207 protein-coding genes, 1 tRNA gene, 6 pseudogenes and 1 riboswitch (1 of these 215 cut by a window edge) are annotated in these 229,249 nt (G+C 63.3%); of the genes and pseudogenes, 92 read left to right on the top strand and 122 right to left on the bottom strand.

Annotated features, from left to right (window positions below):
• From YU9_RS0101415 to YU9_RS0101385, 7 genes are all read right to left on the bottom strand, one after another.
• Positions 1-306: the 5' portion of a nitrate reductase gene (locus YU9_RS0101415; protein ID WP_027571158.1), read on the bottom strand. It extends 2,397 nt beyond the left edge of the window; 306 of the gene's 2,703 nt are visible here — the first part of the coding sequence; its start codon is at positions 304-306; the stop codon falls past the left edge of the window.
• A 1-nt stretch (position 307) separates the two neighbouring features.
• On the bottom strand, positions 308-1,525 hold the full coding sequence (locus tag YU9_RS40575) for an NAD(P)/FAD-dependent oxidoreductase (protein WP_084298870.1): 1,218 nt from the start codon (positions 1,523-1,525) through the stop codon (positions 308-310).
• Between the two features lie 10 nt (positions 1,526-1,535).
• Positions 1,536-1,964, bottom strand: coding sequence for a globin family protein (locus YU9_RS0101405; protein WP_027571157.1), 429 nt, complete (start codon positions 1,962-1,964; stop codon positions 1,536-1,538).
• Positions 1,965-2,093: 129 nt separating this feature from the next.
• Complete coding sequence (locus YU9_RS0101400; protein ID WP_027571156.1) at positions 2,094-3,473, bottom strand: MFS transporter; 1,380 nt, start codon at positions 3,471-3,473, stop codon at positions 2,094-2,096.
• Between the two features lie 339 nt (positions 3,474-3,812).
• Positions 3,813-4,607: an ABC transporter ATP-binding protein gene (locus YU9_RS0101395; RefSeq protein WP_027571155.1), complete on the bottom strand. Its 795-nt coding sequence runs from the start codon at positions 4,605-4,607 to the stop codon at positions 3,813-3,815.
• An 11-nt stretch (positions 4,608-4,618) separates the two neighbouring features.
• Positions 4,619-5,515: a nitrate ABC transporter permease gene (gene ntrB, locus YU9_RS0101390; protein ID WP_027571154.1), complete on the bottom strand. Its 897-nt coding sequence runs from the start codon at positions 5,513-5,515 to the stop codon at positions 4,619-4,621.
• Between the two features lie 60 nt (positions 5,516-5,575).
• Positions 5,576-6,895, bottom strand: a complete 1,320-nt coding sequence (locus YU9_RS0101385) for a CmpA/NrtA family ABC transporter substrate-binding protein (RefSeq protein WP_027571153.1) — start codon at positions 6,893-6,895, stop codon at positions 5,576-5,578.
• Positions 6,896-7,571: 676 nt separating this feature from the next.
• On the opposite strand from YU9_RS0101385, the gene YU9_RS0101380 reads away from it, so the two are divergent.
• Both YU9_RS0101380 and YU9_RS0101375 read left to right on the top strand, forming a co-directional pair.
• The gene (locus tag YU9_RS0101380) at positions 7,572-8,411 is read left to right on the top strand and encodes a formate/nitrite transporter family protein (RefSeq protein ID WP_027571152.1); all 840 of its coding nucleotides are present in this window, start codon (positions 7,572-7,574) and stop codon (positions 8,409-8,411) included.
• A gap of 67 nt (positions 8,412-8,478) precedes the next feature.
• Positions 8,479-10,206: a bifunctional protein-serine/threonine kinase/phosphatase gene (locus YU9_RS0101375; RefSeq protein ID WP_027571151.1), complete on the top strand. Its 1,728-nt coding sequence runs from the start codon at positions 8,479-8,481 to the stop codon at positions 10,204-10,206.
• Between the two features lie 15 nt (positions 10,207-10,221).
• Here YU9_RS0101375 and YU9_RS0101370 read toward each other — a convergent pair whose 3' ends face one another.
• Positions 10,222-11,139, bottom strand: a complete 918-nt coding sequence (locus YU9_RS0101370; RefSeq protein ID WP_027571150.1) for an intradiol ring-cleavage dioxygenase — start codon at positions 11,137-11,139, stop codon at positions 10,222-10,224.
• Positions 11,140-11,305: 166 nt separating this feature from the next.
• Between YU9_RS0101370 and YU9_RS0101365 the strand changes: the two genes are divergently transcribed.
• The gene (locus YU9_RS0101365; RefSeq protein ID WP_027571149.1) at positions 11,306-12,580 is read left to right on the top strand and encodes a serine hydrolase; all 1,275 of its coding nucleotides are present in this window, start codon (positions 11,306-11,308) and stop codon (positions 12,578-12,580) included.
• A gap of 265 nt (positions 12,581-12,845) precedes the next feature.
• Here the strand turns inward: YU9_RS0101365 and YU9_RS0101360 are convergent, their stop codons facing one another.
• The 4 genes from YU9_RS0101360 to YU9_RS0101340 all read right to left on the bottom strand — a co-directional run bounded on the left by YU9_RS0101360 (position 12,846) and on the right by YU9_RS0101340 (position 16,352).
• Positions 12,846-14,165: a TRAP transporter large permease gene (locus YU9_RS0101360; RefSeq protein WP_027571148.1), complete on the bottom strand. Its 1,320-nt coding sequence runs from the start codon at positions 14,163-14,165 to the stop codon at positions 12,846-12,848.
• Entirely contained in the window at positions 14,162-14,677 is a 516-nt protein-coding gene (locus tag YU9_RS0101355; protein WP_027571147.1) for a TRAP transporter small permease, read from the bottom strand. Before YU9_RS0101355 ends, YU9_RS0101360 begins: the two co-directional genes overlap by 4 nt.
• An 80-nt stretch (positions 14,678-14,757) precedes the next feature.
• Entirely contained in the window at positions 14,758-15,756 is a 999-nt protein-coding gene (locus tag YU9_RS0101350; RefSeq protein ID WP_027571146.1) for a TRAP transporter substrate-binding protein, read from the bottom strand.
• 362 nt (positions 15,757-16,118) lie between these two features.
• On the bottom strand, positions 16,119-16,352 hold the full coding sequence (locus tag YU9_RS0101340) for a hypothetical protein (RefSeq protein WP_027571145.1): 234 nt from the start codon (positions 16,350-16,352) through the stop codon (positions 16,119-16,121).
• Positions 16,353-16,488: 136 nt separating this feature from the next.
• On the opposite strand from YU9_RS0101340, the gene YU9_RS0101335 reads away from it, so the two are divergent.
• The 8 genes and pseudogenes from YU9_RS0101335 to YU9_RS0101295 all read left to right on the top strand — a co-directional run bounded on the left by YU9_RS0101335 (position 16,489) and on the right by YU9_RS0101295 (position 23,535).
• Complete coding sequence (locus YU9_RS0101335; RefSeq protein WP_027571144.1) at positions 16,489-16,833, top strand: DUF1236 domain-containing protein; 345 nt, start codon at positions 16,489-16,491, stop codon at positions 16,831-16,833.
• Positions 16,834-17,163: 330 nt separating this feature from the next.
• Positions 17,164-18,620, top strand: a pseudogene (locus tag YU9_RS40570) (sensor histidine kinase).
• Between the two features lie 173 nt (positions 18,621-18,793).
• Positions 18,794-19,615: a FadR/GntR family transcriptional regulator gene (locus YU9_RS0101320; protein WP_027571143.1), complete on the top strand. Its 822-nt coding sequence runs from the start codon at positions 18,794-18,796 to the stop codon at positions 19,613-19,615.
• A gap of 151 nt (positions 19,616-19,766) precedes the next feature.
• Positions 19,767-20,588, top strand: a complete 822-nt coding sequence (locus YU9_RS0101315) for an ABC transporter permease (protein WP_245266271.1) — start codon at positions 19,767-19,769, stop codon at positions 20,586-20,588.
• On the top strand, positions 20,585-21,391 hold the full coding sequence (locus YU9_RS0101310; protein WP_084298869.1) for an ABC transporter permease: 807 nt from the start codon (positions 20,585-20,587) through the stop codon (positions 21,389-21,391). Before YU9_RS0101315 ends, YU9_RS0101310 begins: the two co-directional genes overlap by 4 nt.
• Positions 21,388-22,146 (top strand): ABC transporter ATP-binding protein, encoded by a 759-nt coding sequence (locus YU9_RS0101305; protein ID WP_027571140.1) that lies wholly within the window; start codon positions 21,388-21,390, stop codon positions 22,144-22,146. Before YU9_RS0101310 ends, YU9_RS0101305 begins: the two co-directional genes overlap by 4 nt.
• Positions 22,143-22,475: a hypothetical protein gene (locus YU9_RS0101300; RefSeq protein WP_027571139.1), complete on the top strand. Its 333-nt coding sequence runs from the start codon at positions 22,143-22,145 to the stop codon at positions 22,473-22,475. Before YU9_RS0101305 ends, YU9_RS0101300 begins: the two co-directional genes overlap by 4 nt.
• Positions 22,476-22,479: 4 nt before the next feature.
• Entirely contained in the window at positions 22,480-23,535 is a 1,056-nt protein-coding gene (locus YU9_RS0101295; protein ID WP_027571138.1) for an ABC transporter substrate-binding protein, read from the top strand.
• A 121-nt stretch (positions 23,536-23,656) separates the two neighbouring features.
• On the opposite strand, the gene YU9_RS0101290 is transcribed toward YU9_RS0101295, so the two are convergent.
• The 4 genes from YU9_RS0101290 to YU9_RS0101275 form a co-directional block, all read right to left on the bottom strand.
• Positions 23,657-25,201: a heme peroxidase family protein gene (locus YU9_RS0101290; protein WP_027571137.1), complete on the bottom strand. Its 1,545-nt coding sequence runs from the start codon at positions 25,199-25,201 to the stop codon at positions 23,657-23,659.
• A gap of 261 nt (positions 25,202-25,462) precedes the next feature.
• Positions 25,463-25,735: a hypothetical protein gene (locus tag YU9_RS0101285; RefSeq protein ID WP_027571136.1), complete on the bottom strand. Its 273-nt coding sequence runs from the start codon at positions 25,733-25,735 to the stop codon at positions 25,463-25,465.
• A 144-nt stretch (positions 25,736-25,879) separates the two neighbouring features.
• Positions 25,880-26,611, bottom strand: coding sequence for a cytochrome c biogenesis CcdA family protein (locus YU9_RS0101280; protein WP_036016766.1), 732 nt, complete (start codon positions 26,609-26,611; stop codon positions 25,880-25,882).
• A 206-nt stretch (positions 26,612-26,817) separates the two neighbouring features.
• Positions 26,818-27,084: a hypothetical protein gene (locus YU9_RS0101275; protein WP_027571134.1), complete on the bottom strand. Its 267-nt coding sequence runs from the start codon at positions 27,082-27,084 to the stop codon at positions 26,818-26,820.
• A 484-nt stretch (positions 27,085-27,568) separates the two neighbouring features.
• Between YU9_RS0101275 and YU9_RS0101270 the strand changes: the two genes are divergently transcribed.
• The 4 genes from YU9_RS0101270 to YU9_RS0101255 all read left to right on the top strand — a co-directional run bounded on the left by YU9_RS0101270 (position 27,569) and on the right by YU9_RS0101255 (position 30,510).
• A complete protein-coding gene (locus YU9_RS0101270; protein WP_027571133.1) occupies positions 27,569-28,618 on the top strand; it encodes a LysR family transcriptional regulator in 1,050 nt (349 codons plus the stop codon).
• Positions 28,619-28,647: 29 nt separating this feature from the next.
• The gene (locus YU9_RS0101265) at positions 28,648-29,019 is read left to right on the top strand and encodes a helix-turn-helix domain-containing protein (RefSeq protein ID WP_020608151.1); all 372 of its coding nucleotides are present in this window, start codon (positions 28,648-28,650) and stop codon (positions 29,017-29,019) included.
• Between the two features lie 286 nt (positions 29,020-29,305).
• Positions 29,306-30,127: an enoyl-CoA hydratase gene (locus tag YU9_RS0101260; protein WP_027571132.1), complete on the top strand. Its 822-nt coding sequence runs from the start codon at positions 29,306-29,308 to the stop codon at positions 30,125-30,127.
• Positions 30,128-30,231: 104 nt separating this feature from the next.
• Positions 30,232-30,510, top strand: a complete 279-nt coding sequence (locus YU9_RS0101255) for a hypothetical protein (protein WP_027571131.1) — start codon at positions 30,232-30,234, stop codon at positions 30,508-30,510.
• Positions 30,511-30,546: 36 nt separating this feature from the next.
• Here YU9_RS0101255 and YU9_RS0101250 read toward each other — a convergent pair whose 3' ends face one another.
• The 3 genes from YU9_RS0101250 to YU9_RS0101240 all read right to left on the bottom strand — a co-directional run bounded on the left by YU9_RS0101250 (position 30,547) and on the right by YU9_RS0101240 (position 34,147).
• Complete coding sequence (locus YU9_RS0101250; protein ID WP_027571130.1) at positions 30,547-31,626, bottom strand: isocitrate/isopropylmalate dehydrogenase family protein; 1,080 nt, start codon at positions 31,624-31,626, stop codon at positions 30,547-30,549.
• Between the two features lie 110 nt (positions 31,627-31,736).
• The gene (locus YU9_RS0101245; protein WP_027571129.1) at positions 31,737-32,804 is read right to left on the bottom strand and encodes an alcohol dehydrogenase; all 1,068 of its coding nucleotides are present in this window, start codon (positions 32,802-32,804) and stop codon (positions 31,737-31,739) included.
• Between the two features lie 146 nt (positions 32,805-32,950).
• Positions 32,951-34,147, bottom strand: coding sequence for a CaiB/BaiF CoA-transferase family protein (locus YU9_RS0101240; RefSeq protein WP_027571128.1), 1,197 nt, complete (start codon positions 34,145-34,147; stop codon positions 32,951-32,953).
• A 194-nt stretch (positions 34,148-34,341) separates the two neighbouring features.
• On the opposite strand from YU9_RS0101240, the gene glgA reads away from it, so the two are divergent.
• Positions 34,342-35,757: a glycogen synthase GlgA gene (glgA, locus tag YU9_RS0101235; protein WP_036016763.1), complete on the top strand. Its 1,416-nt coding sequence runs from the start codon at positions 34,342-34,344 to the stop codon at positions 35,755-35,757.
• Between the two features lie 321 nt (positions 35,758-36,078).
• Here glgA and YU9_RS0101230 read toward each other — a convergent pair whose 3' ends face one another.
• From YU9_RS0101230 to YU9_RS0101220, 3 genes are all read right to left on the bottom strand, one after another.
• Positions 36,079-37,029 (bottom strand): oxygenase MpaB family protein, encoded by a 951-nt coding sequence (locus tag YU9_RS0101230; RefSeq protein ID WP_027571126.1) that lies wholly within the window; start codon positions 37,027-37,029, stop codon positions 36,079-36,081.
• A gap of 91 nt (positions 37,030-37,120) precedes the next feature.
• Positions 37,121-38,269 (bottom strand): patatin-like phospholipase family protein, encoded by a 1,149-nt coding sequence (locus tag YU9_RS0101225; protein ID WP_027571125.1) that lies wholly within the window; start codon positions 38,267-38,269, stop codon positions 37,121-37,123.
• Between the two features lie 84 nt (positions 38,270-38,353).
• Entirely contained in the window at positions 38,354-39,178 is an 825-nt protein-coding gene (locus YU9_RS0101220; protein ID WP_027571124.1) for a 3-hydroxybutyrate dehydrogenase, read from the bottom strand.
• 188 nt (positions 39,179-39,366) lie between these two features.
• Here YU9_RS0101220 and YU9_RS0101215 point away from each other — a divergent pair, with 188 nt between their 5' ends.
• Positions 39,367-40,254, top strand: a complete 888-nt coding sequence (locus YU9_RS0101215) for a LysR family transcriptional regulator (protein ID WP_027571123.1) — start codon at positions 39,367-39,369, stop codon at positions 40,252-40,254.
• Positions 40,255-40,418: 164 nt separating this feature from the next.
• Here YU9_RS0101215 and YU9_RS0101210 read toward each other — a convergent pair whose 3' ends face one another.
• Positions 40,419-41,135, bottom strand: coding sequence for a peroxiredoxin-like family protein (locus tag YU9_RS0101210; RefSeq protein ID WP_027571122.1), 717 nt, complete (start codon positions 41,133-41,135; stop codon positions 40,419-40,421).
• Positions 41,136-41,218: 83 nt separating this feature from the next.
• Positions 41,219-41,503: a hypothetical protein gene (locus YU9_RS0101205; RefSeq protein WP_027571121.1), complete on the bottom strand. Its 285-nt coding sequence runs from the start codon at positions 41,501-41,503 to the stop codon at positions 41,219-41,221.
• A gap of 235 nt (positions 41,504-41,738) precedes the next feature.
• Here YU9_RS0101205 and YU9_RS0101200 point away from each other — a divergent pair, with 235 nt between their 5' ends.
• The gene (locus YU9_RS0101200) at positions 41,739-42,218 is read left to right on the top strand and encodes a cupin domain-containing protein (protein ID WP_027571120.1); all 480 of its coding nucleotides are present in this window, start codon (positions 41,739-41,741) and stop codon (positions 42,216-42,218) included.
• A 299-nt stretch (positions 42,219-42,517) separates the two neighbouring features.
• Complete coding sequence (locus tag YU9_RS0101195) at positions 42,518-43,720, top strand: MFS transporter (RefSeq protein ID WP_027571119.1); 1,203 nt, start codon at positions 42,518-42,520, stop codon at positions 43,718-43,720.
• A gap of 145 nt (positions 43,721-43,865) precedes the next feature.
• Here YU9_RS0101195 and YU9_RS0101190 read toward each other — a convergent pair whose 3' ends face one another.
• Genes YU9_RS0101190 through YU9_RS0101175 form a run of 4 tightly spaced genes read right to left on the bottom strand, consistent with a single transcriptional unit; the run spans position 43,866 to position 49,754 of the window.
• Complete coding sequence (locus YU9_RS0101190) at positions 43,866-45,152, bottom strand: MFS transporter (protein WP_027571118.1); 1,287 nt, start codon at positions 45,150-45,152, stop codon at positions 43,866-43,868.
• A gap of 23 nt (positions 45,153-45,175) precedes the next feature.
• On the bottom strand, positions 45,176-45,709 hold the full coding sequence (locus tag YU9_RS0101185; RefSeq protein WP_027571117.1) for a PRC-barrel domain-containing protein: 534 nt from the start codon (positions 45,707-45,709) through the stop codon (positions 45,176-45,178).
• 18 nt (positions 45,710-45,727) lie between these two features.
• Complete coding sequence (locus YU9_RS0101180; RefSeq protein WP_027571116.1) at positions 45,728-47,932, bottom strand: amylo-alpha-1,6-glucosidase; 2,205 nt, start codon at positions 47,930-47,932, stop codon at positions 45,728-45,730.
• A gap of 58 nt (positions 47,933-47,990) precedes the next feature.
• Positions 47,991-49,754, bottom strand: coding sequence for an ABC transporter ATP-binding protein (locus YU9_RS0101175; protein WP_027571115.1), 1,764 nt, complete (start codon positions 49,752-49,754; stop codon positions 47,991-47,993).
• A 275-nt stretch (positions 49,755-50,029) separates the two neighbouring features.
• Between YU9_RS0101175 and YU9_RS0101170 the strand changes: the two genes are divergently transcribed.
• Complete coding sequence (locus YU9_RS0101170) at positions 50,030-51,100, top strand: glycosyltransferase family 4 protein (protein ID WP_027571114.1); 1,071 nt, start codon at positions 50,030-50,032, stop codon at positions 51,098-51,100.
• Positions 51,101-51,435: 335 nt separating this feature from the next.
• On the opposite strand, the gene YU9_RS49670 is transcribed toward YU9_RS0101170, so the two are convergent.
• The 4 genes and pseudogenes from YU9_RS49670 to YU9_RS0101155 form a co-directional block, all read right to left on the bottom strand.
• Positions 51,436-52,716, bottom strand: coding sequence for a TRAP transporter large permease (locus tag YU9_RS49670; protein WP_027571113.1), 1,281 nt, complete (start codon positions 52,714-52,716; stop codon positions 51,436-51,438).
• Between the two features lie 222 nt (positions 52,717-52,938).
• Positions 52,939-53,412: pseudogene (locus YU9_RS50725) on the bottom strand (TRAP transporter small permease); the annotation flags it as partial.
• A 146-nt stretch (positions 53,413-53,558) separates the two neighbouring features.
• Positions 53,559-54,560, bottom strand: a complete 1,002-nt coding sequence (locus YU9_RS0101160; RefSeq protein WP_027571112.1) for a DctP family TRAP transporter solute-binding subunit — start codon at positions 54,558-54,560, stop codon at positions 53,559-53,561.
• Positions 54,561-54,759: 199 nt separating this feature from the next.
• Positions 54,760-55,530, bottom strand: a complete 771-nt coding sequence (locus tag YU9_RS0101155) for a methyltransferase domain-containing protein (RefSeq protein WP_027571111.1) — start codon at positions 55,528-55,530, stop codon at positions 54,760-54,762.
• A gap of 147 nt (positions 55,531-55,677) precedes the next feature.
• Between YU9_RS0101155 and YU9_RS0101150 the strand changes: the two genes are divergently transcribed.
• The gene (locus YU9_RS0101150; protein WP_027571110.1) at positions 55,678-56,421 is read left to right on the top strand and encodes an SDR family NAD(P)-dependent oxidoreductase; all 744 of its coding nucleotides are present in this window, start codon (positions 55,678-55,680) and stop codon (positions 56,419-56,421) included.
• A gap of 270 nt (positions 56,422-56,691) precedes the next feature.
• On the opposite strand, the gene YU9_RS0101145 is transcribed toward YU9_RS0101150, so the two are convergent.
• The 5 genes and pseudogenes from YU9_RS0101145 to YU9_RS47265 form a co-directional block, all read right to left on the bottom strand.
• Complete coding sequence (locus YU9_RS0101145) at positions 56,692-57,309, bottom strand: hypothetical protein (RefSeq protein WP_245266270.1); 618 nt, start codon at positions 57,307-57,309, stop codon at positions 56,692-56,694.
• A 192-nt stretch (positions 57,310-57,501) separates the two neighbouring features.
• Entirely contained in the window at positions 57,502-57,963 is a 462-nt protein-coding gene (locus YU9_RS45290) for a hypothetical protein (RefSeq protein WP_245266269.1), read from the bottom strand.
• Positions 57,960-59,005 (bottom strand): annotated as a pseudogene (locus tag YU9_RS40565) (TAXI family TRAP transporter solute-binding subunit). The gene YU9_RS45290 and the pseudogene YU9_RS40565 overlap by 4 nt, the downstream one beginning before the upstream one ends.
• Positions 59,006-59,066: 61 nt before the next feature.
• Positions 59,067-60,701 (bottom strand): hypothetical protein, encoded by a 1,635-nt coding sequence (locus tag YU9_RS0101130; RefSeq protein ID WP_027571107.1) that lies wholly within the window; start codon positions 60,699-60,701, stop codon positions 59,067-59,069.
• A 1,390-nt stretch (positions 60,702-62,091) separates the two neighbouring features.
• Positions 62,092-62,448 (bottom strand): hypothetical protein, encoded by a 357-nt coding sequence (locus YU9_RS47265; RefSeq protein ID WP_156951601.1) that lies wholly within the window; start codon positions 62,446-62,448, stop codon positions 62,092-62,094.
• 211 nt (positions 62,449-62,659) lie between these two features.
• Here YU9_RS47265 and YU9_RS0101125 point away from each other — a divergent pair, with 211 nt between their 5' ends.
• On the top strand, positions 62,660-64,048 hold the full coding sequence (locus tag YU9_RS0101125) for an MFS transporter (protein WP_027571106.1): 1,389 nt from the start codon (positions 62,660-62,662) through the stop codon (positions 64,046-64,048).
• Between the two features lie 4 nt (positions 64,049-64,052).
• Here YU9_RS0101125 and YU9_RS0101120 read toward each other — a convergent pair whose 3' ends face one another.
• Positions 64,053-65,657, bottom strand: coding sequence for a B12-binding domain-containing radical SAM protein (locus YU9_RS0101120; RefSeq protein ID WP_027571105.1), 1,605 nt, complete (start codon positions 65,655-65,657; stop codon positions 64,053-64,055).
• Between the two features lie 317 nt (positions 65,658-65,974).
• On the opposite strand from YU9_RS0101120, the gene YU9_RS0101115 reads away from it, so the two are divergent.
• The 7 genes from YU9_RS0101115 (at position 65,975) to soxA (ending at position 72,148) form a co-directional block, all read left to right on the top strand.
• On the top strand, positions 65,975-66,424 hold the full coding sequence (locus YU9_RS0101115; RefSeq protein ID WP_027571104.1) for a (2Fe-2S)-binding protein: 450 nt from the start codon (positions 65,975-65,977) through the stop codon (positions 66,422-66,424).
• Between the two features lie 12 nt (positions 66,425-66,436).
• The gene (locus tag YU9_RS0101110; RefSeq protein WP_027571103.1) at positions 66,437-68,623 is read left to right on the top strand and encodes a xanthine dehydrogenase family protein molybdopterin-binding subunit; all 2,187 of its coding nucleotides are present in this window, start codon (positions 66,437-66,439) and stop codon (positions 68,621-68,623) included.
• A 52-nt stretch (positions 68,624-68,675) separates the two neighbouring features.
• Entirely contained in the window at positions 68,676-69,947 is a 1,272-nt protein-coding gene (locus YU9_RS0101105; protein WP_027571102.1) for an NAD(P)/FAD-dependent oxidoreductase, read from the top strand.
• Positions 69,948-70,142: 195 nt separating this feature from the next.
• Positions 70,143-70,583: a sulfur oxidation c-type cytochrome SoxX gene (gene soxX, locus YU9_RS0101100; RefSeq protein ID WP_027571101.1), complete on the top strand. Its 441-nt coding sequence runs from the start codon at positions 70,143-70,145 to the stop codon at positions 70,581-70,583.
• A gap of 4 nt (positions 70,584-70,587) precedes the next feature.
• The gene (locus YU9_RS0101095) at positions 70,588-71,055 is read left to right on the top strand and encodes a SoxY-related AACIE arm protein (protein WP_027571100.1); all 468 of its coding nucleotides are present in this window, start codon (positions 70,588-70,590) and stop codon (positions 71,053-71,055) included.
• Positions 71,055-71,372: a thiosulfate oxidation carrier complex protein SoxZ gene (soxZ, locus tag YU9_RS0101090; RefSeq protein ID WP_027571099.1), complete on the top strand. Its 318-nt coding sequence runs from the start codon at positions 71,055-71,057 to the stop codon at positions 71,370-71,372. The genes YU9_RS0101095 and soxZ overlap by 1 nt, the downstream gene beginning before the upstream one ends.
• Positions 71,369-72,148, top strand: coding sequence for a sulfur oxidation c-type cytochrome SoxA (soxA, locus tag YU9_RS0101085; protein WP_027571098.1), 780 nt, complete (start codon positions 71,369-71,371; stop codon positions 72,146-72,148). The genes soxZ and soxA overlap by 4 nt, the downstream gene beginning before the upstream one ends.
• Positions 72,149-72,202: 54 nt before the next feature.
• Here the strand turns inward: soxA and YU9_RS0101080 are convergent, their stop codons facing one another.
• Positions 72,203-73,870, bottom strand: a complete 1,668-nt coding sequence (locus tag YU9_RS0101080; protein ID WP_027571097.1) for a hypothetical protein — start codon at positions 73,868-73,870, stop codon at positions 72,203-72,205.
• On the bottom strand, positions 73,867-74,580 hold the full coding sequence (locus YU9_RS0101075; protein WP_027571096.1) for a cysteine hydrolase family protein: 714 nt from the start codon (positions 74,578-74,580) through the stop codon (positions 73,867-73,869). Before YU9_RS0101075 ends, YU9_RS0101080 begins: the two co-directional genes overlap by 4 nt.
• Before the next feature lie 448 nt (positions 74,581-75,028).
• On the opposite strand from YU9_RS0101075, the gene YU9_RS0101070 reads away from it, so the two are divergent.
• The 3 genes from YU9_RS0101070 to YU9_RS47260 all read left to right on the top strand — a co-directional run bounded on the left by YU9_RS0101070 (position 75,029) and on the right by YU9_RS47260 (position 79,183).
• Complete coding sequence (locus YU9_RS0101070; RefSeq protein ID WP_036016759.1) at positions 75,029-77,002, top strand: ATP-binding protein; 1,974 nt, start codon at positions 75,029-75,031, stop codon at positions 77,000-77,002.
• Positions 77,003-77,058: 56 nt separating this feature from the next.
• Positions 77,059-78,666 carry an RNA-directed DNA polymerase gene (locus YU9_RS0101065; protein WP_027571094.1) on the top strand — a complete coding sequence of 536 codons (1,608 nt, stop codon included), beginning with the start codon at positions 77,059-77,061 and terminating at the stop codon, positions 78,664-78,666.
• 238 nt (positions 78,667-78,904) lie between these two features.
• A complete protein-coding gene (locus tag YU9_RS47260; RefSeq protein WP_156951598.1) occupies positions 78,905-79,183 on the top strand; it encodes a hypothetical protein in 279 nt (92 codons plus the stop codon).
• Positions 79,184-79,289: 106 nt separating this feature from the next.
• On the opposite strand, the gene YU9_RS0101055 is transcribed toward YU9_RS47260, so the two are convergent.
• The gene (locus YU9_RS0101055; protein WP_027571093.1) at positions 79,290-79,556 is read right to left on the bottom strand and encodes a hypothetical protein; all 267 of its coding nucleotides are present in this window, start codon (positions 79,554-79,556) and stop codon (positions 79,290-79,292) included.
• A gap of 311 nt (positions 79,557-79,867) precedes the next feature.
• Between YU9_RS0101055 and YU9_RS0101050 the strand changes: the two genes are divergently transcribed.
• Positions 79,868-80,053, top strand: a complete 186-nt coding sequence (locus tag YU9_RS0101050; protein ID WP_027571092.1) for a hypothetical protein — start codon at positions 79,868-79,870, stop codon at positions 80,051-80,053.
• A 302-nt stretch (positions 80,054-80,355) separates the two neighbouring features.
• Here YU9_RS0101050 and YU9_RS40560 read toward each other — a convergent pair whose 3' ends face one another.
• Positions 80,356-80,547, bottom strand: a complete 192-nt coding sequence (locus YU9_RS40560) for a hypothetical protein (RefSeq protein WP_051380297.1) — start codon at positions 80,545-80,547, stop codon at positions 80,356-80,358.
• 586 nt (positions 80,548-81,133) lie between these two features.
• Between YU9_RS40560 and YU9_RS45285 the strand changes: the two genes are divergently transcribed.
• Together YU9_RS45285 and YU9_RS0101035 are read left to right on the top strand one after the other, a co-directional pair.
• Positions 81,134-81,418, top strand: coding sequence for a hypothetical protein (locus tag YU9_RS45285; RefSeq protein WP_084298868.1), 285 nt, complete (start codon positions 81,134-81,136; stop codon positions 81,416-81,418).
• A gap of 34 nt (positions 81,419-81,452) precedes the next feature.
• The gene (locus YU9_RS0101035) at positions 81,453-81,683 is read left to right on the top strand and encodes a hypothetical protein (protein ID WP_027571090.1); all 231 of its coding nucleotides are present in this window, start codon (positions 81,453-81,455) and stop codon (positions 81,681-81,683) included.
• Positions 81,684-82,148: 465 nt separating this feature from the next.
• Here YU9_RS0101035 and YU9_RS0101020 read toward each other — a convergent pair whose 3' ends face one another.
• Entirely contained in the window at positions 82,149-82,391 is a 243-nt protein-coding gene (locus YU9_RS0101020) for a hypothetical protein (RefSeq protein WP_027571089.1), read from the bottom strand.
• 143 nt (positions 82,392-82,534) lie between these two features.
• Here YU9_RS0101020 and YU9_RS49660 point away from each other — a divergent pair, with 143 nt between their 5' ends.
• Positions 82,535-82,744 (top strand): hypothetical protein, encoded by a 210-nt coding sequence (locus YU9_RS49660; RefSeq protein ID WP_084298872.1) that lies wholly within the window; start codon positions 82,535-82,537, stop codon positions 82,742-82,744.
• 1,050 nt (positions 82,745-83,794) lie between these two features.
• On the opposite strand, the gene YU9_RS0101010 is transcribed toward YU9_RS49660, so the two are convergent.
• The 9 genes from YU9_RS0101010 to YU9_RS0100965 form a co-directional block, all read right to left on the bottom strand.
• Positions 83,795-85,174: a sodium:proton antiporter gene (locus YU9_RS0101010; protein WP_245266274.1), complete on the bottom strand. Its 1,380-nt coding sequence runs from the start codon at positions 85,172-85,174 to the stop codon at positions 83,795-83,797.
• A 152-nt stretch (positions 85,175-85,326) separates the two neighbouring features.
• A complete protein-coding gene (locus YU9_RS0101005; protein ID WP_063623693.1) occupies positions 85,327-85,608 on the bottom strand; it encodes a hypothetical protein in 282 nt (93 codons plus the stop codon).
• A gap of 324 nt (positions 85,609-85,932) precedes the next feature.
• Positions 85,933-86,163 carry a hypothetical protein gene (locus YU9_RS0101000; protein WP_027571086.1) on the bottom strand — a complete coding sequence of 77 codons (231 nt, stop codon included), beginning with the start codon at positions 86,161-86,163 and terminating at the stop codon, positions 85,933-85,935.
• The gene (locus YU9_RS0100995) at positions 86,160-86,495 is read right to left on the bottom strand and encodes a hypothetical protein (RefSeq protein ID WP_027571085.1); all 336 of its coding nucleotides are present in this window, start codon (positions 86,493-86,495) and stop codon (positions 86,160-86,162) included. The genes YU9_RS0101000 and YU9_RS0100995 overlap by 4 nt, the downstream gene beginning before the upstream one ends.
• A complete protein-coding gene (locus YU9_RS0100990; RefSeq protein ID WP_027571084.1) occupies positions 86,492-86,758 on the bottom strand; it encodes a hypothetical protein in 267 nt (88 codons plus the stop codon). The genes YU9_RS0100995 and YU9_RS0100990 overlap by 4 nt, the downstream gene beginning before the upstream one ends.
• Positions 86,759-87,432: 674 nt before the next feature.
• Entirely contained in the window at positions 87,433-88,944 is a 1,512-nt protein-coding gene (locus YU9_RS45270) for an AAA family ATPase (protein ID WP_051380296.1), read from the bottom strand.
• Between the two features lie 268 nt (positions 88,945-89,212).
• Positions 89,213-89,527: a hypothetical protein gene (locus YU9_RS0100975; RefSeq protein ID WP_027571082.1), complete on the bottom strand. Its 315-nt coding sequence runs from the start codon at positions 89,525-89,527 to the stop codon at positions 89,213-89,215.
• 493 nt (positions 89,528-90,020) lie between these two features.
• Positions 90,021-90,251 (bottom strand): hypothetical protein, encoded by a 231-nt coding sequence (locus YU9_RS0100970; protein WP_036016756.1) that lies wholly within the window; start codon positions 90,249-90,251, stop codon positions 90,021-90,023.
• A gap of 123 nt (positions 90,252-90,374) precedes the next feature.
• Positions 90,375-91,592, bottom strand: a complete 1,218-nt coding sequence (locus YU9_RS0100965; RefSeq protein ID WP_027571080.1) for a hypothetical protein — start codon at positions 91,590-91,592, stop codon at positions 90,375-90,377.
• 678 nt (positions 91,593-92,270) lie between these two features.
• Here YU9_RS0100965 and YU9_RS40555 point away from each other — a divergent pair.
• Positions 92,271-95,748 (top strand): annotated as a pseudogene (locus YU9_RS40555) (indolepyruvate ferredoxin oxidoreductase family protein).
• 335 nt (positions 95,749-96,083) lie between these two features.
• Here YU9_RS40555 and YU9_RS0100950 read toward each other — a convergent pair.
• The 3 genes from YU9_RS0100950 to YU9_RS0100940 form a co-directional block, all read right to left on the bottom strand.
• Positions 96,084-97,103 carry a S1C family serine protease gene (locus YU9_RS0100950; protein WP_027571079.1) on the bottom strand — a complete coding sequence of 340 codons (1,020 nt, stop codon included), beginning with the start codon at positions 97,101-97,103 and terminating at the stop codon, positions 96,084-96,086.
• A gap of 91 nt (positions 97,104-97,194) precedes the next feature.
• A complete protein-coding gene (locus YU9_RS0100945; protein WP_027571078.1) occupies positions 97,195-97,644 on the bottom strand; it encodes a hypothetical protein in 450 nt (149 codons plus the stop codon).
• 195 nt (positions 97,645-97,839) lie between these two features.
• A complete protein-coding gene (locus YU9_RS0100940; RefSeq protein ID WP_027571077.1) occupies positions 97,840-99,438 on the bottom strand; it encodes a GMC family oxidoreductase in 1,599 nt (532 codons plus the stop codon).
• Between the two features lie 201 nt (positions 99,439-99,639).
• Between YU9_RS0100940 and YU9_RS0100935 the strand changes: the two genes are divergently transcribed.
• Positions 99,640-100,428: a thermonuclease family protein gene (locus tag YU9_RS0100935; protein ID WP_027571076.1), complete on the top strand. Its 789-nt coding sequence runs from the start codon at positions 99,640-99,642 to the stop codon at positions 100,426-100,428.
• A gap of 222 nt (positions 100,429-100,650) precedes the next feature.
• On the opposite strand, the gene cyoD is transcribed toward YU9_RS0100935, so the two are convergent.
• The 4 genes from cyoD to YU9_RS0100915 are packed head-to-tail and all read right to left on the bottom strand — an operon-like array spanning position 100,651 to position 104,498.
• A complete protein-coding gene (gene cyoD / locus YU9_RS0100930; protein ID WP_027571075.1) occupies positions 100,651-101,037 on the bottom strand; it encodes a cytochrome o ubiquinol oxidase subunit IV in 387 nt (128 codons plus the stop codon).
• On the bottom strand, positions 101,034-101,675 hold the full coding sequence (locus YU9_RS0100925; RefSeq protein ID WP_027571074.1) for a cytochrome (ubi)quinol oxidase subunit III: 642 nt from the start codon (positions 101,673-101,675) through the stop codon (positions 101,034-101,036). Before YU9_RS0100925 ends, cyoD begins: the two co-directional genes overlap by 4 nt.
• Complete coding sequence (gene cyoB, locus YU9_RS0100920) at positions 101,675-103,675, bottom strand: cytochrome o ubiquinol oxidase subunit I (protein WP_027571073.1); 2,001 nt, start codon at positions 103,673-103,675, stop codon at positions 101,675-101,677. The genes YU9_RS0100925 and cyoB overlap by 1 nt, the downstream gene beginning before the upstream one ends.
• Positions 103,665-104,498, bottom strand: coding sequence for a ubiquinol oxidase subunit II (locus YU9_RS0100915; protein ID WP_027571072.1), 834 nt, complete (start codon positions 104,496-104,498; stop codon positions 103,665-103,667). Before YU9_RS0100915 ends, cyoB begins: the two co-directional genes overlap by 11 nt.
• A 243-nt stretch (positions 104,499-104,741) precedes the next feature.
• On the opposite strand from YU9_RS0100915, the gene YU9_RS0100910 reads away from it, so the two are divergent.
• Positions 104,742-105,542 carry an SDR family NAD(P)-dependent oxidoreductase gene (locus YU9_RS0100910; protein WP_027571071.1) on the top strand — a complete coding sequence of 267 codons (801 nt, stop codon included), beginning with the start codon at positions 104,742-104,744 and terminating at the stop codon, positions 105,540-105,542.
• Positions 105,543-105,716: 174 nt separating this feature from the next.
• On the opposite strand, the gene YU9_RS0100905 is transcribed toward YU9_RS0100910, so the two are convergent.
• Entirely contained in the window at positions 105,717-107,048 is a 1,332-nt protein-coding gene (locus YU9_RS0100905) for a sorbosone dehydrogenase family protein (RefSeq protein WP_027571070.1), read from the bottom strand.
• A 237-nt stretch (positions 107,049-107,285) separates the two neighbouring features.
• Here YU9_RS0100905 and YU9_RS0100900 point away from each other — a divergent pair, with 237 nt between their 5' ends.
• From YU9_RS0100900 to YU9_RS0100890, 3 genes are all read left to right on the top strand, one after another.
• Positions 107,286-108,476, top strand: a complete 1,191-nt coding sequence (locus tag YU9_RS0100900) for a urate hydroxylase PuuD (RefSeq protein ID WP_027571069.1) — start codon at positions 107,286-107,288, stop codon at positions 108,474-108,476.
• 143 nt (positions 108,477-108,619) lie between these two features.
• Entirely contained in the window at positions 108,620-109,477 is an 858-nt protein-coding gene (locus YU9_RS0100895; RefSeq protein ID WP_027571068.1) for a VOC family protein, read from the top strand.
• A 203-nt stretch (positions 109,478-109,680) separates the two neighbouring features.
• Complete coding sequence (locus tag YU9_RS0100890) at positions 109,681-110,643, top strand: lytic transglycosylase domain-containing protein (protein WP_027571067.1); 963 nt, start codon at positions 109,681-109,683, stop codon at positions 110,641-110,643.
• 47 nt (positions 110,644-110,690) lie between these two features.
• Here the strand turns inward: YU9_RS0100890 and YU9_RS0100885 are convergent, their stop codons facing one another.
• A complete protein-coding gene (locus YU9_RS0100885; RefSeq protein WP_027571066.1) occupies positions 110,691-111,737 on the bottom strand; it encodes a DUF1236 domain-containing protein in 1,047 nt (348 codons plus the stop codon).
• A 105-nt stretch (positions 111,738-111,842) separates the two neighbouring features.
• On the opposite strand from YU9_RS0100885, the gene YU9_RS0100880 reads away from it, so the two are divergent.
• Positions 111,843-112,304: an NUDIX domain-containing protein gene (locus tag YU9_RS0100880; protein WP_027571065.1), complete on the top strand. Its 462-nt coding sequence runs from the start codon at positions 111,843-111,845 to the stop codon at positions 112,302-112,304.
• 35 nt (positions 112,305-112,339) lie between these two features.
• Here YU9_RS0100880 and YU9_RS0100875 read toward each other — a convergent pair whose 3' ends face one another.
• A complete protein-coding gene (locus tag YU9_RS0100875; RefSeq protein WP_027571064.1) occupies positions 112,340-113,323 on the bottom strand; it encodes a tripartite tricarboxylate transporter substrate binding protein in 984 nt (327 codons plus the stop codon).
• 436 nt (positions 113,324-113,759) lie between these two features.
• Between YU9_RS0100875 and YU9_RS0100870 the strand changes: the two genes are divergently transcribed.
• From YU9_RS0100870 to YU9_RS0100855, 4 genes are all read left to right on the top strand, one after another.
• Complete coding sequence (locus YU9_RS0100870) at positions 113,760-114,416, top strand: hypothetical protein (RefSeq protein ID WP_027571063.1); 657 nt, start codon at positions 113,760-113,762, stop codon at positions 114,414-114,416.
• Complete coding sequence (locus tag YU9_RS50930; protein ID WP_371259093.1) at positions 114,413-114,850, top strand: HGGxSTG domain-containing protein; 438 nt, start codon at positions 114,413-114,415, stop codon at positions 114,848-114,850. The genes YU9_RS0100870 and YU9_RS50930 overlap by 4 nt, the downstream gene beginning before the upstream one ends.
• Before the next feature lie 95 nt (positions 114,851-114,945).
• Positions 114,946-116,457 carry a CHAD domain-containing protein gene (locus YU9_RS0100860; RefSeq protein ID WP_027571062.1) on the top strand — a complete coding sequence of 504 codons (1,512 nt, stop codon included), beginning with the start codon at positions 114,946-114,948 and terminating at the stop codon, positions 116,455-116,457.
• 10 nt (positions 116,458-116,467) lie between these two features.
• Positions 116,468-116,848, top strand: a complete 381-nt coding sequence (locus YU9_RS0100855; RefSeq protein WP_245266267.1) for an avidin/streptavidin family protein — start codon at positions 116,468-116,470, stop codon at positions 116,846-116,848.
• Between the two features lie 132 nt (positions 116,849-116,980).
• Here the strand turns inward: YU9_RS0100855 and YU9_RS0100850 are convergent, their stop codons facing one another.
• Positions 116,981-118,411, bottom strand: a complete 1,431-nt coding sequence (locus tag YU9_RS0100850) for a TAXI family TRAP transporter solute-binding subunit (protein WP_027571060.1) — start codon at positions 118,409-118,411, stop codon at positions 116,981-116,983.
• Positions 118,412-118,711: 300 nt separating this feature from the next.
• Here YU9_RS0100850 and YU9_RS0100845 point away from each other — a divergent pair, with 300 nt between their 5' ends.
• The 4 genes from YU9_RS0100845 to YU9_RS0100830 all read left to right on the top strand — a co-directional run bounded on the left by YU9_RS0100845 (position 118,712) and on the right by YU9_RS0100830 (position 123,886).
• A complete protein-coding gene (locus YU9_RS0100845) occupies positions 118,712-119,956 on the top strand; it encodes an MFS transporter (protein WP_027571059.1) in 1,245 nt (414 codons plus the stop codon).
• A 90-nt stretch (positions 119,957-120,046) separates the two neighbouring features.
• Positions 120,047-121,240, top strand: coding sequence for a M20/M25/M40 family metallo-hydrolase (locus tag YU9_RS0100840; protein WP_027571058.1), 1,194 nt, complete (start codon positions 120,047-120,049; stop codon positions 121,238-121,240).
• A 167-nt stretch (positions 121,241-121,407) separates the two neighbouring features.
• Entirely contained in the window at positions 121,408-122,496 is a 1,089-nt protein-coding gene (locus tag YU9_RS0100835; protein ID WP_027571057.1) for a mandelate racemase/muconate lactonizing enzyme family protein, read from the top strand.
• Between the two features lie 241 nt (positions 122,497-122,737).
• Positions 122,738-123,886, top strand: a complete 1,149-nt coding sequence (locus YU9_RS0100830; protein ID WP_027571056.1) for an amidohydrolase — start codon at positions 122,738-122,740, stop codon at positions 123,884-123,886.
• 155 nt (positions 123,887-124,041) lie between these two features.
• On the opposite strand, the gene YU9_RS0100825 is transcribed toward YU9_RS0100830, so the two are convergent.
• Positions 124,042-124,257: a hypothetical protein gene (locus YU9_RS0100825; protein ID WP_027571055.1), complete on the bottom strand. Its 216-nt coding sequence runs from the start codon at positions 124,255-124,257 to the stop codon at positions 124,042-124,044.
• A gap of 88 nt (positions 124,258-124,345) precedes the next feature.
• Here YU9_RS0100825 and YU9_RS0100820 point away from each other — a divergent pair, with 88 nt between their 5' ends.
• From YU9_RS0100820 to YU9_RS0100805, 4 genes are all read left to right on the top strand, one after another.
• The gene (locus YU9_RS0100820; protein ID WP_027571054.1) at positions 124,346-125,068 is read left to right on the top strand and encodes a DUF72 domain-containing protein; all 723 of its coding nucleotides are present in this window, start codon (positions 124,346-124,348) and stop codon (positions 125,066-125,068) included.
• Between the two features lie 226 nt (positions 125,069-125,294).
• Positions 125,295-126,719, top strand: a complete 1,425-nt coding sequence (locus tag YU9_RS0100815) for a sodium:solute symporter family protein (protein ID WP_027571053.1) — start codon at positions 125,295-125,297, stop codon at positions 126,717-126,719.
• Positions 126,716-127,909, top strand: a complete 1,194-nt coding sequence (locus YU9_RS0100810) for an exo-alpha-sialidase (protein ID WP_036016754.1) — start codon at positions 126,716-126,718, stop codon at positions 127,907-127,909. The genes YU9_RS0100815 and YU9_RS0100810 overlap by 4 nt, the downstream gene beginning before the upstream one ends.
• Position 127,910: 1 nt before the next feature.
• The gene (locus tag YU9_RS0100805) at positions 127,911-128,594 is read left to right on the top strand and encodes an SDR family NAD(P)-dependent oxidoreductase (RefSeq protein ID WP_371259092.1); all 684 of its coding nucleotides are present in this window, start codon (positions 127,911-127,913) and stop codon (positions 128,592-128,594) included.
• A gap of 300 nt (positions 128,595-128,894) precedes the next feature.
• Here the strand turns inward: YU9_RS0100805 and YU9_RS0100795 are convergent, their stop codons facing one another.
• Entirely contained in the window at positions 128,895-130,082 is a 1,188-nt protein-coding gene (locus YU9_RS0100795) for a CaiB/BaiF CoA-transferase family protein (RefSeq protein WP_027571049.1), read from the bottom strand.
• A 324-nt stretch (positions 130,083-130,406) separates the two neighbouring features.
• On the opposite strand from YU9_RS0100795, the gene ftsH reads away from it, so the two are divergent.
• A complete protein-coding gene (gene ftsH / locus YU9_RS0100790; protein ID WP_027571048.1) occupies positions 130,407-132,248 on the top strand; it encodes an ATP-dependent zinc metalloprotease FtsH in 1,842 nt (613 codons plus the stop codon).
• A gap of 283 nt (positions 132,249-132,531) precedes the next feature.
• Here ftsH and YU9_RS0100785 read toward each other — a convergent pair whose 3' ends face one another.
• Entirely contained in the window at positions 132,532-133,215 is a 684-nt protein-coding gene (locus YU9_RS0100785) for a GntR family transcriptional regulator (protein WP_036016791.1), read from the bottom strand.
• Positions 133,216-133,338: 123 nt separating this feature from the next.
• Between YU9_RS0100785 and dctP the strand changes: the two genes are divergently transcribed.
• Genes dctP through YU9_RS0100760 form a run of 5 tightly spaced genes read left to right on the top strand, consistent with a single transcriptional unit; the run spans position 133,339 to position 139,208 of the window.
• Positions 133,339-134,358: a TRAP transporter substrate-binding protein DctP gene (dctP, locus tag YU9_RS0100780; RefSeq protein ID WP_027571046.1), complete on the top strand. Its 1,020-nt coding sequence runs from the start codon at positions 133,339-133,341 to the stop codon at positions 134,356-134,358.
• Positions 134,355-134,912 (top strand): TRAP transporter small permease, encoded by a 558-nt coding sequence (locus YU9_RS0100775; protein ID WP_027571045.1) that lies wholly within the window; start codon positions 134,355-134,357, stop codon positions 134,910-134,912. The genes dctP and YU9_RS0100775 overlap by 4 nt, the downstream gene beginning before the upstream one ends.
• Entirely contained in the window at positions 134,909-136,264 is a 1,356-nt protein-coding gene (locus tag YU9_RS0100770) for a TRAP transporter large permease (RefSeq protein WP_027571044.1), read from the top strand. Before YU9_RS0100775 ends, YU9_RS0100770 begins: the two co-directional genes overlap by 4 nt.
• Before the next feature lie 17 nt (positions 136,265-136,281).
• Positions 136,282-137,691 (top strand): malonyl-CoA decarboxylase, encoded by a 1,410-nt coding sequence (locus YU9_RS0100765; RefSeq protein WP_027571043.1) that lies wholly within the window; start codon positions 136,282-136,284, stop codon positions 137,689-137,691.
• Positions 137,688-139,208, top strand: coding sequence for a malonyl-CoA synthase (locus YU9_RS0100760; RefSeq protein WP_027571042.1), 1,521 nt, complete (start codon positions 137,688-137,690; stop codon positions 139,206-139,208). Before YU9_RS0100765 ends, YU9_RS0100760 begins: the two co-directional genes overlap by 4 nt.
• 14 nt (positions 139,209-139,222) lie before the next feature.
• Here YU9_RS0100760 and YU9_RS0100755 read toward each other — a convergent pair whose 3' ends face one another.
• From YU9_RS0100755 to YU9_RS0100730, 4 genes are all read right to left on the bottom strand, one after another.
• Positions 139,223-139,981: a CBS domain-containing protein gene (locus YU9_RS0100755; RefSeq protein ID WP_036016752.1), complete on the bottom strand. Its 759-nt coding sequence runs from the start codon at positions 139,979-139,981 to the stop codon at positions 139,223-139,225.
• Positions 139,982-140,176: 195 nt separating this feature from the next.
• Positions 140,177-141,763 (bottom strand): beta-(1-6) glucans synthase, encoded by a 1,587-nt coding sequence (locus YU9_RS0100745; RefSeq protein WP_027571040.1) that lies wholly within the window; start codon positions 141,761-141,763, stop codon positions 140,177-140,179.
• A gap of 303 nt (positions 141,764-142,066) precedes the next feature.
• Entirely contained in the window at positions 142,067-143,125 is a 1,059-nt protein-coding gene (locus tag YU9_RS0100735; RefSeq protein ID WP_027571038.1) for a hypothetical protein, read from the bottom strand.
• 64 nt (positions 143,126-143,189) lie between these two features.
• Positions 143,190-144,083, bottom strand: coding sequence for a crotonase/enoyl-CoA hydratase family protein (locus tag YU9_RS0100730; protein ID WP_027571037.1), 894 nt, complete (start codon positions 144,081-144,083; stop codon positions 143,190-143,192).
• A gap of 83 nt (positions 144,084-144,166) precedes the next feature.
• Between YU9_RS0100730 and YU9_RS0100725 the strand changes: the two genes are divergently transcribed.
• Positions 144,167-144,790, top strand: a complete 624-nt coding sequence (locus YU9_RS0100725) for a TetR/AcrR family transcriptional regulator (RefSeq protein ID WP_027571036.1) — start codon at positions 144,167-144,169, stop codon at positions 144,788-144,790.
• A gap of 85 nt (positions 144,791-144,875) precedes the next feature.
• Here the strand turns inward: YU9_RS0100725 and YU9_RS40550 are convergent.
• Positions 144,876-147,987: pseudogene (locus YU9_RS40550) on the bottom strand (efflux RND transporter permease subunit).
• The gene (locus YU9_RS0100715; RefSeq protein ID WP_027571035.1) at positions 147,984-149,069 is read right to left on the bottom strand and encodes an efflux RND transporter periplasmic adaptor subunit; all 1,086 of its coding nucleotides are present in this window, start codon (positions 149,067-149,069) and stop codon (positions 147,984-147,986) included. Before YU9_RS0100715 ends, YU9_RS40550 begins: the two are co-directional and overlap by 4 nt.
• A 204-nt stretch (positions 149,070-149,273) precedes the next feature.
• On the opposite strand from YU9_RS0100715, the gene YU9_RS0100710 reads away from it, so the two are divergent.
• Both YU9_RS0100710 and YU9_RS0100705 read left to right on the top strand, forming a co-directional pair.
• Positions 149,274-149,852 (top strand): TetR/AcrR family transcriptional regulator, encoded by a 579-nt coding sequence (locus YU9_RS0100710; protein ID WP_027571034.1) that lies wholly within the window; start codon positions 149,274-149,276, stop codon positions 149,850-149,852.
• Between the two features lie 61 nt (positions 149,853-149,913).
• Complete coding sequence (locus tag YU9_RS0100705; RefSeq protein WP_245266266.1) at positions 149,914-150,735, top strand: alpha/beta fold hydrolase; 822 nt, start codon at positions 149,914-149,916, stop codon at positions 150,733-150,735.
• A 206-nt stretch (positions 150,736-150,941) separates the two neighbouring features.
• Here YU9_RS0100705 and aroQ read toward each other — a convergent pair whose 3' ends face one another.
• The 11 genes from aroQ to YU9_RS0100650 are packed head-to-tail and all read right to left on the bottom strand — an operon-like array spanning position 150,942 to position 159,224.
• The gene (aroQ, locus tag YU9_RS0100700; protein ID WP_027571032.1) at positions 150,942-151,391 is read right to left on the bottom strand and encodes a type II 3-dehydroquinate dehydratase; all 450 of its coding nucleotides are present in this window, start codon (positions 151,389-151,391) and stop codon (positions 150,942-150,944) included.
• Positions 151,392-151,404: 13 nt separating this feature from the next.
• Positions 151,405-152,151 (bottom strand): amino acid ABC transporter ATP-binding protein, encoded by a 747-nt coding sequence (locus tag YU9_RS0100695; protein WP_027571031.1) that lies wholly within the window; start codon positions 152,149-152,151, stop codon positions 151,405-151,407.
• Positions 152,152-152,208: 57 nt separating this feature from the next.
• Positions 152,209-153,036, bottom strand: coding sequence for a transporter substrate-binding domain-containing protein (locus YU9_RS0100690; protein WP_027571030.1), 828 nt, complete (start codon positions 153,034-153,036; stop codon positions 152,209-152,211).
• 56 nt (positions 153,037-153,092) lie between these two features.
• Positions 153,093-153,749, bottom strand: a complete 657-nt coding sequence (locus YU9_RS0100685) for an amino acid ABC transporter permease (protein WP_027571029.1) — start codon at positions 153,747-153,749, stop codon at positions 153,093-153,095.
• Between the two features lie 11 nt (positions 153,750-153,760).
• Positions 153,761-154,429 (bottom strand): amino acid ABC transporter permease, encoded by a 669-nt coding sequence (locus YU9_RS0100680; protein ID WP_027571028.1) that lies wholly within the window; start codon positions 154,427-154,429, stop codon positions 153,761-153,763.
• A 51-nt stretch (positions 154,430-154,480) separates the two neighbouring features.
• Positions 154,481-155,335: a shikimate dehydrogenase gene (locus YU9_RS0100675; protein ID WP_027571027.1), complete on the bottom strand. Its 855-nt coding sequence runs from the start codon at positions 155,333-155,335 to the stop codon at positions 154,481-154,483.
• Positions 155,336-155,350: 15 nt separating this feature from the next.
• Complete coding sequence (aroE, locus tag YU9_RS0100670; RefSeq protein WP_027571026.1) at positions 155,351-156,178, bottom strand: shikimate dehydrogenase; 828 nt, start codon at positions 156,176-156,178, stop codon at positions 155,351-155,353.
• Between the two features lie 3 nt (positions 156,179-156,181).
• A complete protein-coding gene (locus YU9_RS0100665) occupies positions 156,182-157,408 on the bottom strand; it encodes a CaiB/BaiF CoA-transferase family protein (protein ID WP_027571025.1) in 1,227 nt (408 codons plus the stop codon).
• Positions 157,405-157,875: a MaoC/PaaZ C-terminal domain-containing protein gene (locus YU9_RS0100660; protein ID WP_027571024.1), complete on the bottom strand. Its 471-nt coding sequence runs from the start codon at positions 157,873-157,875 to the stop codon at positions 157,405-157,407. The genes YU9_RS0100665 and YU9_RS0100660 overlap by 4 nt, the downstream gene beginning before the upstream one ends.
• Before the next feature lie 13 nt (positions 157,876-157,888).
• Positions 157,889-158,275: a VOC family protein gene (locus tag YU9_RS0100655; RefSeq protein ID WP_027571023.1), complete on the bottom strand. Its 387-nt coding sequence runs from the start codon at positions 158,273-158,275 to the stop codon at positions 157,889-157,891.
• A 4-nt stretch (positions 158,276-158,279) separates the two neighbouring features.
• Positions 158,280-159,224 carry a ketopantoate reductase family protein gene (locus YU9_RS0100650; protein WP_027571022.1) on the bottom strand — a complete coding sequence of 315 codons (945 nt, stop codon included), beginning with the start codon at positions 159,222-159,224 and terminating at the stop codon, positions 158,280-158,282.
• Between the two features lie 102 nt (positions 159,225-159,326).
• On the opposite strand from YU9_RS0100650, the gene YU9_RS0100645 reads away from it, so the two are divergent.
• Entirely contained in the window at positions 159,327-160,307 is a 981-nt protein-coding gene (locus YU9_RS0100645) for a LysR family transcriptional regulator (RefSeq protein WP_027571021.1), read from the top strand.
• Between the two features lie 821 nt (positions 160,308-161,128).
• Here the strand turns inward: YU9_RS0100645 and YU9_RS0100640 are convergent.
• The 11 genes and pseudogenes from YU9_RS0100640 to YU9_RS0100590 form a co-directional block, all read right to left on the bottom strand.
• Positions 161,129-161,920, bottom strand: coding sequence for a crotonase/enoyl-CoA hydratase family protein (locus YU9_RS0100640; RefSeq protein WP_027571020.1), 792 nt, complete (start codon positions 161,918-161,920; stop codon positions 161,129-161,131).
• A gap of 155 nt (positions 161,921-162,075) precedes the next feature.
• Positions 162,076-163,176 (bottom strand): NADH:flavin oxidoreductase, encoded by a 1,101-nt coding sequence (locus tag YU9_RS0100635; protein ID WP_027571019.1) that lies wholly within the window; start codon positions 163,174-163,176, stop codon positions 162,076-162,078.
• 70 nt (positions 163,177-163,246) lie between these two features.
• The gene (locus tag YU9_RS0100630; protein ID WP_156951592.1) at positions 163,247-164,425 is read right to left on the bottom strand and encodes an ABC transporter substrate-binding protein; all 1,179 of its coding nucleotides are present in this window, start codon (positions 164,423-164,425) and stop codon (positions 163,247-163,249) included.
• 99 nt (positions 164,426-164,524) lie between these two features.
• A complete protein-coding gene (locus YU9_RS0100625) occupies positions 164,525-166,120 on the bottom strand; it encodes a class I adenylate-forming enzyme family protein (protein ID WP_027571017.1) in 1,596 nt (531 codons plus the stop codon).
• A 231-nt stretch (positions 166,121-166,351) separates the two neighbouring features.
• Positions 166,352-167,131, bottom strand: coding sequence for an SDR family oxidoreductase (locus YU9_RS0100620; protein ID WP_051380295.1), 780 nt, complete (start codon positions 167,129-167,131; stop codon positions 166,352-166,354).
• 70 nt (positions 167,132-167,201) lie between these two features.
• Complete coding sequence (locus YU9_RS0100615; protein WP_027571015.1) at positions 167,202-168,206, bottom strand: NADP-dependent oxidoreductase; 1,005 nt, start codon at positions 168,204-168,206, stop codon at positions 167,202-167,204.
• 35 nt (positions 168,207-168,241) lie between these two features.
• Positions 168,242-169,105 (bottom strand): annotated as a pseudogene (locus tag YU9_RS40545) (alpha/beta fold hydrolase).
• A gap of 159 nt (positions 169,106-169,264) precedes the next feature.
• Positions 169,265-170,140 (bottom strand): enoyl-CoA hydratase-related protein, encoded by an 876-nt coding sequence (locus tag YU9_RS40540; protein ID WP_051380294.1) that lies wholly within the window; start codon positions 170,138-170,140, stop codon positions 169,265-169,267.
• 70 nt (positions 170,141-170,210) lie between these two features.
• The gene (locus YU9_RS0100600) at positions 170,211-170,915 is read right to left on the bottom strand and encodes an SDR family NAD(P)-dependent oxidoreductase (RefSeq protein ID WP_027571014.1); all 705 of its coding nucleotides are present in this window, start codon (positions 170,913-170,915) and stop codon (positions 170,211-170,213) included.
• A gap of 17 nt (positions 170,916-170,932) precedes the next feature.
• Positions 170,933-173,254, bottom strand: coding sequence for a molybdopterin-dependent oxidoreductase (locus YU9_RS0100595; RefSeq protein WP_027571013.1), 2,322 nt, complete (start codon positions 173,252-173,254; stop codon positions 170,933-170,935).
• A 14-nt stretch (positions 173,255-173,268) separates the two neighbouring features.
• Positions 173,269-173,892 carry a TetR/AcrR family transcriptional regulator gene (locus YU9_RS0100590; protein WP_027571012.1) on the bottom strand — a complete coding sequence of 208 codons (624 nt, stop codon included), beginning with the start codon at positions 173,890-173,892 and terminating at the stop codon, positions 173,269-173,271.
• Positions 173,893-174,053: 161 nt separating this feature from the next.
• On the opposite strand from YU9_RS0100590, the gene YU9_RS0100585 reads away from it, so the two are divergent.
• Positions 174,054-175,250 (top strand): acetyl-CoA C-acyltransferase, encoded by a 1,197-nt coding sequence (locus tag YU9_RS0100585; protein WP_027571011.1) that lies wholly within the window; start codon positions 174,054-174,056, stop codon positions 175,248-175,250.
• A gap of 92 nt (positions 175,251-175,342) precedes the next feature.
• Complete coding sequence (locus YU9_RS0100580) at positions 175,343-176,545, top strand: multidrug effflux MFS transporter (protein ID WP_371259091.1); 1,203 nt, start codon at positions 175,343-175,345, stop codon at positions 176,543-176,545.
• Positions 176,546-176,672: 127 nt separating this feature from the next.
• On the opposite strand, the gene YU9_RS0100575 is transcribed toward YU9_RS0100580, so the two are convergent.
• The 7 genes from YU9_RS0100575 to YU9_RS0100545 form a co-directional block, all read right to left on the bottom strand.
• The gene (locus YU9_RS0100575; protein ID WP_027571009.1) at positions 176,673-177,326 is read right to left on the bottom strand and encodes a flavin reductase family protein; all 654 of its coding nucleotides are present in this window, start codon (positions 177,324-177,326) and stop codon (positions 176,673-176,675) included.
• Between the two features lie 126 nt (positions 177,327-177,452).
• On the bottom strand, positions 177,453-178,466 hold the full coding sequence (locus YU9_RS0100570; RefSeq protein WP_027571008.1) for a nitronate monooxygenase family protein: 1,014 nt from the start codon (positions 178,464-178,466) through the stop codon (positions 177,453-177,455).
• A 22-nt stretch (positions 178,467-178,488) separates the two neighbouring features.
• Complete coding sequence (locus YU9_RS0100565; protein ID WP_027571007.1) at positions 178,489-179,676, bottom strand: acetyl-CoA C-acyltransferase; 1,188 nt, start codon at positions 179,674-179,676, stop codon at positions 178,489-178,491.
• 14 nt (positions 179,677-179,690) lie between these two features.
• Positions 179,691-180,821, bottom strand: coding sequence for an acyl-CoA dehydrogenase family protein (locus YU9_RS0100560; RefSeq protein ID WP_027571006.1), 1,131 nt, complete (start codon positions 180,819-180,821; stop codon positions 179,691-179,693).
• 23 nt (positions 180,822-180,844) lie between these two features.
• Entirely contained in the window at positions 180,845-182,026 is a 1,182-nt protein-coding gene (locus YU9_RS0100555) for an acyl-CoA dehydrogenase family protein (protein ID WP_027571005.1), read from the bottom strand.
• Positions 182,027-182,040: 14 nt separating this feature from the next.
• The gene (locus YU9_RS0100550; protein ID WP_018322608.1) at positions 182,041-182,778 is read right to left on the bottom strand and encodes an SDR family oxidoreductase; all 738 of its coding nucleotides are present in this window, start codon (positions 182,776-182,778) and stop codon (positions 182,041-182,043) included.
• Positions 182,779-182,795: 17 nt separating this feature from the next.
• Entirely contained in the window at positions 182,796-184,400 is a 1,605-nt protein-coding gene (locus YU9_RS0100545) for a class I adenylate-forming enzyme family protein (RefSeq protein WP_027571004.1), read from the bottom strand.
• A gap of 227 nt (positions 184,401-184,627) precedes the next feature.
• On the opposite strand from YU9_RS0100545, the gene YU9_RS0100540 reads away from it, so the two are divergent.
• Together YU9_RS0100540 and YU9_RS0100535 are read left to right on the top strand one after the other, a co-directional pair.
• The gene (locus YU9_RS0100540) at positions 184,628-185,371 is read left to right on the top strand and encodes an SDR family NAD(P)-dependent oxidoreductase (RefSeq protein ID WP_027571003.1); all 744 of its coding nucleotides are present in this window, start codon (positions 184,628-184,630) and stop codon (positions 185,369-185,371) included.
• A 1-nt stretch (position 185,372) separates the two neighbouring features.
• Positions 185,373-186,050, top strand: a complete 678-nt coding sequence (locus tag YU9_RS0100535; RefSeq protein WP_027571002.1) for a glutathione S-transferase family protein — start codon at positions 185,373-185,375, stop codon at positions 186,048-186,050.
• 25 nt (positions 186,051-186,075) lie between these two features.
• On the opposite strand, the gene YU9_RS0100530 is transcribed toward YU9_RS0100535, so the two are convergent.
• Together YU9_RS0100530 and YU9_RS0100525 are read right to left on the bottom strand one after the other, a co-directional pair.
• The gene (locus tag YU9_RS0100530; RefSeq protein ID WP_027571001.1) at positions 186,076-187,275 is read right to left on the bottom strand and encodes a CaiB/BaiF CoA-transferase family protein; all 1,200 of its coding nucleotides are present in this window, start codon (positions 187,273-187,275) and stop codon (positions 186,076-186,078) included.
• Between the two features lie 100 nt (positions 187,276-187,375).
• The gene (locus tag YU9_RS0100525; RefSeq protein WP_018322603.1) at positions 187,376-188,008 is read right to left on the bottom strand and encodes a 2-hydroxychromene-2-carboxylate isomerase; all 633 of its coding nucleotides are present in this window, start codon (positions 188,006-188,008) and stop codon (positions 187,376-187,378) included.
• A gap of 242 nt (positions 188,009-188,250) precedes the next feature.
• On the opposite strand from YU9_RS0100525, the gene YU9_RS0100520 reads away from it, so the two are divergent.
• The gene (locus YU9_RS0100520) at positions 188,251-188,766 is read left to right on the top strand and encodes a helix-turn-helix domain-containing protein (RefSeq protein WP_027571000.1); all 516 of its coding nucleotides are present in this window, start codon (positions 188,251-188,253) and stop codon (positions 188,764-188,766) included.
• A 358-nt stretch (positions 188,767-189,124) separates the two neighbouring features.
• Here the strand turns inward: YU9_RS0100520 and YU9_RS0100515 are convergent.
• Positions 189,125-189,199, bottom strand: a tRNA-Gln gene (locus YU9_RS0100515).
• A 261-nt stretch (positions 189,200-189,460) separates the two neighbouring features.
• On the opposite strand from YU9_RS0100515, the gene YU9_RS0100510 reads away from it, so the two are divergent.
• Positions 189,461-191,239, top strand: coding sequence for an acyl-CoA dehydrogenase (locus YU9_RS0100510; RefSeq protein WP_027570999.1), 1,779 nt, complete (start codon positions 189,461-189,463; stop codon positions 191,237-191,239).
• 140 nt (positions 191,240-191,379) lie between these two features.
• On the opposite strand, the gene YU9_RS0100505 is transcribed toward YU9_RS0100510, so the two are convergent.
• Entirely contained in the window at positions 191,380-192,636 is a 1,257-nt protein-coding gene (locus YU9_RS0100505) for an MFS transporter (RefSeq protein ID WP_036016749.1), read from the bottom strand.
• Positions 192,637-192,876: 240 nt separating this feature from the next.
• On the opposite strand from YU9_RS0100505, the gene YU9_RS0100500 reads away from it, so the two are divergent.
• From YU9_RS0100500 to YU9_RS0100465, 8 genes are all read left to right on the top strand, one after another.
• The gene (locus tag YU9_RS0100500; protein ID WP_027570997.1) at positions 192,877-193,635 is read left to right on the top strand and encodes an enoyl-CoA hydratase-related protein; all 759 of its coding nucleotides are present in this window, start codon (positions 192,877-192,879) and stop codon (positions 193,633-193,635) included.
• Between the two features lie 181 nt (positions 193,636-193,816).
• Complete coding sequence (locus tag YU9_RS0100495; RefSeq protein ID WP_027570996.1) at positions 193,817-195,469, top strand: bifunctional UDP-sugar hydrolase/5'-nucleotidase; 1,653 nt, start codon at positions 193,817-193,819, stop codon at positions 195,467-195,469.
• A 133-nt stretch (positions 195,470-195,602) separates the two neighbouring features.
• Positions 195,603-196,532, top strand: coding sequence for a histone deacetylase family protein (locus YU9_RS0100490; protein WP_027570995.1), 930 nt, complete (start codon positions 195,603-195,605; stop codon positions 196,530-196,532).
• A gap of 74 nt (positions 196,533-196,606) precedes the next feature.
• Entirely contained in the window at positions 196,607-196,858 is a 252-nt protein-coding gene (locus YU9_RS0100485; protein ID WP_008132970.1) for an exodeoxyribonuclease VII small subunit, read from the top strand.
• A gap of 638 nt (positions 196,859-197,496) precedes the next feature.
• A complete protein-coding gene (dxs, locus tag YU9_RS0100480) occupies positions 197,497-199,425 on the top strand; it encodes a 1-deoxy-D-xylulose-5-phosphate synthase (RefSeq protein WP_027570994.1) in 1,929 nt (642 codons plus the stop codon).
• Positions 199,426-199,606: 181 nt separating this feature from the next.
• On the top strand, positions 199,607-200,161 hold the full coding sequence (locus YU9_RS0100475) for a nucleoside 2-deoxyribosyltransferase (protein WP_027570993.1): 555 nt from the start codon (positions 199,607-199,609) through the stop codon (positions 200,159-200,161).
• A 27-nt stretch (positions 200,162-200,188) separates the two neighbouring features.
• Positions 200,189-200,923 (top strand): TlyA family RNA methyltransferase, encoded by a 735-nt coding sequence (locus YU9_RS0100470; RefSeq protein WP_027570992.1) that lies wholly within the window; start codon positions 200,189-200,191, stop codon positions 200,921-200,923.
• Positions 200,916-202,163, top strand: coding sequence for a class I SAM-dependent RNA methyltransferase (locus YU9_RS0100465; protein WP_027570991.1), 1,248 nt, complete (start codon positions 200,916-200,918; stop codon positions 202,161-202,163). Before YU9_RS0100470 ends, YU9_RS0100465 begins: the two co-directional genes overlap by 8 nt.
• A 66-nt stretch (positions 202,164-202,229) precedes the next feature.
• On the opposite strand, the gene YU9_RS0100460 is transcribed toward YU9_RS0100465, so the two are convergent.
• Genes YU9_RS0100460 through YU9_RS0100440 form a run of 5 tightly spaced genes read right to left on the bottom strand, consistent with a single transcriptional unit; the run spans position 202,230 to position 207,163 of the window.
• Positions 202,230-203,081, bottom strand: coding sequence for an ABC transporter permease (locus YU9_RS0100460; RefSeq protein WP_027570990.1), 852 nt, complete (start codon positions 203,079-203,081; stop codon positions 202,230-202,232).
• Between the two features lie 2 nt (positions 203,082-203,083).
• Positions 203,084-203,932: an ABC transporter ATP-binding protein gene (locus tag YU9_RS0100455; RefSeq protein ID WP_027570989.1), complete on the bottom strand. Its 849-nt coding sequence runs from the start codon at positions 203,930-203,932 to the stop codon at positions 203,084-203,086.
• Positions 203,929-204,975 (bottom strand): ABC transporter substrate-binding protein, encoded by a 1,047-nt coding sequence (locus YU9_RS0100450; RefSeq protein WP_027570988.1) that lies wholly within the window; start codon positions 204,973-204,975, stop codon positions 203,929-203,931. Before YU9_RS0100450 ends, YU9_RS0100455 begins: the two co-directional genes overlap by 4 nt.
• 41 nt (positions 204,976-205,016) lie before the next feature.
• A complete protein-coding gene (locus YU9_RS0100445) occupies positions 205,017-206,231 on the bottom strand; it encodes a CaiB/BaiF CoA-transferase family protein (RefSeq protein ID WP_027570987.1) in 1,215 nt (404 codons plus the stop codon).
• A complete protein-coding gene (locus YU9_RS0100440) occupies positions 206,228-207,163 on the bottom strand; it encodes a hydroxymethylglutaryl-CoA lyase (RefSeq protein ID WP_027570986.1) in 936 nt (311 codons plus the stop codon). Before YU9_RS0100440 ends, YU9_RS0100445 begins: the two co-directional genes overlap by 4 nt.
• A gap of 167 nt (positions 207,164-207,330) precedes the next feature.
• Between YU9_RS0100440 and YU9_RS0100435 the strand changes: the two genes are divergently transcribed.
• Positions 207,331-208,161 (top strand): GntR family transcriptional regulator, encoded by an 831-nt coding sequence (locus tag YU9_RS0100435; RefSeq protein WP_036016786.1) that lies wholly within the window; start codon positions 207,331-207,333, stop codon positions 208,159-208,161.
• A gap of 16 nt (positions 208,162-208,177) precedes the next feature.
• Here YU9_RS0100435 and YU9_RS0100430 read toward each other — a convergent pair whose 3' ends face one another.
• Complete coding sequence (locus tag YU9_RS0100430) at positions 208,178-208,777, bottom strand: hypothetical protein (RefSeq protein WP_027570984.1); 600 nt, start codon at positions 208,775-208,777, stop codon at positions 208,178-208,180.
• 109 nt (positions 208,778-208,886) lie between these two features.
• On the opposite strand from YU9_RS0100430, the gene YU9_RS0100425 reads away from it, so the two are divergent.
• On the top strand, positions 208,887-209,732 hold the full coding sequence (locus YU9_RS0100425; protein ID WP_027570983.1) for a nucleotidyltransferase domain-containing protein: 846 nt from the start codon (positions 208,887-208,889) through the stop codon (positions 209,730-209,732).
• A 3-nt stretch (positions 209,733-209,735) separates the two neighbouring features.
• On the opposite strand, the gene YU9_RS0100420 is transcribed toward YU9_RS0100425, so the two are convergent.
• Both YU9_RS0100420 and YU9_RS0100415 read right to left on the bottom strand, forming a co-directional pair.
• Entirely contained in the window at positions 209,736-210,371 is a 636-nt protein-coding gene (locus YU9_RS0100420) for a hypothetical protein (protein WP_027570982.1), read from the bottom strand.
• Between the two features lie 170 nt (positions 210,372-210,541).
• Positions 210,542-211,405, bottom strand: coding sequence for a DUF1194 domain-containing protein (locus YU9_RS0100415; protein ID WP_027570981.1), 864 nt, complete (start codon positions 211,403-211,405; stop codon positions 210,542-210,544).
• 306 nt (positions 211,406-211,711) lie between these two features.
• A riboswitch (Fluoride riboswitch) is annotated at positions 211,712-211,788 on the top strand.
• A 114-nt stretch (positions 211,789-211,902) separates the two neighbouring features.
• Here YU9_RS0100415 and YU9_RS0100410 point away from each other — a divergent pair.
• The 5 genes from YU9_RS0100410 to clpS are packed head-to-tail and all read left to right on the top strand — an operon-like array spanning position 211,903 to position 214,640.
• Positions 211,903-213,105, top strand: a complete 1,203-nt coding sequence (locus YU9_RS0100410) for an MFS transporter (protein WP_036016747.1) — start codon at positions 211,903-211,905, stop codon at positions 213,103-213,105.
• 19 nt (positions 213,106-213,124) lie between these two features.
• A complete protein-coding gene (gene crcB, locus YU9_RS0100405) occupies positions 213,125-213,514 on the top strand; it encodes a fluoride efflux transporter CrcB (protein WP_027570979.1) in 390 nt (129 codons plus the stop codon).
• Positions 213,515-213,520: 6 nt separating this feature from the next.
• Positions 213,521-213,946: a CrcB family protein gene (locus YU9_RS0100400; protein ID WP_371259090.1), complete on the top strand. Its 426-nt coding sequence runs from the start codon at positions 213,521-213,523 to the stop codon at positions 213,944-213,946.
• Positions 213,947-213,948: 2 nt separating this feature from the next.
• A complete protein-coding gene (locus YU9_RS0100395) occupies positions 213,949-214,290 on the top strand; it encodes a DUF190 domain-containing protein (protein ID WP_027570977.1) in 342 nt (113 codons plus the stop codon).
• 44 nt (positions 214,291-214,334) lie between these two features.
• Positions 214,335-214,640 carry an ATP-dependent Clp protease adapter ClpS gene (clpS, locus tag YU9_RS0100390; protein WP_027570976.1) on the top strand — a complete coding sequence of 102 codons (306 nt, stop codon included), beginning with the start codon at positions 214,335-214,337 and terminating at the stop codon, positions 214,638-214,640.
• A gap of 44 nt (positions 214,641-214,684) precedes the next feature.
• Here clpS and YU9_RS0100385 read toward each other — a convergent pair whose 3' ends face one another.
• The 4 genes from YU9_RS0100385 to fabI form a co-directional block, all read right to left on the bottom strand.
• Positions 214,685-215,875, bottom strand: coding sequence for an adenylate/guanylate cyclase domain-containing protein (locus YU9_RS0100385; RefSeq protein ID WP_027570975.1), 1,191 nt, complete (start codon positions 215,873-215,875; stop codon positions 214,685-214,687).
• Between the two features lie 117 nt (positions 215,876-215,992).
• The gene (aroC, locus tag YU9_RS0100380; RefSeq protein ID WP_027570974.1) at positions 215,993-217,081 is read right to left on the bottom strand and encodes a chorismate synthase; all 1,089 of its coding nucleotides are present in this window, start codon (positions 217,079-217,081) and stop codon (positions 215,993-215,995) included.
• Positions 217,082-217,240: 159 nt separating this feature from the next.
• Positions 217,241-217,840 carry a histidine phosphatase family protein gene (locus YU9_RS0100375; protein ID WP_027570973.1) on the bottom strand — a complete coding sequence of 200 codons (600 nt, stop codon included), beginning with the start codon at positions 217,838-217,840 and terminating at the stop codon, positions 217,241-217,243.
• A gap of 12 nt (positions 217,841-217,852) precedes the next feature.
• Entirely contained in the window at positions 217,853-218,668 is an 816-nt protein-coding gene (gene fabI, locus YU9_RS0100370; protein WP_027570972.1) for an enoyl-ACP reductase FabI, read from the bottom strand.
• Between the two features lie 173 nt (positions 218,669-218,841).
• Here fabI and YU9_RS0100365 point away from each other — a divergent pair, with 173 nt between their 5' ends.
• Both YU9_RS0100365 and YU9_RS0100360 read left to right on the top strand, forming a co-directional pair.
• Positions 218,842-219,330 (top strand): sigma-70 family RNA polymerase sigma factor, encoded by a 489-nt coding sequence (locus YU9_RS0100365; protein ID WP_027570971.1) that lies wholly within the window; start codon positions 218,842-218,844, stop codon positions 219,328-219,330.
• Between the two features lie 88 nt (positions 219,331-219,418).
• Complete coding sequence (locus tag YU9_RS0100360; protein ID WP_027570970.1) at positions 219,419-220,189, top strand: anti-sigma factor; 771 nt, start codon at positions 219,419-219,421, stop codon at positions 220,187-220,189.
• Between the two features lie 399 nt (positions 220,190-220,588).
• Here the strand turns inward: YU9_RS0100360 and YU9_RS0100355 are convergent, their stop codons facing one another.
• The gene (locus YU9_RS0100355; RefSeq protein ID WP_027570969.1) at positions 220,589-221,551 is read right to left on the bottom strand and encodes a DnaJ C-terminal domain-containing protein; all 963 of its coding nucleotides are present in this window, start codon (positions 221,549-221,551) and stop codon (positions 220,589-220,591) included.
• 186 nt (positions 221,552-221,737) lie between these two features.
• Positions 221,738-222,145: an RT0821/Lpp0805 family surface protein gene (locus tag YU9_RS0100345; protein WP_027570968.1), complete on the bottom strand. Its 408-nt coding sequence runs from the start codon at positions 222,143-222,145 to the stop codon at positions 221,738-221,740.
• Positions 222,146-222,258: 113 nt separating this feature from the next.
• On the opposite strand from YU9_RS0100345, the gene pdxH reads away from it, so the two are divergent.
• Both pdxH and YU9_RS0100335 read left to right on the top strand, forming a co-directional pair.
• On the top strand, positions 222,259-222,900 hold the full coding sequence (gene pdxH, locus YU9_RS0100340) for a pyridoxamine 5'-phosphate oxidase (RefSeq protein WP_027570967.1): 642 nt from the start codon (positions 222,259-222,261) through the stop codon (positions 222,898-222,900).
• Positions 222,901-222,950: 50 nt separating this feature from the next.
• Entirely contained in the window at positions 222,951-223,703 is a 753-nt protein-coding gene (locus YU9_RS0100335; protein ID WP_027570966.1) for an SDR family NAD(P)-dependent oxidoreductase, read from the top strand.
• A gap of 189 nt (positions 223,704-223,892) precedes the next feature.
• Here YU9_RS0100335 and YU9_RS45255 read toward each other — a convergent pair whose 3' ends face one another.
• Together YU9_RS45255 and YU9_RS0100325 are read right to left on the bottom strand one after the other, a co-directional pair.
• Positions 223,893-224,111: a hypothetical protein gene (locus tag YU9_RS45255; RefSeq protein WP_027570965.1), complete on the bottom strand. Its 219-nt coding sequence runs from the start codon at positions 224,109-224,111 to the stop codon at positions 223,893-223,895.
• A gap of 205 nt (positions 224,112-224,316) precedes the next feature.
• The gene (locus YU9_RS0100325; RefSeq protein ID WP_027570964.1) at positions 224,317-225,294 is read right to left on the bottom strand and encodes a magnesium transporter CorA family protein; all 978 of its coding nucleotides are present in this window, start codon (positions 225,292-225,294) and stop codon (positions 224,317-224,319) included.
• A 338-nt stretch (positions 225,295-225,632) separates the two neighbouring features.
• On the opposite strand from YU9_RS0100325, the gene YU9_RS0100320 reads away from it, so the two are divergent.
• Complete coding sequence (locus YU9_RS0100320; RefSeq protein WP_027570963.1) at positions 225,633-226,319, top strand: L,D-transpeptidase; 687 nt, start codon at positions 225,633-225,635, stop codon at positions 226,317-226,319.
• Positions 226,320-226,355: 36 nt separating this feature from the next.
• On the opposite strand, the gene YU9_RS0100315 is transcribed toward YU9_RS0100320, so the two are convergent.
• A complete protein-coding gene (locus tag YU9_RS0100315) occupies positions 226,356-227,465 on the bottom strand; it encodes an extensin family protein (RefSeq protein WP_027570962.1) in 1,110 nt (369 codons plus the stop codon).
• Between the two features lie 65 nt (positions 227,466-227,530).
• On the opposite strand from YU9_RS0100315, the gene YU9_RS0100310 reads away from it, so the two are divergent.
• On the top strand, positions 227,531-229,159 hold the full coding sequence (locus YU9_RS0100310; RefSeq protein WP_027570961.1) for a fatty-acid--CoA ligase: 1,629 nt from the start codon (positions 227,531-227,533) through the stop codon (positions 229,157-229,159).
• Positions 229,160-229,249: the final 90 nt, after the last annotated feature.

Genomic DNA, 229,249 nt, shown 5'->3' with positions numbered 1-229,249 from the left:
GGCGCCGTCGCGCGCCACGATGTGCTGCATGCGATGGGCGACGTGATCGAGCGCATCGCTCCAGGCGACCCGCTCCAGCACGCCCTTGCATCGGATCATCGGATAGAGCAGCCGGCTCTCCAGCCCGACGGTCTCGCCGAGCGCCGAGCCCTTCGAGCACAGCCGGCCGAAATTGGCGGGATGGTCGGGATCGCCTGCGATCGCCGCACCACCCTTGCCGTCGGGCGTCGCCAGCACGCCGCAACCGACTCCGCAATAGGGGCAGGTCGTTTTGGTGGTGCGGAGGTTTGGATCGATGGCCGTCATATCAAGCCGCTTTCGAAGACTGCGCAAGCGCGCGGCCGAACATCATGTCGGTGCGGATCGCCGCGACCTTGTCGCGGTTGCGGATCAGCTCGAGATACCATAGCGCATCGACGGTATCGCCGATCAGCACGGCCCCGGTGAGCCGGCCGTCGGCGATGACGAGCTTCTTGTAGGTGCCGCGCCTGCGGTCAGACAGCACGAGGCTTTCGCTGCCGTCCCCGCCCATGAAGTCGCCGGCGGAGAACACGCTGACGCCGGAGACCTTGAGGTTGGTCGAGACCACGCTGCCCTGATAGGCGGCGGGGCGGCCGGCGAGATGCCGCGCCAGCACGCGCGCCTGCTCATAGGCGGGCTCGACCAGGCCATAGCAGGTGCCACGATGCTCGGCGCATTCGCCGAGCGCGAAAATGTCGGACGAGGAGGTCTGCATCACGTCGTTGACCACGACGCCGCGATTGACCGCAATCCCCGCCTCTTTCGCCAGCGCGACGTTCGGCTTGATGCCGGCGGCGAAGATCACCGCATCGGCCTCGATGCGGCTGCCGTCGGCGAGCTCGACGGCCTCGACGTGACCGTCGCCATGGATGCACTTCGTGCTGGCGTTGAGCAGGATGCGGATGCCCTTGCGCTCGACCAGCGTCTTGAGCAGATCGGCGGCCGGCCCATCAAGCTGACGTTCCATCAGCCGGTCCATCAGATGCAGCAGCGTCACCGGCGCGCCGGCCTTGGCGAGGCCGTAGGCAGCCTCAAGTCCGAGCAGGCCGCCACCAACCACGACGACGCGCTTCTTCGCTGCAGCCAGCGTCAGCAGCAGGTCGACATCGCGGGTATCGCGAAAGGTGTGCACGCCGGCAAGATCGGCGCCCGGCACGTTGAGCCGCAGCGGCGTCGATCCCGTGGCGAGCACGAGCTTGGAATATTCCATGCTCTCCTCGCCGGCGATCTTGAGCTCGCGGCGGCCGACATCGATCTCAGTGACGCGATAGCCATAGCGCACCGTGACGCCGCGATGGCGCCACCAGTCGGCCGGCCTCAGCTCGATCTCATGCGAGCCGGTCTCGCCGGCCAGCACGGAGGAGAGCAGCACGCGATTGTAAGCGAGCCGCGGCTCTTCGCCGATCACGGCGACCGCGTAGCGGCCGAGCGCGGTCTTGGCGAGCTCGTCGACCAGACGCGCGGCCGCCATACCGTTACCGACGATGACCAGCGGTTCACTCACAAGGCATCTCCTATTCGGCAGCCTGCGCCTGCGCGCCGTAGGCCTCGGAAATCATGTAGCCGGACAGCACGCCGTAGGCGTCGGTCCAGGCGGTGGCGAGCTCGGGCGTCCAGGCCTCGCCAAGTCCCGTCTCCAGGGTCCACAGCAAGGTCGCGCCGACCACGGGATAGTGCTCGGCCGTGGCGCCGTAGGCGACGTGGCGCTTGGCGAGCGCCGAGGCCGCAGGAAGAATCGTCTCGAGATTCGACAGGCCGCCGACCACGGCGGCGAGCATGCCCATCAGCTTCTTGCGCTGCTCGGTCATGTCCTCGGGAAACATCGCGCGCACGGACGGAGCCACCTCGAACAGACGATCGTAGAACAGCACCGCAGCCTGCTCCGATATCGGCGCGACCTTGGAAAAGCTCTGCTGAATGAGCGTGATCTGTTCGGGCGTCATAATGTTCTCCTGTCTGTTTCGGTCTGCCTTCGTCCGCGCCATTGCGGAAAAAGTTCATGGGTCAAACGTCATCAGAGAGACTCCTCCCCGCGTACGGGGAGAAGCGACATTCGTGCCAAGTGGTCGTGCTCACACACGCGCCTCGGCGAGGCTTGGCGCGCCTTCACCCTGCGGGCTGCGACGCAGGTAGAACCACCAGGTCAGAGCGAGGCAGGAGGCGTAGAAGGCGAGATAGATCACGAGCGCGAGCTGCGGCCCGCCGGTCATGGCGATCGACTTGCCGAAACCGCTCGGGATCAGATAGCCGCCGACGGCACCGATCGCGCCGATGAAGCCAACCGCCGCGCCGCTCTCGATGCTCGCGGTCTTGAGCGCCAGCGCGCGTGCCGCATCGCCCTTGCCCCGCACCTTGAACAGATTCTCCTCGCGGAAGATCGAGGGGATCATGCGGTAGGTCGAGCCATTGCCGATACCCGTTGTCACGAACAGGATCAGGAACATCGACATGAAGCCGATGAAATCCTTCTGCCCGACGAAGTAGAGCACGCCGACCGTGGCGCCCGCCATCAGGATGAAATTCCAGAACGTGATGATGGAGCCGCCGACCCGGTCTGCGAGCCAGCCGCCGAGCGGACGCGACAGCGACCCGACCAGCGGGCCGAGGAAGGCGATCGAGATCGTCACGGTGGGGAACTGCGTCTTGAGCAGCAGCGGGAACGCGGCGGAGTAGCCGATGAAGGACCCGAACGTACCGATATAGAGATACGCCATGATCCAGGTGTGCTTGCGCTTGACGATCGCGAGCTGGTTCTTCACCGACGATTTCGCAGTGGTGAGGTTGTTCATGAAGAACACCGCGCCGAACACCGCGATCGCGATCGGCAGCATCCACATCAGGCCGGCATTCTGGAGATAGATGCCGTCGACGGGCGTCGCCTGGAACAGGTTGAAGACGGCGAGCGTCATCAGGATCGGGGTCAGCAGCTGCACGCTGGAGACGCCGATATTGCCGCCGGCCGCGTTCAGTCCCAGCGCCCACCCCTTCATCCGGTCGGGAAAGAAGAACGAGATGTTGGTCATGCTGGAGGCGAAATTGCCGCCGCCGAGACCCGCGGTCGAGGCGATCAGCAGCATCAGCCAGAACGGCGTGTCGGGCTGGCTGACGAAATAGGCAAGCGACAAGGTCGGAATGAACAGGATCGCCGCGCTGAAGATGGTCCAGTTGCGGCCACCGAAGGTCGTCACCGCGAAGGTATAGGGAAAGCGCATCAGGGCGCCGATCAGGCCCGGCACCGCGACGAGCTGGAACAACTGGTCGGTGGAGTAGTGGAAGCCAGCCTGCGGCAGCTTGGTGGTGACGATGCTCCAGATCAGCCAGACCGAAAAGCCGATATGTTCGGCCACGATCGACCAGATCAGGTTGCGCCGCGCGATGGTCTTGCCAGTCGCATTCCAGAACGCCTCATCTTCGGGGCGCCAGTCTGAAATCCAAGTAGGATTCTTCGTCATTGAGTATCCCTTCTAAGCTCACCGCTGCGTCGTTGCAGGCTCAACCTCCGGCCACGGAGGCGCGCTCCGAGGCTTCACCCCGGTGGCGAGTTCACGATGCTGATTGATGATGTTGAGGGACGTCGTCGTTGGCGTCGCGCAAACACGCTTCAATTTCCGTGCCAGTTGCGCGCTCACTGGAAATACAGGGATTTCAGGGCGTTATTCGTACCGCCCGAATTATTTGCAGGGCTTTTCCGCACGCTAAATTTGCGATCCGCTCAATCCTTGTGCGACGCACAAGGATTGAGCGAGATGTCGATTAATTAGGCGAAAGCATATCGCGCGTTAAACCTTCGTTTACGCGGCCTCGACGAAGCGGTGACGCTCGTAGAGGAATTCGAGCACGCGCTGCCGGCACTTCAAATACGTGGTGTTGGTCGCGAGCTCGAGCCGCTTGCGCGGCCGCGTCAGCGGCACCTCCAGCACCTCGCCGATGCGCGCGCTCGGCCCGTTCGTCATCATCACGATGCGGTCGGACAAGAGCACGGCCTCGTCGACGTCATGAGTGATCATCAGAATGGTGTTGCCGAGCTTCTGATGCAGCGCCATCACCGAGTCCTGCAAGTGGGCGCGGGTCAGCGCGTCCAGCGCGCCGAACGGCTCGTCCAGCAGCAGCACCTTCGGCTCCATCGCCAGCGCCCGCGCGATGCCGACGCGCTGCTTCATGCCGCCGGAGATTTCGGAAGGACGCTTGTCCCTGGCATGGGTCATCTGCACGAGGTTGAGATTGTGCATCACCCAGGCGTCGCGCTCGGCGCGGGACTTGGTCTTGGCGAAGACCTTGTCGACGCCGAGCCTGACGTTCTCGTAGACGGTCAGCCACGGCAGCAGGCTGTGGTTCTGGAACACCACGGCGCGATCGGGCCCCGGCGAGTTCACCTCGCGGTTCTCCAGCAGCACGCCGCCCGTGGTGGCGCCGGTCAGTCCGGCGATGATGTTGAGCAGGGTCGACTTGCCGCAGCCGGAATGGCCGATGATCGAGACGTATTCGCCCTTCTCGATCGTGAGATTGATGTCCTTCAGCACCTCCGTGGTGGCGGCGCCGCGGGTGAAGACCTTGTCGATGTGGTCGAGCTTCAGATAGGCGGTCATGTCCCCTCTCCTCAGTTCTGCGCGGTGCCGCGGGTGACGAACTTGCCGAGGCCCGCGATCAGGCGGTCCAGCACGAAGCCGACGATGCCGACATAGAACAGCGCCAGGATGATCTCGCTGATATGCGAGGAGTTCCAGGCGTCCCAGATGAAGAAGCCGATGCCGACGCCGCCGATCAGCATTTCGGCTGCGACGATCGCAAGCCACGACAGGCCGATGCCGATGCGAAGGCCGGTGAAGATATAGGGCGCCGCCGCCGGGATCATGATCTTTGCGAAGAACTCGAGCGGGTTGAGCTGCACCACCGCGGCGACGTTGCGATAGTCCTGCGGAATGTTACGGATGCCGACCGCGGTGTTGATGATGATCGGCCAGATCGAGGTAATGAAGATGACGAAGATCGCCGAGGGCTGGCCATCGCGGAACGCCGCGAGCGACAGCGGCAGCCAGGCGAGCGGCGGAATGGTGCGGAGCACCTGGAACAGCGGATCGAGCCCGCGCATCGCCCAGACGGACTGCCCAACCAGCACGCCGAGCGCGATGCCTGCGATGGCCGAGAGCGAGTAGCCGAAGGCGACGCGCTGGAGACTGGCGGAAAGATGCCAGAACAGGCCCTTGTCGATGCCGCCATGATCGAAGAACGGATCGAAGATCAGCTCCCTGGTGTCGGCAAACACTTTTGACGGCGGCGGCAGTGCCGAGCCGGCTCTCCGGCAGACCAGCTCCCACACCAGCGTGAGCAGCGCGATCACGACCAGTGGTGGGATCACGCGCACGGCCGTCTCGCGTGCCATGCGTGCGTAAGCTTCGGCGCGCGGGGGACGCTTCGGCGTCAGCGCGACGACTGGCGCGACGGTCGCGGCAGGCGTCGCGGTCTCAACCTCGATCTTCGTGGCAGTCATGTTCATCGCTATCTCTCTCCGGCTTGGCAAGGACGCGGCCGCCCAATGGGCGGTCGCAGGGCTCCATCAGACTTCGACGCGCTTGATCGCGAGCGACTTCAGATAGGCAGCCGGATTTTCGGGATCGAACACCTTGCCGTCGAAGAAGGTCTCCTTGCCGCGCGAGGTGGAGGTCGGAATTTCCGCAGCCGCAACGCCGAGCGTCTTGGCCGCATCGCGCCACATGTCCTCGCGGTTGACCTTGGCGATCAGCGCCTTGGTATCGAAATTCGCCTCATACTTGCCCCAGCGGATGTCCTCGGTGAGGAACCAGAGATCGTGGCTCTGGAACGGATAGGAGGCGAAGTCGCGCCAGTACTTCATGATGTGCGGCGAGTTCTCGACCACCTTGCCGTTGCCGTAGTCGAACTTGCCGGCGGTGCGGTCGTAGACGTCCTCGACCGGGCAGTTGATCCACTGCCGCTTGGCCATGATGGTGGCGAGCTCCTGCTTGTTCTCGGCCTTGTCGGCCCATTGCTGGGCCTCCAGAACCGCCATCAGGATCGCCTTGGTCGCCTTCGGATATTTGTCGACGAAGGCCGCACGCATGCCGAACGACTTCTCCGGATGCTTGCTCCAGAGCTCGCCGGTGTTGACCGCGGTGTAGCCGATGTCCTGGTGGACGAGCTGGAGATTCCAGGGCTCGCCGACGCAGAAGCAGTCCATGGTGCCGACCTTCATGTTCGCCACCATCTGCGGCGGCGGCACCACGATGGTCTCGATATCCTTGTCGGGGTCGATGCCGCCTGCGGCGAGCCAATAGCGAATCCAGAGGTCATGGGTGCCACCGGGGAAGGTCATCGCGGCCTTCACCGCCTTGCCGGAGGCCTTCTTCTTCTCCAGCGCCGTCTTGAACGGCGCTGCATCGGTGCCGAGCTTGAGATCGGCATATTCCTTGGCGACTGAAATGCACTGCGCATCGAGATTGAGCCGCGCCAGGATGTACATCGGCGTCGGCTGGTTGTTCTGCGTCACCTTGCCGGCCGAGATCAGATACGGCATCGGGGTGAGGATATGGGCGCCGTCGATGCCGTTGCCCTCGGAGCCGAGCACGAGGTTGTCGCGCGTGGTGCCCCACGAGGCCTGCTTCTGCACGTCAGTGTCAGGCACGCCGTATTTGGCGAACAGGCCCTTGTCCTTGGCGACGAAGAGCGGGCCGGCGTCGCTGAGCGCAATGAAGCCGAGCTTGGCGCCCTTGACCTCAGGGCCCGCGTCCTGAGCGAAGGCGCCGGCAGGGAAATTCAGTTTTGCTGCGGCAAGAAGTGCGGCGGTTGAGCCGGTGGCCTTCAACAATTGACGGCGGCTGAGGCCAGTCGTTTCGGAGGGCCGGCGGGTGCGCTTGGTCATAGGCAGTGTCGTCCTTTGCGTCGTTGCGGAATGATTTGCGGCTGTGCACGCGAGCAGCCCGTCCGTCCGTGGCGCCGTCTTTGGCGCATGCGAACGCACGACGGGGAGGACCCCCGTCTGGTGGCGTCAGCAAATCGGATGAGAAGTCTCGCGGGACGGCTTCAATGGCGTCGGCTTGGAACCATTCAAGCTTCGTGCCAAGCCAGACGCCGGAAGAAACATCGAATAATCAGTACCTTAAGGAGACCGCGCCAAGCTGTCGCAGGAGAGTTCCGCATCCGAAATTTGCGATCTGCTCATTCCTTGTGCGGCGCACAAATCTTGTGCAGCCGCCCATGCAAGAGGCCCCGATCGTATTATGGGCGGATCAGGCAACGAAATATCATATTGATATATCTACATTTTCCCAATTCGCTCGGACGGCATGCAACTTGCATTACCTGCAGCGTCAACGAAGACTGCGGCTTGCCGCATTGTTGCAGCCTCTGGCGGCTGCATCCCGGAAGCTCAACTGCTTCGCGGCCCTCCCGGCTTTAAAGTCCTCGTGACGCGATTCCCAAGGCTTCCAGACTTTCCATAGCCCTCGTGCGCGGCCCCAGCCCGCACGGCCGATGACGTTCAGCCGCGCTCTCTGAGGGGGCGTGCGATCTCACTTACGAAGCAAAAGGAACCATTGATGTCGTATCTTGCGCCTTCGGAATTCGTCACCAAGATGGTGGATGCGGGCGAGTCCAAGATTTTCATGTCCACCCGGGATACCGTCATCCGGGCCTATATGGCCGGCGCCATCCTTGCTCTCGCCGCCTGGTTCGCCGTCACGATCAACGTCAACACGGGCCAGCCGCTGGTCGGCGCGCTGTTGTTTCCGGTCGGCTTCGTTATGCTCTATCTTTTGGGCTTCGATCTCCTCACCGGCGTCTTCGTGCTCTCCCCGCTCGCCTTGATCGACAAGCGTCCGGGCGTCACGCTCAGTGGCGTGCTGCGCAACTGGGGCCTCGTCTTTGTCGGCAACTTCGCCGGCGCCTTCACCGTGGCCTTCATGATGGCCTTCGTCACGACCTTCGGCTTCACCCAGGCGCCCGACAAGGTCGGCGCGGCCATCGGCAATATCGGTGAGGGCCGAACCCTCGGCTATGCCGCGCACGGCGCGGCAGGCATGGCGACACTGTTCATGCGCGGCATGCTCTGCAACTGGATGGTCTCGACCGGCGTCGTCGGCGCCATGATCTCGACCTCGGTCTCCGGCAAGGTCATCGCGATGTGGATGCCGATCCTGGTGTTCTTCTACATGGTGTTCGAGCACTCCGTGGTGAACATGTTCCTGTTCCCGTCGGGACTGATGCTGCACGCCAAGTTCTCGATCATGGACTATCTGATCTGGAACGAGATCCCGACCGTGCTCGGCAACCTCGTTGGCGGACTCGCCTTCACGGGCATGACCCTCTATGCCACGCACGTCATGACCCTGCCGAAGCGCCAGGCCGACAAGGCTGCGAAGCCCCGCGTCGCGGCCTGATCACACGCACCTCAACAAGAGAGCCTCGCCCGGGTATGGTGAGGCTCTCTTTGCCTTGGTGGCGACGATGACCCGCGGACTCCTGATCTCGGTCGGCCAGCATTCCGACAAGGGTCGCAAGCCCGTCAACCAGGATTTTCACGGCGTCCTCATTCCAGAGGAGCCGCTGCTCAGCCTGAAAGGCATCGCGGCCGTCCTCGCCGACGGCATCTCCTCCAGCACGGTGAGCCAGATCGCCAGCGAGTCGGCGGTCAAGAGCTTCCTGATGGACTATCACTGCACGTCGGAATCCTGGACGGTGAAGACCTCCGCCCGCCGCGTGCTGGAGGCGACCAATTCCTGGCTGCATGCGCAGACGCGCAAGAGCCAATATGCCTATGACCGCGACAAGGGCTATGTCTGCACCCTCAGCGCCATGGTCATCAAGGCGGCCACCGCGCACATCTTCCACGTCGGCGACTGCCGCATCTACCGCGTCGCCGGCAAGGCGCTGGAGCAGCTGACCGACGATCACCGCATCATCGTGTCGTCGGAGCAGACCTATCTCGGCCGTGCGCTCGGCATCAATCCGCAGCTCGAGATTGACTATCAGACGATCGAGATCCAGGCCGGCGACACCTTCCTGCTGGCGACCGACGGCGCCTACGAATTCGTCGATGCGCGCTTCATCACGAGCGCCATCAACGAGCACGCGGCCGAGCTCGACGGTGCCGCGAAGGCGATCGTCGAGGAAGCCTACCGGCGCGGCAGCGACGACAACATCACCGTCCAGATCCTGCGGATCGATGCGGTGCCGGAAGAAACGGGCGTTTTCGATCAGAGTTCGGCGCTGCCCCTGCCGCCTCTATTGGAGCCCCGGGCCGTGTTCGACGGCTACCGGATCATCCGGGAAATCCACGGCAGCAGCCGCAGCCACATCTATCTCGCGGTCGACATGGAGACCGAGGAAACGGTCGCGCTCAAGATTCCGTCGATCGACCTGCGCGACAACCAGGCCTATCTGAAGCGTTTCCTGATGGAGGAATGGATCGCGCGGCGGATCGACAGTCCGTACGTGCTCAAGCCGCGGTCGCGATCGACCCGGCGCAACTATCTCTACGTCGCGACCGAGTTCGTCGAGGGGCAGACGCTGCGGCAGTGGATGCTCGACAACCCGCGCCCCGATCTGGAGACGGTGCGCAGGATCATCGAGCAGATCGCCACCGGGCTTCGCGCCTTCCACCGCATGGAGATGCTGCATCAGGATCTCAGGCCCGACAACGTCCTGATCGACAAGACAGGCACCGCGAAGATCATCGACTTCGGATCGGTCAGGGTCGCGGGCGTCGCCGAAGCCGCGCCGAGATCGGCAGATGCGGAAATTCTCGGCACGGTCCAATACACGGCGCCGGAATATTTCCTCGGCGAAGGCGGGTCGCCCCGGTCCGACATGTTCTCGCTGGCGGCCATCTGCTACCAGATGCTCACCGGACATCTGCCATACGGCGCCCAGCTTGCCAAAATCCGGGGACGATCCGACGCGTGGAAATTGCAATACCGCTCTGCGATCGATGCCGAGCGGGGCATCCCGGGCTGGATCGATGGCGCGCTCAGGAAAGCGCTGCATCCCGATCCCTACAAGCGCCACGAAGATCTCTCCGAGTTCGTGTTCGAGCTCAGAAATCCCAATCCGGCCTATCTCGCCACGCGGACCACGCCACTTCTAGAGCGCAATCCGCTGCTGTTCTGGAAGCTGACCACGGCAATCCTGGCCTGCGCGGTCATCGTGCTGCTCGCAGCGCTCCGGCTGCGATAGAAGGACAAGACTGGATCACGCCGGCTCCGCCGCCTTCACGCCCAGCGGTTTCGGCGCCATGCCGCCGCCGGGCTTCAGGTGGAATTCGTAGGTCATCAGATGCCACCGCCCGCTCGCCTTGGTGCCGTCGGGCATCTCAGGATCGTTGCGCGGCTCGACCTTGGCGATCAGGTCGTCCTTGACGCCAAACACCACGTCGGAATCCAGATATTGATCGCTGTCCATGAAGACGTGGGTGATCAGCGGCTCATAACCTTTGGCATTGACCAGAAAGTGCACATGCGCCGGGCGCATCGGATGGCGATTGGTCTGCACGATCATCTCGCCGACCGGACCGTCGGTCGGGATCGGGTAACTGCACGGCAGGATGGTGCGGAAGAAGAAGCGGCCATCATCGTCGGTGATGAAGCGCGCGCGCGCCGAGGCGCCGACCTCCTCATAGTTCGGCTTCTGGGAATCGTAGAAGCCGTCGTCATCGGCATGCCAGACATCGACGGGAACGCCGGCGAGCGGCTTGCCCTTGAGATCGGTGACGCGGCTCTGCACGAACATGCGTTCGCCGGTCTGATTGTTCGGCGAGATGTCGGTGCCGTGCGCGGTCACCTTGTGCTCGCCGACATAGAACGGGCCGAGCACCGTCGTTTGGGTAGCGCCGTCGCGGTCGCGATGGTTGACAGCGTCCACCAGCATGGAGACGCCGAGCACATCGGACAGCAGGATGAATTCCTGGCGGGTGTCGGTGCATTTCTGCCCCGTCCGGGTCAGGAAATCGATGGCGTATTCCCATTCCTCGAAGGTCAGGCCGGTCTTGCTCACGTAATCGTGCAGCGACTTCACTAGTTCCTGGAGCAGGAATTTTGCACGCGGGTTCGGCGTCTGGTTGAAGCTCTTGATGACGGCTTCGGTGAGTTCGGTCTCGTTGAACTGGGTCATGGTGCTTTGTTGCCCTCGCGTTTTTCTCATTGGCCCAGGCGGGCTCCTTGGAGGCGTTCCGAGGCGGAGTCTACACCAGCCGGCCCGGCCTCGTTAAGTGCAAGCGACTTGGAATGGGGCCGCCATTTCGGTATCAATTTTCCGACAAAACGCCCCGGAGGAACTGATGCTCGCCCCTAGCCCCGCCTCGCCCGAATCCGTCGGCATGTCCAAGGCTGCGCTCGACCGCGTCGATGCGCATCTCAAGCGCCGGTACATCGATGCCGGCCGTTTCCCGGGCACACAGCTCCTGATCTATCGCCGCGGCAAGATCGCCCACAGCTCGGTGCAGGGCTTTGCCGATGTCGAGCGCAAGGTGCCGGTGAAGGACGACACCATCTACCGCATCTACTCCATGACCAAGCCGCTCACCAGCGTCGCCTTCATGATGCTGGTCGAGGAAGGCCTCGTCGCAATCGACGAGCCCGTCGCCAAATACATTCCGGAATGGAAGGATCTCGGCGTTTTCGTTGCCGGCACCTATCCGGCCTTCCTGACCCGGCCGCCGTCCCGGCCAATGCTGATCGTCGACCTGCTGCGCCACACGTCCGGGTTAACGTATGGCTTCCAGCAGCGCTCCAACGTCGATGCCGCCTATCGCAGTGAGAAGATCGGCGAGGTCGAAAAGTCGGGCACGCTCCAGACCATGATCGAGGGCCTCGCAAAGATTCCGCTGGAGTTCTCGCCGGGCGAGGCCTGGAACTATTCGGTTGCGACCGACGTGATCGGCTATCTCATCGGCAAGATCTCGGGCGTGCCATTCGAACAGTTCCTGAAGCAACGCATTCTCGATCCGCTCGGTATGACGGACACCGACTTCCACGTGCCGGCCTCGAAGGCGCATCGCTTCGCGGCCTGCTACTCGGCGGACCCTGGCGGTGGCATGACCTTCCATGCCGGCCAGCGCCGCGAGGGCTTGACGCTGCAGGACGATCCGACGACGAGCTCGTTCCTGTCACCGCCCTCCTTCATCTCCGGCGGCGGCGGCCTGTGCTCGACGGTCGCCGACTATCTCACCTTCTGCCGCGCGCTGCTCAACGGCGGCGAAGTCGGCGGCGTCAGGCTGATCGGGCCGAAGACGCTGGCGTTGATGACCACCAACCACATTCCCGGCGGACGCGCGCTGCCCGAGGTGTCGCGCTCGCTGTTCTCCGAAGCCGCCTATAACGGCATCGGCTTCGGCCTCGGCTTCGCAGTGACCATGCGTCCGGCCGAAACGCTGATCGCCGGCAGCCCGGGCGAATACAATTGGGGCGGCGCGGCCACGACTTCCTTCTGGATCGACCCGGCCGAGGAGCTGATCACCATCTTCATGACGCAAGTGCTGCCGTCGAGCGCCTACCCGATCCGGCGCGAGCTGCGCAGCATGGTCTACGCCGCAATCACCGAGAGCAACCTGTAACCGATTGCAGCGATCCCGCGGCCCGCGGCCGCGGCAGGGCTATCGCTTAACACTCGTTGCGGCGGTCTGCGCGCACGCCTCGTCCTTCGAGACGGCGCTTACGCGCCTCCTCAGGATGAGGCTAATCGGCGTCAGTGCTCGTTGAAACTGTCGCCACGTACTCGATCCTCATCCTGAGGAGCCCGCCTAAAGCGGGCGACTCGAAGGATGGCCGCAGGGAAAAGCTCTCAAATGCGATAGCCCGCCTGCCGCGGGATCGCATCGCTCATTTCAGCATCTCCGGCACGATCAGACGCGGCAGGAACAGCGACACGCTGGGCCAAACGATGACCGCCGCCAGCACGAGCAGCATCGGTATCAGCATGATCACCGTGTCCTTCAGGGCATAGCGCAGCCGAACGCCGGCGATCGAACATGCGATCATCAGACAGAGGCCATAGGGTGGCGTCACCAGCCCGAAGGCCAGCGACACGATGGAGATAATCGCGAACTGGACTGGATGGAGATCGACGGACTTGGCCAGCGGCTCCAGCACGGTGCCGACGATAATGATCGCCGGGATGGCGTCCAGGAAGCAGCCCACCACGAGAAAGCAGAAGGAAATGAAGAAGCCCGCCGCGACGGCACCCATGCCCCATGTCGAGACGTTGGCCAGCAGCTCTTGCGGGATCCTGTAATAGGCAAGCAGCCAGCCGAACGCACTTGCGGTGCCGACGCAAAACAGCGCCACGCCGGCCAGACGCCCGGTGTCGAGCAAGGCCTTGTACAATTCGCGCAGACCTGTCTCGCGATAGAAGAACGCCGACAGCGCGACGGAATAGAGCACCGCAACGCAGGCGGACTCGGTTGCGGTGAACCACCCGAGCAGAATGCCGCCGACGATGATGAACGGCGTCATCAGCGCCGGGATCGACCGCCAGATGGCGCATCGCATCTCGACCCATGTCGCCTTCGGATAGGTCGGGTAGCCGCGGCGCACGGCATAGACGTGCACCGTCGCCATCTGCGCGCCCGCGATCAGCAGGCCCGGCACGATGCCGGCCAGATACATCGCCGCAATCGAAGTCGAGATCAGCCCACCCCACACGATCATCAGGATCGAGGGCGGGATGATGACAGCCAGAACCGCAGACACCGCCGTGATGGCGATGGAGAACGACAGGTCGTAGCCCTCCTTGCTCTGCGCATCGATGAAGATCTTGGACTGGCTCGCCGCATCGGCGGTGGAGGAGCCCGAGATGCCGGCAAAGAACACCGACAGCACGACGTTGATCTGCGCCAGAGACCCCGGCCAGTGCCCGACCATCGAGCGCGACAGCGCCACCAGTCGGTCGGTGATGCCGCCGATGCTCATCAGGTTTGCCGTCAGCAGGAAGAATGGGACCGCCAGCAGGATGAATGAATTGTAGGCATTGAAGGTCTCCTGCGCGAGCATCATCAGCGACAGGCGCGGCTCGATCAGCAGGATCGGCACGCAGGCAAGGCCGAGCGCGAAAGCGACCGGCACCCGCACGATGAGCAGACCGATGAAGACCCCGAACAGCACCATCGCGGCCTGTCCGGCAGAAAGTACAGTGCCGCTCATCTCTGTGCCCCGACCAGAATGCGCGTTTCATCCAGAATCTGTTCGCCCGCAAACACGATCCACGTCACGCCGGCCACCGGCCAGGCGACGTGGATCAGCCAGAGCGGCAGATCGGCCAGCTCAGACGTCCTGTTCCAGGCGAAGCGTGTGAATTCGATCCCGGCCCAAACAAACACGAGAGCCAGCGCCAGCACGCCCAGCCGCGCGATGATCCGCACCGCGGCTTCCGACCGCCGCGACAGGTCGGGCCACACGTCGACCTCGAAATGCTGCGCCTCCCGGATGCCCACCATGGCGCCGATCATGATCGTCCAGACGAACAGGAACCGCGCCATCTCCTCCGTCCAGATGTAGGAGGGAATGAACGGCGTATAGCGCGAGACGATTTGCAGCGTGACCGGAACAACCAGGATGCCGACGCAGGCGGCCAGCAGGAATTCCAGCAGTTTCGCATAGGCCGCGGTGACGCGACGCCACAGCGACGGTGTGGACGGGACGTGCATTTCGGACATTGGAGCTCCGTACGGCGCTCATCCACCACGTCCGGGCAGGAAGCGGGGCCTGCCCAGACCATCGTGGCGGACGCACGACCTCAGACGACGTTGATCTTCTCGAAAATGCCTTCCGCGCCGATCTCCTTGGCGTAGGTGACCATCACGGGGTCAGCGAGCTTCTTCATGGCGTCCCGCTCCTCGAACGGAACACGCTTGAGCTTGCCGGCCTTCTCGAGCGTGTCGAGCTTGACGACCTCTTCGCTCGACTCCAGCTGACGGCCGTAGTCGCCGGCTTCCTTCCCGGCCTTCATGATCGCATCCTGCAAATCCTTCGGCAACGTCTTCAGCGTCTTCACCGAGAAGCAGATCGGCCGGATCGAGACGGCGTGCTGAGTCAGGCTGAGATACGGGGCCACTTCGTAGAACTTCATCGCCTCGACGCCGGCCGCCTCGTTCTCGCCGGCCGATATCACCCCGTTCTGGATCGCGTTGTAGATTTCGTTATAGGCGATCACGGTCGGGCTCATGCCGACGGCCGCAAAGGTCTTCGACCAGATCGGCGCGCCCTGCACACGAACCTTGAGCCCCTTGAGATCGGCGAGAGTCTTGAGCGGCTTGTTGGCGAAGATGTTGCGGATGCCGCCGCCGGCATAACCGATCAGAACGACCTCGGCCTTGGTCGCGACCTCGTCGGCGATCGGCGCCAGGATGTTGGCTTCGACGACCTTGTTCATGTGCTCGATGCCCTTGAACACGAAGGGCGCGTCGATGAACGGGGCCGCCTTGGCGAAGGTCGACATGTGGGCCGGCGAGACGATGCCGTAATCGACCGCCTTGCCCTGCGACATGTACTCGAAATACTGTTTCTCGAGGCCGAGCGAGGAGTTCTTGTGCAGCGTGAAGTTGACGGGCTTGCCGTAGTACTTCTTCACCAGCTCCTCGAACCGGATCAGCGCCCGATTGAAGGCATGGTCGTCATTGAACTGGACCGCGCCGTTCAACGTGATCGGCGCCTGCGCGCTGAGGATCGACGGCATGCCGATCGTGGCTGCCGCAGTGGTTGCACCGATACCAGCGAGAAATGACCTTCGCTTCATCGTCTCCCCTCCCTTTGATGCTCCAGCCCTGTCGCCGGGCCGTGAGCGCAGCCGCCATGCGGCGTGCGAGAGGCAAGCGTATGAAAAACCTCAGCGGGACGGAAGTCATTTCGCGTGCGCTCGCGGTAGTCTTCTTCGCGCGACTACTCCTGCCCGGCCTGTTGCACTGCAACTTGCGCTTCAGCTGGCGCGCGGCAAGCTCTCCTGGCAGGCGGAGGACTTGCGGGCCTGTGCACTGCACGCAGAGGCCCGCTCGGCTTCCAAAACGAAGCTAGTGCATATGACCAATCAGATAGATGCCGCCGCCGATCACGATGATCGCGGGCACTGCCCAGAGAATAAATACGGGCATCACATTCTCCCTAATTAGACGTGCAGACCTTGACGGTCTTCATGCCGCTTTCCGCTTCGGCGCGCGTCTTGTAAATAGTGCCCGAGGGACTGACGACGGTCATGGACGTGTCCGTCGGCTTCTTGTCGACGACGATGCACTTCTTGGTCTTGACGTCCTGCACGACGTAGAACTCGTCGGCTGCGAATGCCGGCAGGGACAGTGCAGCAACCATCAGCGCTGCGGACGCAATTCTCAACTTCATTTTCTCCTCCTCCAATTACCAGGCTTGCCACCTGGCCGATTCAGAAACGGGAAAAAGTAGCAATTTGTTCCTATCCGCCGGGAACACCACTCGCGATGAGATGTTGGTGCGGCGCTATTCCCGAGAGGAGGACAAGATGAAGAAGCTGTTCCTGCTGTCCGCTGCGGCGGCGTTGATCTCGACCGGCGTTTTCGCGCAATCCACCGTGGTGACCACCACCGGAACCGGGCACGCGGCCGCGGTTCAGATCGAGCCGGAATACCGGACCAGGATCAAGTCCTACGTTACCGAACACCGCATCCGCCCGGTCACGACGAAGGAGAAAATCATCGTCGGAGCGACGATCCCAAGCGACGTCGAGCTCGAGGCCGTTCCGGCGGATTGGGGCCCGTCATTGACGAAGTATCGCTACGTCTATTCCGGGGATCGCGTGATGCTGGTGGATCCCGGCTCACGCATCGTGGTGCAGGAGATCGATTGATCAGGACGGACGGACAGCCGTCTCGGCGGCCGCTCTCGCGGAGTTGACTGCATGACATCGCATCGCGAGGAGCGGATCGCCGGCCTGGCAGCCGTTCGCGCCGTGTGTCTGCTGTTGATCGCGGCCGGCATGAGCTGAGGCGCCACCCGACTGCGCTGCAACATCCCGTCTCCGGATCGTTTCGCGGGTGGCGAAAATCGTGGCGCAGCGCAACTCGCGACCGTATGGTCTCCCAAAATCATATCCGGCGCTGCCGCGCTGGAACCGGGACGCCTGCGTTTGTCAAAACTCACCCTGCCGGTCCGGCTCGCTCTCCTCGTCGCGGGAACGATGTTGCCGCTGATCGTCTTTGCCGTCGGCCTTGCCTATTCCAACTATCGCCAGGATCGCAGCGAGGCGACGCGCCGGGTGCTGGAGATGGTGCGAAGCATGCGCATCGTGCTCGATTCCGAAGTGCAGCGGATAACGGGTGGCTTGCAGGTGCTCGCGCTCAGCGAATCCCTGCAAAGCGGTGATTTCGACGGCTTCCGCCGGCTGGCAGTCGGGTTCATCAGCCAATATGGCGGAGACAGCGTTCTTCTGCTGGCCGACAGATCCGGCCAGCAGCTGTTTTCGACCGTCACGACGCAGACGGCGAATCTACCACCGCGCAACAATCGCGAGATCGTCGAGCGGGTGTTTGCAAGCAAGGCTCCGCAATATGCGACCTGTTCGTCGGTTCGACCAAGAAACGGCTGATCGTGACCGTGGAAGTTCCCGTGCTGCGCAATGGCGACGTCGTCTATGCGCTCTCCTTCAGTCCGCCGATCGCGATATTCCAGAAATTGGTCGAGCAGCAGCGGCCAAATGATCAATGGACGGTGTCGCTGCTGGACACCAAGGCCCGCGTGTTCGCGCGCACACCCAACCCTGGCGAGACGTTCGGCAAGCAGGCTTCCGGCGCACTCTACGATGCGATGTCGCGCACGCCGGAGGCCGCGCTTTCGACCGTTTCGCTCGACGGCGTCGCGCTGTCCTCCGCCTTTACCAGATCGCAGCTGACCGGCTGGACGGTCGTGGCCGGCGTCACCGAGAGCTCGCTGATCGCGCCGCTCTGGCGCAACATCGCGATCACGAGCCTGATCGGCGGCATCCTGCTGCTGGTTGGCCTCACTTTCGCAGTCAGGATGGCGACCACGATCGCGCGCGGCGAGATGCTGCACAATCTGCTGATCGAGGAGCTCAACCATCGCGTCAAGAACACGCTGGCGCTGATGCAGGCAATCGCGGTGCAGACTTTCCGCAGCGCCAGCCGTGACGAGCGGGCCAAGTTCGAGGGCCGGCTCGGCGCGCTGGCCGAAGCGCATAATCTCCTGAGCCAGGAGAAATGGGCGGGCTCCGAGCTCCGAGACGTCATCGCCCGCGCGGTCCGGCCGTTCCTGCTCAGCAATTCCGATCGCATCCGCATGGCCGGCCCGGCCGTGCCACTGTCGCCGCGACTCGCCGTGGTGCTGTCGATGATCGTGCACGAGATCGCCACCAATGCCGCGAAATACGGCGCGCTGTCCAACGAGACCGGTCGGGTGACGCTGGATTGGGAGGTCCTCGCTGATGGGCCGACGCCGCGGCTGCGGCTGATCTGGACCGAGATCGGCGGGCCGCCGGTCACGGCGCCGGTGCAACGCGGCTTCGGCTCGCGCCTGATCGAGCGCAGTGCGCGCGACCAGCTCGGCGGTGAGGCAACCGTCGACTTCCTGCCGCGTGGTGTGGTCTGCACGGTGATCTGCACGCTGGACGAGGCGTCCTGATCTACGGCCTCCCCAACCGCATATCGCAACGCAGCACAGCTGGTCCTGCGACAATTGCGCTTGCCCTCACCCAATCATCCGATGTTAAACATCGGATGATTGTGCAGCTGCCGGGCGTGGCAGCCAAAGACAAATGAACCGGCCGCGACAGGCCGGACGGGAGAGACGTACGAGTGGCAGGAGCGCGCCCGAGCCCCGTCGACAAGCCGATCAAGCCCGGCCGCATTCGCGCCGTGCTGACGACGCTCGGCCGCGAGATCGCCCAGGATCTCATTCCCGTCGGGACGACCCTGCCGCCGGAGCCTGAACTCGAAACCCGCTTCGGCGTCGGGCGCGGCGTGGTGCGCGAGGCCGTCAAGACGCTTGCCGCAAAGGGTCTCGTCAGCGTGCGGCCGCGCCACGGCACGCACGTGCTGCCGCGCCACGAATGGAGCCTGCTCGACCGCGACGTGCTGAGCTGGCTGGTCGGCCAGGACGCGCCGGATCGCGACCTTCTGCTGGCGATCCAGGAGGTGCGCTCGATCATCGAACCTGCCGCCGCAGCTCTTGCCGCCGAACGCGCGACCAGGAACGACCGCTGGCGGATCGACACGGCCTTGGCTGCGATGCAGACCGCAAAGGACCAGGCCAGCGCCCTCGCAGCCGACAAGGCTTTCCATCTTGCCATCCTGGACGCAACCCACAATCCGGTACTCCAGGGCTTTCGCGGCGCGATCGATACCATCCTGAGCACGGTCTTCACCGTCGCCGTCGGAGGCCCCGGCGGCTGGTTCAGGGATAATCTACCGAACCACGCGGCGGCGGCGCGGGCCATCGAGAGCGGCAACCCGGAGAAGGCGCGCGCAGCGATGGAACGGCTGCTGGGCTACACACGACTGAAGCTTTCGAGCCGCAAGTCGGCCAGCGCCGCAGCGACCCGTAAGGCGGGCGGATCGGACCTCCGCGTGACCAGGAAATCGAGCATCAAGCGCAAGAGGAAGCGCCATGGACGGTGACATGAAGGGCTCGGCCCGGATCCTCGCTCCGCCCGGGAACGCGAGGGTCGCAACCGACAGAGATATGCGATTGCGCGAAACGTAGCTACGATGTCGGGAATGATCAGCGTGAAATGCCGGCACAGGCATGGCTGAGCGTCAGGGAGGTCAAATGCAGGTGACGGGCAGTCTGAAGGGCCGATCGTCGCGGCTGATCCGCAGCGTCAACTCGCTGCTGGGAGCTGCGATGTTCGTCGCGCCGCTGCTTGCGCTGGTCGCGATCTGGGCCGTCGTCGTCCCGCTGTTCAACGTCAATCCGCGCGTGTTTCCCTCGGTCGGTGCGGTCGGGGCGGCCGCACTGGACTCGATCCGCGACGGCACGTTGTTCGCCCATGTCGGCGCAAGCCTCTTGCGCGTCGGCCTCGGCACACTGATCGGCATCGCAACTGCCGTGCCGCTCGGCATCGCCATGGGCGTCAGCCCGACCGTCGCGGCCTTCCTCACGCCGCTGTTCCGCTTCTTCTCGGTGCTCGCCGGCATTGCCTGGATCCCGATCGCGACGCTGTGGTTCGGCTACGGTTTTGGCGCGATCGTCTTCGTGATCTTCAACGCCGTGTTCTTCGTCGTCGCCTACAACACCCTGCTCGGCGTCAGGACCATTCCACACACGCTGCGCAACGCGGCCGCCTCGCTCGGCGCCGGCCGCTGGGCGCTGCTGACCGAAGTGCTGCTGCCGGGCGCGCTCCCCAATATCGTCACCGGCATTCGGACGGGCCTTGGCTTCGCCTGGCGCGGGCTGATCGCCGCCGAGATGATCGCGACCAATGTCGGGCTCGGCTACATGCTGTTCGTCGCACGCGACTTCTACCGCACCGAGGTGATCGTGTTTGGCATGATCGTGATCGGCGTGCTCTGGCTTCTGATCGACCGTCTGCTGCTGGTCCCGCTGGAACGCGCGACCATCGAGCGCTGGGGCATGGTGAGGCGCGCATGAACCTGATGCTGCAAATCTGGGCCGGCTATGCCCGCTTGACCCGGCGCTGGCCGGGGATCGCCGCAATCATTCCCTTCATCCCGGTGCTGGCGCTGTGGACGGCCGTCAGCGAAGCCGGACTGTTTCCACGCGCGTTCTTCCCCGGCCCGGGCGATGTGGTGCGCGCGTTCTTCACGCTCACCTACAAGGGCATCCTGCCCGACTATCTCCAGGACAGCCTGATCCGGCTCGCGACCGGCGCCGCGGTCGGCATGGCGCTCGGCATTCCCTTAGGCATCCTGATCGGCACCAGCCGCTGGGCGCACCGCATCTGCTGGCCGGTGCTCTTGTTCTTCCAGGCCATCGGCGACATCGCCTGGCTGCCGATCCTGTTGATCTGGTTCGGCTTCGGACTGACGACGATGACCTTCGTCATCGTCTACACCGTACTGTTCCCGGTCGTGCTCAACACCGTGCTCGGCGTCGAATCCGTGCCGCGCGATCTGGCGCGTGCTGCCTTGAGCCTCGGGGCTTCGCGCGCGCGCGTGCTGTGGGAGGTGACGCTGCCGGGCGCGCTGCCCAACATCATCACGGGCCTGCGCAACGGGCTCGGTTATGGCTGGCGCGCGCTGATCGCGGTCGAGATGATCGTCGGCACCTCCGGCATCGGCTTTATGATGTTCGACGCCCGCCGCGCCGGCTCGACCGTCGAGATCCTGCTCGGCATGATCATTCTCGGATTGCTCTGGTACATCGTGGACGCCTGGATCCTCGCGCCGCTCGAGCGCGCGACCGGCCAGCGTTGGGGATTGGTGACATCATGAAGATGCTTTCGCTGCGCAATCTCGGCAAGACCTATTTCGACCCCTATGCGGGCGCGCATGTCACCGCCGTCCACGACGTCTCGCTCGACGTCGAGCCCGGCGAATTCATCTCGGTGGTCGGTCCCTCCGGCTGCGGCAAGACGACGATCCTGAACATGATCGCCGGCTTCATCCCCTATTCGAAGGGGGACATCCTGCTCGACGGCAAGCCGGTGCACGGGCCTGGCCCCGAGCGTGGCGTCGTATTCCAGTCGTTCGCGCTGTTTCCCTGGAAGACGGTGCTCGACAATGTCGGCTTCGGCCCGAAGATGCGCGGCGTGCCGAAGGCCGAGCGCGACCGCATCGCGCGCGAATATCTCGCGCTTGCCGGGCTCTCGCACGCGGCGCACCGCTATCCCAACGAGCTCTCCGGCGGCATGCAGCAGCGCGTCGGCGTGGTGCGCGCACTCGCCAACAACCCCGACGTCCTCTTGATGGACGAGCCGTTCGCCAGCGTCGACGCGCAGACGCGCATGACGCTCCAGGAGGAACTGACCCGCATCTGGCAGGAGCGCAAGCCGACGGTGATCTTCATCACCCATGACGTGGCGGAAGCGGTGTTTCTCGCCAACCGCGTCGTCGTGTTATCGAAGGGACGCGTGCTCGACCAGATCGCGGTCGACCTGCCGCGGCCTCGGGTCTGGGACGACCTTGTCAAGGACGACCGCTTCAAGCAGCTCTCGGCGCGCGTGCTGCAGATGGTGCGCGCGGCATGAGCATCGCCTCCGAAGCCTTGCGCTCGTCCAAGGCCCGCGTCGTGCTCGGCGCGATTGCCGCATGGGCGCTGTTTCAACTCTGGCTGACGATCGCAGCGCCGGGAAAGATTTCGCCGGAGCTGACGGTCACATCGGAAAAGGTCAACGTGCAGATCGAGCTGCCGTTCACGCCGGAGCGCTTCCACGTGCTCGCGTTCCAGCAATACGGACGCGTCTCGGGCACGGACGAGCATTCGATCGAACTGCGTGGCGTTAAAAGAACGGACCTCAACGCCGTGGCCCGACCCTATTGGGTGACGGCGGTGGGGCCGATAAAAGAGGGAGGCTGAGAATATGAAACGACTCGTGTTGCTTGGACTAGTGCTTCTCGCCGGCCTGGTGCCGGCAAGCGCCCAGACCCTGACGAAGCTGAAGGCCGGCATGGTCACCGGTATCGACCAGATCGGCCTGCCGATCGCGCTCGAGCGCGGCTTCTTCGAGAAGTACGGGCTCGACGTCACGATCGCGCGCCCCTACGCGACCGGCGTCGACGCGCTGAACGCATTGCAGGCCGGCGAGAGCGAGATCGTGCAGGTCGGCGTGCCCATGATCGGCGCCGTGCTGCGCGGCATGGACCTCGTCGCGCTCGGCAATTACAGCGGCAACGCCACCAAGGCCGGCTCCGATGCGACCATGGCGATCATCGCGCGCGAAGGTTCAGGCATCGTCAAGGGCGACCTGTCGACGCTGAAGGGCAAGAAGATCGCAGCGTCCTTCGGCACGATCAACCATCTCTACATCCTGGCGACGCTGGAGAAGGCCGGGCTGAAGCCCGACGACGTGACGCTGGTCAACACGCCGCCGCCGGACATGACCGTCGCCCTGCTCGCCAAGGGCATCGACGCGTTCTCGGGCTGGGATCCCTGGCCGATCGTCGCGGGCAAGGATGTGCCCGGCGCGGTCGAGATCATCCGCGGCGGCGACGTGATCTCCTATCTCGGCTTCAACGTCGCGCTACGCCCCTGGGTGCAGGCCAATGGCGAGACCATCGAGAAATTCCTCGCGGCCGTCTCCGAGGCCGACCAATGGATGCGCAAGAACCCGAAGCAGGCGGCGCAAGTTGCCACACGCTGGATTCCCGGCCTCAAGCAGGACGTCGCCGAGGCTGCGATGCAGTTCAACATCCAGCAGGCGGACCGCCGGCTGTCGGCGAACAATTACCGCGCGCTCTGGAGCGCCGAGGACCGGCTCTCCCGGCTCGGCATCCTCAAGTCGACCTTCGACGTCAATGCGCATATCGAGCCGAAGCACATTCTCAAGGTCATGAAGGACCGTCCCGAGCTGTTTGCCGACCTGCCGCCGATCCCGGAGACGGCGGCGATCACGCCAGGCTATGTGTTCAAGCCTTGAGCCTGTTGCAAACATCCAGACCGGCGCGCGATGCGCGCCGGTCTAACTGATCGTCTGCAATGCCGGGAACGTCTCAAGGCCCGGCTTCATTGACGCGACCGGCGATCGCCGGGCGTCTGGTCTAGACGGTCGAGATGCCGTCGATCGGACTGATATCCCCGACGAAACGCAGCAGATCGGCCATCGTGAATTCGCCCGGCACTTGCGATGGAAGCGTCGGCTTCCAGTTCTTGCCCTTGACCCAAAGATACGACTGGTGGTCGCCATGGACGAGGCCGACGAAGACCTCGGCAAGCAGCGTCGCGCCAACCGGCCCGAGCCTTTCGCCGCCGCCCCGCTGCTCCGCCTCCTTGAGGATGTAGTACCATAGCGGAGTGTGCTGGTGCAGGCCATGCTTCTTCGCCACCGCACCGTCGCTCCCCTTCGAGATTTCTTCCGGCGTCAGTGGATTCTTGATCTTCATGGCCTTGGCGACGTCCTGCCCCGACGGCAATCCCAGCAACACGCCGCGCTTGAGGTTGCGGAACGGCAGGCTGCCGCCGTCACCAGGCAGTGTGTGGAGTTGCGGCACGACGAAGGGGTCGATCTTGCGCGATGGATTGAGGGTCACGCCCGGAGGATTGTTCGACAGCACCTGATAGAAGCGCCGCCAGTCGATGATCCAGTTGCTCGAAAGCACCGGAAGCGGGAGCGGCGGCTGAATCGGGTTAGGCTCCAGATCACCGATGATTCCTCCCGAAAGCCCGGTGAACCTGAACAGCAGATCGAGCGTCGCAGGAGTGAGGCCACCCGGCGTGAAGATCCTGTTGTGACTATAGACCTGGCGAACCATGCTGTGGCCGAGACGGTAGACCGCAGCGGAAAACTCGACGGGCATGTAGGGTGTCTTCCTGAAGCGGTAGAAACGCCGCCCCTGCTCGAGGATTTTCGCGACGATCCCCTTCTCGGTGATCCGCTCCACGAAATCGTGCAGGACCATCCATTGGTAGTGCCAGGTCACGATCCGGCGTGCTTCCTCGAATATCTCGCCCTGCGGCTTTCCCGATGCCGCGAGCTGATCGCAAACCTTGTTGTGAAACTTCAGCATCGCAAGATGGGTTTGCGCGACGAGCAGGTTCTCGTCGTTGCGGTGATCGCCGATGAGGGCAAACCCCTCGGGATTGCGCGGCAGGTCGTTGCGATGATCTCCCGTGATGGCATCGACGTTGACGGTCTTGCCGATCAGGAGCTTGGGGCCCGGAGTCTTGCCGTTGTCGCTCGCCGAATTGCGCGCGTAGAGGTGGCGGCTTCCGTCGGGACCGAGACCATAAACGCTGTCGAGATCGAGCGCGGGCGTGCGAAAATTAGTGACCGCCGTCGGATCGGCCTCCTTCTCGCCAAAGGAGGTCAGATCGAGCATGATATCGTGGTCGATGAATTGCCCGAGATAGGTAAAGCCGGCCGGGACGCTGAGATTGTTTCCCGCAGCGTCGCCGGGAGCGGGATCCTTCATCGCATCGGCGAGCTCATGCAGCGGGCCGTCGTCGACAGCGAGCGGCTCCAGTGTCGGAAACATCCGACCGAACATGCCCGGATCGTCGTGTCCGGAAAGCGTATCCAGAAATTGTCGCGTCGGTTGACGTCCGGCCTTGCCATGACCGGGATGAACGTTCACGTCGGTTCCCATCGCTTGCTCCTGCTCAAAATGCTGTAAGGGGAGAGGGGCGCCGAAGATGTCGATTGGTCTAAAATTCTCGTTTCAGTATACGTTCTTGAAGAATGCCCCTCAGGGTGCAGTAAAATGAAATATTACCACAGATTGCATTCTGTGGGTGAGTCCTACCGGCGAGGCTTTTTGCCCCACCAACGACACAGGCTTTTGATCGCCTGGAGCTCAAACAAAAAAGACTAAGGCGCGATGGACGAGCCGGTCCAATCTCATCGCGCTTTAGCGTTTCGCGGCGAACCGCGCCCAGATCTCAGCGTCCGTGTAAAAGTCTATGCCGCCATCGAGATCTCTCACCAGCCACTCGCCGAGATAGACGATTTGAGTGCCGCTGCGCCGCTCGTGCCGAAGTTCGAATTTTCCATCGGCATCCTTCTGCAGCGAGCAACTCGACTGAACCCAGCTCGGCCACTCCTGCAACGGCTGCCCCAAAAATTGCCAGGCAACCAAAGCCGCGTTGTTCGGCAAGGGCTCTAAGCGCAGTGTCTCGGTCACGTGATCTCCACCATGCGAGTTGTCCCTGATGCAACGTCTCGGCACCGGAAAGGTTTGGTATCTCGTCGTTCCGTGACAGCATGCCCCGCAGGTCTCAACGGTTCCTTTGCTATTTCGTCCGTGAAAACCCGGTTCCCGCGCGCCTCACCCGATCGTCTGCAGCGCCGGAAACGTCTCCAGCAGCCAGATGCTCACATTCGAGACCGCGCCGGTGAGAAAGCCGATGCCGGTGATCACCATCAAGACGCCCATGGCGCGCTCGACATTGACGAGCTGGCCCTTCATGCGCGCGAACAGCGCTGAGAACTGCTCGATCATAAGCGCGGCGATCAGGAAGGGAATACCGAGGCCCGCGGAATAGACCGCGAGCAGGCCGGCGCCCTTCGTCACCGTGGCTTCCGCCGCGGCGATCGAGAGGATCGCGGCGAGGATCGGGCCGATGCAGGGCGTCCAGCCGAAGGCGAAAGCGAGGCCCATGATATAGGCGCCCCAGAGGCCGACCGGCTTGGGGATCGGCAGCCGTCCCTCGCGCATCAAAAGGCCGATGCGCGTCAAGCCCAGGAAGTGCAGGCCCATGATGATGATGACGATGCCGGCGATGATCGACAGCTCCGCCGACCAGGCCCGGATCAGCCCGCCGATCAGCGAGGCGCTGGCGCCGAGCGCCACGAACACCGTGGAAAAGCCGAGCACGAACAGGAGCGCCGACATCATGATCGCGCGCTTGGAGGCCGCGGCCGGCTCGTCGCTCTCGACATGCTCGATCGTGGCGCCCGTGAGGTAGATCAGATAGGGCGGGACCAGAGGCAGGACGCAAGGCGAGAGGAAGCTGACGAGGCCGGCAATCAGCGCCGCCGGGATCGAAACATTTTGCATGATGCAGTCGGAGCCATCTCAGGTGCCGGTACGGCGCGCAAGCAATGCGCCCGGCCCGGCGCCGAACCGGCTCTGGTGTAGCCGATGCCGGAGAATGCGCAACAGAGGCGCACAGAACCAAGGCTCCTCCCGATGCCCTCCGTGATCACAGATGCGGCATCGGGACGCGCACAAACCTCGCCAAACAGGGAGATTCGGCGGCGCGGCTATTTCACCACGCGGAGCAGCGGACGCCGGGGCTGGTCCTGCGTCTGCTTGGAAGGGGGCGGCGGCTCACTCGCAGCGCTCCGCAGCATTTCGTCGCACAGTGCCCTGAGATCGGCACTGTCAATTCCTTTCAGTTTCATCCTGACGTCGAGGATGACGATGGACAGCATCTCGGCCGACTCACGGCTGCTGCACTCATTGAGAACCCTGCGGCACTCCTCGAGCGTTTCCAGCACCGACTGCAACTGTTCGTCTGAATGCGACACGGCGTTCTTTCCGTTAATTCGGCCTGCGAGACGTACTTGTCACGCCCCCTTCGGCCCCCATGAAAGACCAAAGATAGCACGAGGCGACTGCGCCTCCGAACCTGATTTCAGTGTGATTCTGCGGTGGAACTGCGGCTTCGGCCGCCATCGCCATGCAGCACCGTTGGAGATCGCCGAAGTGGTCCGGGAGCAAACGCGTGATGCGGTGTGATCGATCCATCGAGGGAGACGGCATCGGCTCTCGCGCAAAAATTTCCATTGCGGACAGCGCCGGCAATCCCGCAGCCACTCCACGGCTCGCAACGGAACTCACGCCAAAACCCCTCAGTCAGGCCGATCGTCTGCCCGAATTCCCAGCCCGCGGCAGCATCCCAATACCACCCACGCAGCAGTAAGGATGACGTTCAAAACTCGTCATTCCCCAACCCGTCGTGGTTGTGGTTTGCGCCAGATTCTGCCAGTTTAGCTTCCTGAAGGGACTTGTATGCACTCCTTGGCGGAAAGGGGCGTTCCTGTGGCGGAACGCCCAAAGACAAATCTCAGCGGCCTCTCGGATTGGGATGCCGCCCGCATATTTTTGGAAGTCGTTCGCTGCGGAAGTTTTCGCTCGGCGGCTGAGCGCTTGTCGCTGTCGATCAACGCCGTGCGCCGACGGATCGACGATTTCGAACGCCAGACCGGCACCACGCTGTTCACCCGCGACGTTCACGGCACCCATCTGACCGATGAGGGTGCTCTGGTGGTCTCCGCCGTCGAGCGCATGGAAGCGGCCACCTTCGACGTGCTGCGCGCCAGCGATTCGATGGCCAACGCCTTGTCCGGTGAGGTCCGCGTTGCCGTCACCGAGGGGCTCGGCACATTCTGGCTGGCCCCGCGACTGGTGGAATTCCAGCAAGCCTATCCGAAGATCCTGGTGGACCTGCATTGCGCGATGCGCTCGGCCGACGTCTCGCGCCACGAGGCCGACGTCGCCATCCATCTGTCGCGTCCCTCGGCGCTCGACATCAAGCTGGTGCGGCTCGGCCGCATGCATCTGATGTTCTGGGCCTCCGAGAAATACATCGCAAAGCATGGCGCGCCGCACTCAGCGGCGGAATTGATCAAGCATCGCCTGGTGCTGCAATTCGCCGACCAGCTTGCCGCCAAGGAATCCTTCGAGAGCTTCTTCCCGGGCGTTCCGGAACGTGACCTTCTGGTCATGAAGACCAACGTCTCAAGCGCCAACTACTGGGCGGTCGCGAATGGCGCCGGCATCGGCGTATTCCCGAGCTACGCCATTGCGCTTGGCGGGAAGTTGATTCCACTGGAGGTCGAGCTGAACCGACCGCTGGATATCTGGCTATCCTACCACCCCGGTAGCGGCCGTATCCCGCGCGTGCGGCACATGATTGACTGGCTGATCGAGGCTTTCAATCCGGCTCGCTTCCCGTGGTTTAAGGAAGAGTTCGTGCACCCGCATGAATTCAAGGACTCGTATATGGGCGAACCCCTGACCCAGCTCTTCGGGGGATTTTCAACCGAAGAACAAAGGTGAAAACAGAGATGAAAGCAGCGGCGAAAAGAATGAAGCAGCGCAGCGCCGGCAAGCCGGACATCGAGCTTGGCAAGCGGATCCGTCTGCGGCGCGTCGAGATGAAGATCTCGCAGGCTGAGCTCGGCGAGAAGCTCGGCGTGAGCTTCCAGCAGGTCCAGAAATACGAGAAGGGTGTAAATCGCGTCGGTGCGGCTCGGCTTCAGCAGATCGCCTCCGCCCTCGACGTGCCCGTGACCTTCTTCTACGACGGCGACAACAAGGCCCGCGAGGTCGAGAGCCTGCTCTTCCTCGACTCGGCCTTCAGCCTCCGCCTGCTGCGCGCCTACAGCAAGATCAAGGACCAGACGGTGCAGCGTCAGCTCGTCTCGCTGATGGAATCGATCGCGGCGAACGAGAGCTGAGGCCGATCGACGGCCTGGCCTTTACGGCCGATGTTCAATCCGCCGCGTCACGGGGGCGCGGCCGGATTGAACGAGATCGGATGAGATATGTGTGCGCCCGCGCGCTTGCGCGCGGTGTGTCTCGGGACGGCCTGGCTGCCCCTTCTTCTTGGTCGTTTGCCGCCGGACTTCGCGCGCGCCATGCAATCGCAGCACAGGCGGATGCAGGCTCTCCCACGCTGCCCCGGTTGACCGCGGCGGCGGCTGCGCCGCACATTGCGCTCGGCCTACGACCAGCGAGCGCGCGATGTCCGACATTTTCAGCACGACCGGAACACCTTACGCCGATGGCAAGATCCTCAAGCACAGGGCCGGTGGCGTCGGCGTGATCTCCTTCAACAATCCCGACAAGCGCAACGCGATGTCGCTGGAGATGTGGGAGGGATTTGGCGAGGCGCTGACGGCCTTGCGCGACGACGACACCGTGCGCGTCGTGATCCTGCGCGGCGCCGGCGGCAAGGCGTTCGTCTCGGGCGCCGACATCAGCCAATTCGAGAAGGTCAGGCACAATGCGGCGGCGTCCGAGGAGTACGCCAAGCGCAGCGCCGCCCAGCGTGCGCTGCTCGCCGACTACCCCAAGCCGACCATCGCCTGCATCGACGGCTTTTGCCTCGGCGGCGGCATGCAGGTCGCGATGCTCGCCGATATCCGCCTCGCCTCGCATGGCAGCCAGTTCGGCATCCCTGCAGCCAAACTCGGCATTGCCTACGGCTATGACGGCTTGCGACATCTGGTGTCGCTGGTCGGGCCGGCCTGGGCGCGGCTTCTGATGTACACGGGCATGCGTATCGATTCCGCCGAGGCGCTGCGCATTGGTCTCGTGGAGCGCCTGTTCCCAGAGGGCGAGCTCTGGGGCGAGACCATGACGATTGCGGAGACGATCGCGCAGAACGCCCCTCTCGCGATCAAGGCCGCTAAGATCACCATCGCGCAGGTGCTGAAGGACGAGAGCCGGCGTGACATGGAGGCGATCAAGGCGATCGGCAATGCCTGCATGGACTCGGAGGATTTCCGCGAGGGCCGGCAGGCCTTCATGGAGAAACGCAAGCCGCAATTCCGGGGCCGCTGAAGCTGAACCGACATTCAGGAAGATTAAATTCCACGCGCAGCTCAATGCGGCGGCAACCAGTTGATCTGGCGAAAGTTCTCCCGCCACCAAAGAGGGAGATTGCGATGACACTAAAATTCGCTGTTCTTGGTCTGGCCGCCATGGGTGGTGTGGCGCTCGCGTCGGGACCGGCCCTCGCGGCAATGCCGAACGGCATCCCGCAGGCGGACAAGATTGCAAGCGGTCCGGCCGCTGAGGTCGAACAGGTGCGCTGGGTGTGCAACCCTTGGGGCCGCTGCTGGTGGCGCCCGAACTATTACCGCGCCTACGGCTATTACGGCGGCCCGCGCTTCTACGGTCCGCGTCCGTGGGGCTGGCGTCACCGCCATTGGCACCGTTGGTGAACGACAAAGGGGCCCCGCGGGGCCCCTTTTCGTTGACTACAGCGCCGCCAGCACCGCTTTCGTGATGTCGGTGGTGCCGTTGCTGCCGCCGAATTCCATCGGCTTGATGCCGCCGGCATAGACCTGGTCCACCGCACGCTCGATGGTCTCACCGGCTTCTGCCGCGCTCTCGAGGCCGTGCTTGTCGGCAAGCCAGTCCAGCATCATCGCCGCCGACAGGATCATGCCGGTCGGATTGGCCTTGCCCTGCCCCATGATGTCGGGCGCAGTGCCGTGGCACGGCTGGAACACCGCATACTTGTCGCCGATGTCGGCCGAGGGCGCCATGCCGAGACCGCCGATCAGGCTCGCGGTGATGTCGGAGACGATGTCGCCGAACATATTCTCCATCACCATGACATCGAAATCCCAGGGACGCTTCACCAGCATCGCCGAGCAGGCATCGACATAGAGCCGGTCGGTCTTCACATCAGGATGCTTCTTCTCGATCTCATCGAAGATGCCGCGGAAGAACGCAAAAGCCTTGAACACGTTCGCCTTGTCGACGCAGGTGAGCATTCCCGGCTTGCCGCGCGCCTTGCGTCGCTCGGCAAGGCGAAACGAGAACTCGAACAGGCGCTCCGATGTCCGGCGCGTGATCACCATGGTCTCGCGCGCGTCCTCATGGGTGACGACGCCCTTGCCCATCGAGGCGAACAGGCCTTCGGTGGACTCCCTGATCACGACGAGATCGATACCGCGCTGATCGGCGCCGACGATCGGGCTCGGCACGCCCGGAATGAGCCGCGCCGGACGCACGCCGGCATAGAGATCGAAGATGAAGCGCAGCTCGATCTGTGGCGCAATCTCGGTATTGTCGGGATAGCGCACCGACGGCAAGCCGCAGGCGCCGAGCAGGATCGCGTCCGCCTCCTCGCAGAGCTTGATCGTGCTATCCGGCATCGACTTGCCGGTGGCGAGATAATTGTTGGCGCCGGCGGGCGCTTCGGTGAAGCGGAAGCCGAGACCGGATTTTTCGCCGACCTTGCGCAGCACCTCGAGCGCCGGCGCCATGACTTCGGGACCGATGCCGTCACCGGCGAGCACGGCAATGTGGAAGGCGTTGTTTGCGGACATGGGGGTTCCTGAGCCAAGGGTTGTCATTCCGGGGCGGTCCGCAGGACCGAACCCGGAATCTCGAGATTCCGGGTTCGATGCTTTGCATCGCCCCGGAATGACGGAAATCGTTACGGCGTCAGCACGGTGCGGCCGACCACGGCGCCCTGCTGCAATTGCAGCAGCGCGTCGTTGGCCTTGGCGAGCGGTTGCCGCGTCACCGGGATCGGCGGCACCTTCTTGGTGCGCACGAGGTCGAGCAGCTCCTGCGTCTCGCGCAAGTTTCCGACATAGCTGCCCTGGATCGTCACCGCCTTGATCGGAATTAGCGGCAGCGCCCAGGTCGCACCGCCGCCGAACAGGCCGACGATGATCAGCTTGCCGCCCTTGGTGAGGCAATCAAAGCCGAGCTGCGTCGTGGCAGAGTTGCCGACGAGGTCGATCACGGCCCGGATCGGCCCGCCCGCCTTCTTCGCAAGCTGCTCCAGCGCATCCGCCGCCTTGGGATCGACGGTCGCCAGCGCGCCGGCCTTCTCGGCAGCTTCACGCTTCTTCGCGTCGATATCGACCATGATCGCGCCCTTGCCGCCCATGGCCTTCAGCAGCGACAGCGCCATCAAGCCGAGGCCGCCGGCACCGAACATCACGATCGGCGTGTCGAAATGCTGCTCGACCTTCTTCAGCGCGCTGTAGGTTGTGACGCCCGAGCAGGCATAGGGCGCGGTCGTCGCGGGATCGAGCCCCCTGAGGTTGAGCAGATAACGCGGATGCGGCACCAGCATGTGGTCGGCATAGCCGCCGTCGCAATAGACGCCGAGCGAGCGCGGCGTCAGGCACATGTTCTCGTCACCGCCAAGACAAGTCGCGCATTTGCCGCAGCCGATCCAGGGGTAGACAAGGCCGACGTCGCCGAGCTTCAGGTCGCCCTGGTCGGTCGGCTTCACGTCGGGGCCGAAGGCGAGGACTTCGCCGACAGTCTCGTGCCCCATCGTTAGCGGCAGGTTGATGCCGCGGTCCTTCAGCGACAGCGGCTTGCGGCCATGACCGAGATCGTAGCCGCCTTCCCAGATGTGGAGGTCGCTGTGGCAGACACCGGCGGCCTTTACCTTGATCAGCACCTGCGTGCCAGACGGTTGCGGCGTCGCCTCGTCGACCTCCTGCAGCGGCGCCTTGAAATCGGCGACCTTGAAACTCTTCATTGGCGTCCTCCCGGCATATTCTTATTGTCACGCCCACCATGCCATGGCCGGCGGAGCGAGACAAACTCGCTCCTGTCTAGTTTACGGCGGTCGAAGATGGCAACCCGACGGCGCGCAAGGCCGCATTGCTTGCGGCACGAAGCCGTTCAGCCTGTCGCAGCCGTTTTGCCTGTCGGAATTGACACCTCGCTGGCGAGCCCAATCTCTTCGCGCAATGCTTCCGTGTGCGCGCCGAGCACAGACACCGTCTTGGCCGGCGTCGTGTCGGCCCTCGACATCCGGAACGGCAGGTTGAGCACCTGGAACGAGCCGCCCTCGTCCCGCACCTCCGAGAGCGCCTGCCGATGCGCGAGCTGCGGATCGGCCAGCGCCTCTGACACGGTGCGATAGGCCGAGGCCGGAACGCCGGCAGCGCCAAGTGCGAGCAGGCATGCATCGGTCGACAGCTGCCGCGACCAGACCTCCACACCGTCCATCAACTCCGCCCAGTTCGCGCGGCGCGGAGCATAGGTGGCAAAGCGTGGATCGGAGACCCATTCGGGGCGGCCGATTACTCCCATCAGAGCCTGGAACGTCTTCTCGCTGGCGACCGTGATCATGACATAGCCGGTTGCCGTTTCCGTCGGTCCGAACATCGGGCGGGGCGGCGGCGTCACCGCGAATTGCGAGCTCTGCAACTCGGTCAGAGTCAGGGTCAGCATTGATTCCAGCATGGAGACGTCGATGTGCTGGCCGAGCCCGGTCACGGTGCGCTGATAGAGCGCGGACGCGATCGCGCCAAAACCGTAGGTGCCGGTGACGACGTCGGCGTGGTATATGCCGCAATAGTCTGGACGGCTGCGGCCCGGCTGGTAGGCGAGATGCGCCATGTCGTAGCCGGAAGCCGCATGAATCACCGGCGCATAGGCCGGCAGCTCGGCCGAGGGGCCGGTCTGGCCATAGCCGGAGATCGAGCAGTAGATCAGCCTCGGGTTGACCTGATACAGCCTGTCGTAGTCGAGCCGCAGCCGGTGCATCACGCCCGGGCGAAAGTTCTCGACCAGAATGTCGGCGGTGGCGGCCAGCCGGCGCACCGCCTGCTTGCCGTCCTCGGACTTGAGGTCGAGGACCACGCTCTTCTTGCCGACATTGAGCTGGCCGAAGGCGGTGCTGCAGCCATTGCGCAGCGGCGGCCGTGTCCGCATCGTCTCGCCGCCGTCGGTCTCGATCTTGATGACCTCGGCGCCCATGTCGGCTAGCATGCGCGCGCAGTGGGGACCGGCGATCGTGGTCGAAAAATCCAGGACCCGCAGGCCTGCGAAAGCCTTTGTCGTCGTCCCCTCATGCTTGTCTGGTAGCTGCATGCCTGCTCACGTCCTTGGCTCTCTCAGGAACCATCGAAGTTCTTTGTTGTTGATGCGGCGACCCTAGAGGGCGGCGGCTGAGTAGGAAAGTGTTTACCGAACAGGCGCGGCGCGTGGGCAGGCTTTAAGAATTCCAGGGCAACTGGACCCGTTCTTGCATAGCAGCGAACGGGATCGGAAAAGGGCAGCTGTTCTTGAGGGTCTTGTTCGTCACCACAGAGATGGACGACTTCGTCCGCGTTGGCGGACTGGGCGCCGTTTCCGCCGCCCTTCCGCGTGCCCTTCGCTCCTTCGCCGATATCCGGATCATGCTCCCCGGCTATCGCGACATCATCGAGCAACTCACGCATATTCAGATCGTTGGCCGCTGTCCTGCATTCGCGGAGATGCCGGCCTGCTCGCTCGGCCGGGCCGCGACCAAGGATGGCCTGCCGGTCTATGTGCTGTTGTGCTCGCAGCTCTACGACCGGCCCGGCAACCCCTATGGCGACGAGTCCGGGCGCGACTGGCCCGACAACGACATCCGTTTCGCACGCTTTGCCTCGGCGGCGGCTGAGCTCGCCATGGGCAAGCTGGACAAGAATTGGGCAGCAGACCTGATCCATGCCAATGACTGGCAGGCCTCGCTCGTGCCGGCGTACCTTGCCTGGCAAGGCGCCAAGCTGCCGTCGATCCTGACGATTCATAACCTCGCCTATCAGGGCCTCTTCCCGAAGGAGGCGCTGCGGCGGATCGGCGCACCGGAGAGCTCCTTCCACATCGACGGCGTCGAGTTCTACGACCAGGTCTCCTTCCTCAAGGCCGGACTGATCTATGCCTCGCACCTCACCACGGTCAGCGCCACCTATGCGCGGGAGATCACCACGGCCGAATTCGGCTGCGGCCTGGAAGGCCTGCTTCGTATCCGCTCCGACGCGGCCGAGCTCACCGGCATCCTCAACGGCATCGACGAGAGCTGGGACCCGCGCTCCTGCGCCCAGCTCGCTCAGCAGTTCGGCGCCGGCGATTGGGTCGGCAAGAGGGCCAATGCGGATTACGTGCGCAAGCAGTTCGGGCTTGCGGTCTCGCGCGGCCCGATGTTCGGCATCGTCGCCCGCCTCGTGCACCAGAAGGGCATCGACCTCGTGCTGTCGGCCGCCGACGAGATCGTCGATGCCGGCGGGCAGATCGTGGTCACCGGCTCCGGCGAGCCGGTGCTCGAGCAGGCCTTGATCGACGCGCATCGCCGCCGCCCCGACGCCATCGGGGTCGTGATCGGCTTCAACGATGCCCAGGCGCGCCGCATCTTCGCCGGCAGCGACTTCACGCTGATGCCGTCGCGTTTCGAGCCGTGCGGCCTCAGCCAGATGTATGCCCAGCGCTTCGGCTCGCTGCCGATCGGGCACCAGACAGGCGGCCTGGCCGAGACCATCACCGATGGCGAGACCGGATTCCTGTTCCCAAAACCCTCGCGCGAATCTTTCCTCGGCGGCGTCCGCCGGGCCTTCTCGGCCTTCATGGCGCACGACCAGCTCGACTCCATGCGCCGCACCGCCATGGGGCGCTCGTTCTCCTGGAGCATCTCGGCGGGTTGTTACAGCGCGTTGTACCGGAAGCTGGCGTCGGTGTGAGCCTGAGGCGTTTCCGCATACTCCGTCATTGCGAGCGCAGCGAAGCAATCCAGAATCTTTCCGCCGCGGCAGTCTGGATTGCTTCGTCGCAAGGGCTCCTCGCAATGACGACGCGGAAAAAGTTGCGCGCCTCAATCCGCTCTCGTGCCCCGGACGCAGCGCAGCGTCTCTTCGACGGTGCTCTGCTGAGCCGGGGCCCACGTTGCATGGGAGCCCGTGGCATCTGGGTCCCGGCTCTGCGCTGCAACGCCACAAGCGCGTTCACGCGCGTCTTCAACGCGCTATGCGTTGCAGCTTGTCCGGGACACGAGATCTTAGCCTTCACCCCTTCCCGCGCACGTCCATCTGCGGTCGGCCGATCCAGGCGCGGTTGAGACACCGTGTCATCCAATCAGGCTGCGGCTCGCCCCGCAGCCGGGCCTGCGCTTCCTGGTAGGGACCGACATAGCGCAGCCGATCAGGCAGTTTCGGATAGACGCGCCTGATCCATCGCAGCGCATTGTCGGCGGATTGGGTCTCGCGCTCGTCGAGCTCAAAACCAAAGCCGGCGCGCAAGCGCTCGGGCAGCATCCTCGCGGTGAGCGCGCGATACCATTGCGGTGGTCGCAACCACGGACGGGCGCCGCTGAAGATCTGCGCGGCGATCTTGCGCGCCGCAGGGCTGACGGTCAGCGTCTCCGACTGCGCCATTGCCGTGGTGTAGGCGACGAAGCCGGACCAGTCCGCCGGCAAATCATCCCCCGTCAATCCGAACAGGGTGCCATACAGCCTGGCCTCGCTCCAATAGCGATCGCGCTCCTCCGCCGAGAGTGGCGGCAGCACCAGATCATGCGCCATCAGCGCGGTCTCGACCAGCGTCGCATGGACCCAGCGCAGCGAGGGGATGTCGTTGGCGCAGTAGCGCGAGCCGGCTGCGAACGGACCCACGGTCTCGGGCATCTCGCCGACGATCATGCTGTGACGCCGATGCAGCTGCCGGGACGACAGCAGCGCCCGGTCCAGCGAGCCGAACACCATGGTAAAGACGATGTCGAAGGTGCGATGGAAGCGGCCGATCGGATCGGCAAGGGTGCGCGAATGCTCGGCGATCGCCGTCGCCACCCATGGATGGGCCAGCTGCAGCAGCAGCGCACGGCCGGCGCCGAGAAAGATCACGGCCTCCCGGTCGATCCGCCAGGTCAGTGAGGCCGGACCGAACACGCCCGCGACGGGTCCCGCCGCGTGCGCACGCAGCGTATCGAGCGACTCCTCCAGATCCTTCTCACCGACCAATTGCAAGCCTCCCGACGAAGACACGGCGACCATACTCCGGACCGCGCGCCTGCGAAATCGTCGTCGTGCAAAGCAATGACGAACGAGGCCCTCATTCCGCCGCCATCGGCATCTCGTCCATATGCTCGTGCAGCACCACGCCGGCGAGCGGATCGAATTCGCCGATCCACGGTCTTCGCGCGAGCACGGACCTCGTGTGGCCATAGCCTGCATCCCAACGCTGCATGATGCCTGAGGGGCTGAAATCGATGTCCTTGGTATGGGTCTCGCGGTCAAGCTGCGGCGCCAGCAGGCGCACCACATGCATGCGGGTCGGGCAACCGTAGCTCGTCAGCTCGCGCACGGCGGGGTCACTACGCTCGCTCTCAGGCAACCGCGCCGCGAGCTGGTTGATGACATGGCGCAGGCGATGAGCCTGCTGCTGGCGGGCGATCTGGCTCGCGATCCGGCTGGAGTATTGCACGTCCTTGTGCCGGTTCAGCACCTCCGCCATCGTCGTCGGTTCGGCACCGACGGGATTCCACAGATGCACGGCGAAGATCAGCGAGTCCTTGCGCGGGTTGTCGTCAAACACCGCCTCGGTCGGCGTGTTGGACAGGATGCCGCCATCCCAATAGAGCTCGCCGTCGATGCGCACCGCCGGAAACGCCGGCGGCAACGCGCCCGAGGCCATCACATGCTTCACGGTCAGCTCGCCGTCGCGGCTGTCGAAGTAGCGCATCTGGCTACTGCGGACATGCGCCGCGCCGACCGTCAACCGCGGCGAGCAACGATTGACCAGGTTGAAATCGACGAGCTCGCGCAGTGTCTTTTCAAGGGGCGCGGTCGAATAGAATCCGGCGTGATCGGCGCCCAACGGAAATGAATCCCCGGCATGCGCCAGCGGATTGGGACGAAAGAAGCCCGGAATGCCATTGGTGACGGTCGACCAATAGGCCAGCTTTTCGTTGAAGCCGGGAAACGCGGTGCGCAGATTCCACACTGGATTTTGCTCCATCCGTTTCCAGAATTCCTTCAGGCGCGCGAGCCGCTGACGAGGCTCGTTGCCAGCGATCAAGCTTGCATTGATGGCGCCGATCGACGTGCCGATGATCCAGTCCGGCTCGATGCCGGCCTCGTGCAGCGCCTGGTAGACCCCGGCCTGGTAGGAGCCGAGCGCACCGCCGCCCTGGAGCACGAGCACGATCTGGCCGGGCAGATCCGTAACCTTGCCCTGCATGTTGTCCTGCATACCGTCCATGTCTCGCTCCTCGTGAGCTTGCACCGATCGAATATTCGCGTCGACGGCAGCTTGTTACGCCGGCCCGAACTAACCTGTCTCATGTCAATGCGCGGTCCAGCCGCCGTCGACCGGAAGCGCGATGCCGGTGATCGACGCAGCCGCGTCCGTCGACAGGAAGACCGCGAGCGCGCCAAGCTCCTCGACGGTGGCAAAGCGCTTGTTGGGTTGCTGCGCCAGAAGAACGTCGCGGATGACCTGATCGCGCGAGATGCCGTGCGCCTTGGCCTGTCCCTCGATCTGGGCCTCGACCAGCGGGGTATAAACGTAGCCCGGGCAGACCGCATTGCAGGTGATGTCCTCTTCCGCGGTCTCCAGCGCCGTCACCTTCGTGAGACCGACGATGCCGTGCTTGGCGGCGACATAGGCCGCCTTGAACGGCGAGCCGACCAGGCCGTGCGCCGAGGCAATGTTGATGATCCTGCCAAAGCCGTTCAGCCGCATCGCCGGCAGCGCGAGCCGCGTGGTGTGGAAAGCCGAGGATAGGTTGATCGCGAGGATCTGGTCCCACTTCTCGACTGGAAACTGATCGAGCGGCGCGACGTGCTGGACGCCGGCATTGTTGACGAGAATATCCAGCCGGCCCGACTGGGCGATGGTCGCCGCGATCATCTCGGCGATCGATTTGGGCTTCGTCATATCGGCCGGCGAGTAGCTGGCCTTGATGCCGAACTCGGCGGCGATCTGCTCGCGCGTCCGGCCGATCTCGCTGGCGACGCCAAGCCCGTTCAGCACGATGTCGGCGCCGGCCGCAGCCAGAGCGCGTGCAATACCGAGGCCGATGCCGCTGGTCGAGCCCGTGACAAGCGCCACCTTGCCGGCCAGCGCGCGTGCAGGCTGAGCTGTCTGCGATTTCAGCGGGATGTTCATGTAGGATCTCCGTCGCGATAGCCGGGCTTTGGGACCGAGCCGGGCCTTCGCTGGAGCCTGAAGGATCGCCGGTCCAAACGGAAATACCGGCTGGCTTCCGATTCCATAGGCGCGCGCTATTGCGGCCGGGATGTCATTTCCCCTCCCGATCGGCTAGATTTCCGGTCGATCCTGCTGGGAGCCGATCCATGGAAATGCATCAGGTCCGCTATTTCCTCGCGGTGGCGCAGCTTTTGAATTTCACGCGCGCCGCCGAGGAATGCAACGTGACGCAGCCGTCGCTGACGCGCGCGATCAAGCAGCTCGAGGCCGAGCTCGGCGGTGACCTGTTCCGCCGCGAACGGCCGGCCGCGCAATTGACCGAGCTCGGTCAGCGCATGCATCCGCTTCTGAAGCAGTGCTATGACGCCGCAGCAGGCGCGCGCTCGCTCGCCTCCTCGTTCAAGAGCGGAGAGATCGGTGCGCTCCGCATTGCGCTGACGCATTCGATCGACCTCGCCTTGCTGATTCCGCATCTCAACGAGATCAAACGGCAGTTCAACCGGCTCGAGTTCCGCTTCCTGCGCGGCTCGAGCCGGGAGGTCGGCGACTTCCTGAAGAAGGGCGAAGCCGAGCTTGGCATCGCTGCGGAGATCGACGAGGCCTGGGACCGCCTCGACGTCTGGCCGCTGTTCACCGAAAGCTTCGAGCTCGTCGTCGGCGACGGGCACCGCCTGGCCGGCCGCAGCTCGATCGAACTGGACGATTTGCGATCGGAGCAGCTGCTGAGCCGGACCTTCTGCGAGCACGCGCGCCGCATCTCCGCGAGCCTGCGCGAGCACGGCGTCGACATCGAACAGGGTCATGAGGTCTCGAGCGAGCGCGATTTGATCGAGCTGGTCGAAGCCGACATGGGCGTCGCCATGGTGCCGCACACCTCGCCAGTGCCGGAGAGCCTGAAACGCGCCGCCGTCACTGGGCTCGACGCACGCCGCACAGTCAGCCTTTACGGCGTCGCCGGCCGGCAGCGAACAGCCGTCGCCAATGCTGTGATGCGGATGCTGCGCGGCGCGGACTGGCGGGAGATCGCGGGGTAGCAGACACAGCTGTCCCTTCTCCCCTTGTGGGAGAAGGTGGCGCAGATGAGGGGTATCTATCCGCACGGCAAGCTTGGAGGCTGCCCCTCACCCAAGCGAGTTCGCGTCTGCCAGCGTCGCTGCCCTCTCCCACAAGGGGCGAGGGCACGTCAACGTGCACGTGCTCAGTTCTCCCGGCTCGCGCTCTCCAGCGCTTCGATCAGATCGTCGATCTCCATGCGTTTGCGAAAGTCTGGATCGACGAAGCGGGCTTTCACGATGCCGTCGCGGCCGACCACGAACACGGCCGGGATCGGCAGCATCCAGCCGTCATTGCCGTGGAACTTCGCCATGTCCTGATAGGACAGCAGCTGCTGGATCTCAGCGCCGAGCCAGATCGCGAGATTGAGCGACAGCGCATAGCCATTGTCGAGATCGGTCAGGATCGGAAATGGCGCGCCGGATTCGGCCTTGAGGTGCTCGGTATATTCCTGCGTCTCCGGCATGATCGCGACGACCTGCGCCCCCATGGCTTTGATGCGGTCCAGCGCCTGGACCACGGCGCGGACATTGAGCCGGCAATAGGGACACCAATGGCCGCGGAAGAACATCACCGCGACGGGCCCCCGCTCCAGCAGCGCGGGCAGCGTCACGAGGCGCCCGCCCTCGTCAGGCAACATGAACGGCGGCATCGCATCGCCCGGACGCGGCGCGGTCTCGCCGCCGCCGTTGCCGCTCAAGCGAGTCACCAGGCGATCGACCGCCTCGCCGTAGGCGGGAAAGACCTCGCGACTGGCATCGGCATAGGCGCGGAGCTGTTCGTTCAGCGTCCCGTCCATGTCGCGGCAGCGCTGGAAGGCGAGCCTGAGCTGTTCGGCGTCGGCTGGTGAGAGAGACGTCATCTTCCTGCTCCGGCATTCCTAGGGCGAATACTAGTTTCCCGGTTTGGCCGCCCGCAAGGGCCGGCCGCGATGCCCGGATCGGTTCAGTTCACGTAGAAGTTGCCGGTCGGATCCAACCGCCCCGAGGTTGAGTACAGCGTGCCCTTGTCCATGAAGAAGACGGTGTTCTCAGGCACCTTCTTTGCGTTCTTCATCATGGCCTCGTGGTTCTTCTCGGCCGGGGCCATTGCCATCGCCGACATCTTGCCGGGCCCGCCATAGACATAGGCCATGCCGGCCTTCAAATCCCAGGCCGCTTCCGAGAAGGCCGACGTGGCGATCACCGCGAAGGCGGCGGTAAAAATCAAGGTTTTGGACAGTTTCGTCATAGGGTGCTCCTCCGGATCGACGTGAACGCCCGCCAATCGGGCGCGCTGCCATCGGACGCCAGATGCTGCGAAGGCGGAAATGCCGATGCCCAATCGGTTCGATAGCCGCCGCCTATCGGCATAGCGCCGGGCTATCGCATCGAAAGCAAGCCGGCATTTTAGGATGGACGCGATTTCGATGAAGCTCCCGTCATAGCCGGACCAGCGGGGTTGCGGCCAACACAGGAGACTTTCCATGTCTAGGCATCACACCGTGTCGCGCGTGGTTTGGGCAGGCGTTGCCGTTCTCGGAGCGCTGACATTTGCGACGCCGGTGCTCGCCGGCGAATGCCCGGCCGGCAAGATCAAGCCGAACGCGCAGCAGATGGTCGACTACAAGCCGGTCGGTGTCACCGACGTCACGCTCGGCGCGATCGATCTCGGCAAGCAGCCCGCACATATCGAGGGGCGCGAGCTGCGCTTCCGGAAGCTGACCATCGAGCCCGGCGGCATCGTGCCCTGGCACAGCCATGACGACCGCCCTGCCCTGATCTTCGTGCAGCAGGGCGAGATCGTCGAATACGCTTCCAACTGCGTCGATCCGATCGTGCACAAGGCCGGCGACATCCGTCCCGAAGTCTACGGCACCTCGCATTGGTGGAAGAACCTCGGCAAGGAGACCGTCGTTCTCTATGTCGGCGACGTCCGCAAGGATCCGAACGACCACCACATGTAACGAGCCTTTGGTGTCCCGTCATTCCGCAGAGCGATAGCATTTGATGTCGAGTTCCCTGCGGTCATCCTTCGAGACGCCCGCTTTAGGCGGGCTCCTCAGGATGAGGACGGAGTGCGCGGCAGCAGCCGCAGCGAGCACCGATGTCGCTTAGCCTCATCCTGAGGAGACCGCGAAGCGGTCGTCTCGAAGGACGAGGCGCGCGGTCAGGCTGGACAAGGTGCCATATCCGATAGCCCTGCGTCATCCGGGGTCGCGAAGCGACCCCGGAGTGACAACAGACATTGAGGAGACGCGATTCCATGACCGATCTTTCCGCTCCCATCAAACCGGCCGCAATAGCGATGGATCCCCACTCGCCCGGCCTCGCGCTTCGCTCGCTCGTGATCGGCCTCACCGCCTTCCTGACCGTCGTCGATCTCTTCGCGACGCAAGCGATCCTGCCTTCGCTGACGCGGCACTACGGCGTCACCCCCGCAGCGATGGGCTTTGCCGTCAATGCCAGCACCTTCGGCATGGCGGTCGCCGGTCTCGTCGTCGGCTTCTTCAGCCCGCATATCGACCGGCGGACCGGTATCCTGCTCAGCCTGGCACTTCTTGCGGTCCCCACCAGCCTGCTGGCGTCCGCACCCAATCTTGCCGTCTTCACCACCTTGCGGATCACGCAGGGCCTGTGCATGGCGTCCGCCTTCGCGCTCACCCTCGCTTATCTCGGCGAGCAATGCAGCGCCACGGACGCCGGCAGTGCGTTTGCCGCCTACATCACCGGCAATGTCGCCAGCAACCTCATCGGCCGGCTGATCTCGGCGGCGGTCGCGGATGGCCTCGGCCTCAACTGGAACTTCTATTTCTTCGCAGCGCTCAATCTGGCCGGCGCGGTGCTGGTCTATTTCACAATCCAGCGCGTGCGGCCGATGCATGCGATGATGCCGGCGGCTTCGCCCCTTTCCGCCACCTTCGCGCATTGGCGCAATCCGCACCTGCGCGCCGCTTTCGGCATCGGTTTCTGCATCCTGTTCGCCTTCATCGGCACCTTCACCTTTGTCAACTTCGTGCTGGTGCGGCCGCCGCTGTCGCTGGGCATGATGGATCTGGGCCTCGTTTATTTCGTCTTCCTGCCGTCGGTCGTCACGACGCTTCTGGCCGGCAGAGTGACGACGCGGCTGGGAACGCGGCCCACGATCTGGAGCGCGCTCGCTGTCGCCGGACTGGGCCTGCCGCTGATGCTGATGCCACATCTCGGCGAGGTGCTCGCCGGCATGGTGCTGGTCGGCGTTGGCACATTCTTCGCGCAAGCCGCCGTGACGGGCTTCGTCGGACAGGCGGCAACCGACAACCGCGGCATCGCCAGCGGGACCTATCTTGCATGCTACTTCTGCGGCGGACTGGTCGGTACGGCCGTGCTCGGGCGGCTGTTCGATGAGTACGGTTGGCATGCGTGCGTGGCCGGTATCGGCGCGGCGCTCGCCGCTGCGGCTCTGCTCACGCTCGCCTTGAAGCGCTAACGCCTGGGCTGTACCGCCTCGGCCGGCGTGACGCCAATCGTGCTCCGCAACCGCGCGCTTGCACAATCTGGATGCCTGATCGGTTTCGTCCCCGTGACTTCTGGCCGGCCGAATCCGTTTCCGCCGGCCCTTTCTTTGGCATGGTTCAGACCGTGCGCCGTGTCTCCGGCATCACAAAGAAAATGAGCAAGAGCCCCGCCGCGGCAACGCCCGACAGCCCGATGAACGCCGTGGCATTGCCGAATTTGTCGCTGACATAGCCGCCAAGCACCGTGCTCAACGAAGCGCCGATGCCCGTTGCGGTGCCGACGATCCCCTGCGCCAAGTTGAAATGCCCCGAGCCAAAGGCGACGTCGGCGACGATCAGCGGGATCATCACCGCGAATACCGCCGCGGTAATGCCGTCAAACACTTGCACGAGCACCAGGAGATACGGATCGCGCACCGTCGCAAACAAGAGGCCGCGAATCGCCAGCGCGCCGAATCCGATCAGCAGCAGGGGCCGCCGGCCCCAGAGCTGCGCCTTGCGCCCGACCGTCGGCGACAGCAGCGCCACGATCGCTTGCGGAACGACGATGCAAAAGGCGACGAGCACCGTCGCCCACTGGGCGGACCGCGCCGTCACGGCGCTTGCCATCAGCGGCATCATCGCGGCGTTCGCGAGCTGCAACAGGAGCACGCTGAGCGCGAAGATGATGAGCGGACGCTGCCGGATCAGGTGCCAGACATTGGTGTCGCCGCGGTCGGCGGCCTCGGGCGGCATCTCACCGTGACAGCGCCTGATGTCGACCTCATTCTCGCGGATGCGCGACAGCGCGATCAGGGTCGGGATCGCGAGCAGGAAGGTGACCAGGAAGACCGAGCGACTCGACAGGAGATAGCCCGCGGTGCCCATCACCGCCGCCGCGACGCCGTTGCCGAGCGAAGCGAAGCGCGCGTTGCGGCCGAGCCGCTCGCCGATCGCGAGCGGGCCGACGAGGCCGAGGCTGATCGCGGCGATCGCGGGCCCGAGCACGCAGCTTGCCATCGCATGCAGCGTGGCGGCGGTCACCACGACGGGGAAGATCGGCATCGCGGCATAGGCCAGCGCGCAGGCGCCGATGGTCGTAATCGCGAGGGCGGCGACGAGACGCTCCGATTTCGCGGCATCGATGATCGCGCCGCCGGGCATCTGGCCAATCAGGGCGATGATGCCGCCGATCGACAGCACGAGGCCGATCTCGACCTGGGTCCATTTCTGCGTCGTCAGATAGACCGCGATGAAGGGACCGAATCCGGTCTGCACGTCGGCGAGGAAGAAGATGAACCAGTCGAGGCCGCGCAGGCTCTGGCGCGACGGCGCCGGAATGCCTGCAGGCGATGGCGCAGCGACTTTGTCCTGCTCGACGCGGCCGCCGCGATCTGCATGGTTCGGCTTCCTCGACAACAGCACGGGCGGTCAGCCCTCCCTGCACCTCACTGGATCGCTTGCAGCGGCTGAAGGCTGCCGGACGCGCCGAGCACGACGATCGGCGTATCTTCCTTGTATTCCGGCGCGGCCGCGACCTGCGCCTTGGTCAATTCCAACGTGATGCTGTCCTTTTTGTTGGCGATCTTGCCGAAGCGCAGCGCGTTCCAGTCCACCACGATCTTGCGGCTGCCGACGCCGAGGAAGCCACCGAAATCAATCGCCGCGGCGCGGACATGACCGGTACGATCGACGATGACGTCGACGATACGGCCCATGTCCTCGCCGGCGGCGCTGCGGACGTCGCGGCCGAGCACGCCATGGGCCTCGCTCGCGCCGATGATGGTCACCGAGGGCGGCGGCGCGGCGTCCTTGGGAGTGACGGGCACAGTGGAAGCCGGCGGTTGCACCGTTGCCGGTGCGTTTGCTTCACTCGGGGGTGTAGGTGGCGCCGCGGGCGGCTCCTCCGCCGCGCGCGATACGGCGACCGTCAACCCCGCGACGATCGCCACGCTCGGGACCAACCATCCGGTGGTACGCATGAACTCCTCCTCGCACCGCTAGCGCGCCAGCACGATCGAAACCTGGATCTGGCCGCGTGTACGCATCACCTCCAGTGCCACGTCGTCGCCGTGGCGGCTGACGCGAAGATCCACGCTGGACTCGCGCAGGCGCAGATCGCGCAGGATCACCTCGTTGAGGAACGCCGGCAGATGCGGATTGCGCAGGCGAATCTCGCCGCGCGCCACGTCGAACTCGAGGCCGAGCGCCGCCTCCAGTAGCGTGAACGGCGTCGCGCTGGCCCAGGCCTGCGGCGCGCAGGCGACCGGATAGAGCGTCGGGCCGCGCCGCTTCTCGCGCCGGAAGCCGCAGAACAATTCGGGCAGCCGGCGCAGATCCATATAGGTCGCAGCATCGAACAGCCCCTTGAAGACATGCGCCACCGAATGCTTGAGGCCGTAGCGCGCGAGCCCGAGCGCGATCAGCGCATTGTCGTGCGGCCAGACCGACCCGTCATGATAGGACATCGGATTGTAGCGCACCTCGCCTTGCGCGACGGTGCGGATGCCCCAGCCCGAGAAGAAATGCGGCCGCATCAGATCGGCAGCGACGAGGCGCGCGCGGTCCTCGTGGATCATGCCGCTGAACAGGACCTGCCCGGCGTTCGAGGTCCTGACCTTGCAGGGCTGCTTCTTGCCGTCGAGCGCCAGCGCATAGGTGCCGAGTTCCTCGCACCAGAACGCCTTCTCGAAACGCTCGGCGAGCGCCCTGGCTTCGCTCTCGAGCTCGCGCACGCGGTCCGGCTTGCCGAGCCGCAGCGCGCAACGCGCGGCGAGCTGCTTGGCGGCAAAGACGTAGCCCTGGACTTCCGCGAGCGCGATATTGCCCTCTGCAAGCTGGCCGTCGGCATGGAAGATCGCGTCGTAGGAATCCTTCCAGCCCTGGTTGGCGAGCCCCTTCTCGGTCGCACGCTGGTATTCGACGAAGCCGTCCTGGTCGGGATCGCCGGGACCGTCGATCCAGGCCAGACCCGCCTCGATCGCCGGCCACAGCTCGATCAACGTGGCCTCGTCGCCGGTGCGCTCAAAATAGCTCCCTGCGAGCAGCACGAACAGCGCGGTCGAATCGACGCTGCCGTAATAGTGCGCGAACGGCACCTCCCCGAGCGCGGCCATCTCGCCGCCGCGCATCTCATGTAGGATCTTGCCGGGCGCGGCGTCCGCGAACGGATCGATCGCTGTGGCCTGGAAATGCGCGAGCCGGCGCAAGACGCCCTTGGCGATGCGCGGATCGACCCAGAGCATCTGAAGCGCGGTGATGAGGCCGTCGCGCCCGAACGTCGTCGAGTACCAGGGAATGCCTGCATAGGGGTACCGCCCCTGCGGGGTCTCGGTCATCAGCATGTTGAGGTCGGCCATGGCCTGGCACAGCACCTCGTTGAAGATGTTGTTGGAGGTCTCGATGCTGGCCGCGCCCATGGTCGACTGCCGCATCTCGCGGCGGTGCGCCAGCAGACCCGGGAAGAACCGTACCGGCTTTTCCGTCGCCGGCCGGTTGCAGGATACGGCCACGAACAGCGATTTGGCTTGGTGCGGCTCCAGGTCGAGCTCCCAGGTCGCGGCGTTGACCGAGAGTCGCGTCGGACGCGGATCGAAATGCAGTCCGGTAGTCCGCTCGGCGTCGTCCAGGCCGCGATAGTCGAACAGGACGTCGGTCGGCCCGAGCAGCCGGCTGGTTCCGACGCCGCGGCGCGGTCGCCGCTCGCCGCGGACCTCGAACAGATCGGCGAAGTCATTGCCGAACAGCAGCGTCAGGTCGAAGCTGGTGCGCTGGTCGCCATGGTTCTGCACGCCGATGCGCTGATAGGCCGTGCCGCGCCACAGGAAGATCGTTCGCACGATATGCAGCAGGTCCTTCTGCAGAACCAGGCTGCCCTGCCGGTAGATGTCCGGATTGGTGAGGTCGACGGTCAACGCCGAATTGTCGTCGCGCAGGTTCGAGCCGAGCAGCAGTGGCTGGAGATCATCCAGCACGAGCTCGAGCCGCGCGAGGTAGCGCGTATCGTGATGGAACAGGCCATCCGGCCCACCGGCGGACGCGCCGATGTCGCCATGGCTGTCGAGCACGATGAAAGTGTCGTCGTGCTTCAGTGAACGCCGCGGACGCGCCGACGGCCCGGTCATCGGGATGTAGAAAGATTGTTCCGCGACCTGCTCCGAGGTCCGCGTCACGGAGGCGAATTGGGTTACGGCTTCGGCCGACATGAGCTGATCCCCTGCGCTTGTTTCGAAACGCAACCGACTCGAGAACGCGACTGTTGGTTTACGCGGCAGCTTGCGCGAGCCGACTCATTTCCTGCGTGACCAGCTCGCGATACGGCCCATGGCTCTGCATCAGACGTTCGGGCGAGCCGTCCTCGATGATCTTACCACTCCTGAGCACCACCACGCGGTCGAAATTGCGCAGCGTCGCAAGTCGATGCGCGATCGCGATCACGGTGCGGCCGCGCATCAGGCGCGACAGCGCCTCGCGGATCGCCTCCTCGGATTCGCTGTCGAGCGCGGCAGTCGCCTCGTCCAGCAGCAGGATCGGCGCATCCTTCAGGAAGGCGCGCGCGATGGCGATGCGCTGGCGCTGCCCGCCGGACATCTTGACGCCGCGGTCGCCGACCATGGTGTCGAGGCCATCAGGCAGGCTCTCGACGAAGTCGCAGCGCGCTGCGATCGCTGCGCGCAGCACCTCGTCGTCGGTCGCGTTCGGCCGGCCATAGCGGATGTTCTCGCGAATGGAGCGATGAAACAAGGAAATATCCTGCGGCACGACGGAAATCGCCTCGCGCAGGCTCAGCTGCGTCACCTTCGAGATATCCTGGCCGTCGATGGTGATATTGCCATCGTCGACGTCGTAGAAGCGCTGGAGCAGCGTGAACAGCGTCGATTTGCCGCCGCCGGACTGCCCGACCAGTCCGACACGCTGGCCGGGCTGCAGGCGCAGGCTGAACCGCTCGAAAATCTTCTCGCCGCCGGGATAGCCGAAGGTGACGTTGCTGTATGCGATCGCGGCGCCGCTCTTCACCAGCGGCTCGGCCTCGGGGTGATCGCGAAGCTCGTGCGGCACCAGCAGCGTGGCGATCGCCTCCGTCAGCCGCGCGACATGCTGGGTGACGTCGACCAGCGCCACCGCTAGATCGCGCGTGGCGCTCAGGATGGAGATGCCAAGCGTACAGACCAATACGACGTCGCCGGTCGTCGCTTCGCCCTTCTGCCAGAGCGAGATCGCCCAGGCCATCAACGCGATCGTCAAAAGCACGGTTATAGCGGCATGCAACAGCCGCAGCTTCTCCAAATAACGCAGGCTGCGGCTTCGCGCGGTCAGTTCCTGGTTCACCGTCGCATCGAACCGCTCATGCTCGTGGCTGATGCCGCAGAAGGCGCGCACCAGCGGCATGTTGCTGATGACGTCGATCATTTCGCCGTCGACCACCGCGGCCTTATCGGCGAAATCGTCATGCAGCGGCTTGCCGGCGGCTGCCAGACGAAACATCGCAATGACCATGCCGCCGGCGATCACGATCAGCCCGAGGGCCATGTAGGGGCTGACGGTTCCAATCAGGGCAATTGCCGCAATTGTGGCTATGCAGGGCGGCAACACGTTCCAAACAAACATGTTTTCGACGGTGAACACCGCGTTCGACGTCGCCGTGATGCGGCTCGTCAGCATGCCGGGCATCCGGTCCGAGAAGTAGCTCGGCGCATGTCCGGTGAGATGACGAAATATGTCACGGCGTAAATCACCTGTGACACGAACGAAGGTGAAGCTCGCCGTCCAGCTCGCGATCCGCCACAGGAAGTTGTCGGCCGTGATCAGCGACATGAGTAAAATGAATGCCAGCCATACGCTGCCACCATGTGATGGTCCGGCCGCCAGGCTGTCGACCAGGGACTTGACGCCATACTGGGTGCCCACGGAGCAGGCAACGGCCGCCACGACCGCGGTCAGGATCACCAAATGCGACGCGAGACGACGCCGGAGGTAGCGCAAGACAAAGGCAAATGGCCTGCGCGCGTATCCAGAAAGCTGATCCATATGGCTGTCGCCCCGTTATGCTGATTTTCGTTTCGTTACTGGTCGAGTGAACATCGACCACTTCGCCTCGGTTCCCGGGCAAGCTCATCACGACATGCGGATGCGGACGATCTGCGAAGATGTAGTGGCAGCATCGCGACGATCTCCCCACGTGTCGAATATGTAACGTTTGGGGGAAGGAACTTCGCAGGTGCGGGAACGTTCCCTCGTCTGGCATTTGCCGGTGCCGTACAGGCGGGGGTTTCAACATTCATGATCGCAGAGGAGATGGTGAGATGCGCATCGCGCAGGTAGCTCCGTTGACGGAGGCTGTTCCACCCAAGCTGTATGGCGGCACCGAGCGGGTGGTGCATTGGTTGACGGAAGAGCTGGTGGCCCTTGGACACGACGTGACGTTGTTCGCCAGCGGCGACTCGCAGACGTCAGGCAAGCTGGATGCGTTGTGGCCGAAGGCGCTCCGTCTCGACGGTTCCGTGCGCGATCCCAATGCGCTGCACATGGTGCTGCTGGAGCGGGTGCGGCAAAAATGTGACGACGAGGAGTTCGACTTCCTCCACTTCCATCTCGACTACTATCCGTGGTCGCTATTCCATCGGCAGCCGACGCCATTCGTGACCACGCTGCACGGCCGGCTCGATCTGCCGGAGCATCAGCCGGTCTTCAACACCTTCTCCAAGATGCCCGTCATTTCGATCTCCAACGCGCAGCGGCGGCCAGTGCCGCAGGCGAACTGGGTGACGACAATCCACCACGGCCTGCCGGAGAATCTGCTGACGCCGAAGCCGGCAAAACAGGAATATCTCGCCGTGCTCGGCCGCATCGCGCCGGAAAAGGGCGTCGACCGCGCCATCAAGATCGCAACCCATTGCGGCATTCCGCTGAAGATCGCGGCCAAGGTCGATCGCGCCGACCAGGATTATTACGACGAATTGATCCGGCCGATGATCGAGAACAATCCCCTGGTGGAGTTCATCGGCGAGATCAGCGATCACGAGAAGTCGGATTTCCTGAGCGGCGCGCTCGGCCTGTTGCTGCCGATCGACTGGCCGGAGCCGTTCGGCCTCGTCATGATCGAGGCCATGGCGTGCGGAACGCCGGTGGTCGCCTTCAACCGCGGCTCGGTGCCGGAGATCATCGACGAGGCCCTTACCGGCTTCATCGTCGAGGATGTCATCAGTGCCGCGGGGGTGGTGAACCGCCTTCCGCAACTCGACCGCGCCGCGATCCGCAAGCAGTTCGAGACGCGCTTCACGGCACGGCGCATGGCGCTGGACTATCTCGCGGCCTATCGCAGCCTGACCGAGGCACAGGCGCCGCGGATCAAGCTGGTGAGCAGCGCGGAGTAAGGGCTGCTCTCTCCTCATGGCACACTGTCATGCCCCGGCTCGACCGGGGCATCCAGTACTCCGCGGCTTCTCGGCTCAAGCACTGCGGTCTCTGGAATACTGGATCGCCCGGTCAAGCCGGGCGATGACAGCGAGTGTGCGGAGAGCGATGAAAGAACGAGACGCACCGCCCTACACCACCACCGCGCGCTATGCGCGGGAATTCGTCCATTAGGCCCATCAGCTCGGCGAGCCGCATCGGGCCAATGTGAGTCGACCTACGGGCGAGCTACGCGCGTCCCGGACCCTTCCAGGGGAGGGTATGAGTCGCGCCACTGCTCGTGCAACTCGCGCCGCTACATCCCCAGCAGCCGCGGCAGCCACAATGACAGGCCCGGCCAATACGTCACCACCACGAGGAATCCCAGCATGGTCAGGAGCCACGGCCACACCGCGACCGTGAGCTCGGTGATGCCCATCTTGGCGATGCCGGAGGCGACGTAGAGGTTGAGGCCGACGGGCGGATGGCACAGGCCGACCTCCATGTTGACCGTCATCAGGATGCCGAAATGAACCGGATCGATGCCGAGCTTGACCGCAACCGGAAACAGGATGGGGGCCATGATCAGGATGATCGAGGACGGCTCCATCACGTTGCCCGCCAGCAGCAGCAGGAGGTTGACGAGGAGCAGGAAGCCGATCCACCCCAGGCCCTGGTCGATCATCCATTGCGCCAGCGCCTGCGGCACGTTCTCGTAGGTCATCAGGAACGAGAACAGCACCGCGTTGGTGATGATGTAGAGCAGCATCGCGGAGAGATTTGCCGACGACAGCAGCACGCGCGGCACGTCGCGCAGCTTCAGATCCTTGTAGATGAACACGGCCACGATGAAGGCGTAGACCGCGCTGACGGCCGCAGCTTCGGTCGGCGTGAACAGGCCGCTGTAGATGCCGCCGATCACGATCACGATCAGCAGGATGCCCCAGATCGACTTGCGGAACGCGTCGAGACGCTCGATGAAGGTGGCCTTTGGCATCCGCGGATAGTCGTTGCGCCAGGCGCGGTAGAACGTCGTGGCGCCGAGCAGCGAGGCCAGCACGAATCCCGGCACGATGCCGGCGATGAACAGCTTGCCGACCGAGCTGTTGGTCGAGACGGCATAGAGAACCATCGGGATCGACGGCGGGATGAGAATCCCGAGCGAGCCCGATGTCGTGATCACGCCCGCGCCGAACCGCTTCGGAAAGCCTTGCGCGACCATCGCGGGCAGGATCACCGAGCCGATCGCCACCACGGTCGCCGGCGAGGAGCCGGAGATCGCGGCGAACAGCGCGCAGGCAACCACGCCCGATAGTGCGAGACCGCCGTACCAATGGCCGACCAGCGAGGTCGCGAAGGTGATCATCCGCCGTGCGACGCCGCCATGGGTCAGGAAATTGCCGGCGAGGATGAAGAACGGGATCGCCATGATCTCGAAATTCTCGATGCCGGTGAACAGCTTCAGCGCCACCGATTCCGTTCGCACGTCGGTCAGCGTGAACATGAAGCTGAGCACGGTGAGACCCAGCGCGATCGAGATCGGCATGCCCGTCAGCATCAAGGAGAGCAGAAGCGCGAACACGATGAGGACGCGCATGCCCTGTGGCAGCGTGATGATGTGGCCTGCATGCGCGAAGCATATGGCGACGATCAGCACCGGCAGCAGCATCAGGATCCAGCCGAGCGGGCTGCGCTCGTCGCGAACGACCTGGCTGGGCGTGACCGGGGCCGGATGCACCGGATCCACCTCGACGCCTTCGACGCCGGCCATGTCGTGATGCGGCAGCTCGCCGGTGTGGTAGAACGACCAGGCGACCTGCAGGAAGCGGAAGCACATCAAGCCGGAGCCGAGCGGAATCGTGAGATACACCATCCACATCGGCGCTTCGAGATCGTTGGACTGCTGGCCGGTCTGCCACATCTGGCTGACGAACGCGGCGCCGAAATAGGCGACGATGGCGGTGAACAACGCGCCGCAGAGAAGGCCGAAGGTGATCACGCGCCGGCGCGACCCGCCGGGGAGGATGTTGACCAGGACGTCGACGCCGACATGGATGCCGGTCCGCACGCCGTAGGCAGCGCCGAACTTCGCCATCCAGATGAACATGTAGATGCAGAGTTCCTGCGCCCAGGACAGGTCGAGCGCCGCAAGCCAGGCGAACGTCGCGCGCGCGGGGACGGCGAGGAAGGCCAGGTTGCGGGCCTCCGCCCATTTGGCGATGTCGATCGACAGTCCGGCGCCATAGCGGTGCAGCACCGCGACGAAGATGAGCGACGTCGCAGCCGCGATCATCGTCGCGATCAGCCACTCCTCGAGATGATCGAGAAAACGATTCAGCACGCGCAGCAACTTGGTCCCCCCGGATTGGATCATTCAAGCGCAACGGCCGGGAGCGATCACCCCCGACCGTTGGTAGTGTTCTTGTTGGGCCGCAGCCGTCAGTTCATCTTGACGTCGAGTTCCTTGGCGATGAGATCGAGCACCTCCTGCCCGACCCGCCCCTTGGCCCATTTATAAGTCGGCTGCATCGCCTCCTGCCAGGCCTTGCGGTCGGCGTCGGTGAGATAATGCAGATTGGTCTTGCCGGTCTTCTTGATCTCGGCCAGCGCCTCCTCGTTCTCCTGGCGCGCGATCGAGTTGGTGTAGTCGGTCGCCTCCGCCATTGCCTTGTCGAGCTGAGTACGGATATCAGGCGGCAGGCCGGACCAGAATTTCGAGTTGACGATCACGGCGTATTGCAGATGCGCGTGATAGGACACGGTGATGTCCTTCTGCACCTCGTAGAACTTCTGCGTGAGGTAGTTGGACGCGGTGTTCTCGCAGCCGTCGACCACGCCGGTCTGCAAGGCCTGGTAAACTTCCGAGAACGCCATGATCTGCGGGATCGAGCCGACCAGGCGGAAATACTGATCAGCGACCTTCGATCCCGAGATGCGGAACTTGAGGCCCTGGAAATCGGTCGGCTTCGTCAGCGGGCGATTGGCGGAGACCATGTGGAAGCCGTTGTCCCAATAAGCGAGGCCGGTGATGCCCTTGGCCTCGAGCTTCCGGAACAGCCACTTGCCGACCGTGCCTTTCATCGCGTTGGCATAGGTCTGGTCATCCTTGAACAGCCAGGGCAAGTCGAGCGCCTCGAACTCCTTGATGCCGAGCGGCGCGAATTTCGCGGTCGAGGGCGCTAGCATCTGCACCGAACCGAGCTGCAGCGCCTCGATCTCCTCCTTGTCCTTGTAGAGCGTGGAGTTCGGATAGACTTCGACCTTGACCTTGCCGTCGGTGTATTTCTCGGCGAGCTCCTTGAACTTCAGCGCGCCCTTGCCCTTCGGGGTGTCGTTGGCGACGACGTGGCTGAACTTGATGACAACAGGACTTTGGGCTTGGGCGATGGCGGGAGCCAGGAGAACAGCCGCGGCAGCGACCGCAGCAAGCAGCTTGCGCATGAAGGTACCTCCCAATAACCTCTGAAGCGGGTTCTTTTTTGTTTTTCAGGTCAGTAGTGGCAGCAATCCGCCACCCGAACAACTAGACCTAAGCCCAATTTTGCCGAAGCCAAGCTAACTTGACGACCGCCGGATGCGCAACCCGGCGCCCGCGCAAGTTCAAGGGAACGAGCGCTTATGCCGCATTGCGGCAGTGCCATCAGCCTTTGCGCTGGGCAACCATGAAGAGGCGCCGGAACGGGAACAGCGTCTGCCCCGCCGCATTCTTCGGATAGGCCTTTGCGACGCGCATACCATAGGCGGCTTCGAACGCGGCCTTCTCATCGCCTTGCAGGACATCGAGATAGCGCGTCAGCCAGGTCCCCTTGGTCCATTCCTTCACCGGGTTCTCGCCTTCGAGCACTTGCAGATATTCGGTCTCCCAGATGTCGATGTTGGCCGACATCGGCGCGAGCAGATCGTGATAGAAGGCAGGCCCCTCGACAGGCGGCGGGGTGACGAGATGCTCCACCTTGGACCGCCACGGACCGTCAAGCGCGGTCTCGCCGATCAGCACATGCGAAGGCGCGAGAAAATTGCGCGGCATCTGCACCGCGAGCATGCCGCCACGCGCCACCTTCTCCATCAGCGACGGAAACAGTGCCGCATGATTGGGCAGCCAGTGCAGTGCGGCATTGGAATAGATCAGGTCGTACTGCCCAGTGGGATTCCAATGGCCGAGATCCTCATGTGACCATTCCACGTCGGGCGCGGCCTTCCGTCCCGCGGCAACCATCTCCGCCGAGCCCTCGACGCCGGTCACACGTGCATCCGGCCAGCGCTCCCTTATCAATCTGGTGACATTGCCGGCGCCGGCGCCGAGATCGGCGATTGCGCGCGGAGCAAAATCCGGAATCCGCATCAACAGATCGACGGCGGGCCGGAGCCGATGGCCGGAAAACTTCAGATATTGCTGCGGATCCCAGACCATCCTTCGACGCCTTTTCTTTTTCGTGTTTCCTTCGCCAGAGCTCTTGGTTACCACTGCACGTCCCGGTCGGGCAATTCGCAAGCCCCCGGGACAGGGCAGGACACGAACGGCAAAAAGCAAAAGCAACAACCAAGAGAGCGTGTGACAATGGACCTCGGGCTCAAATCGAAAACCGCTGTCGTCACGGGCGCGAGCATCGGCATCGGCCGCGCCATTGCCAGGGGCCTCGCCGCCGAAGGCGTGCGCGTGGTCGGCGTGGCGCGGCGCACCGACCTGCTCGCCGAGCTGGTGAACGAAGTTGGAGGCGGATTGATCACGCCGTTCGCGCAGGACGTGATGGCCAAGGACGCCGCCGAGAACATCGCGGCCTTTGCGCTGAAGGAGCTCGGCCATGTCGACATCCTCGTCAACAACGCCGGTGGCAGCCGTCCCCTGCCCGTCGATGCGCCCGACAGCAAATGGGACGAGGCGATCGCGCTGAACTTCACCAGCTACCGGCGCATCGCGCACGCGCTGCTGCCGCAGATGATCGAACGCAAATGGGGCCGCATCGTCAACATCACCGGCAAGTCCGAGCCGGAAGGCCTCAACGCCGCCTTCGCCGCCAAGGCCGCCGTGCACGCCTGGGCCAAGGGCCTGTCGCGCGAGATCGGCGCGCACGGCATCACCATCAACTGCATCCCGCCCGGCCGCATCATGAGCGAACAGATCCGGCGCAACTATCCGCCAGATTATCGCGAGCGTTTTGCGGAAGAAGAAATCCCGGTCGGCTATTGGGGCGAGCCGGAAGACCTCGCCGCGCTCGCGGTGTTTCTGGCCTCACCGGTGGCGCGCTACATCACGGGCACGGTGATCCCGGTGGATGGGGGCTTGCGGAGGTACCAGTTCTAGAGGCGGGTGCCTGAATCGCCTCGGCCCGCTAACGCGTGCGGTTCCGATGCCGGCAGGGCTATCACGTATGATCTCTTGAAGCGGCCCGAGCAAGCGCCTCGTCCTTCGAGACGCCCCGCTCCGCGGTCTCCTCAGGATGAGGCTAATTGGCATCGGGGCCGTTGAAACTGCTACCGCACACTCCGCCCTCCCGCCAAAGCGGGCGTCTCGAAGGATGGGCCGCAGGGCAACCACTTTCATATGCAACTGTCTTGGGTTTGCCGCCGGACCTCACGGTTTGACGTAGCTCCAGCCCTGTTCCTGCAGCTCCATGACGCGGACGACACCCGATTTGACCACCGTCGCCTGTGGGATCAGATTGATGTCCTTGCTCTCCGCCTTACGCATGTTTTCCTGGGTGTTGCCGCAGGCTTTGAAGGAGATTTCGGGATTGCTCATCGCGAGCACCTCGATGCGTGGCTTTACGGGCGAGGTATCGTCGCGCAGCATGTGAAGACCGGGGCCAAAGGTGACAACCTCGATCGACACTGGTTCACCGAGATCGCGGTAATATTGCGCGACGTTGGTCGCATTGTTGAGCGTGAGGTTCATCATCGCAGGTTCGTTGGAATTGACCTGCAGGATCAGCCGGTGCGGCTGCTTCGCACTCTCGGTTTTTGTCGCCTCGGCCACCCTCGTGTCCTGCGCAGCGTTCTGCTTGGTCGCGTGATCCTGCCTCGGCTTGCTCGCCTGCTTCTGTCTGACCGAATGCTTGGAATAGCTCACTTGGCTCTTCGCGCTCGACTGCGGATTCAGCTGGTTGTCCTGTTGCGCCTGCGCGCTTGGTCCGACCAGAAGCAGCATCGCCAAGCCGCTGATGACTGCCATCGCCAACTTCAGATTGCTCATCTCGTGTCTCCCCGTTCCCTGACCATCACCTTCCCGGTCTGGCGACGGTATGTGGCCATTTGCATGCAGCCGCCATTTTCTTGCGCACGTTTTCGAATCCGCTGAGCAGGAATTGTCCGTCTTGCACCGGACCTGTGCGCGTGAAAAGGCGCACAACGATGTGACCGTCCTCGGGTAGCGCGTTCAGCAACTTTACGACGTCGCCTCCCAAAGCGACGCCGGAGCCGAATGACGGCGAAGCTGCCGTGAGTTGCATTGGCGTATCCGCTTCAGCCGAAAGGAGATGATGTACTCGCTGGCGCGCGGTGACAGCGCCGGTCCGGCGACTGTGACTTCGGTGCGGCCTCTGCGGCAGTGGATCGCGAGCTGCATCGCGGCTCCATCCGGGCCGCTGACAGAAGATGTGGTGGCGGTGACGATCGGCGAATAGTCGACTGGCGAGGTGGTCTCGCTGACCAGCCAGTTATCGTCCGACACCCGCCGGGCAGGCGGTGGAGATTTGCGTGATGAATCCTGAAGACATTCCAGCCGGGCTGATCCGTCCATCGCCGAGCAAGCCCGAAGTGTTTCCACGGAATCGCTCGTGCTTTGCGCGTAGGCAATTCCGCAGGCAACGTTGAAGGCGACGGCGAGCGGAGGAGCGGCAATTTTCATGGCTTCGCCTGGGCACTGTGCGCCTTGCGATGCAGCCATTCCTGCGCGGCTTGGAAGCGGGTGAGCCCCGGGATGGTTGCGGCGAGATTGATCGAACGCCATTTCGGATCAAAGCCTGGCGCCTGCAGGCGGTCAATTCGCGAGAATAGGTGGTCGACGAGGCGCGCCACGCGTTGATAGCGATTCGAGCCTGGCCGCCAGTTGAACGCAACGAGCGCTGTCGGCACCGCGATGGTAGAGACCCGCTCGCCCTGCTTGATCAGATTGGGATACTCGATCGCGTCCAACGTCGCGGGCAGATAATAGTCCTCGAATCTCCTGTCGTAGTGGACGGGGAGAAACTTGAATCCAGCCTCCCAACGACCGCGTACGAAGGCGTCGACCGGTTTCGACGTGATGAACACGACGGCCGACATCTCACCCTTGCGCATCTGTTCCAAGGCAAGCTGATGCGGAATGAACGTCTTGTCGACGTCGATGCCGAGGCGGCTGAAGATCAGCGGTCCGGAATAGGCGCGGCTGCGGTGCCCTGGGTATTGAAGTTCACTTTTTTGCCGGCGAGATCCTGCAGGCTCGTGATCTCCGGCCGCACGAAAATGTGCAACTCGGACGGGAACAAATTGAGCAAGTAAGCGATGCGGCTTTGGATCTGCGGAACCTGAAGCTTGTACTCGTCGAGCGCGTCGGAATTGATGATGGCGGTATCGACACCACGCAGATAGAGCAGCGCATTCAGATTATCGGTGGCGCCCCGGGTGACGATCGGCAAGAGATGCAGCTCTGCTCCGTCGTCGACGACACGGGCCATTTCTGCGGCGAGGCGGATCGGCGCGCCCTCGAGCAGGCCGCCGGCGAGCCCGACGGTCCAGGCGTTCATCCGGTCCTTTTCGCTCTCCTGAGGGAGCGGCCGTTGGGCTATTTGTGCGTCCGCCTTGGCGGTTCTTGCGGTTTGTGCTTCCAGGCAAGCCGGTTGAAGCAGCATGGCAATCGCCACCAGTGCGGCGAGTGAGAGCGACGAGAGCGACCTTGGCACCTTGTTCATGTCGTTCCTTTCCGGATGACCCACCGCAACCACGCGTCCCAGTAAATGCAAAAGCCCACTCTCAGTGATGCAATGCATCCAGTCGCTGCTTGGCTTCGCGAATACCGCTCCTCTGTGCCTTCGCGTAGAGCTCTCGCGCCTTAGCCGCCTCGCCGCGCGTTCCATAGGCACCCCAAGCGGACAGAACCGCCGGATCGTATGTCTCCGCGAGCATGAAGGTCGCCTGCGCAATGTTCTTCTCAGCAGCGAGCTCGAGCACAATCCGCGCTGCACCAATATTGCCCTGATCGAGCAACGCTCTGGCACGCGGGATCAATCGGTCCTCCACCTCGTTTTGACCTGGACTCATCGGCGGCTCCGCTGCGACCCCGTTCTGCGCCGTCGACAGGATCGGGCCTTGGTTTCTTTGCTCCACCGGGGCGCGCTCATCGGTGAGGCGCGATACCGAGGCGAGGTCTCTCTCCCTGGCTTCAGTCCTGCTCCGCTCCTGGTGCAGTGACTGCCGCAGTTCGGCGATCTCTCGGTTTGCTGCCTGTCTCTGCTGCGAGGCCGCATCGTTCGCCTCGCGCAATTGCCCGTTCAGGATTTCGATGTCCCGGCGCGTTTCCGCGAGGTCGCTGGCCAGCGCGGCAGCGTGAGCCTGGGCCTCTTCGAGGGCACGGCGTTGTTGCTCAGCATTCGCCGTTGCCGACCGCGCGGTGTCCGCCTGTTGCGCGAGGGCTGCGTTCCTTTCGCGCTCCTGCTGCAGCGACTGCCGCAATTCCGCGATCTCCTGTCCCGCCGCCTCGCTTTGCTCCGCCGCCGCACCGTCGGCCGTGAGCGATCCGCGAGGTATGCCGGCAAGTTCGCTTGCGAGCGCCGCTGCGCGTGACTGCGCCTCGTAGCGTTCCTGCTCGGCGCTTGCCGCTACCGCCTGCGCGGCGCTCATCCGCTTCGTCAGGACGGCGCTCTTTTCCCGCTCCTGCTGCAACGACTGCTGCAGTTCAGCGATCTCCCGCGCCGCCGCATCTCTGTGCTGCGCGGCCACCTCCTCCGCGTTGTGCGCCTGCGCGATACGGGCCTCGATTTCGCGGCGGGTTCCGGCAAGCTCGTCCGCGAAAGCGGCGCTGCGGGCTTGCTCCTGTTGAAGGGACTGCCGCAGCTCCTCCGCAACCATTTCCGCCGTGCGCGTGCGCTGGACCGCCTCGTCAAGCTCCTTGCGCGCGCCGGCCAGCTCACCGGCGAGTGCGTCACTGCGCGGAGCGTCTGCGTCAGGCCCTTGCCCAGCACGCACCGCGCTTGCCGGCACCGCCAGCATCAGCGCCTCGGTCGTGTCGCGCTGAAGGACTGCTAGCGATCCGGTCGCGATTTCCGACCGCTGGCTGAGGGCGACGGCGCTCTCGCCGTTGATGCGCGTCATTTCCGGAACCGGTTGTGCCTTGAACGGGTCGAACGCACCGAGCAGGGCCACCCCAACGAAGATGACGGGGACCAGAACGACCGCTGCAGCGAGCGAACTGCCCGATTTTTCGTCCTCCGGATCGACATCATCGGTTTCGGGATACCAATGGGTCGGTGAAAAGCAGATTGGAGAGCCGTCCTTCCCAACCCATCCACCCGCCTTGGGCGACCAGTGACCGGCTTCAACAGCCCCCGCCGCATCTTCTATCCAGATGTTTTCTCCATCCCTGGGCGCAGTGTCGATTGATCGGCGCATGCATCACGCCTCTCTCGAGAGCAACTCCAATGGAGCGATCGCTCGGCCTGTTCGCATGGTTTCGGCACCCGATGACACGCGTGGATCGTAACGATGTCCCGGCGCGGCGAGGCGCTCGAATTAAATGAATAAATCAATTAAAATCCATATAATTTTGGCCAAATGCAAAGTCAAATTAAATCATTTGGGTGCGCCCGCCGGTGTGGGACCCCCACCTGCCCGGAACGCACTCGCTGCGCCGAACAAGGCTCCTTCTCCATGCCAGGGCTAATCGCATATGACTCGTTGCGGCGGCCAGCGCACACGCCTCGTCCTTCGAGACGGCGCTTACGCGCCTCCTCAGGATGAGGCTAATCAGCGTCAGTGCCCGTTGAAACTGCTGCCGCGCACTCCATCCTCGTCCTGATGAGCCCGCCTGAAGCTTGTGTCTCGAAGGATGCAACAGGGAAAGCTCTCAGATGCGATCGCCCTCCTCCACGGGAGACCTGCATCTGCAGCTCGAACTCGGCTCTCGAACCACTGAGAAGCGGACCGTGAAATGCGCTCCGCCTCGTGGCGGCGTGAACGCTGCCTTCGCCATGACCGATAGCTAAGCACCGAGCCACATGCCCCTCCCTGGATTTTGCGGGTTCGCGCAGGATGTGGCGCTAACGTTTACAACGTCTCGTTTTCTAAATTAAATCGCAATTTTTAATGAAATTGAATTATTCGTTTGAACCAGAACGGGCGCTCGAAATAAGAGTGGGGAACTGCGGCGGTCCAGCCGACGGCCCAGCTTTACCCGCCTCACCAGCGCGGTAACCCGGCAATAACGCCCAATCGGACTTCGTCCGCACTCCGGTAGGCAGTCTTGCTTCATTGCACTGGATTTCAATCATGCGCGCTGCCTTCCAGCGGTTACACGCCAAAGCTCGTACATCGCATGGAATATAGGCACAGCGCTGCGAATATGCGTATCTGACCGTGTTCTCGTCGCGTCTCGGAGCCGAGGAGTGACCGATGCGCATTGCATTGCCGTATTTGGGAATTGGCGTCTGCTTGTCTGTTGCAACCTGGTTGGCGCTCGGGCTTGTACTCTAGCGCGGTTTTCCGCAGACGAACTCGGAATCGACTTGGGGCTCTCGCTCGAAATCACGATCCAACAGTGCTCCGCGCGGTCGGGCCACGCGTCTCCTGCCGTGCGTGTCAGCTATTTCACATCTTGTGAATGAACCCGTGCTACGGTCATTTGGACCAATAGGCTTAAGCTCCTTTTGTTTTCTCGCCCACGTCGGTCTTTTTTAACAGTCACAGTTTAGGGGCGCGTCATGAGTACTCGTGGTCAGGTGTGCGACCGTATTGTGATTCTGCGTCAACGTGTCTCATCGCTCAGCTCTCAATTGGCAGAGCTTCAGAACCTTCGTACCCGACTGGAAAAGGCCGAGGAAAAACGAATCCGCAGACGTTCAAAAGTCACTGGTATCGGGCCGATGCCGCGCCGAATTTGGCAGTAGCGGCGAGTCGACAGCCGCAAGCCCGTTATCGTTGGTCGATCAGACCATGACGCAAGTGCGTCGGGATCGGCGGCTGGCGTGACCGCCACGGCTGTCGCGGCGTCGGCCGGCCGGGCGTTATCACCTGGCGACAACTGGCTGGAATGTTCGAGGCCGAAGCCGGGACGTCCCGCCAGTGTTTTGCCCGACGGGTCAACTTGAACGCGGCCGCGAATGTCGTCGCAAGGCAGTTCGAAAATCCCCTTATCGATCAAGGGGGCTTCTACTGTGCATGGGGTTGTTTTTCGACTTTTTGTTTTGAACGTCGTGACCAGGACCGAAAACAGGCGAAGCGCCCCGCTCGCCTTGCCCTTTCCGCGGTGCGTCCGGCATCGGCGCATACACAGCATGCACGCATGAGCCTGTGGCCGGCCGCCGAGCCGTAGTACACGCATAGCCGCACCGCCGGAGCAACGCGCTAACGCAATGACAATCACGTTACCTGCCGCCGCGCGAGAGCCCGACCACCCCATCGCCGACGGACTTCCGGCCACGCAACGGCGCTGGGCCATCGCCGCGATCTTCACCGCGCTGGCGATGGCCTCGCTCGACACCGCGATCGCCAACATCGCCCTGACCGCCATCGCCGCCGATCTGCATGTCAGCCCGGAGCAGTCGGTCTGGGTGGTCAACGTCTACCAGATCGCGCTGGTGGCGACGCTGCTGCCGCTAGGCGCGCTCGGCGAGATCGTCGGGCACCAGCGCATCTATCTCGGCGGCCTCATCCTGTTCACCATCGCCTCGCTGTTCTGCGCGGTCGCATGGTCGCTGGAGAGCCTCCTGGTCGCGCGCACGCTGCAAGGGTTGGGGGCGAGCGGCATCATGAGCGTCAACACGGCGCTGGTGCGCTTCGTCTATCCGGGCCGGATGCTCGGCCGCGGCTTCGGCCACAACGCGCTGGTCGTCGCGACCGCTTTCACCTTCGGTCCCTCGATCGCTTCCGCCATCCTGGCGATCGGTCCATGGCCCTGGCTGTTCGCCGTCAACATTCCGTTCGGTCTCGTCGCCATCGGCATCGGCATTGCGATGCTGCCGAAGACGCCGCGCGCCGACCACGGTTTCGATTTTCTCGGCGCGCTCCTCGCCGCCGCCTGCCTCAGCCTGTTCATTACGGGCATCGGCAGCGCCGCGCATAACCTGTCGCCGGTGGTCGTGGGCGTCGAGCTGATCACCGCCCTCGTGCTCGGCTTCATCCTCACCCGCCGTCATGCCGATCATCCCGCGCCGATGCTGCCGATCGACCTGTTCGCGAGGCCGATGTTCGCGCTGTCGGCGGCAACGGCGGTGTGCTCCTTCGCAGTCCAGGGCCTCGCCTTCGTCTCGCTGCCGTTCTATTTCGAGGACGTGCTCGGCCGCTCGCAGGTCGAGACCGGCTTCTTCATGACGCCATGGCCGCTGGTGGTCGGCATCATGGCGCCGATCGCAGGGCGTCTCTCCGACCGCCACGCGGTCGGCCTGCTCGGCGGTATCGGGCTCGTGCTGCTCGGCCTCGGCATGGCGCTGCTCGCGATGCTTCCGGCCAATCCCGCCATCGCCGACATCATCTGGCGGATGGTGATCTGCGGCATGGGGTTCGGCTTCTTCCAGGCGCCGAACATGAAGGCGGTGATGTCGAGCGCGCCGCCACATCGCAGCGGCAGCGCCTCCGGCATCGTCGCCACCGCGCGCCTGACGGGACAGACGACCGGCGCGGCGCTCGCCGCTTTGTGCTTCGCGCTCGCCGGACACGACGGCGCGACACTGGCGTTGGCGCTCGGCGCAGGTTTTGCTGCGCTCGGCAGCGTGATGAGCTTTTTGCGGCTTGCGGTGAAGTAAGCCGTCAGGCCGCCGTCACGCCAACAGCCGCCGGAGTGACGGTCTCGTTGTCCAGCGCAGCCAGGCGCTCATCGATGGCCGCGATGACCTTGCGCGAGAACGGTCCGAGATGCGCATAGGCCGCGATCATCTGTACGGCGATGCGCGCCGATGACGTGTCGCGCTTGGCGCAGTTCAGGAAGGTCTGCCAGAGCGGCCCTCGTGCCTCGGGAAGGGCGGAGACCACCTTGTGCACCGTCTCCATCGCCCCGAGCCTGGCGCGGATATCTCCTTCGGCGAGCTCGGGACGCTGCCTGGATCGGTCGAGCAGGGTCATCAGGCGGTCGACGCGTCCCGCATAGGCCGCCGGGCTATAGATGTGCTCCAGCACCCGCTTGTAGTCCATCAGGATGTCGCGCAACGGGCGGACCGGATCGAAGTTGATGCCAGCCGTGCACTGATCGGCGCCGATGGTCGGCGCCACATCGTGGCCCTGATGCAGCCGGCCTTCGCGCTCAAGGCGGCGCGTGAGCTGCGTGTTCGGCAGGGCATAGAGCAGGCCGACCATGGCGACCGGAATCGCCGCCTCCTCGATGAACTCGATCATGGCCTCTGCCATCGAGATCTTCTCGTTGTCGAAGCCGACGATGAAGCCCGCGGTGACGAGCATGCCGGCGGCGTAGATCTTATGGATGCTCTCGGCGATGTTGCGCCGCGTGTTCTGCTTCTTCCGCATCGCCACCAGCGTCGCCGGGTCCGGACTTTCGATGCCGACGAAGATGCCGAAGAAATTCGCCGCCCCCATCAGCTCCAAGAGTTCCGGATCGTCGGCGAGGTTGACCGAGGCTTCCGTGGAGAACTCGAAGGGATAGCCGTGCGTGCGCTGCCATTCGGCGAGTTTTGGCAGGAATTGCCGCAGCGACTTCTTGTTGCCGATGAAATTGTCGTCGACGAAATCGAGATGGCCGCGATAGCCCATCTGGTAAAGCGTCTCGAGCTCGATGAACATCTGCTCGATCGTCTTGGTTCGCGGCACGCGCCCGTAGAGCTCGATGATGTCGCAGAACTCACAGGTGAAGGGACAGCCGCGCGAATACTGCACACCGAGATAAAGATAGTCCTCGAAGTTGAGCAGGTCGAAACGCGGCACCGGCGTCTTGGTGACGTCGGCCTGGAACTTCGGTGCGGTGAAGACCCCGGACCGCGCGCCACTATCCCAGGCCGCGATGAATTGGTCGATGACGCTCTCGGCCTCGCCGAGCACCCGGAAGTCGGCCCGCTCATAGATGTGGGGGCTCGAGGTGGGATCGGGACCGCCGACCACCACCGGCTTGCCCGCCGCGCGGCAGAGCTCGATCAGGCGCAGCGTGTCGGCCTGCTGCGGCAACATTCCGCCGGTGAAGACGACGTCGGCCCAGGCGAGATCCTTGTCGCTGAGGGACGCCGTGTTGCAGTCGATGAGCCGGATCGTCCAGCTCTTGGGCAACATCGCGGCAACGGTGATCAGGCCCAAAGGGGCAGCGGGACGCTTGACACCCATCACTTTGCAGGATTCGCCAAAGCTCCAGAAGGACTCTGCCGAGAACAGCGGGTAGAGCATCAGTACGTTGCAGGGACTCGGCACGTTCATGGAACTCCTTTTGCGTCGGCGCAGTGTACCAAAGCGCCCGCATCTTGCACCCCGGCAAAAAGGACAAACTGTGGCCTCTTCGCAGCGGCAATCCGCCCCGGACGTCGCTTCAAGCCGCGGATTGGCGCCCACGGAAAAGGCGTCAACCCGAATCATTCGAGAAGGGATGAGGCAAAACAACGCGCCGGTCCATCCCCTCAGGAGCGACGCAATACATTCCAGCCACCCCTCGGACTGTTGATTTGAACAGTTCCAGTTCGCCGGACACATTGCGCCCCTGAGTTCAATCGGTGGATTGGGCCAATCAGGGGACTGCGATGGCAAACCTAACAATCAACGGAAAAACCCTAACCCTCGACGTCGAGCCGGATACGCCGCTGCTCTGGGCGATCCGCGAGAATGCCGGCCTGACCGGCACCAAATACGGTTGCGGCATTGCACAATGCGGCGCCTGCACGGTTCACATCGACGGCGTCGCGATGCGCTCCTGCGGGATCTCGGTCAGCGAGGCCGAGGGCAAGAAGATCACGACAATCGAGGGGCTCGCCTCGGGCGATATGCTGCACAAGGTGCAGGAGGCCTGGATCGCCCAGGACGTGCCGCAATGCGGCTATTGCCAGAGCGGCATGATCATGGCGGTGGCGGCGCTCTTGAACGAGAAGCCGAAGCCGACCGACGCCGACATCGACGAGGCCATCACCAATATCTGCCGCTGCGGCACCTTCCAGCAGGTGCGCGAGGCGATCCACACGATCGCAAGCGCGTAAGGAAATCCCCACATGAACAAGCATATCTCGCCGCGGCTCAACCGCCGCGCCTTCGTCATCGGCACGGCCGCGGTCGGTGCCGGCCTCGCCATCGGCCTCGACCTTCCCTTCGGCGGCCCCGCCGTGGTTCGCGCCGCCGACGGCTCGCCCGAGATCGGCGCCTGGATCGTGGTCAGGCCCGACGAAACCGTGGTGATCCGCATCGCCCGCTCGGAGATGGGCCAGGGTTCGCTCACGGGCCTTGCCCAGCTGGTCGCCGAGGAGCTCGAATGCGACTGGACCAAGGTCACGACCGAATATCCGACCCCCGGCCAGAGCGTCGCCCGCAAGCGCGTCTGGGGCGATTTCTCCACCGGCGGCAGCCGCGGCATCCGTTCCTCGCAAGACTATGTCCGCAAGGGCGGCGCCACCGCGCGCGTGATGCTGATCCAGGCCGCCGCCGACGCATGGAAAGTGCCGGCGTCCGAGTGCACGGCCGCAAACAGCGTCATCACCCATACGCCATCGGGCCGGACCACGACCTACGGCAAGATCGCCGAGGCCGCGGCGAGACTGACGCCGCCGGCGGACGTTAAGCTGAAGGATCCGAAGGACTGGAAGCTGATCGGCAAGGGCGTGAAGCGGCTCGACACCGTCGACAAGACCACCGGAACGATGGTCTACGGCATCGACGTCAAGCTGCCGGGCATGCTGAACGCCGCGATCAAGGATTGCCCCGTGTTCGGCGGCAAGCTGAAGAGCTTTGACGAAGCCAAGATCGCCGACATGAAGGGCGTCAAGAAGGTGGTCAAGGTCGGCGACACCGCGGTCGCTGTGGTCGCCGACACCTGGTGGCACGCCAAGACCGCGCTGGAAGCGCTGCCGATCGTCTGGGACGAGGGCGACAACGCCAAGGTCTCCAGCGAGTCGATTGCGAAGTGGCTGGCCGAGGGGCTCAATGATTCGCAGCCGGCCTATGTCGGCAACAAGAACGGCGACGCGAAGGCTGCGATTGCCGGAGCCGCAAAGAAGGTCGAAGCCGTCTACAGCTATCCCTACCAGAACCACGCCACCATGGAGCCGATGAACGCCACCGCGCTCTACACGGCGGACAAATGCGAGGTCTGGTGCGGCACGCAGAATGGAGAGGCAGCCTTCGCGGCAGTGCTGGAGGCTTCCGGCCTGCCGGCCGAAAAGTGCGACGTCCACAAGGTGATGCTTGGCGGCGGCTTCGGCCGGCGCGGCCAGACCGACTATGTCCGCCAAGCGGTCATGATCGCCAAGCAGATGCCGGGTACGCCGATCAAGCTGCTCTGGTCACGCGAAGAGGACATGGCGCACGGCAAATATCACCCGATCACCCAGTGCAAGATGACCGGCGCGTTCGATGCCAATAACAATCTGATCGCGCTGCACTACCGCCTGTCCGGGCAATCGATCCTGTTCTCGCTGCGCCCCGAAGCGCTGCAGAACGGCATGGATCCGGCAGCATTCCAGGGCGTCGCCCAATCCGGCGAGGCCGCGTTCGGCTATTCGGTGCCGAACCTCCTGATCGAGCATGCAATGCGCAACCCGCACGTTCCGCCCGGCTTCTGGCGCGGCGTCAACGTCAATCATAACGCGATCTACATGGAATGCTTCATGGATGAGCTGGCCCAGGCCGCAGGCCAGGACCCGCTCGAATTCCGCCGCAAGCTGATGGGCAATCATCCCAAGCACCTCGCGGTGCTCAATGCGGTTGCCGAGAAGATCGGCTGGAACACGCCGGCGCCGCAAGGCGTCTATCGCGGCATCGCCCAGGTGATGGGTTACGGCAGCTATGTCGCGGGCGCCGCCGAGATCTCGGTGACCGACGGCAGCAAGATCAAGGTGCACCGCATCGTCGCCTCCACCGACCCCGGCTACGTCGTCAATCCGGCGCAGGTGGAGCGGCAGGTCGCCGGCTCCTTCGTCTATGGCCTCTCCGCGCTGTTCTACGGCGGCTGCACCGTCAAGGATGGCCGCATCGAGCAGACCAACTTCGACACCTACAATTCGATGCGCATTAACGAGATGCCGAAGGTGGAGACGGTGATGGTGCCGAGCGGCGGCTTCTGGGGCGGTGTCGGCGAGCCGACCATCGGCGTCGCGGCGCCGGCGGTGCTCAACGCCTACTTCGCCGCGACCGGCAAGCGCATCCGCTCGGTGCCGCTGCGCGACCAGAACATCACCTTCGCGTGAGAACAGCTGCGGCGGCGATGCCCGCCGCCGCAGCAATTTCCGGATAAGTCTCATGAATGCGCCGGTGACACGGCGGAGTGCCGCCCTCGGCATCGCCGTCGCGGCCACATCGCTCGCCGCACCTTCGATCCTGCGCGCGCAATCGGCAGGCCACCTCGTCGTCGTTGGCGGCGGCTTCGGCGGCGCGGCTTGCGCCCGCGCGCTCAAGCGCGCCGATGCAAAATTGCAGGTCACCCTGATCGAGCCGAACAAGACCTACATCTCTTGCCCCCTCAGCAACGAGGTGGTCGCGGGCCTGCGCGAGATCGAGGAGCAGCAGTTCGGCTATGACAAGCTCGCCGCCGAGGGTATCCGCATCGTCGCTCAGGCTGTGACGACCATTGACACGCAAATGCGTAGGGTGACGACGGGTGATGGCACCACGTTTGACTATGACCGGCTCGTGCTCTCGCCCGGCATCGACTTCCATCTCGAAGCCCTGCCCGGCTACGACGATGTCGCATCGGAGACGATGCCGCACGCCTGGAAGGCCGGCGCGCAAACGCTTTTGCTGCGCCGGCAATTGGAAGGGATGGCCGACGGCGGCACGGTCGCCATTGCAATCCCGGCTAATCCTTCACGCTGTCCGCCTGCGCCCTATGAGCGCGCAGGACTGATCGCGCACTATCTGAAGACAAAGAAGCCGCGCTCGAAAGTTCTGATCCTCGATGCCAAGGACACGTTCTCGCAGCAGCGGCTGTTCGAGAAGGCGTGGAAGGAGCTTTACGGCGACATGATCGAGCGCATTGCGCTATCGCAAGGCGGCCGCGTCACCTCGGTCGATCCTGCGACCAAAACCATCGTCACCGAGTTCGGCAACTACACCCCCGATGTCGCCAACGTCATTCCGCCGCAGCGTGCTGGACGCATCGCCGAGGTCGCGGGCGTCGCCGACGCTACCGGCTGGTGTCCGATCGATCCCGTGACCTTCGAATCCAAGCTCGTCAGAAACATCCATGTGATCGGCGACGCCTGTCTCGGCGGCGGCATCCCCAAATCGGCGGCGGCCGCGAGCGCCCAGGGCAAGGTCTGCGCCGGCGCGATCATAGCCCTGCTCGCGGGCCACACGCCGGAAACGCCGCGTCTGACCGGCGTCTGCTACAACACCGTCGCACCCGGGTACGGCTTTTCGCTGATCGGCAACTACCAGCCGAGGGGCGACATCTTTGCCGAGGTCGAAGGCGGCGCCACGAGCCCGGTCGACGCTCCGCGCGAATTGCGCGCGCGCGAGGCAGCTGAAGCCGAGCGCTGGTTTCAGATCATCACGGCGGACACCTTTGGCTAGCGCAAGATGAGATCAAGCTGTCGCCACCAGCAAGCTGCGCCCCCTCCCCCGCCGGCGGGGGAGGGTTGGGGAGAGGGCGTTTCCACAACGAAGACTCCCCCAGAGGAAAGAGCCCTCACCCGGCGCTACGCGCCGACCTCTCCCGCAAGCGGGAGAGGTAAGAGGAGTGCGCGGCGACCTCGATCATTCCATCCAATATCTGCGACTGCTGCATTCATCGCAGCGAGCCTCGCCCTCTCCTCGCATACCAAGGCGAACGAGCTTGCGCCTTATAAGATCGTCGGCGACGGGATTCCAGCTTCGCTCACAGGCTTCCCTGGCGATGCCGCGCGTGGGCGCGCGCTGGTGCTCGCGCGCACCACGACCTGCATCCTCTGCCATTCCGGCCCATTCCCGGAAACCCGGTTCCAGGGCGACCTTGCGCCTGATCTCTCCGGGGCCGGGAACAGGTGGTCGGTGAGCCAGTTGCGACTTCGATTGGTCGATGCCTCGCGCTTCAATCCGGACACCATCATGCCGTCCTACTATCGCAATGACGGCCTCGTCCGCGTCGGACGTAACTTCGCCGGCAAGCCGATCTTGTCGGCTGCAGAGATCGAGGACATCGTGGCTTTTCTTGCAACACTTCGGGACTAGGCTCATGCCAACCACGCGACGACAATTCCTGAGGCTCGCCGGAGGCGTGACGGTCGCCGGCACGATCCCGATCGGCACGCTGCGGCCGCTCGAGGCAACGCCGGCGATGCTCAACACCGCGATCCGCAACGTGGTCGGTGAAGCACAGATTCACACCGGTAGGGTCAAGCTCGACATTCCGCCACTGGTCGAGAACGGCAACACGGTGCCGATGACGGTGAGCGTTGCCAGTCCCATGACGGCGGACGACCACGTCAAGAGCATCCACGTCTTCAACGAGAAGAACCCGCAGCCGAACATCGGCAATTTCTATTTCGGCCCCTCTTCCGGCCGGGCCCAGGTCTCGACCCGGATTCGGCTCGCCGACACCCAGAAGGTGGTCGCGATAGCGCGCCTCTCCGACGACACGTTCTGGCAAATTGCCGCCGACGTCGTCGTGACACTGGCCGCCTGCACCGAGGAGGTGAACTGATGGCCGCCCTCATCAACGTTCCCTCGAAGGCCAAACGCGGCGAGATCATCGAGATCCGCACGCTGACCTCACACATCATGGAGACCGGCTTCCGCCACACCGCCGACGGCAAGCTGGTGCCGCGCAACATCATCACGAGCTTCACCTGTCGTTACAACGGCACTGAAATTTTTCGCGCCGATCTGTTTCCGGCGATCGCGGCGAACCCGTATTTGTCGTTCTTCGCGGTCGCCAAGGAAAGCGGCAAGTTCGAGTTCGAGTGGATCGGCGACAACGGCTATTCGTCCACCGCATCGGCATCGATCACGGTCGAATGATCTCTTGGCGCGCGATAGCGGCGGCAACATTGTTCGCCGCGGCCCCTGCCCTGCTTGCCGGTGAAATCACGCCCGATGCGCGCCGGTCCGGCTATGCCTTCATGGGGCCCGACACGCGGGCCATGCAGGACGACGACACCAGCAATCCCGGCATGCTGTTCGTGCTCGACGGCGACGCGCTCTGGGCGAAAAAGACCGGCAGCGCCGACAAAGCCTGCGCCGATTGTCATGGCGATGCGCGCGCCAGCATGAGGGGCCTCGCGGCGCGCTATCCCGCGTTCGACAAGGCCCTCGGCCGTCCCGTCACGCTCGATCAGCGGATCAATCTCTGCCGCGCCAATCATCAGCAGGCGGCGCCGCTGCCCTACGAGAGCCGCGATCTGCTCGCATTGTCCGCCTTCATCGCCCACCAGTCGCGCGGCACCGCGATCACGGCCGGTGACGATCCGCAAGCCAAGCCCTTTGTCGAGCAGGGCCGCGCCCTGTACATGCAGCGCGAGGGGCAGCTCAACCTCGCCTGCACCAACTGCCATGACGACAATTTCGACAAGCGCCTCGCCGGCGCGCCGATCACGCAAGCGCAGCCGACCGGCTATCCGCTCTATCGGCTGGAATGGCAGACGCTGGGGTCGCTGGAGCGGCGGCTGCGCAGTTGCATGAGCGGCGTTCGTGCCCAGGCCTATGACTACGGTTCGCCCGAGTTGGTCGCGCTCGAGCTTTACCTGATGTCGCGGGCGCATGGCCTGCCGATGGAAACGCCCGCCATACGTCCTTGAGACAGGAACGGCCGGGCCATCGCCCGGCCGCTTCGTCGAAATTGAAAGCCGCGCCTACTCCGCCGGCGCGGCCGACATCTCCGGATGCGCGGCATAGGGTTCGCTGGCGCCGAGCTTGCCGGCGGCGAACAGGCCAGCGGCCATCACGGCGTAGGCCAGGGCGACCGCGGGCGTCACGCCAAAGCCGCCGCCGATGCCGACGGCCTCGCCGTGCATGAAGCCGAAGTAGGTCAGCACCGCACCGACCAGCGCGAAGGCCGAGGCTTTCTCGAAGTCGCGCTCGATAATGAAGACAGCGATCGCGCCCAGGATGAGGCCGCCGAGGATGGAGCCGCCGCCCATCACCTCAAGACCCCGATAGAACACGCCCTGCTGCGGCAGCGCGGCGATCGCGGCGGCCTTGACCGCATCGGCCTTGTCGGCCGCCAAACCACCGACGGTTGTCGCCGCGTTCATGGTGGAGCCGAGCATCGTGTCGATCTGGAGCTTGGCCCAGGCGGCAAGATGCGGGGTCAGCGCCAGCACGATCGCGGGCGCGTGCTTGACCGGCGTGGTCTGGAACGCCTGCGCGCCGATCAGCATGCCGATGTAGAGCAGGATCGGCGAGATTGCTACGACAGGCACGAGTGCCAGCAGCACCGCGATGATGCCGAACCAGGACAGCACGACCACCATGATGCCGGTCGCTGCCGAGTAACCGATCCGACCGCCCATCGCCTTCCAGCCGGGATGGCCGATATAGACGGCGTTGATGAAGGGATTACCCATCAGGCAGCCGATCAGGCTGACGACGCCGTCAGCGGTGAGCACGCGCGTCGTCGGATATTCGTCGCCGGCAGCCTCCGCGCTCTCGACATTGTCCATGGCCTCGACGAGGTCGTAGATGCCGAACGGGATGGCGGTGACCAGGATGATGCCTAGGAATTCGAAGCCGGAGAAGACATAGTTTACTGCCGGGATCGGCACAGAAAAGCCGAAATTGGCAAAGGCAGCGCCAACACCCGCGATGCTTAAGCCGCCGAGACCGAGCCCGAACAGGTTCGAGCCCCAGGCGATGATCATGCCGGCCGCGATCGCGACGAGGCCCGCGGGAACGCCGCGCCAATATTTCACACCGCCGAACCAGCTCACCAAAATGATGGCGAAGCAGACGAGGCCGATCTGCGGCGTCATGTACATCTCGAGCGCCGGCCGCATCGAGATGAAGGTGACGGAGACGCCGGCAAGCGTGCCGAGCAGCGCCGCGCGCGGCGTGATCCTGCGAATGAACGGCGCGATGAAGCCGCCGATCATGAGAATGAAGCTCTGGAAGAACACCCAGACGAGACCCGCCGACCAGCCCTTGAGCGGATCGCCGGTCTTGAGCGTGATCGGCAGCATGATCACGAAGGTGACGATGAACATGTGCGGCACGCTGACGCCGGACGGCAGCGCGCAGACATCGTTGCGGCCGGTCTTCTGGGCGAGGCGATAGGCGAGATACGCATAGTAGAAGGTGGAGAGGCACATCATCAGCCCAAGCGCGGGCAGGATGCGGCCGAACACGAGGCTATCAGGCATCTTCAGGACGAAGCGAAGCAGGCCCGTGAGCACCAGCATGTTGACGAGAATGTTGGTGCCGAAGCCGAAAAACGCATTCCAGTCGCCCGATGTCCATAACGCCGGCTTGAATTCGGACGTATTGATCTCGGACTTGCCAGCCGTCCCCGTCAATGTGCTCATGATGTTACCCCCAATGTGGTCGAACTCTTCATCGCCTCCAAGACTGCGGCTGAGCTTGCGACCCAGCCGAAGATGCCGCCCTGGGCCTTGATCATGTTCAGGCCCATCTCGTGAAATTCGGGGAAGTAGGATGCGCAGCCGTCGGAGATGACGACGCAGCGATAGCCGCGGTCATTGGCCTCGCGCACGGTGGTGTTGACGCAAACTTCTGTCGTGACGCCGCACACCAAGAGATTCTCGATACCGTAATTCTCCAGGACATCGCCGAGCTCGGTGGCGTAGAAGGCGCCCTTCCCCGGCTTGTCGATCACGATTTCGCTGTCGAGCGGATAGAGCTCGGGAATGATGTCGTGGCCGGCCTCACCGCGAATGAGGATGCGTCCCATCGGACCGAGATCGCCGATACGAAGGCTCGGCGCGCCGCGTTCGATCTTTGCCGGCGGCGCGTCGGAGAGATCGGGCAGATGCCCCTCGCGCGTGTGGATCACCAGCATGCCGGTGTCGCGCGCCGCCGTCAGCACCATGCCGATCGGTTTCACCGCGCGCGCAAGCTGGCTGACGTCGTTGCCGAGCGTTTCGCCGAAGCCGCCGGGCTCCATGAAGTCGCGCTGCATGTCGATGATCAGAAGCGCGGTGGCGGGCCAGTCGAGCGCGATCGGCTCGGGCTCGGCGCTGACGACGCCCTTTGTCGGCTTGGCTGAGTTCAACATGACGCAGACCCCCGCGAGAACTCTCTTGGCCAGGAGTTCTGCAAGCGCCGTGCCATTGTGTACAATTGCGGTGGGGCGCGGGTGGCGAGGGAATTTGCTGCGTGCTCAGAACGTTACGCCGGCGATCGGCGTCTGCTTATTCCCTGTGCGACGGCTTTGCGACCTGCATTTGCCCAAGGGATGAGCGGCGAAGCACGGTCCTCTTTCCTTCTCCCCTTGTGGGAGAAACGACAGAACAAAAGATGTCGTAAGTTCAACGTGATAGGCGATTAGTGTCCGTATAGTGTCCCAAATCACCTATCACGGCCTTGCCGCTCTTCGGTACATCTGCCCCTTGCCTAGTGCCTGATTATGCACGCCTTTTGCTTAGGTCCGACTACATTTATTCTTTACCCCTGGTTGTAGAAATGATTGGCTCCCCTTCGCTCCGTTTGAGCTGGGGGCCAATGTGGCTGGCACAGATGCACTCTTAAAACCCGACATGCGGGCGGTGCTGTCGCGCACCCATGTCCAAGTGGACCTGCATGGACTTCTTCTACCCGTGCTGGAAGCCATCTCGAATGCGATGCACGGCGTCGAGGAACGCTTTGGCGAGGATGGAAGAACAAACGGCACTGTGGACATCCATTTCCACGACTGGAACAATCCTTCCAAGTTCAAGGTCTCTGTCACCGATAACGGTGCCGGCCTGAACGACGAAAACTACAAGTCGTTCAAGACCCCCTTCACTGGACATAAGCTTAGGCAGAAAGGGCGCGGCTTCGGGCGCTTCATAGCTTTCAAAGTTTTTGCTCGGATCGTCTATGAAAGCCGGTACGCGTTCTTAACGGCAGAAGACACTAGGTCATTTCGATTCAATATCGAAGAAGAGCGTGAATTCGCCCTCCTTGAGGCAGCGCCAGAATTCTCTGGGACAGGGCTTCGCGTTACGTACGATCAACCGCTCACAACTTGGCAGGAACTTATTCGACAGCTCGATAAGGATGGCATCGCCAACGAGATTGGCGGGCATTTCCTTCCCTATTTTCTGTATCGCTGGCTTCCCGAGATCACCATTCGCTTTGATCAAGAAGCACCAATCGACATTCGTAGCCGCTTCGGCTCCATGTTTGTCCAATTCGACACCGGCTTAATCACAGTCGAAATAGATGGCTCGCAAGAGCCGGCAAATTATTCCTTAGCCAGGGTGCGACGATCACAGCAATTTAAGAGCCACTGCCTGCTGCTGTCGGCCGCGGATCGGATCGTTGGATCGCCGCGTGATCTAAGTGCTAAGATCGGAAGTCAGTTTTTTTCTGACGAGGTCGGTGAAAGATATGTCGTCATCGCCGTGGTTCGGAGCGAGGCATTCGAGAATAGGCTCAACGACGCCCGAACAGGCATAAACGTAAGCCCCCGAGTTCTGGAAGATATCGTCTCGAAGATCAGCGATGTGATCCAATCGAAAGAGCTGAGTCAAATCGAAAAGATCAAGACTGAGCAATCATCAGACCTCGAAGACGCCCTCAAGGAAAATCCCATCCTCAGACTTGGTTTGCGCGGCCGCTCAGTGAAAGAGTATGTCGCAGCCAAACCCAATAATTGGTCCAGCGAGGAATTCGTCTCCGACCTCGCAATCGAGCGCTATCGCGCAACCAATGATTTGACTAAGCAGATTGTGGCAGCGGCTGCCAATGCGGACAATTACGAGCGAGAGATCAAAAAACTTGTCGAGCAGATTGACGAAAGCAAGAAAGAAGCGTTGGCGGAATATGTAATCCACCGCAGAAACATAATCGATCTAATGGAGGCCGCGCGCAAGTTCCAAGGTGACGGACGACACGCTCCCGAAGATGCAATTCACGATCTTGTCTTCAAGCGCTTCAACGACAATGTCTCGTTAAATTACTTCGAACACAATCTATGGCTCGTCGATGACGCTCTGGCATTTATGCCTTACATCTCCAGCGATAGAACCCTGCATGGCGGAAGGCGACGCACGGGTGACAAGGTCACCGATCTTCTATTCTTCGATGATAGTATGGTACTTGGCGACGAGAATGCGACGACCTTGACAGTGGTCGAGTTCAAAAGGCCAAGCAGAAACGACTATGTGTTCGGCTCCGAGAAGAGCGATCCTGTACTGCAAGTCATCAACACCGTCTCGAAGGCTGCTGCCGCAGGTGGATTGGCCAAGACGGACGGCACGCATTTTTCATTCGCGGGCGTCGTCCGAAAAATCGCCTACATTGTTGCTGACCTCACTCCAAGCCTGATCGAGGTTCTTCGGCAGCACGATTTTATAAATGACTGGAATCCTCGGGTTTTCGTTCGATACCACGCCAACCAACGCGTGTTCATTCAGGCGCTTGGATACGAGACCCTGCTGGAAAACGCGAAGAAACGAAATCAGGCGTTCTTTTCGGTCCTCTTTGGCCAATGATCTTTCTTCAAACAGCAGCCGTCTCAATGGCGGCGATAGTCCGCAGAGACTGATAGATGTCGCTCAAGCAGGATTTGCTTCGCATAGGCTATTTCCCCGAGAACCTTCCTCCCAGTTTTCATACCGAAGAGATCGCTCAATATTTTGCAACCAACCCGTCAAGCTATTTGTCCGACCCCAAGCAGCCGCTTAGGTCGGCGATCTACAACGCTTCCAAACGCGGAGCATCTCGCCGAACGTTCTCAGCCATCCATCCCATTACGGCTCACGATTTGGCGGAATTCCTGCATGCACATGTCGCCGAGCTTGACAAACTGTTCGCAAGCAATCCGTCAAGCCTGTCAGTGCCCAACCATACTCCGCAGGGTGAAAGAGCGCTTGAGATATCGTCACACAATCAGTTGGAAATCGAACGTCTAAACAGGCTGGCAGGATACCGTTTCATAGCAAAAACGGACATTTCTCGCTTCTATCATTCGATTTACACGCATTCGGTTTCATGGGCCTTTCACGGCAAGGATGTCGCCAAGAAGACAAGAAAATTCGACGCCCAGGACGTGTATTTCAATCGTCTCGACTTCACTTTGCGACAAGGGCAGGATGGCCAAACTATTGGAATCCCGGTAGGCCCGGACGCTTCTCGATATGTCGCGGAACTGATCTGCACGAGTATAGATACGGATTTTCACTCCCGGTTTGGTAGCGCTGAGGTCGGATTCATTCGGCACGTTGACGATGTTTGGATCGGTGCACAATCGCATTCGGAAGTCGAGCGAGCATTGTGGTTATATCGAAACTGCCTACGAGAGTTTGAGCTGGATATTAATGAAAGTAAGACTCGCATTTATGGAGCGAATTTTCGCTTTACTGATGCATGGCCATCGGACGTTGCAAATCGGTTAGAGGTTGCTTTAGCAGCTCCCGATCATCGTCGAGAGGAGCGGCTGAGGGCTGCGCTTGAGTATGCATTCGAATTGTCGCTCACTGACAGCGATGACGGCATATTGAAGTACGCCATTCGTCAGCTTGATCGGTCTGAGCACCAATGGGACGAATGGGACGCGCTCCAACCGTTCTTAATGCGCTCAGCAATTCACTTTGGGCATACGCTCGACTATGTCATTCGCGTTTTAGTCTGGCGCAAACTGACCAAGGACGATTTAGACCATGAGCGATGGTCCGAACTGATCAAGTCTATGCTGGACTATCACGGCCGGCTAGGCAACGACAGTGAGGTCTGTTGGCTCCTATTCGGAGCTAACATCCTGAAAATAGATGTCCCGGAAGCGAGCGCCTTGACGATCATTCGAAATTGTGGGGCTCTCTCTATCGTCTCGATCATGAATTTCTTCGGCGGAGGGAGCAAGTCAATCTTCGATGCAATCTTTGAGCTGATTAGTACGGAAAACTCTGAAGGCCCAATGTGGCCAGTGTTTCTGGAATGGTCATCCAGTGGGTGGCCTCGGAATACTGAAGTGCGGAAACTCATCACGAATGATACATTAAAAGCTATGTATGAGAAGCGGGTATTCCTGTTCGACGAGGAGCGCCTCCCGCGTGTCTTCAGTGGCATCGAAGAATCAAAGTTCAGCGACATTGCGCACGCGATCGAGCTTCGCGTGAGTTCTTATGACGCGGAGGACGACGATGACGCTGAATCGTAGTCGCAAGAATGTTTCTCGGCGCGAATTCAGGTGTGCGCGACCGATTCCCTTGCGAGCAGCGTCCTGGGAGCGCAAGCTGTCGACGATCGCATCGTAGTCGGTCTGCCGGACGGTCTTGATCCACTCGTCCGCGCGCTGCTCTCGTTTTTCAATGCAGCCGGATGGGCCGCCTACCGCTACACGGAGCGGGACGCTTCAACGACCATATTTGTCAGGCCCAGCCAACTTGGAATTTGCGATGGCATCGGGAGGCAACGGGAGCAACGCCAAGGCGTTCATCCCCAGCGGGTCTCCAGCGTCAGTTATCACCACGCGGCAGCTTCGCGACAGCTCGACGGAGCTTGATCTCGATGCACCGAGCGCAGATCAACTCGCCGTCCCCGGCCGGTGGCGCAAGAACGGTCAGCTCTTGTTGCGCGAACTCTTCTTCGCAGTGATCGCAGCGGCCTGGGATTTCGAGCATCCGCGCATTTGCTCACGTAGTTATGGCGGAATTCGGCAAAGGCCGCCGGAATGAACCTAAGCCGCTGGTCAGTTGGTGTCTGGAGAACAAAAAGTCGCGCCGACAGGAATGGGCGCGACTTTTCTCGAATAGCAAAGACGTTCAGGAATGATGCCCTCGACTATTTCTCTTTGATGACGGTCGTGCTGCTGCTACTGCCAACTGTCCCTTCCTCGCAGACTTTGGTCTGCTTGATGCGATCTTCGGCTTCCACGCGGCTCTTGAAGGCCAGCGGACCGATCTGTGTTACGACCTCCTTGTCCGCCGGACGTGTCGTGGTAACGGTGCATTGGCGGTTCGGACCCTGCACGACATAGTACTCATCGGCCAGTGCCGGGGCGGCGCATCCGATGATGAATGCGCCAGCAAGAAGTAGTGGTGCCTTCATTGTCGCCTCTCTCTGTTCAAGTGCTGCCGACCGGCGCGATCGAGAAACCGTGACGTGATACCGGGCACGCGACCGCTCCTCTCCCTTCTGTCGGCGGCTCTGTAACTCGGTGCAGACTGCAAGAGTTCCGAACGGCCACGTCTGTGGTGAAGAGAACGAGTGAGCCAAGGGACCGTCTCAGAATTCAATTCACGCGCCCTGGAACTCCCCGATTGCGTGCTCGCGTCAAAATACCAGAGTGGTAGAATACAAGAATTCGCACCAAGCAGGGTGCATTTGTGAGTGCTGCAAGTACCGGCGACGCGCGAGCGATGAACATCTTGCGCGAACTGCACGAGGCCGAGACGGAGCTGGTCGGCAAGACCGTCGTCTTGACTGACGGCAAGGCTGGCACAATTGATCGCGTCTTCCTCGATGATCAGCACGGACTTCGCATCTCGGTCGCAGGACATGAAGGTCGCTGGCCGATTTCGACGGTGAAACACATTGAGGGCTGATCGGCCGTGCGCCCGGTGGCAGCATACCCTCCCAGCAGCGCGCGCTCGACGACCTGCGAATTCAATCAGTGAATGGTTGACTTCACCGAGTCTGCCGATTGATCGAGAGCTGTATTCTCCTCGGCCTCTCGCACTCGGCCTCGAAGGGTCTCAAGTTCGGCAAGCTGAGAAATAAGCGCCCGAGCGCGCAGGCACAGGACAACGCGGTTGTACGCCCGATTACGGTTATTCATTGCACGCCCCCGATGTTTGAAGAGTTGGCTCCTTGGGTCGGTTCTCATCCCCGTATTGCAAGGGTTTTCTCACCCGGCCAGATCAAGCGAGCTGGTCGAGCTACCGACGTTGCATTCCCGGAAGTGGGACGACAGCTCAATCTCAGCCAAGTGCTCCCAGCATTCCGCGTCCGCGAGGAGTTTCCATTTGTTCATGCTGTTGTACGCGGTCTGTTGACGGCACAGCGAACCCATCGCGCGCAAGCGTTGCACCTTCTCCACTGCGAACCCTCCTTCGGGCTTGTTCTTCGCAAGCCATTGTTTGTGTCGATTGAAAGTCTCGCAGATTAAAGTGACGAGTGATAGTCCGGTGTTTGATTGGTTTAAATGACAGCGCAATCGTCAGACTTTTCAGCGGCGCAGTGTTTTCAGAAGGCGCTTGATTGCATCCAATGCTTCGATCAAGGCCGGCCGCGTTGGCCGAGGCGGCAAGCGTGGCCTGCGAGGGGGCATCGTGATCACAACAAACAAGATGTTGATCAGTAGCCATAGCCCAAGAAGTAGGAGGACAGTCCGCACACGAACCTCCCGAAAAAATTAACTAAATATAGGGGCGCTCCATGTTTCGCGCGATGCGAGCGCTGGAACCGCGCGGGACAATGATGACCGCTCCAGGGTTGCCCTGCGCGAGTTTGGAATTCTAATCCCGATCGGAAACGTTTTCTGCGAGCTGCACATTGAGGCCTCTGTCGAACGCCGAAGGCGCTGCAAAAAACATCCTGCAGCGCAGCTACGGAACAATATTACAGCCGGAGCTTTCGCGGAACGAAACGGATCGTCAGTCTTTCTCTGGCCTTGGGAGGTGCACATGACTTCTCAGACCATAGAAGGCGCCTGTGCGTTCGCTTGGCGAAACTACCTGCTGCTTCACAGCGGCATCAGCGAGAACGATACTCGGCGCTCCGCCCTCTATCGCTACCTCGTCAATCTTCGTGATACCGGCGAAGACGATTTCGATCTCTTGCAAGTAGCGGCGGTCGCTTACTTGAAAAAACTGGACGAACTGCACGACGACCGATCGGCGAGACTCGCGGTAGATCAAATTTTGGCCGAACGTTTAGAGTCACGCAATGCACAACCCGCCACTTACTAGCTTCAGGCAAGCAACATTGGAAGGAGAGAGCAGCATGGCAGACAAATCCGCTAACTCAGACCGGTTCGCGCGCGAACCACAAAGACGCATCGCCGCTGCGACAGCAATCGGCATGAATGCCTTGAACCCAATCATGCGCTTTCAGGTCTCAATGCTGAGGATGTGGGCCGATAGTATTGAGAGGTTCGCAGGCAATTACAAAAAGGAGTTGGAAGAAACCGCGACCGCCGTAGAGGAACAGACAGACAAGGAACGCGCCGCGTAGATCGACGCGAATGGTCACGTGGAATTCCCTTCGGGGATGCGGCACAGCTTGGGGCGCGTCTTACTGGCCCGTCAAAGCTTGCAGCGACGCTTCTAATTCCGCGAGGATGTCGTGCAGGAGCCAAGCGCGAGCGGGTCGGTAACGCCGCGCTCCATCATGCGGTAGCGCATGATCTCGCGTTGAAGCTCTTGCTGTTCCTCGCCTTCGTCCATAGCGAGTTCTCCGCAATTGCGCATGACGCCGAACGGCGACGACAAGGCATCCGGCACGCGCTATCCTGAGCGGGACGAGCCCTCCATTCAGAACATTCCGATCAGGCTGAAAAGGCCGATCTCGGCCACGAACGTCACGGCCATGACTGCGACCGTGAGGAACACATCGCCCACTGGGACAGGGGTCATGGCGCGCCTCGCACGTTGCGAAGCCCCGAAGCCCAATAGCCAACCTCCCGATCTCCGGATTGTTTCAGTTCCCCAGTCGGCGCTCGCCTAGCATTTCGAGTTCGGTGATCGCCTGCGCCGAAATCTGTGCAGGGTCTTTGAGCCCTTTTTGGGCGATCTTGATGATTGTTTTCGCCACTAATTCCGTGAGCGGATCGTCGCGATCTTTAACACACAGAGAACGTAAAGTTTGCTCGTAAGCCTTTGTAATACATGCAATTTCTTTCGGTGGCATCCCGTGGGTTTGCAAATGTAGGTAAATCCCCATGTCTCGCCCTCCAGGCCTATGACGCCGGACGATACCATGGAACCGAGTCTTTACCGGAAAATATTGGAACCTATTAACGTATTTAAATTTATTTAATCGTGGTAATTTAATCTCTGCTGTCTCACAATCATAGGATGGACGCGATGCCCTCAGAAGACGAAGACCGGCGTGAGTTTCTCAAAACTTGCGGAAAATTCGCGGCGGTCACCCCGCCAACCATGACTATGCTGCTTTCGACCTCCCTCACGTCAAACGCTATTGCGCATTCCGGAGGTGGAGGCGCCCGTGGTCGCGAGCATCACGAGCATCATCACCACGACCACCACCACCGCCACCATCACGACCGCGACTAGGCTGAAGGATTTCAAAGACACATAGGCCGCCTCCAGGGCGGCCTTAGTTCTTTGTCAGAGGCCTTGCCGGTTCTTCTGCCATTGCCTCAGTATCAACAGGGGGCGACTCGCCCGTGCGGTCCTTCAGGTCGGCCGCTCGCTGGATCAATCCCGACGCAACCTGCGGGTCCTTTGTTGTTTTGGCCATTCGCAGCAGCGTTGCTGCCGCCTCTCGGGCGAAGGAGGTGTAGCGTGGCACGTTTTTCTTTTCCCATTCCAACCCTCTTGGAAGAGTCGTTAACCCCGGGTTGAGTTCCGGTGCTTTGTATAAAAATGTACACAAGCCGCAAAAAGGACCTCAGCTTGGCTGGCGCCAAGCTGAGGTCCTGTGTCGGCATCACGTTGTCGAGGCGTGATCCAAAAGGATCAACCTAGTTTCCAGCCATTTGGTTCCCGCTGCTAGCGAACGCACCGGGTCAAACGCGGCGCTAGGCAATCGGCGCGCAGCCGATGATTTTCCTTCAGAAAAGCCCCGGTCACAACCGCAGCTTCTGCCACCCGTATTATTCCCAAGTGTTCGCCGGTCCAGCTTCGGGTATGCGCTTAGTCGCTATGAAGCGAGCCGACAGCAACTCCCCGCCACCTCCTACCTGCGACAATTGCACCCGTGAAATGGTGCCGGTGGGAGCGTTGCGCGCAATCGTGGATCGTCGGGCCGTACGAGTCTACAAATGCCTTCCATGCCAGCGGGTAGTCACCACGCCTTTGCAAGGATAAGGCGAGGCCCGACGCCAAGGGCGCCCTAAAGCGTCGGTAAGGGTCGCCCGAGTGCACTAACAGCGGACCTCAACGGCCGATCTGCACCGGAGGCGATGAATGTGGCGGCTCTACTCCCGGCTCCAGACCTGCCGCTGCACTGCGCCGACCGACGCGATGGCACACTTCCGGACATTCGGCGACGCTGTGTAGGAGCTTTTCTTGTCGGCCTGATGATCTGGATCGCAGCCACAATTCACCGCTCGACGGTCCAAGCGATTTTCAAAGGTTCGACACTCGGTACGGCAGGCCGGGCTACCTGAAAAAAATGAAGGTGATCACTGCAAACAGCGGAAGCAATATTCCGCCGGACCAGAGCATGTAGCCGAAGAAGCTCGGCATACGAATGCCCCTCTCTTCGCAGATGGCTTTAACCATGAAGTTGGGTGCATTCCCAATATACGTATTGGCGCCCATGAACACAGCGCCAGCCGAAATGGCGAGCAGCGTTTTGAACAAAGGCCCCATGAGCTGTTGCGCATCGCCGCCTGCGAGATTGAAAAAGACAAGATAAGTAGGCGCGTTGTCGAGAAAACTGGATAATGCCCCCACCAGCCAGAAATAGGCGGCCTCGTTTGGGCGTCCGTCAGCCGTCGTGACGAGCGTTAAGAGGTGGGCCAATGCACCGTCTTTCCCTGCGCGAAGGATCGCCAGCACGGGGATGATGGTGATGAAAATCCCGGCGAAGAGGAAGGCCACCTCTTGAATTGGGGTCCATGCGAAAGCGTTTTCGACGCGAATTGACCGACGCGTTGTGCGCCATGAGAGGTAGCCCAGAGCAAGAAGAACGACGTCCCGAACCAGCCCTTCCAAGGGCAACGCCACGCCAAGGCCGAGTGGAATATCCACGTCCGGCTTCCACACGCCGCTCAGCAGCACTACAACCATAATGCCCGCCAGATACGCGACATTGTGCAAACCTTCGATCCGCAATTGACGGGGTACGTGACTGGTCGGCCACTTTGCCCCTTCTTTTCGCCAATGATAGCGGTCAATGCAGTAAAAAAGCAGCAAAAGCACAATACTTGCGACGGCCATTGGCGGAAACAAAGCGGTCACCGTCCAGAGAAAGTCCACGCCCTTTAAGAATCCGAGAAACAGGGGCGGATCGCCAAGGGGGGTCAGAGAGCCGCCGATGTTCGCGACAAGAAAAATGAAAAATATGAACACGTGACTATTGTGGTGACGATCTTGGTTTGCACGGATGAGGGGACGGATCAACAACATGGCTGCGCCAGTGGTCCCGACGAGACTTGCCGCCACCGCCCCAATGCCGAGCAGGGCCGTGTTCGTTGTTGGGTTGCCTATGAGATTTCCCGCGAGTTGGATGCCGCCTGCCACGACAAACAGCGAGAACAGAAGGATGATGAACGGGAAGTATTCTAAAGCCGCGGCGTGAAGCACTTCAGTTGCGGTGACCAAAATGCCGAACGACGTGGCGCACGCCACCAAAAGCGTTGCGGCCCAAAACGCGGTGATCTTGCCGAAGTGGTGCTCCCAGAAATGCGGCGCTACCAAAGGGAAGAGCGCGATCGATAGGAGAGTTCCGGTGAACGGCAATCCCCACAGCAAGCTTAACTGAGAGCCGACGAGATGGGCTCCTTCACTTGCAGTAGCGGTTGCGGGAAAAACCATTGTCAGCACGGCGCCAACGGCAGCCACGCGGCGCATTTTGTCCACCAACGAAAGCCCCTTCTCTAGCTGTTCTGAAAGCCCAAGCAAAAAGGCAAAGAATGGTCGAGAGAACTAGCCAAGACCAAAGTCCGAAGCCAGTTTGTAAACATCGGTTAAGCCACCACGCTCTTGCCGAAGCTGGTCTCCAATCGCGTCAGCCATTTTTCGCAGGCCCATAAGCTCTCAGGCTGAAGCTCGAAGAGGACAAAGGCATCGCCAGTTTCGGAGGCTGCCAGCAATTCCTCTCGAAGTTGGGAGACGGACAGGTCGCTGTTAAAGACCCATACCGACTCAAGCACCCTAGTGGCTCCCCAGCTTTGAAGTTTGTACACCATGGCATGACGGTTCCGGAGGCGCACACGGTTTAGATCGTAACTTGCAAGGTAGTGAGCCATTGTCGCCTCCTTCTGACTGCGAGGCCGATCCTATTTGCACCCCGCCGACCAAATGGTGTGGCGGGCTGTCGCAGGGCGCGGCTTCAGTCTATCAGCTAGAGCCCGTTTTGCGTCCTCTTGGCTCATGGCCCGGCATAGCAACAAGACACGCTGTTCGTCCACAGGGACAGTTGGTGACCTCCGAGTCGGAAAGGGTGGCGGAAGAACGTCAGCAACGGGTCAGACTCGGAAGTCGAACTACGCAATCGCGACTTCCGCTTTCCTACAACAGCAGACTAACGGCGCTACGAACTCCTTGATATACGGTTGGCGCGAATCGGCCAGTTAATGCAATGTCGCCGACGGCCGCTCCATCATCGCCTCGACAAATTGCCGCAAGCCCTCCATAGCCTTGCTCCGCCACGCCTCCAGCTCGCCGGCGTATTTCGACAAGGCTGCACGAAACTCTTCTCCGTTAATGTCGGCACCGCGCCCAAGGAGCCGCTGCGCATAGGCGGTGAGCGCAAGATCGCGATGGCGGCACAACTCGGCGTTTGCTTCATCCAATACTTTCATTTTGAACCTCGCTTCACAGCCAATTTCCAAATATTTCCGCCTTCACCCGGCCGAACGCCGGTGTTTTCCACGTCGGTATTCCAAACTGAACCCGCATGCGTGACAAAGGACCCCGGCTGATATGTCCGCGATTCATCCCAAATGCCCAAGTAGCGCAGCGTCGGTCGCGATTCGAGTGCCTTGATCCGGTCTTTCAGCGGCGTGATTGCTGCCAGCACGAAATCGCCGATCACCGGTGCCAGCGATTTGACGAGGCCTTCGATCTCGGCTCGCCGCTGGGGCGAAACCTTCGCTTCGATCGCACGGCGCTCTTCGGGAGTTGGGACGTTCATGGCATGCCCTTCGTGTCTGCCGGCTTGCCATGCCGCCTTTCGTAGGCAAGCTGCAACCGCGCCTGTTCTCGAACCAGTATGCGCGCAGCCAAAACGTTCTCGGGCTTGTCGCGATGCCACAGCAGTTCGCGGACGCGCCTTTCCAGCCGAGCAATAGGAATCAGATCGTCGATTTCGGGCGAAAGCCGAACCACCCGGCACCCTGCCTTTGCGGCGATCCGCCGCCCATATTCCAGATCACTCGCTGTCAACCTGACGACCATGTGTGTCTGCCCTCAACTTTGAAGTTGATCTCTACAATAGCAAATCGGCCAACCCCCTTCTAGGAATTTAATCCCAGTGCATACGGGCCACCCCGTGCGGTCGCGGGGGCCGCCGCGTTCTGGATTTTTGCTCCCCCCGCCCCCCGGTCATCGGTCAATGAACAGCGGGCGGCTTTTCGGCTTCGACGCGATCGCCGCAGCATGTCGGCTGCTCCAAGGGCGGCCGACGGCGACGACCAGAGGACTCGTTGCCGTCGCGACGAGGATCAACGGCTTTCAGTCTTGTCCAATCCGCCCCGTCGACGACATCCAGCCCGAGTAGGCGACGAGGTATTCGCCGCGTCGCTCGCGCTCGCGCTGATCCTGTTCCGCTGGGTTGCTGTGCGACCCCTGGCACTCACGATCCATTGTTTCTTTTCGAAGCTTCCGGCGCGCCATCGACGCGCCCAATTGATTTCGACGGGGGCCGTCCCGAGGAAGTGGAAAGGCGAGCGGGAGCCGCCTCAGCATTTCAAAGTTCTCCCTTACCCCGACCTCCCTGCTGGGAGGGGGCGCGGTGCTACCAGCACCGCGCCCCCTCCCAGCAGCAGGGGGGTATGGGGGGAGGGGTGGAAGAGTCGATGGAAGCTGCTGGAGCATGGTGGAAGGGCTTGGTGGAAATGGCTGTTACTCCCTCACGTCTTCACGATCCGCGACCGCTGCTTCGACCTCGGTCCCTCCGTCACCACGCGAATTTTGCCGGCGTCGAACAGCCGCAGCATGGCGTCGGCGAGCGCCACCTTGTTCAACTTCTCGGACGTGGCCTCTCGTTCCTTGGCAAAGCAAGCCGGCGCGTAGGTGGTGCCCTTCTTGTCGGTGACGTTACGGCCCTGGCGCGTGAAGCGGTCGAGCAAGTCCAGAAACACCTGCTCGGCGCGCTGCTCGGCGATCTGCGGGTCGGTCGATCCGCCCGGCACCTCTGGAACAAAGATACCGTTCTGAAAGCGCAGCATGAGCTTCGGCGGCAACGGCCCGTATTGCACCTTCTTGTACTCCAGCACGCGCAAGCCCGATTCTCCTTCGTCCTTGTTGGCCGCGCGCAGATGCAGGCGGCCACGGACCTTGCCATGCCACGCGGTCGAACCGGACGTGCCTGTATTGCTGCCGGCTTGGCTCGGATGCGCGTTGACGATCACCGCGCAGTTGGCCGCGATGGCAAGACTACGCAACTGGGCGACGAACGCGGCGACCTGACCACGGTTGTTCTCGTCGCCGTCGAAGATGTCGGACAACGTGTCGAGGATGATCATCACCGGCCGGATGATTTGCGCGCGACCCCACAAGGCGCGAAAGAGGGGCGTCTGCTCGATATAGCCATCACTGTCGAAGCGGGCGAGCGTCATATCCTGCCCTGCATAGCTCGACGCGTAGAGGCCGTTAATGATCAGCTCCGAGAACGGTTCGTTATAGTGCGCGGCAATGTCATGGAGACGGTGCCGCAACTCGTCTTCGTCATCCTCGGCACCGAGGTAGATCACCGGACCCGGCTCCGGGTCGCTGCCGAACCAACCGCGCGACAAAACGGTTGAGCAGGCCAGTTGCAGAGTGAGGAGGGACTTGCCAATTGCGCCATCCCCGTAGAGCAGCGTCACCTGCCGTTTCAGAATGCGCTCGCGCACCGCCCACTCGCGCGGCGGCGACGGTGCAATCCCTTCCATGAACTTGATGTCGGTCGCAAAGTAGCCTTCCTTGGCATAGTGCTGGCGGACATCATCCTGCGTCTTGCCGGGGTCGATTGGCAAGTTCGTGCCCAGACAAGCGTCGAAAAAGTTCACGCCGATCAGAGCGTCCCGCTCGCCGTTGGGCGCGCAGGGAATACCCAACTCAAATGCGGCGATGATGATGGCCCCTACACTGACGCCGTCGGTGCAAAGGTTGTCCTCGACCGCCCAATCAGTGACAAGACGGCACAGGATAGTTGCCGACGGTGAGCCCGGCTCGCGCGCCCAGCGGGTGCGGCGACACGTGCTCAGGAACTTCGCGGCAATTGCGATCTCGTCGCGCGGCACCGGCCGACGCTGACCGCTGGACGGTCCGGTTCGGCCGTTGCGGCAGATCACGTAGGGGCCGATCCGGGCCAGCCCTTCTTGATCCACTGAATTGTTTCGAGTGGACACATCGGTCGTCGAATTGTAGAAGTCGTTCATATCAGCTCTGTCCTATTTGCTGTTTGCTATCAGCCCGCTCCGGTTTGCCGATCGGCGCGGGTTTTTCATTTGGGGCCGTCAACTTGACGGCTTCACGCCGTGAGGCTGATGCGGGCGCGCTGCTAGGCCGCGTGCTCAATCTCGGCCGCTCGCGTGCGAGCGCCGTGCAATGGCCGCATCGACCCGATCATCAATTTCGTCTGCAACCCAACCTACGCGGTTGCCGGCGACCGGAACGCGTTTCGGAAATTTGTGCTTCCGCACGATCTCAGTCGATCTCATGCCGGACCTCCGCAAATGCCTTAACCGCGCCGTCGATGAAACCGGCGATATATTCGTTCGAGGTGTCGTTCTCTTCGCCGAAGCAAATCTCGTGGACTTCACCCGGATCAATCTGTTCGTAGGGGTCGATCGCCGCCCGGAGAGTTTCAAAGGGCTGCGAACGAACACAGCTTTCATCCGCCAATCGTTTTAGCCATTCGTATTCAGCATCGCGTTCGGCCCATAACCGCCCGGCCTGTGCTCCGCGCGTCGCGTCCGCTGCTTCAGTTTCGTGTTTCGACGCGCGAAGCCGATCAATCATGGCTCGACCAAGGCGATCGCTTGCTGGGCCTTCAGTGTCATCTCTTTGCGGTGCCATTCTGTCTTTGCATCCTGCTTGTGGGCGCAGTTCTCCGCCACCGAAGCAGCGAGTTTGCTGTCGGCGTGCTGTAGAGGACGATCGTTTGACTGCTATTCGGCGTTCGCTCTTTCGAAAGCCGCTTAGGAAAATAGCTTGCACACCGAAGTGGTCAAGACGCCTACACCGCGCGAGCTTCGTGCATTAGTGCCCATGGTGGGCACTTTTGGCCATGGTGGCCAATAGTGCCCATGGTGGGCAGAAAAACTTCAGGCTAATCAATCGTCAACAACTCCCGGGTGTATTCTCTTGTAAGATAAACATTTCCGAAAAAATTTTTTGCCCTGGGTTAGAGAGGTCGATTTGGCGCTTTGTTTCGTTCGGGCCGGTCTCTTCCCTTGCCGCTCAAAGGCAACGCGTATGCTGACTGTCACGGAACGAGTTTTACGCCAAAGAACTACATCGCCGCCTCGCGCTCCCGCTCCCGCTCCCATTCGGCGATCGCCGTCGCAGAGATGATCACCCGACGACCCAGGCGCATCTCGCGCGGGCCTTTCCCCTCCTTGCGCAGTTTGCGATAGAAGCCCTCCGAGAAGCCATACGAAGCGCGGAACTCTGCGATGGAAAAACCCATGCGCGCAATGTCGGCGGTGGCTTCGGCGTCTTCAGCCTTGGTCTTGTTTGCCATTGAACAAAAATCCCTCAACGAATGACGCTGAGGGGCTTAGAGTAACATGGGGTGATTTGGGGAGATGGTTATCAACCGCTATTTGACTTTTGAACACTGAGAACTACGGGGAAACGGGGGGCATCATCGCGCCAGCGGGATCACGTTGTCCGTGTGCGGCCTATCCTGTCGCACATCAGGCTCCGCATCGATAAGCAGACCTTTCTTGGTCAGGTCGCGCGACGCATTGCCGAGATAGCGGGCATAAGTGCGCTCGATCTCGACGACGCTGGTGTCATGGCTGTAGGCGATCAACCGCAGCGGGGTGTTGCTGCGGATTTGCCGGATGATGCTGCTATGCCTCATGGTATACGGCGTCAGTGACAGATCGAGATCAAGTCGTTCGAGCACAGCACGGAAGCGCGCCGACATATTCCAGATACGATCGAACAGCGGGCGCTTGCCGCCTCGCGTCGTCGCACGCTTGCGCAACATCGCCGCCAGCTTCGGCGTGATCGACACCGGGCGCTGTTCGGGATCGCGGTCCTTGCCCTTGTTCGAGCACCACAGCATGGCGTGCAGGTCTTCCGAATCATGGTCGCGCAGGTCGTGCGCCCACAGCTTCAGAGCTTGGCTCTCCCGCGTCCCAGTCACAGCCAGGACATCGATCAGCGCACCGAAGTCGGAATCCTCGACGTAGCATTCCTTTACGATGGCGAGGATGTCAGCGTCCGGCAGATAGTAGTTGTCGCGCGGCGGCGCGCTGCCGCCCTTCGTCTTCAGCGGCTTCAGGGCGTTCCGCCATGCGGCGACGTTCGTGATCCTCTTGTCGCGCTTCGCGGCGAGGTTCAGTGCGGCCTTGAACGACTTGCCGATGCGATTGGCGCTCGACAGCTTGAGCCCTTCTGCCACCAGTCCGTTGCGCCAGTTTGCCAATTCAATGTCAGTCAACAGCATCACCACCTTCGACAGCAGGGCCGGAGTCAGATGGTTGCGCACCGAAGTCGCGTTATATTTCGCGCCACCGCGCACCGCGAGGTCCGTCTCGTAGGCGGTGAGCGCTTCATCAACCGTGACCGGCTTATTACTGTCAGCTTCGCTGCCGCGAGCCAGCGCCAGCGCGCGCTTCTGTGCCTCCCAGAAGGACATTACGGTGTTGTTGTTGGCAGCCTCGAAGTCGTCAGCAACAGCGAAGCGCTTCAACCAACCCGCTTCGACGCTCCAGGTGCCGGGACCGGCATTCCTGCGATAGCAAAGGAAGATGCCGGGCGCGATCAGCAGCTTGTACGGCTTCTTTTTGATCGGCAGCTTGAGGCGGTTGGTTCGGTTTTTCAGGTGATTGGAATAGACGCTGCGCGCCATTGATCCTGCCCCTCGGTGTCCGCCAAAGTGTCCCTAAACTGGTGCTGCCGCCTAATGAGGTCTGGCGATGGCTCAGTGAGGGATACTTCAAACGTTACAATGATTTGCGTTCGGTCCGAAAGGTAGCATGCCGTTCAATGTGGTCAACTTTCTCCCCTTGTGGGAGAAGGTGGCGCGTAGCGCCGGATGAGGGGTCTCTATCCACGCGCACCAATCGTAAGCGTCGCTCGCGGAGAGAGACCCCTCACCCGTCTCGCCGCTATCGCGGCGAGCCACCCTCTCCCACAAGGGGAGAGGGTGAAGCCTCGTCGCTCGTTACGCCCCATACAGCCGCCGATATTCGTCCTCGTACGGCGTACAAGAGTCCTTCAGCGTCGCCATGTTCAGGAGCATCGTCGTTACCACCGCGTTCGTCTTGTCGAGCAAGATGCTGTGGTAATGCGCCGACAGGCAGCCGCTCTCGAACCATCTGCGCCTCGGCGGTCTCCGTGATCTCGGTCTCGAACGCGTTTGCAGTCATGGCTCCACAGGCAGCCATGACTAACAGGACCGCCACGGATGCGGCCAGCGATATTGACTTCGCTGAGCCATGCTTTTGACTGTCACAATCGCGTCGCGCAGCCGCAATCCTTCCCGCAGCGCAAACCCCACGCCGAACGAGACATGAGGACTTCCGAAATGGCGCTGTTGCAGGTCGAGCTGGACGACAAATACCGGCTCGAATCGAAGCGAATCTTCCTGTCCGGCACGCAGGCGCTGGTCCGCTTGCCCATGCTGCAGCGCGAACGCGACCGGCTCCAGGGGCTCAGCACCGGCGGTTTCATCTCAGGCTATCGCGGTTCCCCGCTCGGCATGTACGATCACGCGCTGTGGCGCGCGAAGTCGCACCTGCAGCAGCACGACATCGCCTTCGTTCCGGGACTCAACGAAGACTTGGCCGCGACCGCGGTCTGGGGCAGCCAGCAGGTCGGCCTGTTTCCCGGCGCCAAGGTCGATGGCGTGTTCGGCATCTGGTACGGCAAGGGTCCCGGCGTCGACCGCTCGGTCGATGCGCTCAAGCACGCGAATGCGGCCGGCACCTCGCTCAACGGCGGCGTGCTGGCGCTCGCCGGCGACGACCATGGCTGCCAGGTCCTCGACCCTGGCACATCAGAGCGAGCAGGTATTCGCAGCGGCGCTGATTCCCGTGATCAATCCCGCGACCCTGCAGGATTATCTCGACCTCGGCCTCTACGGCTTCGCGCTGTCGCGCTTCTCCGGTTGCTGGGTCGGCTTCAAGGCGATCAGCGAGACCGTCGAGAGCTCGGCCTCCATCTACAGCGATCCCGAACGCGTCAAGATCGTGCTCCCCGAGGATTTCGAGATGCCGGCCGGCGGCCTCAACATCCGCTGGCCCGATCCGCCGCTGGAGGCCGAGAAGCGCCTGTTCGGCCCGAAGATGGCCGCCGTGCAGGCCTTCGCCCGCGCCAACCAGCTCGACCGCATCGTGCTCGATTCCAAGCCGGCGCGGCTCGGCATCGTCGCGACCGGCAAGGCCTATCTCGATCTGCGCCAGGCGCTCGCCGACCTGGGCATTACTGATAAGGATGCGCAGGATCTCGGCCTTCGCATCTACAAGGTTGCGATGACCTGGCCGCTGGAGGAGAGCGGCGCGAAGCGTTTCGCCGAAGGTCTTCAGGACGTGCTGGTGGTCGAGGAGAAGCGCGGCTTCATCGAAGACCAGCTGATGCGCATCCTCTACAATATCGACGCATCGAAGCGGCCGACCGTCACCGGCAAGCGCGACGAGCGCGGTGCACCGCTCTTGCCGAGCGAGGGCGAGCTGACGCCGACCATCGTCGCGTCCGCACTGGTGGCGCGCTTGCGCAAGCTCGGACATCACAGTCCGATGCTGGAGCAGCGCCTCGCCCGGCTCGAGGCGTTCGACAATCCCGTCACCGCGAGCGCCCCGGTCAAGCTGGCGCGCACGCCGTTCTTCTGCTCGGGTTGCCCGCACAACACCTCAACGCGCGTACCCGAGGGCAGCCGCGCCATGGCGGGCATCGGCTGCCACGGCATGGCGCTGAGCATGCCGACCCGCCGCACCGACCTGATCTCGCATATGGGTGCCGAAGGCGTGAACTGGATCGGCCAATCGCCCTTCACCAGCGAAAAGCACATTTTTCAGAATCTCGGCGACGGCACCTACACCCATTCCGGGCTGCTCGCCCTTCGCGCCGCCTCCGCCGCCGGCATCAACATCACCTACAAGATACTCTACAACGACGCCGTGGCGATGACCGGCGGCCAGCCGGCCGAAGGCGCCTTCAACGTCGCGCAGATCGCGCACCAGGTCTGGGCCGAGGGCGTCAAGCGGCTTGCGATCGTCTCGGACGATCCGGGCAAGTATCCGCAAGGCAATTACTTCCCGCAAGGCGCGACCATCCATAACCGCCGCGAGCTCGATGCCGTGCAGCGCGAGCTGCGTGACATCAAGGGTCTCACCGTCATCATCTACGACCAGACCTGCGCCGCCGAGAAGCGCCGCCGCCGCAAGCGCGGGCTCTATCCCGATCCCGCCAAGCGCGCCTTTATCAACGAGCTCGTCTGCGAAGGCTGCGGCGATTGCTCGCAGGCCTCCAACTGCGTCTCGGTGCAGCCGCTGGAGACCGAGTTCGGCCGCAAGCGCCAGATCGACCAGTCGAACTGCAACAAGGACTTTTCCTGCGTCGAGGGTTTTTGCCCGAGCTTCGTCACCGTCCATGGCGGTTCGCTGAAGCGGATGAAGACCTCGGCGGTGGACTCCGGCCAGCTGTTCGCCGATTTGCCGCTACCGCCCGCGCGTGAGCTGGACGGCCCCTACAACATCCTCGTCACCGGCATCGGCGGCACCGGCGTCATCACCATCGGCGCACTGCTCGGCATGGCCGCCCATGTCGATGGCCGCGGCTGCTCGGCGCTCGACTTCACCGGCCTGTCGCAGAAGAACGGTGCAGTGATGAGCCATGTGCGCATCGCACCGAAGCCGGAAGACATTTCCGCGGTCCGCATCACCACCGGCGGCGCCGATGTCATCCTCGGCTGCGACATGATCGTCTCGGCAGGTCCCACTGCGCTCAGCCGCGCCGAGCGCGGCGTGACGAAGGCCTATATCAACGCCGATTTGCAGCCGACCGCGAGCTTCGTGCAAAACCCCGATCTCGATTTCGAGATGGGCACGATGCAGACCGTGCTGCGCGACGCCGTCGGCGACAAGAACCTCGACATCATCGACGCAACGGGCATTGCTGCCGCATTGATGGGCGACAGCATCGCGACCAATCCGTTCATGCTCGGCTTCGCCTTCCAGAAGGGCGCAATCCCGCTGTCGCTGGAGGCACTCCTGCGCGCGATCGAGATCAACGGCGCCGCGATCGAGATGAACAAGCTCGCCTTCACCTGGGGACGCCTCGCCGCCCACGACATGTCGCGGGTGCGCAGCGTGCTCCAGTTCAAGAACCGCGCATCCGCGCCGGCGAAATCGCTCGACGACATCATTGCGACCCGCGCGGAGTTTTTGACCGGCTACCAGGACAAGGCCTATGCCGACCGCTATCGCGCGGCGATCGCCAAGGTGCGGAAAGCGGAGAGCGCCGTTTCACCTGCATCGACGGAGCTGGCCGAGGCTGTCGCCAAGAACCTGTTCAAGCTGATGGCCTACAAGGACGAGTACGAGGTTGCACGGCTCTACACCGATGGCAGCTTTGCCAAGAAGGTGTCCGAAAAGTTCGACGGCGACCTCACGCTGAAGTACCATTTGGCACCGCCGATCTTCGCCAGGCGTGACAAGGCGACGGGCCGGCTCCAGAAGCAGGAGTTCGGCGGCTGGATGATCCACGCCTTCCGCGTGCTGGCGAAGCTCAAGTTCCTGCGCGGCGGCGCGTTCGACCCGTTCGGCCGCACCGAGGAGCGTCGCACCGAGCGGAAGCTGATCGAGGATTATGTGGCGATGATCGATCAGCGGATCCTCGGGCTGCAAGCGGCGCAGATCCCGCTCCTGGCAAGGCTCGCCCGCGTCCCCGAGACGATCCGCGGCTTCGGCCATGTCAAGGAAGCCAATATCAAGCTGGCGGCGGCCGAGACGGCGCGGCTGGAGGCGGAGCTGGAGAACAGCCGCTTTGCGGCTGCGGCGGAGTAGCGGAGCGAGCACGCGCTCTCTCCACGCGTCATTGCGAGCGTAGCGACGCAATCCAGAATCCCTCCGCGGAGACAGCCTGGATTGCTTCGCTTCGCTCGCAATGACGAGATTGTCGGACGTGCTCGCCACACAGTCGCTGTCATCGCCCGGCTTGCCGCCTTCGCTAAAGCTTCGGCGGCCGAGCACCCTTGTGGTCCGGCGTAGCCTTGGCGGAGCCGGGACCGGCCGCCGAGTACGCCGAGACGGTTGTGGCTCAACGATAGGCCGCGGCGTACTGGATGCCCGCCTGCGCGGGCATGACAGCGGTGGGATGACGAGACGGCGCCTACTCCGCCCTAGCGCGCCGGCTTGCGCTCGATCGGATCGATATCGATCGCGCGCAGGCGGCCGAGACGCAGCACGTCCATGGCGAGCCGCCGGCCGATCCGGTCGCGGTCGAGCACGCGGATCAGGTCGTCGACGCCGTTGATCTCGACGCCGTCGAGCTTGATCACGACGTCGCCGGGCAGCAGGCCCGCCTTCGCCGCCGGGCCGTCCGGCTCGATCTGCATCAACAGCGCGCCCATCTTGTTCTCGACGCCGGCCAGCACCGCGTGCCGTCGTGGGATCGGTGCGGTCTGTCCGGCAACGCCGATATAAGCGCGGCGGACATAGCCGTGGCGGATGATCTCCGACAGCACGAATTGCGCGGTGTTGCTGGCGACCGCAAAGCAGATGCCTTGCGCGCCGTTGATGATGGCCGTGTTGATGCCGATCACCTCGGCATTCGAGGACACCAGCGGCCCGCCGGAATTGCCGGGGTTGAGCGCGGCATCGGTCTGGATCACGTCCTCGATGGTGCGCCCGCTCACCGAGCGGATCGAGCGCCCGAGCGCCGAGACCACGCCGGCGGTCACGGTCGATTCGAAGCCGAGCGGATTGCCGATCGCAATCACGAGCTGACCGCGCCGCAGGCTCTTGGAGTTGCCGAGCGCGGCATAGGGCAAGTGGCGCACGCCATTGGCGCGCAGCAGCGCAAGGTCCGTATCGGGATCGACCCCGAGCACCTGAGCATCGCCGACATGACCCTCGACGTCGCGCAGCCGGATCTCCTTGGAGGAGCCGACCACATGGCTGTTGGTGAGCACGAGCCCGTCCGGCGAGATCACGATGCCCGAGCCGAGCCCGCCGCGCTCGCGGCCGTTCGGCACCTTGGGCCCGGTCTCGACCCGCACGACCGCGGGGCCGACGCGGTCGGTCACGTCGATCACGGCATTGGAATAGGCGTCCAGCAGGGCCCGCTCGTCGACCGGGGCAGACGCCGTCGCTCGCGATGACGGTGCGTCATCGGCGATATCTGAGGTGAGATCCAACATGGCAAGAGTCCTTGAGGCTCACACAGATGGTGGTCTGTTCCTGCCGGCGCAAGGGATCCGCCTGGGTCGCAAGGCTGGACTGCCCAGGTGGCTAGGGTGTGCGTCGCAGCGAGCCGCCTCTTGCCTTGACCGGATCGAGCAGCGACCAGTCGCCATCCGGGAGCACGTGCCCCTTGGGAAACGGCGCGCGCAGCTCCAGCCCCAGCGAGCGCAGCACGCGGTCGTCGCGGTAGTAGCATTGCAGGACCACGCGGACGAGTGTTGCAGCGGCGACTCCGCCGGAGATGCGGAACTGCTGGACGACACCGTCGCGCGCGGCCGGCTCGAGGTCGGCCAACGGCATGCCGGCCAGCCGCGCCAGATGGTCCAGCGCCGCCGCCACCTGTTTGGTGTCGCGGCCGAGCGTTGCCAGCATGTCGGCCTGGATCTCGGGATCGTCGGCGCCGGGCACCTTGTACTCGTCGCTGGCAGGAACGATCATCGCCGCGATGGTGCTCAAGTCCTGACGCTGGCGTGGTGTGAGGGGCAGTTGATCAGACATGTCGTTCTCTTCTAGCGCTCGTGCGGCGATGAAGGTCTGCTCCCTTCCCCGCTTGCAGGGGAGGGTTGGGGAGAGGATGTCTCCGCAGAGAGACTCCCCCAGAGGAGAGAGCCCTCACCCGGCGCTTCGCGCCGACCTCTCCCGCAAGCGGGAGAGGTGCACCGAGGTCGCCGCTCGCTTGAATCCACATCATGCTCAATCAAACAAATTGGCGAGACGCTGCTTCATCTGGTCGGCGATGTACAGCGCGAGGGCCTGGATGGTGGAGGTCGGGTTCACCCCGCCCGAGGTGACGAAGATGCTGCCGTCGACGATGAAGAGGTTCTTCACGTCGTGCGTGCGGCCCCATTCGTTGACGACGGAGCGCTCGGGGTCGGTGCCCATGCGCGCGGTGCCGAGCAGATGCCAGCCGCCCCACGGGATCGGCGAGTTGACGCAGATGTCGCTCGCGCCGGCCGTTTCCAAAAACTCCCGGCCGCGCGCCAGCGCATGCTCCATCATCTTCCGGCTGTTCTCGCTGATGGTGTAGTCGACCTTCGGCGCGGGAATGCCGTGGCTGTCCTTGAGGACCGGATCGAGCGTCACGCGATTGTGCTCCTCCGGCAGGTCCTCGCAGATCGCGGAGAAACCCAAGCGGTGGCCGTTGAGCTTGCGGAAGACGCGGTGATGATCCTCGCCCCACGGCAAGATGCCCTTCTGCTCGCTGACCACGGCCTCGAACACCGGCCCGGCCCCGCGCACGAACTGGACGCCATAGCCGCGCACGAAGCCGCGCGACAGGTCCGTGTCGTACCACTGCTTGCTCCACAGGCAGGTCGGCGGCGCACGGTTGCTGTCCGTCGGCTCCTTCACATAGCCGTAGATCTGCGCATAGGGGTGGAACATCAGGTTCTTGCCGACGAGGCCGGACGAATTGGCAAGGCCATTCGGGAAACGGCCGGACGCGGAATTCAGCAGCAGCCGCGGCGTGCCGACGCCATTGCAGGCGATGATGACGACGTGGGCGGGCTGAAACTGCTCGATGCCGTCCTTGTCGTAGTAGACCACGCCCGAGGCCATGCCGTTGTCGTCGGTGGTGATCTCGCGCACCCGGCAATGGGTGCGCAGCTCGACACCGGCGCGGATCGCATGCGGCCAATAGGTGATGTCGGTCGATGCTTTCGCGCCTTGCGCGCAGGCCGGCGTGCAATGGCCGAGATTGATGCAGCGCGCCCGGCCCTCATAATCCATCGTCGCGACCGTGGTATCCGACGGCCACCAGTGCCAGCCGAGCTTGTTCATAGCCTTGGCGATGATGGCGCCGGACAATCCGAGCGGCTGCTGCGGCATCGGCGGATGCGTCAGCGGCGAGAGCGGATCGCCTGACAGGCCTGACGTGCCCATCATGCGGTCGTTCTCTTCGAAGAACGGGGTCAGCGCGTCGTAATCGATCGGCCAGTCGTCGGCGACGCCGTCGAGCGTCTTCACTTTGAAATCGGAAGGGTGCAGCCGCGGCCAGTGCGCGGTGTACATCACGGTCGAGCCGCCGACCGCATTGTAATTGACGACCTTGATCGGGGAGTTGTCGTCGTTGATCGGGTAGTCCTCGGGGCGGCCGCGGACGTTCGGGCTCGACGACCATTCGCCGTAGAACTTGGCCTCCCAATCCCGGCCCGTGCTGGGATATTCCGCCGGGTTCATCCAGCCGCCCTGCTCCAGGCAGAGGATGTGCATCTTGGTCTCGGCCAGCGACCACGCCACCGCGGCGCCGGAGGCGCCGGCGCCGATGATCAGGACGTCAACGGGGTCTTTCATTGCAGCCTATTCCCTCCCCCTCGCCGCTTCCCGGGCGATTCGGCCTTGCGCGGTCAGCGAGGCCGGCGAACGATAGGGTCAGAGCGACGGCCGAGTAAAGCCGCGAGGCCGGAATGTCGCACTTCGCAGGGTGCAGACCATTGGTATCGCGTCGGCCCGATGCTAGGAACAGGGCGCACGAGCCATCGATAGCGAGACCGTATGTCCTTCCGAAATTTCTTTGCCGCCGCCCGCGCTTTTGCGCTCGTTTCGTTTTTCGCCTTGCCCGGATTTCTGGCCTCATCCGGGGCAGCCTCGGCGCTCACCGGCGCCGCGACGGTCCGTGACGGCCACTCCATCCAGCTCGGCGACGTCACCTACCGGCTCGACGGCGTCGACGCGCCCGAGCTGGACCAGGTCTGCATCGACGATCACGCCGATTCCTGGACCTGCGGCATCGAAGCCCGCGACCAGCTGACGAAGCTGATCAACAAGCGCTCTGTGCGCTGCGACGATGTCGGACCTGAGAAGAGTTTTGGCAAGCGGCACCGCGCCATCTGCACGGCCGAGGGCGACAAGGCCAGCTTGAACGAGCAGCTGATCAAGCTCGGCTTTGCCCTCGCGCGCGAGCCGATCAAGGCCAACGTCAAGCCGGCAGCGACCGAGGCCAAGACGGCGGCGGCTGGCATCTGGAAGGGCTGCTTTGTTGCGCCGCAAGATTTCCGTAGCGGCAAGAAGGACGGCGTGCTGCTCGGCGCCGCCTGCCGGCCCGACCGCGACAAGGAGATCCGTGCCGTGCTGTTTCCGGAGGAGCTGACGATGCCGCCCAGCTGTAGCATCAAGGGCAAGCTCGCGGTGCGCGCCCGCGTCACCGGCAATATCGGCATCTATCATCTGCGCGGCTGCCCGAGCTATCCGGCGACCACCAAGCCCGACCGCTGGTTCTGCTCGGAAGACGACGCCCAGGCCGCCGGTTTCCGCAAGGCCTATAATTGCCGCCGGCCAAAGTGAGCGAGTTGGTTCACGCATCCGTGAGTGGTACTCCGAGACCATATTGATCCGGAATTGAACTTCATCGGCAGCTGCTGCACTTATCAACATACGCAAGCGCCTTGCGCGAGCGTTTCCTTGGCAGCAATCCGGCTCCGGCCCGATTGTCTTTGCTCGGGCGTTTCCTCCCTAGACTTGGGCCGCTTGTCACCACAAGCGGCTCTTCTTTCTTGTGCGGTTCTATCACTGCATCCGCATGATCTGGTCCATCGGCGGCATGTTCGCGTTCAGATGCGCCATGATCCAGACCGTGCCGCCCACCACGAGGAAGACGATCAGCAGTCCAAAGGCGAGCGCCAGCACGTTGTTGGTGTTGTCGGGGCCGGTGGTGATGTGCAGGAAGAATACGAGATGCACACCCATCTGTGCGATCGCAAGCACGATCAGCGCGACGGGAATCGAGGGTTGCCAGACCAGATCCGTGCCGGCGATGAAGAACGACGTCGCCGTCAGCAGCAGCGCAAGCGCGAGCCCGACGACATAGCCCAGGATCCGCTCGCCGACACTGTGTTGCTCTTCCTCGCCCGGAGCGAGATCGTGGTGGGCGGTCAGATGCATCTCGTCGCTCATGGCGCACTCCCAAGCAAATAGACGACGGAGAAGATAGCGACCCAGATGATGTCGAGCGCATGCCAGAACAGCGCAAAGCACATCATCCGCCGCAAGATGTCGGCGCGAAAGCCCTTTGCGAACACCTGGGCCATCATGGTGAGGAGCCACAGGATGCCGGCAGAAACATGCAGGCCGTGGCAGCCGACCAGCGAGAAGAACGTGGTCAGGAACGCGCTGCGTGAAGGGCCGTAGCCACGCGCGACGAGGTTGGCGAATTCGCGGAACTCGATGGCCAGGAATATGAGCCCGAGCACGCAGGTCACGCTCATGCCGAGATAGAACCAGAACCGGTTGCGCACGTCGGCGGCGATGCTGGCCATGCCGCAGGTGAAGCTCGACAGCAGCAGGCAGACCGTCTCGATCGCGACATTCCTCTGCTCGAAAATCTCCGCACCCTTGGGCCCGCCGGCGGTCTGGCCGACCAGCACGGCATAGGCCGCGAAGAAGCAGGAGAACATCACGATGTCGGAGAGCAGGAAGATCCAGAAGCCGTAGGCGGTCACGATCCGCTTCGGGGCAGGTCCGGGATGCTCGATGACGACGCCGATGTGATGGGGATCGGCACGGGCGTGGTCGGCGGTCGCGGTCATCGCCATCAGACTGCTCCCGCCATGCTGACGAGGCTGCGCCGCTCCTCGAGATTGACGCGATCTATGCGGGCAACTTCTTCGGCCGGGATGACGTATTCGTCATGATCGCGCCAGGCGAACACGACGAAGGTCGCGAACGCGCCGATACCCCCCAGGATCACCATCCACCAGATGTGCCAGATCAGCGCGAATCCCATGATGGTGGCGAAGAACGCGCAGACGAAGCCGGTCGGAGAATTGCGCGGCATCTCGATGTCCTGATATTCGGGCACTTCATGCTCGAACGATTGCTGCCGGGCATGCGCCTTCATCGCCCAATAGGCATCCTCGCCGCGCACATCGGGATGGAAGGCGAAATTGAACACCGGCGGCGGCGACGAGGTCGCCCATTCCAGCGAGCGCCCGTCCCAGGGATCGCCGGTGCGATCGCGCAGCGCCTCGCGATTGCGGATGCTGACCACGAGCTGCATGATCTGGCAGATCACGCCGATCGTCAGCACGGCCATGCCGACTGCCGCAACGATCATCCAGGGCCGCCAGGCCGCGACGTCATAGTGCTGCATGCGCCTGGTCATGCCGAGCATGCCAACAATGTAGAGCGGCATGAAGGTGACGTAGAAGCCGAGAAAAGTGAACCAGAACGCGGCCTTGCCCCAGCGCTCGTCGAGGCGGAAGCCGAACGCCTTCGGAAACCAATATTCGAAACCGGCGAAGGCGCCGAACAGCACACCGCCGATGATGACGTTGTGGAAGTGGGCGACCAGGAACATGCTGTTGTGGAGCATGAAGTCGGCCGGCGGCACGGCGACGAGGACGCCCGTCAATCCGCCGATGATGAAGGTGACCATGAAGCCAACTGCCCACAACATCGGCGTCGCAAAACGGATGCGGCCGCCATACATCGTGAACAGCCAGTTGTAGATCTTCACACCGGTCGGCACCGCGATGATCATGCTGGCGATGCCGAAGATGGCGTTGACGTCGGGCCCCGCCCCCATCGTGAAGAAATGATGCAGCCAGACCATGAACGAAATGACGCAGATCGCCATGGTCGCCAGCACCATCGAGCGGTAGCCGAACAGCGCCTTTCCGGAGAACGTCGAGACCACCTCGGAGAAGATGCCGAAGGCGGGCAGCACCAGGATGTAGACCTCGGGATGGCCCCAGGCCCAGATCAGGTTCATGAACATCATGACGTTGCCGCCGGCCTCGTTGGTGAAGAAGTGGAAGCCGAGATAGCGGTCGAGCAGCAGCATCGCGAGCGTGGCCGTGAGGATCGGAAAGGCCGCGACGATGAGAAGGTTCGAGGCCAGCGTGGTCCAGCAGAACATCGGCATGCGCAGATAGTTCATGCCCTTCGTGCGCAGCTTCAGCACGGTAGTGACGAGATTGATGCCGGCCAACAGCGTACCGACGCCGGAGATCTGCAGCGACCAGGCGTAATAGTCGACACCGACGCCCGGCGAGTAGGACAATTCCGACAGCGGCGGAAAGGCGAGCCAGCCGGTGCGTGCGAACTCGCCGACCACGAGCGAGATATTGACCAGCAGCGCGCCGGTCGCGGTCAGCCAGAAGCCGACGGAATTCAGCGTCGGGAACGCCACATCGCGCACGCCAAGTTGGAGCGGCACGATCAGGTTCATCAGCCCGATCACGAACGGCATCGCCACGAAGAAGATCATGATGGTGCCGTGCGCCGAGAAGATCTGGTTGTAGTGCTCCGGCGGCAGATAGCCCTGTGATTGGTAGGCCACCGCCTGCTGGATCCGCATCATGATGGCGTCGCTGCCGCCGCGCAGCAGCATCACCGAAGCCAGCAGGATGTACATGACGCCGATGCGCTTGTGATCGACGCTGGTGATCCATTCTCGCCAGAGATAGGGCAGATGTCCCTTCACCACGACCCAGATCAGCACGGCGAGGATCGCGACCAGCACCACCGCGCCGGCGACGAGCGGGATCGGCTGATCGAACGGAATGGCCGACCAATCGAGCTTACCGAGCATCATGGCCTCCACTGTGCGACCGGCCAGCTTCGGATGCGAGCTCCGGCCCGGGTCCCGGCGGAATGTGCTGGGTCGCGATCAGGTCGAACAGCCGGGGATCGTCCAGGCGGTAGACGGGCCGGCCCTTCTCTATGCCCTGCTGCATCAGCTTCTTGTAGCTGTCCGCATTGAGCACGGCATCGGTCTTCGCGGTGGCTGCCACCCACTCCGGAAAGGCGAGTGGCGAGATCACGTTGACGTCGAACATCATGTCCGGAAAGCCGTCGCCGGAGAAATGCGCGGACAGGCCCTGAAGCTTGCCTTCATTGTCGGCGCGCAGGTTCAGCTTCGTCACCATGCCGTTCATGGTGTAGATCATGCTGCCGAGCTGCGGGATGAAGAACGTGTTCATCACGCTCGACGATGTCAGCTGGAAATTCAGCTCGGCGCCGACGGGCACCGTCAGCGTGTTGACGGTGGCGATGCGCTGGTCCGGATAGATGAAGAGCCATTTCCAGTCGAGCGACACGGCCTGGATCCGCACCGGGCTGCCGGTGCCCGGCACGGGCGCGGCCGGATCGAGCTGGTGCGAGCCGATCCAGGCGACGCCGCCGAGCAGGATGACCGTGAGCGCCGGGATTGCCCACACCACCATTTCGACGCGGCCGGAATAGACGAACTCGGGCTGGTACCGCGCTTTGGGATTCGAGGCGCGAAACCAGAAGGCAAAAGCCAGAATCGCGAAAATGGTCGGCACCACGATCACGAGCATGATAAAGACGGAATCGACCAGGATGGTGCTGTTGGCCGCAGCCACAGGCCCTTGCGGATCGAGCAGATTCATCGGCAAGCCATTGGCGGTTGGGAAGCCCCGGGACTGAGCCTAGCGCGGGAAAGGCTCCGGCAGCAAACGCAGCGGCCTCAGAACGGTTCCTGGATTGCAAGGTTCAGTCATGCGATAGGCCGCCCGCAATATGCAATTCCATGTGATGTCAATGACATGCACGCAGGAGCCACGCCCTTCTCTCCGATCGGCACGATTGCTAATCTGCACGAAAATAATGGACGAGCCTGGGAGTGAGCCGAGATGCGCTTGAAGGACAAGGTCGCGATCGTCGTCGGCGCAGGGCAAAGCCCCGGCGAAGGCATGGGCAATGGCCGCGCCACCGCGCTCACCTTCGCACGCGAGGGCGCGAAGGTGTTGTGCGTCGACCACCATCTGGAGTCGGCGCAGGAAACTGTGGCGATGATCACCGCGAAACACGGCACCGCCGCGGCCTTCAAGGCCGACGTGACCCAAGCTGCCGACATCAAGACGATGGTGGCCGACGCGCAAACGCGCTGGGGCCGGATCGACGTGCTGCACAACAATGTCGGCGTCAGCCTGTCCGGCGGCGATGCCGAATTGCTGCAACTGACCGAGGAGGCGTTCGACCGCGTCGTCGCCATCAATCTGAAGAGCTGCATTCTCGCCGCAAAGGAAGTGATTCCGATCATGCGCGCGCAGAAGAGCGGCGCCATCATCAACATCTCCTCGATGGCGGCGATCACGACGTATCCCTATGTCGCCTACAAGGCGACGAAATCGGCGATGATCGCCTTCACCGAACAGCTCGCCTACCAGAACGCCGAATACGGCATCCGCGCCAACGTCATCCTGCCCGGCCTGATGAACACGCCGATGGCGGTCGACACCCGCGCCCGCGAATGGCACAAGACCCGCGCCGAGGTCGAAGCCGAACGCGACAGCAAGGTGCCGCTGCGCAGGAAGATGGGCACCGGATGGGACGTCGCCAACGCCGCGCTGTTTTTGGCGAGCGAGGAGGCGAATTTCATCACCGGCGTGACACTGCCCGTGGATGGTGGTGCGAGCGTGAGACGGGGGTAGGTGAGCACGCGGCTCTTACCCTCCCCTGGAGGGGGAGGGTCGATGCGCATGCAGCGAAGCGGAATGCGCAGCGGGGTGGGGTGACGGTCTCTCCGCATCGAACACCGCCTGAGTGGAGAGATCACCCCACCCCGGCGCTTCACGCCGACCCTCCCCCTGCAGGGGAGGGTGAAGTCAGTGCGTCACCCGCCAGATCGTGCCGTTGCCATCCTCCGAGATCAGCAGCGATCCATCCTTCGCCACGGCAGCACCGACTGGCCTGCCCCACACCTCCGAGTCGCTCACCACGAATCCCGTGACGAAATCCTCGTACTCGCCGGTCGGCTTGCCGTCCTTCATGCGGATACGGATGACCTTGTAACCCGTGCGCTTGGAGCGGTTCCAAGAGCCGTGCTCGGCGGCGAAGGCATCGCCCTGGTATTCGGACGGAAACTGCGTGCCCTGGTAGAAGGTCATGCCGAGCGAGGCCGAGTGCGGCTGGATCAGCACATCAGGCACCGTCACCTTGTTCTTGAGGTCCGGCCGCGCGCCGGCATGGCGCGGGTCCTCGTTGCCGCCGATGTAGAACCACGGCCAGCCGTAGAACGCGCCCTCCTTCACGCTGGTGACGTAGTCAGGCACGAGATCGTCGCCAAGGCCGTCGCGCTCGTTGGTCGAGCACCAGGGCAGGCCGGTCTGCGGCTGGATCGCGAGGCCGACGCAGTTGCGGAGGCCGGTGGCGTAGATCTTTCGCTCCTTGCCGTCAGGATTGAAGGCCAGCACCGCGGCACGCTCGAGCTCGCTGGCCCATGTTGCCCCAAGCGGCTGCGTCTTCGACCACGCCTCCATCCCGCCCGGCGGCGTGCCCATGCCCTCGGCGACGTTGCTGAGCGAGCCGACGGAGACGAGCATGCGGTTATTGTCGGGCGTGAAGACGATGTCGCGGGTGGAATGACCGCCGTCATGCGGCAGGCTCGCCACAATCGTCTCCGCCTTGCCGCGCGCCTTGAGATCACCGGCCTGATAGGGAAAGCGGACGACGCTGTCGGTGTTGGCGACATAGATCCATTGCGGATTGTCGCCGTTCGGAAAGAAGGCGATCCCGAACGGTTGCCGCAGGCCGCTGGCGAACACCTCGTTGGTCGTGGCTTTGCCGCCCTCCCCGGCGCGCAACACACGGACGTTGCCGGCCCGCGTCTCGGCGACGAAGACATCGCCGTTCGGCGCCACGCGTACTATGCGCGGCGCGCGCAAGCCTTCGGCGAACAGCTCGATCTTGAAGCCGGCCGGCACCTGGAGCGCGGCCTCCGGCGGACGCGGCACCACGCGTGATGAGCTCGCAACCGACCGCGTGGCGCCCGGCCTGACCAGATCCTGCGGCCGGATCAGTCTGACCGTGCCGGGCTTGTCGGCCCGCCAGTCGCCATAGGCGTCCTTGCCTTGCAGCACCGGCTCGGCCTGCGCGCCGACCGCAAACGCGACCAGCAGCCCTGCGAGCATCGCCACGAACGATATCCTGTTGCTCACGTCGTCTTTCTCCCCGCCTTGCAAATGTCGCGCGTCAACGCCGATCACCCGCAAATGGTCTGCAGCAGGTCCGCCCCTGCCGAATCCCACGTCAGCTCATGCCCGCACGATGTGCATCAGCTGCAGCCCATCATACTGGAAAATGCAGCTGATCGGTGCGACACATTGTGAGGGCAGCGGCGGCCGGTTGCAGTCATCGAGGCTGCGGCATGGCTGTCGCGACTGATAAGGAAGATCATGTGGGGATCCGTCATATCGGAATGGGCGAGCCTGCTGTTGCGCTGGCTGCACGTGGTGGCCGCGATCGCCTGGATCGGCAGTTCCTTCTATTTCATCGCCCTCGACCTCAGCCTCAGGTCCAGAAGTGACCTGCCTGATGGCGTGCAGGGCGAAGCCTGGCAGGTCCATGGCGGCGGCTTCTACCGGATCATGAAATACCTGGTGGCCCCGAGCCAGATGCCGGACGAGCTGACCTGGTTCAAATGGGAGGCCTACACCACCTGGCTGTCCGGCTTTGCGCTGATGGTGGTGGTGTATTATCTCGAGGCCGATCTGTTCCTGGTCGACAAGTCGATCCTCGACCTCACGCCATTCCAGGCGGGCCTGTTTAGCTTCTGCAGCCTGGCGCTGGCATGGCTGCTCTATGAGGCCGCCTGCCGCACTGGGCTGGCGCAGCGTGAGCTGCCCTTTGCCATCGGCGGCTATCTTTTCCTGGTCGCGCTCACTTACGCCTTCACCCATGTGCTGAGCGGCCGTGGCGCCTTCAACCAGATCGGCGCGATCATCGGCACCATCATGGTCGCCAATGTCTTCGCATTGATCATCCCGAACCAGAAAAAGATCGTAGCCAGCCTCATCGCGGGCCAGGCGCCCGATCCAAAGCTCGGCAAGGCCAGCAAGGAACGCTCGGTCCACAACAATTACCTGACGCTCCCCGTCGTCGTGCTGATGATCAGCAACCACTATCCCCTGCTCTACGCCACCCGCTTCAACTGGATCATCGTCGCGATCATCCTGGCGCTGGGACCGGTGATCCGCCACTTTTTCAATGAGCGCCATGCCGGGCGCAAATCGCCGTGGTGGGTGTGGGGCGTGGCGGCGGCCGGCGTGATCGCGATCCTCTTCCTCTCCGCGGCCGGTCCGCGCGAGGTCAAGACGGGTGCATTGTCGACACCGCCGACGCTCGCCAATGTCGAGGAGATCGTGATGTCCCGTTGCAGCATGTGCCACGCGGCCGAGCCGGTCTGGGCCGGCATCGTCACCGCGCCGAAAGGCATCCTGCTCGATGCGCCCGAGCACATTCATCGCAATATCCGCCTGATCGGGCGTGTCGCCGCCTGGTCGAATGCCATGCCGCCGGGCAACATCACGGAAATGACCGGCGAGGAGCGCGCCATCCTCGCCGCCTATCTCGAGCAGGCGCGCTGACGCGCGTCGCACGAGGATGCGTTGCGCGGAATGAAATTCCGCATCTAGCGCTGAATTGAAAATGACTTGGCCGCCTATCCGGCGTAGACATGACCGGCAGCCGCCGGCGCGGCCTACAGTCAGTTTGCAATCGGGGAAGAACAGTGGCCCTCAAGAACATCATCGGTATCGACCACGCCGTGGTCATGGTGAAGGACCTCGACCAGGCCGCCGAGAACTATCGGCAACTCGGCTTCACCGTGTCCCCGCGCGGCACCCACAGCGTCCATATGGGCACGGGCAACTACACCATCATGTTCGACCCCGACTACATGGAGCTGCTCGGCGTGCTCGCTGCGACCGAGCTCAATGCCCCCGCGCGTACCTTCCTCGACAAGCGCGGCGAAGGTATCGAGCGTATCGCCTTCACCGCAGTCGATTCCGCCGCCGGCGCCGAGGAGATCCGTGCGCGGGGCCTGGAGCCGATCGGCCCGACCGATTTCGAACGTCCCGTGACGCTGCCAAACGGCACGGTCTCGGCGGCGAAATTCCGCACCTTCATGTGGCCGACCGCGGAAGCACCGGGCGGCGTGCGCATCTTCGCGTGTCAGCACAAGACCCGCGAGACCGTGTGGATCCCCGAGCTGATGAAGCACGCCAATGCTGCCAAGCGGATCAAGCAGACGCTGATCGCAACACCGGAGCCAGCGCAGGAAGCCGCGCATCTCGCACGCCTGATCGACCGCGAACCGACGACCGACGCCGACGGCGCGGTCACTGTGCCCTCCGGCGGCGAGCGCGCCGACTTCGTCTATCTGACGCTGGATCAGCTCGCCAAGCGCTATCCCCGCGTCCCGCTCGCGGGACTCTCCGAGCGCGGCGGCGCCGCGCTGGTGCTGGTCAGCGGCGATCTCGCGGCGACCGAAAAGGCGCTCGGTTCGGCAGCCGTGCGGAGCGGAGCCGCGATCTGCGTGCCGCCGGCCAAGGCCAACGGCACCCTGCTCGCCTTCGTTGCGGGCTGATTTGAACGAATGCCGATCAAGGCGCTGCATCTCTGCGGTTCCCGTAGATCCGCGGGCCGACCGCGCGTGTCCTGCGGCGGGAACACCGTACTAACACCGGTCGCCCTTCGGAATCGCAGCTTCGCCGCAATTGCGGTTAAGAAGTCCTTGTCACCGGCGTAACCCGCTGCCCGTTCCCCCACAGTTTGCGGATTCTTACCGAGATGCGATTTCTCGTCGCGGCTTGCGCTGCGTTCCTGATTCTGATGTGCGACGTCGGCACATCGCCCTCCTGGCAGGCATCAAGCTTCGACAACTCCACTCCCAAGGCCGATCGCGCTCCCTCGCTGGTTCCGCTGGTCGAGCTCTTCCTCGCGAGCGTGCAGGCCATTGAGCTCGCGAACGCGCGCGCGGCTTACGAGGAGACGATCGAGCCGGCACGCACGATTGAGCCTGTCGTGCCGGCCGCGGCTTCGCCAACCGAGCAATTCTGTCACGCGCTGAGGGAAGCTGCCGAAGCCAGCGGCATTCCCGTGCCGTTCTTCGCGCGCCTGCTCTGGCAGGAGAGCCGCTTTCGTTCCAACGAGGTCAGCCCGGCGGGTGCGCAGGGCGTCGCGCAGTTCATGCCGGAGACGGCCGCCGAGGTCGGCCTCGATGATCCCTTCGATCCGATGAAGGCGCTGCCGGCCTCGGCGAAATTCCTGCGCAAGCTGCGCGACGATTTCGGCAATCTCGGCCTTGCGGCGGCGGCGTATAATGCTGGTCCCGGCCGCATCCAGAAATGGCTTGCCAAAGAGAGCGAGCTGCCGCGCGAGACACGCGACTATGTCCGCATCATCACCGGCACCAGGGCCGAAGACTGGATCGAACGCTCGGAGGCGCTCGCGATCCGGATCGACCTGCCGCGCGAAGCGCCCTGCGAAGGCATCGGCAGCCTCTCGAAGACAAAGGACGTCGCCCTTGTTCCGGTGAACCTGACGCCTTCGGTCGCGACGATCATTCGCAAGGCCGAGCAGCTCACCGCGCGGCTGGCGGCGAGCCGTGCGCGCAAGCGGTTTGCAACCCTGCTGCGGAAGAATGCCACCGCCCACGGCAAGGCACGCAGCATGATCGCGGCACGTGCCGCCGGAAAGCGTGCGAAGGCGCGCGCCGTCCGCTTCGCCGCTCGAGAACGCTCTGCGATCTGAAAGTTCGAGAAGCCGCTCGATGGAGCGGCTTCCGATCGGCACGCGACCTAGTCGATCTCCTCGATCACCCGACGTTCGCGCGGCTCGATGACGTAGGTCCGCGTGTCGCGGTGGATGTAGCGGTACTCCCGCAGGTCGGGTGCATCCCGGTACACCGTGCTCGGAAATTCCTCGACCTCGACAGTCTCCGGGACGCGATCGCCGATATGGATCTCGGTGCGCGCGGTGCTGCCGGTGGTCCGCGCCTCGCTCCGTCCTTCGGTGCGGGACTTCGCATGCTTGCGGATCACCTCGCGATCGCGATCCGAGAACTTGCTGGCGCTGCGCTCGCGTGTGGTCGTTGTTGCCGTGGACTGCCCCGAATACGGCAGCACCGTCACGATCTTGTAAGTCGCCGGATCGACCACGACGATCTGATCCTTCACCAGCGCAAAGCTGTAGCCGCGATATTGCGGCACGATCTCGACGACGTCAGGCGGCAATGTCGAAAGGTGGACGTCGCGCGGCACCACCGTGCCGACATTCAGCGAGAAATTGACGTTGGTCAGCGGCCGCACGTTCAGGTGCGAGATCGATGCGCTGATCTTGGTCTCCTGCTGCTTGTTGAGGTTGACGTCAGTCTGGGCGGCCGCCTGTGAACTGGTGCCCGAACGTTCGCCCTGCGCCTGATTGCTGGTTGGCGCGTTCGGCGCCGGCTGGGCCTGGTTAGTTCCAGATGCAGCGGGCGCCTGCTGGGCCTGATTGCTGCTGGTCGGCGGCGGATTGGACCGATCCTGCGCCTGGTTCGTGTTCGTCGGTGGCGGGTTGGCGCTCTGCTGCGTCGCAGGCTGGTTGCCGGCTGCATTGGAGGTGCCGGAGCCGGAAGACGGTGTGTTGGCCTGCGTATTCTGGGTCGACGTTCCCGACGTCGATGGTTGCTGCGGTTGCGATGTGGTCTGTTGTCTATCAACCGTGCCGGATGGCGCGGCGGCGGGCGGCGCCGCGGTATTCGATTGTGATTGCGGCGTCTGTTCGGACTTCGTGCTTGGCGATTGCGCAAACGCGGCGTTCGCCAGCACCAGCCCTAAGGCGGTGGTTGCCAACAGGCGGATCATGATTCACTCCCTTATATCAAAATGAACGTTGGCTACTAACCTGCGCTAAGACGCTCTGTTCCAGTTTTCCCGAGCCCTGCCACCCACGCCTGCACGGAACCTGCAATGCCATCGAAGAGTGCCGGGATCATCGCCTATCGGAAGCGCCGAAAAGTCGAGGTTCTCCTCGTTCATCCGGGAGGGCCGTTCTGGCGCAACAAGGATCTCGGCGCGTGGTCGATCCCGAAGGGCGAGTACGCGAACGGAGAAGACGCAGAGATTGCCGCGCGGCGGGAGTTTGCCGAGGAGCTTGGGCTTGAGCTGTCCGTGCCGCTGATCGCGCTTGGCCAGGTCAGGCAGCGCGGGGGCAAGCTCGTCACCGCGTTCGCGGCCGAGCTGGACATCGACGTGCGCAGCATTCGCAGCAACACGTTCGAGATGGAATGGCCGCCGCGCAGCGGCAAGCGGCAGGCCTTTCCGGAAGTCGACCGCGCGGAATGGTTCACGCTGGAAGCTGCACGGAAGAAGATCAACGCCGGACAACTGCCGCTGCTCGATCGGCTGGAGCAGCTAGCCGGCGGCGAATAGGCGCGACGTTCTTGCTTGCGCTCGCCGACCGCGCCCTACTCCGCCTTGATGTTCGCTGCCGCGACGACTTCGGCCAGCTCCTTCGTCTCCTTCGCGATCTTCGCGGCATATTCAGTCTGGCTGAGCACGCTGACGACACCCTGCGAGCCGAGCTTCTCCTCAACCGCCGGGTCCTTGGCAGCGGCAACGATCTCGCGGTGCAGCATCTCCAGGATCGGCGCGGGCGTCGCCTTCGGCATGAAGAAGCCGACCCAGAACGAGATGTCGAAGCCGGGATAGCCGGCTTCCGCCACGGTGGGCACATCAGGCAGCGCCGGCAGCCGCTCGGCCGACGACACCGCCAGCGCGCGCAGCTTGCCGGCCTTGACCAGCGGCACGGCCGAGAGCGGATCGAACACCGCCAGCACCTCCTGCGCGAGAATGCCGACCTCGGCGGCCGAGCCGCCGCGATAGGGCACATGGATCAGCTTGATGCCGGCCTTCTGGCCGAGCAGCTCCATCGCCAGATGAGCGAGATTGCCGTTGCCGCCGGAGCCATAAGCGAGCGCCCCGGGCGTAGCCTTTGCCGCAGCGACGAGATCGGCCACCGACTTGATATTCGCCGTCTTGGGATTCTCGGGATTGACGACGAGGACGAGCGGCGCCGACACGACCGTGGTGAGCGGCGCAAAGTCCTTCTCCGGATCGTAGCGGATCTCCTTGAACAGCGTCTTGTTGATCGTGATCGTCGACGAGTTGCAGGCGAGCATGGTGTAGCCGTCCGCATCGGCACGCGCGACGCCTTCGGCGGCGATCATGCCGTTGGCGCCGGCACGATTCTCGACCACGAAGGGCTGGCCGAGCTTGCTGCCGAGGCGATCGCCGATGATGCGCGCGACGACGTCGACCGGGCCGCCCGCGCTGAAGCCGACCATGACCTTGACCGGCCGCGACGGGTATTTCTGCGCGAGGGCCTCTGTCGCCAGCGCTGCAGCGTATAATCCGGCGATGACTGCCAGCAGGCGGGCGGTTCGTTGCATTCGTTCTCTCCCCAGACCTCTTGGCGCCGCTTGTGCATGCTTTGTTGGTGCGACGCGTTCGAAGATCATGATGAGCGGCCGCGCCGGATTTCGCAATCGCGTGTGGACGCCGGCATTCCGCCGCACGGCACGTGCACGCCGCTTCCAAACAAAAAATGCGAAAACAACCCCATGCACAGTAGACGGCCCCTGTCAGAACAAGGACTTGGGCCTGGGGAAGAAGTTTTTCGGATTTACGAATTCGGTTTTGACTCGTCGGGCAAAACAGTGGCATGATGGCATCATCGCAACAATCGTGAGCGTAATGGCCTGGCCGACCACGGCCGTCCCGACGCGGTTGCGCCTAAACCCTTCATCGACATTCCCGAAATTCGCATTCGCGCGCAACGAGCGAACAGTCGCTCGCGCGCGCCTGCGTTAGCAAAGGACACAGCACATGACGACAGTTCCCGAACGCCACATCACATCGCCGCTTGCGGCACACGATCGCAGCGGCCCTCACGCGAGCCCGCGCATAAAACTCTACAAGCGGCGCATCGCGATCAGCCATCCCGACCCGCAGGCCGGCGAGCGGCTGCTGGCCGAGGCGCTCGGCGCCGCCGACCGCGACGCGCTGCACGGCATGCTGAGGCAATTGGTCAAGGCCAGCGCAATCGGGCAGAAGCCCGATGAGGCCAACCTCGCCTTCATGATCTCGACGATCAGGAGCATCGCGCCGAAGGATTCCATCGAAGCCATGCTGGTCTCCCAGATGGTCTCCGTCCATGTGGCGGCGATGCGCTGCGCCTGTCGCCTCGCCTGCACGGACGATCTTGCCCAGCAGGAGGGTGTCACCCGCGCACTGACCCGACTCTCCCGCACCTTCGCCGCCCAGGTCGAAGCGCTGAATCGCCACCGCAACAGCGACGACCGCGCGATCACGGTGCAGAACCTGTCTGTGCAGGATGGCGGACGGGCGATCGTGGGGAACGTCACGCAGCATGCGCATCTGATCGGTGCCGATCCGGGCACCGCGACAGGGACAGGGCTCGTCCCGTCCCGCGAAGCCGGCGAACGCGAATGGACTGACGCAAGGCAAGGCGCCAGCGCATGAGCCCCGGTCACATCCGCAACACGCGCGCGATGTTGGCAAGCCCGCGCTGCGGCGCCGGCACGCGCAGCGGCTTCGCCTGCTTCGCGCCCGCGGTGCGCGGCAAGTCCCGCTGCCGCATGCACGGTGGTGCCGCGGGATCGGGACCACCATGGGGCAACCGGAATGCGCGAAAGCACGGCGCATTCACACGAGAGCGGTTCGATGAGCGAAAGGCGATCCGGGCGCTGCTGGATGAGACGCGGAAGTTGTTGGTTGAGATGACGTCCACGCCTGGCGCATCGGTCGATCGAGCGGCTCCAAGCAGCGCCGCCGGCGAGGACGAGCACGATGACAAGGATCGCAATTCGGCTGGAGGGACGCCTCCCTCAACTCCAATGGTGCGATGTCGCTGCTCCAATCGACCATGCGCACTCGGTTCCGTGAAGTTTCAATGACGTGCAAGCTCTGGCACGTTCTGGATTGAAATGCTCGCATGAGGGAACTTACGCCCCTTGCGCCACTTTGCTTCGGCAAGGGAAAGAGCCTCCCCATGAACGCAGAGACGGAACTGAAATTCCAGATTGCGCCGCGACAATTGTCATCGGTCTTGCGCACCAACGGTTTGAACGGGCACCGCGGGTCCGGGCAGACGCTCGTGTCGACCTACTTCGATACGAACAAGCACAAGCTGAGGCGCCATGGCTTGACACTCCGGGTCCGCAAAGTCGATGGACGCTACGTGCAAACCGTGAAGGCGGGCGGCACGGGCGGCGTGACGCGCGGAGAATGGGAGCGCGAGATCTCCGGTGCAAGCCCGGACCTGAAGAAGACCAGGAAGACCCCTCTGCGACAGTTCGCGACCGGCACACTCCCTCGCAAGCTGAAGCCGGTGTTCCAGACCAACATTCATCGCAAGGCGCGAGCGAAACGGGTCAGGAACAGCGAGATCGAACTTGCAGTCGACCAAGGCCGGATCAGCGCCGGGCGGAGGTCGCGACCGGTTTCCGAGCTGGAGCTGGAATTGAAGTCCGGACGCGTTGCAGATCTGTTCCGACTGGCGCGCAAGCTCGAACGCAGCACGGGAGTCGAACTCGATCTTCGTTCGAAATCCGAGCGAGGCTTCCAGCTGGTTGCAGGGAACGGCAGCGGTGCGCAACAGGCCGAGCCGATCGAGCTGAAGCCCGATCTCTCGCCGCGCGATGCGTTCCGCGTCATCGCACATTCGACGCTGCGTCAGATCACGGCGAACGCCGATCCGGTGCGTGACATGGACGCCGAGGGCGTTCATCAGATGCGGGTCGGCCTGCGCCGCTTGCGGGCGGCGACCTCGCTGTTCTCCGACATCCTGCCGCGGGCGAGCACGGCGCGGATCAAGGCCGAGCTGAAATGGCTCACCGGCGAACTGGCGCCAGCGCGCGAAATCGACGTTTTTCTGACGGAGAGCATCCGGCCGATCACCGCGAAGGACGTTCCGCGACGCGGCGCTCGCGCGCTGCGCGCGAAGTTCTCCAGGGAGCGGCAGGCGGCATTCAGGCGTGCCCGCGATGCGGTTGCGTCGGCACGTTATCGCCGCCTGCTCATCGACGCGATCGAATGGATCGAGGCTGGACGGTCGCGCGTCAAGGATGACCGCTCGATCGCCGCTTACGCCGCGCAGGTGCTCGATCGGCGTATCCGGAAGGCGCGCAAGGAGGGCAAGCGCCTGAATGATCTCGATCCGATGCAGCGCCACAAGCTACGGATCAAGATCAAGAAGATTCGCTATGCCGTCGATTTCTTCGAAATCCTCTACAGCGATGGCGACCAGAAGGAGCTCGCAGATCTTTCCGACCGGCTGAAGCAAATTCAATCCGCACTGGGATCGCTGAACGACTTCATGGCGCACCGCGAACTGGCGACCGAGGCTGCGCTGACGGCGCCGCCTGCGCACCGCCGTGCTCAGGCTTTCGCGTCAGGCGTCATCGTCGGCCAGGAACGCGAGACGGCCGATGGCCTGATGAAGGACGCTGCAACTGAATTGCATCGGCTGCGCAAACTGCACGTCGTGCCGAATGCGGCGTAGGAGAACCGGTATGGCAACCGACATTGCTTGGGTCGGCAACTGGCGAAATCAATTCGGCTCGATCTTGCGCATCACTGACGATGCGGACGGTCGCATCGAAGGGAGTTTCGAGACTGCGCTCGAAGACAGCGGCTTTTTCGGGCAGGCGGTGCCCATCACCGGGTTTCACAAAGGCAATTGCATTGCCTTCGTCGCGGTGGGCTCGTCCGCGACGGGCGACCGCGCCGTCTCCTACACCGGACTGCTGCGCCACGGAAAAATGGAGACCGCCTGGTTCGTGATCGCGGATCAGGCGCTGAGCGCGTCCAAAGAGGGCGAGCCGGCAAAGCTGAAGCCGGTGAACTGGTGGCGCGCCGTGACAGCGAACGTCGATACGTTCGAACGCATCTAGCGCCCAGCCCCGGAACCGTTCCTATCGTCCGCCGACGGAAGCCCCCAAGAACGAAGATGAGTATGCCGAGGCGGCGATTGCAACCGTCGAGGGCACCGCGGAAGCAGCTACGGCAGGTTTAGTTGGCCGCCCTTATCCGCGCGGCGTAACGCCATGGCCCGCTACTGCGCCGCGAACGGTTTCGAGGGTGCCACGTTGCAACGCGGCTCGCCTCTCGGCAATGGCATTGCTCAAGAGGTCGAGCACCAGCCCAAATGCCGCCAGCTCCTCTTCCTCGATAGCGCCGTCATCGTAGCACTCCAGCGTTTCAGCGATGATGGCGTCGGCCTCGCGCTGCAGGGCCAGAAGTTCCTGATTGGATTCCGCGGCCCGCGCGCTCGAAACCATGGCCAGGATTCTCTTGCGATGGCTGGTGTTGTCCTCCCTTTCGTCGCGGTTCAAATAACGACGCAACCAGGCGCCGGCTGAGCCGATTCCGGAGAGAAGCAGGAGTCCGAACCAGAAGTAATCGCCATACCGGTCGAGGAAGGTGCGTTCATTGCCGTCAATGACGGCCGCCGCGCCCCGATGGACCTGCAGCTCGGTGTCCTTCTCGAGGTCCGGCTTGGTGATGTGCGCAGCGCCTGGGACCTGCCGCACAATCGTCTGGCGAACAGCAAAGAGCTGGCGGAAAAAGGCGGCGACCGTTGTTTCGGACAAGCTCTTTCTCGCCACGATGAGATGGCTGACGCTGACCGTCTCAACTTTGTCATCCGGCCAAGCTGGATCCGCATTGAAGACGCTGGGCGGAATCTCCTCGGATTCATAGCGGGGATACTTCAGGGCGATCGCTTCCGATGTCTCGATGGCGAGAAACTTCGGCTCGCCGCGTGCCCGCGCCGTTGCGACAACGGCATCCGATGTAATTTTGCTGTCGAGCGGCCCGACCGCCATGAATGCATCGAGGGTGCGATCGCGCGCCAGCTCCTGGATCTGTTCCGTGGCAAAGTGCGTCACCGCGACCTTGTCCGCCTGCACACCGGCGGCGCTCAGGATGACGCGCAGCAACGCGGCGTTCGCCGGGGTACGCCCGATCACGCCGACACGGCGCCCTGCGAGATCGGCGACCTCCTTGATTTTCGGCGCATTCTTTCTTTTCGAGGCCTTGCCGGCGAGTCCAGACGGCGCCCACAGCACAACGAAGTTCTTGCGCAAGACAGCGACCGTCTGCGCCGCGGCGGGCATTTCCAGGTCGCCGCGGCCGACGGCAAGGTCCGCCTTGCCAGCCCCTAGCAGGGCGAGAGACTCCACCGCCCCTTCGGTTTTGATAGGAGCCAGCCTGATAGTTCGGCTTTCGCTGCCGAAGGCATCGGCCATCGCCTGGATGACCCTGTAATCGTCGCTGCCCGGCGGTCCAACGGCGATCCGGAGGGTGTCCGGCCGCAACGCATAATAGAGTGCCCCCGCTGCGGCGCCAAAAACAAGAAATCCAACCGCGAGCGCGAACAGTAAGGAATTGCTCCTTCTCCGCTCTCGGCGGGCCGCGTCACTGGTCGTCTGACTTGCACTCCCGGACGAGGACATTGGCGCTGCCACCGCAGATCATGGCGCCTCCCGCTTGGCAGGATACCACGTTTTCCCGAGCATAACGTCTTTGCTGCCGTCCTGGTTCACAACCGTCCGCGGCGTGAACGCCTGCAAAGCGGGGCGTCGTGACGGCCGGCACTCGACAAAGGTCATGCTGATTGCCGGCTGCCTGCACCCGGTCTTCGCGCGTTGATCCAGAGAAGCCACATTCCGGAATGAGGGGGTCCCGCTGCCGCCATTGGCGCCCGCCCCCCGATCATGTACGCCGATCCGAAATCTTCTCGGGACGAGACGCTCATGACCACCGCCGCCAACGACGCGGGCACCACAACCCGCGCGCTGATCTTTGCGCTGCTCGCGCTCGCCTGTGGCCACATGCTCTCGACCTTGCTGCGCACCATTCCGGCCGTGAGCCTCGATCTGATGGCGGCGGATTTCCACATCGAGCCGCAGGCGCTGGCGAGCCTCACGTCGATCTATCATTTCGCCTTTGCGGCGGCGCAGATCCCGGTCGGCGCGGCGATGGACCGGTTCGGCGTGCGGCCGGTGTCGCTGAGCCTGCTCGCGGGGACCGTGTTTGGCGCGGTGGCGTCCGGGTTTGCGACAGGACCGGAAAGCTTTGCCGTCGGGCAGCTGCTGCTCGGCGTTGCCACCTCGGGCATGCTGATGTGCCCGATGACGCTGGCCGCCAAGCAATTGTCACCAGGCCGCTTCGGGCTGTGGTCGGGCGCGATCCTCTCGATCGGCAATATCGGCATGCTGCTGTCGGCGAGCCCGCTCGCCTTCGTAGTCGACAATTGGGGCTGGCGCGCGGGGTTCTGGATTTCCGCGATCGGCGGCGTGGTGGTGGCGCTCGCGGTGCTTGCGCTGGTGCCGAACCAGCCGGCCGAGCACAAGGACGAATCCTCGCCGCTGGCGCAGATGATCGAGGTGCTCAGGCTCGGCCTGTCGCGGCCGCTGCGCGGCCTGATCGCGCTGGCGCTGGTGTCGCTGGCGACCTCGCTGGTGCTGCGCGGCCTGTGGGGTGGGCCGTGGCTGATGCAGGTCAAGGGACTGACGCGGGTCGAGGCCGGCAACCAGCTCGGCGCGTTCACGCTGGCGATGATCGCAGGCCCCCTGTGCATCGGCATGATCGACCGCAGGCTCGGCCACCGCCGCGCGCTGGTGGCGGGCTCGCATCTGGCCGCGGCGGTGCTGCTGGCGCTGATGGCGTTGGGTGCCCCGCATTACGCGGTCTCCGCGCTGCTCGGCGCGCCCGTGATGCCGCCGCAATTCGATCTGGTGCTGTTCGTTCTCATCGGCCTTGCGACCTCCGCCCAGCCGCTGCTGTTCGGCATGTCGCGGCAGCTGGTCGACGCGCAAACCGCGGGCAAGGCGCTCGCGGCCGTCAACCTCGCCTTCTTTCTCGGCGCGGCCTTGATGCAGTCGGTCACCGGCGCGGTGGCAGCGCTCGCGGGACTTCCGGCGGTGCTGCTGTTCATGGCTGCCATGCTGGCATTCGGTGTGTTGATCTTTTTGACTTACACCTCGCCGCGTTCGTAGGATGGGTTGAGCGCTTCGCGAAACCCATCAGCCTCGATGGGTTTCGCTTTGCTCTACCCATGCTAGGAAATCGCAGCGAAGGACCGCTACATGCCCGTCGACACCAAAGCCGCCACCGACCGTCTCATGCGCTTTCTCTCCGTCGAGGGCGTGACCGGACAGGAGGCGGCGATCGGGCGTGAGCTTGCGGCCGCGCTGAAGGAGGCCGGCGTGCCGGCGAAGGCGATCCGGCTCGATGATGCCAACACGCGCATTCCGGTGCCGACCGAGACCGGCAATCTCATCGTCGACCTGCCCGGCCGCGGCGCGCTGCACAACCAGCCGCGCATCATGTTCATGACCCACATGGACACCGTGCCGCTGTGCGCCGGCGCCAAGCCGAAGAAATCCGGGCGCAAGATCGTCAACGAGGCCAGGACTGCGCTCGGCGGCGACAACCGCTGCGGCTGCGGCGTGCTGGTGACGCTGGCCGCCGAGCTCGAAAAGCAGAAGCTTGATCATCCGCCGATCACGCTATTGTTCTGCGTGCGCGAGGAGAGCGGGCTCTACGGCGCGCGCCACGTCAAGTTCGATGCGCTCGGCGCGCCGGCGATGGCCTTCAACTATGACGGCGGCTCGGCGTCCAACGTCGTGATCGGGGCCGTCGGCGCCGACCGCTGGACCGTCGAGATCTTCGGGCGCGCTTCGCATGCCGGGGTCGCGCCGGAGCGCGGCATCTCCTCGACCATGATCATGGCGCTCGCGCTCGCGGACGTGAGGGCCGGGGGCTGGTTCGGCAAGGTGGTGAAGGGCAAGCAGCAAGGCACCAGCAATGTGGGCCCCGTCACCGGCGGCGAGGGCCGCCCCGCGGGCGATGCCACCAACGTCGTCACCGACTACATCCATGTGCGCGGCGAATGCCGCAGCCATGACGGCAAATTCTTCAAGGAGATCACCAAGGCCTACAAGGCCGCATTCGAGAAGGCGGCCAAGAAGGTCACCAACGCGCAAGGCAAGTCCGGCAAGATCAAGTTCAAGGCGGAGACCGACTATTATCCGTTCCGCATGAAGGAGAGCCTGCCGGTGGTCAAACGCGCGATCGAGGCGGTGTCTGCGGTGGGCGGAACTCCGAACGTGCGCGCCGCCAATGGCGGCCTGGATGCCAACTGGATGGTCCGCCACGGCATTCCGACCGTGACGTTCGGCGCGGGGCAGAACGAGGCGCACACGGTCGACGAATGGATCAATCTCGACGAATACGACCGCGCCTGCGCGCTGGCGCTGCAACTGGCGACGATGCGGTGAGTTGGGTTTGTAGGGTGGGTTAGCCCTGGGCTGCGCAAGGCGCAGTCCCGGGGCGTAACCTACCACTGTCAATCTCCGCGGAAAGGTGGGTTACGCAAGCGGTCTGCGCGTCGCGCAGCCGCTAGCTACCCACCCTACGAAGCAAAGAGAAGAAGCAGGGAGGCCACATGCCGCGCATCGCAACGACCGAGACCGGACTCTACCGGATCCCCCTCCCCATTACGCTCTCCGACTCCACGCATGGCGAGATCGCCGCGTTCGAGCTGATCACCTGCCGCATCCGTGATGCCGATGGCGCCGAGGGTGTCGGCTACACTTACACCGTCGGCCGCAATGGCGGTTCTGTCGCCAACATTATCGCGCGCGAGATCCCCGCGCTGATCGAAGGGCGCGAGGCCGACGACACCGAAGCGATCTGGCATCACCTCTGGTGGGCGCTGCACTATGGCGGGCGCGGCGGGCCGGTGGTGCTGGCGCTCTCCGCGCTCGACATCGCGTTGTGGGATTTGAAGGCGCGGCGCGCCAAGCTGCCGCTGTTCCGCCTGCTCGGCGGCTTCGATGCGCACGTGCCGTGTTATGCCGGCGGCATCGACCTCGATCTCTCCGTCGATGCGCTGCTCAAGCAGACCGACGACCACCTCGCCAAGGGCTTTCGCGCCATCAAGATGAAGGTCGGGCGGCCCGATCTCAAGTCCGACGTCGCGCGGGTCTCCGCGATGCGACAGCACCTGGGCGACGGCTTTCCGCTGATGGCGGATGCCAACATGAAATGGACGGTCGAGGAAGCGATCCGGGCCGCGCGTGCCTTCGTTCCTTATGACCTGACCTGGCTGGAGGAGCCGATCATTCCCGACGACGTCGCCGGGCACGCGCGCATCATGCAGGCCGGCGGCGTGCCGATCGCGGCGGGCGAGAATCTGCGCTCGCTGTGGGAGTTCAAGAACTACATCGCCAGTGGCGCGGTGTCCTATCCCGAGCCCGACGTCACCAATTGCGGCGGCGTCAGTGCGTTCATGAAGATCGCGCGGCTGGCGGAGGCGTTCAACCTGCCGGTCACCAGCCACGGGGCGCACGACATCACCGTGCACCTGCTCGCGGCCTGTCCGAATCGCTCCTATCTGGAGGCGCACGGATTCGGGCTCGACAAGTACATCGAGCATCCGCTGGTGCTGAAGGACGGGCTGGCGCTGGCGCCCGATCGGCCGGGGCATGGGATCGGGTTCGATTGGAAGGGGCTGGCGAAGCTGGCGGGGTAGCGGTCCCTCACCTCTCCCGCTTGCGGGAGAGGTCGGCGCAAAGCGCCGGGTGAGGGTTCTATCCTCTTGGGGAATCTTACTGCGGAGACAACCCTCCCCGCAAGCGGGGGAGGGAGCGCACCTTCTCCAGAGCTTCCACCGAACGACATTGCTGCACGCGAGGCATTCCGAGCTGGCGGATGCATGCCGCGGATAATCCTTTATGGTGACGGCAACCGACACCTTGCGAGAGACACTTGCCTTGTCCCCCGAACTCCACCAGAAACTGACCGCGTGGCGCCGGCACCTGCATGCGCACCCCGAACTGTCGCTCCAGGAAAAAGCCACAGCCGCCTTCGTGCAGGACAAGCTCAGCGAGCTCGGCATTCCCTTCGAGGCCGGCATCGGCGGGCACGGCATCGTCGCGACCTTGACGCGCGGGCACGCACGAAGCCGGGTCGGCCTGCGTGCCGACATGGATGCGCTGCCGATCACCGAGGACACCGGCCTGCCCTACGCCTCAGAGACATCAGGCGTGATGCACGCGTGCGGCCATGACGGTCACACCGCCTCGCTGCTCGGCGCAGCAGCGCTGCTCGCCGCCGACACCGATTGGAGCGGCACGATCGATTTCATCTTCCAGCCGGCCGAGGAAGGATTTGGCGGCTCGCGCGCGATGGTGGCGGCCGGGCTGTTCGACCGTTTTCCGATGGAGCGGGTGTTCGGCTTCCACAATTGGCCGGGCCTTGCCGCAGGCACCATCGCGGTCCATGACGGCGTCGTCATGGCCTCCGGCGGGCGCATCACCATCACCATCGAGGGCCATGCCGGGCACGCCGGCATGCCGCATCTGACGCGCGATCCGGTGGTAGCCGCCGGCCATTTGATCGTCGCGCTGCAATCGGTGGTGTCGCGCGGCGTCGATCCGCTCGACACCGCCGTGCTGTCGCTGTGCACGATCGAAGGCGGCACCGCGCCGAACCAGATCGCCGGACGCGTCACCATCCGCGGCACGCTGCGGTACCACCGCGAGGCGGTCAAGGATACCATCCTTAATGGCATCGAGCGCACCTGCGCCGGGATTGCGACCGGCTTTGGCGTCAAGGTCACGCCCGAGATCGTCATGGGTGTCGGCGTCGTGATCAACACGCCGGCCGAAGCGGAGCTCGCGCGCATCGCTGCGGAGAAAGTGCAGGCGCCGGTGCGGCGCGACCTTGCGCCCAGCATGGCCGGCGAGGATTTTGCCCACTATTTGCAGCAGCGGCCGGGCGCCTTCATCTGGATCGGCAATGGCGAGTTGCGCGAAGGCGCCGAGCTGCACGGTCCGCACTACGATTTCAACGACGCGATCCTCCCCGTTGCCTCCGCCTGGATGGCCGAGGTGGCCAAGACGGCGCTGGCGTCGAACTAGAGCGCCATGACATGAGGCTTAATCGCTGCAACGGGGGAGGTGCGCTCCCTCTCCCGCTTGCGGGAGAGGGTTGGGGAGAGGGTATTTCCGCGATGGGACAATCCCCGCAAGCGGGAGAGGTGAACGAACCGCGACAGTGACTCAACCACGAAACATCACGAGATCTCGCGCGGCAGCTTCCAATCCGGCAGCGGCTCGCAAACCTCGTCCACCCGCTCGACATGATATCCGCCAGGCAGAAGGTGACCGCCCTCCTCGTCCGCGACCGGGACGTCGGTCACGAGGCCCTCGATCAAGGCGGCTTCCCACACCTCCTTCTCGGTCGGAAAGGGATTGCCGATCTGCTTGTTGCCTTCGAACAGCGCGTACATCGGTTCCGGTCCTGCGTTGATCCTCACGAGCAACGTATCGGCCGCACGGACGTTCCTTCCGGCAATGGCAACGGATGGCACGCGAGAGATGGCGCGCGTTCTGATCGGAACCTCCGGCTGGCACTATGCCTCCTGGCGCGGTCCGTTCTTTCCCGAGGGCGTGACGCTGAAGCAGCAGCTGCGCTACTACTCCGGGCAGTTCGATACCACCGAGCTGAACGGCGTGTTCTACCGCACGCCGACGCCGGAGGCGGTGAAGGGATGGCGTGAGCAGACCGGCCGCGATTTCGTGTTCGCCTGGAAGGCATCCAAATTCATCACGCACTGGAAGCGCCTGTCGGACCGCTCCGTCAACAGCCTCGAGCTGCTGGAGGACCGCATCTCGCGGCTCGGCGGCAAGGCCGGCCCGATCCTGTTCCAGCTGCCGCCGCAATTCGAGGCGAATGCGGACCGGCTCGCGTCCTTCTTCAAGCTGCTGTCACGAAAGCGGCGCTACAGCTTCGAATTCCGGCATCCGAGCTGGTATCAACCGCGCATCCTGCGAATGCTGGCCGACGAGAATATCTCGCTATGCCTGTCCGACCATCACGATGCGCCGGCGCCGTGGAGGCGCACGGCGGACTTCGTCTATGTGCGCGGACACGGACCGAGCGGGCGCTATCACGGGCACTATACCAAGGCCATGCTGGCGCAATGGGCGAAGCGCATCAAGTCATGGAAGCGGCAAGGCTGCGACGTCTACGTCTATTTCGACAACGACCAGAAGAGCGCGGCACCGGCTGATGCGCAGGCGTTGAAGCAATTGCTGTAGCGCGCGAGCGCCGGCTCGCCGCGCATCTCGGCCCTCCCCCTGGCCAAACAAACGGAACCCTGCTGATCGCACGCCTCCCGGACGGCCCCGCCTCAGCGCGCTTGACGCATGAGGTCTGGGAAGGTCTAATGGACATTGAGAACAATTGTTCGCATTCCGAACACCATCCAATCGGACAGAGCGGGCTTACAACACCGCGTCCGCGTCACCAGAGGAAACGTCAACGATGCAAGCCGTCCTCAACGGCGAGAGCACGCTCATTGTCACGATGATCGTCGCCTATATCGCCTTCACGTCGTGGCTCACGCTGAAACTGCGCAGCCGAACCAGCGATCAGTTCATGACGGGCGCGCGCGCAATGCCGGCCATCGTGGTCGGCGTGCTGATGATGTCCGAATTCGTAGGGGCCAAGTCGACCGTCGGCACGGCGCAGGAGGCCTTCCAATCGGGCATCGCGGCAGGCTGGGCCGTGCTCGGCGCCTCGATCGGCTTCTTGCTGTTCGGGCTGTTGATGGTGAAGAAGCTCTACAATTCCGGCGAATATACCATCTCGGCCGCGATCGCGCAGAAATACGGCAAGTCGACCATGCTCACGGTATCGGTGATCATGATCTACGCCCTGCTGCTGGTGAACGTCGGCAATTACGTCAGCGGGGCAGCCGCGATCGCCACTGCGCTGCATGTCAGCCTGCCCGTCGCCATGTGCATCATCGCATTGGTCAGCACCTTCTACTACGTATTCGGCGGCTTGAAGGGCGTCGCCTGGGTGACGATCCTGCACAGCGCCATCAAGGTCGTCGGCATCCTCATCATCTTTGCGGTGGCGATGTCTCTGACCGGCGGGATTGCGCCGATGCAGGCCAAGCTGCCCGCCCACTATTTCAGCTGGGACGGCAAGATCGGCTTTGCGACCATCTTTGCCTGGACCTTCGGCACGGTCGGCGCGATCTTCTCGACGCAGTTCATCGTCCAGGCGATCTCCTCGACGCCGAGCGCCGGCGACGCGCGCAAGGCGACCTTCTATGCCGCCGCGTTCTGCCTGCCGCTCGGCATCCTCCTCGCACTGATCGGTGTCGCCGCGAAATTCCTCTATCCCGACATGAACAGCCTCTACGCCCTGCCGGTGTTCCTCGAGAAGATGCCGCCGCTGGCCTCGGCCTTCGTGACCACCTCGCTCGTCGCCTCGATCTTCGTCAGCGTCTGCACGGTGGCGCTCGCGATCGCCTCGCTCGTGGTGCGCGACTTCTACGTTCCATACTGGAAGCCGACGCCGGAGCGCGAGCTGAAGATGACCCGCGTGTTCTCGGTGCTGATTGGCATCGTGCCGCTGGTGTTCGTCTTCTTCATTCCGGAGATCCTCAAGCTGTCGTTCTTCACACGCGCGCTGCGCCTGTCGATCACGATGGTGGCGATGATGGGCTTCTATCTGCCGCTGTTTGCCAGCAACCGTGGCGCCACGGCCGGGCTGATCGGCGCGGCGGTGTCGACCACGGTCTGGTACCTGCTGGGCAACCCGTTCGGCATCGACAACATGTACGTCGCCGCCGTGACGCCATTGATCGTGATGGCGATCGAGCGCCTGGTGCTGGGCCGCTCGCCCAGCGCCCCGGCGGCGCAACCAAACGCCCTGATGGAAAGGACCTCGACATGATCGCGGACATGGAGATCGTCGCCGATGGCGTCGTCCGCCCGGCGGCCGATGATCCCGAGCGGTTCGACGCCTTCATTCCCTCGCCTTGTGTGCAGAACCACGCCGCCAATCTCATGCCGCTCGCGGGCGGCGATCTGGCTTGCGTCTGGTTCGGCGGCACGCAGGAGGGTATGTCGGATATCTCCATCTATTTTTCACGCCTATCCCGTGGCGCGACACAGTGGTCGCCTGCCGAAAAGCTCTCCGATGACACGGGACGTTCGGAGCAGAACCCGGTGCTGTTTCCCGCTCCCGACGGCACGCTGTGGCTGATGTGGACGGCTCAGCTCGCCGGAAACCAGGACACCGCGCTGATCCGCCGCCGTCTCTCGCGTGACAATGGCAAGAGCTGGGGCCCGATCGAGACGCTGTTCCCGGAGCAGCGCGGCCGCGGCACCTTCATCCGCCAGCCGGTCGTCGTGCTCCACAATGGCGACTGGCTGCTGCCCGTGTTCTATTGCCACAGCACACCGGGCCGGAAATGGAACGGGGACGAGGACACCAGCGCGGTGAAGATCTCGTCGGATGCCGGCGCGACGTGGCGGGACGTCGACGTCCCCGGCAGCCGCGGATGCGTGCATATGTGCATCGCACGCCTCGACGACGGCTCGCTGCTCGCGCTGTATCGCAGCCGCTGGGCCGACAACATCTATCAGAGCAGGTCCGCGGACCACGGCCGCACCTGGTCGGCGCCGGTTGCGACCGCGCTTCCCAACAACAACTCGTCTATCCAGTTCACGCGGCTTGCGAACGGCCATCTCGCACTCGTGTTCAACGACTCGAGCGCCAATGACGCAACCGGGCGTCGGCTCTCGCTCTATGACGAAATCGAAGATGATCTGCCACCGGTTCTCGCCGCCGACGGCAGCACGGCGCACGGACGCACCGCATTCTGGGGCGCGCCGCGGGCACCGATGACGCTGGCGGTCTCGGCCGACGGTGGACGGAGCTGGACCAGGCGCAACGTCGAGACCGGCGACGGCTATTGCATGACCAACAATTCGCGCGAGCAAAGCAATCGCGAGCTGTCCTACCCGTCCGTCAAGCAGACCGCCGACGGCGCGCTCCACATGGCGTTCACCTTCCACCGCCGCGCCATCAAATATGTGCGCGTGACCGAACCATGGGTGACGCGCGCCGCCCGGGACTGAGATGATGGACATGATGCCTCACGCTCTCGTCACCGGCGCCAGTTCGGGGATTGGCGCTGCGACCGTCGAGCGGTTGCTGCGCGACGGCTGGCGCGTCACCGGGATCAGCCGGCGGCCCGGACTGTTCGAGCATCCGGCCTTCGATCATGTGTCCCTCGACCTTGCCGACGTCGGGGCCATCGCGGATGCCGTCACGGGCATCGCGCCGACCGCACTGGTTCATGCCGCCGGCATGCTGAGGGTCGGTCACCTCGGATCGCTCGATCACGAGGCGGGAGCGGCGATGTGGCGGCTGCATGTCGATGCTGCCGAGCGCCTCGCCGACGCCCTGGCACCGCGCCTGCCACAGGGCGGGCGCATCGTCTTCATCGGCAGCCGAACCGCATCGGGTGCGCCCGGCCGCGGGCAATATGCCGCGACGAAGGCGGCGCTGATCGCGCTGGCCCGGTCCTGGGCAATGGAGCTTGCGCCGCGCGGCGTCACGGTCAACGTGGTTGCGCCGGCCGCGACGGAGACGCCGATGTTCAAGGATCCCTCGCGCGCTGATGTTGCACCAAAACTGCCGCCACTCGGCCGTTACATCCGCCCCGAGGAAGTTGCCGGCGCAGTCGCCTTCCTGCTCTCGGCGGAAACCGCCGCCATCACCGGACAGCAGCTGGTCATCTGCGGCGGCAGCTCGCTTTGAGTGCCCCGCCATCCCAGCGCTTGCACCGTGATGACCAAAGCGGAATGGCTTTAGGTTGAATCGATTGCCGCGGGTGGTTCACCTCTCCCGCTTGCGGGAGAGGCGTAGGCCGCCTTCGGCGGCCGTCCCCTCAAAAAGAGGCCGAGGCAAAGCCTCGGCTATGGCGAAGCGACGGGTGAGGGCTCTCTCCTCTTGGGGATTGTCCCATCGCGGAAACACCCTCTCCCCAACCCTCTCCCGCAAGCGGGAGAGGGAGTGCACCTCGGTCGTTGCAGCGATCAAGCCTCATGCCATCATGCTCTAAATGACGCCGTCCTGCCGAAGCGCCGCGATCGCCGCCGGATCGTAGCCGAGTTCGGCGAGGACGAGATCGGTGTGCTCGCCGAGCGTCGGCGGACGCGTTGCGATCTCGCCCGGCGTTTCCGACAGCCGGACCGCGGCGCGGGCGACCGGCGCCTGTTTCGGCAGGCCCGGATAATCGACGTCCTGCATGAAGCCGGCGGCGCGGATGTGCGGATGATCCAGCGCCTGTTGCGGTGAGAGCACGGGGCCGGTCGGGATCATCGCCTGGCCCAGCGTATCGACGGCCTCCTGCGTGGTGCGCTCGGCGCACCAGCGCGCCATCCGCTCGCTGATGATGCGGCCGTTGTTGCCGCGGCTGATGTCGTCGGCAAAACGCGGATCGTTCAGCCAAAGCTCTTCTTCGCCCATCAGCCTCGCCCAGCGCTTGAACAGCGGCTGGCCGGTGACCTGGCACAGCACCCAGCCATCCCTGGTGCGGTAGATGTCGGCTGGTGCCGCGGTCTGGCCGAGATTGCCTGTCGGCACGCGGTTGACGTTGATGACGGCCTGCTCGATCAGCGTGGCATTGGTGAAGGACAAGGCAGTCGCGAGCAGTGCGCCCTCGACAATCTGCCCGCGTCCGGATTTGCCGCGCTCGATCAGCGCGGCGAGAGTGCCGAACGCGCAGTGCAGCGCGGTGCCGAAATCGACCCAGTTCACCGCGGCCCGATACGGCGGATCGCCCGCGCCCGTCATGTAGACCGAGCCTGACATCACCTGCCCGACGCCGTCGAAGCCTACGCGGTCAGACCAGGGACCCGGCCCGCCGAACGCGGTCGCCGTGGTCAGGATGATGTCCGGCTTGATCGCCTTCAACGACTCGTAATCGAGCTTCATCGCGCGCAGGGTCTGCGGCGGCAGATTGGCGACCACGACGTCCGCGGTCGCGATCAGGCGGCGCATCACCTCCTGCCCTTCCACCTTCATCGGATCGAGCGTGATGCACTTCTTGTTGCGATTGACCTGGAGGAACAGCGCGCCCTCGCCGCCTTCGCCCACCGGCGCCACGAAACGATCCTCGCTGCCGTCGCGCTTCTCGACGCGGATGACCTCGGCTCCGAACTCGGCCAGCAAGGTCGCACAATAGGGCCCGGCGATGTAGCGCCCGAAATCGAGCACGCGCACGCCTTCCAGAACTCCCCCCATGGATTCCTTCCTTTGATGTTTCGCTCAAATTACAGCGGATGGCTGTCGCCGCAAGGCACGACATCCCTGCTCCACATGTGGGCGGCGGACATTTCGACCGGCGGAATTGGGGCCGGCCGGCAGCCGGGCCTTTATCGCTGCCTTAATCCCGATCGCCTGAGCACGGCCCTGCGAATGCCAGGCGCCTCTCACCCCGGAACAGAAGGCCGCGGGAGAAGTTCTGTCGATACGATGCAGGTCCGGGCCGCGTACCGGGCCCGCGCGAGCGCGTGAAAATGCGCCTCGACGCGACCGTCGCGCAACACCATCGGATCTGGATTTCGCATGAACAAGAATATCCGCTTCAATCTCGGATATGCCGCCGCCGCGATCTTCGCGGTCTTCCTGATTCAGTATCTGGTCTCCACGGCGCACCAGATCGCCGTGATCCCGTACAGTGAATATCAACAATTGTTGCGCCAGGGGAAAATCGATGCCGTCGGCATCTCCGACCGCACCCTGCAGGGCACGCTGAAGGAGCCACTGCCTGGCGGCCAGAAACAGTTCGTCACCACGCGTGTCGATCAGGACGTGGCGCAGGAGTTGGAGAAGCACAACGTCCGTTTCACGGGGCAGATCGAGAGCACGTTTCTGCGCGACCTTTTGTCGTGGGTCATGCCCGTGCTGCTGTTCTTCGGCCTCTGGTGGTACATCGGCCGCCGCATGGCGGAGGGCGGCGGGATCGGCGGCGGGCTGATGGCCATCGGCAAGAGCAAAGCCAAGGTTTACGTCGAATCCGACACCGGGGTCACCTTTGCCGACGTCGCCGGGGTGGATGAGGCCAAGGACGAGCTTCGCGAGGTCGTCGACTTCCTGAAGAACCCGACCGACTATGGCCGGCTCGGCGGCCGCATGCCGAAAGGCGTGCTGCTGGTGGGGCCGCCGGGCACAGGCAAGACCTTGCTGGCCAAGGCCGTCGCCGGCGAGGCCAGAGTGCCGTTCTTCTCGATCTCGGGTTCGGAGTTCGTGGAGATGTTCGTCGGCGTCGGCGCCGCGCGTGTGCGGGACCTGTTCCAGCAGGCTCACGAAAAGGCACCGGCCATCATTTTCATCGACGAGCTCGATGCGCTTGGCCGCGCCCGTGGCATCGGCGCTTTCGCGGGCGGCCACGATGAGAAGGAGCAGACGCTCAACCAGCTGCTCGTCGAGCTCGACGGCTTTGATTCGCGCTCGGGGCTCGTCATCCTCGCCGCCACCAACCGGCCCGAGATTCTCGATCCCGCCCTGCTCCGCGCCGGCCGCTTCGACCGGCAGGTGCTGGTCGACCGGCCCGACAAGAAGGGCCGCATCGAGATCCTGAACGTGCACATGAAGAAAGTGCGCGTGGCGGAGAATGTCGACTCAGACGCCGTTGCCGCGCTCACCCCGGGCTTCACGGGGGCGGACCTCGCCAATCTCGTCAATGAGGCGGCGCTTCTGGCGACACGTCGCGCGGCTGACGCGGTGAGCATGATTGACTTCAACAATGCGGTCGAGCGCATGGTCGCGGGCCTCGAAAAGCGCAACCGCCTGCTCAACGCCAGGGAACGCGAGATCGTCGCCTATCACGAGATGGGCCACGCCCTCGTCGCGCTCTCGCTGCCAGGGACCGATCCCGTGCACAAGGTCTCGATCATCCCGCGCGGTGTCGGCGCGCTCGGCTACACCATTCAGCGGCCGATCGAAGACCGCTTCCTGATGACCAAGGAGGAGCTGGAGAACAAGATGGCGGTGCTGCTCGGCGGCCGCGCGGCGGAGCTGATCGTCTTCGGGCATCTGTCCACCGGTGCGGCCGACGATCTGCGCCGCGTCACCGACATCGCCCGCAGCATGGTGACGCGTTACGGCATGTCGGAGCGACTCGGCAGCGTCGCCTATGAGCGCGATCCCGGCAACTTCCTCGCAAGCGCCGACCGCCCCTATCCGACGCGCGAGCGCGACTATGCGGAAGAGACCGCAGCCGCCGTCGACAGCGAGGTGAAGGCCATCGTCGACCAGGTCTTCCAGCGCACCCAGGGCATCCTGAGCACGCGGCGGCCGATCCTGGACCGCGCCGCAAAGAAGCTTTTGGAGAAGGAGACGCTCGAGCAGAGCGATATCGATGCGCTGATCCGGGAGATGCCCAAGGAAGGGCTGCGGGCCATTTAATCGCGACGAGAGACGGAGGTGCGCTCCCTCTCCCGCTTGCGGGAGAGGGTTGGGGAGAGGGTGCTTCCGCAATGGGACAATCCCCAAGAGGAGAAAACCCTCACCCGGCGCTACGCGCCGACCTCTCCCGCAAGCGGAGAGGTGAACGAGCCGCGGCAATCAGTTCAACCTAAAGCCATTCCGTTTTGGGGCTCGCGCCGGCGTTCGAAGCAAGCGCCGGCAGCAAGCTGGCGCGCGGCACGGCAACCGGTCTGCGTCCCAGACCAAATGCGAACAGCCACGTCTATTTCGCGGTCTCCCTCCTGCTTTCGGCAGGAGATTGGCTGCCCGGTGAAAGGCCAAGGACCATGTCCGAGAACCGTTCACCCTGCACCAGGACGTGGTCGTGAAGACGGGTCGCGGCCAATTGCTCGTCGCCGGCGCGGATCGCTTCCAAAATGCCGGCATGCTCCTGCAGCGATTGCAGCAGCCGGTTGCGCGCCCGAAGCTGGATGCGGCGATAGGCACTCAAGCGCTTGTGCAAGGCGAAGGCCTGGTCGGCCAGGAAGCTGTTGCGGCTGGCGCGGTAGATCGCTTCGTGAAAGTTGCGGTTGTCGGCGTAGTACTGCTCGCTGTCGCCGGCCCGCGCGGCCGTCTCGCAGGCCCGATGAGCAGCTTCCATCGCCGCATCATTGTCCGGCGTCAGCCGTCGCGCCGCCAGCCGTCCGCAGGCGCTTTCGATCTCGGCCATGGTTTCGAACATCTCGAACAGCCGCGTTGGTGACGGGACGCTGACAATGGCGCCGCGTCGCGGGCGAACATCGATGAAGCCTTCAGCCCCGAGCTGCAGCAGCGCCTCCCGGATGGGCGTCCGCGACACGCCGAATCGCTCCGCCAGCGAGGCTTCGTCCAAACGATCGCCGGGCTGAAATTCCCCTGCAATCACAGCGTCTTCGATCGACTGCTTCAGTCTGGAGGCCTGGCTCATTGTATGCACCTGATCCTGCAGTTCCATACCATATGCTTGACAAAACATACAGCATGCAGTTCATATATGGATTGTATGCAAGATTAGAAATAAAAAATGCAATCTTGAAACGGGAGGTATGGAATGAGGATTTCAAGACGCCAAGCCCTGGCCCTGGGGATCGCGGCCCCGGCGCTGCTCCGGTTCGGAGCGGCGCGCGCGGCCACAAGCCTGAAGATCTCGCACCAGTTTCCGGGAGGCACCGCGACCGAGGGCGACTTCCGCGATCGGCTGTGCCGGCGCTTTGCGGCGCTGATCCAGGAGCGCAGCAAGGGCGCGATGACCGCCGAGATCTATCCGGGCTCGTCGCTGATGAAGACCAACGCGCAGGTCTCGGCGATGCGCAAAGGCGCGCTCGACATGAGCCTCATTCCGATCTCCTACGCCGGCGGCGATCTTGCCGAGCTGAACATCGGCCTGATGCCGGGCCTGGTCACCGGTTACGACGAAGGCCTCGGCTGGAAGAACAAGCCGATCGGTCAGGAGTTCAGCAAATTCCTCGCCGCAAAGGGTCTCATCATCGTCACCTGGATCTGGCAGGCCGGCGGCGTCGCCAGCCGTGCGCGGCCGCTGGTCGCGGTCGGCGACGCCAAGGGCATGAAGATCCGCGGTGGCTCGCGCGAGATGGATCTCGTGCTGCAGGCTGCCGGCGCTTCGGTGCTGTCGCTGCCCTCCAACGAACTCTATGCGGCGATGCAGACCGGCGCGTGCGATGCCGCCCTCACCTCGTCCACCAGCCTGACCTCGTTCCGTCTGGAGGAGCTCGCCAAGCATCTGACGACCGGGCGGGCCAAGAGCTACTGGTTCATGCTCGAGCCGCTGGTGATGTCGAAGGCGGTGTTCGACCGGCTGTCGAGCGAGGAGCGCGACATCATCGTCTCGGTCGGCGCCGAGCTCGAGGCGTTCGGCCGCAATGCTGCGGTGGATGACGACGTTCGCGTGGCCAAGGTCTACCAAGCCGCCGGCGCAACGGTGCACGATCTCGACGACAAGACGGTTCAGGCCTGGCGCGAGCTTGCGCGCGAGACGGCCTGGAAGGACTACGCTGGCAAGAACGAGAACTGCGCACGCCTGATCAAGCTTGCCATGGAGGCCGGCTCATGAGCGCGCACGGCATCGATCTCGGTCATTCAGCCACAGTGACGGCGGCGCGACCCGGCTCCAGGGTGGGACGGATCAACCGCGCGATGACCCTGCTCAACAGGGCGATCGTCGTGCTCTGCTCGATCGCGCTCATCGTCGCGAGCACGATTCTGAGCTACAGCGTTGCCGCGCGCTACTTCTTCAATGCGGCGACCTATTGGCAGGACGAGGCCGCGGTGTTCCTGCTCGTCGGCGCCACCTTCCTGTCCACCGCGTTCGTGCAGGCCGGGCGCGGCCATATCGGCATCGAAGCCCTCACCGGCTATCTGTCGAAACGCGGCAATGCGATCCGCATGCTCGTGGTCGACACGGCGAGCCTGCTGTTCTGCGCCTTCTTCGCCTGGAAATCCTGGACGCTGTTCCACGAAGCCTGGGTCGACGGACAGGTGTCCGGATCGACCTGGGCCCCGCCGCTGTGGATTCCCTACAGCATGATGTCGCTGGGCATGACGCTGATGACGCTGCAGATCGCGCTTCAGCTCGCCGCGAGCCTCGACGCATGGAGGAGCAAATGAGCACGCTTGCCGTCGGACTGATGTATGGTGGCGCGACGCTTGCCGTCATGGCCTCGGGCATGCCGATCGCGCTGGCGCTCGGCGCCGTCGCCGTCATCTTCATGTACTCCTTCATGCCCGGCGCATCGCTCGATACGGTGACGCAGAACGTCTACGAGGAGATGGCTTCGATCACGCTGCTGGCGATCCCGCTCTTCATCCTCAAGGGCGCTGCGATCGGCAAGTCGAAGGCTGGACAGGATCTCTACAGCGCGCTGCATGTCTGGATGGGCCGCATTCCCGGCGGACTCGGCATCGCCAACGTCTTCGCCTGCGCGCTGTTCGCCGCGATGGCGGGATCGTCCCCGGCCACCTGCTCGGCGATCGGCTCTGCCGGCATTCCCGAGATGCGCAAGCGCGGCTATTCCGGCGGCTTTGCCGCGGGCGTGATCGCCGCGGGCGGTACGCTGGGCATCCTGTTGCCGCCCTCGATCACCATGATCCTATACGCGGTCGCGGCCGAGCAGTCGCTCGGACGCCTGTTCCTCGCGGGTATCGGACCGGGCCTTCTGCTGGTGCTGCTGTTTGCGACATATGCGGTGCTGAGGTTCAAGGCCGAATATAACGCGGCGCAGCGCGCCTATGCGGCCGATCCTGCACAGCATCCGATCCTGTCGAACGAGCGCTTCACCATGGCGATGCGGTTCGGCGCGCTGCCGCGCGTGCTGCCCTTCGTCGTGCTGCTCAGCGGCGTCATGATCGCGCTCTATGGCGGCTACGCCACGCCTTCGGAAACCGCCGGTCTCGGCGGCATCCTGGCGCTGATCCTGATCGCCTCGATCTACGGGGTGTGGCGCCCGCGGGATCTCGGCCCGATCCTGGAATCGACGCTGAAGGAATCGACCATGCTGATGCTGATCATCGGCATGTCGCTGCTCTACTCCTACGTGATGAGCTATCTCCACATCAGCCAGGCGGCGGCGCAGACGATCGTCGCGATGCAGCTGTCGCGATGGGTGTTGCTGGGCGCGATCCTGGTGCTGGTGGTCGTGCTCGGCTTCTTCCTGCCGCCGGTCTCGATCATCCTGATGACCGCGCCGATCATCCTGCCGCCGCTCAAGGACGCCGGCTTCGACCTGATCTGGTTCGGCGTGGTGATGACGATCGTGATGGAGATGGGACTCATTCATCCGCCGGTCGGGCTCAACATCTTCGTCATCAGGAACATCGCGCCCGACATCCCGTTGCGGGACGTGATCTGGGGAACGCTGCCCTTCGTCGTGCTGATGGCGTTCGCGGTTGTCCTGCTCTGCCTTGCCCCGTCGATCTCGACCTTTCTGCCCAACCTCGTGATGGGTCCGCCATCGCGATAACCGAGGAGGCACGAACTATGCTGAACGACATCCGATCCGGACGCATTGCGGCGCCCGAATTCCTGCAGGGGCTGATCGACACGTTGACACAACGCGGCCGTGCGGTGCTCGGCATCAAGCCGGATCGCGATGTCGGCGAGGATCGCGACCTCGAGCTTCTCGGCGAGGCGCTGCTGTCGCGTCGTGGCGAAGCCTCCGGCGTCGCGATCGCGCAATCGCTGCTTGCGGCCTTCGAGCGGGCGGCCGAGCCGCAGCGGCTTAAATTTCTATCCTCCCTCGCCGACCGGTTCGGGCCTGACCGTCGCGCGATCGAGCTCGCGATCGCCGCCTACCAGCGCAAGGAGGGCGGCGACCGCGCCAGGCTCGAGGCGCTCCATGCCGCCGCCGAGCCGCGCCGGCAGGAGTTGATCCGGCGCCTCAACCTCGCGCCCGGCGGAACGTCGTCGCTGGTGCGCATGCGCGAGGTGCTGCTCTCGCTGCTGCGCGAGCATCCGGAGCTCCAGGCCGTCGATGACGATTTCGTCCATCTGTTCTCGTCCTGGTTCAACAGGGGTTTTCTGGTGCTGCGACCGATCGACTGGACCACGTCGGCCAACATCCTGGAAAAGATCATCAGATATGAAGCCGTCCACGCCATCCAGGACTGGGACGACCTGCGCAACCGGCTCGAGCCGCCGGACCGCCGCTGCTACGCGTTCTTTCATCCGCAGCTGGTCGACGAGCCGCTGATCTTCGTCGAGGTCGCGCTCACCAAGGAGATTCCCGGCGCGATCGGACCGTTGCTGGACAAGTCGCGCCAGGCGATTGCCGCGCGCGAAGCGACGACCGCCGTGTTCTACTCGATCTCGAACACGCAGAAGGGCCTCGCCGGAGTCTCGTTCGGCAACTTCCTGATCAAGCAGGTGGTGCAGGATCTCGCTCGCGAGCTGCCGAACCTGAAGACCTTCGTCACGCTGTCGCCGGTCCCCGGCTTTGCCGGCTGGGTCCGGCGCGAGCTCAAGATCGAGGCCTCCGCCGCGATCGACGAGGACACAAGGCGCGCGCTGGCCGCGCTGGATGAGGGCGGCGACATCACGCAGGCGAAGGAGCCGATCACGGCGCTTGCTGCTTACTATTTCCTGAAGGCGAAGCTGCCGTCGGGCAAGCCGGTCGACCCGGTCGCCCGCTTCCATCTCGGCAACGGCGCGCGCCTCGAGCGGCTGAATTTCCTCGGCGATGCCTCCGCCAAGGGCATGAAACAGTCCTACGGACTGATGGTCAATTATCTCTATGCGCTCGAGCACATCGAGGCGAACCACGAGGCCTTTGCGGAAGCCGGCACCGTCATAGCCTCCGACAAGGTGAAGAAGGCGCTTCGCGCGAAATTGTCGTCGCGCGACCTCGTTCCCAGTCCTCACACCAATTCGCAACGGAAGATCTCGTCATGACCTCGAACCTGTACGATCGCCTGCTTGCCGGCGCGGAATCCGACCAATCGATCTGCATCGAGAAGGACGACGGCACGGCGTTGAGCTATGCCGACCTTGCCGCGCTGAGCGGCAGGTTCGCGAACTTCCTCGCAAGGATCGGCATCGGCCCGGACCACCGCGTCGCGGCCAAGGTGGAGAAGTCCGTCGAGGCCGTCGCGCTCTATCTCGCGACGCTGCGCACTGGCGCGGTCTATCTGCCCCTCAACACCGCCTATACGCCGGCTGAGACCGAGTATTTCATCCGCGACGCGCAGCCGACATTGATCGTGTGCGATCCCAGGGAAGAGGCCGATTTGCGCGCCATCGCCGCCAAGGCGGGCGGCCACATCGAGACACTCGATCACCGCGGCAAGGGCTCGCTCGTCGATGCCGTGGCAGACTTCCCGGCGCGATTTGACACCGTTGCCAGGACGAATGACGATCTCGCAGCCATCCTCTACACGTCGGGCACGACCGGCCGCTCGAAGGGAGCCATGCTGACACACGGCAACCTTTCTTCGAACGCCCTGACGCTCGTCCAGGAGTGGCGCTATTCGAGCAAGGACGTGCTGATCCATGCTCTGCCGATCTATCACGTCCACGGGCTCTTCGTGGCCTGCAACGTCACCTTCGCCGCACGCGCGCGCATCCTGTTCATGCAGAAGTTCGACGCCGAACGCATTCTGGCAACGATGGCGCGCAGCACCGTTCTGATGGGCGTGCCGACCTTCTATGTCCGCCTGCTCGAAAGCGCGAACCTGAACCAGCGAGCCACCGCCAACATGAGGCTGTTCGTCGCTGGCTCGGCGCCGCTTCTGGCCGAGACACACCGGGCCTGGAAGGAGCGGACCGGGCACGCGATTCTGGAACGCTACGGCATGACCGAGACCGGGATGATCGCCTCAAATCCCTATGAGGGGCCTCGCATCGCGGGCTCGGTCGGCCGGCCGCTTCCCGCCGTCGAGGTTCGCGTCACCGATTCCGAGACCGGCGCAATCCTCCCGGTTGGGGACGTCGGCATGATCGAGGTGAAAGGGCCGAACGTCTTTGCGGGCTACTGGAACATGCCGGACAAAACCGCGGCCGAATTCCGTGCCGACGGCTTCTTCATCACCGGCGATCTCGGCAAGCTCGATGCGAACGGTTATCTGCACATCGTCGGGCGCGGCAAGGACCTCATCATCACCGGCGGGTTCAACGTGTACCCGAAGGAGATCGAAACCGAGATCGACGCGATCCCGGGCGTCTCCGAGAGCGCGGTCGTCGGTGTGCCGCACGCCGATTTTGGCGAGGGTGTCACCGCGGCGGTGGTTCGGTCGCCGGGCTCATCGGTCGACGAACGCGCCATTCTCGCCGCGCTGTCGGGACGATTGGCAAAATTCAAGCAGCCGAAGCGCGTCGTGTTCGTCGACGGTTTGCCCCGCAACGCGATGGGAAAAGTACAGAAGAACGTCTTGCGCGAACGCTTTGCAGATCTCTACTCCGGCCGGGCGTAGTGGGTGGGCGAGCGTTACAACGGTTCGTCATCGTACGTGGATGGCTCTGCCTGAAGCGAGACGAAGTCACCGCCGCCGTAATCATCCTCCGGATCGGGACTGGTCGACTGAAGGCACAGTCGGTCGTCGACGCCGCGCACGCCGGAGGCGTTCTCGCAAGCCACGATGGCCGCCTGGCGGGCATTATCGCCCTTGACGACGCCGCGCAGCGTCACCACGCCGTCCTTCACGCTCACGTTCAAGCCGACGGGCTGCCAACGCATCCCGGCCATCGCCGCGAGGACCGAACGGCGGATCTGATTGTCGTCTTCCGAATAGCCGGGTGCGCCGGTCAGTGGACCGGCAACTGCGGACAGGAAGTCGGATCGGGTAATGATACCGACGACGCGATCAGCGCGCATGACCGGAACGTGATTCAGGTTTCGACGCTCCATCAGGTCGGCAATCTCCTCGAGGGGAGTATCCTCGTTAATCGCGGCCGGATCGCGCGTCATCACCTGCTCGACCTTGCGCCCATGCTCCTTGACGAATTCACGCGCGATGCGGTCTGCTCCGAGCAGGACCGTCAGCAGCCGGTTGCGAGTGTGCTCCGTTTCGAGCTCGGCGCGCCTGAGGAAGTCGCTTTCGCAGATGATGCCAACGAGCTTACCCGCCGAATCCATCACCGGCAGTCCACTGATGTGGTGACGGAGCATCACCTTGATGGCATCGGCGATCGAGGCCTCGGGCCGAATAGCTATCACCCGCCGGGACATGATCTGGTGCGCGCGCATGTCTTCAACTCCAGAGAGAACTCACAGGTCGTCGCCGCCCCTGACGGGGTCTTGATCGACATCAACCGCCCGGCCGCGATCGAGTGCCATGCTGCCGTCAAAAATCTGGACATTTGGCTTGTTCGTCGATCGGGTCACCGAAGGCCGGGTGCAGACGCATGCGTCCTGCGGAACATGCGGCATGTCGTGCCATTCTCAGGCACGCGCCCGCCACAGCGTCAAGGCAAGCAGGAGATAGGCGGCGCAAGTCCACATCGACTGCCAGTTCGCCGTGCCTTCGTTGAAGGTCACATAGATCGCCGCTCCGACAAGCACGCCGGCAAACAGCGACTCCGCCACAGGACGACTTCCCTTCCCGGGCGGATTGAGCAGCGTCATCGCCGCGAAAGGTAACGCTGCCATGGTGAGTGCCGCAAAAGGAAAATCGATGTGGCGCGGGTCGAACACAAGCCCGAGCGCGGTGGCCGTGCCGATCACGACGGTTACGATCAAGGCCAGCCCGTGCATGGTCATGAGCATCGATTCTGTCCGGTAACCTTTCGGACCGAGCAACTCCTGAAAACTCGGCGGTGGACGACCCGACATAAGGGCGTTGGCACCAAGCACCGGCGAAACCGTCGCGGCCGCCAGCAGAGAGCTCCACAGCAGCCAGCCGCCCGCTCCGACACTTTCAAAGAACACCTTTTGGGCGGCCACGCCAAACAGGATTCCGGCTGTCGACGCCGATATTGCGACCCCGAGCCATGAAGCCAGGCCAGAGCTCCCGGGCTTGCGACGCGAGGTCAACCATGCGGCAGCGAAGACCAGGGTCGCAAGCGCAATTCCGCCGCTCATTTGCAGCTTCCAGAGCGGAAAGTTGCTCACGGGGATGCCGGCAGGATATTTGAGCACGCGCTGCTCGCCTCCGAACAGGCCCCATGATCCGCCGACTGTACCCTCGATCTCTCGCTTCCAGGACTCGTCGTAGGCCTCGAACAGGTTGACGCGGAAATTCTCGCGCCGGGCGAGGTCGAGGACCTCCGAGACCACCCGGGCCTGATTGATACGGGACGGCAACGCCGATTCCCGCATCCGTCCCTGGCTCGGCCAACCTATCTCTCCGATCAGGATCTCCTTGCCCGGAAAGGCCGCCGCGACCTGCCGGCGTATTGCGTCGGCGTGCGTGGCAGCCGATTCCGCCGGGATCGGCACGTTCTCCCAATATGGCAGGATGTGAATCGTGACGAAATCGACGGCGTCGTAGAGCTCACGATTGCTCAGCCAGAATTCCCAGACGTCGGCATAGGTCACGGGGACACTGACCTGAGCCTTGACCGAGCGGATCGTGTCAGCGAGATCGGAGACTGTTATATCCTTGCGCAACAAGGTCTCGTTGCCGACCACCAGCGCGATCACGGTCCCGGGATATTCCCTGGCGAGGCGTATCGCCGTTGAGATTTGATTTCGATTCTTCTGCTGGTCCTTGTCGAGGAAAATGCCCTGGATGACCTTCAGCCCCGCTTTGGCTGCAAGTTCGGGGATTTGGTCGAGACCAAGATCGGTCGCATAGGTGCGGATGCAGCCGGATATCTCCGCAAGCTGGGCGAGATCTTCCGCGATCTGCTCACGCGATACCTGCGTCGCGGACGAAAGCGAGGTCTGATGGCTGCGGAACGGAGCGTATGAGATGCATTGGACCTTGTCGTTTGGATCGATCGGTGCGCGCACCAGATGAACTGGCGTCCCCAACCACCACCACACGGCGGCGATGGCGCCCAGCGATATCAGGAAGAGCGCGAGCAAAACGCGGAGAGCATCTACGGGCCGTGTGGCAGGCGCGACGCGCTTGGCTTCCCCGCTTGACGGGAGCAGCAGCCTGGAGAACCAGCTCGCTTTCCGGGGATGGACCAACTGATCACGCGTGAGGTGCGGCTTTTCACTTGCTGCGATGTCGCGGACGCGTCGCATTGCTTCAAAGCGCGCGCCTGCGATCGCAACTGCATGAAAAACGGGAGGATCATGCAATTGAAGTTGTTCAAGGTCGCTCCCACACCGATTATAGGATCGCTGGCGTTTCCACAAGCTGGCTGATTCAGGTCAATTCATTCAACGGCCCTGTCGAATCTCCCATGCCCAGACCGGATCGCCGGCATCCCGGCGGCTGATCAGGGTGACGCGCATGAAACGATCGTGGGCTAGTGCGGCGCCCAGCCACAGTTCACTCCACGCATCGAAAATGGCGGGAGACATTTGCTCCCGACCAGACATGAGGCGCCACGTCGTTTGTCTTACGATCGCCGTGCTACCTTCAACATGCAACTCTGCGTCATCGCCTTGGCCTCGTAACAGCCTCGTAAATGCGGTCGCAAAACCTGCGACACCTCGGTCCACTCCACCGAGCATGGACGCAACATCGTCGAACGTGTGCATGCCGATCAATCGCGCAGCTAAACCTCCCAAGTGACCTCCCTCGGCCGGTCCGAGCACCGACATCACTTCAGGCAGGATCGACGTGATATAGTCCATCGCGTAATTGCGGAGCGCCTTTCGCAAGCGACTTTCTGGCCAATTCGTCTCGGGAAGACGCGGCGCAAGCTCAGGCCTGAATGGAGGGCACCGCTCTCCGGGAGAAAATTGCAGCCGCTCCTCCGGCGAAAGCTCGCGATCGAACTCCCGATAATATCCCTCCAGGCCGGGCTGCCCGTCGACGGTCTGTCCCGTGCAGACGAAGCCCAGGCGAGGATTGCCAAGAACGACGCCATTGTTGCCGTGCCATCCCCTGAGCATCCCGCGAGACACTTCCGAGGGAATTCCACAAATCGCGGTGCCATGCCAAAGCCAACGGGGAGGCGGATAGCGAATCCACGCCTTCTGGTCGCTTTCATAGACATATTCGACCTTTACGCCGCCGACCTGATTGGCGAGGTAATTGTACTGGGCGCTGGCAACCGCATCGGGCAACCCGTCCAAACCAAGCTTCTTGAGGCCCGCGACGAAATGGGTTGCTTGCTGGCGGCGGAACATTCTGAACACGATCTCAGCAGCGCGAGCCGCCCCGGCGCGCGACGAGAGATGAAGGATGAGACCCGTAAGATAGGAATGATAGATCCGCTCGACCGCGCGATAGGCCTGCACGTCATCTGACGCACTGTTCTCAATCCTCATTCGTTTCTCCCGGACGTTCTTCGATGAATGGCGCCGACATCGCTCGCGCTCCTGACGACGTCAGTCACGACCCCTTCATTTCGTTGATCAAGCTGCGCGCCTCGTCGCGTTCCGGAATCGGGCGCCCGCTGTCACGCCATTCGATGGCCGCCTTGAAACCATGCTTCTGCGCGTACCGCCTGAACCACAAGCCCTCAGGATTGTGACGCGTGATGCCGTCAAACAGGGTCGCAAGCGACTGCGTCTGCTCAAGACCCATGGTCAGCATGACCTGGTTGACGACCATTTTGTGCATGGCGAGGTGACTCTTCGGAACGCCGGCAATCCGGTCTGCGAGCTTTCGCGTCGCGGCCTCGAGCTGATCCACAGGAACGCAGACGTTCGCCAACCCCCACTCCGCCGCCTTGCGCCCGTCGATCATGTTTCCTGTGAACATCATCTCCTTGGCGCGCGCAGGTCCGAGCTTGAACGTCCACATCGCGGTGGTAGGGCAGCCCCATACGCGCGTCGGCATGTAACCGATCCGGGCATCGTCGGCCATCACGATCAGGTCGCAGCAGAGCGCGATATCGCTGCCCCCGGCGACTGCGGCGCCGTGAATCTTGGCGATGGTCGGTTTGGAGCACTTCCACAAGCTCATGAAGCTCTCGGTATTTTTCTTCATGACCGCGTAATCGACCATGGGGTCCCAGGGCTCGCTCTCCTGCTGACACGGGTGCTCGATCCCGCTCTCTGCGTAGGCGACGAGATCATACCCGCCGCAGAACCCCTTACCTGCGCCTTCGATCACCACGACGTGCACGTCGTCGTTTTTCTCTGCCCACTCGACCGCCGCTCGGATCTCTTCGGGCATCGCATCGTCGATGGCGTTGAACCGACCCGGGCGGTCGAGGACGAGACGGGCGATAGTCGGTGCGTCCTCGCGGACCGCGATACTGAGAGTCGAGAAATTCGGCATCGTAACCTCGCGGAGGTAATAACAGTCAGCGTTGACTGTAACGACTATCGTGTTACAGTCAATACTGACTGTTGAGGGAGAGCATGCCCAGAATAGCGAAGACCGGAGCTCTCGATGGAGCGGCCGAGACCACACGATCGCGGATTCTGAACGCCGCCGTGGATTGCTTGATCGACCTCGGCGTTGCCGGCACGACGACGCTTGCGGTACAGCATCGGGCGGAAGTCAGCCGCGGCGCCCTTCTCCATCACTTTCCCACGCACGCCTCTCTGTTGGCCGCCAGCGTCGCCGAACTTGTCAGCCGGAACGAGAGGGCCGTCTCGCAGGGGCGCGCAGGTGCGGGGCCGGCCGACACCCTGGTTGCCGCCATCGAAGCGCTTGCGTTCGCTGCGCGCCAGCCGGCCTATCTCGCCGAGTTGGAGCTCTGGGCGGTGGCTCGCACCGATGCTGCCTTGAAGCAGGCATTGACCGCGGCAGAGCGCGGTGCCCGGCGCGATCTCGAGCGCGTTTATGTCCAGCTCTTCGGCGAGTGGACGGATTCCGAGGCCTATGACGACGTCATCGCGCTGACGCTCCATTTCATCAGAGGACTCGCGATTTCCGAGAACCTTCGAAGCTCTGCGGGACCACGCGAGCGACTTGTAGCGATCTGGGCCGACGCGATGCGGACGCTGCTCCAGACCAAAAAGAAAAAGCGACAGAAGTAAAAAGCCGGCGGAAGAATGCATCGGGCCTGAATGCAGCAGACTATTTAGCCGCACTTGCCCAGAGTTTTCAGGATGAAGCGGAGCCCTACTCGGCAGCCAGTGCCGGCCGCAATTCCGGCTTCTCGCGCGCAACATCGTGGATATCATCTGCGGTCGGCTTGATCCGGAACCACGCGGCATAAAGCGCGGGAAGGAACAGCAAAATCAGGACCGTTCCGACCGCTGTGCCGCCGATCAGCGTATAGGCCATCGATCCCCAGAAGACGGAATGCGTCAACGGGATGAATGCCAAGACGGCGGCAAGGGCGGTCAGGATCACGGGACGCGTTCGCTGCACCGTCGCCTCGATGACAGCGTGATAGTCGTCGAGACCTGCTGCACGGTTCTCCTTGATCTGTTCGGTCAGGATCAGCGTGTTGCGCATCAGGATCCCCGCCAGTCCGATCAGCCCCAGAATCGCGTTGAATCCGAACGGCTGGTTAAAGATAAGCAACGCAGGCACGACGCCGACGAGACCAAGCGGTGCAGTCAGCATGACGAGCGCCATCATCGAGAAGGATCTGACCTGAAGCATGATGACGATCAGCGTTGCGGCAATCATGGCGGGAAAGACGGTCGCCAGCGCGTCATTGGCCTTCGTGGCCTCCTCGATCGAGCCACCCGTCTCGATGCGATAACCGGCCGGAAGGGATGCGATCAGCGGCTGGAGGGCTTTCATGATGTCCTTGGAGACCTCAGGAGGCTGCGTCGCCTCATTGATGTCCGATCGAATCGTGATGGCGGGCGTGCGATCGCGGCGCTTCAGGATCGGCTCTTCAAGCTGCACTTCCGAATGGCCGATCTGGTCGAGCGGAATCGGACGGCCGTCTCGGCTCATCAGCGAGAAGTCGGCCAGCCGCGTCGGATCCAGTCGCTCGCCGCCGGCGCTGCGTGCCACGATTGGGACATTGCGAATGTCCTCGCGGACCTGCGTGACGGCGATGCCGGTGAGGAGGAACTGGAGCTGACGGCCCACCTCCGCTGGAGAGAGACCGATCAGGTTCAGCCGATCCTGATCCGGAATGAAGCGGAGCACCGGTGTCCGATTGCCCCAATCGCGATTTGCCTGCCTCACGTCATCGACGCCACGCATGACCTCGACGGCTTTCTCAGAGATCGCGTACAATTTCGCAGGATCGGGTCCCATCACCCGAAACTCGACCGGGAACGGCGTGTAGGGTCCGAAGACGAGCTGGGTGACGCGCACATACGCTTCTCGGGCAAGGCCCTGTGACACCGCCTCCCGGAGCCGGTGCTTCAAAGCCTCGCGCGCCTCGGCGTCCGGTGTCAGCGCGACGATCTTGGCAAAGGCTGGATCGGGGAGCTCTGGCGCCATCGCGAAGAAGAAGCGGGGCGCGCCCTGACCGACATAGCTGGTGACGATATTCGCCTCGGGCTGATCATGCAGCCAGCGTTCGAGCTTCTCGACGGTGGCGGTCGTCGTCTCGATGCTGGTGCCTTCCGGCAGGCGAACCTCCACCAGAACCTCGGGGCGGTCCGACGTCGGGAAGAACTGCTGCTTGACGCCGCCCATGCCGAGGCCGGACAGCGCGAAAGCGATGACGACGACGCCGACGGTCACGAACTTGTGGCGCACGGCGAAGGTGATGAGCCGCCGTAGGCGCCGATAGTTCGGCGTGTCGTAGATCGCGTGGTGACCGCCCTCGATCGGCTTGATCGCGGGCAGCATCTTGACGCCAAGGTAGGGCGTGAAGATCACCGCGACGATCCAGGAGACGATGAGAGCGAAACCCACGACCCAGAAGATGTTGCCGGCGTATTCGCCGGCAGTCGAGCGCGCGAAACCGACCGGCAGGAATCCTGCGATGGTCACCAGCGTGCCCGAGAGCATCGGCGCCGCAGTGTGGCTCCATGCATAGGCCGCCGCACTGATGCGATCCATGCCCTCTTCCATTTTCACCACCATCACCTCGATGGCGATGATGGCGTCGTCCACGAGAAGGCCAAGCGCGAGGATGAGTGCGCCGAGCGTGATGCGGTCGAAGAACCGGCCCGTTTCCAGCATGATGAGGAACACGACCGCAAGCGTCAGAGGGACGGCGGCGGCCACGACGATTCCCACGCGCCAGCCAAGGCTGAGCAGGCTCACCAGCAGCACCACTGCGAGGGCCATGGCGAATTTGATCATGAATTCGTCGACCGCCGAGGAGATGTTGACGGCCTGATCGGTCACCTTGTCGAGGGTCATCCCCAGCGGCAGCGTCCGCGCGATGGCTGCGGACCTCTCTTCCAGAGCCTTGCCGAGCGCGAGGCCGTTCCAGCCCTCCTGCATCACTGCCGCGAGCATGATCGTAGGCTCGCCCTGGTGCCGGATGATGTAGGTGGGAGGATCCTCATAGCCGCGGCGGATCTCGGCGATGTCGGACAGCTTCAAGGTTCGTCCCGCAGCAACGATCGGCGTCTCGGCGATCGCCTGCACGCTGTCATAGCTTCCGTCGACCCGGATGAAGACCTGTGGCCCCTTTGTGTCGATCGAGCCTGCCGGGGTCACGGTATTTTGCCGCTGCAAGGCTGCAACGATATCCTGTGCCGAGACGCCGAGGGTTGCCAGCTTGGGATAGGAAAATTCCACGAAGATCTGCTCGGGACGTTCGCCGAGGATGTTGATCTTCTTGACGCCGGGCACATGCAGCAGGTCCTGTCGGATCACCTCGGCCTTTCTGGCGAGCTCACGCATCGGCATGCCCTTCGCCTTGAGAGCATAGAGTGCGAAGCTCACGTCCGAATATTCGTCATTGACAAAGGGGCCGAGCACGCCAGCCGGCAGCTTGCGCGCTTCATCGCCGAGCTTCTTGCGGGCCTGATAGAACTCTTCCTGCACGCTCGATGGCGGCGTGCTGTCCTTCAGCGTAACGGTCATGTACGCATAGCCCCGGCCGCGTGGTCGTCTCCACCCGGTCGTACCAGGTCAGCTCCTGGAGCCGCTTCTCCAGCGGTTCGGCAACCTGGTCCTGCATCTCGCGCGCCGTCGCGCCCGGCCATACCGTGGTGACCGTCAGGGTCTTGATGGTGAAGGACGGATCCTCGGCCCGCCCGAGCATGAAGAACGCGTAGGCGCCTGCAGCCGCCAGCAGGATGATGAAGAACAGGGTGACGGCCCGTTCGCGAACGGCGACTGCGGAAAGGTTGAAGCTCATGATTTGCTCCCGCCGTCAGAGACGGTCCTGACGCGAGCACCTTCGTGCAGGAGGTGAGCGCCGAGGGAAACGATCGCATCACCAGAGCCTGATCCGGAGATGACGGCCGTTTCGCTGGTCACGCGCAGTAGCTTGATCGGTCGGAAGTGAACGGTCGAGCTGCCGCTGTCGAACACCCAGACACCCGTCGTCCTGCCGTCATCGAGCACGGCTCCCAGCGGCACCTGGACTTCGGCCTGGCTGTCCTGGCTTGCAAGCCGAATGGTGACTGTCGCCCCGAGCGGTGCAGCTGCCGCCTCGCCGTCCAGCACATAGCGGGCCTCGTAGGTCCGGGTCTGCGCATCGGCAGAATCGGACAATTGGCGCAGATGCGCCACGTAACGGCGCCCGTCACTTCCATACAGGCTGGCCTCGGCGAGCGAGCCGATCGCCGGCCGGATGGTTTCGGGAAGCGCCACCACGGCTTCGCGAGGACCGGACTGTGCGAGCCGAACGACCATCTGGCCGGCCGAGACCACTTGGCCGGGCTCGCCAAGCGTTTGGGTGACCATTCCGTCCGCATCCGCCACCAGGACGGAATAGGTCGCCTGGTTCTCGGCGACCCCTGCTTCGGCCTCGGCCGCGGCGAGCTGCGCTTTGGCTGTATCCGACGCGGCCTTCGCCTGCTCGTAGCGCTGCTTGGAAGTCCATCCGTCGCTGACCAGATTGGCGTATCGACGCTCATCCGCATCCGTCTGCACGACAACTGCGCGCGCTGCGGCGACGGCGTTGCGCTTCGCCGTCAGCGCAAGACGCAGATCGGTTTCGTCGATCCGCATGAGCGGCTGCCCGGCTTTCACCTGCTCACCGACATTCACCAGCCGCTCGACGATCTTGCCGCCGACGCGAAAGCCGAGATTGCTTTCCACCCGCGCGCCGATGGTGCCTGTCACCCGTGCGGCCGTCACCAGGCTCACCATCGGCGGTTCCTGCCGCGGGTCGCTCACAGCCGAGGCTTTTGGGGCGAAAATGCCGAGACTGACGAACGTGGCCACCCCCGCCGGGATCAAAATACCGGCCAGTACGGCAATACCCCTCTTCATGTCAGTCTCCGTGCTGTAATTTAGATTGCGTTCAAACTCTATAATCCGATTAGAGTTCGCTCGCAATCTAAATTTGGACACTGACAGGAACGTGATCGCCAAGAAATCGCCCCCGACTTAACGGCACCGGCGACCCTACTTGATAGATTGCGATCGACCTCTATTTTAGATATAGATCGATTGAAATCCAAGTGGAGGTCCATGATGCGCGTCAGTCGCGTTCAAGCCGCGGAGAACCGCCAAACCGTGATCAATGTGGCAAGTCGCCTCTTCAGGGAGCGCGGCTTCGACGGCATTGGACTCAAGGATCTGATGGAGGGTGCTGGGCTTACCCAGGGCGCCTTCTATAAGCAGTTCGCGTCGAAAGAGGATTTGGCGGTCGAGGCGTCCAGGCGCGCATTGGAGAGCGCTTCCGGCCGATGGTCGGAGGCGACCGCGCGCAATCCCGATGACCCGCTCGGCGAAGTGATCGGGTTCTATCTCAGCGCTGACCATCGCGAAGAACGAATGGACGGCTGCCCGATCGTGGCGCTCGGCTCGGATGCCGCCCGGCAGGGCCCCGACGTGAAGGCGGCGTTCGAAGCTGGCATCAAGGCCCATCTCGAGGTGCTCGGCCGCTTCATCGCCGAGAACAGCGACGAAGCATCCAGAGGCAAGGCCATGGCCATTCTCGCGACGATGATCGGCGCCGTGACGCTATCGCGCGTGGTCAACGACCCCGATCTCGCGCGGGCCCTTCTGGACGCGGCAGCCGCACAGGTCCGCGCTACCGCCGCCGCTTGAACGACGCGCCCTCAAAGCCTGGAGAGATCGAATGCTCCACGTAAGCGAAGCCAAACCAAGTTTGCTCAAGCTGTCGGACAAGCTCAGCATACGTTTTCAAAAGACCGGCAGCGGGCCGCCGCTGCTCCTGATGCATACGATCCGGACGCAGCTCGAGTATTTCCGCAGCCTCGTTCCCCTTCTCGCCGGATCGCACACGGTCTACGCCATTGACCTGCCGGGCCACGGGCACTCACCGATCGATCCGAGCGCGAGTTTTGACGAGCCCTATTTCAGGTGGGCCGTCATTCGCTTCATCGAGGAGCTGGACCTCACGGACATGACGCTTGTCGGCGAGTCGATTGGCGGGGCATTGGCCCTAACGGTGGCAGCGTCACTTCCGCAGCGGGTGAAGCGGGTTTATGCGATCAACCCCTACGACTACGAGACCCGCTACGGCGACGGCCTTCGACGCGGCAACTGGCTCGCCAATTTCATCATCGGAAGCTTGCAAGTCCCGGTGCTTGGCGCGATCAACGCGTCGCTCGAGAACAGGATGATCCTCGGCAAGATCATGGGCGGCGGATATCACGACCCGCGCAAGCTGCCGGCCGACCTGCTCGCCGAGTTCGACCAAGTCGCCCGCCGCCCCGGATACAAGCGGGCCGCACGCAAGGTTCTGGCTGGCTGGCGATCCTGGAGCAAGGCACGCGACTACTATCGGCAGATCTCGGCGCCGGTCACGCTCATTTATGGCGATAGCGACTGGTCTCGGCCGAACGAGCGCGAACGCACGCGGTCACTGATTCCCGCTGCGCAGATGGTGACGCTCGAGAATACCGGTCACTTCTCGGCTGTCGAGAACCCGTCGGAGCTGGCTCGCGTGATAATGGCGGCAGAATGAGTGCAATGATCATGCTCAAGCTGCAAGAGCGTCTCGCGAAACTCGAGCGCAAATGAAAGGCAAGACTTTCGGCGAACGAACTCTCGGGCCGCCGGCGCGGATCGACGACAGTACCGCCTCCGCCGCGCGAGAATGTGTTCGATGTGTCGCTTGCCGATGAGACCCGCTCCCATCACCGACAGGCGAACGGGTGCACCCATACGATGCTACCCCTTCTTCTCGTCAAGCAGCTTGGCCACACGACGCAAGCCGAGCAGATAACCCTGAGTGCCGAAGCCTGCGATGACCCCGTCAGCTCGTTTGGAGACAAACGAGTGATGGCGAAATTCCTCGCGCTTGTGCACGTTGGAAATGTGTACCTCGATCACGGTCCCCTCGAACGTGTTCAAAGCATCCAGGATGGCGACCGACGTATGGGTGAAAGCGGCGGGATTGATCACGATACCCGCCGCCGTCTCGCGCGCCTCGTGGATCCAGTCGATCAGCTCGTATTCCCTGTTCGACTGATGAAAGTGTAGCTCCAGTGCGAGTTCCCCGGCCAGCGTCCGGCAATCCCGCTCCACATCTGCAAGCGTCTCGTGACCGTAGATGTGGGGTTGGCGCTTGCCGAGCAGGTTTAGATTTGGCCCGTTGAGGACGTAGACAAGACGACTCATGAGAGAACTCCGTTCAGTGATGGGCGAGGATTTCGCCGAGAAACTGCCTGGTGCGGGTGTGCTGAGGATTGCGAAAGAAGGCGTCGGGCGCGCCTTCTTCGATGATCTGGCCTTCGGCCATGAAGATCACACGATCGGCAACCTGGCGGGCAAAGCCCATCTCGTGGGTGACGCAGATCATGGTCATCCCGTCGTTGGCGAGGCCAATCATCGTATCGAGCACCTCCTTGACCATTTCCGGATCGAGAGCCGAGGTCGGTTCATCAAACAGCATCACCTTGGGCTGCATGCAGAGCGCGCGCGCAATCGCGACACGCTGTTGCTGACCGCCGGAAAGTTGAGCCGGATACTTCTCGGCCTGATCACCGATGCGCACCCGCTCGAGGTATTTTCGCGCGGTCGCTTCCGCCTCGGTCTTGCTGATGCGGCGCGCGCGAATGGGGGCGAGCATACAGTTCTGCAACACCGTCATGTGCGGAAAAAGGTTGAAGCTCTGAAACACCATGCCGACGTCCTGACGTACGACATCGATAGCCTTGGTGCTGTCGTCTAGCCGATGACCGTTCACCACGATACTGCCCTGCTGGATCGCCTCAAGCCGGTTGATACAGCGGATGAGTGTCGATTTGCCTGAACCGGACGGACCGCAGAGCACGATCTTTTCACCTCTGCGGACAGTGAGATCGACATCGCGAAGAGCTTGGTACCCGCCATACCACTTCTGCACGCCCCTCATTTCGATCAGGATCTGGTCCTGCATGCTGGCCTCCGCCGTTGGGCGGCGGCCGACGCGGATCGCGTCGGCCGCTCGCAGTGGCTACTGGACGGTGAAGGGAACGCCGGGGACGGAGTCCGGAAAGATAGGGACCGGGACCTTCATCCATTTGGCGTAGAAAGCGGCCAACTTGCCGTTCGACTTGATCTCGTCGATGAACTTGTTGGCCGTCTCGTTCCACTCCTTGTCGCCCAGTCGTGTGCAAGCGCCGTTGTAAAGGGCGGTGAAGTGAAGCTTCGGCTCGAACCCGAGTTCCGGCTTTGCGGCGTTGAGGCGCTGCGGATAAAACAGGTTCGCACCGACCGCCTGGACTTGACCAGAGAGCAGCGCCTGGATGGTGGCGGCGTCATCGTCGAATCTGCGGATCTCGGTCCCGGACGGGGCGTTGTTGGTTACCTGAGTATCCTGCGTGGAGGACCGCGGAACGCCGATGACGAATTTGCTCATGTCGGCATTGCTGTTGATCGGCGTTGCCTGGGCTGCGACCAGCGTAATCTCGTTGGCGACATAGGGTTTGGAATACTGCACCGCTTTTGCGCGCTCCGGCAGCATCGCCATGGTTGCGAACAGAATGTCGACGCGGCCCGTGGTCAGCGCAGGAATACGATTGGCCACCGCCAAGGGGACGAACTCGGCCTTCACGCCGAGATATTCGGCGAAGGCCCGCCCCATGTCGGCATCGATGCCATCCTGCTTTCCCGAGCTATCGACATAGCCCCAGGGAGGATTGTCGCCTTGAATGCCGATGACGACGACGCCCTTCTTCTTCACGTCTTCCAGAGCGCCCGCCCGCGATTCGCCTGCGACAGCGATGGCCCCCAGCGTCAGCAGCGCAAAGCCGAGCTGGCGACGATTGATTGAAAATGACATCTGATGTTTTCCTCCTGCTGGTGATGGCTGTATCTGATTAAGTAGGTGCGCCGTTCCTACCTTTGATTGGCCAGGGCAAGCCTGGCCTCCATCCGGCTGCCCCACCACGACAGTGGCCAGCAGAGGACGAAGTACAACCCGCCGACCACGCCGAAGACGAGCAACGGCTGGAAGGTTTGGTTCGACACGATTTGACCGGCGCGGGCGAGTTCGATGAAACCGACGATGGCGGCGAGCGAAGTGCCCTTGATGAGCTGCACGAGATAGCCGATGGTCGCCGGCAGCGAGATGCGGATCGCCTGCGGCAGCACGATGTCGCGCATGCGGGACGAATAGTGCAGTCCGAGCGCCATCGCCGCCTCGGTCTGGCCGCGCGGCACGGCCTGGATCGCGCCGCGCCAGATCTCGCCGAGGAAGGCGGAGGCATTCACGGTAAAACCGATCGCCACCGCGACGAAGGCGTCGAGCTTCAGCCCGGTCAGCGCCAATCCGTAATACACGACGAAAAGCTGCAGCAGCAGCGGAGTCCCCTGGAATATCCCGATGTAAATGCGGGTGATCCATTCCACACCCCTGTGACCACAGGTGCGCAGCAATGCGACGGCCAGGCCAGCCGTGGAGCCGCCCGCAAACGCGACCAGCGTCAGCAGCATCGTCCATTGCAGCCCACGCAGCAGGAAGCCGAACTCTGGAAGACCGAAATGCGGTGTCATGATCTCTCCCTTCAGCGCGTCGGATACGAGAAGAAGCGGTGAGAGACGATCGCGAATCCCAGCATCAACAGCCAGGAGATTGCGAGGTAGAGGAAGGTGACGAAGAAGTAGACCTCGAAGCTGCGGAATGTGTCGCTCTCGATGCGCTGCGCAACCGAAGTCAATTCGTAGGCCGATACCGCCGAACAGATCGACGAGGTCAGCGTCAGCATGATGAACTGACCCGTGAGCGAGGGGTAGATCGCGCGAAGCGCGGGCTTGAGCACAATGAACCGGAAGACCTGGCCTTTGTGCAGGCCGAGCGCGTAGCCGGCCTCTACCTGTCCCTTGTGAATAGACTGCACGCCGCCGCGGATGATCTCGATGGCGTAGGCCCCGCCATTGACGCCGAGTGCGATAATGGCGGTGGCTGTCGGATTGAGCTTCAATCCGATGAGCGGCAGGGCGAAGAATAGAAAGAAGATCTGCACCAGGAAAGGTGTGTTGCGCACTGTCTCGACGAAGCCGATCACGAGAGCACGCAACCACGCCGCCTTGGAATCGCGTGCCGCGACGCCCGCAACGCCGATGATCATTGCAAGCGTCATGCCGGCAAGCGCCAGGCCCAATGTACCCATGCATCCCCACAGCAGCGCGGGCATCGCGTGCCAAACCACGGAGAAATCGAGCGTGTAGCCCATCTTGCGTTTCCTCTCGGGCGTTGTGCGTGCCGCTCGCCCATCGGCCGGGTGTCACCCTCCCAGGGACGCGAAAGTTGCGAAGAAGATGTCTGGATCAGGCGAGATGCCCGTGAACAGGCGGAATGCTTCGGTGCCCTGGAAAATCGCCATGCCACCACCATCGACGGTGCGGCAGCCGAGGGCACGCGCCGCGCGCAGCAGTGCGGTTTCCAGCGGGAAGTAGACGATCTCGGCGATCCACAGATCGGGACGCAGCAGGGCCGTCGGCAGCGGCGTGCCTGGATACTTGTCCATGCCGATCGGCGTCGCGTTGACAATTCCGTCTGCGGCAGCCACGGCCGCTGCGACGTCCTGGCCGGCCCTTAAGCGCCCTTCTACAAATCGAGGGGAAAAGCCGTCGACCACGCTCTGCGCCTTGGCCAAGTCGAGGTCTATGATGGTCAGGTCCTGCACGCCGAGCTTCATGAGCGCGAAAGCGACCGCCGCGCCTGCGCCGCCCGCGCCGAATTGGACGACACGACCGAGCGGCGTACCTTGCATGTTGCGGCGAAAGTTCTCGGCGAAGCCGAACCAGTCGGTGTTGTGGCCAGTCATTCGACCATTCCTGACGACCACGGTGTTCACGGCACCAAGCGCCTCCGCGTCCGGCGAAAGCTCATCCAAGAGTGGAAGGATCGCCTGCTTGCAGGGATGGGTCACATTCAACCCGTCAAAGCCCATCCGCCTTGCTGCCGTGAGCAATTCCGGCAACGCCTCCACACCGAGCTTCAACTCTGTCAGATCGATCTTCTTGTAGATATAGCGGATGCCAGCGGCGTCTGCGGCCGCTTCGTGCATGGGCGGGGTGCGGGACGCAGCGATGCCGCTGCCGATCAGGCCGACGAGAAAGCTGGACTTCGGATGCATGCTCGGCATCGCCCGTCAGCTCAATGGGACGGTCAGTTCGGCGATGACCTGAGCCGTGCTCGGTCGAACGCCGCGCCACCAGGCAAAAGCTTCCGCTGCCTGCTCGACCAGCATGCCGACACCGTCGGCCAGCTTGGCTACGCCTTCGGCGCGGGCCGCTCGCAGAAAGGGGGTCAGCCCTTTGCCGTAGGCGAGTTCGTACGCCAGCTCCGCGCCGCGGAAGACATTGCCCGGAAGCGGCGGCATTTCGCCCCGCAGGCTGGCGGACGTCGCGTTGACGACGACGTCATAGCCCTCGGCAAGATCGGCCAGCTCGGCATAGCCGCTGACGATCAGGGGACCACAGCCGGCAAACTCTTCGGCCAACGCAACCGCTTTCGACAGCGTTCGGTTGACCAGAACCAGCTCGGACGGCTCCTGGCGCAGGAACGGCAGCAGCGCGCCGCGCGCCGCCCCCCCGGCGCCGAGCATCAGAACGCGCCGGCCGGCCATTTTGACGCCGAGATTCACGGTGATGTCACGCACAAGGCCGATCCCGTCGAAATTCTCGGCAATGATCCGATCGCCCTCGAACTTCAGGCAGTTTGCGGCGCCTGCTCGTTTGGCGCTCTCTGAAAGCTCGTTTGCGTAGGCGAAGGCATCGAGCTTGAACGGGGCGGTGATGTTCAGCCCCTTGGCGCCCTCTGTCCGGAATTGATCAACTCGTTCGCTGAAGCCGTTGAGGGGTGCCTCGATCGCTTCATAGACGAGGTCCTCTCCCGTCATTTTGGCGAACGTCCCATGGATGAGAGGTGACTTGCTGAAGCCGATCGGATTGCCAATCACCGCATAACGATCGCTCATGGCTTACTCCTGCACTGCGGCTTCGTTGTAGAGGACACCGTCACGCACCATCGCCTCGACGAGCTCGGTCGACAGCCCCAGCGACTCTGCAATGCGGCGATTGTCCTGGCCGAGCAGCGGCGCCGGAGTACGCACCGTGGTGTCGCAATCGGAGAAACGGAAGGGCAGGTTCGGCAACGTCACCCTGCCGAGCACGGGATGCTCCTGCTCGACCAGCATGCCGCGCGCGTGGATCTGCGGATCCCTCACGACCTCTTCGATGGTCTGCACGGGAGCGGACGGCACACCTGCTTCGTCGAGCGCAGCGAGACAGGCATCCCGAGACGGCTGCGACAGCGTCCAGTTGCGCACGATGTCCATCGCTTCGGCATAATGGGCGTTCCGCGCAGCAGGCGTGGTGAAGCGTTCGTCAGATGACAGGCTGCTGCCCCCGATCAGCGTCGCCAATCGCCGCCACGCATCGTCGACTTGCGCAGCGATCACAAGATTGCCGTCCCTGGCCGGAAAGACGCCGTAGACAGTCGAGTCCGGCTGTCCGCTGCCGGTCTGCTTCGGCAGGTCGGTACCGCCGGAGAGGAAGTAGCGCTGAACCGCGTAGTCATGCATCGAGACCATGCAGTCGTACAGCGCCAGATCGATATGCTGGCCGCGCCCGGATGACGCGCGGCCGACCAGCGCGGCATTGATGGCAGCCACACCGTGAATGCCGGTATACATGTCGGCCAGCGGCATCCGCAGCAGCGGCGGCGCTTCACCGGGGGAACCCAGTTGCGCCAGGGCGCCCGACATTGCCTCCGCGATCAGGCCGAAGCCCGGACGGTCGGCATAGGGACCGGTGTGGCCATAGGCCGAGACCGAGCAGTAGATCAATCTGGGATTCCGCGCCGACAGCGCCTTGTAGCCGAGGCCGAGGCGCTCGAGTGCGCCGGGGCGGTAGTTCTCGATGAAGACATCGGCCGTGTCGATGAGCTTCATCATCATGTCGAGACCGCGCGCATCGCGCAGGTCGATGCACAATCCCTGTTTCCCCATGTTCTGCTGCAGGAAATAGCCGGATTGTCCGTCCTTGAAATAGCCGTGGGCGCGGCCTGCATCGCCTGCCTTCGGACGCTCCACCTTGATGACTTCCGCGCCCATCGCGGCGAGGCAGCGGCCCATGAAGGGGCCTGCCAGGAAATGGCTGTAGTCGATGACGCGGATGCCTTTGAGGGGTAGATCTTGCGCTGTCATGCCTGCTCTCCTGCGGCACCATTCTTTGGGCGCATCGGGATCATCAACCGGTGCTCACCGAGCTGCACCACTTCGCCGCGCTGATTGATCAACTCCGAGGGCAGCACCACGATGCCCCACCCTTCCCGCTTGGTGGCGCGCATCGAGCCGACGCGGAACTTCACGTGGACGGTGTCGCCGAGCTTGATCGGCAGCTTGAAATCCCACGTCCAGCCCAGCGACATTCCCGGGAGGAAGCGGTAGTCGGCACGGGTCTTCAAACCGTCGGCCAGCGACAAACCAAACAGCCCGTGCGCGACGCGCGTGCCGAACGGTGTGGTCTTGGCGTATTCCTCGTCGACGTGGACCGGCGTGAAGTCACCCGTCAGCTCGGCATAGGCATTCACCATAGCCTCGGTGACCGTCACCGAGGGGGTGACGCATTCGTCACCGACCTTGGCATCGTCCCAGTAGCGCTCATCGGTCATGTCGCGTCTTCCTCTAGGCACGGGGATTGATCGCCAGGGCGGCTTCCACGGCGCCTGCGCTGGCTTGCAGGATCTCGACGTTGAGGCCGCCTGGCAGTTCGAGCCAGTTCGGCCCGGCGGGCAATGCCTTGGCGCCCCACGCGGCGGCACGGGCGAGCACACCTTCATAATCGTCGACCATGATGCCGAGATGGGCGAGACGTCCCTCTGGTCCGACAAAATTCGGATCCTCAATGAGCTGCACGCTTCCGAGCACCCACACCTGACGCGGGCGCGCGCCATCGGCGGGCTGCTCGTCGCGAATGGCAAGACCAAGCACCTCACGAAAGAAGTCGACGTGACGATCAACGTCCGGCACGCGGATCGCGACATGTTCGACATAAGCGCGAGGCAACGACATCGTCTCAGACCTTTCCAGGATAGTTGCTGCGGGCGTATTCGAGCCCTTTGACCAACGCGACGAGGGTGGAATTGACTGGGGTCGGCACGTTGAGCTTGGCGCCCCAACGCACGACGGAGCCGTGAATGTAATCAACCTCGGTCAGGTTGCCGGACTGCAAGCTCTGCAACATCGACGTCTTGAATTCGGGCGGTAGTCCAGCGGACGCCATCGTCCAGGCACGCCGCGGGTCGGTAATCGAGATCTTGACGCCGGCAGCTTGCGCGACCTCGATGCTCTCTGAGATTGCGGCCAGCGCACAATCTTCCAGGATGGGTAGGGAATAGAGGCCGCCATAAGTCAGCCCGGTAACGGCGGTAATTCCTCCTCCGGCGACGTTGATGAACAGCTTGTCCCACATCGTGCCCAGGATGTTGTCGCTGAGCAGCGTGAGAATGCCGGCACGATTGAACGTCTCGGAAATTCGCTGTGCGCGTTCCGTCAGGCGCCCATCAAGTTCGCCGATGATGGTTTCCTTGCCGATGACCCCGGAGCGAACATGACCAGGGCCGAGCAGCACGCCGCCAACGTAGGTCTTGCCTGCCATGACCCGGTCACGACCAACTTCCTCCGCAAGGATGTCCTCGTGGCCAAGACCATTCTGAAGCGACATCACAACCGTCTGCGGCCCGATGATCGGCGCTGCCGCCCGGATCGCATCCCGCGTGTGGTAGGACTTGACGAGGACAATGACGAGGTCCGCCACGATGCCGACCTGGGCCGCGGAGGTGCAGGCAGAGACCTTCACAACTGTCTCGGCGTCGCCTTCGAGCATCCGCAGGCCCGCAGCATTGACCGCGTCGACATGAGCCTGAAACGGATCGATCAACCAAATCTCGGCACCACCGCGCGCCAGCGTGCCGCCGATGGTCGAGCCCAGGGCTCCCGCTCCGATAAAGCAGATCCTCATCCGAACGCTTCTCCCTCGCCCGTTTTGGCGTTGGAAGCGTGGTAGCAGGCTGCCCGGTATTTGGATATGCTATGATCCTTATATCCATTATTTCAGATCGCAATGAAGCACCGGGACCCCTCCGAGACGAACCTGCTGGATCCGCGCCTGCTCCGGCTCTTCGATGCGTTGTTCGCCACGGGCAGCGTCACCAAGGCAGCCGAGAAGCTCGGTCAAAGCCAGCCGACCATTTCGATCTGGCTGGCGCGCCTGCGAAAGGAACTGAACGATCCGCTCTTCATCCGGTCAGCGGAGGGAATGCTGCCGACTCCGCGCGCCGAGGCACTCATCGGCACGGCCAGACAAGCGTTGGAGACGCTGCGTCGTCTGGCGGAGCTTCGCCCCGAGTTTGATCCGGCGACTGCAAAGCGCCGCTTCGTAATCTGCATGACGGATGCGAGCCACATCACGCTGCTTCCGGCCATCCTCGCCCACGTTCGCCGCGTTGCGCCGGGCATCCGCATCGAGGCAGCGCAGATCGGCGGCGATACCCCACGAATGCTGCAGTCTGGCGAGGCCGATCTGGCGCTCGGCTACATCTCGGATCTCGACGCCGGACACTTCCAGCAGGCACTCTTTCCGCAGGACTGGGTCTGCCTGGCGAACGCAAAACATGCCCGGATCCGCGACGGCATCACCGCAAAGGATTTCAGGCGGGAGGCGCACGTCCTCATTCGTTCCGGCACCGGACATCAATTGCTTGCGGACGCGCTAAAGGAGCAGCGGATAGTCCTTGACGTTGCGCTCGAGCTCCCCGGCTTTTTGGGACTGCCCGCAATCGTCGGGACGACTGACCTGATCGCCACCCTGCCGAGGCACATTGGCGAAACGCTGGCTCACTATTACGGACTGCGCGTGCTCGATTGCCCGCTGGCGATCGCCGGCTTTACGGTGAAGCAATATTGGCACGCTCGCTTCCATCACGACCCGGCGAGCCAATGGTTGCGTGACCTGTGCGGGGAGCTCTTTCAACAGCAGGACGTGCGGGGTCTACTTCGTTCCGGTCGGCCAAGGAAACGAAGGCCACGCGATTTGCAGTCGTAATCGTCCCTGGCAGCGGGCAGCGACCGCCCCCGAGGCCGCCGGCTGGACAAACTGCAGCACGGCTGCAATTCCGCACAAGCGCAGCTCGACCGGTTGTCCACTTCGTTCGCCGTAGCACCCTATTCTACGATGAGGGCAAAGCAGACCTGCCCGAGCAGCCTCCGCCGTATATGTTGGGATGGAAGCCTCGGAGATAAGCCACCATGGCCACGCCGTTCAGCTCAATTCTGGACCGAGCCTCAGAATCTCCTTTTCCAAACGCGCCCAAAAGACCTGACTGGGATGAAACTGCTTACCGAATGAACTCAACAGCTTGAGACCTGGCTGGGGCGGGAGGGATCGAACCTCCGAATGGCGGAATCAAAATCAGTTTGATTATTCAACGATTTCAAGCCGCATTTGGAAAAAATGTGCGAATTCGCTCCTAGTGAGGTCAATTGCTTAGCAGGCTTTTCCAAATGGAAAAGCGCCCAGCGCGGATCACAATCGGGCAGCCAACCCGCGACCTAGACCCTTGGTAGTTCGTCAAAAGCCGCCCTTGAAGCAGCGGCTTGACAGCTACTAACGAGTGCGCCGAGAGACCAAAATCGGGACCCGCTGTCGCGCTGGCCAATTCAACGTTCGCACAATCTACAGGGAGCGCCGCAGTTTCCATCACGCAAGCTCCCACACACGATCGCCGAGTTTGCTTGACCCCACGACTACATCAACCGCGTCGTAAGAGGGTCAAGAGATAGACGCCACAAGGCGGCCCAACACGGCTTCCCATGGTCAAATCCTCCGGCTCGTGAGCGACGTCCAACTGTGCGGTCCGCCGGATTCTATTTCCCGCGGAACACGGCCGAGCGACGTTCCACGAAAGACTGGATGCCTTCTTTCATGTCCTCGCTGCTGAAGACGCGATCCTTGATCTTGGGAATGTAGTCGATCGCGGCTCTCTCGCCGGCCTCGATGTATTTCAACGCGGCCTCTTTCGTCACCTGAATGCCGATCGGCGCGTTCTTGGCGATCAAATTCGCAATCTCCATCGCGCGCGCAATCTGCTGGCCGGGTGCAACGACTTCCTGAACGAAGCCGATCTTGTGAGCCCGGGCTGCGCCGAACTCGTCGCACAGGAACAGGTGATACATCGCGTCTCCCCAGCCCGCCCGCGTCAAATACCGGAAATGGGCACCACCAAGAGGCGCGATCCCGCGCTTGGATTCCATCTGACAGAACCTGGCGTCGTCGGCCGCCACGACGATGTCGCCAGCCAGCATCATTTCGATTCCGATTGTGAAGCAGATCCCCTGTACGGCCGTCACAATCGGCTTGCGGCACCGGCTCTTCAAGGCGAACGCATCGATGTTGCCGGGCTTTGGCTCGGTATTCTCGGCCTTGGGTCCGAAGAACTTCGGCATATCCAGCCCGGCCGTGAAATCCGGGCCCTCGGCGCAGAGTACCCCGACCCAATAATCGTCGGTGCGATCGAGAAGGGTCATCGCATCCGACATCTGCGCCATCATCTGCGGACTGAATGAGTTCTTCTTCGCCACGTTGTCGATGATGATCTTGAACACATGCCCGTGCACCTCGGTGCGGATTCGGCCGGCTTGGGTCTTGGTGTCGCTCATTGTTTGTCTCCGAATTGCTTCCAGGCGACTGCACAATGACGCGCACGCCTCTGCCGTCGACCGGCATGCGCCGATCTTCTTTAGCAACCAGCTTGGACAGATCGCCGGAATACCGGCCACCAAATATTTGGACAACCTTTATTCAGCGGCGACGCTTAGCTCAGCGCAGCAAACGCAGTCCGTTCGAAGGCCATCAATTCCTCCGTCCGGCCGTCGCGTATCTTTAGGAGCCATCGCGGATCCTGAAGCAGCGCCCGCCCCACCGCGACAAGATCGAACTCCTCGCGATCGAGGCGGCGGATCAGTTCGTCGAGGGACGCCGGACGGGAGCTCTCCCCGCCATATGCCGCGATGAACTCGCCGGTCAGGCCGACCGACCCGACCGAGATCGTCGGCACTCCCGTCACCTTTTTGGCCCATCCGGCGAAGTTCAAATCGGAACCATCGAACTCCGGCTCCCAGAAGCGCCGTTGTGAGCAATGCAGAATGTCGACCCCCGCGTCGACCAGAGGTTTGAGCCAGGCTTCCAACGCGCGAGGCGTATCGGCCAGCTCCACCTCGTAGTCCTGCTGTTTCCACTGGCTGATCCGCAGCAATATCGGAAAGTCGGATCCGACCGACTTGCGCACGGCCTGAACGATATCAGCGGCAAACCGGGCCCGGCCCGGCAGGTCCTTGCCTCCATAGGCATCCTCGCGGCGATTGGTGCCTTCCCAGAAGAATTGATCGATCAGATAGCCGTGCGCGCCATGCAATTCGACGGCGTCGAACCCCAAGCGCTTCGCGGCAAGCGCCGCATCGGCGAAAGCGCGGATGGCGTCTGCGATGTCCTCTTCGGTCATCGGCTCGCCGAATTTCTTCTCCGGTCGCGACAGGCCGGACGGACTGTCGTAGGGACCCGGAGGAGACCAATCCTTGGCGCGGGTGCGAACGGCTCCGACGTGCCATAGCTGCGGTGCCATCAGACCACCCGCGGCATGCACCTCGTCGACCACACGCCGCCACCCCGCCAGCTCCTTCTCTCCGTGAAAACGGGGAACGTTCGGATCGTTCAGGGATGCCGGACGATCCACGCCCGTACCCTCCGATATGATGAATCCGACCGCTCCTTCGGCACGCCGGCGGTAATACCGCGCGACGTCTTCGGTCGGGATTCCGCCCGGAGAGAATGAGCGCGTCATCGGCGCCATCACGACCCGGTTCGGCATGTTCAGCCCTTTCAGCTTGAAAGGCCGGAAAAGAACGTCGCTGGACATCCGTGCTCCATGATCTGGTGGTCGTTTTGCGGGCTTAGATCATCCGCCCCGCATGTTCAGAAGGTACAATTCACTTTGCGTCGGCACTGAGTACGTCACCGAATTGCTCCCACGTGGTCCCGTTCCAGCGCTGAAGCTGTAGCTGCGTGTACGCCATGCTGCCTTCCGGGCCCGTGTTGATCACGACACCCGGTATGGAAGTCGGAAGAGACAGCGCGCGTATGCTCCGCGATTGCTTGACGATGTTCTCGCGCGAGAGATCGTTGCCGCACTGCTTGAGCACCTGCTCCAGGATCTGTCCCTGCTGGGTACCGAACAGATAATTGTTGTCGCCGATATCGGCGCCTGACAGGTATTTGGCAAAAAAGTCGCGGTACCACTTAATGCCCGGATCATCGGCCCACTTCTTGTCGTTCGGATCCTTGGTGATTGTCGCGGCAACTATGCCCACGGCCTTTTCCGGCCCCGCGGGGACGATGGTCGACGACACGGAGCTCGAAACGAAGTTGATCAGGAACAGCGGCCTCCAACCGATTTCATCGACTTTCTTGATGGCCTGCGCTGCGAATTTCGGCGTGCCGGCGACCAGAAAGGCCTCTGCGCCAGATGACTTAAGCGACACGACGTGGGAATCAATGGTCGGTTCGGTCACCTCATAGGAGGACACGACGACTTTCTTGTTGAAATCGTCCTTCAGGTAGGCCTTGAATGCATTGACGAAGTCCTTACCCAAATCATCGTTCTGATACAGTATCGCGATCTTCGCGTCGGGACGGGTCCGGGTGATGTATTTTGCGTAGATTCGTCCTTCGGTGTCGTAGCTTGGCAATCCCGTCGTGGTCATCGGGAATTCAGCGAAATTCGTGAACTTGCTGACCCCGCTCACGACAAACGGGTGCGGCACTTTCTTCGCGTTGACGTACTTGATGGTGGCGCTGATGCCGGGCGTACCCAACGGGCCAAACAGGAACGCCACCTCGTCGCTCTCGATGAGTTTCCTGGTCTGCTCCACCGTCTTGGGAGGGCTGTAACCATCGTCGTAGGTGATGAGGTTGATCTTCCGCCCGTTGATGCCGCCACGCTCGTTGATCGAATTGACGTAGGCGATCATGCCCTTTCCGGTATTGCTGAGCGGCGAAGCGGGGCCGCTGAAAGGGAACGTCGCTCCTATCTTTATCTCGGATTCGGTGACGCCCGGCGTCTGCGCATGCCCGCCGGCTATGGATGCCGCGAGCGCGGCTACAATCATGGCGCTTCTCAACATTATCATCTCCCTTCAGCGACAAGTCCGTCGCTAACGTTCTTTCTTGAACCGGCATATTGCCGTTCAAATCACTCCTGACGCCCGTCAGCCAGCGGCTGCCGCACGGGACGCCTTCGGGGCGGCCTGTTCGTTCGCCATCTCCCGCAGCTTGTGTTTCAGTATCTTGCCGGTGGAGGCCGAGGGTAGAGCGTCAAGCACAATCAATTCGGTCGGACGCTTGTAGGACGTGAGCAATTGGGCCGTGTACGCCTTGAGGTCTTCCGCGCTGATGCTCGCACCGGGGAGAAGCTGAACGAACGCGACGACCTCCTCGTTGCCCTCGACCTTTCGTCCGACGACGGCCGACTGAACGACCTGGTCGTGCGCGTTCAGAACGGCCTCCACCTCGGCGGGATAAACGTTGAAGCCGGAGCGGATGATAAGCTCCTTGGTGCGGCCGGCGATATAGAGATGCCCCTTGCCGTTCACCCGCGCGAGATCCCCCGTGTTGAACCATCCCTGCTCATCGATCGCCGCTGCCGTCAGGTCAGGCGCACGATAGTAGCCGAGCATGATGTTCGGACCTCGAACGTGTAATTCGCCCACTTCACCGGTCGCCACCTTTTTTCCTTGTCCGTCCACGATCCGGTGCTCGATGCCGGGAAGAAACGGGCCGACCGACTCGTCCGGGACAGGCTGTTCCGAACGGACCCCCGTGAGGCCTGGTGAGCATTCCGTTATGCCGTAATTGTTCAGCAGCGGGATTCCAAACTCGTCCTCGATCCGCTTCTTGAGATCGAGGTCGAGCGGAGCGCCAGCCACCGCCATGATCCGCAGGCTGCCCCGTTCGAGCCGTTGGATGCCCTTGACCGCCTTGTGCTCAAGCAGCCGCTGATATGTGGCAGGCACGCCGAACAGGCTCGTAATCCCTTGCTCGGCGATGGCATGAGCCAGCGCAGCGGGATCGGCCTTGGCCACGACATGCAACGTGCCGCAGTGCATCAGCGTCGAAATCAGTAGGATCGCATACCCGACGATGTGTGACATCGGCAGCACGCCGTAAATGCGGTCGCCTGGACTGCTTCGGCGAAGGATTCCCGACGTCCTTGCGGTGAAGAGGAGATTGCGGTGACTCAGCATGACGCCCTTCGGTGCACCGGTCGTGCCTGAGGTGTATAAGAGGCCTGCGACCTGGTGGGCGCCATCCTTCTCGACGGGCTCCGCTTCGGCATCCGCATTGAGAGGACCGATGCCGATTCCGCCGAACGGCCCCACGGCGCCGATTTTCGCACCGATACGGCTGGCATGGTCGGCCGCTTCCTTCGACAGCGCCGAGTTGAACAGTATGCGTCTGGCACCGCTGTGCGTCCCGATCAGGTCGATCTCTCGGGGCGAAAGGCGGGGATTGACCGGAATACCCCAGGCATCGAGCTTGCTCGCTGCGAAGAGCATCACGCCGAGGGCCACGCTGTTCTCACTGGCAATCATCACGCGATCACCGGGCCTGATGCCCAATCCGGCGAGATTCTTTGCCGCAACGTCGACCGCATCCGCGAACTGCCGGTAGCTCCAGGCACGCCCGCCTTCCACGAAGGCCGGATGATCCGGAATATCCCGCACGAACGGCGCGTAAACCTCCTGCACTCTGGACGGCAGGCCGTCCAGCAGTTCGGCTGCGGTGAGCTCGTCCACGCTCCTCATGCCATCCTCCCTCGCGCCTTGTTTTCGGCAGCGTGCGCGGCCCCCTTCAACCGGGAGGTCCGCATCCTTCATTCTTATCGGCCCGCGGAGTAAACCGTTCTAAAATAGAACTGTCAAGACGAGCAGACGTGAATGTACCAGCAAATGGCGGAATTCTTGGTGCATAAATCGAATTCCAATTTAGAATTGGCGATCTCCGCGCACTTGTTCGGAGGGATCAGCTAAGCGTAATTACCATTTCTCAACCCACGGCCGCAGCACGACTTCAAAAGCCCAGGTCGACCGATGCTGGCGGTGCAGCTGCAGATAGGTTTCCGCGATATGGACAGGGTCGGCCATGTTGTCGTCCACGGTCGTTCCCGCCAGCCGGTGCGCGCGGGTGCCGTCTTCCTGAGTCCAACCGATTGCGGCATCGATCGGCACATTCGCCACATGGATTCCCTGCGGCATCAATTCTCTCGCGATGCTTTGCGCGAGTCCGGACTTGGCATGGCACGCCATCGCAAATGCACCACTCGATGGAAAGCCCTTGAGCGCCGCGCTGGCGTTCGTAAAGATTATCGTTCCTCTCGTACCATTGACGTCGGGTTCGTTTCCGAGCATGAGCCGAGCTGCCTGTTGACCTACCAGAAACGCGCTGAATGCCGAGTTTCGGATTGTTTCGAGCGCCATCATCGGGTCGGCTTCGAGAATGCCCTTGCGGAAAATGCCGGGAACGCGGCCATCGATGTTATGCACGACAAGCCTCGGCGCTCCGATCTCTCGAGCGACATTCGCGAACAGCTGTGCCCCGGCCTCCGGTTCGCTTGCATCGCAGGCGTACCGACGCACGCCGTGCATCTTTTCGAGAGTCTCAAGGACGGCTTTTTCCGGGTTCCTGGCTGCGACGGCGACACGCATCCCGTTTTCCGCGAACAGCCTGGCGCAACTCGAACTGATGCCCGGGCCACCGCCGACAATGAGTGCAACGTCCTGCAGGAAAGGCTGTGTATCGCGGTTGGATTCAGTCATGTCGTTTCCTCGGATGCACTTGGTGCCGGCCGGCGTATGGCGTCGCAACGCAGGCGGCACCGTTACGGAACTATTGTTTCACCGCAATCACGACCTTGCCCCTTGCTCGACCGGTCTCGACATAGGCGAGCGCGTCACCGGTTTTTTCGAACGGGAAAACCTGGTCCACGACCGGACGGATCACGCCGGATTCGATCAGGGACGTGATTTCGCGTAGCTGCTGTCCCTGCGCGCGCATGAACAGGAATGAGAAGCGCACACCGAGTTTTCTGGCTTTCTTCCGCACACCATGGCTCAGCAAACGCAGCACCAGTTTCAGGAAGGGGTTCATCCCCTGCTCCCTCGCGAATTCGGGGTCGGGCGGCCCGGAGATTGAGATGAGCAGGCCGCCCGGCTTGAGCACGCGCAGAGATTTTTCAAGCGTCTTGGCGTCCTGGCTGTGCAGGACCAGATCGTAGCCCGACAAGACCTTCTCGAAATCCTGGGTCTTGTAGTCGACGACCAAGTCCGCGCCGAGGCTCTTGACCAGTTCGACATTCTTCGCGCTCGTCGTCGTCGCCACGACCGCACCGAGATGCTTGGCGAGCTGGAGTGCGAAACTCCCCACCCCGCCGGAGCCTGCCTGGATGAAGACCTTCTGGCCGGGCCTCAGCTTGCCCACCTCGACCAGCGCCTGCCAGGCGGTCAGTCCCACCAACGGGATGGAAGCGGCCGCTTCCATGCTGATGTTCTCAGGCTTCGGCGCCACGTCGGCTTCGTTCATGGCAATGAATTCGGCGAATGTTCCGATCCGATGATCGCGCGGCCGTGCATAGACCTCGTCGCCCGCCTTGAATCGCCTGACATTGCGGTCAACCCTGACGACCGTCCCGGCAACATCGTGGCCCAGAATGAAGGGCGGACGATACGGCAGGATGAGTTTGAATTCTCCATCCCTGAGCTTGGAGTCCAGGACGTTCACAGCAGTTGCGTGAACCCGAACCAGGACGTCATCGTCCCGCAACTCCGGTTCTGGCATGGTTGCCGAGCGCAGAGCCCCTTTCTTCTTATATTTGTCGACGACGAATGCCTTCATGATGTCATCTCCAATTTCAAAATTTGGTCGCGGCGTCAGGCGTCGAGGAACGACAGCGCCTTCGGCACGAAATCGGCGTGGTACTGGAAAATCCCGCCGTGCCCGGCATCTTCGTAGATGACCAGTTGGGCGCCCGGGATACGCCGTGCCATGTCGGTGCTGTTTGCGGTCGGCACCATGATGTCGTTATCGCCATTCGCGATCAGGACCGGGATGCGGAGGCTGCCGAGATCCTAAGGCGCCTGCTGGCCCCAGCTCTTGATCGCCTTGAGCTGCCGCAACAAGGCCACTGGCGTGGCTCCTTTGTCCCGATTTGACTTGCGCTCGTTCAGCCTTTCCAGAAAGGCCTTTGCGGCCCGGCGTCCATTGGCCGTGGAGGTGAAGAACAGATAGAATTTCGGGTCTCGCAAAGTCAGCAAGCCCTTGATCATCAGCGGCCAGGACACCGGCCCGACCTTCTCGATACCTTTGCCGCCTGCCGGGCCCGTGCCGGTCAGAATCAGCTTTCGCACGAGACCAGGGGCCTTCAGCGCGATATCCTGGGCTACGAAGCCGCCGAGGGAAAAGCCGAGCAGATCGACTTTTTCAAAGCCGAGCGCCGCGATCAGAGCGATCGTATCTTGCGCCATTTCGCCAACGGTGACAGGCGCTTTCCCGCCTGAAGCGCCGATGCCTCGGTAGTCGATCGCCATGACGCGATGCCTGGTGGCGAGCCCATCGACGATCGGTGGATCGAAATTGTCGAGAACCGCGCCCCAATGGTTGAGAAGGATCAATGGCACGCCAGTGCGTGGACCGATATCGCGATAGGCAAAAGTTGTTCCTGCAGCACTGATCGAAAGATTCGGCGCATCGACATAGCGCACGACCGATCCTGGGTGGCTGACATAAGTTGACATCACTTACTCCATAGTTCGGCTGACACCGGAATCCCTGAGATCAGAGGGATATCGGATGACGCGGTTCTTCCTGTGCGCACCAAGAGACGCACGTGTTGATAGGCCGCCGTGTTGGCCTTGGCCCCGACGCCAGCCCAATGCTGGCGGAAGCACCCGGCATCAGCGCAATTCCGCGTCTGTCGTCCTCGGCTCCGGTCTTCCCAATTTGGTGTGGAACACCGACGACGGCGGACGCTTCTCAATAAAAGCCCGGACGGCTTCGGCGTGCTGCGCAGTGCCCGCCGCGAGGACCATCCTCTCGGCCTCTTGATCCAGTGACGTCAAGAAGTCGGCCGACAGCGCAAGATCGAGATTATCCTTCATGGAGGCATACGCGCTCGCCGGGCCATTCGCCAATGCTCTCGCCATTTCGAATGCTTCGCTTTGCAGTTCGGAATCAGGCACCACGCGATTGATAAGACCCAATGCTTCGCAGCGCCGTGCACTGATCCGTTCAGACAGAAACATCAGTTCGCGAGCACGTGCCGTCCCGGCAAGCCGGGTCAACAGCCACGAAATGCCGTAATCGCCGGTGAGCGCAATTCTGGCATAGCCTGTCGTCATGATCGTGGATTCGGCTGCAATACGAAGGTCGCAAGCGAGTGCGATCGCAAGCCCGGCGCCAGCCGCCGGTCCCGGCAAAGCCGCGATGGTGGGCTTCCGCACCGAAACAAGTGCGCCGGTCAGGGTTCGCTGACGTTCCCGCAATCGCGCAACCTTGTCGCTGAATGACATCGCCGGCGCGGCAGCGTTGCCGCCCATCCCCTTAACATCGCCGCCCGAACAGAAGGCAGTGCCTGCACCGGTAATCAGGAGGGCTCCGACCTCAGGATCATCTCCATTCTGTTTGACCATCCGGCGCAACGCCGGCGTAAGATGATCGGACAACGAATTTCGGGCTTCGGGTCGGTTCAAGGTAATCACCGCGACGCGATCCCGGATCGCGCACAGCAGTTCGTCTGTCCCCGTATCAACCGAGATGGATCCATCCGTCATGTTTCTGACCTTTCAAGTCCCAGGGAGAGCTCTCCAAAGTGACCCAGCGCGCCGTGCCCGTGTTCGAGCATCACCAGTTTTCGTTGAATGGCCGCAGTTCCGTGAGAAACGACCAGGCCGAGCGATCCTGACCGTAGAGATGCAATAATTCGTCGGCGATCGCCGCCGGCTTGATGAAGAACTCATCCGGTTTGTCGCTCATCCGCGCGCGCATCCGGGGCGTATCGATAACGGCGTCGATGAGAACGTAGGAGACGTGGACGCCGAGAGGTCCTACTTCACGTGCGATCGACTCGGCCAGAATGCGCTGCGCCGCCTTCGTCGGCGCGAAGCCGGCGAAATTGGCTTTGCCTCGGATCGAAGAGGTGTTGCCGGTCACCAGGATTGCGCCCTTGCCCCGATCGATCATGTCAGGCGCCACTTCTCGCGACAGGTACAACAGGCCCATCACGTTGACTTCGAAGTTGCCCTTCAGCATCTTCGGATCGATCTCGCGAAAACTCCCCCAGCCCCCTCCGACCGCGTTGTGGATGAGAACGTCCGGCGCCCCAAAGCGGCGCTTTACGTCAGCGACTGCGGTCCGCACCTGAGCCTCCTCCGAGACGTCGCAGGTCACCGCGTGCACGTCCGGAAGCTCTTGCGCAAGTCGATTGATGAGCTCCGCTGAGCGGGCAAGCGCGATGATACGAAACCCGCCAGCAGAGAAGCGCTTGACGATGGCAGCTCCCGTGCCTGGCCCTACTCCGGTCACGATTGCGATTGGTTTCTCGGTCATTCGACGCTCCCTTCGAGCTATTGTCCGGCCGCTCTCTTATGAATTCGCTCGGATTGCGACTGACAGGCGGCAGCTTCGTGCTCGGTCACCAGGGCCAGTCGAACCGCGACGTTCTTGTGGTAGGGCGTGCCCGCAATGGGATCGCGGTTGCCACTCTCGGTGAGCAGATTGATGCGCGGTCCGTTGATCAGGCGTTCACCGTCCGGCGAGGGATAAGCCTGGCCGTAACCGTGCGGCAGCGCCAGCTGGCCCTTGCGCATGGCGTCATCGACCTTGCAGCGGACGACGAGCCGCCCGGCCGCCGACTCCACCGCGATCCAGTCACCATCCTTCGCGCCCAACTCGCTCAGATCGCTCGAATTGATCAGCAGGGCGCCGTCCGGGTCGTCGCGACGCCACGCGGGATCGCGAAATATCTGGTTGGCATTGAACATGCGGCGGCCACCAGCCGCCAGCACGAACGGGAACTCCTTTGGCGCGCTAGCGGCTTGCGGATCGAGACGCGCCAGCCATTCCAGCATTTGCGGGACGATCAGCCGAACCTTGCGATCCGAATGGCCGATCAGTGACCAGACCTCGTCATACTCGTGCCGTGTAACCGCCGTGCCTTGCCGGCAGGCCACGATGGTGTCGAACAGGAGATCTCCGAGCTGATGGTCCGCCACCTGCTCGGATGCGCCGATCGCCCGCCGCACCGCTTGCGGCGATCGCTTCGCGCAAGCCTGTGCCGCGCTCCACATCGGCGCCGCGGCCGCGGTACCGTCCGGAAGCGCCTGCCCCAGCGTATGGTAGAGCACCAGGGCAGGCACTGCCGCAGGGTTCTCCGCGATGAAAGCACGAAAGGCCGCGGCGAATTCAGATCGCGAGCGCCGTGCTATTTCCCGTAGCGGCGCGAGGACATTGTCACCCGGCAGAAGCCCCAGGGCGATCGCAAGCCGCGTATAGATCTCGGGCTCCGGCAAGGTGCCGGCAAGTGGCGGCAGAACACTGGCGCGGACATGAAAATAGTTGGTCGGAAATTCGAAGTTGAACAGAGTAAATTCGGTCTTTTCGTATTGTGTGGAGGCCGGGAGAACGTAGTGCGCGAGCCGTGCGGTTTCGGTCATCGCAACGTCGACCACAACGCATAGCTCTAGCGACTGCAACGCGCGTTCCACCGCCACGGTATTTGCGGCGGTGTTGGCGGGATTGGAGCTGTCGATCCAGGCGCAGCGCAACCGCTCTGGATGATCCTTGAGTACCGCTTCGGGGAAAATGTTGGGCGGCAACAAGCCCCCAATGATCGCGTCGCCGGTCGGCGCGAATGTCTGGTTCGGAGAGTTTCCCCACAGCGGTTGAAGCCAGCTATGCAATTGGTTGGTACCTTCACGGCCGAAATTGCCGGAAAGCATGATCAAGAGCTTTTCAAGATAGGAGTTGAGTGTCGAGTTGACGCCTTGCTGGATGCCGAGTTCAACCCGAACCACCATGGCCTTCGCGGCTGCGATCATCGCGGCGCAGCTCTCCAGCTCCGCGATCGAGATATCGGCGGCGGCCGCCCATTCCTGAACCGGGATGTTCAATAGTGCTTGCCTCACTTCCGCGAAGCCGATCGTGTGCGCCTCGATGAACGCGTGGTCGATTCGGTCGGACCGGACGAGCGTGGCCAGCAGCGCGCCAAGGAGAAACGCATCGGCACCGGGCCGAACCGCGAGATGCAGATCCGCCATCTCTGCGGTTTCGGTTCGACGGGGGTCGATGACGATCAGCTTGCGTGCGGGATCCTTGCGGATCTGATTGAGATGGTCGCGCGCATTGGGGAAGCCGTGCGCGATCCAGGGATTTGCCCCGATGACAAGCAAGAGATCGCAATGATGGACGTCCTCTGACGTGTGGCAGGTTTGGCTGCCGAACATGTGGCCATTGACCCAGAAATCGCCGGTTTTTTCCTGCGAAAGCGCGTTGAAGACGCTGCGCGAGCCCAGCGCACGCAACAAGCCACTGGCGTAGGCACCGCCGGCGTGGTTGCCCTGCCCGCCGCCGCCATAAAGGGCAATACTCTTGCCGCCATACCTGTCGACGACGTCTCGAAGCCGCTCCGAGATTTCTGCGATCGCGACGTCCCACTCGATTTCATCAAAGCCGCCATCGGCGCGACGACGCAGCGGGGTCGTGAGCCGATCCCTGTGATGCGCATAGTAGGGAATGCGTGCCGCCTTGTTGCATAGATAGCCTTGCGACTTCGGGTTTGAACGGTCGCCTCGTACCTTCTCGAGGCGCCCCTCATTCACCCAGACCTCGATGCCGCAGTTTACGTAACACAGGTTGCAGGCTGTCTTGAGCCACTTGCCGGCCGTCATGGGCACCTCCCAGATTATGGTTTGTCGCAGCTCATCGCCTTTGCTGTTCTGCGCTGTCGCTTGTGAGTCCGGCCGCAGACAGTCATCCGTCCGGCGTCGAGAATATCGTCAGAAAGCTTCCCGGCACCGACAGCACGCGATAGCACGATCGATCCAACCATGGTCGCAATGGTGCTTGTCGCGATTTGGCGTGCCTGTTGAGGACCCTCGGCGGGAAGCACTTCGACCAGGATGTCGATCATCTTCTCCAGCTTGGAAGCAAGCGCCCGTTGCTCCCTCGGGCTCGATCGAGCGACATCAGCGGCCAGGGCTGGAAGCGCGCAGCCTTGTCTGGGATTGTCGCGGTGGCGGGAACTGAGATAATCGGCGATCAACGTCTCGAAACGATCCTCGTTCGCCTTCCGGTTCGCCAGTTTTTTCCACCGCTCGGCCGTTTGATCCATCGCAAACGCAATTGCCTCGCCGACAAGCGCTGCACGCGACTCGAAATGGTTATAGAACCCGCCGTGCGTAAGACCGGCGAGCTTCATCAACTCGACAACACTAAGTCCCTCGGCACCGTTTTGACGCAAGCCGTAGGAGGCACTTTCAACGATCCGGCTGTGGGTCTGGCGCCTATGGTCTCCTACGTAACGCATCTCCCCTCCGTGCAAGCTGCTCGGTGACCGGCTGTTCGACCGATCCCATCCACCAGCGCTTCTGGACCGCGCTTTTGAAGCGACGGCAATATTTCATTGCAATGTCGCCCGTGTTATATGACTATCGTCATATAACGAAGTGATCAACAGGAGAATTCGCCATGGCCGCCGCTTCCGATCCCGTCGTCATCCTCTCCGCGGCCCGTACGCCGCTCGGCCGCTTCATGGGCGAGCTCTCGCCGCTCAGCGCATACAAGCTCGGTTCTCACGTGATTGGAGCAGCTCTGGAACGGGCGAAGCTTGCGCCGGAGAAGATCGACGAGGTGTTCATGGGGAACGTGCTACCGGCCGGCCAAGGCCAAGCACCGGCGCGTCAGGCCGCTCGCGCCGCCAAATTGCCGGATGCCACCGGTGCTACCACCATCAACAAGGTCTGCGGCTCCGGCATGAAGGCGACCATGCTCGCTCACGACATCATCAATGCTGGCTCCGCCGAGATCGTGCTGTCCGGCGGAATGGAGAGCATGAGCAATGCGCCCTATCTGCTGGCCAAGGCGCGGGGCGGCTACCGCGCTGGCCACGACCGCATCATCGACCACATGATGATGGACGGGCTGGAAGACGCCTACGAGACCGGCCGCTCGATGGGCGACTTTGGCGAGGCCACGGCGGAGGCCTATCAATTCACCCGCAAAGACCAGGACGACTATGCGATCGAGACCTTGACCCGCGCCCGCAAGGCGGTTGAAGGCGGCGCGTTCAAGGCTGAGATTGCTCCAATCACGTTGACCGAGAAGGCCGGGCCCCGGATCGTCTCCAATGACGAACATCCGCTCAAAGTCGATCCCGCCAAAATCCCCGGGCTGAAAGCCGCGTTCCGCGCCAACGGCACCATCACGCCCGCCGCCTCATCCGCCAATGCTGACGGCGCGGCGGCGCTCATCTTGGCGAAACGCTCGCTCGCCGATCGCGACGGCCTTCCGGTGCTCGCCGAGATCAAGGGCCATGCCACCCACAGTCAGGAGCCACAATGGTTCACGACGGCCCCGATCCCCGCTATTCGCAAGCTATTGGACAAGATCGGCTGGAGCGTTGGCGACGTGGATCTGTTCGAGATCAATGAGGCATTTGCCGTCGTCGCGATGGCGGCACAGAAGGATCTCGGCATCCCCAGAGAAAAGCTGAACGTCAACGGCGGCCCCTGCGCGCTCGGTCATCCCATTGGCGCCACCGGCGCGCGGCTGATCGTGACGCTGCTGCACGCGCTCGAAGCGCAAAACCTCAAGCGCGGCGTCGCGTCGCTCTGCATTGGCGGCGGCGAAGCTACCGCCATCGCGATCGAGCGCGTCGTCCGCTGATATCACGGCTGACGGACGAGACGGACTCGGCGAGCGGCGCGAACCGCGTCACTCGCCACTTGATCTGCCCATTCCCGCGACGAGGAATATCCATGGCTGATATGACGAACACCGCGTCGCGGGACATTCCTAGCTCCAGCGTCCTGCCGATCGCGATCCTTTCCGTGCTGGCCGCGATGGGAACGCTTGCGACCAACATCTTGCTGCCGTCTCTGCCGCACATTGCGATCTCATTGAATGTCACGACTGCAGAGGTCACGTCCGCCATCACCGTGTTTCTTGCAGTGTTCGGGTTAGGCCAGCTCCTGGTCGGACCGCTTTCGGATCGCTACGGAAGACGGTGGTCGGTCCTGATCGGATTTGCCGTGTTCTTCGGCGGCAGCGTTTGGTGCAGTCTGGCAACCGACCTGCCCAATCTCCTGGTCGGCCGCGTCGTGCAGGCAACAGGTGCTTGCGCGACGTCAGTGCTGTCTCGCGCCATCGCCCGCGACATGTTCAGTGGCGCGGCACTGGCACGCGCGATGGCGCTCATCATGATCGTGATGTCCGCAGCTCCCGGGTTCTCGCCGCTGCTTGGCGGCGCCCTCGACCATAGCCTGGGCTGGCGCGCCGAATTCGCGCTGGTCGCGGCCCTTGCCGCCGTCGGCGCCGTTGCCTACGCCATCGTTCTTGGCGAAACCCACAATTCGATCCGCACGCCGTTCAATCCAGTTGTCGTCGGCAGGGCCTATGCCGGTCTGATTGGAGACCGTCGCTTCGCTACCCCCGCGGCCGCCTCGAGCCTCACTATGGGCGGCTTGTTCTCGATGTTTTCCGCTGCGCCGCGCCTATTCATCGAAGCGTTGCACTTCACGCCGATCCAGCTCGGGCTCTTCTTTGCGGGCACCGTCTTCATCGTATTCGCCGCGGGTATGCTTGCCACAAGATTGGCACCACGCTACGGGCTCGATGGTCCGATCCGGGCAGGTTTGTGCGCGACAGCCGCCAGCAGCCTTGCGATCCTGCTCATCTCGCTGATCAACCCGACTTTCTTGCCCTTTCTAGGCGCGATGAGCGTATATCTCCTCGGCATGGGCATTGTCAGTCCGTTGGCCACGGCGCGCGCGTTGTCTCCATTCGGCGAGAAAGCCGGCGCGGCCTCGGCGCTGCTGGGTTTCTTGCAGATGATGATCGCGGCAATCGGCGTATGGCTTGCTGCCACAGTGTCACATGAAGCAATGTTTGCGCTGGGCGTCGTGATGAGCGCGTTCTCCCTGCTGGCTCTTGGCCTGTACGCGCGGGGCCCGGGGTCTTGATGGGCGTATGACTCCGGACGCGTTTCCGTTCAGTCACTCATCGGCTTTGCGAAGTCGGGCTTAGGCCTGTCGGGCAAAGCGCGGCAAGGCTTGGCCGGCCCGACAATTGAGCCTGTTTCCAGCGCAATCATGTCCCGTGGAATTCCGGCTTACTGCTGCCCGCTGGGCGCTTCATCTCGAACATGTTCTCGGTCCTGACCTCGAGATAATCTCCACCCCGGCCGGCGCGCAGAATGGGACGCGCAAGTGCCGTGTTGTAGACGCCGTCCTCGATCAACGTTTTGTCGATGTAGACCGCGACGACCTCACCAAGCACGAACCATCCTTCGACCTTTTCTCCGCGTGCGTTGGCCAGCTGAGAGACCTCGACGACCTTGCATTCCATGGCGGCCCTGCTCTCGCCCACCCGCGGCACAGCAACGTGGCGTCCGGGTATCGGCGTCAAACCGGCTACTTCGAACTCGCTCACGCCGTGATCGAGCGGCGTCGCTGTCACGTTCATGCGCTCGCCGAGATCCATGGTGACCAGATTCCAGACGAATTCGCGCGTCTCGCTGACGTTCTTGACGGTGTCTTTCCAGGAAATTGAGGAAAATCCGATGATCGGAGGATCGTAGAGGAACGCGTTGAAAAAACTGTAGGGGGCCAAGTTCAATCGACCGGCTGCATTGCGCGATGAGATCCACCCAATCGGACGCGGCGCGATTATCGCATTGAACGGATTATGCCGGAGCCCGTGGCCTTTCGAAGGCTCGTAGTAGTGGAAGTCGGCCTGGTCCATAAATGCCCCCGAAGCTGCCGAAGGCCGTCGATCTGGCCCGTTGAGCTTCAACAAAGATCGACGCACCCATGACCATGCGTGCGCATAGCCTCCGTCAGAACGTCCGGAAGCGGTATGTCCTCCCGGCTAAGCCATCGCCCGAGCCGCAGCCGGCCGCTGCCCGGCGCCGTCGAGGAAACCAGTCAGGCGCTGCCGGATGATTCTTTCCGCATCCGCCATGATGCGATCGATCAGTTCCTTCACGGTCGGGATGTCGTGAATGAGTCCCACGACCATGCCGCAGCTCCAGGCGCCCGCATCCATATCGCCGTCGATCATCACCTTGGGATAAACGCCCGCCAGCTGATCGTGGATGTCCTCGATCTTGAGGCTCTTGCCCCTCTCCCGCTCAATCTCGAGCAAGTTCTCGACGCCCTTGTTGTTCAGAACCCGCTCGGTGTTGCGGAGCGCCCGCATGACCAGGCGCGTGTCGAGCTCCGTTGCCTTGACCAGGGCATCCTTGACGTTCTGGTGCACCGGCGCTTCCTTGGTGGCGATGAAGCGCGTACCCATGTTCATCCCGGCGGCGCCCATCGCCAGAGCCGCGACCAGGCTGCGCGCGTCGGCCATGCCGCCGGAGGCAACGAACGGGATTTTCAGTTCCTCGGCTGCGCGCGGCAACAGGATCATGTTCGGCATGTCATCCTCTCCGGGATGGCCGCCGCACTCGAAGCCGTCGACGCTGACGGCATCGCAGCCGATCTGCTCGGCCTTCAGTGAATGCCGGACGGAGGTGCATTTGTGGATCACCTTGATGCCGGCCGCCTTCAGGGCCCGCATGTACTGTTCGGGGCTGCGCCCGGCGGTTTCGACGATCTTGACGCCGCTCTCCCTGATGGCCGCGATGTACTCCGGATAGGGCGGTGCGCTGAAGGTCGGCAGGAACGTGAGGTTCACGCCGAACGGCTTGTCCGTCATGTCGCGGCAGCGCGCGATCTCCTTGGCCAGCAGCTCCGGCGTTCTCTGCGTCAGGCCCGTGATCAAGCCGAGCCCGCCCGCGTTGGAGACGGCCGCCGCCATTTCGGCGAAGCCGACATAGTGCATTCCGCCCTGGATGATCGGGTGCTCGATGCCGAACAGTTCGGTAATTGCTGTCTTCACGAATGATCTCCCGCGTTGCCGCTCAGTGGATGATTTCGAACAGGCCGGCTGCGCCCATGCCGCCACCGATGCACATGGTCACCACGCCGTACTTCGCCTTGCGCCGCCGGCCCTCGATCAGGAGATGGCCGGTGAGCCGCGACCCGGTCATGCCGTAGGGATGACCGATCGCGATCGAGCCGCCGTTGACGTTGAGCTTGTCCGGATCGATTCCGAGCTTGTCGCGGCAATAGATCACCTGCACCGCATAGGCCTCGTTCAGCTCCCAGAGGTCGATGTCGTCGATCTTGAGGTTATGGCGCTTGAGCAGGCGCGGGATCGCGGCGACCGGGCCGACACCCATCTCGTCCGGCTCGACGCCGGCAGCGACGAAGCCACGAAAAATGCCAAGCGGCTTGAGATCCTTTCTGGCCGCAATCTTGTCGCTCATGATCACGCAGGCCGAGGCACCATCCGAGAGCTGGCTGGCATTTCCCGCGCTGATTGTCTTGCCCTCGAACACCGGCTTGATCTTGGCGAGGCCTTCGGCGGTGGTTTCCGGACGCGGGCCTTCGTCCTTTGTGAGCGTCACCTGCTCGTAGGTGACCTCCTTGGTGTCCTTGTTGAACAGCGCCATCCTGGTCGTGAACGGCACGATCTCGTCGTTGAAGCGGCCGGCCTGTAACGCAGCGCCGACGCGGCGTTGGCACTCGAGGCTGTATTCGTCCTGCTTGTCGCGGCCGATCTTGTAGCGCTCGGCAACGACCTCGGCGGTATCGAGCATCGACATGTACATTTCGGGCTTCATCGCCATCAGCTCGTCGTCGACGGCGTGAAACTTGTTCATGTGCTCGTTCTGCACGAGGCTGATCGACTCGATGCCTCCGCCGATCGCGACCTCGACCCCGTCGAGCATCACCGAGCGCGCGGCGACCGCGATGGCCTGCAGGCCGGACGCGCATTGCCGGTCGATCGTGGTGCCGGCCACCGTGATGGGCAGGCCGGCGCGGATCGCGCCCTTGCGGGCCACGTTCATCACCATGGTGCCTTGCTGCATCGCGCAGCCCATGACCACGTCTTCTACTTCTCCGGGCGCGATGCCGGCGCGCTTCACGGCTTCGGCCATCACGTGCCCGGCCATGGTGGGGCCGTCCGTGTTGTTGAGCGCGCCGCGATACGCTTTGCCGACGGCCGTTCGGGCGGTGGAAACGATGACTGCTTCAGTGGTCATGCCTGCCTCGCTGCTTACGCGGCCGCGTCCAGCTGCGCGTAACGCAGCACATGGAACGCGGGATCGCCGAACTGGATGTTGATGGAGGAGATTCGCTTGAAATAGTGCCCGACGTTGAGCTCGTCGGTCATTCCCATGCCGCCGTGAAGCTGCACCGCCTGATCGGCGACGAACTTGCCGGCATAGCCGATCTTCGATTTTGCACCCGAGGCGAGCCGCGACAGGCCGGCATCGCCAGCGCTGAGGCTGAGGCTCAGATGCTGCATCAGGGAAAGCGCCTCCTGATGTGCGATGAACATGTCGACCATTCGGTGTTGCAGCACCTGGAAGGAACCGATGGTGGTGCCGAACTGCTTGCGCGTCTTCGAATACTCCAGCGTCGCCGAGTTCAGCTCGCCGATGGCGCCGACTGCTTCCGCGCAGAGCGCGCCGATGGCACGGTCACGGCAGACTTCCAGCGCGGCAACACCCTCGCCTTCTGCGCCCAGCAATTGCCCGCGGACCTCGCGCAGGCCGAGCTCGGCAGCCCGGCGGCCGTCGATGGTCTTGAAGCTCTGGAGATCGACGCCGGTCGCGCGCCGATCGACCACGAACAGGCTGACGCCGCCGCGGTCACGATCGTCGCCGGAGGTCCGCGCCGAGACGATTAGATAGTCGGCCCAAGGTGCGGCGATCACCATGGTCTTCGCGCCGGTCAGGATGTGGTCGCTCCCCTCGCGCCGCGCCCGCGTCGTGACATTGGCAAGATCGAAGCGCGATGCCTTCTCCGTCCAGGCCAGCGTCCAGATTTTCGAGCCGTCGATGATTTCAGGGATGAAGCTTTGCTGCTGCTCCGGCGTGCCCACGTGCTCGATCAATCCGCCGGCCAGCACGACCGTCTCGACGAACGGCTCGACCACGAGGTGACGGCCGAATTCATGCATCACGATCATGGTCGACAGCGGACCGCCGCCGAGACCGCCAGCGCCCTCGGAGAACGGTGCAGCGAGAAGGCCGAGCGCGGCGAAAGCGTCCCATTGCTTTCGGCTGAAGCCCTCCTCGCTTGCCACGATCTTGCGCCGCGCCTCGAAGTCGTACTGGTCGCGCAACAGGCGCTGGACGCTGGATCGCAGCAATTCCTGCTCTTCCGTGAACTGAATATCCATCCGATCCTCCCGATCCGCCGTGGCTAGAGCCCGAGCACGGCTTTGGCGATGATGTTGCGCTGGATCTCGTTGGATCCGCCGTAGATGCTGAGCTTGCGCGCGTTCAGATATTTTTCCGACGCGGTATGGCCGTAGTCGGGGCCGGGCATGAAGCGGTTGGCGCTGACCGGATGCTCGCGGATGGCAAGGCCGTAGTTGCCGATCGCGCGATGGGTGAGTTCGGTGATGGCCTGGAAGATTTCGGTGCCGCGGATCTTGAAAAGCGAGGCGGCCGGGCCAGGATCTATGCCGCGCGCCATCTGGGCGACGACGCGCAGCTCCGTCGCCTCCAGCGCCAGCACGTCAAGCTCGATGCGGGCAATGTCCCGCAGAAATTCGAGATGCGCGGGATCCTCGGCCGGTATTTCGGCCTTCACGATCTGTTTCAGCTTGTTGATGTAGCGGGTGGACCGGCCGATGCCGGCCATGCTGGTGCGCTCGTTGCCGAGCAAGAACTTGGCGTAGGTCCAGCCCTTGTTCTCCTCGCCGATCAGGTTCTCGGCGGGCACGCGGACGTTCTCGAGGAAGACGTCGTTGACCTCGTGGCTGCCATCGATCGTGATGATCGGCCGCACGGTGACACCGGGCGACTTCATGTCGATCAGCAGGAAGGAGATGCCTGATTGCGGCTTCGCGCTCGGATCGGTGCGCACGAGGCAGAAGATCCAGTCGGCATGCTGCGCCAGCGTGGTCCAGGTCTTGTGACCGTTGACGATGTAGTGGTCGCCGTCGCGCACGGCCTTGGTTCTGACGGTTGCGAGGTCCGAGCCGGAGCCAGGCTCCGAATAGCCCTGGCACCACCAATCCTCGCCGGACAGGATCCGCGGCAGAAATCTCTTCTTCTGCGCCGCGTTGCCGAACGTGTAGATCACCGGCCCGACCATGGTGACGCTGAAGGCGAGCGGCGGCAGCGTGCCGGCGCGCGAGGTCTCCTGCTCGAAGATGAAGCGCTGCGTGACGGACCAGCCCGGGCCGCCGTACTCCTTGGGCCAGAGCGGGGCGATCCAACCCTTCTTGTGGAGGATCCGGTGCCACAGCAGCGATTGCTCCTTGGTCAGGTCGGTCTCCGGATTTGGAACGCGCATTTCCGGCGGATAGTTCTCCGCAATGAAACTGCGCACCTCGTCACGAAACGCGGCGTCCTCGCGGGAAAGCTTGAGCTCCATGGCAGCAGGCTCCGCTACCACTTCTCGCCGAAGGGACGGATCTCCAGCTCGAACGTCCATGCGCTTCTCGGCTGCTGGTAGAGCTGCCAATACGAAGTTGCGACGGAGGACGGAGGCATCAAGGCGTCCGGATCATCCAGCGCGGTGGGCCCGAGAGCCTCCAGCCGGCGTTGCCGAACCCACTCGGTGTCCACGCCGGAATCGATGATGAGATGCGCGACGTGAATATTTTTCGGGCCAAGCTCGCGGGCCATGGCTTGCGCGACTGCACGAAGGCCAAACTTGGCGCTTGCGAAAGCAGCATACCCGCTGCCGCCTCGGAGCGAGGCGGTCGCCCCGGTAAAGAAGATGTTGCCACCCCCGCGCGGAAGCATGAGGCGGGCCGCCTCGCGACCGGCCAGAAAGCCGGAATAGCAGGCCATTTCCCAGACCTTGCGGAAAACGCGTTCTGTGGTTTCCAGAATTGGGAAATTGACGTTCGCCCCGATGTTGAAGATGCAGACTTCCAGCGGCGCGTGCTTGTCCGCATCGTTGAGGAAGGAGATGATTTCGTCTTCCTTGCGAGCGTCGAGCGAGCGTGCGTGAATCTCTCCGCCGGCGGCCTCGATATCCCTGACGAGCGGAGCCAATTTTTCGCCGTTACGACGGCCGGCGAAGACCGTGAAGCCTTCTGCGGCGAATTTTTTGGCGATCTCGCCGCCGATGAAGTCTCCGGCGCCGATGACGGCCACGGTTGCGTTTCTCTTTTGCAAGATGTCCTCCCGGTAAGTTAGATATGTTGCCTGCGGAATTCGGGCGTCTGCACCGCAGGGGCTGCGCCACCTTCGCGCAAGCTCTCCGCGAGCTTGTGCTTGAGTATCTTGCCGGTCGATGTCGCCGGCAAGGCATCGAGGATGACAATTTCGGACGGCCGCTTGTAAGAAGTAAGCTGAGACCGGACAAAATGCATCAGGGTCTCTGGTGTCGTGCAAGATCCTGGCAGCAACTGCACAAAGGCCACGATCTCCTCATTGCCGTCCGCGGCACGACCGACCACAGCGGATTGCACGACGTCCTTGTGTGAACTGAGGACTGCTTCGACCTCCGCGGGATAGACGTTGAAACCGGAACGAATGATCATTTCCTTGGTGCGGCCGACGATGTACAGACAATCGCCGTCGAAACGTGCGAGATCGCCGGTATTGAACCAGCCCTCGCTGTCAATCACCTTCGCGGTGAGCTCGGGGGCACGATAATACCCCAGCATCACGTTGCGCCCGCGAACATGCAGCTCGCCGACTTCACCGGATACAGTCGGAAATCCTTCGATGGTTCGCACCCGGGCTTCCACACCAGGCAGCAGCGTTCCAACAGCCTGATCCGAGCGTGGCCTATTGAAACGTACGCCTGATATTCCCGGCGAGCATTCGGTGATCCCGTAGCCGTTGAGCAACGGAAGCCCGAACTCTTTTTCGACACGCAACTTCAGGTTCAAATCCAGCGGCGCGCCGGCGACGGCAATCAAGCGCAACGAGCCTCGGGACAGTTGTTCCACGCCTGATACGCTCTTGTACTCCAGCAGGCGCTGATAGGTGGCAGGCACGCCATTGAGGATGGTGACGCCCTCCTCCGCGATGGCCTTTGCGGTCGCGGCAGGATCGTATTTGCTGACCATCCGCACCGTGCCGCCAACCATCAGCGTCATGATCAGGAGCGAGATGCCGACGATATGCGAGATCGGCAACACAAGATAGATCTTGTCCTTCTCGTTCATCCCGCGGAAGTACGCGGTGGTCTTTGCGCTGATCAGAAGATTGTCATGCGAGAGCATCACGCCCTTGGGAGTCCCCGTCGTCCCTGACGTGTAGATCAAAACCGCGACTTGCCTTGCTGGATCGGTCTCCACGGGCTGGACTGTCGCGCTTTCGTTGAGCGGGCCAACCCCAATTTCCGCTAGCGGGCCAATTCGCCGATTCTCGGCGCCGTAGCGTGAGGCGTGAGCAGCGGCCTCCTTCGAAATACCGGACGTGAAAAACATCCGCCGGGCGCCGCTGTGATCGCGGATCTGGTCCAGTTCGCGCGCCGACAAGCGCGGGTTGGCGACAATCGCCCAGGCGTCGAGCCGGCTTGTCGCCAGCAGCAAAGCAGCAAGCGCAATACAGTTTTCGCTGACAATGATCATCCGATCGCCGGCCCTGATCCCCAGCGACGAGAGCACGGTGGCGATCTCGTCAACGCGCTGCTCCAGTTCTCGATAGCTCCAGGAAGCCCCGTCCTCGACCAGCGCAATCCGGTCGGGCGCTCTGGCAACCGGTCCTGCCGTTACTTCATGGATTCGGCTCGGCAAGCCGACAGCAATCTCGTCGCCACTGATCGTCTCTGAAAGCTCCAGCACGACTGACCTCCCGACCGACCATGCCAACTTTGCAATTCGGCACACTTGGCTTCAGTTTATAGTTCTTTTTTAGAACTCGTCAATCGATAAATCGTCGTCGGACCGGAGTCGAACGGACAATCCATCTCTGAGCATGGTTTTGCGCGGCTCATAAAACCGCCGTTTACAACGCATCATCCGACAGCTAGTCTACAGTATCAAAGAAGAACTTAAAGGGAGGATCGAGGATGGCGGCGAGCCGCGGTGTAGCGATACTTGTTGGCGCAGGCGATGCCATTGGCGCGGCGGTCGCCCGGCGTTTTGCCCGAGGCGGCTATACGGTTTGCATCTGCAGGCGCGATGCCTCCAAATCGCAGGGACTACTGGCCGAGTTGAGGGCCGCGGGGCATGACGTTCACGCATTCAGCGTAGATGCGCGCCAGGAAGCAGAAGTCCAAGGCATTTTCGCGCGGGTCGAGAAAGAGCACGGGCCTGTCGAGGTTTGCCTCTACAATGCCGGCTCGAACGTCAACAAGCCTCTGCTCGACACGACGGAGAAGTTGTTCTTCAAAGCCTGGGAACTCGCCTGCTATGGTGGTTTCCTGGTTGGACGTGAGGCTGCCCGCGTGATGCTGTCGCGCGGACGCGGCACCATCTTCTTTACGGGTGCGACGGCAAGCGTGCGTGGCGGCTCGGGGTTTGCAGCATTTTCATCGGCGAAGTTCGGACTTCGAGCAGTGGCCCAGGCGATGGCGCGCGAGCTTGGACCGAAGAACATTCACGTCGTGCATCTCCTGATCGACGCTGGCGTGGATAGCGAGGCGATTCACCAACGCATGAAGGCAGCGAAGGGGATCGAAGCAAGCGATATTCCGCCGGATAGCCTGACCAAGGCGTCTTCTATTGCCGAAGCCTATTGGTTCACCCACCAGCAAAGCAAAGATGGCTGGACCCACGAGCTCGATCTCCGTCCGTCCGTGGAGAAATGGTAATATGGATGCGACACCAAACCTGACCCTGTGGGGCGTTGGAACGAGTCGCACCATTCGTCCGCATTGGGCCATGCACGAACTGGGCTTAGCCTATAAGACAAAGCCCATTGGCCCGCGAACCGGCGAAACCAAGACCGCAGAATACTCGAAGCTCAATCCGCGCCAGAAGATCCCGCTGCTTCAGGATGGCGACTTCTGTATCGGCGAGAGCGCAGCGATCGTTGCCTACCTGTCGCGCATGTATTCCACGCCGGAACGATCGCTGATTCCGGAAGCCCCGCGCGAGTATGCCGCGTGGCTGGAATGGTGCTTCTTTATCGTCGCGGAGCTGGATTCCACCAGCCTTTACGTGATGCGCCGCCATCGGGCCGACGCGCTCGGACCGATCTACGGCATTGCACCCGAGGTCGTTGCCCAGGCCGGCGAGTATTTCCGCCAGCAGTTGCGCCATGTCGAAGTCGCGCTCGCAGATGGCCGGCAATTCCTGATGGGCGACCGGTTTACGAGCGCAGACATCCTGCTCACGATCTGCCTAGAGTGGGCCATCGCCTATGGCGTCGGCATTTGCGACAACGCTCAGCCCTATCTCGAACGCATCAGGAAACGGGAAGCCTTTCAGCGAGCCGTTGCGGCGAATGTTCCGATGGCACCGATCACGCCGGCGCCGGCGAAGGTCTAAAATACGTCGCCAACGGGCTTCGCGGTTAGACCGCGACGCGCACGCTGCGCTCGGCGACCATCTTGTCGATGGCGCCGTCGTCGTAGCCCAGCTCGTGCAACACGTCGCGGGAGTGCTCGCCCACCCTGGGAGCAGGCCCACCGATCGCGGCCTCGTTGATCGCAAAACGCGCTGCTGGCTTAGGTTGCCGCACCCGCCCCACTTTCGGTTGATCGAACTCGGCAATGATATCGCGCGCGACCACCTGTTCATTGTGGATGATCTCGCCCCGCCGCAAGATCGGCGAACAGGGGACGTCGGCGGCATCCAGACGCTCCAGCCATTCTGCGGTGGTGTGCTGGCTGATATATTCGGCCATTTTGTTGATGCGTGCCGTGGCGTTGACCGAGCGCGCCGATGGCGTCGCAAACCGGGGATCCTTGGCAAGCTCGGGGTCGCCGGTGGCGCGGCAAAAACCCTGCCATTCGGAATCGGAAATAGTACCGGCGGTGATGTAGCCGTCGCTGGTCTTGAACACGAGATCAGGCCGATCGTTAGGATCGGCAGCAGTGGCCTCGGCACCCACCACCGTGTATTGCATCATGCCTTCCGGCCACAAATACGAGATCATCGCATCCAACATAGCGACCTGAATGTGATCACCTTGCCCTGTCTTCTCGCGGGCATAGAGTGCTGCCGCTACCGCCTGGGCGGTGAACACCGCGGTAGTCTTGTCACATACGATGGTTCGGATCATCTGCGGACGGTTCGTGACCGGCTGCGACTGGATATCGGCAAAGCCCGAGAGGCCCTGAATGATCGGATCGTAAACACGCTTCTTCACATAGGGTCCGGTGTCACCAACACCGCTGATCGAAACATAGATCAGGCGCGGATGTCGCTGGCGCAACTCTTCCACGCCGAGACCGAGACGCTCCATAGTGCCCGGCCGGAAATTCTGCACCAGGACATCGGTTTGCGCGACCAGTTTGGCGAGAACCTCACGGCCGGCTGCGCTTTTGACGTCAATCGACAGCGAGCGCTTGCCACGATTTGAAGAAATGAATAGCGCGGAGAACTCGCCATCCTTATCAATGGTGGCACGGCTGCGCCGGGTAATGTCGCCGCCGATCGGCTCGATTTTCAGGACGTCCGCGCCCTGATCCGCCAGGAACATGGTCGCGAAAGGACCCGAAACTACGCCTGTCAAATCGAGGACGCGAACGCCGTTGAGGGGACCGGGCATCACATTCTCCCTGAATTGACTTTGTTATAAGGTCGACTGAGGTTTCGTCATGCAGGTGCGCGGACGTCTGCCCGGCTCTGCAAGGCTCCAGGTTCTGGCCTTAGGCCGTCTTCGAAACGGGCTGGCCGATCTGCTCGACGATCGACTCCTCCACATCGCGAAGCTGGTCCTTGCCGAAGAACATCTCATTTCCAACGAAGAAAGTCGGCGAGCCGAATGCGCCGCGGTTGACCGCGTCGGTGGTCCGATCGATCAGCCGCTTCTTGACGTCATCCTGCTGTGCACGCGCAATCAGCCGGTCGATATCGACGCCTGAGGAGATGAATGCCTTTCGGAAAGTTTCAAGGTCATCCATCTTCTTCGGCTCCTCCCACATGTGGTGATAGGCCGCGCGGAAATACGGCTCGAACACGCCTTCGAACTGCGCCGCGACGGCACCGCGCATCAACATCAGCGTATTGACCGGAAAGAACGGATTGGGACGAAACTTCGTCACGTTATGGCGGCGAATGAAGCGCTGGGTCTCCAGAGCCTGGTATTCCGGCTTGTTCTTGATGCCACGAAGGGAATCGAACGGGGACATGTTGCCGGTCGCCTTGAAAATGCCGCCGAGCAGGATCGGGACATATTCGAATTTCACGCCGGTGCGCCGTTCGATTCCCGGAAGGGCCAGTTCCGCGAGGTAAGCATTCGGACTGCCGAAATCGAACAGGAATTCAACTTTGAGGGACATGTCAGCTCCTCCCGCAGAGCGCGATGTTGGTCAGATTTGGGTGATCTTCTAGGCCGAACGCAGGCTGTCACTCATTTCTATAGTTCTAAAATTGAACTGTCAAATCCGCTCTGAAATCACGGCGTTTCGGACGACCGGCGGGGGTATTGTATCCACTTTAGTACCTATCTAGAATGGTGTGAGCGGCGCCTGCCGCTTCCCCTGATTCGGGCGGAACAGCCGCCGGCCGACCGGAGAGCAGAATGAAATGGGATGAACTTGAGGAAGAGCCGTGTTCGATGGCTCGCACCATCGGTGTGATTGGTGACCGCTGGACTCTTCTGATTCTCCGCGAATGCTTCCTGCGCACGCGCCGCTTCGAGGGTTTTCAGTCAGCGCTTGGAATCACACGGCATTTGCTCGCCGAGCGGTTGAAGAAGCTGGTCCGGCAGGGCGTCCTGCGCCGCATTCCCTATCAGGAGTCGCCTAAACGCCACGAGTATATCCTGACGCAAAAGGGCCTCGACCTCTATCCGATCATGATGGCGCTCGTACATTGGGGCGACACCCACATGGTCGACGAACGCGGACGTCCCCTGCTGCATGAGCACCGCGAGTGCGGAAAGATGTTCGACCCCGTGATGGTGTGTTCGGAATGCGGCGAGCCGCTTTCAGCCAAGGAAGTTCATGTCCACCCTGGTCCAGGCGCGCGCCCGGCTCCAGAGAGGGTCTTGCTTGACAAAAAAGCAAAGCCGAAGCCCCGCAGGAAAGCGGCGTAACGGCGACTAGGCGCGTTTCCCCGCAACGGCCGCAGCGCCACAGCGGCTAACTCTGCGCCATCGGCTGGGTGAACTACAGCTTGACGCCCCCTGGTGCAGAAGCGCATCAGTTCGACTGACTATCCGATTTGCTCGCCATAACCCTCTGTTCTACGACAGGGCGTAAGAGGCCTCCCCGAGTAGCCTCTGCGGTTTATATTGCGATCAAAGCCACGGAGAGACCCCAATATTGTCCATGTGATGCAGGACGTTGCTTAGTTCGATTCTGGACCGAGCATTAGAAGCTCAATTTCCAAACGCGCCAAAAAATTTGGCAGGAATGGAGCTGCTTACCCAACGAACTCAACAGCTTGAGATCTGGCTGGGGCGGGAGGGATCGAACCTCCGAATGGCGGAATCAAAATCCGCTGCCTTACCGCTTGGCTACGCCCCAACAGACGACGAACGAGGTAGAACCGGCTACCGCAGATTCCCGTCGGTCGCAGCCGGTCTATAGGGAGCGGCGCGGCATTTCAACCGCCTGGAGGGGCAAAATACCCTTGGCATACCCTTGGCCCAGTCGGCTGGCGGCCTACGCTCTATTCCAGGCCTCAATGGCCGCCCCCGTTCCGGCCCAGCCATCCCGACGGCCCCAGTTGAGACCGCCCCCGTTTCATGGGAATACGGCGCCAATAATTGTCCTCGGGAGTGAGCCATGACCTACCGCGCGCCGATCTCTGACATGCTGCTGTCGCTCAACCATGGCGCGGGCCTCAAGGCCGCCGTGGAGGCCGGCCATTATGGCGATTTCGACGCCGACCTCGCGGCCGCCGTGCTGGAGGAAGCCGGCAAGTTCGCATCCGACGTCCTGGCGCCGCTCAACAAGGTCGGCGACGAGCACGGCATCAAGCTTAGCGACGGCAAGGTCACGACCGCGCCGGGCTGGCCCGACGCCTACAAGCGTTGGACCGAGGGCGGCTGGAACGCGGTGTCCGGCCCCGAAGATTTCGGCGGCCAGGGCCTGCCGCTCGCGATCAACGCCGCCTGCACCGAGATCTGGAGCGCGGCCAATGTCGCCTTCGGCCTCTGCCCGCTGCTGACGGCCTCGGCGATCGAGGCGCTGGATGCGCATGGCAGCGACGAGCTGAAGAAGATCTATCTCGAAAAACTGGTCTCCGGCGAATGGACCGGCACCATGCAGCTGACCGAGCCGCAGGCCGGCTCCGATGTCGGCGCGCTCCGCACCCGCGCCGAAAAGCAGGCGGACGGCACCTATCGCATCAAGGGGACGAAGATCTTCATCACCTATGGCGAGCACGACATGACCGACAACATCGTGCATTTCGTGCTGGCGCGTCTGCCCGATGCGCCCGCCGGCACCAAGGGCATCTCGCTGTTCCTCGTTCCCAAGTTCATGGTCAATGCGGACGGCTCGCTCGGGCAGCGCAACGACATCTATGCCTCCGGCGTCGAGCACAAGCTCGGCATGCATGCCTCGCCGACCTGCACCATGACCATGGGCGATCACGGCGGCGCGATCGGCTTTTTGATCGGCGAAGAGAACCAAGGCATGCGCTGCATGTTCACGATGATGAACCAGGCCCGCCTGGGCGTCGGCCTGGAGGGCGTCGGCGTTGCCGACCGCGCCTATCAGCAGGCGTTGGCTTATGCACAAGAGCGCAAGCAGGGCCGCGCGGTCGGCAAGACGGGCGACGGCTCGGATGCGATCTTCGTGCATCCGGACGTCAAGCGCATGCTGATGCGGATGCGGGCGCAGACTGCGGCCGCGCGCACCATCTGCTATGCGACCGCCGTCGCGATCGACGTCTCGACGCGCGCCAGGGACGCGAAGGTGCGCGCCGACGCGGCAGCACGCGCGGCGCTGCTGACGCCGATGGCCAAGGCCTATTCCACCGATGTCGGCAACGAGGTCGCCTATCTCGGCGTGCAGGTGCATGGCGGCATGGGCTTCATCGAGGAGACCGGCGCGGCCCAGCACTACCGCGATGCCCGCATCACCGCGATCTACGAGGGCACCAACGGCATCCAGGCGATCGACCTCGTCACGCGCAAGCTCGCAGCCAATGGCGGCGCGGCCGTGTGGGCGCTGCTCGACGAGCTCTCGGCAACCGTCAAGCAGGTGGAGGCCTCCAACGATCCCGCCTTCGGCACCACGGGCGTGAAATTGCGTGAAGCGCTCGACGCGTTGACGCGCACCAGCAAATGGCTGCTGGAGCGCGTTGCGTCCGCACCGAATGAGGCGCTTGCCGGTGCGACGCCGTATCTGCAGCAGTTCGGCGCGACGCTCGGCGGCTGCCTGCTCGTCTCCGAGGCGCTCGCCGCCAAGGCCGAAGGCCTTGGCGATGCGCCACGCTACGTCTCGCTGGCACGCTTTTTTGCCGAAAACATCGCGGTGCAGGCCGGCGCGCTCGAGCGCACAGTGACGGAGAGCGCGGAGTCGGTCGCGGCGGCGGATGCGGTGCTGCTGGGGTGAGTCGGCGCGTCGCTCTTGATCCGTCATCCTGAGGTGCGAGGCTTGAGATGCGAACGCATCGCGAGCCGAGCCTCGAAGGATGCACGGCCGGGATCCAGCCGGGCCGTCGCCCTTCGAGGGCCGCTGAAGAAGCGGCCACCTCAGGGTGACGGTGATAGATTTGGCGCTTCTTCCGTCCTCCTCCCCGGCCGCCGCAGCACGATGCCCGCCGCCACGAGATCCAGCACCACACACATCGCAAAGGCCGTCGTATAGTCGCCGGTCAGGCTGCGCACGACGCCGACAATGCCTGGGCCGAAGGCGCTGACGATTCCGCCAATCGAGGTGCCCAGTCCCATTGCGGCGGCGAAGGCGGCAGCGCCGATCTCGCGCTGGATGATCAAGGGCGGGAACGTGATCATGTTGCCGATCGACAATCCGTAGACGGCGCAGCAGGCCAGCAGCACGGTCGGATTCGTGCTTTGGAGCAGCACGAACAGCGCCGCCGCCTGGCTCGTCATCGACGCCGCGCAGGCGAGCCGCGGGTCGAGGCGGTCGACGAACAGGCCGAGCGAGAGGCGGCCGACCACCGCCATCGCCGCCATGATGGTCACGGCAAGGCCAGCACTGGCGCGCCCGATCAGCGGCTCCAGAAACGTCACCTGGTGGATGATGAATCCCATCTGCGCCAGCAGCGCCATCGCGATCGGCAGCACCATGGTCCAGAACGCCGCATTGGCGAGCAGCGCCTTGCGGGAATGGCTCGGCGCGGCCGCGCCGCCGGCGCTCGGAGGTCCGCCCGATGCCAGCGGCGTCCCGGCAGGCCAGCCGATGAAGGTCACCACGACCGGCAGCACCAGCACCATCATCGCGAGCGTGGCCGCCAGCATTGCGGAACGGAAGCCGATGCTGCCGGTCAGCGACAGCAGCAGCGGGACGAGGATGATGCCGCCGCAGGTCGCGCCGTTGAAGGCGAGGCTGAGCGCAAGCCCGCGCCGACGCTCGAACCAGGAATTCAGCACGGTCGCGATCACAACGGTCCCCATGCCGGTCCAGCCGACCGACATCAGCGCATAAGCGAGATAGAGCTGCCAGGGCGTCTGCATCAGCGCCAGCAGCACGGTCGAAGCGCCCAGCGCCGACAGGCCGCACAGGATCAGCGAGCGCAGCCCGATGCGCTCGAGCAGATCATCGGTGAAGATGACGAGCACGGAGGTCAGGAGAAACGAGAAGGTGCTGGCCGCGGAAACCAGCGTGCCGGGCCAGCCATGGGCGCGCTGAAGCTCGGCGAGATAGACGCCCTGGCCGTAGAGGCCGAAGCCGAACATGAAGAAGGCCATCAGGAAGCAGGCCAGCACGACGCGCCAGCCGCGATAATGCGGCGAGGATTCGTCAATACGGGTTGCGGCGATCGTCAAATCGAGCAGTCCGTCAATGGAACGGGCGCCAGATCGTGCACCACAACCACCGGTTTTTCAAATGAAACATTGTAGCTAATTGTTGCGAGGCGCGACGGCGGCGGGTGCCATGCATCAAACTTACGGGAATTCGGCACCGAAAGATTGAGCGAGCGCATTGGCACGCCCGCGAGATGATGTAGGCTGATGCTTCGCAACACTCGCGAGCGGCAAGCGTCGCGGCGCGCGCAGGGGGCTCTCATGCCGAATGGCAACATCGTCATCACCGAAGAGCGCGGAACGCGCGTGATCACCCTGCGCCGCCCGGGCAAGAAGAACGCGATCACCCAGGACATGTACCGGGAGATGAGCCGCGCGATCGACACCGCCCAGAACAATCCGGATATCCGCTGCATGATCATCACCGGCGGCTCCGGCGTCTTCACCGCCGGGGACGACATCGACGATTTTCTCCACGCCGACGCCTCGCGCCCCGAGATGCTGTCGAACGGCGCCAAATTCCTCTATTCGCTCGCCCTCAATGCCAAGCCGATCATCGCAGCCGTCGATGGCGCCTCGATCGGGATGGGCACCGTGATGCTGTTCCACTGCGACTATGTGCTGGCCTCGAACGCCGCGACCTTCTCCGCACCTTACATCCATCTCGGGCTCGTGCCGGTCGGCGCGGCCAGCCTCCTGATGCCGAGCACGATGGGCTACCAGCGCGCCTTCGCGATGCTGGTGATGGGGCGGACCTTCACCGCCGCGGAGGCGCAAGCCGCGGGCTTCGTCAACACCGTGGTCTCGCCGGGACATACCGAGGTCGAGGCGCGCAAGGTGGCGCGCGAAATCTGCCGGCTGCCGGCCGACGCCGTCGCAATCTCGCGCAAGCTGCTGCGCGCCCCGCCGGAGGAACTGACCCGCCGCATCGACCAGGAAGGCCATCTGTTCGGCGAGCGGCTCAAGTCGGACGAGGCGATTGCCGCGTTCAACACCTTCGCGAACAGGAAGAAAAGGTGAGGTGTGGTCGGCGACCAGCCAATGGTCGTCATTCCGGGGCGCGACGAAGTCGCGAGCCCGGAATCCATCGGGCCGCAGAGTTGGTGGATGAATGGATTCCGGGCTCGACGCTGCGCGTCGCCCCGGAATGACGGCGAGAACTTTCGTGAAACCTTCGCGCGGAACGATTAGTCTCGGCTCCATGCAATACCGATCCATCCTTGCCGCACTCGCCCTCGCCACCCTCCCCGCCTCTGCCCAGACCGCCGCCCCCGTCGAGCTGCGCGTCCTCGCGATCAACGATTTTCACGGCAATCTGCGGCCGCCGCCGGTCGGCATCCGCATCAATGACCCCGAAGACAAGACCAAGAAGGTGATGGTGGCGGCCGGCGGCGCCGAGTACATGGCGACGCTGGTGAAGCAGCTGCGCGAGGGGCGCAAGAACACCATCTTCGTCGCCGCCGGCGATCTGATCGGCGCGAGCCCGTTCCTGTCGGCGATGTTCCACGACGAACCCTCGATCGAGTCGCTGTCGATGATGGGCCTTGCGATCAGCTCGGTCGGCAATCACGAATTCGACGAGGGCAAGACCGAGCTCTTGCGCATGCAGAACGGCGGCTGCCATCCCATCGACGGCTGCCAGGGGCCGCATCCCTTCACCGGCGCCAAATTCCGTTATCTCGCGGCCTCCACCGTCGAGACCGCGACCGGCAAGAGCGTGCTGCCGCCCTACGAGATCCGGGAATTCGACGGCATCCCCGTCGCCTTCATCGGGCTGACCTTGAAGGAGACCGCGGGCGTCGTCTCGCCAGCGGGCATCGCCGGGCTCGAATTCCGCGACGAGGCCGAGACGGTGAACGCGCTGGTGCCGCAGCTGAAGGCGCGCGGCGTCGAAGCGATCGTGGTGTTGATCCACCAGGGCGGCGAGCCCGCCGGCGACTACAATGAATGCCCGGCTATCACGGGGCCGATCGTCGACATCGTCAAGAAATTCGATCGTGCCGTCGACGTCGTCGTCAGCGGCCATACCCACCGCGCCTATGTCTGCGATATCGACGGGAGGCTGGTCACCAGCGGCGACAAATACGGCACGTTGGTCACCGCGATCGACCTCAAGCTCGATCCCGCAACGCGCGACATCGTCAGCGCCAAGGCCGAGAATGTCATCGTCGCCAATGCTTCGCTGGCCAAGGATCCCGAGCAGACCGCATTGATCGACGCCTACGACAAGCTCTCTGCGCCGATCGCCAACCGGCCGGCCGGTTCGGTGACGCAGATACTGTCGCGCGTGCCGAACGAGGCCGGCGAAAGCGCGCTTGGCGATATCATTGCCGACGCGCAATTGCTCGCAACCCGCGATGCGAAGGATGGCAGCGCTGTCATCGCGCTCACCAATCCCGGTGGCATCCGCACCGACATCGTTCCGAAGGAGGATGGCGCGATCACGTTCGGCGATGTCTTCGCCAGCCAGCCGTTCCGCAACCGCCTCGTCACCATGACCCTGACCGGCAGCCAGCTCAAGGACATGCTCGAGCAGCAATGGCTGGACCCAAAGCGGCCGCGGATTCTCCAGGTGTCGAACGGGTTCAGCTATGCCTGGGATGCATCAAAGCCATTCGGCGAGCGCGTCAGCCTCGAGAAGATGACGCTCAACGGCAGGCCGATCGAGCCTGGAAGCGGCTACCGCGTCACGCTCAACGATTACCTCGCCGTCGGTGGAGACGGGTTTACCGTCGCCAAGCAGGGCACGGCGCCGCGATATGGCGGCTACGACGCGGACGCGCTGTTCGCGTTCTTCCGGGCACACGGGCCGATCGGTCCGCTGCCGCCCACCCGCATCCTGCGCGTTAATTGATCCGGATCAAACGGGCCGGATCGGGACGACCCTTTGCCATTGCCGGCCAAACGCCTAGATTGGGTTTTGCATTGCGTTTTGGCGCCGGATGCGCCAACGACGTCAAAAGCCCGCATCCCATGAGGCCGACCTGATGAGCACGCTTCTCCTTTCCCATAAGGCCTGCCTCGACCATGTCACGCCGCCGGGACACCCTGAGAGGCCGGATCGTCTGCGCGCGGTGGAAGAAGCTTTGTCGCATGAGCGCTTCCAGTTCCTGGCGCGCGGGGAGGCGCCGGAGGGTGATCTCGATCTCGTCACGCTCTGCCACAACGAGCACTACGTCACCGAGCTGCGCCACATCGCCCCGACCAGCGGGCAGGTCTATATCGACGGCGACACCTCGATGTCCCCCGGCACATGGGAAGCCGTGATGCGCGGCGTCGGCGGCGCGGTGGCGGCGACGGAAGCGGTGATGAATGGCGAGCACCGCAACGCCTTCGTTGCGGTGCGCCCGCCCGGCCATCACGCCGAGATCGGCAAGCCGATGGGCTTCTGCTTCTTCGACAATGTCGCGATCGCCGCGCGCCACGCCCAGCGCAAATACGGCATCAAGCGCGCGGCCATCGTCGATTTCGACGTGCATCATGGCAACGGCACGCAGGACATCTTCTGGTCGGACCCGACCGTGATGTACTGCTCGACGCACCAGATGCCGCTGTTTCCAGGCACCGGCGCGAAGAGCGAGCGCGGCGATCACGATACCATCGTCAATGCGCCGCTCGCCTCCGAGGACGGCGGCCCGGAATTCCGCTCCGCGTTCGAGAATCTGATCCTGCCGCAGCTCGAAAAATTCAGCCCCGAGCTCCTGATCATCTCCGCCGGCTTCGACGCGCATTATCGCGATCCGCTGGCTTCGCTGAACCTGCGCGCGGAGGACTATGCCTGGGTGACGCGCAAGCTGATGGATCTCGCCGACAAGACCGCCGAAGGCCGCATTGTTTCGGTGCTCGAGGGCGGCTATGACCTGCAAGGACTGAAAGAATCTGTTACGGCGCATGTCGGCGCCCTGATGGGCGCTTGAATGCGCCCGCCACATTAAGCCCGCAAAACCCGCCTTCACTGTCAGGAAAGCGAATCGGGCAATCGGAAACGGATATGGCCGAAAATACTCAAGTCGACGTCTCCAGGCTCACCTTCGAGCGCGCGATCGAGGAACTCGAAACGATCGTGAAGCGGCTCGAGGACGGCAAGGTGCCGCTCGAGGAATCCGTGACGATCTACGAACGCGGCGAGGCCCTGAAGCGGCGCTGCGAGGAATTGCTACGCCAGGCCGAGGCCCGCGTCGACAAGATCACCACCGATGCCAGCGGCCAAGCCACCGGCACTGCTCCGCTCGACGTCCAGTAAAGAGTGAAGCCGAGACTTTCCCGCTCAGCCTCCTGACGACGCAGGGCCGCGCGAGACGCAGGGCCGCGCAAAACGTCTTCATGGGAAGCGTGGCCGCCGCATCCTTTTCAGGATCGCACGGCGCTGTTCTCGAGAGGCATCGGGGTTCCGTGCCGGCGGATCGATGCCGTCCCCGTTCCAGAATCGGCCATTGAGGGCGAAAAAGCTCTCATTCAGGCAAAAAAAGACTGCCAAGGAACGAGCAGGGCCGGAGTCGCTTATCCCGGGCCACGGTTAACCAATGTGGCCCGCGAGTTACACCTGCATACCCCCAATCGGTCCGGCGGGTTGGCTTTGGCCCAAGCTTTGGTGTAAAGCTGCGCGGAGTGTGGCTTTTTGCAAGCCTTGCGTGGGCACCGATTACCGACGACAAGCGCTTCAAACTGCTAATGAAATTGGCTTGGGACGGACGAAGCCGATCTAAGTGACAGGGATCACAGAGACTGAACCGGAGCGCACTTAAGCTTACCTAAGCTTGAAGACGGGGCCTTGCCCCGTGCAGGTGGCTCCGACGGTTTGAGGACTCGCGCTGCGCCGATATTGTGCAAACCCATCGCGCACCGGAATGACCTTCCGGCGCTGACAAATTGGAAATCGCCGTGAACGCATACAGTAAGACGCCGCTTCTCGACACCATCCGGACGCCGGAAGACCTGCGCAAGCTCAAGGTCGAGCAGATTCGCCAGGTGGCCGACGAGCTGCGACAGGAGACCATCGATGCCGTCTCGGTGACCGGCGGTCACTTCGGCGCCGGCCTCGGCGTGGTCGAGCTCACCACCGCGATCCACTACGTCTTCGACACGCCGCGCGACCGGCTGATCTGGGACGTCGGCCACCAGGCCTATCCGCACAAGATCCTCACCGGCCGGCGCGACCGCATCCGCACGCTGCGCACCGGCGGCGGCCTGTCCGGCTTCACCAAGCGCAGCGAGAGCGACTACGATCCGTTCGGCGCGGCGCATTCCTCGACCTCGATCTCCGCCGGCCTCGGCATGGCGGTGGCGCGCGACCTCTCCGGCGGCAAGAACAACGTTATCGCCGTGATCGGTGACGGCGCGATGTCGGCCGGCATGGCCTATGAGGCCATGAACAATGCGGGTGCGATGAACTCGCGCCTGATCGTCATCCTCAACGACAACGACATGTCGATCGCGCCGCCGGTCGGAGCCATGAGCGCCTATCTGTCGCGGCTCTACTCGGGCAAGACCTATCGCACGCTGCGCGATGCGGCCAAGCAGATCAACAAGCGCCTGCCCAAGATCCTCGCCAACCGCGCCAATCGCGTCGAAGAATATTCCCGCGGCTTCATGATGGACGGCGGCACGCTGTTCGAGGAGCTCGGCTTCTATTATGTCGGCCCGATCGACGGCCACAACCTCGACCATCTCCTGCCGGTGCTGAAGAACGTCCGCGACATGGAGACCGGCCCGATCCTGGTCCACGTCGTGACGCAGAAGGGCAAGGGCTACGGCCCGGCGGAAGCGTCCGCCGACAAGTACCATGCCGTCGTCAAGTTCGACGTCGCGACCGGCACCCAGGCCAAGGCCAAGCCGAACGCGCCGGCCTATCAGAACGTGTTCGGCCAGAGCCTCGTCAAGGAAGCGCAGAAGGACGACAAGATCGTCGCCATCACCGCGGCGATGCCGTCGGGCACCGGCGTCGACATCTTCAACAAGGCCTTCCCCGATCGCACCTTCGATGTCGGCATCGCCGAGCAGCACGCGGTGACCTTTGCCGCAGGTCTTGCGACCGAAGGCTACAAGCCGTTCTGCGCGATCTACTCGACCTTCCTGCAGCGTGGCTACGACCAGATCGTGCATGACGTCGCGATCCAGAACCTGCCCGTCCGTTTCGCCATCGACCGTGCCGGCCTGGTCGGCGCCGACGGCGCGACCCATGCCGGCTCGTTCGACAACGCCTATCTCGGCTGCCTGCCGAACATGGTGATCATGGCGGCGGCGGATGAGGCCGAGCTCGTGCACATGGTGGCGACCCAGGTCGCGATCGACGACCGTCCGAGCTCGCTGCGCTATCCGCGCGGCGAAGGCCGTGGCGTCGAGATGCCAGAAGTCGGCATTCCGCTCGAGATCGGCAAGGGCCGCATGATCCGCCAGGGCAGCAAGATCGCCCTGCTCTCCTTCGGCACGCGCCTCGCCGAATGCGAGAAGGCCGCTGACGAGCTCGCCGCCCACGGCCTGTCGACCACGATCGCCGATGCGCGCTTCATGAAGCCGCTGGATACCGAGCTGGTGCTCGAGCTCGCGCGCGACCATGAGATCCTGATCACGATCGAGGAAGGCTCGATAGGCGGTTTCGGCTCGCATGTCGCGCAGTTCCTGACTGACCAGGGCGTGCTCGACACCGGCATGCTCAAGTTCCGCTCGATGGTGCTGCCCGACGTGTTCCAGGACCACGACACCCCGGCGGCGATGTACGCCCGCGCTGGTCTCGACGCCAAGGGCATCGTCGCCAAGGTTTTCGAGGCGCTCGGCAAGGATGTGAAGACCGAAACGGTCAAGCTGGCTTGATGGTTTCACCTCTCCCGCTTGCGGAAGAGGTCGACGCGCAGCGTCGAGTGAAGGCTTTCGCCTCTTGGAGGTGCTCGCTTGCAGAAGCAACCCTCTCCCAGCCCTCCCCCGCAAGCGGGGGAGGGAGCGCAGTCTTCGCCGCGGATCGCAGCTCGCCTGATTTCTCCCAAGCGGTCACTCCATGAAAATCTATCTGGCAGGCCCCGACGTGTTCCTGCCGGATGCGGTCGAGATCGGCCGGCAGAAGGTCGCGATCTGCGCAGCACACGGGCTTACCGGGCTCTACCCCCTCGATAACGCGATCGATCTCACCGCGCTCGATGCATCGCGGCAGATCTTTTGCGGCAACGAAGCGATCATGGACGCGGCCGACGCCGTCATCGCCAATCTCACTCCGTTCCGCGGGGCCGGCGCCGACCCCGGCACCGTCTACGAGCTCGGCTATATGGCCGGCCGCGGCAAGTTCTGCCTCGCCTATTCCAACGACGGCGCCGTCTATGCGGACCGCGTCACGCGCTTCATGGACGTCACGTCGGAGGACGGGCGGCTGGTCGACGCCCAGGGGCTGACCGTCGAGGATTTCGGTCTCGTCGACAACCTCATGATGATCCATGCGCTGGAGCTGCATGGCTGCCCGCTGGTGACGCCGGCCGCGATGCCGATCGACGTCTGGCACGATCTCGCCGCGTTCGAGACTTGCGTCCGGATGGCGGCTGCGCGATTGATCGCCACATAAGCCTTTCAGTCGTCCTTCGGAGATCCGATGTCCCCTGCCCGCAAGCGCGCGGATGTTCTCTTGGTCGAGCGCGGCCTGTTCGAGAGCCGGGCGCGGGCACGCGCGGCCATCGAAGCCGGGCTCGTCACGGCCGACGACAAGCAGGTCTCGAAACCGTCGGAGACGATCGCTGAGGACGCGGTGATCCAGGCCGAGCCCGCGCACCCCTACGTCTCCCGCGGCGGCGTCAAGCTCGCCGGGGCGCTGGAGCGCTACCCGATTGATATCGAGGACCATGTCTGCCTCGACGTTGGGGCCTCCACCGGCGGCTTCACCGAGGTGCTGCTGGCGAACGGTGCCAGCCTGGTGTTCGCAATCGACGTCGGCAGCAGCCAGCTGCATCCCTCGCTGCGCGATCATCCGAAGATCGTGTCGATGGAGGAGACCGACATCCGCAGTTATGAGGGCAAGCGCCTGCCGGCGCGGCCCGACGTCGTCGTCATCGACGTCAGCTTCATCTCGCTGAAGGCGGTGCTGCCGGTGGCGCTGTCGCTGGCGGCCGCGCCGATGAGCCTGCTGGCGCTGATCAAGCCGCAGTTCGAGGCGGACCGGAAGCACAACAAGAAGGGCATCATCCGCAACGCCGCCGTGCACCAGGAGATCTGCGACGACATCGCGGCTTTTGCCGCTTCGCTCGGCTGCACCGACATCGAGGTGTTCCCCTCGCCGATCCCGGGCGGCGACGGCAATATCGAATTCTTCCTGGGCGCGCGCCGTGGTTGAGCGGCTGACCATCGATCATGTCGGCCATCGCGGTGACGGCGTTTGCCTCGACGCCGGCGAAGCAATCTATGTGCCCTACACGCTTCGAGGCGAGACCGTCGAGGTCGATCACGTCGTGGGCCACCATCCCGACCGCCGCAAGATGCTCGCAGTGGAGGTCGCAAGTCCCGAACGCGTCGAGCCGTTTTGTCCGCATTTCGGCGTCTGTGGCGGCTGCGCCATCCAGCATTGGGCGGCTGAGCCGTATCGCGCCTGGAAACGCAATATCGTGGTGGAAACGCTGGCGCAGGCCGGCATCAATTGCGAGGTGGCGCCGCTGGTCGATGCCCACGGGGCCGGGCGCCGGCGCATCACGCTGCACGGCCGGTTCGGCACGCACGACATCCTCAAGGTCGGCTTCTCCGCGACGAGCTCGCATGACGTCATTCCGATTCATCGCTGCCCCATCCTCGACCCCGCACTCGACGGCGCACTTGATGCCGCCTGGGCGCTGGCCGAGCCGCTAACCACCAAGATGCCGGTGACGAAGCCGCTGGATATCCAGGTCACCGCGACCGCCAACGGTCTCGACGTCGACGTGCGCGGCTCCGGCGCGCTGCCGACGCCGCTGGTCACGGCGCTGTCGCGCGTCGCCGAGCAGCATCGCCTGGCACGGCTGACGCGGCACGGCGAGCTTGTGCTGCAACGGCTGCCACCGACGGTGAAGATGGGCCGCGCGGAGGTGACGCTGCCGCCAGGCTCGTTCCTGCAGGCGACGGTGGCAGGCGAGGAGACGCTTGCGGCGCTCGTCACTGAGCGCATCGGCAAGGCCAAGGAGGTTCTCGACCTCTTCTGCGGCGTCGGACCATTCGCGCTGCGGCTCGCCGAGAAGGCCCGCCTCACCGCCTATGACAGTGACGCCGGCGCCATCGCGGCCCTCGCGAAGGCCGCGCGCACGCCGGGCCTGAAGCCGATCAAAGCCGCGCCGCGCGATCTGTTCCGCCGCCCCCTGGTGCCGCAGGAGCTGCGCGACTTCGATGCCGTGGTGTTCGACCCGCCGCGCCAGGGCGCCCAGGCACAGGCACTGAAGCTCGCCGCGAGCAAGGTGCCCGTCGTGGTCGCGGTGTCCTGCAACGCCGCAACCTTTGCCCGCGACGCGCGGCTGCTGATCGACGGCGGCTATCGGCTGGAGGCGGTGGTGCCGGTCGATCAGTTCCGCCACACGCCGCATGTGGAGCTGGTGGCACGGTTCAGCCGGTGACGCCAGACTCTACTGTTCGAGCATGATCCTTTCGGAAAAGCGCTGCACACTTTTCCGGATCATGCTCTACGCCGACGGCTCGAATTGCGGCTGCCATCGCAAGAGGTAGGACTGCAGCGAGCGCACCGCGATCGCCAGCAGGATGCCGACGAACATCATGACGAAGATGGCGACCATCATCTCGCTGGCATTGGCGCGCGCCTCCGCTTCGATGATGAGCTTGCCGAGCCCACGTTCGGCACCGATGAACTCGCCGACGATGACGCCGATCAGTGCAAAGGACACGGCTGGCAGCAGCGAGGCAAACACCCAGGCGAGCGCGGACGGGATCACGACCGTGCGCAGCACCGTGAATTCGCTGGCGCCGAGCAGGCGGGCGGCGGCGACCTGATCGCGGTCGACCGCACGCGTTCCCTCGAAGGTGTTGAAGAACACCACGAAGAACACGACGAGCCACGCCGTCGCGATCTTGGAGAGATCGCCGAGGCCGAAGATCAGGATGACGAGCGGCACCAGTGCGATGCGCGGTATCGAGTTGAGCGCCACGATATAGGGTCCGAACACGCGGGCAAGGAAGTCCGAGCGGCCGAGGACCAGGCCGGTCGCGATGCCGCTCGCTGAGCCGAACAGAAAGCCCCACCAGGTGTTCTTCAGGGTGACGAGCGTCGCAAGCCACAGATTGTTGTCGCTGCCCGTGATGCAGGCGGTAAAGCCGGCCGCGTCGGAGAAGCAACCAAGCCGCAGGAAGCTCTGCCAGATCAGCGATGGCTTGGCGACGAAATAGGGATCGAGGATCTTCGGCACGTAGGCCTTCGGCAGCAGCGCCCTGCTCCACTCGAAGCCCCACTGCCAGACGACGAGAACGGCTGCGAGAATGGCCAGTTGCCAGAACAGAATGACGGTGCGGCTCTTGGTCATGATCACTCGGCCTTGGTGCGGCGGAATTCTTCGCCGAGGGAATGCCAGATGTGGGAATAGAGCCGGCCGAACTCGGCGGTCTCGCGCACGGCCACGGGATCGCGCGGACGCGGGATGGCGACGTCGAAATCTTCCTTGAGACGCCCGGGCCGCGCCGAGAGCAGGATGATGCGGCTCGCCAGCGTCAAGGCTTCGCCGAGATCGTGCGTCACGAACAGCACGGTCTGCCGCTCGCGTTCCCAGATCTCCAGCAGCGTCTTGTGCATCTCGAGCTTGGTGTGGGTGTCGAGCGCACCGAACGGCTCGTCCATCAGCAGGATCTCGGGCTCTAGGATCAGCGTGCGCATCAGGGCGACACGCTGACGCATGCCGCCGGACAGCATGCGCGGAAAGCTCTGCGCAAAGCCCGAGAGGCCAGCCTTCTCGACGGCCGAAGCAACCCGCCCCGCCCGCTCGGTCTTCGGCAGTCCCGCGATCTCGAGCCCATAGCCGATGTTCTGCTCCACGGTTCGCCAGGGGAACAGCGTATCGCGCTGGAAGACATAACCGACCCTGGGGTTGACCTTGCCGGTCTCGACCGTGTTCTCGTCGATCAGGATGCGTCCGCCCGAACGCGGCAACAGCCCCGCGACCATGTTGAGGATGGTGCTCTTGCCGCAGCCGGATGGACCGAGCAGCGCGACGAACTCGCCCTGCTTGACCTCGAAGGAAACGTCATCCACTGCCACGAACTCGCGGCCGGACGCGTTGAAGCGCTTGGCAAGACCCTGCACGGCGATGCGCGTGCGCGCCGCCGCTGTTCGATCCTTATCGCGCGCGAGCGCGAGGCCCTGGCCTGGCGCGGCGATCATTTGTATTTCGCCCTGGCCGTCTGGAGGAAGCTCATGTCGACGACATCCTCGTACCTGGTCTCGGGAATGTCGGTCCCCTTGCGATACCAGGGCTTGGCGCCGCGTTCGAACGCGGGCTTGTCGATGATCCCGTCATAGGCCCAGGTCGACTTGTCGAAGCCGAGCTCGGCGCTGACCGCATCGGGATCGATGCCTGAGAAATATTTCGGCGTGACCAGCGCCTGCACCTCCGCAAGCGGCGTCGCCTTCACGAAAGCCATCGCACGGTAGATCGCGTTGACATAGGCCTGCACCATCGCCTTGTCCTGCTCGACCGTGTCCTGGAGCGTGTAGATCACGAGCACGGGCAGCGTCCCGCCGAAATCCTTGTCGAACACGCCGGGCTTCGACGTATCGTAGATCGTCCGGCCAAAACCCTTCTTCTCGACCTCGACGATCCAGCTCGGCGGCGCCATGATGGCATCGAACTGCTTGGTCTGGAGCGAAGGGAACATGGTGTTGGTCCCGCCGCCCGCGACCCAGTTCACCTTGTTGCCGAGGCCACGCGCTTCGAACACATAGGTGCCGAACACCCAGGTGCCCGACCCGATGGCGGTCGCGGCGACGATCGGCTTGGCGCCGTCCGCGCGCTTGTAGTCTGCGAGCTTCTCGACCGAATTGATGCCGCTGTCGTAGAGGTCCTGCCGGACCATGATGTTGGCATAGGAGCACACCATCTCGGTCGCGAGCAGGATCTTGCAGGGCTTGCCGCGCGCACCGAGCTGGAGCGGATGGCTGGCGTCGCCATGCGCGAACAGCGCCTGCCCCGCCGCCAATGTCTGGCGGCCGAATGTGCCGGCATTGCCGGTGACGAGCTTGGAATCGAGCCCTTCGTCTCTGAAGTACCCCTTCAGCTCCGCGATCATGCCGATGGCGTAGACCGGTGAGACCGGCCCGAACGCGAGCGAAACCTGCTTGGCCTGTGCGTGCAATCGTCCCGGCAGCAGCGATGCACCGGCCCATGCGGAGCCCGCGATCAGCGCCTGGCGCCTGGTCATCTTCATGTGCTCCTCCTCCCCTGGTTTTGTTCGATTGCGCCGACCGGTCAGGACGGCGCGACCTTGATCGTCCCTGCTTGTCGCAGCGCTTCGATCTCATTCGGCGACATGCCGATCTCGCTCAGGATCTCACCGCTGTGCTCACCGATCTCAGGTGGATCGTAGCGGTTGGGCAGGCGCCTTCCGTCCATGGAAATCGGCAAGAGCGGCGTCTTGGCCGCGCGGCCGTCAGGAAGCCTGATATCGGTCAGGCCACCCGAGCGGTTGAGATGCGGATCGTCGAAGAGATCGCCGGGCTTGTTCACCGGCGCATAAGGCAGATCGAGCTGCTCAAGCCGCGCTGCCAGATCGGCCTTGTCCCATTGCTTGAAGATCTTCGCGATTTCGGGGATCAGCCAGCTGCGATGATCGACGCGGTCGTTGCTCGTCGCAAAGCGCGGATCAGAGAGCCAGGCTTCGCGATCGAAGGCGCGGCAGAACGCCTCCCATTGCTCTTCACCGACGATGGTGACGAACAGTTTTGAGCCGTCCCTGGTGTCGAAGAGATCGTAGACCGGCCACGGGCTGTCCTTGATCGAATACGGGATCGAGGGCTGGCCGCTGACCACCTCGCACATCATGGCCTGCGCCATCAGGAACACGTTGTTCTCGTACAGCGCGCTCTGGATGTAGCGGCCGCGGCCGGTGCGCTGCCGCTCGGCCAGGGCGGCCTGGATCGCGATCACGCCGAACATTCCGCCCATGACATCGTTGACCGAGGCGCCGGCGCGCATGGGCCGGTCGGGCAAGCCGGTCATGTAGGCGAGGCCACCCATCATCTGTACGACTTCGTCGAGCGCGAGGCGGTTCTCGTAAGGCCCAGGCAAATAGCCCTTGAGCGAGCAATAAATCAGGCGAGGAGCGAAGGCCGCGACGCTCTCGTAGTCGAGGCCGATCCGCTTCAACAGGCCCGGCCGAAAATTCTCGATCAGGACGTCGCTGTTCTCGATCAGCCGGCGTGCCACGTCCTGGCCTGCCGCGGTCGACGTATCCAGCGCGATGCTGCGCTTGTTACGGCTGTAGGTCGCAAAGAACCCGGCGGCGGGCCCCTTGAAGGTGCGGGTGCGGTCGCCCTTGGGCGGCTCGATCTTGATCACGTCGGCGCCGAGATCGGCGAGGATCAGGCCGCAGCTCGGCCCCATCACCATCTGGCTGAACTCGATCACCCGAATGCCGGCCAGCGGACGAAGCTCCGATGCCGCCTCGCGCGCAGCCATGATCATGCCGCGCTCCGCAGGACCTTGGGGACACCGGCCTCGTGCAGATGCCCGGTCAGATGTTTTGCCGGGATATGGCGGGCGAGAATCTCGCGCGTCTGCATCAGGCGGTCGAGGTCGATGCCGGTTGAGAGCCCCATACGCTCCAGCATGAACACCAGATCCTCGGTGACGATGTTGCCGCGCGCACCGGGAGCAAACGGACACCCGCCGAGGCCGGACACGGCGGCGTCGAAACGGCGGATGCCGGCTTCGAGTCCGGCGACGGCATTGGCGAGGCCGGCACCCAGCGTATCGTGCAGATGCAGCCGCAGCGTCATTTGCGACCCGACCTCGCGCTGCACCGCCGTGACGATCTGCCGGATCGATTTGGGCGTCGCATAACCGACGGTGTCGGCAAGCCCGATCTCATCGGCGTGGGCTTCAGCAAAACCGCGTGCCACACGGCACACGGCCGCTTCGCTCACCTCACCTTCCAGCGAGCAACCGAAGGAGGTGGCGATCGCGCCCATCAATAGCGGCCGCTGGTCCGCCGGCCGGGCGTCGATCGCGGCGCGGACCGCGCGAAACCCCTCCACCTGCTCGTCGACCGAGCGGCGCACGTTGGCGCGGTTGTGCGTCTCGCTGGCCGAGATGACGAAATAGACGGCGTCGACGCCGGCGGCGATGGCGCGCTCGGCGCCCTTGGGGTTCGGCACCAGCGCGCCGATGGTGGCCGATTTGTGCGTGAGCGCATGCGCCATCACCGTGTCGACGTCGGCGAATTGCGGCACGACCTTCGGCGGGACGAACGAGCCGGCATCGATCTCGCGTACGCCCGCAGCGGCGATCGTGTCGATCAGCGCGCATTTGGCTTCGGTCGGAACGAAGATGTCCAGGTTCTGGAGACCATCGCGGGGGGCGACCTCGCAAATGTGGACATCGGGCGCACGCGCCATCGGGGCTCTCCCTGGTCGATTGTATATTGTTGCATAAAAGAACAATCCATGGGACAATCTGTCAAGCCCTAAAACTTGCGTGCACTGCAGTGATCGCATCCGACAGTTCCCGACAGCGCAGCGCTCAGAACGGTTCCGAGCGCGCCGAACATCTCGCCGGCCTGATCATGGCGCTCGCCCGCCGCGAGGGCATGAAGGCCGGCGACCGCCTGATCGAACAAAGGCTTGCGGATGCGCTGGATCTTTCGCGCGCGCCGATCCGGCTCGGCCTGAAGGCCCTGGAAGCGGCGGGGCTGGCGCGCGGCGAACCGCATCGCGGCTTCGTGCTGGCCAAGAATCCCACCAGCGGCGCCGCCCAACCGGCGCTCGCGGCCATCAGACGCAACGAGCAGGTTTATGCGACCATCGCAGGCGACGTGCTCGCGAGCCGGCTTCCGGCCGACGTCACGGAGGCGGAGCTGATGCGCCGCTACGGCCTCAGCCGGGCCGAGCTACAGCGGCTGCTGGACCGGATCGCCGCCGAGGGCTGGATCGCACGTCTGCCCGGCTATGGCTGGCGCTTCGCGGAGACGGTCTCGAGTCCCGAAGCGCAAGCGCAGGCCAAGGCGTTTCGCGCGGTGATCGAGCCGGCGGCGATCTTGCAGCCCGGCTTTGCGCTGCCGCAGGAGGTGATCGTACGCCTGCGCGAACGCCAACAGCGCGTCTTCGACGGCGAACTCGAGAAGATGACGATCGGCGAGATCTTTCACTCCGGCTGTGAATTCCATGAAGAGATCATCCGCGGAGCGGGCAACCCCTTCTTCCTCGAAGCGCTCAGGCGCGTGAACTCGATCAGGCGCCTGTTCGCCTATCGCAGCTTCGCCGACCGTGACGGCATGCGGCGGCATGTGCGCGAGCATCTGCGCCTGCTCGACGTTCTGGAAACGCGGCGCTACGCCGAAGCAGCCGACCTGATGGCCCGGCACCTGCAACGCCCGCTAGTCGCAGGCGTGTCGTGATGCCTGTGGCGATCGCTTAACGCCGAAGGCCGCTCAGCGCCGGAGACTCGCCGGGCAGCATCGATGAGTTGATGTCACTGTCTATGCGGCCCGATTGCTGCTGGGTGTAGCCGACGCCGAACGACAGGCTGAGGTTGGAAGTCGGCTTGAATTCGACACCCGCAAATCCGCCATAGCCGGGCGAAGCGCTGGAGGTGAGCGGCGCCAGCGAGCTGCCGATGCCGTTGCCGAATTTCAGCGTCTCGAAACCGGCGAAGAACGTGACGGGCATGCCGCCAGCCGTCTTGGTGTTGTAGCCGAACTGCGTGCTGTCAAAGGAGAGAGCACTGAAATTTCCGGCCGAACCGGCCTGATTGAAACCGCTCCATCCTAAATTGCCGCGCTCGCTGCCGACGAAGAAACCGTTCGCATAGCTGGTACGCCAAGCCGCATCGCCGGCGTTGAAGCTCGGGAAGTTGCCGTAGATGTCAGAGCTCTGACCGGCGCCTCCACCGAGCCCGAAAGGCCCGCCGGGGATCCAATATCTCAGCGGCGCGACTTGCGCATGAACCAGCTCTCCGCCGAGACAGAGCACTGCGAGAGCCGCAAGGAGACATGAACGTGCGAGGTTGAACATTCCGATGACCGTCAAGAATTTTGCAAATTATACTCCTCGACCATCATCAATGCCAGCGGAGTGACCGCGCCGGCCTCGCGGCCGGAAGCCTTTCGGGGAACTGCACCTGATGCCGCACGATCCGTTGCTCACCCGCCTGACATCCGCTCTAGCCGACGTGCCGGGCGTTCAGGCTGTCGTGCTCGGCGGCTCACGCGCGCGGGGCAGCGCGCATGCTGCGTCGGACTACGATATCGGCCTCTATTTCAAGACGGCGATTCCGCTGGATACCGAACGACTGCTGGCCGCCGCGAAGGACGTCGCTGACGATCCCGCCGCCACGAACGTGACGCCGGTCGGAGAATGGGGCCAGTGGATCGTCGGCGGCGCCTGGCTTGCGGTGGAGGGCCGCAAGGTCGACCTGCTCTACCGTAACGCCGACGCGGTCGAGGCCGTCATGGAATTCTGCCGCGCCGGCGTGGTCACCATGGACTACCAGCCCGGCCATCCGCACGGCCTCTGCTCGGCGATCTGGATGGGCGAGATCGCGTATTGTCGGCCTCTGCACGATCCGAACAGCGTGATCGCTCGGCTCAAGTCAATCGCGCTGCCTTATCCGCCGCCGCTGCGTGCGGCGTTGATCCGGCGCTTCCAGTGGGAAATCCTGTTCAGCGTCGAGAATGCCGAGCTCGCAGCCGGACGTAACGAGCGGAGCCACATCGCTGGATGCGTCTACAGGTCGCTCGCCTGCGTCGCGCAGGTGCTGTTCGCACTGAACGAGCGCTATCTGATCAACGAGAAGGGGGCTCTGCAGGAGGCCGCCGGCTTGCCGCTGGGGATCCCACACCTGGTGGAGCAGTCCGACCAGATCTGGCAGCTCGTCGCTGATGGCGGCTTCGCACAGGCCTGCGCAATGCTACGGCAAGTCGACCAACAATTGAAGACGCTGACGCAACCCGGCGGGCCACCGCCGTGAACGCTATGCCGTCTTGTCGACAGAAGACGACGAATCCGCCGGCGGATATTTCGTCACCGGCACCATGAAGGATTTCGTGCCGACCTGATAGATGACCTTGCCGTTCTGTCCGTCGTCGGTCGCGATCTGCGCCTGGCCGAACATGATGACGTTCTTGTAGACGATGCCGGTGCCCTGGCGGGTGATGCCGTCGGTGGTGACGCTGACCTGCGCTTCCTTGCCGTTGACCGAGAGCACCTTGAAGCTCGCGCTCTTGCCGTTGTCGCTGGAATAGCCGCCCCAGCTTCCCATAAGGCGGCTGTCGGAAGCCGGCGGTTCCTGCTTCTCCAGATTCGCGGTCTGCTTGCCTGAGCCGCCCACTGAGAACAGCAGCACCATGCTCTTGCCGTCCTTGGTACCGACCGTGACCCCGCCGAAGGTAATAAGCGACCCGTTGACCTCGCCGAAGCCGCGCTCGGTGTGCCCGTTATGGGTATACTCGACCTGCGCCCGGGCGCCGCGGATGTTCACCACCTTGAAGCTGACGGCTTGGTTGTTGCCCACCCAATTGCCCTTCCATTCACCGAGCAGCCTGCTCTGGTGAAAGACCCGCTCGTTGGTGGGAGAAATCTGGCTGGTGCTCGACGTGACGATGGCCATGGATTGCTCAGTGGACGGGTGCGATGAACCCGCTCTCATTCGCGCGTCCGACAGCAAAGTCGAAACAACGATCGGGAACGAACTGAAACGACCGGATTAGGGCCATGCACCGGTTAACGAGCAGTTAAATTCAACTGCCTATTGGGATGGGCAAAAGGTCTCAGCCGGCTTTAGCGTCCCCAGCGATCGGACCAGATCTTCTCGCCAATCAGGCAGTTGACACGGGGCTCCTTGTCGGCAACGCGCATCACGGGACGCTCCGGCGTGCGGCCGGCGACTTCCATGAGCAGCTTGGTGCGGATCGCTTCCTTGAACTTGTCGCGGTCCTTGATCGTGATGACGAAGGAGCCGGGACCTCCGACGACGCAGTCCTCGTAGTAGAAATCGAGATTGTCGATATCCATGGTCGAATAGGACGGCTCCTTGACCATGATCGGCAGGCCGTTGATGACGATGCCCTTCTCGAGCGCGGCATCGCGCGCCACAGTGACCGGACCGCCATTGTTGTTGGGACCGTCGCCGGAAATGTCGATGACACGGCGCAAGCCCCGATAGGGATCCTCGTCGAACAGCGGCATCGCGAACATGATCGCGCCGGAGATCGAGGTGCGCGAAGCGCGCCGGATCGGCGTCTTCATGATTTCGGCGGCAACCGCATCCGCCGTCTCCGGTCCGTCGACCAGCCGCCAGGGAATAATGACCTTTTGGTCACTGGAGGCAGCCCACTCGAAATAGGTCACCGCGATGCGGCCGTTCGGGCCGAGCTTCAGCGCCTGCAGGAACTCCTTCGACTGGATTGCCTGCGCATAGCCCTCGCGCTGGATCGCGAGCTCGTCCATGTCCATGGAGTAGGACACGTCGACCGCGAGGATCAGCTCGACGTCGACCGCCTGCGCGTCCTTGTCGGCCGCAAGCCGCTGCGGTTGATTGTTGGACGATTCGAATTTGGGTCCTGGTGCCGCGATGCCCGCGACGTCCCCTCCGGCAAACATGCCGGCCACCAGCACAGCCCCGATCGAGAACAGCAAACGCATCGCAGTCTCCCGTCGTATGACGCGATGGTGACATGCAATCGCCCTGCCGCAAAGGCCGAAGATCGCTTGCGCTTCACATTCGAGTTAAGGAATTGGCGCGCGTCACGCAAAGCTGCCGCCATGTTGCCGCGCTTGCGTCACCGGAACACGCGCAATCACAGGCTCCATCATTCCGGGGCGGCTCGAAGAGCCGAACCCGGAATCTCGAGATTCCGGGTTCGATGCTGCGCATCGGCCCGGAATGACAGGTGATGATGGGACACTCCCCCGCCCACTTGTCCGGCGCGATTTCCATGCTAGGCTGACCGCACAGATGGGGATGGAGTCCCCCGACAACCGCCCGGCGGTCGATGACCTCGTGGGCTGATGACTCCTGCTTGAGGAGAGGTAATCTTTAGGCCTCTGCCTTGGGCGGGAGCATGGACGTACCCGCCGATGGCGGGTTTTTTGTTGCCTGCTGGCGGAGGCCCGGAGAGGGAGAAGGCAAAGACGTGACGATGACGACACCGAATGCTGCGCGCGCCACGCTGCCCAGAGGGATTTGGGTGCTCGGCTTCGTCTCGATGCTGATGGACATTTCCTCCGAGATGATCCACGCGCTGCTGCCGGTCTATCTCGTCGCCGTGCTCGGCGCTTCCACCCTCACCGTCGGCTTCATCGAGGGTATTGCGGAGGCAACCGCCTCGATCACGAAAATCTTCTCCGGCGCGCTGTCGGACTGGCTCGGACGCCGCAAGCTGCTCGCCGCGCTCGGCTATGGCCTTGCCGCCTTCACCAAGCCGCTGTTCCCGCTCGCGCCCAGCGTCGGATGGCTGGTTGCCGCGCGCTTCATCGACCGCGTCGGCAAGGGCATCCGCGGCGCGCCACGCGATGCGCTGATCGCCGATATCGCCCCCGTCGGCCTGCGCGGCGCGAGCTTTGGCCTGCGGCAATCGCTCGACACCATCGGCGCATTCGTCGGACCGCTCGCAGCGATCGGCCTGATGTGGTGGACGGCTGACAATTATGCCCTCGTGTTCTGGGTGGCGGTGCTGCCGGCATTCTTGTCCTTTGGCTTGATCGCGTTCGCGGTGGAGGAGCCGGAGTCAGATCCAAGCCGGAAACCTGCCGAAAATCCGCTCAATCTCGCCGCGATGCGGCAGCTCGGAGCGGTCTATTGGCGTGTCGTGGCGGTCGGAATCGTCTTCACGCTCGCGCGCTTCAGCGAGGCGTTTTTGATCCTGCGCGCACAGAACATCGGACTCAATGCGATGTGGGTGCCGGCGGTGCTGGTGCTGATGAACGTCGTCTATGCCCTGTCGGCCTATCCGGCCGGCATGCTGTCGGACCGGATCAACCGGACCGGCCTGCTTGCGCTCGGCCTCGTTTTCCTCGCCGGCGCCGACCTCGCGCTGGCGCTGCTGCCGAACTTAGCTGGCCTCGCGCTCGGCGTCGTGCTGTGGGGCCTGCATATGGGATTGACGCAAGGGCTGCTCTCCGCCCTCGTCGCCGACGCCGCGCCGCCGAGCCTGCGCGGCACCGCATTCGGCTATTTCAACCTGTTCACCGGACTTGCCTTGCTGGCCGCGAGCGTGATCGCGGGCGCCTTGTGGGACGCCTATGGTCCGGCAGGAACCTTCCTTGCGGGGCTCGGCTTTGCGCTGGTTTCGCTTGTGGGGCTGCTCGCCGTCGGCAAGGGTCTGGCGGTAGGGAACAAGTGATGACGGGGGGCTGTTCATCTTGCTGAGCGGAGCAATTGCGATCGTGATCGGCAGCGCGCTGGGCGGCTGCGCGCGCTATTTCGTCTCCGGTGCGATTGCGCGGCGGCTGGGCGAAACGTTTCCGTGGGGCACCATGACCATCAACGTCACCGGCGCCTTCCTGATCGGCATTTTGGGCGCGCTAGCGACGCATCCGGGCTCGGTCTTCGCCTCGCCCAATCCCTGGCTGTTCGCGGTGACCGGGTTTCTCGGCTGCTACACGACGGTTTCCTCGTTCAGCCTGCAAACGCTGACACTCGCGCGTGGCGGCGAGCCGCTCTCGGCGCTCGGCAATGTCGCGTGCTCGGTCGGGCTGTGCCTCGCCGCTGTCAGCTGCGGCTTCCTCCTTGCGGATCGTCTGGGAGGCTAGAGGCTGATGAGCTCCGCTTCTGCCGAGCGCTGGCGCAGCTTCGTGCTCTATGCCTGGGTTGCTGCCGGCAGCGTCGGCGGCGGGCTGACGCGTTATCTGGTCGGGCTCGCGCTCGACACCGGCCCCGGCTTTCCTTTCGCGACGCTCTTCATCAACGCGACGGGCTCCCTGATCATCGGCTTCTACGCGGCGCTGACCGGCCCCGACGGCCGCGTGCTGGCGCGGCCCGAGCACCGGCAGTTCGTCATGACCGGCTTTTGCGGCGGCTATACCACCTTCTCGGCCTTCAGCCTGGAGACCTTCCGCCTGCTCCACGGCGGCATGAAGTACACGGCGCTCGCCTATGTCGCGGCGTCCGTGATCTGCTGGCTGGTGTCGGTATGGGCAGGGCATATGATGGCGAGCCGCTACAATCGCTTGACAAGGAGCTGAGCATGCAAATCCCCGATCAGGCTGTGTTACTGCGCATCTTCATCGGCGAGAGCGACCATTATGGCGGCAAGCCGCTCTATGAGGCGATTGTGATGACCGCGCGCGAACGGCACCTCGCCGGCGCCACCGTGCTGCGCGGGCCGATGGGCTTCGGCAAATCGAGCCGGCTGCACACCTCGAAGATCCTGCGGCTGTCGGAAGACCTGCCGCTGTTGATCGAGATCGTCGACAGCGAGGACAACATCAACGCATTCCTGCCCATCCTGGACGGCATGATGTCGAGCGGGCTGATCACCTTGGAGAAGGTGCAGGTCCTGCAATATGGTGCCAAGGCCGCGGGCTGATCGCTCCGGCAGGGAACCCAGGCCCGCCGTGTCCAGGAGGCGGAATGAACGACGCCGTCACCAAGCCGAAAACCAGGACGAAAACCAAGGTCGAGCGGCCGCGGCTGCACAAGGTTATCCTGATCAACGACGACTACACGCCGCGTGAGTTCGTCACCTTGGTGCTGAAGGCTGAGTTCCGCATGACCGAGGATCAGGCCTACAAGGTGATGATTACCGCCCACAAGCTTGGCGCCTGCGTCGTCGCCGTGTTCACCAAGGATGTCGCCGAGACCAAGGCCACGCGCGCCACCGACGCCGGCCGCGCCAAGGGCTATCCGCTGCTGTTCACGACGGAGCCGGAAGAGTAGCGCTTCGTCTTGCGGCGATGAACGACATTCAGCTCATTGCAACGTCAAGCCATCACCACCGGCGTTTCCTCCGCGAGCCCGTACACGCGCTGCGCCTTGGAAAATCCCGCGATCGGAAACTCGCCGAGCTCGCGCCAGTCGTGGCGGCAGACATTGGCAAAACCTTCCGAGGCGACGACAGTCCGCCCTAAGCGAGCCGTGATCTTCTCCAGCCTTGCGGCAAGGTTGACGGCGGGGCCGATGCAGGTGAAGTCGAGGCGGTTGCCGCCGCCGATATTGCCGTAGAGAATGTTGCCGACATGCAGCGCGACGCCGAAGCGGAAGCGCTCGACGACGTCGCCGACCGGAAAGGTGAGCGCCTCGACGCTGGCGCGGGACTCGCGCGCCGCCTCCAGCACCCGCGCGCAGACATGGGCGGCATCGCCGACATATTCGTCGATCGGAAACACCGCGAGCAGGCCATCTCCCATGAATTTCAGCACCTCACCGCCATGACCGCGGATCGCGGTGACTTGGCAGTCGAAATACTGGTTGAGGATCTCGACCACGGTCTCGGCCGGCAGCCGGTCCGATAGCGCGGTGAAGCCGCGCAGATCCGAAAGCCAGATCACGGCCTGCATGGTGTCAGTGTGACCGCGGCGGATCTGACCGCCGAGGATGCGCGAGCCAGCACGGTTGCCGACATAGGTGTCGAGCAGCATCTCGGCGGTGCGGCGCAGGCTGATGATCTCGCTAACACGCGCGAGCGGCGCTATGATGCTTCGGATCGCCGCGATGTCACCATCGCTGAAGCCGCCGGGATGCTGCGTGATCCAGCTCGTCGCGTGGATGGAGCCATCGAGAAAAGGCACCGGCACCGCAATATAGTCGGTCGCGCCTTCAGCGCGCATGTCCTCGAGGAACGGAAATCGCTTGCTGTCGGGATCGCTCGCCCGTCCCCTGACCTCCAGCCCCTGCTCGAACACGATGCGGAGCGGGCTGCGGGCGAATTCGGGCGTGTCGAGGATATCGAAATCGACACTACCGATCTCCACCTCTCCGCCCTGCCGCCAGATGAAGTTACGGCCGAATATCTCGGGGTGGAGCGTACGGATGAAGATGCCGAACCGCCATAGCGGCAGGCCGGCCGCGACCAGACGTTCGCAGAACTCGGCGATCATCTCGGCCGGCTCGACTGTCGACCAGTCGCCGTCTATCAGCCAGTTGCAGATGCGTTGGAGCTCGGAACTTTCCATGACCGCATTTGCGGACGAAGTTGTGGGATCGTCAAGCTGCGCGGTGGGCTGGTACCGCGACAGGGCGCGTTAGCCGCAGTGTGCTCACCTCTCCCCATCGGGGAGAGGTGAAGGACATCAACGTCCCACCTGCCCGCGATCGCGCAGGAAATGATCCGCCAGCACGCAGGCCATCATGGCTTCGCCGACGGGGACGGCGCGGATGCCGACACAGGGGTCGTGGCGGCCCTTGGTGAAGATTTCGGTATCAGTGCCCTTGCGATCGACGGTAAGGCGCGGCTGCAGGATCGACGAGGTCGGCTTCACGGCGAAGCGCACCACCACCGGCTGTCCGGTGGAGATCCCGCCCAGCACGCCGCCGGCATGGTTGGACAGGAAGCGCGTGCCGTCATTGCCGGTGCGCATCTCGTCGGCGTTCTCCTCGCCGGTGAGCTCGGCGGCGCCAAAACCGGCGCCGATCTCAACGCCCTTGACGGCGTTGATGGTCATCATTGCGCCTGCGAGATCGGAATCGAGCTTGGCGTAGATCGGCGCGCCAAGACCTGCCGGCACGCCTTCGGCGACGACCTCGATCACAGCACCGATCGAGGAGCCGCTCTTGCGGATGCCGTCGAGATAGGTCTCGAAGAACGCGGCCTTGTCCTTGTCGGGACAGAAGAACGGATTCTTGGCGACCTCGTCCCAGTCCCACTTGCCGCGGTCGATCTTGTGCGGGCCGATCTGCACCAGCGCGCCCCGCACCTTCACGCCGGGCAGCACTTTCCGCGCGATCGCGCCGGCGGCAACGCGCATCGCGGTCTCACGCGCGGAGGAGCGCCCGCCACCGCGATAGTCGCGCAGCCCGTATTTGGCCTCATAGGTGAAGTCGGCGTGACCGGGACGAAACTTGTCCTTGATCTCGGAATAATCCTTCGAGCGCTGATCGGTGTTCTCGATCAGGAGGCCGATCGGGGTGCCCGTCGTTACCTGCACGCCGGTCTCCGGGTGCGCCATTACGCCGGACAGGATTTTGACCTGGTCCGGCTCCTGGCGCTGGGTGGTGAAGCGCGACTGGCCGGGACGGCGGCGGTCGAGGTCCTTCTGGATGTCTGCCTCGGTGAGCGGAATCATGGGCGGGCAGCCGTCGACCACGCAGCCGATCGCCACCCCGTGGCTCTCGCCGAAGGTGGTGACGCGGAACATGTGGCCGAAAGTGTTGAAGGACATCGTTGCTCGCCAAGATCGGTTCCGGCCTGTGGTAACGCGCGGCGGACCGGGGGTCAAACCTGTGCACCGTCGTTCCGGGATGGTCCGAAGGACCAGACCCGGAACCTCGAGATTCCGGGTTCGGTGCTGCGCACCGCCCCGGAATGACGACGGGCGGGCCTAACTAAACTTCTCCAGCCGGCCGTCGCGGAACACGTAAACGGCGCCCTGCTCGATATAAAGCTCGGCGGCGCTGGCGGCGGTCTCGAGGCCCAAGGCCACCATCAGGGCGCGGCAGGTGCCGCCATGGGCGACCGCGACAGTATCGACCAGAAGCGACTCGTACCAGTCGAGCATACGCAGCTGCACGGCCGCATAGGTCTCGCCGCCGCTTGGCGCCACCGTCCATTTGTCGGCAAGGCGCCTTGCATAGACATCGGGGTCTGAGGACTCGCTTTCCGCCAGTGTCAGCCCCTCCCAGACACCATAGCCGATCTCGCGCAGACGGTCGTCGAGGGAATAGTCGCCAGGCGGCAGCTCGAGCTTGCCGCGCACGAGCTCCATGGTCTGACGCGCACGTCCAAGCGGGCTCGACACATAGGGCAGCGCCGCTCTGTCCTTGCCGTCGCGCTTGAACAGATCGGCCAGAACGCCGGCAGCGTGCACCGCCTGACCGCGGCCGCGTGCGTTCAGCGGGACATCCTTGATGCCCTGGAGCCGGCCGAGCGCGTTCCACTCGGTCTCGCCATGGCGAAGGAAGTAGATCGTGGGCACCGGCATGTCGGCTGAACGTTAATCCTTGCCACTCAGCGAGATGTCAGGCGCGTCCGGGCGCTTCATACCCAGCACGTGGTAGCCGGAATCGACATGATGCACCTCGCCGGTGACGCCGCGCGAGAGGTCGGAGAGGAAATACAGCGCGCTGCCGCCGACGTCCTCGGTCGAGACGTTGCGCCGCATCGGCGCGTTATATTCGTTCCACTTCAGGATATAGCGAAAATCACCGATGCCGGACGCCGCGAGCGTCTTGATGGGGCCTGCCGAGATCGCGTTGACGCGGATGTTCTTCTCGCCGAGATCGGCGGCGAGATAGCGCACGCTGGCTTCCAGCGCCGCCTTGGCCACGCCCATCACGTTGTAATGCGGCATCCACTTCTCGGCGCCGTAATAGGAGAGCGTGATCAGCGAGCCGCCATCCGTCATCAGCTTCTCGGCGCGCTGCGCCACGGCCGTGAACGAATAACAGGAGATCAGCATCGACTTCGAAAAATTCTCCTGCGTGGTGTCGACGTAGCGGCCGTCGAGCTGCTCGCCATAGGCGATCGCATGCACCAGGAAGTCGATCTTGCCCCACTTCTCCTTCAGCACCGCGAAGGCGGCGTCGATGGTCGCCGCATCGGTGACATCGCAATGGCCGAGCACGAGACCACCAATCTCGGCGGCAAGCGGCTCGACGCGCTTCTTCAGCGCATCGCCCTGATAGGTGAAGGCGAGCTCGGCGCCGGCGGCGTGGCATGCCTTGGCGATGCCCCAGGCGATCGAGCGGTTGTTGGCAACGCCGAGGATCACCCCGCGCTTGCCTTGCATCAGACCTGAATTCTGCGCCATTTTTGAACGTCCCGTCGAGCTCTCGTTGAGGTCTGGAGGTACACCAGCCCTCCCCTGCGGTACAGCCCTAATCCGCGGCGTTAACGCTGTTTCGAGTGCCGGAATAGCCGTTCCGCTCGGGTGTTATGATGGTTGAGGCGCTCGCGCCGAACGCTGGGGACATCAAGACCGCAATGAATGCGTTTCGCCAGAGTGTGGAAGCCATGATCCCGGCGTTGCGCCGCTATGCCCGCGCGCTCACGCGCGATGCGGATGCGGCCGACGATCTGGTGCAGGACACACTGGTGCGCGCGCTGCGTTCGGAGCGGCTGTTTCTCGGCGGCGACGTCAGGAGCTGGCTCTATACGATCCTGACCAACCTCAACAAGAACCGGCGGCGCTCGCTGGCAAGACGTCCGCAGTTCATGCCGCTGACGGAGAACAACCCGGATGCCAGCGGGACCGAGGCCGAAGGACGCGACATCGAGAAGGCGCTGGCCACGCTCGTCGAGGAACAGCGTTCGGTGCTGCTGCTGGTGATGCTGGAAGGCATGAGCTATCGCGAGGTCGCCGACATCCAGGGCGTGCCGATCGGCACCGTGATGTCGCGCCTGGCGCGCGCCAGGGCCCACGTCAAAGCCTCGCTGGAGGGCGAACGCCCGGCGCTCAGGCGGGTGAAATGAGGACAGGGTGATGCATCGCGTATCGTAGGACGCGAGCGAAGTTGAGCCGCGAACGATTTTTTGGGCCGCAGAGCCAGAGACGACCGATATGAACGACCGCAAGATCCCAGTGACCGAGGACGAACTGCACGCCTACATCGACGGCGAGCTGCCGGCCGAGCGCCGCGCCGACGTCGAGGCCTTTCTTGCCGCCCATCCCGACGAGGCCGAGCGCGTGCAGTCCTGGCGTGCCATGGCTGAGATGCTGCACGCCCGTTACGATGCCGTTGCCCAGGAACCGGTGCCGGCACGGTTGGAGCTGGAGCGGCTGGAGCGCCGCCCGCGGCAATGGCTCTATGGCGCCGCCGCGGCCGTGCTGGTTGCTTTCGTCGCCGGCGGCACGGCCGGCTGGGTCGCCCATGGTGCCGCCAACGCGCCCTCGACCTTCCAGAGCTTTACGGCGGACGCGCTCGACGCCCATCGCCTATATGTCGTCGAGGTCCGCCACCCCGTCGAGGTCGGTGGCAACGAGCGCGACCATCTGCAGGCTTGGCTGACCCGGCGTTGCGGCTGGACCGTGTTCGCACCGAACCTGGAGGCGAGCGGGTTGAAGCTGGTCGGCGGCCGGCTCTTGCCCGGACCGAACGGTCCGGCGTCATTCCTGATGTATGAGGGCGCCTCGGGCGAGCGGTACACGATCTACTCCGCCAAGACCGAGAATGGTGCAACGCAAATGCGCTACGCCAAAACAGACAAGGACGGCGCGCTGTTCTGGGCCGAGCGCGGCGTCGGTTACGTCGTCAGCGGCAGCAGTGACCGCGACCGGTTGACCAGGGTGGCGCAGGCCGTCTACGACCAGGCGGAGAAACACGGCACCTGAGCAACCGCATAAGTGCGGCGCCCAGATTCCGTCATTGAAAATTTGGAATCAGGACATCGACGCGTCTCATTATCGCACCGGGTGTTCACGCGATTATGAGTGGCGTTCGATCCGCCGATCGACGCAGGCGGCCTCGATTGGGGTTTTTGGTACCGCGCTGGTCCCCCTCTCGAGGCCGCACCTTTTTATCGACTGCCCCGCCGGACAGCCGACACGTCTCAAACCTCAGCGTCGAAGCGCAATGCGCGCTTCAGGCGTATGTTGAGCATCATCCTTTCGGGAAGAGAATGCTCCGATCATCGAGGTGGGCTCGGATAGCGCCCTCTTGTTTGCCCACGATCTTTTCGGAAAACCGCTGCGCACTTGCGCTCGCGCGGCCCTCCAGGTTCGGACCGTAGGCTAGCCGAGCCCGCTACGCGGATTGTAGGGATGTTGGTCCTGCCATTTCTCCATCAATGCCTCAAGCTCTGTGTCGTTCCCGTCCGGTAGCATAATCCTGATGGTCACGAAGAGATCCCCGGTTCCACCGGCTTTGGGCAGGCCCTTGCCCTTGAGGCGGAAGGTCCGGCCGCTGGAGGTGTTTTTGGGGACCGAGAGCTCCACGGCATTGCCGAGGGTGGGCACGCGGACCTTGCCGCCGAGCACCGCCTCGTAAAGCGTGACCGGCAGGTCGATCCTGAGGTCGGCGCCCTCGACCTTGAAGAACGGGTGCGGCGCGATGTTGATGGTGATCAGGAGATCGCCGGGCGGATGGCCATGCGCGCTCTCGCCCTGCCCCCGGAGCCGAATCTGCTGGCCTTCGGTGACACCAGCCGGAATCTTGACGTTGAGCTCCTTGCCCGTCGGCAGCCGGACGCGCTTCTCGCCCCCCTTGGCCGACTCCTCCAGCGAGACGGACATGGCAACATTCACATCGAGATCGAGCCCGATGCCGCCGGTGTCGAACTCGAACTGGGCGCCGCCGCCGGCCCCGGGCCGCGCGCCGCGCATGCCGCCGCCGAACATGCTGTTGAGGATATCTTCGAACGCACCGCCGCCCGGGCCGCCTGCACCGCCGCTCCGGAACGTATAGCTTTCGAACCCGCCGGGACCCGCACGGCCGCGCGGTCCCCCGCCGCCCGGAAAACCCTGAAAGCGCGGCTTGCCCTCGGCATCGATCTCGCCGCGGTCAAACTGCTTGCGCTTGTCCTCGTCGCCGAGGATCTCGTTGGCCGAGTTGAGCTCGGCGAAGCGCTCGGCCGCCTTCGGGTCACCCTTGTTGCTGTCCGGATGGTGCTTCTTCGCCAGCTTGCGATAGGCGCTTTTGATCGCGGCAGCGCTGGCGCTCCGCGGCACCCCCAAGACCTCATAGGGGTCGCGCATTCGTCACGTCTCCTTCAAGAAATCGAATTGTTCAAAGGGCTCCCCGCCCCACCTGCCGGTCATGTGGGAAGAGAGTGGCATTTTTGCAACTAAGAGCGCGCGCGCAGCTCTAAGTTTGGAGCATGATCTTATCGGAAAACCGGTTCCCACTTTTCGCGAACGCGGCCCTTCGGGTCCGGATCATGCTCAGCTCCGCCACGGCTTTAGCGTATGAATCTCCCAACGGCCATGGCTGCTTTGGCAGCCGGCGCCCTGGAGCCAGCTTTCTGTGCTGCCGTTGACGTAGCTCGCCAGGAAGTCGCGGCATTTGCGTCCGTCCTCGGCGGCATAGGACTGCGCGATCGGCGTCACCGAGCCGCGCGCCCCGGTCTCCGGATTCTCCCAGTGCTGGCTGGAATCCTTGTCGCCCTTGCTGAGGACGTCGGAGGCGGCGTTGCGGGTAAAGGCGAGATCGGTCTCGGTCGGGGGGGCATCCTTCGCCGGCCGCGCGATCGAGCCGGTGAGGTCGCCGTCGTCGGCCTTGGCATAGGCGCTGCTGTCGTTGCGGGAAAAGCTGCAGCCGCCGGCACCAAGCCCGATCAGAATCATCGTCATGGCGAAGCCGGACGGCCGGATCGCCGATAGGCCAACGCGTCCCCATGCCCTATATAGGGCGGTAGCGGACAACAACGCGTTTTGGGCCGCGGGACGCAACTCGGACTCCGGACATGACCGACACGACCTCGATGAAACACCAGACACCCTTAACATCCGGTGATTTCACCGCTGCCGATGAGCCATTTGCGCTGTTCGAGGCTTGGCTGAACGAGGCGATCAAGAGCGAGCCGAACGATCCGAACGCCATGGCGCTCGCGACCGTCGACCCTGATGGGCTGCCTGACGTGCGCATGGTGCTGATGAAGGGCTTCGACACCGAAGGTTTCGTCTTCTACAGCCACATCGCCAGCCAGAAGGGCCGCGAGCTCGCCGCAAATCCTAAGGCAGCGTTACTTTTTCACTGGAAGTCGCTGCGCCGTCAGGTCCGCATCCGCGGCAACGTGACGCCGGTGAGCGACGCGGAGGCCGACGCCTATTTCGCCACCCGCCCGAAGCAGGCCCAGATCGGCGCCTGGGCGAGCAAGCAGTCGCAAGAGCTGGAGAGCCGCTTCGCTTTCGAACAGGCCATCGCCAAGGTCGCGGCCAAATACGTCATCGGCGAAGTGCCGCGGCCGCCGGGCTGGAGCGGCTGGCGCATCACGCCCTTGCGTATCGAGTTCTGGCACGACCGCCCGTTCCGGCTGCACGACCGCATCGAATTTCGCCGTGACGCGGCCGGCCAGAAATGGTCCAAGACGCGGATGTATCCTTGAGCCTCAGCTTGAACCCTGTCTCGAGCTTTGGGCCGAATTGAAAGATGTCCATGCCGCATTCGTCCAATGCACCGCGTCGTACGCTGCTTCTGACCGGAGCCAGCCGCGGCATCGGCCACGCCACCGTGATCCGCTTCTCCTCGGCGGGATGGCGCGTCATCACCTGCTCGCGGCATCCATTCCCGGAGGACTGCCCCTGGGACGCGGGACCCGAGGACCATATCCAGGTCGATCTCGGCGATCCCGAGGACACCGCGCGCGCGATCTCCGAAATCCGCAACCGGCTCGAAGGCGGCACGCTGCACGCGCTGGTCAACAATGCCGCGATCTCGCCCAAAGGACCGGGTGGCTCCAGGCTCGGCTCGGTCGACACCGACCTCGACACCTGGACGCATGTCTTCAACGTCAACTTCTTCGCGCCGATCATGATGGCGCGCGGGCTGATCGAGGAATTGAAGGCAGCCAAGGGATCGGTCGTGAACGTCACCTCGATCGCGGGCTCGCGCGTGCACCCTTTCGCAGGCGCCGCCTATGCCACCTCGAAGGCGGCGCTCGCCGCGCTGACGCGCGAGATGGCCTCCGACTTCGGCCGCATCGGCGTGCGCGTCAACGCGATCGCCCCGGGCGAGATCGACACCTCGATCCTGTCACCAGGCACCGAGAAGATCGTCGAGCAGCAGATCCCGATGCACCGCCTAGGCACGCCCGACGAAGTGGCAAAGATCATCTACGTGCTGTGCACGGACACCAGTTCCTACGTCAACGGCGCCGAGATCCACATCAACGGCGGCCAGCACGTTTGATCGGTGAGCGTCATTCCGGGGCGATGCGAAGCATCTAACCCGGAATCTCGAGCTTCCGGGTTCGATCCTGCGGACCGCCCCGGAATGACGGATGAACTGATCAGCTGATTTCGCCGTAGCTTGATTTCGGAAGCAAGGCGATCCAGACAACGCCGCCGCAAGGCCTGGATCGCCCTTGCCTTCCGTTGCTCAATCGAGTCGAATCCGACGTGACCTCTCGCGCGGCCGCGGAGCGGCCGTGCTGAATGCGGTCGAGCAGTCGTCGTCGTTCTCACCATCGAGCAGCGGAGCACCACAGTGCCGGCACATGCGCGCCGACATCGACGGCGCCTTGCCGCTCGCCAGGATCTGACGATAGTTCGCCAGATCGATGACGTTGCGGGGCGACGTTATGTGTTTTTCAACCATGGCTGTTCCTCGCGGCTACGCACTGCTTATCGCAGACAAGTTTCGCGCAAACGTTCAGCCCACCGCTCAAATTTTACCGGAGGAATTGCGGCAAGGCGCGTACATCACCGCGCCGCCGCAATCCCGATCTATTCTGCGACACGATTCACCGTGTCTCAGCGAGCGGCGTAATATCTCGGTAGGTATCTTTGCTCGAGCATGGCACCTACAACCACTTCTTCCACTTGAAGATCCAGTACGGAACGATGGCGGCGACCAGCATCATCACCAGCGCCATCGGATAGCCGTGCACCCATTCGAGTTCCGGCATTACCTTGAAATTCATGCCGTAGACCGAGGCGATCAGCGTCGGCGGCATCAGGACAACGGCCATGACCGAAAACAGCTTGATGATGTTGTTCTGCTCGAGATTGACGACGCCAAGCATGGCGTCGAGCACGAAGGTGATCTTGTTGGACAGATAGGAGGCGTGGTCGGTCAGCGAGGCGACGTCGCGCTGCATGGTCTTGAGCTGCTCGCGCATGTCCTTCGACCATTTCACGCCCTCGACCACCGCGGAGAGGAACGTCACGACGCGACCGATCGACACCAGGCTCTCGCGAACCTTCGAGGTCAAATCGCCCTTGCGGCCGATCGAGATCAGGATCTGGGAATATCTCTTTGCCTGCCCGTGGCGCTCGCTCTCGGGCTCGAAGATGTCGTGCGAGACCTGATCGATCTCGGTGCCGCAACGCTCCAGAATGTCGGCGCAGCGGTCGATCACGGCATCCAGCAGTTCCATCAGCACCATCTCGCCGGTGATGGAAGGCGTGCAGGAGCGAGCCAGCTTGGCCTCGACCAGGGCAAACGGCTTCGGCAGGTCGTAGCGCACCGTCACCAGGCGGTGGTCGCCGAGGATGAAGGTCACCGCCGTGGTCCGGGGCATGTCGGTGTCGGAGTGGCACATCAGCGTCGCAGTCATGTAGCGCGCGCCATTCTCCATATAGAGGCGGCTGGAGATTTCGATCTCCTGCATGTCTTCCCGGGTCGGGATGGCGATGCCCGCAAGCCGCTCCACCGCCTTGTCCTCGGCCGCGCTCGGATTGACGAGGTCGATCCAGACGGCATTCTCCGGCACCGCCGCAAGATCCTCGATGACAGCCTTCTTGAGGGCGGACTCGGAGGGAACAAACACCGAAAACATCAAAAGCTCCAGAGATCCTGCGACAGAATGACAGCCCCTTAGCGCGATTCTGACAGGTTCACGATGACAACAACATTAACGGAGCGTTTGCATTTGCGGCGTCCTCGGGGCTCAACTGTGGCACGGAATCGACAGTCTGGCGCGTCGGGCCAAAAAACCTTCACAACACCCCCAAATTTGCGGCAGAAAAGCCACAGCTGGGCTCTTGCAGCGCGGGAAAAGGGCTTCAGCGCTGGAATTGTGGCAGATTTCGACGATAATGGGGATTAACGGAGTCGAGGAACTTGGGCGCTAAGCTCAGGCGTTCCGCACGGTATTGTTTTGATTGGAACCAAACCATGTCGTCGCTGAAAGTTAAGTTTGGGATTTTGGCCGCTGGCCTGATGCTGTCGGGCTGTATGCAGGCCACGCACTATGAGGCGACCGACACCAAGGCCTTCAAGCCGAAGGACAAGGAACTCCTGGCCAAGGTCCGGTACGAGAACACCCCCGTTGCAGAGCCGTTCCGCCGCGCGATCGTCGAATACCACCGCAAGGAGTCCCCGGGTTCGATCGTGGTCGATTCCGACAACCACTATCTCTACTACGTGCTGGAGGGGGGCAAGGCGATCCGTTACGGCATCACTGTCGGCGAGGAGGCTATGGCCTGGTCTGGCATCGCCAAGGTCGGCAGCATGACCGAATGGCCGGCTTGGCATCCGACACCGGGTGAGATTTCGCGCCTGGGCGTGCCGACCTATGTCGCGCCCGGTCCGGACAATCCGATGGGCTCGCGTGCGATGTACCTCTATTCTGGCGGCAAGGACACGCTGTTCCGCATCCACGGCACCAACCAGCCGGAATATATCGGCGCCTCGATCTCGTCGGGCTGCATTCGCCTGACCAATGAGGACGCGATCGACCTCTATAACCGGGTGAAGGTCGGCACCATCGTCGTGGTGCTCGAGCCGAAGCACGGCGACTCGCCCTACAACTCGCGGCTGGCGCTCGGCAGCAGTCAGACCGGCCAAGCGGGCAGCTACTGATCGCCTCCTGATCTCTGAAATCCAAAAGCGCCGGTTTTACCGGCGCTTTTTTGTTGCCGGCTTGTTTGTTGCCGGTTTGGACGATTGAGCCTTCTGCTCCGACGCCGGCTTGTCCTCGGGCGGAGAGGATTTCTCCGCCGCCTCATCGTCAGCACCTCCCTGTGCCTCGGGCGTGGCCGCCGCCTCGCGCGGCGGCGCCTCCTCTGGACGTTCCGCCGGCAAGAGCGGAGCAACCTGCGGCAGGGGATCCCAGACATTCCACTGGCAGATCCGGTAGTCGTTGCGCCGCAGCGCGAGATCAAGATGGATATGGTCCTCGTGGTACCAATCCGAGCCCGGACCGAGCACGGTGGAGAAGCGCGTGCAGACCGAGTGCAGCACGCGCTCGCGCACCTCGCGCGACACGGTGCGGTCTGTGAGGCCGATCGACTGCCCATTGGCGAGCTTGATGGCGCGGATGTCGATGGCATTGGCCTTGCCATGCTCGGACAGCATCGCGCCAGCGACGCGGTTGCGGCCGCGGCATTCGAAGGAATCGAAATTGTCGAGCTCGCTGATGGGCGAGCCGAGGCTGGCGGCCAGCGGCACCATATCCTTGCGCACCCAGTCGACGATTGCGGACGCCATGGTGCAGCGAAGGATTGCCGCCGGCTTGACCGTCACCTTGCGCTTGTCCGGCAGCACGATGGCTTCCAGCCGCACCAGATCCTCGCCGCCGCACGCGCCGGGGCCGCGGATATCCGGAATTGAGGGCGCGATCGCAACGTCCTCGGTCAGCGCGAGGCGGCAGGCTGAGGGCTGTTTCTGGGGTGGCGATGCGGCATCGGCAGGCTTGTCGGCGCTCGGTTGGTCCGGAGACGGCTTTCCCTCAGCCTCCGCCGGCGCCTCCTCCGGTGCCTTTTCCAGCGCCTTGGGGGCCTCTTCAGGGCGCGGTCTTGGCAGCGGAGTCCTGGCGGCATGAACAGCCGCGCGCGGCCGTGGTGTACCAAGGCCGAAGATATCGAGTGGGGCAGGATATTTCCGCGCCTCTGCCCTCTCGGCAAGCAGAAGCACCAGCCCGAGCGCAGCGGTAACCATTGCCGCGCCAGCGGACATATAGCCGCGACAAGACCATTTGCGGCGAAAGTCCGGCAGGCTAAAAGTCATGTCAATTCTTTGGCCCAACGCTGAGAGCGACAAAGCGCCCAGCGACTTCTCGGAGGAACGTCGGAATGCTTGGTTTGATGCAAGATTGGCCCCTGCTCTGCCACCGGATCATCGAACACGCCGCCAGGATTCATGGCAAGCAGGAGGTGGTCACGCGCTCGGTCGAGGGACCGATCCATCGCACCAACTACGCCGAGATCCACAAGCGCGCGCTCAAGGTCTCGCAGATGCTCGAACACGACGGCATCAAGCTCGGCGACCGTGTCGCAACGATCGCCTGGAACACCTGGCGCCATCTCGAGGTCTGGTACGGCATCATGGGGATCGGCGCCATCTGCCATACCGTCAATCCCCGCCTTTTCCCCGAGCAGATCGCATGGATCATCAATCATGCGCAGGACCGCATCGTGATGACCGACATCACCTTCGTTCCGATCCTGGAAAAGATCGCCGACAAGCTGCCAAGCGTGGAGCGCTACATCGTGCTCACCGACAAGGCGCACATGCCTGAGACCACGCTGAAGAATGTGGTCGCCTACGAGGACTGGATTGCCGAGGCTGACGGCAAGTTCAAATGGAAGGACTTTGACGAGAACACGGCGGCCGCGATGTGCTACACGTCGGGCACCACGGGCGACCCGAAGGGCGTGCTGTACTCGCATCGCTCCAACGTGCTGCACGCGCTGATGGCCAACAATGTCGACGCGCTCGGCACCAGTGCGTCCGAGACGATGCTGCCGGTGGTTCCGCTGTTCCACGCCAACAGCTGGGGCATCGCCTTCTCCGCGCCCTCGCAGGGCACCAAGCTGGTGATGCCCGGCGCCAAGCTCGACGGCGCCTCGGTCTATGAGCTGCTCTCGATCGAGAAGGTAACGCACACCGCCGGCGTGCCGACGGTGTGGCTGATGCTGCTCCAGCACATGGCCGCCAACAATCTGAAGCTGCCCGACCTGAAGATGGTGATCTGCGGCGGCTCGGCGATGCCGCGCTCGATGATCAAGGCCTTCCTCGACATGGGCTCGAACGTCCGCCACGCCTGGGGCATGACCGAAATGAGCCCGATTGGCAGCGTCGCGGCGCTGAAGCCGCCGTTCCAGAACGCAACGGGCGATGCCAAGCTCGACGTGCTTCAGATGCAGGGTTATGCGCCCTTCGGCGTGCAGATGAAGATCACCGACGACGCCGGCAAGGAGCTGCCCTGGGACGGCAAGACCTTCGGCCGCCTCAAGGTCTCCGGGCCCGCCGTCGCCAAGGCCTATTACCACGTCGACACCAATATCCTCGACGAGGAAGGCTTCTTCGACACCGGCGACGTCTCGACGATCGACGAGGACGGCTACATGCGGATCACCGACCGCTCCAAGGACGTGATCAAGTCCGGCGGCGAGTGGATCTCCTCGATCGACCTCGAAAACCTCGCGGTCGGCCACCCGGCCGTGGCGGAAGCCGCCGTGATCGGCGTGTTCCATCCCAAATGGGATGAGAGGCCGCTATTGATCGTGCAGCTCAGGCAGGGCCAGCAGGCCACACGCGAGGACATCCTCAAATACATGGATGGCAAGATCGCCAAATGGTGGATGCCCGACGATGTCGTCTTCGTCGACGCCATCCCGCATACCGCGACGGGCAAGATCCTGAAGACGGCACTGCGCGACCAGTTTAGGGATTACCGCTTCCCGAACGCGGCGGCTTGACGGGAGGTGGCACCCTCCCCTGGAGGGGGAGGGTCGGCTCACATGGAGCGAAGCGGAATGTGAGACGGGGTGGGGTGATCTCTGCACACG

The organism is Bradyrhizobium sp. WSM1743, from assembly GCF_000473065.1.
Lineage (GTDB): Bacteria > Pseudomonadota > Alphaproteobacteria > Rhizobiales > Xanthobacteraceae > Bradyrhizobium.
Note: the sequence above shows the minus strand (reverse complement) of the source record. Positions and strands in the feature narration are given on the sequence as shown.

Coding starts and splice junctions, on each gene's coding strand:
- YU9_RS0101310 (WP_084298869.1), top strand. CDS start 20,585: ATGAACCTGATGCTGCAAATCTGGGCCGGCTATGCCCGCTTGACCCGG.
- YU9_RS0101400 (WP_027571156.1), bottom strand. CDS start 3,473: ATGACGAAGAATCCTACTTGGATTTCAGACTGGCGCCCCGAAGATGAG.
- YU9_RS0100690 (WP_027571030.1), bottom strand. CDS start 153,036: ATGTCATTTTCAATCAATCGTCGCCAGCTCGGCTTTGCGCTGCTGACG.
- YU9_RS0100660 (WP_027571024.1), bottom strand. CDS start 157,875: ATGACCGATGAGCGCTACTGGGACGATGCCAAGGTCGGTGACGAATGC.
- cyoB (WP_027571073.1), bottom strand. CDS start 103,675: ATGCTCGGTAAGCTCGATTGGTCGGCCATTCCGTTCGATCAGCCGATC.
- YU9_RS0100730 (WP_027571037.1), bottom strand. CDS start 144,083: ATGCCGAATTTCTCGACTCTCAGTATCGCGGTCCGCGAGGACGCACCG.
- YU9_RS0100945 (WP_027571078.1), bottom strand. CDS start 97,644: ATGTCTGATCAACTGCCCCTCACACCACGCCAGCGTCAGGACTTGAGC.
- YU9_RS0100735 (WP_027571038.1), bottom strand. CDS start 143,125: ATGAGGATTGAGAACAGTGCGTCAGATGACGTGCAGGCCTATCGCGCG.
- YU9_RS0100575 (WP_027571009.1), bottom strand. CDS start 177,326: ATGGACCAGGCCGACTTCCACTACTACGAGCCTTCGAAAGGCCACGGG.
- YU9_RS0101350 (WP_027571146.1), bottom strand. CDS start 15,756: ATGAAGCGAAGGTCATTTCTCGCTGGTATCGGTGCAACCACTGCGGCA.
- YU9_RS0100785 (WP_036016791.1), bottom strand. CDS start 133,215: ATGAGCCAGGCCTCCAGACTGAAGCAGTCGATCGAAGACGCTGTGATT.
- YU9_RS0100815 (WP_027571053.1), top strand. CDS start 125,295: ATGCAAGCCGTCCTCAACGGCGAGAGCACGCTCATTGTCACGATGATC.
- YU9_RS0100650 (WP_027571022.1), bottom strand. CDS start 159,224: ATGAGGATCTGCTTTATCGGAGCGGGAGCCCTGGGCTCGACCATCGGC.
- aroE (WP_027571026.1), bottom strand. CDS start 156,178: ATGAGCGATCGTTATGCGGTGATTGGCAATCCGATCGGCTTCAGCAAG.
- YU9_RS0100965 (WP_027571080.1), bottom strand. CDS start 91,592: ATGGCGCGCAGCGTCTATTCCAATCACCTGAAAAACCGAACCAACCGC.
- YU9_RS0100400 (WP_371259090.1), top strand. CDS start 213,521: ATGAGCTCCGCTTCTGCCGAGCGCTGGCGCAGCTTCGTGCTCTATGCC.
- YU9_RS0101335 (WP_027571144.1), top strand. CDS start 16,489: ATGAAGAAGCTGTTCCTGCTGTCCGCTGCGGCGGCGTTGATCTCGACC.
- YU9_RS0101315 (WP_245266271.1), top strand. CDS start 19,767: ATGCAGGTGACGGGCAGTCTGAAGGGCCGATCGTCGCGGCTGATCCGC.
- YU9_RS0100595 (WP_027571013.1), bottom strand. CDS start 173,254: ATGACGGCCGGCAAGTGGCTCAAGACAGCCTGCAACCTGTGTTACGTA.
- YU9_RS0101120 (WP_027571105.1), bottom strand. CDS start 65,657: ATGAACGTGCCGAGTCCCTGCAACGTACTGATGCTCTACCCGCTGTTC.
- YU9_RS0100385 (WP_027570975.1), bottom strand. CDS start 215,875: ATGGAAAGTTCCGAGCTCCAACGCATCTGCAACTGGCTGATAGACGGC.
- YU9_RS0101010 (WP_245266274.1), bottom strand. CDS start 85,174: ATGGTTTTTCCCGCAACCGCTACTGCAAGTGAAGGAGCCCATCTCGTC.
- YU9_RS0100440 (WP_027570986.1), bottom strand. CDS start 207,163: ATGGCGCGTGCGCCCGATGTCCACATTTGCGAGGTCGCCCCCCGCGAT.
- YU9_RS0100900 (WP_027571069.1), top strand. CDS start 107,286: ATGTGGGGATCCGTCATATCGGAATGGGCGAGCCTGCTGTTGCGCTGG.
- YU9_RS0100325 (WP_027570964.1), bottom strand. CDS start 225,294: ATGTTTTCGGTGTTTGTTCCCTCCGAGTCCGCCCTCAAGAAGGCTGTC.
- YU9_RS45285 (WP_084298868.1), top strand. CDS start 81,134: ATGACTTCTCAGACCATAGAAGGCGCCTGTGCGTTCGCTTGGCGAAAC.
- YU9_RS0101260 (WP_027571132.1), top strand. CDS start 29,306: ATGTCCGACATTTTCAGCACGACCGGAACACCTTACGCCGATGGCAAG.
- YU9_RS0100360 (WP_027570970.1), top strand. CDS start 219,419: ATGAACGACCGCAAGATCCCAGTGACCGAGGACGAACTGCACGCCTAC.
- YU9_RS0100490 (WP_027570995.1), top strand. CDS start 195,603: ATGAGCACGCTTCTCCTTTCCCATAAGGCCTGCCTCGACCATGTCACG.
- YU9_RS0100555 (WP_027571005.1), bottom strand. CDS start 182,026: ATGGAGCTCAAGCTTTCCCGCGAGGACGCCGCGTTTCGTGACGAGGTG.
- YU9_RS0101365 (WP_027571149.1), top strand. CDS start 11,306: ATGCTCGCCCCTAGCCCCGCCTCGCCCGAATCCGTCGGCATGTCCAAG.
- YU9_RS0100925 (WP_027571074.1), bottom strand. CDS start 101,675: ATGGCGATGACCGCGACCGCCGACCACGCCCGTGCCGATCCCCATCAC.
- YU9_RS0100420 (WP_027570982.1), bottom strand. CDS start 210,371: ATGGCCATCGTCACGTCGAGCACCAGCCAGATTTCTCCCACCAACGAG.
- YU9_RS0100470 (WP_027570992.1), top strand. CDS start 200,189: ATGTCCCCTGCCCGCAAGCGCGCGGATGTTCTCTTGGTCGAGCGCGGC.
- YU9_RS0101255 (WP_027571131.1), top strand. CDS start 30,232: ATGACACTAAAATTCGCTGTTCTTGGTCTGGCCGCCATGGGTGGTGTG.
- fabI (WP_027570972.1), bottom strand. CDS start 218,668: ATGGCGCAGAATTCAGGTCTGATGCAAGGCAAGCGCGGGGTGATCCTC.
- YU9_RS0100885 (WP_027571066.1), bottom strand. CDS start 111,737: ATGATCCGCCTGTTGGCAACCACCGCCTTAGGGCTGGTGCTGGCGAAC.
- aroC (WP_027570974.1), bottom strand. CDS start 217,081: ATGTCCTTCAACACTTTCGGCCACATGTTCCGCGTCACCACCTTCGGC.
- YU9_RS0101215 (WP_027571123.1), top strand. CDS start 39,367: ATGGAAATGCATCAGGTCCGCTATTTCCTCGCGGTGGCGCAGCTTTTG.
- YU9_RS0101195 (WP_027571119.1), top strand. CDS start 42,518: ATGACCGATCTTTCCGCTCCCATCAAACCGGCCGCAATAGCGATGGAT.
- YU9_RS0101170 (WP_027571114.1), top strand. CDS start 50,030: ATGCGCATCGCGCAGGTAGCTCCGTTGACGGAGGCTGTTCCACCCAAG.
- YU9_RS0101250 (WP_027571130.1), bottom strand. CDS start 31,626: ATGTCCGCAAACAACGCCTTCCACATTGCCGTGCTCGCCGGTGACGGC.
- YU9_RS0100990 (WP_027571084.1), bottom strand. CDS start 86,758: ATGGTCGTCAGGTTGACAGCGAGTGATCTGGAATATGGGCGGCGGATC.
- YU9_RS0100715 (WP_027571035.1), bottom strand. CDS start 149,069: ATGAAGAGGGGTATTGCCGTACTGGCCGGTATTTTGATCCCGGCGGGG.
- YU9_RS0101305 (WP_027571140.1), top strand. CDS start 21,388: ATGAAGATGCTTTCGCTGCGCAATCTCGGCAAGACCTATTTCGACCCC.
- YU9_RS0100600 (WP_027571014.1), bottom strand. CDS start 170,915: ATGACCGAGAAACCAATCGCAATCGTGACCGGAGTAGGGCCAGGCACG.
- YU9_RS0101065 (WP_027571094.1), top strand. CDS start 77,059: ATGTCGCTCAAGCAGGATTTGCTTCGCATAGGCTATTTCCCCGAGAAC.
- pdxH (WP_027570967.1), top strand. CDS start 222,259: ATGACCGACACGACCTCGATGAAACACCAGACACCCTTAACATCCGGT.
- YU9_RS0100755 (WP_036016752.1), bottom strand. CDS start 139,981: ATGCGCGCGCACCAGATCATGTCCCGGCGGGTGATAGCTATTCGGCCC.
- YU9_RS0101405 (WP_027571157.1), bottom strand. CDS start 1,964: ATGACGCCCGAACAGATCACGCTCATTCAGCAGAGCTTTTCCAAGGTC.
- YU9_RS0100655 (WP_027571023.1), bottom strand. CDS start 158,275: ATGTCGTTGCCTCGCGCTTATGTCGAACATGTCGCGATCCGCGTGCCG.
- YU9_RS0101095 (WP_027571100.1), top strand. CDS start 70,588: ATGCCAACCACGCGACGACAATTCCTGAGGCTCGCCGGAGGCGTGACG.
- YU9_RS0100910 (WP_027571071.1), top strand. CDS start 104,742: ATGCGCTTGAAGGACAAGGTCGCGATCGTCGTCGGCGCAGGGCAAAGC.
- YU9_RS0101130 (WP_027571107.1), bottom strand. CDS start 60,701: ATGCGCCGATCAATCGACACTGCGCCCAGGGATGGAGAAAACATCTGG.
- YU9_RS0101340 (WP_027571145.1), bottom strand. CDS start 16,352: ATGAAGTTGAGAATTGCGTCCGCAGCGCTGATGGTTGCTGCACTGTCC.
- YU9_RS0101295 (WP_027571138.1), top strand. CDS start 22,480: ATGAAACGACTCGTGTTGCTTGGACTAGTGCTTCTCGCCGGCCTGGTG.
- YU9_RS0100525 (WP_018322603.1), bottom strand. CDS start 188,008: ATGTCCCTCAAAGTTGAATTCCTGTTCGATTTCGGCAGTCCGAATGCT.
- YU9_RS0100685 (WP_027571029.1), bottom strand. CDS start 153,749: ATGACACCGCATTTCGGTCTTCCAGAGTTCGGCTTCCTGCTGCGTGGG.
- YU9_RS0101055 (WP_027571093.1), bottom strand. CDS start 79,556: ATGAAGGCACCACTACTTCTTGCTGGCGCATTCATCATCGGATGCGCC.
- YU9_RS0100805 (WP_371259092.1), top strand. CDS start 127,911: ATGATGGACATGATGCCTCACGCTCTCGTCACCGGCGCCAGTTCGGGG.
- YU9_RS0100590 (WP_027571012.1), bottom strand. CDS start 173,892: ATGCGTTACGTAGGAGACCATAGGCGCCAGACCCACAGCCGGATCGTT.
- YU9_RS0100495 (WP_027570996.1), top strand. CDS start 193,817: ATGCAATACCGATCCATCCTTGCCGCACTCGCCCTCGCCACCCTCCCC.
- YU9_RS45290 (WP_245266269.1), bottom strand. CDS start 57,963: ATGAAAATTGCCGCTCCTCCGCTCGCCGTCGCCTTCAACGTTGCCTGC.
- YU9_RS0100725 (WP_027571036.1), top strand. CDS start 144,167: ATGCCCAGAATAGCGAAGACCGGAGCTCTCGATGGAGCGGCCGAGACC.
- YU9_RS0100310 (WP_027570961.1), top strand. CDS start 227,531: ATGCTTGGTTTGATGCAAGATTGGCCCCTGCTCTGCCACCGGATCATC.
- YU9_RS0100585 (WP_027571011.1), top strand. CDS start 174,054: ATGGCCGCCGCTTCCGATCCCGTCGTCATCCTCTCCGCGGCCCGTACG.
- YU9_RS0101245 (WP_027571129.1), bottom strand. CDS start 32,804: ATGAAGAGTTTCAAGGTCGCCGATTTCAAGGCGCCGCTGCAGGAGGTC.
- YU9_RS0100970 (WP_036016756.1), bottom strand. CDS start 90,251: ATGGCAAACAAGACCAAGGCTGAAGACGCCGAAGCCACCGCCGACATT.
- YU9_RS0100645 (WP_027571021.1), top strand. CDS start 159,327: ATGAAGCACCGGGACCCCTCCGAGACGAACCTGCTGGATCCGCGCCTG.
- soxA (WP_027571098.1), top strand. CDS start 71,369: ATGATCTCTTGGCGCGCGATAGCGGCGGCAACATTGTTCGCCGCGGCC.
- YU9_RS0100995 (WP_027571085.1), bottom strand. CDS start 86,495: ATGAACGTCCCAACTCCCGAAGAGCGCCGTGCGATCGAAGCGAAGGTT.
- YU9_RS0100450 (WP_027570988.1), bottom strand. CDS start 204,975: ATGAAGATGACCAGGCGCCAGGCGCTGATCGCGGGCTCCGCATGGGCC.
- YU9_RS0100770 (WP_027571044.1), top strand. CDS start 134,909: ATGAGCACGCTTGCCGTCGGACTGATGTATGGTGGCGCGACGCTTGCC.
- YU9_RS0101035 (WP_027571090.1), top strand. CDS start 81,453: ATGGCAGACAAATCCGCTAACTCAGACCGGTTCGCGCGCGAACCACAA.
- YU9_RS0101220 (WP_027571124.1), bottom strand. CDS start 39,178: ATGAACATCCCGCTGAAATCGCAGACAGCTCAGCCTGCACGCGCGCTG.
- YU9_RS0101380 (WP_027571152.1), top strand. CDS start 7,572: ATGTCGTATCTTGCGCCTTCGGAATTCGTCACCAAGATGGTGGATGCG.
- YU9_RS0101395 (WP_027571155.1), bottom strand. CDS start 4,607: ATGACCGCCTATCTGAAGCTCGACCACATCGACAAGGTCTTCACCCGC.
- YU9_RS0100345 (WP_027570968.1), bottom strand. CDS start 222,145: ATGACGATGATTCTGATCGGGCTTGGTGCCGGCGGCTGCAGCTTTTCC.
- YU9_RS47260 (WP_156951598.1), top strand. CDS start 78,905: ATGGCATCGGGAGGCAACGGGAGCAACGCCAAGGCGTTCATCCCCAGC.
- YU9_RS0100640 (WP_027571020.1), bottom strand. CDS start 161,920: ATGAGCGACACCAAGACCCAAGCCGGCCGAATCCGCACCGAGGTGCAC.
- YU9_RS0100415 (WP_027570981.1), bottom strand. CDS start 211,405: ATGCGTTTGCTGTTCTCGATCGGGGCTGTGCTGGTGGCCGGCATGTTT.
- YU9_RS0100560 (WP_027571006.1), bottom strand. CDS start 180,821: ATGGATATTCAGTTCACGGAAGAGCAGGAATTGCTGCGATCCAGCGTC.
- YU9_RS0100475 (WP_027570993.1), top strand. CDS start 199,607: ATGAAAATCTATCTGGCAGGCCCCGACGTGTTCCTGCCGGATGCGGTC.
- YU9_RS0100425 (WP_027570983.1), top strand. CDS start 208,887: ATGCCGCACGATCCGTTGCTCACCCGCCTGACATCCGCTCTAGCCGAC.
- YU9_RS0100840 (WP_027571058.1), top strand. CDS start 120,047: ATGCCCGTCGACACCAAAGCCGCCACCGACCGTCTCATGCGCTTTCTC.
- YU9_RS0100625 (WP_027571017.1), bottom strand. CDS start 166,120: ATGAGGAGCGTGGACGAGCTCACCGCAGCCGAACTGCTGGACGGCCTG.
- aroQ (WP_027571032.1), bottom strand. CDS start 151,391: ATGAGTCGTCTTGTCTACGTCCTCAACGGGCCAAATCTAAACCTGCTC.
- YU9_RS0101050 (WP_027571092.1), top strand. CDS start 79,868: ATGAACATCTTGCGCGAACTGCACGAGGCCGAGACGGAGCTGGTCGGC.
- YU9_RS0100375 (WP_027570973.1), bottom strand. CDS start 217,840: ATGCCGGTGCCCACGATCTACTTCCTTCGCCATGGCGAGACCGAGTGG.
- YU9_RS40540 (WP_051380294.1), bottom strand. CDS start 170,140: ATGACGGATGGATCCATCTCGGTTGATACGGGGACAGACGAACTGCTG.
- YU9_RS0101290 (WP_027571137.1), bottom strand. CDS start 25,201: ATGGGAACCGACGTGAACGTTCATCCCGGTCATGGCAAGGCCGGACGT.
- YU9_RS0101175 (WP_027571115.1), bottom strand. CDS start 49,754: ATGGATCAGCTTTCTGGATACGCGCGCAGGCCATTTGCCTTTGTCTTG.
- YU9_RS0100875 (WP_027571064.1), bottom strand. CDS start 113,323: ATGCAACGAACCGCCCGCCTGCTGGCAGTCATCGCCGGATTATACGCT.
- YU9_RS0101005 (WP_063623693.1), bottom strand. CDS start 85,608: ATGGCTCACTACCTTGCAAGTTACGATCTAAACCGTGTGCGCCTCCGG.
- YU9_RS0100365 (WP_027570971.1), top strand. CDS start 218,842: ATGAATGCGTTTCGCCAGAGTGTGGAAGCCATGATCCCGGCGTTGCGC.
- YU9_RS0101200 (WP_027571120.1), top strand. CDS start 41,739: ATGTCTAGGCATCACACCGTGTCGCGCGTGGTTTGGGCAGGCGTTGCC.
- YU9_RS0100765 (WP_027571043.1), top strand. CDS start 136,282: ATGCTGAACGACATCCGATCCGGACGCATTGCGGCGCCCGAATTCCTG.
- YU9_RS0101115 (WP_027571104.1), top strand. CDS start 65,975: ATGGCAAACCTAACAATCAACGGAAAAACCCTAACCCTCGACGTCGAG.
- YU9_RS0101000 (WP_027571086.1), bottom strand. CDS start 86,163: ATGAAAGTATTGGATGAAGCAAACGCCGAGTTGTGCCGCCATCGCGAT.
- YU9_RS0100850 (WP_027571060.1), bottom strand. CDS start 118,411: ATGTCCTCGTCCGGGAGTGCAAGTCAGACGACCAGTGACGCGGCCCGC.
- YU9_RS0101155 (WP_027571111.1), bottom strand. CDS start 55,530: ATGGTCTGGGATCCGCAGCAATATCTGAAGTTTTCCGGCCATCGGCTC.
- YU9_RS0100510 (WP_027570999.1), top strand. CDS start 189,461: ATGACCTACCGCGCGCCGATCTCTGACATGCTGCTGTCGCTCAACCAT.
- YU9_RS0100845 (WP_027571059.1), top strand. CDS start 118,712: ATGACCACCGCCGCCAACGACGCGGGCACCACAACCCGCGCGCTGATC.
- YU9_RS0100355 (WP_027570969.1), bottom strand. CDS start 221,551: ATGCGCGACCCCTATGAGGTCTTGGGGGTGCCGCGGAGCGCCAGCGCT.
- YU9_RS0101180 (WP_027571116.1), bottom strand. CDS start 47,932: ATGTCGGCCGAAGCCGTAACCCAATTCGCCTCCGTGACGCGGACCTCG.
- YU9_RS0101020 (WP_027571089.1), bottom strand. CDS start 82,391: ATGGGGATTTACCTACATTTGCAAACCCACGGGATGCCACCGAAAGAA.
- YU9_RS0100615 (WP_027571015.1), bottom strand. CDS start 168,206: ATGAAGGCATTCGTCGTCGACAAATATAAGAAGAAAGGGGCTCTGCGC.
- YU9_RS0100580 (WP_371259091.1), top strand. CDS start 175,343: ATGGCTGATATGACGAACACCGCGTCGCGGGACATTCCTAGCTCCAGC.
- YU9_RS0100810 (WP_036016754.1), top strand. CDS start 126,716: ATGATCGCGGACATGGAGATCGTCGCCGATGGCGTCGTCCGCCCGGCG.
- YU9_RS0101270 (WP_027571133.1), top strand. CDS start 27,569: ATGCACTCCTTGGCGGAAAGGGGCGTTCCTGTGGCGGAACGCCCAAAG.
- YU9_RS0100860 (WP_027571062.1), top strand. CDS start 114,946: ATGAACGCAGAGACGGAACTGAAATTCCAGATTGCGCCGCGACAATTG.
- YU9_RS49670 (WP_027571113.1), bottom strand. CDS start 52,716: ATGCGCGTCCTCATCGTGTTCGCGCTTCTGCTCTCCTTGATGCTGACG.
- YU9_RS0100435 (WP_036016786.1), top strand. CDS start 207,331: ATGGCGCTCGCCCGCCGCGAGGGCATGAAGGCCGGCGACCGCCTGATC.
- YU9_RS0101375 (WP_027571151.1), top strand. CDS start 8,479: ATGACCCGCGGACTCCTGATCTCGGTCGGCCAGCATTCCGACAAGGGT.
- YU9_RS0100870 (WP_027571063.1), top strand. CDS start 113,760: ATGACGACAGTTCCCGAACGCCACATCACATCGCCGCTTGCGGCACAC.
- YU9_RS0100395 (WP_027570977.1), top strand. CDS start 213,949: ATGCAAATCCCCGATCAGGCTGTGTTACTGCGCATCTTCATCGGCGAG.
- YU9_RS0100795 (WP_027571049.1), bottom strand. CDS start 130,082: ATGGGGGGAGTTCTGGAAGGCGTGCGCGTGCTCGATTTCGGGCGCTAC.
- ftsH (WP_027571048.1), top strand. CDS start 130,407: ATGAACAAGAATATCCGCTTCAATCTCGGATATGCCGCCGCCGCGATC.
- YU9_RS0100665 (WP_027571025.1), bottom strand. CDS start 157,408: ATGACAGCGCAAGATCTACCCCTCAAAGGCATCCGCGTCATCGACTAC.
- YU9_RS0101355 (WP_027571147.1), bottom strand. CDS start 14,677: ATGTCCGAAATGCACGTCCCGTCCACACCGTCGCTGTGGCGTCGCGTC.
- YU9_RS0100695 (WP_027571031.1), bottom strand. CDS start 152,151: ATGCAGGACCAGATCCTGATCGAAATGAGGGGCGTGCAGAAGTGGTAT.
- YU9_RS0100710 (WP_027571034.1), top strand. CDS start 149,274: ATGCGCGTCAGTCGCGTTCAAGCCGCGGAGAACCGCCAAACCGTGATC.
- YU9_RS0100680 (WP_027571028.1), bottom strand. CDS start 154,429: ATGGGCTACACGCTCGATTTCTCCGTGGTTTGGCACGCGATGCCCGCG.
- YU9_RS0100530 (WP_027571001.1), bottom strand. CDS start 187,275: ATGCCCGGTCCCCTCAACGGCGTTCGCGTCCTCGATTTGACAGGCGTA.
- YU9_RS0100890 (WP_027571067.1), top strand. CDS start 109,681: ATGCGATTTCTCGTCGCGGCTTGCGCTGCGTTCCTGATTCTGATGTGC.
- YU9_RS0101110 (WP_027571103.1), top strand. CDS start 66,437: ATGAACAAGCATATCTCGCCGCGGCTCAACCGCCGCGCCTTCGTCATC.
- YU9_RS0101125 (WP_027571106.1), top strand. CDS start 62,660: ATGACAATCACGTTACCTGCCGCCGCGCGAGAGCCCGACCACCCCATC.
- YU9_RS45255 (WP_027570965.1), bottom strand. CDS start 224,111: ATGGTTGAAAAACACATAACGTCGCCCCGCAACGTCATCGATCTGGCG.
- YU9_RS0100445 (WP_027570987.1), bottom strand. CDS start 206,231: ATGATCATGGCTGCGCGCGAGGCGGCATCGGAGCTTCGTCCGCTGGCC.
- YU9_RS0101225 (WP_027571125.1), bottom strand. CDS start 38,269: ATGGACGGTATGCAGGACAACATGCAGGGCAAGGTTACGGATCTGCCC.
- YU9_RS0100880 (WP_027571065.1), top strand. CDS start 111,843: ATGCCATCGAAGAGTGCCGGGATCATCGCCTATCGGAAGCGCCGAAAA.
- YU9_RS49660 (WP_084298872.1), top strand. CDS start 82,535: ATGCCCTCAGAAGACGAAGACCGGCGTGAGTTTCTCAAAACTTGCGGA.
- YU9_RS0100825 (WP_027571055.1), bottom strand. CDS start 124,257: ATGTACGCGCTGTTCGAAGGCAACAAGCAGATCGGCAATCCCTTTCCG.
- YU9_RS0101205 (WP_027571121.1), bottom strand. CDS start 41,503: ATGACGAAACTGTCCAAAACCTTGATTTTTACCGCCGCCTTCGCGGTG.
- YU9_RS0100335 (WP_027570966.1), top strand. CDS start 222,951: ATGCCGCATTCGTCCAATGCACCGCGTCGTACGCTGCTTCTGACCGGA.
- YU9_RS0101185 (WP_027571117.1), bottom strand. CDS start 45,709: ATGCGTACCACCGGATGGTTGGTCCCGAGCGTGGCGATCGTCGCGGGG.
- YU9_RS0101080 (WP_027571097.1), bottom strand. CDS start 73,870: ATGAGCACATTGACGGGGACGGCTGGCAAGTCCGAGATCAATACGTCC.
- YU9_RS0100820 (WP_027571054.1), top strand. CDS start 124,346: ATGGCGCGCGTTCTGATCGGAACCTCCGGCTGGCACTATGCCTCCTGG.
- YU9_RS0100835 (WP_027571057.1), top strand. CDS start 121,408: ATGCCGCGCATCGCAACGACCGAGACCGGACTCTACCGGATCCCCCTC.
- YU9_RS0100460 (WP_027570990.1), bottom strand. CDS start 203,081: ATGACCAAGAGCCGCACCGTCATTCTGTTCTGGCAACTGGCCATTCTC.
- YU9_RS0101360 (WP_027571148.1), bottom strand. CDS start 14,165: ATGAGCGGCACTGTACTTTCTGCCGGACAGGCCGCGATGGTGCTGTTC.
- clpS (WP_027570976.1), top strand. CDS start 214,335: ATGAACGACGCCGTCACCAAGCCGAAAACCAGGACGAAAACCAAGGTC.
- YU9_RS0100540 (WP_027571003.1), top strand. CDS start 184,628: ATGGCGGCGAGCCGCGGTGTAGCGATACTTGTTGGCGCAGGCGATGCC.
- YU9_RS0100430 (WP_027570984.1), bottom strand. CDS start 208,777: ATGTTCAACCTCGCACGTTCATGTCTCCTTGCGGCTCTCGCAGTGCTC.
- YU9_RS0101160 (WP_027571112.1), bottom strand. CDS start 54,560: ATGCGCAAGCTGCTTGCTGCGGTCGCTGCCGCGGCTGTTCTCCTGGCT.
- YU9_RS0100565 (WP_027571007.1), bottom strand. CDS start 179,676: ATGACCACTGAAGCAGTCATCGTTTCCACCGCCCGAACGGCCGTCGGC.
- YU9_RS0101240 (WP_027571128.1), bottom strand. CDS start 34,147: ATGCAGCTACCAGACAAGCATGAGGGGACGACGACAAAGGCTTTCGCA.
- YU9_RS0100635 (WP_027571019.1), bottom strand. CDS start 163,176: ATGTCCAGCGACGTTCTTTTCCGGCCTTTCAAGCTGAAAGGGCTGAAC.
- YU9_RS50930 (WP_371259093.1), top strand. CDS start 114,413: ATGAGCCCCGGTCACATCCGCAACACGCGCGCGATGTTGGCAAGCCCG.
- YU9_RS0100760 (WP_027571042.1), top strand. CDS start 137,688: ATGACCTCGAACCTGTACGATCGCCTGCTTGCCGGCGCGGAATCCGAC.
- YU9_RS0101075 (WP_027571096.1), bottom strand. CDS start 74,580: ATGTTGAACTCAGCCAAGCCGACAAAGGGCGTCGTCAGCGCCGAGCCC.
- YU9_RS0100855 (WP_245266267.1), top strand. CDS start 116,468: ATGGCAACCGACATTGCTTGGGTCGGCAACTGGCGAAATCAATTCGGC.
- dctP (WP_027571046.1), top strand. CDS start 133,339: ATGAGGATTTCAAGACGCCAAGCCCTGGCCCTGGGGATCGCGGCCCCG.
- YU9_RS0100775 (WP_027571045.1), top strand. CDS start 134,355: ATGAGCGCGCACGGCATCGATCTCGGTCATTCAGCCACAGTGACGGCG.
- YU9_RS0100630 (WP_156951592.1), bottom strand. CDS start 164,425: ATGATTGTAGCCGCGCTCGCGGCATCCATAGCCGGCGGGCATGCGCAG.
- YU9_RS0101150 (WP_027571110.1), top strand. CDS start 55,678: ATGGACCTCGGGCTCAAATCGAAAACCGCTGTCGTCACGGGCGCGAGC.
- YU9_RS0101265 (WP_020608151.1), top strand. CDS start 28,648: ATGAAGCAGCGCAGCGCCGGCAAGCCGGACATCGAGCTTGGCAAGCGG.
- YU9_RS0100535 (WP_027571002.1), top strand. CDS start 185,373: ATGGATGCGACACCAAACCTGACCCTGTGGGGCGTTGGAACGAGTCGC.
- YU9_RS0100940 (WP_027571077.1), bottom strand. CDS start 99,438: ATGAAAGACCCCGTTGACGTCCTGATCATCGGCGCCGGCGCCTCCGGC.
- soxZ (WP_027571099.1), top strand. CDS start 71,055: ATGGCCGCCCTCATCAACGTTCCCTCGAAGGCCAAACGCGGCGAGATC.
- YU9_RS0101210 (WP_027571122.1), bottom strand. CDS start 41,135: ATGACGTCTCTCTCACCAGCCGACGCCGAACAGCTCAGGCTCGCCTTC.
- YU9_RS0100320 (WP_027570963.1), top strand. CDS start 225,633: ATGTCGTCGCTGAAAGTTAAGTTTGGGATTTTGGCCGCTGGCCTGATG.
- YU9_RS0101280 (WP_036016766.1), bottom strand. CDS start 26,611: ATGCAAAATGTTTCGATCCCGGCGGCGCTGATTGCCGGCCTCGTCAGC.
- YU9_RS0100410 (WP_036016747.1), top strand. CDS start 211,903: ATGACGACACCGAATGCTGCGCGCGCCACGCTGCCCAGAGGGATTTGG.
- YU9_RS0101105 (WP_027571102.1), top strand. CDS start 68,676: ATGAATGCGCCGGTGACACGGCGGAGTGCCGCCCTCGGCATCGCCGTC.
- YU9_RS0101385 (WP_027571153.1), bottom strand. CDS start 6,895: ATGACCAAGCGCACCCGCCGGCCCTCCGAAACGACTGGCCTCAGCCGC.
- YU9_RS0100455 (WP_027570989.1), bottom strand. CDS start 203,932: ATGATCGCCGCGCCAGGCCAGGGCCTCGCGCTCGCGCGCGATAAGGAT.
- ntrB (WP_027571154.1), bottom strand. CDS start 5,515: ATGAACATGACTGCCACGAAGATCGAGGTTGAGACCGCGACGCCTGCC.
- YU9_RS0100315 (WP_027570962.1), bottom strand. CDS start 227,465: ATGACTTTTAGCCTGCCGGACTTTCGCCGCAAATGGTCTTGTCGCGGC.
- YU9_RS0100950 (WP_027571079.1), bottom strand. CDS start 97,103: ATGTTGGATCTCACCTCAGATATCGCCGATGACGCACCGTCATCGCGA.
- YU9_RS0101370 (WP_027571150.1), bottom strand. CDS start 11,139: ATGACCCAGTTCAACGAGACCGAACTCACCGAAGCCGTCATCAAGAGC.
- YU9_RS0100620 (WP_051380295.1), bottom strand. CDS start 167,131: ATGACTGAATCCAACCGCGATACACAGCCTTTCCTGCAGGACGTTGCA.
- YU9_RS0100500 (WP_027570997.1), top strand. CDS start 192,877: ATGCCGAATGGCAACATCGTCATCACCGAAGAGCGCGGAACGCGCGTG.
- YU9_RS45270 (WP_051380296.1), bottom strand. CDS start 88,944: ATGAACGACTTCTACAATTCGACGACCGATGTGTCCACTCGAAACAAT.
- YU9_RS0100935 (WP_027571076.1), top strand. CDS start 99,640: ATGTCCTTCCGAAATTTCTTTGCCGCCGCCCGCGCTTTTGCGCTCGTT.
- YU9_RS0100485 (WP_008132970.1), top strand. CDS start 196,607: ATGGCCGAAAATACTCAAGTCGACGTCTCCAGGCTCACCTTCGAGCGC.
- cyoD (WP_027571075.1), bottom strand. CDS start 101,037: ATGAGCGACGAGATGCATCTGACCGCCCACCACGATCTCGCTCCGGGC.
- YU9_RS0100520 (WP_027571000.1), top strand. CDS start 188,251: ATGAAATGGGATGAACTTGAGGAAGAGCCGTGTTCGATGGCTCGCACC.
- YU9_RS0100915 (WP_027571072.1), bottom strand. CDS start 104,498: ATGAATCTGCTCGATCCGCAAGGGCCTGTGGCTGCGGCCAACAGCACC.
- YU9_RS0100675 (WP_027571027.1), bottom strand. CDS start 155,335: ATGCATCCGAAGTCCAGCTTTCTCGTCGGCCTGATCGGCAGCGGCATC.
- YU9_RS0100975 (WP_027571082.1), bottom strand. CDS start 89,527: ATGATTGATCGGCTTCGCGCGTCGAAACACGAAACTGAAGCAGCGGAC.
- YU9_RS0101300 (WP_027571139.1), top strand. CDS start 22,143: ATGAGCATCGCCTCCGAAGCCTTGCGCTCGTCCAAGGCCCGCGTCGTG.
- YU9_RS0101145 (WP_245266270.1), bottom strand. CDS start 57,309: ATGAGCAATCTGAAGTTGGCGATGGCAGTCATCAGCGGCTTGGCGATG.